Origin of the sequence: Pseudomonas cedrina subsp. cedrina, assembly GCF_001983175.1 — a bacterium.
Classification (GTDB): Bacteria; Pseudomonadota; Gammaproteobacteria; order Pseudomonadales; family Pseudomonadaceae; genus Aquipseudomonas; species Aquipseudomonas cedrina.
Window position 1 is genome coordinate 227166 of record NZ_MNPW01000003.1, and the last position, 228281, is coordinate 455446.

210 protein-coding genes, 5 tRNA genes and 4 pseudogenes (2 of these 219 cut by a window edge) are annotated in these 228281 nt (G+C 60.7%); 100 read left to right on the forward strand and 119 right to left on the reverse strand.

Annotated elements, in window-relative coordinates; all coding sequences use genetic code 11:
• Positions 1–732, reverse strand: partial view of a sugar transporter gene (locus BLL36_RS06855; protein WP_076950717.1) — the 5' portion only. The gene continues 450 nt to the left of window position 1, outside the view; 732 of the gene's 1182 nt are visible here — the first part of the coding sequence; the start codon lies at positions 730–732; its stop codon lies beyond the left edge, outside the window.
• A gap of 86 nt (positions 733–818) precedes the next feature.
• Positions 819–1817 carry a bile acid:sodium symporter family protein gene (locus BLL36_RS06860; RefSeq protein WP_076950718.1) on the reverse strand — a complete coding sequence of 333 codons (999 nt, stop codon included), beginning with the start codon at positions 1815–1817 and terminating at the stop codon, positions 819–821.
• 85 nt (positions 1818–1902) lie between these two features.
• Here BLL36_RS06860 and BLL36_RS06865 point away from each other — a divergent pair, with 85 nt between their 5' ends.
• On the forward strand, positions 1903–2691 hold the full coding sequence (locus BLL36_RS06865; RefSeq protein ID WP_076950719.1) for an AraC family transcriptional regulator: 789 nt from the start codon (positions 1903–1905) through the stop codon (positions 2689–2691).
• A gap of 57 nt (positions 2692–2748) precedes the next feature.
• On the opposite strand, the gene BLL36_RS06870 is transcribed toward BLL36_RS06865, so the two are convergent.
• The gene (locus BLL36_RS06870) at positions 2749–3762 is read right to left on the reverse strand and encodes an ABC transporter substrate-binding protein (protein WP_076950720.1); all 1014 of its coding nucleotides are present in this window, start codon (positions 3760–3762) and stop codon (positions 2749–2751) included.
• 159 nt (positions 3763–3921) lie between these two features.
• On the opposite strand from BLL36_RS06870, the gene BLL36_RS06875 reads away from it, so the two are divergent.
• The gene (locus tag BLL36_RS06875; RefSeq protein ID WP_076950721.1) at positions 3922–4353 is read left to right on the forward strand and encodes a hypothetical protein; all 432 of its coding nucleotides are present in this window, start codon (positions 3922–3924) and stop codon (positions 4351–4353) included.
• A gap of 192 nt (positions 4354–4545) precedes the next feature.
• Here BLL36_RS06875 and BLL36_RS06880 read toward each other — a convergent pair whose 3' ends face one another.
• The 12 genes and pseudogenes from BLL36_RS06880 to BLL36_RS06935 form a co-directional block, all read right to left on the reverse strand.
• Complete coding sequence (locus tag BLL36_RS06880) at positions 4546–5793, reverse strand: zinc-dependent alcohol dehydrogenase (RefSeq protein WP_076950722.1); 1248 nt, start codon at positions 5791–5793, stop codon at positions 4546–4548.
• A gap of 81 nt (positions 5794–5874) precedes the next feature.
• Positions 5875–6993 carry a carboxylate-amine ligase gene (locus BLL36_RS06885; protein ID WP_076950723.1) on the reverse strand — a complete coding sequence of 373 codons (1119 nt, stop codon included), beginning with the start codon at positions 6991–6993 and terminating at the stop codon, positions 5875–5877.
• Between the two features lie 5 nt (positions 6994–6998).
• Positions 6999–7943, reverse strand: coding sequence for a methyltransferase (locus tag BLL36_RS06890; RefSeq protein ID WP_076950724.1), 945 nt, complete (start codon positions 7941–7943; stop codon positions 6999–7001).
• A gap of 12 nt (positions 7944–7955) precedes the next feature.
• On the reverse strand, positions 7956–9335 hold the full coding sequence (locus tag BLL36_RS06895) for an iron-containing redox enzyme family protein (protein WP_076950725.1): 1380 nt from the start codon (positions 9333–9335) through the stop codon (positions 7956–7958).
• A gap of 216 nt (positions 9336–9551) precedes the next feature.
• Positions 9552–9653: pseudogene (locus tag BLL36_RS31255) on the reverse strand (type II toxin-antitoxin system RelE/ParE family toxin); the annotation flags it as partial.
• A 1-nt stretch (position 9654) separates the two neighbouring features.
• Positions 9655–9834, reverse strand: a complete 180-nt coding sequence (gene relB / locus BLL36_RS06905) for a type II toxin-antitoxin system RelB family antitoxin (protein WP_076950726.1) — start codon at positions 9832–9834, stop codon at positions 9655–9657.
• Positions 9835–10098: 264 nt separating this feature from the next.
• Positions 10099–11841, reverse strand: a complete 1743-nt coding sequence (locus tag BLL36_RS06910; RefSeq protein ID WP_076950727.1) for an ABC transporter substrate-binding protein — start codon at positions 11839–11841, stop codon at positions 10099–10101.
• Positions 11842–12002: 161 nt separating this feature from the next.
• Positions 12003–12275, reverse strand: a complete 273-nt coding sequence (locus BLL36_RS06915; RefSeq protein ID WP_003232363.1) for a DUF2160 domain-containing protein — start codon at positions 12273–12275, stop codon at positions 12003–12005.
• Between the two features lie 10 nt (positions 12276–12285).
• Positions 12286–13086, reverse strand: coding sequence for a carbohydrate ABC transporter permease (locus BLL36_RS06920; protein WP_076950728.1), 801 nt, complete (start codon positions 13084–13086; stop codon positions 12286–12288).
• A gap of 10 nt (positions 13087–13096) precedes the next feature.
• Complete coding sequence (locus tag BLL36_RS06925; protein WP_076950729.1) at positions 13097–13963, reverse strand: carbohydrate ABC transporter permease; 867 nt, start codon at positions 13961–13963, stop codon at positions 13097–13099.
• Entirely contained in the window at positions 13960–15057 is a 1098-nt protein-coding gene (locus BLL36_RS06930; RefSeq protein ID WP_076950730.1) for an ABC transporter ATP-binding protein, read from the reverse strand. Before BLL36_RS06930 ends, BLL36_RS06925 begins: the two co-directional genes overlap by 4 nt.
• Positions 15057–16151, reverse strand: a complete 1095-nt coding sequence (locus tag BLL36_RS06935) for an ABC transporter ATP-binding protein (RefSeq protein WP_076950731.1) — start codon at positions 16149–16151, stop codon at positions 15057–15059. The genes BLL36_RS06930 and BLL36_RS06935 overlap by 1 nt, the downstream gene beginning before the upstream one ends.
• Before the next feature lie 366 nt (positions 16152–16517).
• On the opposite strand from BLL36_RS06935, the gene BLL36_RS06940 reads away from it, so the two are divergent.
• Positions 16518–18335 (forward strand): sigma-54-dependent Fis family transcriptional regulator, encoded by a 1818-nt coding sequence (locus BLL36_RS06940; RefSeq protein ID WP_076950732.1) that lies wholly within the window; start codon positions 16518–16520, stop codon positions 18333–18335.
• Between the two features lies 1 nt (position 18336).
• Here the strand turns inward: BLL36_RS06940 and BLL36_RS06945 are convergent, their stop codons facing one another.
• From BLL36_RS06945 to BLL36_RS30980, 7 genes are all read right to left on the reverse strand, one after another.
• Entirely contained in the window at positions 18337–19269 is a 933-nt protein-coding gene (locus BLL36_RS06945; protein ID WP_076950733.1) for a FecR family protein, read from the reverse strand.
• A complete protein-coding gene (locus tag BLL36_RS06950; protein ID WP_076950734.1) occupies positions 19266–19808 on the reverse strand; it encodes a sigma-70 family RNA polymerase sigma factor in 543 nt (180 codons plus the stop codon). The genes BLL36_RS06945 and BLL36_RS06950 overlap by 4 nt, the downstream gene beginning before the upstream one ends.
• 269 nt (positions 19809–20077) lie before the next feature.
• Positions 20078–22189 (reverse strand): TonB-dependent receptor family protein, encoded by a 2112-nt coding sequence (locus BLL36_RS06955; protein WP_076950735.1) that lies wholly within the window; start codon positions 22187–22189, stop codon positions 20078–20080.
• Positions 22190–22303: 114 nt separating this feature from the next.
• Positions 22304–22573 carry a hypothetical protein gene (locus BLL36_RS06960; protein ID WP_076950736.1) on the reverse strand — a complete coding sequence of 90 codons (270 nt, stop codon included), beginning with the start codon at positions 22571–22573 and terminating at the stop codon, positions 22304–22306.
• 117 nt (positions 22574–22690) lie between these two features.
• A complete protein-coding gene (locus BLL36_RS06965; RefSeq protein WP_394329475.1) occupies positions 22691–23404 on the reverse strand; it encodes a hypothetical protein in 714 nt (237 codons plus the stop codon).
• A gap of 479 nt (positions 23405–23883) precedes the next feature.
• Positions 23884–24201, reverse strand: coding sequence for a hypothetical protein (locus tag BLL36_RS06970; protein ID WP_076950738.1), 318 nt, complete (start codon positions 24199–24201; stop codon positions 23884–23886).
• Positions 24202–24206: 5 nt separating this feature from the next.
• Positions 24207–24368, reverse strand: a complete 162-nt coding sequence (locus BLL36_RS30980; protein WP_165448099.1) for a hypothetical protein — start codon at positions 24366–24368, stop codon at positions 24207–24209.
• A 251-nt stretch (positions 24369–24619) separates the two neighbouring features.
• On the opposite strand from BLL36_RS30980, the gene BLL36_RS06975 reads away from it, so the two are divergent.
• The gene (locus BLL36_RS06975; RefSeq protein WP_076950739.1) at positions 24620–25042 is read left to right on the forward strand and encodes a glycine zipper domain-containing protein; all 423 of its coding nucleotides are present in this window, start codon (positions 24620–24622) and stop codon (positions 25040–25042) included.
• A gap of 345 nt (positions 25043–25387) precedes the next feature.
• Positions 25388–25597, forward strand: a complete 210-nt coding sequence (locus BLL36_RS06980) for a hypothetical protein (RefSeq protein ID WP_076950740.1) — start codon at positions 25388–25390, stop codon at positions 25595–25597.
• 230 nt (positions 25598–25827) lie between these two features.
• Here BLL36_RS06980 and BLL36_RS31260 read toward each other — a convergent pair whose 3' ends face one another.
• From BLL36_RS31260 to BLL36_RS30990, 5 genes are all read right to left on the reverse strand, one after another.
• Positions 25828–26328: a superantigen-like protein SSL4 gene (locus tag BLL36_RS31260; RefSeq protein WP_231998985.1), complete on the reverse strand. Its 501-nt coding sequence runs from the start codon at positions 26326–26328 to the stop codon at positions 25828–25830.
• Positions 26329–26639: 311 nt separating this feature from the next.
• Entirely contained in the window at positions 26640–27053 is a 414-nt protein-coding gene (locus BLL36_RS06990) for a hypothetical protein (protein ID WP_076950742.1), read from the reverse strand.
• A 1218-nt stretch (positions 27054–28271) separates the two neighbouring features.
• The gene (locus tag BLL36_RS07005; protein ID WP_076950745.1) at positions 28272–28733 is read right to left on the reverse strand and encodes an anti-virulence regulator CigR family protein; all 462 of its coding nucleotides are present in this window, start codon (positions 28731–28733) and stop codon (positions 28272–28274) included.
• A gap of 267 nt (positions 28734–29000) precedes the next feature.
• The gene (locus tag BLL36_RS31265; protein ID WP_331717150.1) at positions 29001–29258 is read right to left on the reverse strand and encodes an RDD family protein; all 258 of its coding nucleotides are present in this window, start codon (positions 29256–29258) and stop codon (positions 29001–29003) included.
• A gap of 58 nt (positions 29259–29316) precedes the next feature.
• Positions 29317–30120 (reverse strand): hypothetical protein, encoded by an 804-nt coding sequence (locus tag BLL36_RS30990; protein ID WP_076950746.1) that lies wholly within the window; start codon positions 30118–30120, stop codon positions 29317–29319.
• 108 nt (positions 30121–30228) lie between these two features.
• Between BLL36_RS30990 and BLL36_RS07020 the strand changes: the two genes are divergently transcribed.
• The gene (locus BLL36_RS07020) at positions 30229–30861 is read left to right on the forward strand and encodes a hypothetical protein (protein ID WP_076950747.1); all 633 of its coding nucleotides are present in this window, start codon (positions 30229–30231) and stop codon (positions 30859–30861) included.
• Positions 30862–31194: 333 nt separating this feature from the next.
• On the opposite strand, the gene BLL36_RS30365 is transcribed toward BLL36_RS07020, so the two are convergent.
• A complete protein-coding gene (locus BLL36_RS30365; protein ID WP_162279235.1) occupies positions 31195–31623 on the reverse strand; it encodes a hypothetical protein in 429 nt (142 codons plus the stop codon).
• On the opposite strand from BLL36_RS30365, the pseudogene BLL36_RS31530 reads away from it, so the two are divergent.
• Together BLL36_RS31530 and BLL36_RS07025 are read left to right on the forward strand one after the other, a co-directional pair.
• Positions 31622–31747 (forward strand): annotated as a pseudogene (locus tag BLL36_RS31530) (phosphoadenosine phosphosulfate reductase family protein); the annotation flags it as partial. The gene BLL36_RS30365 and the pseudogene BLL36_RS31530 overlap by 2 nt on opposite strands.
• Positions 31748–32043: 296 nt before the next feature.
• Positions 32044–33255 (forward strand): annotated as a pseudogene (locus BLL36_RS07025) (hypothetical protein); the annotation flags it as partial.
• Between the two features lie 111 nt (positions 33256–33366).
• Here BLL36_RS07025 and BLL36_RS07030 read toward each other — a convergent pair.
• Together BLL36_RS07030 and BLL36_RS07035 are read right to left on the reverse strand one after the other, a co-directional pair.
• Entirely contained in the window at positions 33367–33987 is a 621-nt protein-coding gene (locus BLL36_RS07030; protein ID WP_231998987.1) for a hypothetical protein, read from the reverse strand.
• Between the two features lie 1029 nt (positions 33988–35016).
• The gene (locus BLL36_RS07035; protein ID WP_130925937.1) at positions 35017–35958 is read right to left on the reverse strand and encodes a DUF4760 domain-containing protein; all 942 of its coding nucleotides are present in this window, start codon (positions 35956–35958) and stop codon (positions 35017–35019) included.
• 683 nt (positions 35959–36641) lie between these two features.
• On the opposite strand from BLL36_RS07035, the gene BLL36_RS07040 reads away from it, so the two are divergent.
• Both BLL36_RS07040 and BLL36_RS07050 read left to right on the forward strand, forming a co-directional pair.
• Positions 36642–36977 carry a GrlR family regulatory protein gene (locus tag BLL36_RS07040; protein WP_076950750.1) on the forward strand — a complete coding sequence of 112 codons (336 nt, stop codon included), beginning with the start codon at positions 36642–36644 and terminating at the stop codon, positions 36975–36977.
• A 560-nt stretch (positions 36978–37537) separates the two neighbouring features.
• Positions 37538–38700 (forward strand): IS3 family transposase gene (locus BLL36_RS07050; protein ID WP_090220011.1). Its coding sequence is split into 2 segments (ribosomal slippage): positions 37538–37793 and positions 37793–38700, totalling 1164 coding nucleotides; the frame shifts between segments, so codons are not numbered across the junction.
• 63 nt (positions 38701–38763) lie between these two features.
• Here BLL36_RS07050 and BLL36_RS07055 read toward each other — a convergent pair.
• The 10 genes and pseudogenes from BLL36_RS07055 to BLL36_RS07095 all read right to left on the reverse strand — a co-directional run bounded on the left by BLL36_RS07055 (position 38764) and on the right by BLL36_RS07095 (position 45606).
• Complete coding sequence (locus BLL36_RS07055) at positions 38764–39159, reverse strand: hypothetical protein (protein ID WP_076950752.1); 396 nt, start codon at positions 39157–39159, stop codon at positions 38764–38766.
• A gap of 268 nt (positions 39160–39427) precedes the next feature.
• Positions 39428–39805: an Ltp family lipoprotein gene (locus BLL36_RS07060; protein ID WP_076950753.1), complete on the reverse strand. Its 378-nt coding sequence runs from the start codon at positions 39803–39805 to the stop codon at positions 39428–39430.
• A gap of 206 nt (positions 39806–40011) precedes the next feature.
• Positions 40012–40185, reverse strand: coding sequence for a hypothetical protein (locus BLL36_RS30995; protein WP_162844267.1), 174 nt, complete (start codon positions 40183–40185; stop codon positions 40012–40014).
• A gap of 140 nt (positions 40186–40325) precedes the next feature.
• Positions 40326–40586 carry a hypothetical protein gene (locus BLL36_RS07065; protein WP_076950754.1) on the reverse strand — a complete coding sequence of 87 codons (261 nt, stop codon included), beginning with the start codon at positions 40584–40586 and terminating at the stop codon, positions 40326–40328.
• Positions 40587–40688: 102 nt separating this feature from the next.
• On the reverse strand, positions 40689–40958 hold the full coding sequence (locus BLL36_RS07070; protein WP_076950755.1) for a hypothetical protein: 270 nt from the start codon (positions 40956–40958) through the stop codon (positions 40689–40691).
• 176 nt (positions 40959–41134) lie between these two features.
• A complete protein-coding gene (locus BLL36_RS07075; protein WP_047229944.1) occupies positions 41135–41422 on the reverse strand; it encodes a hypothetical protein in 288 nt (95 codons plus the stop codon).
• Positions 41423–41517: 95 nt separating this feature from the next.
• Positions 41518–42672 carry a hypothetical protein gene (locus tag BLL36_RS07080; protein ID WP_076950756.1) on the reverse strand — a complete coding sequence of 385 codons (1155 nt, stop codon included), beginning with the start codon at positions 42670–42672 and terminating at the stop codon, positions 41518–41520.
• 119 nt (positions 42673–42791) lie between these two features.
• Complete coding sequence (locus tag BLL36_RS30375) at positions 42792–43094, reverse strand: hypothetical protein (protein WP_130925935.1); 303 nt, start codon at positions 43092–43094, stop codon at positions 42792–42794.
• A 919-nt stretch (positions 43095–44013) separates the two neighbouring features.
• Positions 44014–44687, reverse strand: a pseudogene (locus BLL36_RS31535) (tyrosine-type recombinase/integrase).
• 124 nt (positions 44688–44811) lie between these two features.
• On the reverse strand, positions 44812–45606 hold the full coding sequence (locus BLL36_RS07095) for a DNA adenine methylase (RefSeq protein ID WP_076950758.1): 795 nt from the start codon (positions 45604–45606) through the stop codon (positions 44812–44814).
• A gap of 112 nt (positions 45607–45718) precedes the next feature.
• On the opposite strand from BLL36_RS07095, the gene BLL36_RS07100 reads away from it, so the two are divergent.
• Positions 45719–46768: a tyrosine-type recombinase/integrase gene (locus BLL36_RS07100; protein WP_076950759.1), complete on the forward strand. Its 1050-nt coding sequence runs from the start codon at positions 45719–45721 to the stop codon at positions 46766–46768.
• Positions 46769–46884: 116 nt separating this feature from the next.
• On the opposite strand, the gene BLL36_RS07105 is transcribed toward BLL36_RS07100, so the two are convergent.
• A tRNA-Ser gene (locus tag BLL36_RS07105) sits at positions 46885–46975 on the reverse strand.
• Positions 46976–47128: 153 nt separating this feature from the next.
• On the opposite strand from BLL36_RS07105, the gene BLL36_RS07110 reads away from it, so the two are divergent.
• Positions 47129–47800 carry a Bax inhibitor-1/YccA family protein gene (locus BLL36_RS07110; protein WP_003174664.1) on the forward strand — a complete coding sequence of 224 codons (672 nt, stop codon included), beginning with the start codon at positions 47129–47131 and terminating at the stop codon, positions 47798–47800.
• A gap of 68 nt (positions 47801–47868) precedes the next feature.
• Here BLL36_RS07110 and murB read toward each other — a convergent pair whose 3' ends face one another.
• From murB to BLL36_RS07150, 8 genes are all read right to left on the reverse strand, one after another.
• Positions 47869–48888 (reverse strand): UDP-N-acetylmuramate dehydrogenase, encoded by a 1020-nt coding sequence (murB, locus tag BLL36_RS07115; protein WP_076950760.1) that lies wholly within the window; start codon positions 48886–48888, stop codon positions 47869–47871.
• Complete coding sequence (locus BLL36_RS07120; RefSeq protein ID WP_076950761.1) at positions 48885–49349, reverse strand: low molecular weight protein-tyrosine-phosphatase; 465 nt, start codon at positions 49347–49349, stop codon at positions 48885–48887. The genes murB and BLL36_RS07120 overlap by 4 nt, the downstream gene beginning before the upstream one ends.
• Positions 49349–50113, reverse strand: coding sequence for a 3-deoxy-manno-octulosonate cytidylyltransferase (gene kdsB, locus BLL36_RS07125; RefSeq protein WP_076950762.1), 765 nt, complete (start codon positions 50111–50113; stop codon positions 49349–49351). The genes BLL36_RS07120 and kdsB overlap by 1 nt, the downstream gene beginning before the upstream one ends.
• Positions 50110–50295: a Trm112 family protein gene (locus BLL36_RS07130; protein ID WP_003381112.1), complete on the reverse strand. Its 186-nt coding sequence runs from the start codon at positions 50293–50295 to the stop codon at positions 50110–50112. The genes kdsB and BLL36_RS07130 overlap by 4 nt, the downstream gene beginning before the upstream one ends.
• 24 nt (positions 50296–50319) lie before the next feature.
• On the reverse strand, positions 50320–51330 hold the full coding sequence (gene lpxK, locus BLL36_RS07135; protein WP_076950763.1) for a tetraacyldisaccharide 4'-kinase: 1011 nt from the start codon (positions 51328–51330) through the stop codon (positions 50320–50322).
• Entirely contained in the window at positions 51330–51758 is a 429-nt protein-coding gene (locus tag BLL36_RS07140) for an ExbD/TolR family protein (protein ID WP_076950764.1), read from the reverse strand. Before BLL36_RS07140 ends, lpxK begins: the two co-directional genes overlap by 1 nt.
• Positions 51755–52390, reverse strand: a complete 636-nt coding sequence (locus tag BLL36_RS07145) for a MotA/TolQ/ExbB proton channel family protein (protein WP_076950765.1) — start codon at positions 52388–52390, stop codon at positions 51755–51757. The genes BLL36_RS07140 and BLL36_RS07145 overlap by 4 nt, the downstream gene beginning before the upstream one ends.
• A gap of 83 nt (positions 52391–52473) precedes the next feature.
• Positions 52474–54699, reverse strand: a complete 2226-nt coding sequence (locus BLL36_RS07150; protein WP_231998988.1) for a DNA internalization-related competence protein ComEC/Rec2 — start codon at positions 54697–54699, stop codon at positions 52474–52476.
• 134 nt (positions 54700–54833) lie between these two features.
• Here BLL36_RS07150 and BLL36_RS07155 point away from each other — a divergent pair, with 134 nt between their 5' ends.
• The 5 genes from BLL36_RS07155 (at position 54834) to BLL36_RS07175 (ending at position 60436) form a co-directional block, all read left to right on the forward strand.
• Positions 54834–55349 (forward strand): DUF2062 domain-containing protein, encoded by a 516-nt coding sequence (locus tag BLL36_RS07155; RefSeq protein ID WP_076950767.1) that lies wholly within the window; start codon positions 54834–54836, stop codon positions 55347–55349.
• Between the two features lie 172 nt (positions 55350–55521).
• A complete protein-coding gene (locus BLL36_RS07160; protein ID WP_076950768.1) occupies positions 55522–58275 on the forward strand; it encodes a response regulator in 2754 nt (917 codons plus the stop codon).
• A 258-nt stretch (positions 58276–58533) separates the two neighbouring features.
• Complete coding sequence (locus BLL36_RS07165) at positions 58534–59523, forward strand: 2-hydroxyacid dehydrogenase (RefSeq protein ID WP_076950769.1); 990 nt, start codon at positions 58534–58536, stop codon at positions 59521–59523.
• 71 nt (positions 59524–59594) lie between these two features.
• Positions 59595–60035: a hypothetical protein gene (locus BLL36_RS07170; protein WP_076950770.1), complete on the forward strand. Its 441-nt coding sequence runs from the start codon at positions 59595–59597 to the stop codon at positions 60033–60035.
• Positions 60032–60436 (forward strand): META domain-containing protein, encoded by a 405-nt coding sequence (locus BLL36_RS07175; protein ID WP_076950771.1) that lies wholly within the window; start codon positions 60032–60034, stop codon positions 60434–60436. The genes BLL36_RS07170 and BLL36_RS07175 overlap by 4 nt, the downstream gene beginning before the upstream one ends.
• A gap of 132 nt (positions 60437–60568) precedes the next feature.
• Here the strand turns inward: BLL36_RS07175 and BLL36_RS07180 are convergent, their stop codons facing one another.
• Positions 60569–61030: a TlpA family protein disulfide reductase gene (locus BLL36_RS07180; protein WP_076950772.1), complete on the reverse strand. Its 462-nt coding sequence runs from the start codon at positions 61028–61030 to the stop codon at positions 60569–60571.
• A 115-nt stretch (positions 61031–61145) separates the two neighbouring features.
• Between BLL36_RS07180 and arsC the strand changes: the two genes are divergently transcribed.
• The 3 genes from arsC to BLL36_RS07195 are packed head-to-tail and all read left to right on the forward strand — an operon-like array spanning position 61146 to position 62510.
• Positions 61146–61499, forward strand: coding sequence for an arsenate reductase (glutaredoxin) (gene arsC / locus BLL36_RS07185; protein WP_076950773.1), 354 nt, complete (start codon positions 61146–61148; stop codon positions 61497–61499).
• Positions 61496–62110 (forward strand): NAD(P)H:quinone oxidoreductase, encoded by a 615-nt coding sequence (gene wrbA / locus BLL36_RS07190; protein WP_076950774.1) that lies wholly within the window; start codon positions 61496–61498, stop codon positions 62108–62110. The genes arsC and wrbA overlap by 4 nt, the downstream gene beginning before the upstream one ends.
• Positions 62094–62510 carry a DUF2069 domain-containing protein gene (locus BLL36_RS07195; RefSeq protein ID WP_076950775.1) on the forward strand — a complete coding sequence of 139 codons (417 nt, stop codon included), beginning with the start codon at positions 62094–62096 and terminating at the stop codon, positions 62508–62510. Before wrbA ends, BLL36_RS07195 begins: the two co-directional genes overlap by 17 nt.
• 121 nt (positions 62511–62631) lie before the next feature.
• Here BLL36_RS07195 and BLL36_RS07200 read toward each other — a convergent pair whose 3' ends face one another.
• Both BLL36_RS07200 and ttcA read right to left on the reverse strand, forming a co-directional pair.
• Positions 62632–63303 (reverse strand): DNA-3-methyladenine glycosylase I, encoded by a 672-nt coding sequence (locus BLL36_RS07200; RefSeq protein ID WP_076950776.1) that lies wholly within the window; start codon positions 63301–63303, stop codon positions 62632–62634.
• A 67-nt stretch (positions 63304–63370) separates the two neighbouring features.
• Positions 63371–64195, reverse strand: coding sequence for a tRNA 2-thiocytidine(32) synthetase TtcA (gene ttcA / locus BLL36_RS07205; RefSeq protein ID WP_076950777.1), 825 nt, complete (start codon positions 64193–64195; stop codon positions 63371–63373).
• Positions 64196–64497: 302 nt separating this feature from the next.
• Between ttcA and BLL36_RS07210 the strand changes: the two genes are divergently transcribed.
• The 8 genes from BLL36_RS07210 (at position 64498) to BLL36_RS07245 (ending at position 69495) form a co-directional block, all read left to right on the forward strand.
• Positions 64498–65100 (forward strand): Yip1 family protein, encoded by a 603-nt coding sequence (locus BLL36_RS07210; RefSeq protein WP_076950778.1) that lies wholly within the window; start codon positions 64498–64500, stop codon positions 65098–65100.
• Between the two features lie 128 nt (positions 65101–65228).
• Positions 65229–65723 carry a SprT family zinc-dependent metalloprotease gene (locus tag BLL36_RS07215; protein WP_076951009.1) on the forward strand — a complete coding sequence of 165 codons (495 nt, stop codon included), beginning with the start codon at positions 65229–65231 and terminating at the stop codon, positions 65721–65723.
• Between the two features lie 323 nt (positions 65724–66046).
• Entirely contained in the window at positions 66047–66439 is a 393-nt protein-coding gene (gene tusD, locus BLL36_RS07220; RefSeq protein WP_076950779.1) for a sulfurtransferase complex subunit TusD, read from the forward strand.
• Position 66440: 1 nt separating this feature from the next.
• Positions 66441–66791 carry a sulfurtransferase complex subunit TusC gene (gene tusC / locus BLL36_RS07225; RefSeq protein WP_076950780.1) on the forward strand — a complete coding sequence of 117 codons (351 nt, stop codon included), beginning with the start codon at positions 66441–66443 and terminating at the stop codon, positions 66789–66791.
• Positions 66791–67069 carry a sulfurtransferase complex subunit TusB gene (gene tusB / locus BLL36_RS07230; protein WP_076950781.1) on the forward strand — a complete coding sequence of 93 codons (279 nt, stop codon included), beginning with the start codon at positions 66791–66793 and terminating at the stop codon, positions 67067–67069. Before tusC ends, tusB begins: the two co-directional genes overlap by 1 nt.
• Positions 67066–67401: a TusE/DsrC/DsvC family sulfur relay protein gene (locus BLL36_RS07235; protein WP_076950782.1), complete on the forward strand. Its 336-nt coding sequence runs from the start codon at positions 67066–67068 to the stop codon at positions 67399–67401. Before tusB ends, BLL36_RS07235 begins: the two co-directional genes overlap by 4 nt.
• Complete coding sequence (locus BLL36_RS07240; protein WP_076950783.1) at positions 67398–68399, forward strand: glycosyl transferase family protein; 1002 nt, start codon at positions 67398–67400, stop codon at positions 68397–68399. Before BLL36_RS07235 ends, BLL36_RS07240 begins: the two co-directional genes overlap by 4 nt.
• Before the next feature lie 88 nt (positions 68400–68487).
• Positions 68488–69495, forward strand: a complete 1008-nt coding sequence (locus BLL36_RS07245) for a glutathione S-transferase family protein (protein WP_076950784.1) — start codon at positions 68488–68490, stop codon at positions 69493–69495.
• Positions 69496–69631: 136 nt separating this feature from the next.
• On the opposite strand, the gene cysG is transcribed toward BLL36_RS07245, so the two are convergent.
• The 6 genes from cysG to BLL36_RS07275 are packed head-to-tail and all read right to left on the reverse strand — an operon-like array spanning position 69632 to position 77134.
• Entirely contained in the window at positions 69632–71026 is a 1395-nt protein-coding gene (gene cysG, locus BLL36_RS07250) for a siroheme synthase CysG (RefSeq protein ID WP_076950785.1), read from the reverse strand.
• Positions 71027–72307, reverse strand: coding sequence for a serine--tRNA ligase (serS, locus tag BLL36_RS07255; RefSeq protein WP_076950786.1), 1281 nt, complete (start codon positions 72305–72307; stop codon positions 71027–71029).
• Between the two features lie 16 nt (positions 72308–72323).
• The gene (gene crcB, locus BLL36_RS07260) at positions 72324–72698 is read right to left on the reverse strand and encodes a fluoride efflux transporter CrcB (RefSeq protein ID WP_003232122.1); all 375 of its coding nucleotides are present in this window, start codon (positions 72696–72698) and stop codon (positions 72324–72326) included.
• Complete coding sequence (locus BLL36_RS07265; RefSeq protein WP_076950787.1) at positions 72698–74020, reverse strand: replication-associated recombination protein A; 1323 nt, start codon at positions 74018–74020, stop codon at positions 72698–72700. Before BLL36_RS07265 ends, crcB begins: the two co-directional genes overlap by 1 nt.
• Positions 74021–74047: 27 nt before the next feature.
• The gene (gene lolA, locus BLL36_RS07270) at positions 74048–74671 is read right to left on the reverse strand and encodes an outer membrane lipoprotein chaperone LolA (protein WP_076950788.1); all 624 of its coding nucleotides are present in this window, start codon (positions 74669–74671) and stop codon (positions 74048–74050) included.
• A gap of 54 nt (positions 74672–74725) precedes the next feature.
• Positions 74726–77134, reverse strand: coding sequence for a DNA translocase FtsK (locus tag BLL36_RS07275; RefSeq protein WP_076950789.1), 2409 nt, complete (start codon positions 77132–77134; stop codon positions 74726–74728).
• A gap of 498 nt (positions 77135–77632) precedes the next feature.
• On the opposite strand from BLL36_RS07275, the gene aat reads away from it, so the two are divergent.
• The 3 genes from aat to infA all read left to right on the forward strand — a co-directional run bounded on the left by aat (position 77633) and on the right by infA (position 79396).
• Positions 77633–78313 carry a leucyl/phenylalanyl-tRNA--protein transferase gene (gene aat, locus BLL36_RS07280; protein WP_076950790.1) on the forward strand — a complete coding sequence of 227 codons (681 nt, stop codon included), beginning with the start codon at positions 77633–77635 and terminating at the stop codon, positions 78311–78313.
• A 56-nt stretch (positions 78314–78369) separates the two neighbouring features.
• Entirely contained in the window at positions 78370–79077 is a 708-nt protein-coding gene (locus tag BLL36_RS07285; RefSeq protein WP_076950791.1) for an arginyltransferase, read from the forward strand.
• Between the two features lie 100 nt (positions 79078–79177).
• The gene (gene infA, locus BLL36_RS07290; protein ID WP_002553999.1) at positions 79178–79396 is read left to right on the forward strand and encodes a translation initiation factor IF-1; all 219 of its coding nucleotides are present in this window, start codon (positions 79178–79180) and stop codon (positions 79394–79396) included.
• Between the two features lie 304 nt (positions 79397–79700).
• Here the strand turns inward: infA and clpA are convergent, their stop codons facing one another.
• Together clpA and clpS are read right to left on the reverse strand one after the other, a co-directional pair.
• A complete protein-coding gene (gene clpA / locus BLL36_RS07295) occupies positions 79701–81971 on the reverse strand; it encodes an ATP-dependent Clp protease ATP-binding subunit ClpA (protein ID WP_076950792.1) in 2271 nt (756 codons plus the stop codon).
• Positions 81972–82000: 29 nt separating this feature from the next.
• Positions 82001–82369 (reverse strand): ATP-dependent Clp protease adapter ClpS, encoded by a 369-nt coding sequence (gene clpS, locus BLL36_RS07300; protein WP_076950793.1) that lies wholly within the window; start codon positions 82367–82369, stop codon positions 82001–82003.
• Positions 82370–82593: 224 nt separating this feature from the next.
• Between clpS and cspD the strand changes: the two genes are divergently transcribed.
• On the forward strand, positions 82594–82881 hold the full coding sequence (gene cspD, locus BLL36_RS07305) for a cold shock domain-containing protein CspD (RefSeq protein ID WP_162279252.1): 288 nt from the start codon (positions 82594–82596) through the stop codon (positions 82879–82881).
• 75 nt (positions 82882–82956) lie between these two features.
• Here cspD and icd read toward each other — a convergent pair whose 3' ends face one another.
• On the reverse strand, positions 82957–84213 hold the full coding sequence (icd, locus tag BLL36_RS07310; RefSeq protein ID WP_076950794.1) for an NADP-dependent isocitrate dehydrogenase: 1257 nt from the start codon (positions 84211–84213) through the stop codon (positions 82957–82959).
• A 495-nt stretch (positions 84214–84708) separates the two neighbouring features.
• Here icd and BLL36_RS07315 point away from each other — a divergent pair, with 495 nt between their 5' ends.
• From BLL36_RS07315 to BLL36_RS07425, 23 genes are all read left to right on the forward strand, one after another.
• Positions 84709–86934, forward strand: a complete 2226-nt coding sequence (locus BLL36_RS07315; protein WP_076950795.1) for an NADP-dependent isocitrate dehydrogenase — start codon at positions 84709–84711, stop codon at positions 86932–86934.
• A 432-nt stretch (positions 86935–87366) separates the two neighbouring features.
• A complete protein-coding gene (locus BLL36_RS07320; protein WP_076950796.1) occupies positions 87367–87813 on the forward strand; it encodes an NUDIX hydrolase in 447 nt (148 codons plus the stop codon).
• 59 nt (positions 87814–87872) lie between these two features.
• Positions 87873–88997 (forward strand): tRNA 2-thiouridine(34) synthase MnmA, encoded by a 1125-nt coding sequence (gene mnmA, locus BLL36_RS07325; protein WP_076950797.1) that lies wholly within the window; start codon positions 87873–87875, stop codon positions 88995–88997.
• Positions 88994–89617, forward strand: a complete 624-nt coding sequence (hflD, locus tag BLL36_RS07330) for a high frequency lysogenization protein HflD (protein WP_016969254.1) — start codon at positions 88994–88996, stop codon at positions 89615–89617. Before mnmA ends, hflD begins: the two co-directional genes overlap by 4 nt.
• A gap of 125 nt (positions 89618–89742) precedes the next feature.
• On the forward strand, positions 89743–91113 hold the full coding sequence (purB, locus tag BLL36_RS07335; protein ID WP_076950798.1) for an adenylosuccinate lyase: 1371 nt from the start codon (positions 89743–89745) through the stop codon (positions 91111–91113).
• Between the two features lie 83 nt (positions 91114–91196).
• Positions 91197–92363 (forward strand): ribosomal protein uL16 3-hydroxylase, encoded by a 1167-nt coding sequence (locus tag BLL36_RS07340; protein ID WP_076950799.1) that lies wholly within the window; start codon positions 91197–91199, stop codon positions 92361–92363.
• A complete protein-coding gene (locus BLL36_RS07345) occupies positions 92356–92778 on the forward strand; it encodes a GNAT family N-acetyltransferase (RefSeq protein WP_076950800.1) in 423 nt (140 codons plus the stop codon). Before BLL36_RS07340 ends, BLL36_RS07345 begins: the two co-directional genes overlap by 8 nt.
• A 229-nt stretch (positions 92779–93007) precedes the next feature.
• Positions 93008–93745, forward strand: coding sequence for a secretin N-terminal domain-containing protein (locus BLL36_RS07350; protein ID WP_076950801.1), 738 nt, complete (start codon positions 93008–93010; stop codon positions 93743–93745).
• Between the two features lie 488 nt (positions 93746–94233).
• On the forward strand, positions 94234–95559 hold the full coding sequence (gene aceA / locus BLL36_RS07355) for an isocitrate lyase (RefSeq protein WP_076950802.1): 1326 nt from the start codon (positions 94234–94236) through the stop codon (positions 95557–95559).
• A 734-nt stretch (positions 95560–96293) separates the two neighbouring features.
• On the forward strand, positions 96294–96707 hold the full coding sequence (locus tag BLL36_RS07360; RefSeq protein ID WP_015372409.1) for an NADH-quinone oxidoreductase subunit A: 414 nt from the start codon (positions 96294–96296) through the stop codon (positions 96705–96707).
• 10 nt (positions 96708–96717) lie between these two features.
• On the forward strand, positions 96718–97392 hold the full coding sequence (locus BLL36_RS07365) for a NuoB/complex I 20 kDa subunit family protein (protein ID WP_076950803.1): 675 nt from the start codon (positions 96718–96720) through the stop codon (positions 97390–97392).
• A 72-nt stretch (positions 97393–97464) separates the two neighbouring features.
• On the forward strand, positions 97465–99249 hold the full coding sequence (gene nuoC / locus BLL36_RS07370) for an NADH-quinone oxidoreductase subunit C/D (protein ID WP_076950804.1): 1785 nt from the start codon (positions 97465–97467) through the stop codon (positions 99247–99249).
• A 2-nt stretch (positions 99250–99251) separates the two neighbouring features.
• Positions 99252–99749 carry an NADH-quinone oxidoreductase subunit NuoE gene (gene nuoE, locus BLL36_RS07375; protein WP_003232080.1) on the forward strand — a complete coding sequence of 166 codons (498 nt, stop codon included), beginning with the start codon at positions 99252–99254 and terminating at the stop codon, positions 99747–99749.
• On the forward strand, positions 99746–101104 hold the full coding sequence (gene nuoF / locus BLL36_RS07380) for an NADH-quinone oxidoreductase subunit NuoF (RefSeq protein WP_076950805.1): 1359 nt from the start codon (positions 99746–99748) through the stop codon (positions 101102–101104). Before nuoE ends, nuoF begins: the two co-directional genes overlap by 4 nt.
• Before the next feature lie 137 nt (positions 101105–101241).
• On the forward strand, positions 101242–103956 hold the full coding sequence (gene nuoG, locus BLL36_RS07385; protein WP_076950806.1) for an NADH-quinone oxidoreductase subunit NuoG: 2715 nt from the start codon (positions 101242–101244) through the stop codon (positions 103954–103956).
• The gene (gene nuoH, locus BLL36_RS07390) at positions 103953–104960 is read left to right on the forward strand and encodes an NADH-quinone oxidoreductase subunit NuoH (RefSeq protein ID WP_057721782.1); all 1008 of its coding nucleotides are present in this window, start codon (positions 103953–103955) and stop codon (positions 104958–104960) included. The genes nuoG and nuoH overlap by 4 nt, the downstream gene beginning before the upstream one ends.
• 11 nt (positions 104961–104971) lie before the next feature.
• Complete coding sequence (gene nuoI, locus BLL36_RS07395; RefSeq protein WP_076950807.1) at positions 104972–105520, forward strand: NADH-quinone oxidoreductase subunit NuoI; 549 nt, start codon at positions 104972–104974, stop codon at positions 105518–105520.
• A 9-nt stretch (positions 105521–105529) separates the two neighbouring features.
• Entirely contained in the window at positions 105530–106033 is a 504-nt protein-coding gene (nuoJ, locus tag BLL36_RS07400; protein ID WP_057721781.1) for an NADH-quinone oxidoreductase subunit J, read from the forward strand.
• A gap of 2 nt (positions 106034–106035) precedes the next feature.
• Positions 106036–106344 carry an NADH-quinone oxidoreductase subunit NuoK gene (gene nuoK / locus BLL36_RS07405; RefSeq protein WP_003174727.1) on the forward strand — a complete coding sequence of 103 codons (309 nt, stop codon included), beginning with the start codon at positions 106036–106038 and terminating at the stop codon, positions 106342–106344.
• Positions 106341–108194 (forward strand): NADH-quinone oxidoreductase subunit L, encoded by a 1854-nt coding sequence (gene nuoL, locus BLL36_RS07410; RefSeq protein WP_076950808.1) that lies wholly within the window; start codon positions 106341–106343, stop codon positions 108192–108194. Before nuoK ends, nuoL begins: the two co-directional genes overlap by 4 nt.
• Before the next feature lie 55 nt (positions 108195–108249).
• Entirely contained in the window at positions 108250–109782 is a 1533-nt protein-coding gene (gene nuoM, locus BLL36_RS07415; protein WP_010209575.1) for an NADH-quinone oxidoreductase subunit M, read from the forward strand.
• Between the two features lie 7 nt (positions 109783–109789).
• The gene (nuoN, locus tag BLL36_RS07420; RefSeq protein WP_076950809.1) at positions 109790–111253 is read left to right on the forward strand and encodes an NADH-quinone oxidoreductase subunit NuoN; all 1464 of its coding nucleotides are present in this window, start codon (positions 109790–109792) and stop codon (positions 111251–111253) included.
• Positions 111254–111832: 579 nt separating this feature from the next.
• The gene (locus BLL36_RS07425; RefSeq protein WP_076950810.1) at positions 111833–112069 is read left to right on the forward strand and encodes a DUF6555 family protein; all 237 of its coding nucleotides are present in this window, start codon (positions 111833–111835) and stop codon (positions 112067–112069) included.
• Positions 112070–112100: 31 nt separating this feature from the next.
• Here the strand turns inward: BLL36_RS07425 and BLL36_RS07430 are convergent, their stop codons facing one another.
• Entirely contained in the window at positions 112101–112301 is a 201-nt protein-coding gene (locus BLL36_RS07430) for a DUF6021 family protein (RefSeq protein WP_076950811.1), read from the reverse strand.
• A gap of 21 nt (positions 112302–112322) precedes the next feature.
• A complete protein-coding gene (locus BLL36_RS31000) occupies positions 112323–112499 on the reverse strand; it encodes a hypothetical protein (protein ID WP_165448098.1) in 177 nt (58 codons plus the stop codon).
• A 113-nt stretch (positions 112500–112612) separates the two neighbouring features.
• On the opposite strand from BLL36_RS31000, the gene BLL36_RS07435 reads away from it, so the two are divergent.
• On the forward strand, positions 112613–113134 hold the full coding sequence (locus BLL36_RS07435) for a DUF3087 family protein (protein ID WP_076950812.1): 522 nt from the start codon (positions 112613–112615) through the stop codon (positions 113132–113134).
• 9 nt (positions 113135–113143) lie between these two features.
• Here BLL36_RS07435 and BLL36_RS07440 read toward each other — a convergent pair whose 3' ends face one another.
• The 4 genes from BLL36_RS07440 to BLL36_RS07455 all read right to left on the reverse strand — a co-directional run bounded on the left by BLL36_RS07440 (position 113144) and on the right by BLL36_RS07455 (position 117184).
• Entirely contained in the window at positions 113144–114274 is a 1131-nt protein-coding gene (locus BLL36_RS07440; RefSeq protein ID WP_076950813.1) for an MFS transporter, read from the reverse strand.
• Positions 114275–114331: 57 nt separating this feature from the next.
• Positions 114332–115699: an MFS transporter gene (locus tag BLL36_RS07445; protein ID WP_076950814.1), complete on the reverse strand. Its 1368-nt coding sequence runs from the start codon at positions 115697–115699 to the stop codon at positions 114332–114334.
• Positions 115700–115811: 112 nt separating this feature from the next.
• A complete protein-coding gene (locus BLL36_RS07450) occupies positions 115812–116144 on the reverse strand; it encodes a hypothetical protein (protein WP_076950815.1) in 333 nt (110 codons plus the stop codon).
• Positions 116145–116314: 170 nt separating this feature from the next.
• Positions 116315–117184 (reverse strand): Dyp-type peroxidase, encoded by an 870-nt coding sequence (locus BLL36_RS07455; protein ID WP_076950816.1) that lies wholly within the window; start codon positions 117182–117184, stop codon positions 116315–116317.
• Between the two features lie 137 nt (positions 117185–117321).
• On the opposite strand from BLL36_RS07455, the gene BLL36_RS07460 reads away from it, so the two are divergent.
• Complete coding sequence (locus tag BLL36_RS07460; protein WP_076950817.1) at positions 117322–118938, forward strand: NADP-dependent glyceraldehyde-3-phosphate dehydrogenase; 1617 nt, start codon at positions 117322–117324, stop codon at positions 118936–118938.
• Positions 118939–119102: 164 nt separating this feature from the next.
• Positions 119103–120164 carry an FUSC family protein gene (locus BLL36_RS07465; protein WP_076950818.1) on the forward strand — a complete coding sequence of 354 codons (1062 nt, stop codon included), beginning with the start codon at positions 119103–119105 and terminating at the stop codon, positions 120162–120164.
• A 179-nt stretch (positions 120165–120343) separates the two neighbouring features.
• On the opposite strand, the gene BLL36_RS07470 is transcribed toward BLL36_RS07465, so the two are convergent.
• The gene (locus tag BLL36_RS07470) at positions 120344–121102 is read right to left on the reverse strand and encodes a TetR/AcrR family transcriptional regulator (protein WP_076950819.1); all 759 of its coding nucleotides are present in this window, start codon (positions 121100–121102) and stop codon (positions 120344–120346) included.
• 357 nt (positions 121103–121459) lie between these two features.
• On the opposite strand from BLL36_RS07470, the gene BLL36_RS07475 reads away from it, so the two are divergent.
• The 4 genes from BLL36_RS07475 to BLL36_RS07490 are packed head-to-tail and all read left to right on the forward strand — an operon-like array spanning position 121460 to position 126068.
• On the forward strand, positions 121460–122164 hold the full coding sequence (locus BLL36_RS07475; RefSeq protein WP_076950820.1) for an ABC transporter ATP-binding protein: 705 nt from the start codon (positions 121460–121462) through the stop codon (positions 122162–122164).
• Positions 122161–123360, forward strand: coding sequence for an ABC transporter permease (locus BLL36_RS07480; RefSeq protein ID WP_076950821.1), 1200 nt, complete (start codon positions 122161–122163; stop codon positions 123358–123360). Before BLL36_RS07475 ends, BLL36_RS07480 begins: the two co-directional genes overlap by 4 nt.
• Complete coding sequence (locus BLL36_RS07485) at positions 123353–124831, forward strand: TolC family protein (RefSeq protein ID WP_076950822.1); 1479 nt, start codon at positions 123353–123355, stop codon at positions 124829–124831. The genes BLL36_RS07480 and BLL36_RS07485 overlap by 8 nt, the downstream gene beginning before the upstream one ends.
• Positions 124821–126068 carry an efflux RND transporter periplasmic adaptor subunit gene (locus tag BLL36_RS07490; RefSeq protein WP_076950823.1) on the forward strand — a complete coding sequence of 416 codons (1248 nt, stop codon included), beginning with the start codon at positions 124821–124823 and terminating at the stop codon, positions 126066–126068. Before BLL36_RS07485 ends, BLL36_RS07490 begins: the two co-directional genes overlap by 11 nt.
• 132 nt (positions 126069–126200) lie before the next feature.
• Here BLL36_RS07490 and BLL36_RS07495 read toward each other — a convergent pair whose 3' ends face one another.
• From BLL36_RS07495 to BLL36_RS07545, 11 genes are all read right to left on the reverse strand, one after another.
• Complete coding sequence (locus BLL36_RS07495; protein WP_076950824.1) at positions 126201–127595, reverse strand: FAD/NAD(P)-binding protein; 1395 nt, start codon at positions 127593–127595, stop codon at positions 126201–126203.
• A gap of 12 nt (positions 127596–127607) precedes the next feature.
• Positions 127608–128375, reverse strand: coding sequence for an ABC transporter ATP-binding protein (locus tag BLL36_RS07500; RefSeq protein WP_076950825.1), 768 nt, complete (start codon positions 128373–128375; stop codon positions 127608–127610).
• Between the two features lie 3 nt (positions 128376–128378).
• On the reverse strand, positions 128379–129719 hold the full coding sequence (locus BLL36_RS07505) for an ABC transporter substrate-binding protein (protein ID WP_076950826.1): 1341 nt from the start codon (positions 129717–129719) through the stop codon (positions 128379–128381).
• 19 nt (positions 129720–129738) lie between these two features.
• Positions 129739–130788 carry a branched-chain amino acid ABC transporter permease gene (locus tag BLL36_RS07510; RefSeq protein WP_076950827.1) on the reverse strand — a complete coding sequence of 350 codons (1050 nt, stop codon included), beginning with the start codon at positions 130786–130788 and terminating at the stop codon, positions 129739–129741.
• A gap of 4 nt (positions 130789–130792) precedes the next feature.
• Positions 130793–131674, reverse strand: coding sequence for a branched-chain amino acid ABC transporter permease (locus BLL36_RS07515; RefSeq protein WP_034106908.1), 882 nt, complete (start codon positions 131672–131674; stop codon positions 130793–130795).
• Positions 131671–132444, reverse strand: coding sequence for an ABC transporter ATP-binding protein (locus tag BLL36_RS07520; protein ID WP_076950828.1), 774 nt, complete (start codon positions 132442–132444; stop codon positions 131671–131673). The genes BLL36_RS07515 and BLL36_RS07520 overlap by 4 nt, the downstream gene beginning before the upstream one ends.
• The gene (locus BLL36_RS07525; protein WP_076950829.1) at positions 132441–133343 is read right to left on the reverse strand and encodes an AMP-binding protein; all 903 of its coding nucleotides are present in this window, start codon (positions 133341–133343) and stop codon (positions 132441–132443) included. Before BLL36_RS07525 ends, BLL36_RS07520 begins: the two co-directional genes overlap by 4 nt.
• Before the next feature lie 587 nt (positions 133344–133930).
• On the reverse strand, positions 133931–135196 hold the full coding sequence (locus BLL36_RS07530) for an ATP-grasp domain-containing protein (protein WP_076950830.1): 1266 nt from the start codon (positions 135194–135196) through the stop codon (positions 133931–133933).
• Positions 135193–136104, reverse strand: coding sequence for an EamA family transporter (locus tag BLL36_RS07535; RefSeq protein WP_076950831.1), 912 nt, complete (start codon positions 136102–136104; stop codon positions 135193–135195). Before BLL36_RS07535 ends, BLL36_RS07530 begins: the two co-directional genes overlap by 4 nt.
• A gap of 33 nt (positions 136105–136137) precedes the next feature.
• Complete coding sequence (locus tag BLL36_RS07540; RefSeq protein WP_076950832.1) at positions 136138–136698, reverse strand: phosphoribosyltransferase family protein; 561 nt, start codon at positions 136696–136698, stop codon at positions 136138–136140.
• Entirely contained in the window at positions 136688–137647 is a 960-nt protein-coding gene (locus BLL36_RS07545) for a cysteine synthase family protein (RefSeq protein WP_076950833.1), read from the reverse strand. Before BLL36_RS07545 ends, BLL36_RS07540 begins: the two co-directional genes overlap by 11 nt.
• Before the next feature lie 449 nt (positions 137648–138096).
• On the opposite strand from BLL36_RS07545, the gene BLL36_RS07550 reads away from it, so the two are divergent.
• Positions 138097–138372 (forward strand): DUF6124 family protein, encoded by a 276-nt coding sequence (locus BLL36_RS07550; protein WP_076950834.1) that lies wholly within the window; start codon positions 138097–138099, stop codon positions 138370–138372.
• Positions 138373–138598: 226 nt separating this feature from the next.
• On the opposite strand, the gene BLL36_RS07555 is transcribed toward BLL36_RS07550, so the two are convergent.
• From BLL36_RS07555 to BLL36_RS07570, 4 genes are all read right to left on the reverse strand, one after another.
• Positions 138599–140014 (reverse strand): LLM class flavin-dependent oxidoreductase, encoded by a 1416-nt coding sequence (locus tag BLL36_RS07555; RefSeq protein ID WP_076950835.1) that lies wholly within the window; start codon positions 140012–140014, stop codon positions 138599–138601.
• Positions 140014–140340 (reverse strand): acyl-CoA dehydrogenase, encoded by a 327-nt coding sequence (locus BLL36_RS07560; protein ID WP_076950836.1) that lies wholly within the window; start codon positions 140338–140340, stop codon positions 140014–140016. The genes BLL36_RS07555 and BLL36_RS07560 overlap by 1 nt, the downstream gene beginning before the upstream one ends.
• A gap of 13 nt (positions 140341–140353) precedes the next feature.
• Positions 140354–141550: an SfnB family sulfur acquisition oxidoreductase gene (locus tag BLL36_RS07565; RefSeq protein WP_076950837.1), complete on the reverse strand. Its 1197-nt coding sequence runs from the start codon at positions 141548–141550 to the stop codon at positions 140354–140356.
• Positions 141551–141705: 155 nt separating this feature from the next.
• Entirely contained in the window at positions 141706–142269 is a 564-nt protein-coding gene (locus BLL36_RS07570) for a helix-turn-helix domain-containing protein (protein WP_076950838.1), read from the reverse strand.
• A 93-nt stretch (positions 142270–142362) separates the two neighbouring features.
• Here BLL36_RS07570 and BLL36_RS07575 point away from each other — a divergent pair, with 93 nt between their 5' ends.
• The 7 genes from BLL36_RS07575 to BLL36_RS07605 all read left to right on the forward strand — a co-directional run bounded on the left by BLL36_RS07575 (position 142363) and on the right by BLL36_RS07605 (position 149587).
• Positions 142363–143292, forward strand: a complete 930-nt coding sequence (locus tag BLL36_RS07575; protein WP_076950839.1) for a DMT family transporter — start codon at positions 142363–142365, stop codon at positions 143290–143292.
• A gap of 255 nt (positions 143293–143547) precedes the next feature.
• Positions 143548–146469: a monovalent cation/H+ antiporter subunit A gene (locus BLL36_RS07580; RefSeq protein ID WP_076950840.1), complete on the forward strand. Its 2922-nt coding sequence runs from the start codon at positions 143548–143550 to the stop codon at positions 146467–146469.
• Complete coding sequence (locus BLL36_RS07585; protein ID WP_003192163.1) at positions 146469–146813, forward strand: Na+/H+ antiporter subunit C; 345 nt, start codon at positions 146469–146471, stop codon at positions 146811–146813. The genes BLL36_RS07580 and BLL36_RS07585 overlap by 1 nt, the downstream gene beginning before the upstream one ends.
• Positions 146810–148492, forward strand: coding sequence for a monovalent cation/H+ antiporter subunit D (locus BLL36_RS07590; protein WP_076950841.1), 1683 nt, complete (start codon positions 146810–146812; stop codon positions 148490–148492). Before BLL36_RS07585 ends, BLL36_RS07590 begins: the two co-directional genes overlap by 4 nt.
• Entirely contained in the window at positions 148489–148977 is a 489-nt protein-coding gene (locus BLL36_RS07595; RefSeq protein WP_076950842.1) for a Na+/H+ antiporter subunit E, read from the forward strand. Before BLL36_RS07590 ends, BLL36_RS07595 begins: the two co-directional genes overlap by 4 nt.
• A complete protein-coding gene (locus BLL36_RS07600; RefSeq protein ID WP_076950843.1) occupies positions 148974–149252 on the forward strand; it encodes a K+/H+ antiporter subunit F in 279 nt (92 codons plus the stop codon). Before BLL36_RS07595 ends, BLL36_RS07600 begins: the two co-directional genes overlap by 4 nt.
• The gene (locus BLL36_RS07605; RefSeq protein ID WP_076950844.1) at positions 149249–149587 is read left to right on the forward strand and encodes a Na+/H+ antiporter subunit G; all 339 of its coding nucleotides are present in this window, start codon (positions 149249–149251) and stop codon (positions 149585–149587) included. Before BLL36_RS07600 ends, BLL36_RS07605 begins: the two co-directional genes overlap by 4 nt.
• A gap of 385 nt (positions 149588–149972) precedes the next feature.
• Here the strand turns inward: BLL36_RS07605 and cysS are convergent, their stop codons facing one another.
• Positions 149973–151355, reverse strand: coding sequence for a cysteine--tRNA ligase (gene cysS / locus BLL36_RS07610; protein WP_076950845.1), 1383 nt, complete (start codon positions 151353–151355; stop codon positions 149973–149975).
• Positions 151356–151373: 18 nt separating this feature from the next.
• Positions 151374–153074 carry a glutamine--tRNA ligase/YqeY domain fusion protein gene (locus BLL36_RS07615; RefSeq protein WP_076950846.1) on the reverse strand — a complete coding sequence of 567 codons (1701 nt, stop codon included), beginning with the start codon at positions 153072–153074 and terminating at the stop codon, positions 151374–151376.
• 248 nt (positions 153075–153322) lie between these two features.
• Between BLL36_RS07615 and BLL36_RS07620 the strand changes: the two genes are divergently transcribed.
• Both BLL36_RS07620 and lpxH read left to right on the forward strand, forming a co-directional pair.
• Positions 153323–153826: a peptidylprolyl isomerase gene (locus BLL36_RS07620; RefSeq protein WP_076950847.1), complete on the forward strand. Its 504-nt coding sequence runs from the start codon at positions 153323–153325 to the stop codon at positions 153824–153826.
• Complete coding sequence (lpxH, locus tag BLL36_RS07625) at positions 153823–154572, forward strand: UDP-2,3-diacylglucosamine diphosphatase (RefSeq protein WP_076950848.1); 750 nt, start codon at positions 153823–153825, stop codon at positions 154570–154572. The genes BLL36_RS07620 and lpxH overlap by 4 nt, the downstream gene beginning before the upstream one ends.
• Before the next feature lie 279 nt (positions 154573–154851).
• Here the strand turns inward: lpxH and BLL36_RS07630 are convergent, their stop codons facing one another.
• The 7 genes from BLL36_RS07630 to BLL36_RS07660 all read right to left on the reverse strand — a co-directional run bounded on the left by BLL36_RS07630 (position 154852) and on the right by BLL36_RS07660 (position 166014).
• Positions 154852–156381: a DHA2 family efflux MFS transporter permease subunit gene (locus BLL36_RS07630; protein WP_076950849.1), complete on the reverse strand. Its 1530-nt coding sequence runs from the start codon at positions 156379–156381 to the stop codon at positions 154852–154854.
• Positions 156381–157583 carry an HlyD family secretion protein gene (locus tag BLL36_RS07635; protein ID WP_076950850.1) on the reverse strand — a complete coding sequence of 401 codons (1203 nt, stop codon included), beginning with the start codon at positions 157581–157583 and terminating at the stop codon, positions 156381–156383. Before BLL36_RS07635 ends, BLL36_RS07630 begins: the two co-directional genes overlap by 1 nt.
• Positions 157584–157598: 15 nt before the next feature.
• Positions 157599–159050 (reverse strand): efflux transporter outer membrane subunit, encoded by a 1452-nt coding sequence (locus tag BLL36_RS07640; protein WP_076950851.1) that lies wholly within the window; start codon positions 159048–159050, stop codon positions 157599–157601.
• Complete coding sequence (locus tag BLL36_RS07645) at positions 159047–159520, reverse strand: MarR family winged helix-turn-helix transcriptional regulator (RefSeq protein ID WP_076950852.1); 474 nt, start codon at positions 159518–159520, stop codon at positions 159047–159049. Before BLL36_RS07645 ends, BLL36_RS07640 begins: the two co-directional genes overlap by 4 nt.
• Positions 159521–159900: 380 nt before the next feature.
• Positions 159901–163572 (reverse strand): translocation/assembly module TamB domain-containing protein, encoded by a 3672-nt coding sequence (locus BLL36_RS07650; protein WP_076950853.1) that lies wholly within the window; start codon positions 163570–163572, stop codon positions 159901–159903.
• Positions 163572–165299, reverse strand: a complete 1728-nt coding sequence (locus tag BLL36_RS07655; protein WP_076950854.1) for an autotransporter assembly complex protein TamA — start codon at positions 165297–165299, stop codon at positions 163572–163574. The genes BLL36_RS07650 and BLL36_RS07655 overlap by 1 nt, the downstream gene beginning before the upstream one ends.
• A 64-nt stretch (positions 165300–165363) precedes the next feature.
• Positions 165364–166014, reverse strand: a complete 651-nt coding sequence (locus BLL36_RS07660) for a GNAT family N-acetyltransferase (RefSeq protein ID WP_076950855.1) — start codon at positions 166012–166014, stop codon at positions 165364–165366.
• A 169-nt stretch (positions 166015–166183) separates the two neighbouring features.
• Here BLL36_RS07660 and xthA point away from each other — a divergent pair, with 169 nt between their 5' ends.
• Entirely contained in the window at positions 166184–166996 is an 813-nt protein-coding gene (xthA, locus tag BLL36_RS07665; RefSeq protein WP_076950856.1) for an exodeoxyribonuclease III, read from the forward strand.
• Positions 166997–167300: 304 nt separating this feature from the next.
• Entirely contained in the window at positions 167301–168632 is a 1332-nt protein-coding gene (locus BLL36_RS07670) for a substrate-binding domain-containing protein (RefSeq protein WP_076950857.1), read from the forward strand.
• A 113-nt stretch (positions 168633–168745) separates the two neighbouring features.
• Here the strand turns inward: BLL36_RS07670 and BLL36_RS07675 are convergent, their stop codons facing one another.
• Positions 168746–169975, reverse strand: coding sequence for an acyl-CoA dehydrogenase (locus BLL36_RS07675; protein ID WP_076950858.1), 1230 nt, complete (start codon positions 169973–169975; stop codon positions 168746–168748).
• A 150-nt stretch (positions 169976–170125) separates the two neighbouring features.
• Between BLL36_RS07675 and BLL36_RS07680 the strand changes: the two genes are divergently transcribed.
• From BLL36_RS07680 to BLL36_RS07690, 3 genes are all read left to right on the forward strand, one after another.
• Positions 170126–171061: a LysR family transcriptional regulator gene (locus BLL36_RS07680; RefSeq protein WP_076950859.1), complete on the forward strand. Its 936-nt coding sequence runs from the start codon at positions 170126–170128 to the stop codon at positions 171059–171061.
• A 223-nt stretch (positions 171062–171284) separates the two neighbouring features.
• Positions 171285–171677: a MerR family transcriptional regulator gene (locus BLL36_RS07685; RefSeq protein ID WP_076950860.1), complete on the forward strand. Its 393-nt coding sequence runs from the start codon at positions 171285–171287 to the stop codon at positions 171675–171677.
• 16 nt (positions 171678–171693) lie between these two features.
• On the forward strand, positions 171694–172593 hold the full coding sequence (locus tag BLL36_RS07690) for a hydroxymethylglutaryl-CoA lyase (protein WP_076950861.1): 900 nt from the start codon (positions 171694–171696) through the stop codon (positions 172591–172593).
• 687 nt (positions 172594–173280) lie between these two features.
• Here the strand turns inward: BLL36_RS07690 and BLL36_RS07695 are convergent.
• Positions 173281–174918, reverse strand: coding sequence for an AMP-binding protein (locus BLL36_RS07695; RefSeq protein WP_076950862.1), 1638 nt, complete (start codon positions 174916–174918; stop codon positions 173281–173283).
• 150 nt (positions 174919–175068) lie between these two features.
• On the opposite strand from BLL36_RS07695, the gene BLL36_RS07700 reads away from it, so the two are divergent.
• The 4 genes from BLL36_RS07700 to BLL36_RS07715 are packed head-to-tail and all read left to right on the forward strand — an operon-like array spanning position 175069 to position 180594.
• Positions 175069–176232, forward strand: a complete 1164-nt coding sequence (locus BLL36_RS07700) for an isovaleryl-CoA dehydrogenase (protein WP_076950863.1) — start codon at positions 175069–175071, stop codon at positions 176230–176232.
• A gap of 11 nt (positions 176233–176243) precedes the next feature.
• On the forward strand, positions 176244–177851 hold the full coding sequence (locus BLL36_RS07705; protein ID WP_076950864.1) for a carboxyl transferase domain-containing protein: 1608 nt from the start codon (positions 176244–176246) through the stop codon (positions 177849–177851).
• Between the two features lie 14 nt (positions 177852–177865).
• Positions 177866–178672 (forward strand): gamma-carboxygeranoyl-CoA hydratase, encoded by an 807-nt coding sequence (locus tag BLL36_RS07710; RefSeq protein WP_076950865.1) that lies wholly within the window; start codon positions 177866–177868, stop codon positions 178670–178672.
• Positions 178669–180594: an acetyl/propionyl/methylcrotonyl-CoA carboxylase subunit alpha gene (locus tag BLL36_RS07715; RefSeq protein ID WP_076950866.1), complete on the forward strand. Its 1926-nt coding sequence runs from the start codon at positions 178669–178671 to the stop codon at positions 180592–180594. The genes BLL36_RS07710 and BLL36_RS07715 overlap by 4 nt, the downstream gene beginning before the upstream one ends.
• On the opposite strand, the gene BLL36_RS07720 is transcribed toward BLL36_RS07715, so the two are convergent.
• A complete protein-coding gene (locus BLL36_RS07720) occupies positions 180591–181223 on the reverse strand; it encodes a LexA family protein (RefSeq protein ID WP_076950867.1) in 633 nt (210 codons plus the stop codon). The genes BLL36_RS07715 and BLL36_RS07720 overlap by 4 nt on opposite strands.
• A 130-nt stretch (positions 181224–181353) precedes the next feature.
• On the opposite strand from BLL36_RS07720, the gene BLL36_RS07725 reads away from it, so the two are divergent.
• Together BLL36_RS07725 and BLL36_RS07730 are read left to right on the forward strand one after the other, a co-directional pair.
• Positions 181354–181704, forward strand: a complete 351-nt coding sequence (locus BLL36_RS07725; RefSeq protein WP_076950868.1) for a DUF6124 family protein — start codon at positions 181354–181356, stop codon at positions 181702–181704.
• Between the two features lie 465 nt (positions 181705–182169).
• Positions 182170–183321: a M14 family metallopeptidase gene (locus BLL36_RS07730; protein ID WP_076950869.1), complete on the forward strand. Its 1152-nt coding sequence runs from the start codon at positions 182170–182172 to the stop codon at positions 183319–183321.
• 44 nt (positions 183322–183365) lie between these two features.
• Here BLL36_RS07730 and BLL36_RS07735 read toward each other — a convergent pair whose 3' ends face one another.
• Positions 183366–183824: a winged helix-turn-helix transcriptional regulator gene (locus tag BLL36_RS07735; protein WP_076950870.1), complete on the reverse strand. Its 459-nt coding sequence runs from the start codon at positions 183822–183824 to the stop codon at positions 183366–183368.
• A gap of 101 nt (positions 183825–183925) precedes the next feature.
• Here BLL36_RS07735 and BLL36_RS07740 point away from each other — a divergent pair, with 101 nt between their 5' ends.
• Positions 183926–185161 carry an MFS transporter gene (locus BLL36_RS07740; protein ID WP_076950871.1) on the forward strand — a complete coding sequence of 412 codons (1236 nt, stop codon included), beginning with the start codon at positions 183926–183928 and terminating at the stop codon, positions 185159–185161.
• On the opposite strand, the gene BLL36_RS07745 is transcribed toward BLL36_RS07740, so the two are convergent.
• The gene (locus BLL36_RS07745) at positions 185099–185638 is read right to left on the reverse strand and encodes a cytochrome b (RefSeq protein WP_076950872.1); all 540 of its coding nucleotides are present in this window, start codon (positions 185636–185638) and stop codon (positions 185099–185101) included. The genes BLL36_RS07740 and BLL36_RS07745 overlap by 63 nt on opposite strands.
• Complete coding sequence (locus BLL36_RS07750) at positions 185635–186717, reverse strand: catalase family peroxidase (protein WP_076950873.1); 1083 nt, start codon at positions 186715–186717, stop codon at positions 185635–185637. Before BLL36_RS07750 ends, BLL36_RS07745 begins: the two co-directional genes overlap by 4 nt.
• 166 nt (positions 186718–186883) lie before the next feature.
• On the opposite strand from BLL36_RS07750, the gene BLL36_RS07755 reads away from it, so the two are divergent.
• The 4 genes from BLL36_RS07755 (at position 186884) to BLL36_RS07770 (ending at position 190689) form a co-directional block, all read left to right on the forward strand.
• Complete coding sequence (locus tag BLL36_RS07755) at positions 186884–187390, forward strand: sigma-70 family RNA polymerase sigma factor (RefSeq protein ID WP_076950874.1); 507 nt, start codon at positions 186884–186886, stop codon at positions 187388–187390.
• Positions 187387–188124 (forward strand): anti-sigma factor family protein, encoded by a 738-nt coding sequence (locus tag BLL36_RS07760; protein ID WP_076950875.1) that lies wholly within the window; start codon positions 187387–187389, stop codon positions 188122–188124. Before BLL36_RS07755 ends, BLL36_RS07760 begins: the two co-directional genes overlap by 4 nt.
• Before the next feature lie 113 nt (positions 188125–188237).
• On the forward strand, positions 188238–189347 hold the full coding sequence (gene zapE / locus BLL36_RS07765; protein ID WP_076950876.1) for a cell division protein ZapE: 1110 nt from the start codon (positions 188238–188240) through the stop codon (positions 189345–189347).
• Positions 189348–189387: 40 nt separating this feature from the next.
• Positions 189388–190689 (forward strand): protein kinase, encoded by a 1302-nt coding sequence (locus BLL36_RS07770; RefSeq protein WP_076951011.1) that lies wholly within the window; start codon positions 189388–189390, stop codon positions 190687–190689.
• 189 nt (positions 190690–190878) lie between these two features.
• On the opposite strand, the gene BLL36_RS07775 is transcribed toward BLL36_RS07770, so the two are convergent.
• Together BLL36_RS07775 and BLL36_RS07780 are read right to left on the reverse strand one after the other, a co-directional pair.
• Entirely contained in the window at positions 190879–191586 is a 708-nt protein-coding gene (locus BLL36_RS07775; protein WP_058423896.1) for a YebC/PmpR family DNA-binding transcriptional regulator, read from the reverse strand.
• Between the two features lie 100 nt (positions 191587–191686).
• On the reverse strand, positions 191687–192544 hold the full coding sequence (locus BLL36_RS07780) for a LysR substrate-binding domain-containing protein (RefSeq protein WP_076950877.1): 858 nt from the start codon (positions 192542–192544) through the stop codon (positions 191687–191689).
• Between the two features lie 108 nt (positions 192545–192652).
• On the opposite strand from BLL36_RS07780, the gene BLL36_RS07785 reads away from it, so the two are divergent.
• The 3 genes from BLL36_RS07785 to BLL36_RS07795 all read left to right on the forward strand — a co-directional run bounded on the left by BLL36_RS07785 (position 192653) and on the right by BLL36_RS07795 (position 195268).
• Entirely contained in the window at positions 192653–193774 is a 1122-nt protein-coding gene (locus BLL36_RS07785; RefSeq protein ID WP_076950878.1) for a 2-aminoethylphosphonate--pyruvate transaminase, read from the forward strand.
• The gene (gene phnX, locus BLL36_RS07790) at positions 193771–194598 is read left to right on the forward strand and encodes a phosphonoacetaldehyde hydrolase (protein WP_076950879.1); all 828 of its coding nucleotides are present in this window, start codon (positions 193771–193773) and stop codon (positions 194596–194598) included. The genes BLL36_RS07785 and phnX overlap by 4 nt, the downstream gene beginning before the upstream one ends.
• A 112-nt stretch (positions 194599–194710) precedes the next feature.
• Positions 194711–195268, forward strand: a complete 558-nt coding sequence (locus tag BLL36_RS07795; RefSeq protein WP_076950880.1) for a cytochrome b — start codon at positions 194711–194713, stop codon at positions 195266–195268.
• On the opposite strand, the gene BLL36_RS07800 is transcribed toward BLL36_RS07795, so the two are convergent.
• Positions 195258–196142 carry a 1-aminocyclopropane-1-carboxylate deaminase/D-cysteine desulfhydrase gene (locus BLL36_RS07800; RefSeq protein WP_076950881.1) on the reverse strand — a complete coding sequence of 295 codons (885 nt, stop codon included), beginning with the start codon at positions 196140–196142 and terminating at the stop codon, positions 195258–195260. The two genes, BLL36_RS07795 and BLL36_RS07800, sit on opposite strands and share 11 nt — an antisense overlap.
• A gap of 1014 nt (positions 196143–197156) precedes the next feature.
• Positions 197157–199196, reverse strand: a complete 2040-nt coding sequence (locus tag BLL36_RS07805) for an NADPH-dependent 2,4-dienoyl-CoA reductase (protein WP_076950882.1) — start codon at positions 199194–199196, stop codon at positions 197157–197159.
• A 211-nt stretch (positions 199197–199407) separates the two neighbouring features.
• On the opposite strand from BLL36_RS07805, the gene BLL36_RS07810 reads away from it, so the two are divergent.
• The 3 genes from BLL36_RS07810 to BLL36_RS07820 all read left to right on the forward strand — a co-directional run bounded on the left by BLL36_RS07810 (position 199408) and on the right by BLL36_RS07820 (position 202884).
• Positions 199408–200538 carry a carbon-nitrogen hydrolase family protein gene (locus BLL36_RS07810; RefSeq protein ID WP_076950883.1) on the forward strand — a complete coding sequence of 377 codons (1131 nt, stop codon included), beginning with the start codon at positions 199408–199410 and terminating at the stop codon, positions 200536–200538.
• Positions 200535–201569 carry an AraC family transcriptional regulator gene (locus BLL36_RS07815; protein ID WP_076950884.1) on the forward strand — a complete coding sequence of 345 codons (1035 nt, stop codon included), beginning with the start codon at positions 200535–200537 and terminating at the stop codon, positions 201567–201569. The genes BLL36_RS07810 and BLL36_RS07815 overlap by 4 nt, the downstream gene beginning before the upstream one ends.
• A gap of 331 nt (positions 201570–201900) precedes the next feature.
• Positions 201901–202884, forward strand: a complete 984-nt coding sequence (locus BLL36_RS07820; protein WP_076950885.1) for a transketolase-like TK C-terminal-containing protein — start codon at positions 201901–201903, stop codon at positions 202882–202884.
• Positions 202885–203125: 241 nt separating this feature from the next.
• Here BLL36_RS07820 and BLL36_RS07825 read toward each other — a convergent pair whose 3' ends face one another.
• The gene (locus tag BLL36_RS07825; RefSeq protein WP_076950886.1) at positions 203126–203596 is read right to left on the reverse strand and encodes a MarR family winged helix-turn-helix transcriptional regulator; all 471 of its coding nucleotides are present in this window, start codon (positions 203594–203596) and stop codon (positions 203126–203128) included.
• Between the two features lie 143 nt (positions 203597–203739).
• Between BLL36_RS07825 and aceE the strand changes: the two genes are divergently transcribed.
• Complete coding sequence (aceE, locus tag BLL36_RS07830) at positions 203740–206400, forward strand: pyruvate dehydrogenase (acetyl-transferring), homodimeric type (RefSeq protein ID WP_076950887.1); 2661 nt, start codon at positions 203740–203742, stop codon at positions 206398–206400.
• 1 nt (position 206401) lies between these two features.
• On the opposite strand, the gene BLL36_RS07835 is transcribed toward aceE, so the two are convergent.
• Together BLL36_RS07835 and BLL36_RS07840 are read right to left on the reverse strand one after the other, a co-directional pair.
• Entirely contained in the window at positions 206402–207184 is a 783-nt protein-coding gene (locus tag BLL36_RS07835) for a DUF2242 domain-containing protein (RefSeq protein ID WP_076950888.1), read from the reverse strand.
• A gap of 89 nt (positions 207185–207273) precedes the next feature.
• Positions 207274–208173 (reverse strand): LysR family transcriptional regulator, encoded by a 900-nt coding sequence (locus tag BLL36_RS07840; protein WP_076950889.1) that lies wholly within the window; start codon positions 208171–208173, stop codon positions 207274–207276.
• A 116-nt stretch (positions 208174–208289) separates the two neighbouring features.
• Between BLL36_RS07840 and BLL36_RS07845 the strand changes: the two genes are divergently transcribed.
• Positions 208290–209495, forward strand: a complete 1206-nt coding sequence (locus tag BLL36_RS07845) for an MFS transporter (protein ID WP_076950890.1) — start codon at positions 208290–208292, stop codon at positions 209493–209495.
• Here BLL36_RS07845 and BLL36_RS07850 read toward each other — a convergent pair.
• The 12 genes from BLL36_RS07850 to BLL36_RS07905 all read right to left on the reverse strand — a co-directional run bounded on the left by BLL36_RS07850 (position 209442) and on the right by BLL36_RS07905 (position 222328).
• Entirely contained in the window at positions 209442–209966 is a 525-nt protein-coding gene (locus tag BLL36_RS07850) for a GNAT family N-acetyltransferase (protein WP_083735266.1), read from the reverse strand. The genes BLL36_RS07845 and BLL36_RS07850 overlap by 54 nt on opposite strands.
• A gap of 99 nt (positions 209967–210065) precedes the next feature.
• Positions 210066–211940, reverse strand: coding sequence for a SurA N-terminal domain-containing protein (locus tag BLL36_RS07855; protein ID WP_076950891.1), 1875 nt, complete (start codon positions 211938–211940; stop codon positions 210066–210068).
• Positions 211941–212171: 231 nt separating this feature from the next.
• Positions 212172–212444 (reverse strand): HU family DNA-binding protein, encoded by a 273-nt coding sequence (locus BLL36_RS07860; protein WP_003174819.1) that lies wholly within the window; start codon positions 212442–212444, stop codon positions 212172–212174.
• A 148-nt stretch (positions 212445–212592) separates the two neighbouring features.
• Entirely contained in the window at positions 212593–214989 is a 2397-nt protein-coding gene (gene lon, locus BLL36_RS07865; protein ID WP_076950892.1) for an endopeptidase La, read from the reverse strand.
• 173 nt (positions 214990–215162) lie between these two features.
• On the reverse strand, positions 215163–216446 hold the full coding sequence (gene clpX / locus BLL36_RS07870) for an ATP-dependent Clp protease ATP-binding subunit ClpX (RefSeq protein WP_010209414.1): 1284 nt from the start codon (positions 216444–216446) through the stop codon (positions 215163–215165).
• Positions 216447–216558: 112 nt separating this feature from the next.
• On the reverse strand, positions 216559–217194 hold the full coding sequence (gene clpP / locus BLL36_RS07875) for an ATP-dependent Clp endopeptidase proteolytic subunit ClpP (protein ID WP_076950893.1): 636 nt from the start codon (positions 217192–217194) through the stop codon (positions 216559–216561).
• A gap of 91 nt (positions 217195–217285) precedes the next feature.
• On the reverse strand, positions 217286–218596 hold the full coding sequence (gene tig, locus BLL36_RS07880) for a trigger factor (RefSeq protein ID WP_076950894.1): 1311 nt from the start codon (positions 218594–218596) through the stop codon (positions 217286–217288).
• Positions 218597–218723: 127 nt separating this feature from the next.
• Positions 218724–220427 carry a group II intron reverse transcriptase/maturase gene (gene ltrA / locus BLL36_RS07885; RefSeq protein WP_076950895.1) on the reverse strand — a complete coding sequence of 568 codons (1704 nt, stop codon included), beginning with the start codon at positions 220425–220427 and terminating at the stop codon, positions 218724–218726.
• A 1423-nt stretch (positions 220428–221850) separates the two neighbouring features.
• Positions 221851–221926 (reverse strand) — tRNA-His (locus tag BLL36_RS07890).
• A 77-nt stretch (positions 221927–222003) separates the two neighbouring features.
• Positions 222004–222088: transfer RNA gene (locus tag BLL36_RS07895), tRNA-Leu, on the reverse strand.
• Positions 222089–222143: 55 nt separating this feature from the next.
• Positions 222144–222219, reverse strand: a tRNA-His gene (locus BLL36_RS07900).
• A gap of 32 nt (positions 222220–222251) precedes the next feature.
• Positions 222252–222328, reverse strand: a tRNA-Arg gene (locus BLL36_RS07905).
• 279 nt (positions 222329–222607) lie between these two features.
• Here BLL36_RS07905 and folD point away from each other — a divergent pair.
• A complete protein-coding gene (gene folD / locus BLL36_RS07910; protein ID WP_076950896.1) occupies positions 222608–223462 on the forward strand; it encodes a bifunctional methylenetetrahydrofolate dehydrogenase/methenyltetrahydrofolate cyclohydrolase FolD in 855 nt (284 codons plus the stop codon).
• A gap of 204 nt (positions 223463–223666) precedes the next feature.
• Entirely contained in the window at positions 223667–224590 is a 924-nt protein-coding gene (pbpG, locus tag BLL36_RS07915) for a D-alanyl-D-alanine endopeptidase (protein WP_076950897.1), read from the forward strand.
• A gap of 140 nt (positions 224591–224730) precedes the next feature.
• On the opposite strand, the gene BLL36_RS07920 is transcribed toward pbpG, so the two are convergent.
• Positions 224731–225393 (reverse strand): hypothetical protein, encoded by a 663-nt coding sequence (locus tag BLL36_RS07920; RefSeq protein ID WP_076950898.1) that lies wholly within the window; start codon positions 225391–225393, stop codon positions 224731–224733.
• Between the two features lie 210 nt (positions 225394–225603).
• On the opposite strand from BLL36_RS07920, the gene BLL36_RS31010 reads away from it, so the two are divergent.
• Complete coding sequence (locus BLL36_RS31010; protein WP_165448097.1) at positions 225604–225765, forward strand: hypothetical protein; 162 nt, start codon at positions 225604–225606, stop codon at positions 225763–225765.
• On the opposite strand, the gene BLL36_RS07925 is transcribed toward BLL36_RS31010, so the two are convergent.
• On the reverse strand, positions 225762–226172 hold the full coding sequence (locus BLL36_RS07925) for a PA0061/PA0062 family lipoprotein (protein WP_076950899.1): 411 nt from the start codon (positions 226170–226172) through the stop codon (positions 225762–225764). The genes BLL36_RS31010 and BLL36_RS07925 overlap by 4 nt on opposite strands.
• Before the next feature lie 195 nt (positions 226173–226367).
• Between BLL36_RS07925 and BLL36_RS07930 the strand changes: the two genes are divergently transcribed.
• Positions 226368–228281: the 5' portion of an efflux RND transporter permease subunit gene (locus tag BLL36_RS07930; RefSeq protein WP_076950900.1), read on the forward strand. 1308 nt of this gene lie beyond the right edge of the window; the window shows 1914 of its 3222 coding nt (coding positions 1–1914); its start codon is at positions 226368–226370; its stop codon lies beyond the right edge, outside the window.

The following is a 228281-nucleotide window of genomic DNA, read 5'->3' on the forward strand; positions in this document are numbered from 1 at the left end:
GCCGCTCATGCCGGCCACGCCTTCGACAAAGGGTTCGATGTAGCTGTAAGCGGTGAATTGCGCGGTCACGGTCAGGGCGGTCAGCACGTAGAGCGCCACCAGCGCCGGGCGCTTGAACAGCAGCGGCAGGCTGCGCAGGGAGCCGGAGTTCTGGCTCGGCAGCAGCGGCAAGGTGCGCGCCAGCCAGAACACCAGTGCGGCGGCGAACGCGCCGATCACCAGGAAGGTGGTGCGCCAACCCATGGCTTCGCCCAGCAGGCGGCCCAGCGGGATGCCCAGGACCATCGCCAGGGAGGTGCCGGTGGCCAGCAGGCCGAGGGCTTGCACCTGCTTGCCCTCAGGCGCCAGGCGTACCGCCAGCGAGGCGGTGATCGACCAGAACAGGGCGTGGGACAAGGCAATGCCGATGCGGCTGAGCATCAGCAGGCCGAAACTGGTGGCGACGCTGGAGAGGATGTGGCTGACGATAAACAGGCAGAACAGCACGATCAGCAGCTTGCGCCGTTCGATGTTGCGGGTCAGCAGCATCACCGGCAACGAGGTCAGGGACACGATCCAGGCGTAGATGGTGAGCATCAGCCCGACGCTTGAAACCGGCATGTCAAAGCTGGCGCCGATGGCGCTGAGCAGCCCGACGGGCACGAATTCGGTGGTATTGAATACAAAGGCGGCCAACGCGAGGGCGATGACCGGTTGCCAATTGGCTTGGGGAGTTGCGGCTGAAATGCTCATTGACGGGTCGGTCTACTCAGTTTCCGCGTTGATCAAGCCGGCCCAGTGCCGGCCCGAGCAGCGCGGAAAAATAGTAACACGACGCCTCAAGGATCGACTTGCGCCATCAGCTCCGGGATCGATTCCGGTCGCTTGGCGTAACGCTGGGCCAGCGCCGCGCACACCATCAACTGGATCTGGTGAAACAACATCAACGGCAGGATCAAGACGCCCATGGTCGAGGCGGCAAACAGCACCTGAGCCATCGGCACACCGGTCGCCAGGCTTTTCTTCGAACCACAGAACAGGATGGTGATGCGGTCTTCCTGATTGAAGCCAAAAGCCTTGCCCAGCAAGGTCGCAGCCACCAGCACCAAGGCCAGCAACACGCAGCAGGCCACCACCAGGCCGCCCAGTTCCCAGAGTGGAATCTGCTGCCAGATACCTTCGTTCACCGCTTGGCTGAACGCACCGTAGACCACCAGCAGTATCGAACCCTGGTCGACGAATTTCAGCCAGGATTTATTGCGCCCCACCCATGCGCCGATCCAGCGCCGGGCAATTTGCCCTGCGACAAATGGAAGCAGCAGCTGCACGCTGATTTTGAGGATGGCGTCGACGGTTGAACCGCCTTCACCGTGAACATTCATCAGCAAGGTCACCAACAACGGGGTCAGAAAAATCCCGAACAGGCTCGACGCCGCCGCGCTGCAAATCGCCGCCGGGATGTTGCCGCGCGCCAGCGAGGTGAAGGCAATCGCCGATTGCACCGTGGCCGGCAACGCGCAGAGGTAGAGCATGCCCATGTACAGGTCTTTGCCGATCAGCGGCGAGAGCACCGGCTTGAGCGCCAGGCCCAGCAGCGGAAACAAGACGAAGGTCAGGCTGAACACCAGCAGGTGCAGACGCCAATGGCCGGCGCCGGCGACGATGGCCTGGCGCGACAGCTTGGCGCCGTGCAGGAAAAACAGCAGCGCGATCGCCAGGTTGGTGACCCAACCGAACGCCACGGCGGTCTGGCCGCTGGCGGGCAGCAGGGAGGCGAGGATCACCGTGGCGATCAGCGTCAGGGTGAAGTTGTCGGGCAGGAAACGGGGGCGAGTCATAAGCAGCATCTTCCGGGGTTGCCAAGAGCGTCACGGCGACTCTAACGTAATGGCTTGTTACCGACTAACGCCAAAGAGCCAGTAAATGCCGCCTAAAGGACATGAAAAAACCGTCCGCCGCAGTGTGCCCGGGCTTTCCAGCCTGCCGCGACCGGTGTATGGGCGCACCGAGTCCTTGCCGAACCGTGCGCTGACCCGCCGGCACAGCCACCCGTGGGTGCAATTGTCATACGCCATTTCCGGGGTGCTGGAGATCCAGACCAGTGTCGGCCGCTTCGTGGCACCGCCGCAGCGGGCCGTCTGGATTCCGGCAGGCATGCCGCACCGCGTCTTCAGCTCGCCCCACACGGAAATGCGCAGTCTGTACCTCGACTGCAGCGTCACGGCCTGGGCGGTGGAACGCTGTCATGTGTTGGAGGTGAGCAGCTTGCTGCGCGAGTTGATCCGCAGTTTCAGCGAGTTGCCGGTGGAGTATGCCGAGGACGGGCCGGATGGGCGCCTGGCCCAGGTAGTCCTGGATCAGTTGGCGGCGGCGCCACAGGTCGACCTGATGCTGCCGCTGCCGTTGGACCCGCGTTTGCGGCAGATCTATCGAAGCCTGAACCAGCGCCCGGAGCAGCAGACGACCTTGGGCCAATGGAGCCACAAACTGGGGGTAAGCGAGAAGACACTCAGCCGGTTGTTTTTCAGTGATACCGGGCTGACGTTCCGGGCGTGGCGCCAGCGCCTGCGACTGCTGAGCGCCCTGCCCGCTTTGGAGCAAGGCGAGCGGGTAACCGATGTGGCGTTGGGGTGTGGGTATGAGTCGACGTCGGCGTTTATCAATGCGTTTCGCCAGCAGTTCGATGCGACGCCGGGGGAGTTTTTTCGCTGATATCACTGATACGCAGCTCCCACAGGGTTTACCGTATTTCAACCAGTCGAGATGGGCTCAGCTCCCCTCTGCACCATGGGCTTCTTCAAAGAAGTAATCCTTCCAACTGCCGGCCTTGTTCTTCAGAACGCCCAGTTCCTGCAATTTCTCGGCATAGATATAGGTGCGCTGCGGCACGATGGTGAAGTCGATCTCAGGGTCCTGGACGATCTTCTCCACCAGGTCCAGCGGCAACTTCGACTGCTCGACGCGAATATACGCCTTGGCGGCTGCCGGTTTGTCCGCCTTGATGATCTTCTCGGCCTCGGCCAGCGCGTCATAGAACGCTTTGTAGGTCCTGGGGTTCTCGTCGTGAAATTTCTGCGTGGTGTAGAGCACGTTGAACGTCGCCTGCCCGCCCAGGATGTCGTAGGAACTCAGCACTTTGTGCACGTAGGGGTTGAGCAATTCCTGATACTGGAACGGCGGGCTGGAAAAGTGCGCGTTTATTTCCGAGCCACCGGCAATCAGCGCCGCCGTGGCGTCGGGGTGGGCCAGGCTGATGGAGATGTCGTCGAACTTCTTGTAGTTGGCATCGCCGAACTGCTTGGCGGTCTCGATCTGCAAGGTGCGCGATTGGAAGCCCACGCCGGCGGCGGGCACGGCGATGCGGTCCTTTTCGCTGAAGTCCGCGAGGGTCTTGACGTTGGGGTTGTTGGTCAGCAGGTAGTTGGGCATCGAGCCGAGGGAGGCGATGGCCTTGACGTTCTGCTTGCCTTTGGTACGGTCCCACAGGGTGAGCATAGGTGGTACGCCGGCTGAGACCACGTCGAGGGCGCCGGCCAGCAGCGATTCGTTCATCGCGGTGGCGCCGGAAATGCTGTTCCATTCCACCTGGATATCCAGGCCCTGGGCCTTGCCGTGTTTTTCGATCAGATGCTGGTCGCGCACCACGTCGAGGATCAGGTAGCCGATACCGAATTGCTGGGCGATGCTGATCTTGCCCTCGGCCTGGGCACCGCTACTGAGCAAGGCGCCTGCGGCAGCCAGCGAGGCGGTGATAAGGGTCAGGGAGAAGCGCTTGAGGGTCATGGGAGTCCGCCGCACGGTTGAGAGGTGAGCGAGGGTAGCCACGATTTTTAAGACGGGAAAAGAATATCTGGGTCTATTGTTATGCTAATAGCCCACAAACGGGCGGCTGGCTGTTAAGGTGCCGCCCTTTGACTGACCGTACACTGCGAGGAATGGACGTTGGACACTGACGAAAAAATGACCGGGGACCTGTTCGAGGTCGATAAGCGCCTGTCACTCAAGCCCGTGGTGGACTTCAACGCCTACCTGCGCAGTGCTTTCGGTGACGGCCTGTGTACCTGCATCCGCTGCATCGCCAGCAAGGGCGATGAAAGCGGCTACGCCTACCAGCACAACTTCACCTTTGATGGCAAACCCGCCCACCGTCGTTTCGCCTCTACGGCAGGAAGCGATGTGTTGGCGATGCTGAAGAAGGCGTGGTTGTCGTACGCCAAGGCCGAGTTGCCGCTCAGCGGCGTGTTGGTGCTGGATACCGTGAAGGCGTTTGTCGAGCCGCAACTGCATAACCGCATTGCGCCGCTGTTCCTGGCCAGTGGGTTGGTCAAGGACCTGGAAGGCCAGTTGCACATGCAGCCGCAAGCCGCAGCCTGATTCCCTGCCCTGATTGTAGTGAGCGGGCTTGCCCCGCGCTGGGTGGCGAAGCCGCCCCAAACCAAGCGACTCGGTTTCGTCTGTAAATCGACGGCGACTGCATTAGGGCGGCTTCGCCACCCAGCGCGGGGCAAGCCCGCTCACTACAATTTGAATCGGGCGAGCAGACCGATAGTAGGCGTTGCGTTCGGTTTATAAGCCGGGCACACCCTGCATGCGCAACTCAGGCGTAAGCTCCTCTTCCAGCGGCTCGGTCAACGGCCGGTCGCTCATCCCCGGCAGCAGGATCACCTTGCGGCAGTCCTCTTCGGCCTTGTCGAACAGCTCATAGCCGCGTGCCGCCTGCTCCAGAGACAGGCGATGGGTGATGATCGCCTCGGGGTTCAGGTGCCCCAGTTCGATATGCTCCAGCAGTTCCGGCAGAAAGCGATGCACATGGGTCTGGCCCATCTTGAAGGTCAGGCCCTTGTCAAAGGCGTCGCCGAACATAAAGCCGTGGATAAACCCGGCATACACCCCGGCCACGCTCACCACCCCGCCGCGGCGCACGGCGGCGATGCATTGGCGCAAGGCCTTGCCGCTGCTGCCTTCGATCTTGAGGGTGGTGAGGATGGTTTCAGTGGTGCTGCCCTTGGCCTCGAAACCAACGGCATCCACCACCCCGTCGACACCCCGCATACCGCGTGTCTGGCGGATAATGGTGTCGGCCGGGTCATCGTCTTCCTCGAAATTGATCGGGATCACGCCATACATTTTTTGCGCATAGGCCAGCCGATAGGGATGGTCGTCGACCATGAAGATCTGTTCGGCGCCCAACATCTGCGCACAGGCGGCACTCAACAGGCCGACCGGGCCGGCGCCGTAGATCGCGACGCTGGAGCCTTTTTCGATGCCCGCGTTGATGACCGCCTGCCAGGCGGTGGGCAGGATGTCGGTGAGAAACAATACCTTGTCGTCCGCCAGCGTGCCGGGCACCTTGAACGGCCCGGCGTTGGCCTTCGGCACGCGCACCAGTTCGGCCTGGCCACCGGGAATGCCGCCATACAGGCGGCTGTAGCCGAACAGCGCCGCACCCGGTGGAATTGCCTTTTTGTTGAGGATCGCACCGCGCCCATCGTTGGTGGTTTCGCAGGCGGCAAACAGCTGCATCTGACAGAAAAAGCAGTCGCCACAGGCAATCACGAAAGGGATCACCACGCGGTCGCCGCGCTGCACCGCCGTGACCGCCGGGCCGGTTTCTTCGACGATGCCCATGAACTCGTGGCCGAAAATATCACCGTGCTCAACCGTCGGAATCTTGCCCCGATACAGGTGCAAATCCGAGCCGCAGATGGCGGTGGCGGTCACGCGCAGGATGATGTCGTCGGGTTGCTCGATGATGGGATCAGGTACCGTATCGACCTGCACTTTGTGCGCGCCTTGGAAGGTCATCGCTCGCATGCTCTGCACTCCAGATTGAAGGGATCAATTATTAAGGGGCCCTGTATTCGCCAGCGTTCCGTTGGTGTGGCGGGCAACCGATCAATGGTCACTGCGACTCTGGGCCAGCAACCTGTCGACAACGCTCTGCACACTGCACAGTTCATCCGCGCCGGCGGCGCGGGCGCAGGCGTAGCCACGCAGTTGATCGACCGCGCTGTTGCCGGACAGCAGCATCCCGTGCAGGTCGTCGAACAGCTGCGATTCGCCCATGGCGTCGGCCGTTCCTGCGAATTCCAGCCGGGCGCCTTGCAACCACTGTTCGGCGCTGCCGAGGGTACCCAGGTCGTCCAGGGCGAAGGTGCCGGCCGCGCCGTAGCGCTTGGCTTGCCAGCGGTTTTCATGGAGCAGCCAGCGGCGCTCGGCGCTGAACAGTGCACCGGGATGATCCATTGCGCAGGCATGCGTAACCATCACCCGAAACAAGCTCGCCAGCGCCAACGCATGCGCAAGCCTGGGGCATGCATCGGTGATGCGAAGCTCCAGGGTTGGATAGCGCGCCGACGGACGCACGCCCCACCACCCGTTGCCATCGGCCTTGATCGCGCCAATGCGCTGGAGCAACGCCAGGTAGCGCTGGTAGTCGGCCCAATCGGCAAAATGCTCCGGCACGCCCATGCGCGGCCATTCATCGCAGGCGGTCTGGCGATAGCTCATGAAGCCCGTGGGCGAACCCTCCCAGAACGGCGAAGAGCAACTGAGCAGCAGCAATAACGGCAACCAGGGCGAAACCTGATTCATCACCGCGATACGGTCGACCGTGGCGGGCACCTCGACATGCACGTGCAATCCGCAGAGCACGCTGCGTCGTGCTACGCGCTGGGTGTCCTCGAACAACCGCTGGAAATGAACGCGGTCCGTCGGCACTTGCTCACGCCACGCCGCCAGCGGATGGCTGCCGGCGCACACGATGCCCAGTCCAAACTCGCCCAGGGACTGCGCCAGGTTATGGCGCACGGTGCCCAGGTAATCCGCGGCCTCGCAGCGGGTGTGGAACACCGGCGAGGCCGCCTCGATCTGGCCCTGGAACATCTCGTAGGCAAAGCCTGCTCCAATGGCACTGCGACAGGCCGCCACCACCTCCCTTGCCGGTTGGCTGAGCATCCTGCGTGTGCCCAGGTCGGTAATGAAGTACTCCTCTTCAATGCCGAACGTGAGCATGACCGTCAGCGCAGGCGCGTGACGGTGAGCGCGACCACGGCAATCCTTTCCACGCGTTCGTAGCCGGGTTTTGCCAGCTCTTCACCAAACACGTCGGGGTCAAGCTCACGGTAGGTCCAGCCGAAGGCATCGCTGCCGACCAGTGGCTTGACCGCCGCCAGGAAGGGGTCTTCCCCCGCGACAATCGCCACGCCGGTGTACAGCACCAGGCTGCCCCCCAAGGCCAAGCGGCCCAGGGCTTCGCTGACGATACGCACGGACAACTGTTCACCCAGGGCCCCGCCGCCATGGCGATAGGCGCGTTGGCGGTCGTCATTCATGTACGGCGGATTCGCCACGATCAGGTCGAACTCGCCTTCCACGCTGGCCAGCACGTCGCTGTGATAGGCCGTAACGTTGCTCAGCCCGGCCAGCTCGGCGTTGACTGCGGTCATGCGCAGGGCGCGGGGGTTTATATCCACTCCTAGCACCTGCGCGTCGTGTCGCGCACGGGCGATGACCAGCGCACCGACACCGGCGCCACAACCGATATCCACCGCGCGGCGCACGGGCTCGAAGCGTTGCTGCAGATGCGCTTCGATCACCTGGGCGAACCGATAGCTGTCCGGGCCGAAAAACACCGCATCCGATTGCGTGGTCGGGTAGGCCGAATGCGCGAACAACAGCTCATCCAGGCTCGACCAGCGCACCGCGCTGCGCCACAGCGAATCGTGTTTTTCAACGACCTCGGCCTGCAGCAGTTCCTCACGAAACGCCGCCGGCAGCAGGTCGGCGTCAAACGACATCGACCAGCCAAACACGTCGCGCAGGTCCTTCGCCAACGGCGAAGCCTGGCGCCCGAAGACGCGCTCATGGGTCAAGGGCGTGGGCGTGATGAACCGGTAGCCGTTCTCCTTGAGGCCCCGACCCAGGTTGATCAAGGCGCGATCGGCCAGTTGTTGTGCAGACATGAACGACATTCCTTAGCGCAGGCGCGCGCGCAATTGGATAAAGCGGCGCGTGGCGTACAGCCCGGCCGGGGTGCAGTGACGACGGGCGGACATCCACGCAATCAGCGTTTGGAGCTGCTGTTCATCCGGCAAGCCGCGCAACGAGTCCACCAGCGCCTGGGTGTCCGGATCGGCCGGTGGGTGCGGGTCTTGAGGTAAGCTTTTGCCACGGCCCGGACGAGCGGGCGGCACGCGTCGGTCGCTGATCCAGTCGCCCGCGATCCAGTCATGCAGCACCTGTTTCTCATAGCCGCTGAACACCCCGAACATGGCGGCGCCCGCGCCCTCGATCAATTGCCAGAAGCGACTCTCGGCCGGGTCCTGGTTGCGCCTGATCCAGCCTTTGTCTTCGAGGGCCTGGAGAAAGGCGCCGATCTGGCCCGGCAGGGCCAGCCATTGGTTGACCGTCTTGCCTTCGAAGCGGCAGTAATCAGAATGCATGTGCTGGCCGTAGGAGCGCTTGCGCTCCAGCAGGGCGACCAGTTCATCGTGCAAATTGAAATCCTTGATGATGGCGGTGGTACCCGGCCCCAGATCATTGAGGCGATAGCCTTGGGCCACCCGGCGATAGAAATCCGCCCTGCCCTCGCCCAGCGGCAGCAGGTTGAGCACCGACTGCGCGGCCTTGCACGCATGGCCGCTGCTGGCGTTGTCGATGGTCACATGCAGCGTGAAGTAATACGGGTCGATGCCCAGCTCGCTCAGCTCGTATGAGGTGATCAACAGGTGCAGCGGCAATTGCTCGTAGCCCAGGTTGTAGCCGATGACCTCCGGCAGGAACTCTTCACCGCACAGGCCCAAGGCCATTTGCAACGCGCCTTGCAGGTAATGCGGGTCTTCCAGGCCGGCGTCGCTGTCGGCATCGTGCTGGTTGAGCAACTTGCGGTAGATCACCACATGATTCTGCGCGGCTTCGCCGTCGCCCAGCTCTTCGAGGTAGGTGGTGAGCAAGCCGTCGAAACGCGGGTCTTGCCAATAGCGCAACAGGCCGTAGAGCCAGGCGCCATCGACTTGCTTGGTCGGCGCCACACGTTGCAATACGTACAACGCGTGAGCTTTGTTATGGAAGTAACGGCGTGGCCGGCCCTGCTGGCGTTGCTCCAGGTACTCGGCATACGCCTGGGCCACCTCGGCACACCGCTGCTCAACCCAGGCGTGCAGTTGCTCGGGCTCGTCCGGCAGCTCGTTGGGCGCATCCTCGACCTGGGCCAACTGCGCCTGCAAAAAATCCCGCGCAGCGTCTTGCGCACCTTGGGCCTCGCCATAAAGCTGCTGGTACAGCCGTTGATAATGGCCGGGCCCCGCGTGGGAGATGGAGGCCGGTTGGCCTGACAGCGCTGTGAAAAGAGTCATGATGGCAGTTTCCGCAAAGTCCGATACACCAGGCCCCACCACAAGGAGGCCACGCAAGAGCGCTCAACCACACGCTTCTAGAGTGAAGAGCCTTGAAGTGGGCAAAAAATTCAATCGGGGTTGTGAAGCTGTAGATCAGCGGCAATGGGTAAGGGTTGCCGCAGGCGAGGGATACGGGGCGGTTTTTTGCGGGGGCCAGGCGGCGCCAAGGGTAAATCAGGGATATTCCTGGCGGGCATGCAGGACGTTGACTATTTCTATCCGCTCTGCGGTCACTCGATACACGAACACATAAATCAGGATGCACACAACTTCGCGCTTACTTGCGTTCTGCCTCCAGAATGATCGCCTCAACGCGCGCCATTACCTCATCATGAGGTACGCCTGGACCAGGGTTGGCCAAGCTCTTTTCGACTTTTGCCCGAAACCAGAGATCATGGCTGCGCGCCTGCTCTTCTGTCTCAAACTCGGAAACAATAGGGGAAAGTTGGACACCCATCAGACGACCTCCTGTATGAATACGCAGCAGTTTAGTCGCAACCTGCTGCACTGTCTGTGACCTTCAGATGAAATGCAGTTGGGGAGCGGCGGTGCGACTTGCTCGTGAAAGCGGAGTGTCAGGGAAAGCAGTGCTGGCCGATACTGCGCATTCGCAGGCAAGCCAGCTCCCACATTTGATTTGTGTTCACAATTGATCTGCGTTTCAGTATTTCAAGCGAAAAAAACGGCACCTGAGTGCCGTTTTGTCCTTCCCTCAATGCAATTACTTGCGCGCCGCCTCCCACGATTTGAGCAGGTCGTTGTAGTTCACGGTCTCGCCCTTGGGCTTCTCGTTCGCCAGTTTCGGTTTTGGCGCGCCCGGCTGATCGAACCAGTATTGCGCGTCACGCTCGGGGTTCATTTTCGGGCCGCACACCGGTTGCACCTTGGAGCGTTCCAGGCGCGTCATGATCGCGTCCTGTTCCTTGGCCAGGTTGTCCAGAGCCTGCTGCGGGGTTTTCTCGCCGCTGGCGGCGGCGGCGATGTTGCTCCACCACAGTTGCGCCAGGCGTGGGTAGTCCGGCACGTTGGTGCCGGTCGGCGACCATTCGGTCCGGGCCGGGCTGCGGTAGAACTCCACCAGGCCACCGAGTTTGGGCGCCATGTCGGTCATGGCCTGGGAATTGATGTCGGACTCACGAATCGGCGTCAGGCCGACGATGGTTTTCTTCAGCGAGACGGTTTTGGAGGTCACAAACTGCGCGTACAGCCAGGCCGCGAGTTTCTGTTTCTCGGGGGTCGACTTGAGGAAGGTCCAGGAGCCTACGTCCTGGTAACCCTTCTTCATGCCCTTTTCCCAGTAAGGTCCGACGGGCGACGGCGCCATGCGCCATTTCGGCGTACCGTCGGCGTTCACCACCGGCAAGCCCGGCTTGACCATGTCGGCGGTAAACGCGGTGTACCAGAAGATCTGCTGGGCGATATTGCCCTGGGACGGCACCGGGCCGGATTCGGAGAAGGTCATGCCCGCTGCTTCCGGTGGCGCATAGGCTTTCATCCAGTCCACGTATTTCTGCGTGGCAAATACCGCCGCCGGGCCATTGGTATCGCCGCCACGGGTCACGCTGGAGCCGACCGGGTGGCAGTTCTCCACGCGAATGCCCCACTCGTCCACCGGCAAACCGTTGGGCAGCCCTTTGTCGCCGCCACCGGCCATGGAGAACCACGCATCGGTGAAGCGCCAGCCCAGGGACGGGTCTTTCTTGCCGTAGTCCATGTGCCCGTAGATGCGTTTGCCGTCGATTTCCTTGACGTCTTCGCTGAAGAACTTGGCGATGTCTTCATAGGCCGACCAGTTCACCGGCACGCCGAGGTCGTAGCCGTATTTTTCCTTGAACTTGGCTTTCAGCTCCGGGCGTTCGAACCAGTCGGCGCGGAACCAGTAGAGGTTGGCGAACTGCTGGTCGGGCAATTGGTAGATCTTGCCGTCCGGCGCGGTGGTGAAGGACAGGCCGATAAAGTCCTTGAGGTCCAGGGTCGGCGAGGTGAAGTCCTTGCCTTCGTTGGCCATCAGGTCGGTGATGGATTCGGTCTTGCCGTAGCGAAAGTGCGTACCGATCAGGTCCGAGTCGTTGACCCAGCCGTCATAGATGTTCTTGTCGGACTGCATCTGGGTTTGCAGCTTTTCCACCACGTCGCCTTCCTGCAGCAGGTCGTGGGTCAGCTTGATCCCGGTGATTTCGCTGAAGGCCTTGGCCAGCACCTTGGATTCGTACTCATGGGTGGTGAGGGTTTCCGACACCACGTTGATCTTCATCCCACGGAAGGGTTCGGCGGCCTTGATAAACCACTTCAACTCCTCCAACTGCTGTTCGGCCGTCAGGGTCGACGGTTTGAACTCGCTGCCGATCCATTTTTTCGCGGCATCTTCATACGCATCGGCCCACGCCGTGGCGCTCAAACCGCTGAGGGCCAGTACGGCGGCCAATGAAATGCTATGTCGCAGCTTATTGTTCTTATTCAACATAGAGACCTCCTGGTTATTTTCATACGGGACTATCGGCGGTCACCTCCCTTGTAGGAGCGAGCTTGCTCGCGAAGAACTCAAAGACACCGCGGGCTACCAGGAACACTGCGTTATCGTTGACGATTTTCGCGAGCAAGCTCGCTCCTACAGGGTGTGCACACCTAGCCCCAACGCATCACACTCAACAGCCATACCAGGGAGAGCGCGGACGCCACCCAGATGCTCCAGTCGGTAACGCCGATGACCAGCAAATGCAGGTAGGCGCTGCCGAGAAGACCGATAAACAGGCGATCACCACGGGTGGTGCTGATCGGTAAAAAACCGCGCCGAGGGATGCTCGGCGAGCGCAGTTCCCAGGTGGTCATGCCCGCCAGAATCAGGGCGATGCCGCCAAAGAACAGCGCAGTGGGGGTGGTCCAGGCCATCCATTCCATCATCGACTCCTCAGACCCGGCCCAGGGCAAAGCCCTTGGCCACGTGGTTGCGAACAAACCAGATCACCAGCATGCCGGGAAGGATAGTCAACACCCCCGCCGCCGCCAGCACGCCCCAATCAATACCCGACGCCGAGACCGTGCGCGTCATCACCGCTGCGATAGGCTTGGCGTTGACCGAAGTCAGGGTGCGCGCCAGCAGCAGTTCGACCCAGGAAAACATGAAGCAGAAAAACGCGGTCACACCGATGCCGGAGCCGATCAACGGGATAAATATCTTCACGAAGAACTTGGGAAACGAGTAGCCGTCAATGTAGGCGGTTTCGTCGATTTCCTTGGGCACCCCGGACATGAAGCCTTCCAGGATCCACACCGCCAACGGCACGTTGAACAGGCAGTGCGCCAGGGCCACGGCGATGTGCGTGTCGAACAGGCCGATGGACGAATACAGCTGGAAGAATGGCAGCAGAAACACGGCCGGAGGTGCCATGCGGTTGGTCAGCAGCCAGAAGAACAGGTGCTTGTCGCCAAGGAAGCGGTAGCGCGAAAACGCATAGGCCGCCGGCAGCGCCACGCTCAGGGAGATCACCGTGTTCAGGCTGACGTAGTACAGCGAGTTGAGGTAGCCGGTGTACCAGCTCGGGTCTGTGAAGATCACCTTGTAGTTGGCCAGCGTGAAGTGCTGCGGAAACAGCGTCAGCCCGCCAAGGATTTCGGTGTTGCTCTTGAAGGACATGTTCAGCAGCCAGTAGATCGGCACCAGCAGGAACAGGATGTAGATCAGCAGCGGAATAAGCTTGCGTTTGCTCATGTTGGCGGCCTCAGCGGTTGGCGTCGGAGTGGGTCATGGCGGTGTAGAACAGCCAGGACACCAACAGAATGATCAGGAAGTACACCAGGGAAAACGCCGCAGCCGGGCCCAGGTCGAATTGGCCTACCGCCATCTGGGTCAACGTCTGACTGAGGAACGTGGTGGCATTACCCGGCCCGCCGCCCGTGAGGACGAAGGGCTCGGTGTAGATCATGAAGCTGTCCATGAACCGCAGCATCACCGCGATCAGCAGCACGCTCTTCATCTTTGGCAGTTGGATATGTCGGAACACCGCCCAGGCGGATGCACGATCAATGCGCGCCGCCTGGTAGTACACATCCGGAATCGCGCGCAGCCCCGAGTAGCAGAGCAGCGCCACCAGGGAGGTCCAGTGCCACACGTCCATCACCAGCACGGTGACCCAGGCGTCCGCGGTATTGGCCGCATAGTTGTAGCTGATGCCCAGGGCGTTGAGGCTGTAACCGAGCAAGCCGATATCGGCGCGGCCGAAAATCTGCCAGATCGTACCCACCACGTTCCATGGGATCAGCAGCGGAATGGCGAGGATGATCAACACCAGCGACGACCAGCGGACTTTGGTCGGCATGGTCAGGGCGATGGCGATGCCCAGCGGGATTTCGATCAGCAGCACGCAGGCCGAGTAGATGAACTGGCGCAGCAGCGAGTCGTGCAGGCGCGGGTCGAGCAGCACCTGCTTGTACCAGTCGGCGCCGACGAAGTAGCGGCTGGACTGGTCGAAGATGTCCTGCACCGAGTAGTTGACCACAGTCATCATCGGGATCACCGCACTGAACGCCACCAGCAGGAACACCGGCAGTACCAGCCACCAGGCTTTGTTGTTCTGCACCTTGTTCATGGCAGCACCTCCAGCAGGTAATCGTCGGCATACACCATCAGCCATTGCGCGGGAAAGCTGATGGAAGCCGTGCCTTCGGGCACCGGCTTGTCTTCGGCCAGGCGCACTTTCAACGGCGTGCCGTCGAGGTTGAGGGTGATGATCTTGTAGGTGCCGAGGTCTTCCAGGTGCGTGACTTCGGCCTGCATGGCGTCAGGATTGGGCTCGTCCCACACATGGATAAATTCCGGGCGGATGCCGACCTGCAGTTTTTTGTAACCGCTGCTGGCAATGCGTTGCTGCAAGGCTTCGGACAAGGGCAGGTGGGTGCCGGCAAAACGCACCCCGCCCGCCTCGGCCTGCACTTCAATCAGGTTCATCCCAGGGCTGCCGATGAAATAGCCGACAAAGGTGTGGCTCGGCCGCTCGAACAACTCACGCGGCGTGCCGAACTGTACGATCTGGCCGCCGTACATCACCGCGATCTTGTCGGCGAAAGTCGAGGCTTCCAGCTGATCGTGGGTCACATAGACCATAGTGATGTTGAACTGCTCGTGGATCTGCTTGAGCTTGCGCCGCAGTTTCCACTTGAGGTGCGGGTCGATGACCGTCAGCGGCTCGTCGAACAGAATCGCCGAGACGTCGTCGCGCACCAGGCCGCGGCCCATGGAGACTTTCTGTTTTTCATCGGCGGTGAGGTTGCGCGCCTTTTTGCTCAGCAGGCTTTGCAGGTCGAGGACTTCGGCGATTTCCTGCACCTTGCTGTGAATTTTCGCCTCGGCCATGCCCTGGTTGTGCAGCGGGAACGCCAGGTTGTCGAACACCGTCATGGTGTCGTACACCACCGGGAACTGGAACACCTGGGCAATGTTGCGTTTTTCCGGGGTGAGGTCGTTGACCACCTTGGTGTCGAATAGCACCTGGCCTTCGGACGGGCTGAGCAGGCCGGAGATGATATTGAGCAAGGTCGACTTGCCGCAGCCCGACGGCCCGAGCAAGGCGTAGGCCCCGCCCTGCTCCCATACGTGGTTCATTTCCCGAATGGCGTAGTCCTCAGGACCACTTGGCGCAGGGCTGTAGCTATGCGCCAGGTTCTGCAAATGGATCTCGGCCATCAGGCAACCCTCGCAACACGGCGCCCGGGGGCCTGGACCAAACGGCCCTGGCCATCGAACACAAACAGTTTATGGGTGGGGATATACACACGGATCGGCGCGTCGACGTCGTATTCGTGCACCCCCGACAGGTGCAGCACCAACAGGAAGTGCTCGCTGCGCACATGCAGGAAGGTTTCCGAGCCGCTGATCTCGGCGACTTCCACGGTCACCGCCAGCTCCAGGTCGTCGTCGTTGCTCGGCACCAGGCTGATATGGCTGGGGCGTACGCCGAAACGGAACTCGCCTTCGCCGATGGGGCGCAGGTCGACGTTCAGCGGGAAGTGCACGAAATTGGCGAAACTCACTTCGTTACCGCTGATGCGCCCCGGCATCAGGTTGATCGGCGGCTCGGAAAACAGCTCGGCGGCCAGCACGGTCTGCGGCTGGTGATAGACCTCGGCGGCCTTGCCGCTCTGGATCACCCGGCCTTCGTGCAGGATGGTGGTGGTGCCGCCGAGGGCCAGGGCCTCGTTGGGTTCGGTGGTGGCGTAGATGGCGATGGTGTGGCGCGCAGCAAAGAGCTCGCGCATTTCCTGACGCAGCTCTTCGCGCAGTTTGTAGTCCAGGTTCACCAGCGGCTCATCGAACAGGATCAGCTCGGCGTCCTTGACCAACGCGCGGGCCATGGCCGTGCGTTGCTGCTGACCGCCGGAGAGTTCCAGCGGATGGCGCTGCAGGAATTTCTCGATGCGCAGCATCCTGGCGGTTTCCAGCACCTTGCTCTGGATCAGTTCGTTGGACACGCCGGCCTGGCGCAGCGGCGAGGCGATGTTCTCGAACACGGTCATGGTGGGGTAGTTGATGAACTGCTGATACACCATCGACACGTTGCGCAGGCGCACCGGTTTTTGCGTGACATCCACGCCGTTCATCAGGATGCGGCCGCTGTCGGGCTTGTCCAGCCCGGCCATCAGGCGCATCAGGCTGGTCTTGCCGGACAGGGTGCGGCCGAGCAGGACGTTGAACGAACCGGCTTCGAAACGCAGGTTGGCGTCGTCGATCCAGGTTTGGCCTTCGACAACGCGGGAGACATGTTCCAGGGTCAATGACATGACACGACCTTTTTTATTATTTGGAATGAATCTGGCCAGATGTCAGAGCGAGTTTCGTGCCAAAACCGGCAAAGCCTTGATGTGCAAGGAAATGGAGCAAAAGTGATGTTCAAGAGTGAACAGAAATGAACAAGCCTGGCTGAACAACTGAACAATCTCGGGCTTGACAATGAACAGTACTGAACAACACTCTCATGACCAACACAGGGCGAATGTGGGAGCGGGCTTGCTCGCGAATGCGGTGTGTCAGTCACTGAATTATTAACTGACCCACCGCTATCGCGGGCAAGCCCGCTCCCACAGTTTTAAGCGGTTGCTTCAGGTAGATTGTGCACACCCCATAACAATAAAAATGCAGGTCACCCCATGGCCGAACCACTGGCTCACGACACCCTTATCCAGGAATCCTGGCGCCGTTGCCGCGCCTTCGGCCTGGACCACCAGAGCACACCCAGCTTCGACCAGCTCCCCGCCGAGGGCATCAGCCAACTGCTGGAAAGCCAGCATTCTCTGGTGCAGACCACTCATCAGGAAGTGCTGCCCTACTACGAAAACATCCTGAGCAACTCCAATTGCCTGATCATGCTGGCCGACAACCAGGGCCAGGTATTGACCAGTTGGGGCACCCAGCGCTTCATCGAGCCCAAGCTGGCCCGTGGTTTCAACCCCGGTGCCAGTTGGATGGAGCGTTCCAGCGGCACCAACGCCATCGGCACCGCACTGGCCTGTGCCCAGGCGGTGCATATCGAACACGATGAACATTTCCTCAAGGCCAACCGTTTCATGACCGGCTCGGCGGCGCCGATCTTCGATGCCCAGCGCGAGATCATTGCGGTGCTGGATGTGTCCAGCGACAGCTATTTGCCGCCCTCCCACACCCTGGGCATGGTCAAGATGATGAGCCAGACCGTGGAAAACCGGCTGATCCTCAACCTGTTTCGCGGCGAACACTTCCAACTGACCTTCAACACCGGCCTGAGCAACCTGGATAGCCAGTGGGCCGGCCTGCTGATCTTCGATGAAAGCGGCCAGGTGCTGTCAGCCAACCGCCGCGCCGATAACCTGCTGGGCATCAGCCTGTCACGGGTCATGATCGACAGCTTGTTCAAGGTGTCGTTGCTCGAATTGCTGAACCAGCCGGAGGGGCTGCCCTTTTCCCTGCAGGCCGCGGGACGCAACCGCTTCCAGTGCTTGTTGAGGCGGCCCAGGCAAACGCCGGTGCAGGCGCGCGTGTTTACCGAACCTGCGCCCGCCAAGCCCACCTCGATTGGCCTCAAGACCTTGCATTTTGGCGACGTGCGCGTGGAAAAAGCCGTGCGCCAGGCCGAGCGCTTGCTGGAGAAGGACATTCCGCTGCTGATCCACGGCGAAACGGGGGTGGGCAAAGAGGTGTTCGTCAAGGCCCTGCACCAGGCCAGTTCGCGCAGCCAGAAGGCGTTTATCGCGGTGAACTGCGCGGCGATCCCGGCTGAGCTGGTGGAGTCGGAGCTGTTCGGCTACGAAAAAGGTGCGTTCACCGGCGCCAATCAAAAAGGCAGCATCGGCCTGATCCGCAAGGCGGACAAGGGCACGCTGTTTCTCGATGAGATCGGTGATATGCCGCTGCCCACCCAGGCGCGCCTGCTGCGCGTGCTGCAGGAACGTTGCGTGCAGCCGGTGGGCAGCAGCGAGTTGTTCGCGGTAGATTTGCGCATCATCTCGGCCACCAACCGCGCGTTGCGCGAGTTGGTACAGGCCGGGCGTTTTCGTGAGGATTTGTACTACCGCATCGGCGGCCTGACCCTGGAACTGCCGCCCTTGCGCGAGCGCACCGACAAGCGGGCGTTGTTCCAGCAGTTATGGCAGCAACACCGTGAGCCGACCCAATGGGCAGGTCTGAGCAGCGAGGTGCTGGCGCTGTTCGAGCAGCACCCGTGGCCGGGCAATCTGCGCCAGGTCAGCAGCGTGTTGCAGGTGGCGCTGGCGATGGCCGAAGAACAGCCGATCCGCCCGGAGCATCTGCCGGATGACTTTTTTGTCGACTTGAACCTGGCGCCGCCGCTGCCCGCCAGTGAGTACCTGGATGACAGCATCGACCTGAACCAGCGCTTGAAGGCCGCCGGCGGGAATATTTCCCATCTGGCGCGCGAACTGGGGGTAAGCCGCAATACCTTGTACAAGCGCCTGCGCCAGAACGACGGCTGATCTAGCGCGGCTTGACCACCACCAGCAGGTCAGTGAAGTACTCCACCTGGATCGGCAGGTTATCCGCCAGGGACGACAGCGCCGCCGCCGTGTCGTCCAGCTTGAACACACCCGATACCCGTAGGTTCTGCAGGGCCTCGGGGTCGAAGCGCAGCATGCCGTGGCGGTAGCCGGCGAGGGTTTGCAGCACGTCGCTCAAGGGCTGGTCGTTGACCTTGAGCAGGCCGCGGGTCCAGGCGTCGGGGTCGGTATCGGCAAGGGCTTGCGCTGGCTGGGCGCGGCCGTGGTTGAGGACCGCACGCTGGCCGGCCGAGACCTTGACCCCATCGCTGGCATCGCCTTTGACCGCTACGCTGGACTCGATCACTGTCACCACCGTGGTGCCGTCCGCCGCGCGCTTGACCAGGTAGCGCGTGCCCAATGCAGTGGCGGTGCCCTGGTCGGTGCGGACCACGAAGGGCCGTTGCGCATCCTTGGCCACGTCGACCCAGAGTTCGCCTTGCAGCAGTTCGATGACCCGTTGATGGCCGTCGAATTTGACGTCCACCGCCGAGTTGCTGTTGAGCTGCAACTGACTGCCGTCCGCGAGGGCGATCTGCCGGCGCTCGCCGACGCCGGTGCGCTGGTCGGCCATCCACACCGGCAGGTGCTGCAGGCCCAGCCAGCCACACAGGACCACGCCGAGCAAGCCCCCTACCTGCGCGCCGCGCGGGCGTCGCGGGGCGAATGCGCAGTTCAGGGCAACGCGGGCAGGTTTGGCGGGCAAGGTATCGAGGCTGCCCCACAACGCTCCCATGCGCTCGATGGCCACGGCGTGACGCGGGTCGGCCTGGCACCAGACGTGGAAGGCCTGGCGGTCGGCGTCGGTGACGTCTTCGTCGTGCAGGCGCGTCAGCCACTGTGCCGCTTGCTGAATGATCTGCTCGGAACTCATACCAGCGGGTCTGCCGGGTGCAGGCTGTGGTAACAGTGCACCAGGGCGCTGGAGATGTAGTTTTTGACGGTACTGGAGGAGACGCCCAGCTGCGTGGCAATTTCGCTGTAGGTCAGCCCATCGAGGCGGCTCAACAGGAAGGCTTCACGGGCTTTGGCCGGCAGGCCGGCGAGCATTTCGGCGATGCGTTCGAGCGCTTGCAGCGCCACGTGAATCGCGGCCGGGTCGGGCATGCCGGCGTCTTCGCACTGGTTCACCAGGGCTTCCATGTAGGCTTTTTCGATGCGGCGACGCCGGGCACCGTCGATCATCAGCCGCCCTGCCGTGGTGGCCAGGAAGGCGCGGGGTTCCTTGATAGCCTGCGGCTCGGCCAGCATCAGCACGCGAATGAAAGCGTCGTGCGCCAGGTCGGCGGCATGCTGGGAACAGCCCAGTTTTTTGCGCAGCCAGCCGTGCAGCCAGCCGTGGTGCTCGCTGTACATCGCCGTAAGGGTCTGCTGCCGGACGGAATCGCCCCGCGCGGCCGGAATGTCGTGCATGCGCAAAAGTATCTCAAATGGGAAAGGTTACCAATTGCGCAAACAATGCCAGTAAAACGGTGTAGGAGCAAGGGGCTCCCGTTGTCAGTGATTGCAGGTACATGACTGTAGTGAGCGGGCTTGTCCCGCGCTGGGTGGCGAAGCCGCCCCAAAACCAGGCGCCTTAGTTATATCTGGAAGAATGCGTTGGCCCAGATTGGGGCGGCTTCGCCACCCAGCGCGGGACAAGCCCGCTCACTACAAATATCGCAGGTAAGCCAGCGCCTACGTTAACGCCAGCTCCACGACACCCCGGTGTAGATGCCACGGCCATCGGCCGGTGTCGAACGCGCGACATCCAGGCCCTTGTCGTCATAGCCCGGTGTGACGGTGTTGGCGTAACGCCGGTTGGCGAGGTTGCGCAGGTCGACCCAGGCCTGCCAGTCCTGCCCTGGCGCGTCGTAGCCAAGCGTGGCGCCGAAGATGCTGTAGGACGCGGCGTAGTAGGAGTTGGCGTAATCCACCGCCACCTTTGATGAATACTCCGTGTTGAAACTGGTGTAGAAACCCGTCGGATGGCTGTAGCGCAGTTGTGCCTGATAGTAATGCTTGGGGATGCCGGGCAAGGTGTTGTCGCCGAAGCGGTCATCGTCGCGGTAATGGAAGTCGCTGAAGGTGTAGGCCTGGCGCAGGGCGAGCTGGCCGTTGCCGCCGCCATCCCACAAGGGGCTGAGCAGGCTCAGCTCCACGCCTTGGTGCACGGTGGGGCTGGCGTTGGCTTCGGCGACGATGGCATTGCTGGTGGCGGTTTGCGCCTGGGTTTCCACGCTGAGCAATTCGTGGCGCACTTCGGAACGGTACAGCGCCAGGTCCCACTGGCCGAACCACTGTTCGCCACGGCCGCCGATTTCGAGGGTGGTGGCGGTCTGGTTTTTCAGGCTCACGCCTTCGCGCGCCAGGCCCCGGGCCGGGCCGCTGGTAAAGTATTTGTTGGAACCCCAGATCATCGACCAGGCATGCGGCGGCTCCACCGAGCGGCTCAGGTTGCCGTACACCTGCAATTGCGGGGTGACGTCATAACGCAGGCCGACGCGCGGCGCGTAGTCCCAGTCGTGCTGGCTGAGGGGCGCCTGGCCGTCGGGATAGCTGACCTCGGTTTCGCGACGGGTGTAGATCGCCGCGAGGCCGGTGGTGAGCCACAGGTCGGGGACCAGCTCCAGGTCGTTGCCAATGTGCAACACGGTGTCGGAACCCAGGTAGCTGTAGTCGCGGGTCTTGGTGCCGGGTGCGTAGGAAACGGTGTTCCCCGCAGGCGTGCGCACGTACTCCGAGGCGCCATTGTTGGGCATCGCCTGGGTGGTGCGCAGGCCAATCGTGGTCTGGCTGTCGTGGCCGAACAGCGTGTCCTGGCGAATGTACTTGAGGGTGCTGCTGATGTCGGTGTAGGCGACTTTCAGCCGGTTGGTGCCTTCGCGCAGGTCCATCGGGTAGTCGTGGTAGGCCAGCCCGACTTCAAGCCGCGAACTGTCGTCCAGTCGCAGGGTGGTCTTGTTGGCGATCCAGGTGGAGCCCGGTTGCAGGCGCTGGGAGTCGCGCGCGGCATTGAGGCTGTTGGCCGCGCGCGGGTCATGGCTGATCTGCGCGCGCGTGAGTTTGCCGGGGGTGTCGTTGGTGGTTTCGCGGTAGCGCAAGTAGAAGCGCGTTTCCAGGTCCGGGTTGAAACGGTAGCCAAAGTTGGCCGCCACCCCCTTGCCGGTGGCCGCGCTTTGGCGCTGGTAGCCGTCGGACTCGGAGTCAGTGAGGCTGATGTAGTAGTCGGCATCTCCCAGCACCTGGCCCGAGCTGATCTCGCGTTGGGCATAGCCTTTGCTGCCCGCTTCGTAGCGCACCTGCAACGTGGGCGCGTCGTAGCCCGTGTGGGTCACGTAGTTGACCGCGCCGCCCAGGGCCAAGGCACCCTGGTCAAACCCGTTGGCGCCGCGCAGCACTTCGACGCGGCTTTGCCACAGCGGGTCTTTTAATTCGTAGGGGGTGCCGCCAGGCCCGGTCAACGGCAGGCCATCGAACATTTCATACAAGCCGGAGGCATGGGAACCGGGGCTACGGTTCAGGCCCGAACCGCGAATCGAGAGTTTCACCCCTTCGTTGTTTGCCGCCTTGGCGTACACGCCGGCCTGGTACTTGAACACATCCTCATTGGTGCTCACCCGCCCCTGCTGCACGCTGCCCATGTCGATGTAATTGGTGCCGCCGGGCACGCTCTTGAGCTGCGCCTGGGCCACCTCACCGGCGCTGGCTTCGCTGCTGGTGACTTCGACCGGGGCCAATTGCAGGTCTTCGGCATGCGCCAGCGAGCTGAACGTCAGGGCGGCAAAAAGGAGCGGTGGTGGGCGCAGCAGCATCGGGGGCAGGTCCTTGGAATTCGGGAGGCACGTGGTGGGAAGTCGTGGACGCCCGCCAGGTCACGCCTTATCAACGGACGGACCTCTGCAATTCTGCTCGCTGCAAGATCGCGCCTAGCTTTCCGGCTGCTTCAGCGTTTGCATCAGCTCCTCCGCTTCCGACCCTGGCGGCAGCCGAAAGCCGTACATTTCATCGGTGTCCAGAATCTCGCCCAGCGCATCAAGCAACTGCGCCTCGGTCGGCGATTCGCGCAGCAACTTGTGGGCGGGCAGCAACAGTTCGGCGGAAACACCCTGGACACTCGCCGCATCGATCACGGCGAAGAGGATAAAGCGCAAACGTATTTCGCGATCAGTAGGCCAAACCGTTTTTCGCTTACCCATGGTGGAGGCCTCAACTTTCGGAAAAATCCGAGGCTATTGATGACCGAGGTGCGTTTCAAGCAGCGGGGAACGAGATAGGCCACTTCCTACAAAGGAAAGAGAAACACCGTACCCGGCTCACTGCACCGGCAGAAAATTCATCAGCAACAGGCTCTGCGCGTAATTGAGACCGATGCGCCGGTAGCGCTCATCGAGCATCTGCGTCAGCAAGTCGAGGCGCGCGACGATCTTGCCGAACTCCACCGCAAAACTGAGGTTACTGCCCTCCTCCGAAATCTCATTGGAAAACAGCAACAGCACGCCATTGGCGTCCTGGCGCTTGCTCAGCAGCCAGGTGGCCTTTTCGATATTGCGCGCGGCATTGCTGACGAACTGCGGGTTGATCGAATCGGTGATGTAGAACTCGGTGCGCCCGCCGTGAGCGGTCACTATCATGCTGCCGATGGCATAGATGAAGGCGCCGACCCGATCGCCCTTGAATTCCGGGCTCAGGGAATAGCTCAGCGCCGCCAGATCGCGGCGCTCACCCAGGGCAGGCAGCCCTCGACGTTGCTCGATAGCCTGGCGAATCTCCCGCGCAGCAGTCACGGCATCCGGATAGCCCGACTGGCGCCACTGGCTGGGATTACGCAGATAGAGCTTGTTCATGAGCAAATACAAGCTTTGCAGGTTGTCGCGCATGCCCAGCGTTGCCATGCGATCGACACTGGTCTGAAAGAACTCGTCAGGTTTGCCATTGCTGAACTGCTTGGCGATATCCTGGCTTTGTTGCTGGGTGCAACCGCCGGCACAAAGCATCAGCACGGCTGCCAGCAGCAAAGGCTGGCGCATCCGTGGAAGGGTCAAGCAAGCAAACGTGCGATCCATCAGCACCCGATCTGAGTCATCTGCCCACGCGCGGGATCGGCGGGGCTGGGACAAGGATAGAGCGGAGAAATCCAAAAAAGTGCAGTGGTCGCAGACAGATAGTTGTAACCAGAGACCGTCTGGCCGGTAAATGGGCTCGACCGTGAAGAATTCGTTTAACGCTCTATACTGCTAGCGACTGCTGCGTGCGTTGGTTTGGCGCGTTTGTCTACATCGCTCGCAGCCTACTCACCAGCAGCTTCATATGAGGGTGACGGCAATGAACCATCCAATTCGAGCGCAAATGGTTGTGCAGATTATTTGCCTGCTGTCGGTGGCCCAGCTTTTCTGCTGAGCTGCGCGCCACTGCTGTCACCTTCGGCCGCCGTTGCGGCGGTGCGGGCTATTGCCAGCCAAAAGCCATAAACTGGCCCGACATACGATTGCCGGGCCAGCAGGTGTCGCTACAGCAAGACCGTGGACAGCATGCCCAGCGCGCCCAGGCAAAACCCGATCAAGGCGCCTCGCCCGGGAAACTCATGGAACAGCGCCCAGATCACGACCGGTTCCAGCAGCAGCAACGAGGTGACGGACACCACTGTGACCACCCAGATGTCACCCACTGCCAGGTACCCCAGCCAATAAGCCCCCAACAGGCAGAGCCCGGCAAAGCACATCAACACCACCGGCATGATGAACGCCTGCCATGAGCCGTCGCCTGCCTGGGCCAGCCTGGCGGTGACTACCTCACTGTAAATCGCACAAAACTCACCGATCACCATCAACCCTAGAGCAGAAACTCCGAGTAGTTCTTTGGACATATCAAAAACTCCTTCGCATTCAGCGCACTGTTTTTCAGCTCCCAGCTGGCAAGGCCGTTGCCGAGCGTGTCGTTGCAGTGATACGAAGCAGCCTTGAACAGGCCTGAATTACCGAAGTGCTTTTGCATGCTCATGTCCTTTATGGCGGGTGAGACTCAGCGACCCGATGAGGCGCTGGTTTCGATCATACGGTTTGGTGGCCTATAGAACACGTCAAAAAATCAAGACGCATCACGGCCGAAAGATATTACGGCACACCTTGTTACAACCAACCGGGCCAGAATACCGCCGCCCAAGAACTTAGCGCTTTTGTTTCAATCCTAATACCAGGCGTACTTCAACCATGAGCGCCTGCTGACAACCCATAGAGGTTCACAAGATGAATAAGACACTACCCGCCCTGGTCCTGGGTGTTCTGATCTCGCAAGGAGCGATGGCGGCCGGAGATGGTACAGCGGCGCTCGGCGGCGGAGTCGGTGGTGCACTCGGCAACATCGTCGGCCAACAGCTTGGCGGTTCCACTGGCGCAGCCGTAGGCGCCGGCCTGGGTGGAGCCGCCGGCGGAGCAGTCGGTGCCCAGAAGGGCAATCGAGCGGAAGCCGCCATAGGCGGTGGGGTCGGCTCGGCGGGCGGCTCGCTGATCGGCAATCGCCTGGGCGGCACGACGGGATCGACGATCGGTGCGGGCTTGGGCGGTGCCGCCGGTGGCGCGCTGGGCAATAACCTGGCGGATGACGAGCACCGTTCCGACGGCAAGAAACACAGGGGCAATAAGCACAAACACAAGAACAAGCGCCATTAATACAAGAAGCCCCGCATTCGCGGGGCTTTTGTTTGGAGCCGGCGAAAACCACCTCACGTCGGTCCATGCGGGTCCACTGGCAGTGGATCAGCAAGCGCCAGGCGGAATTCCGTCTTTGTTGAAGTCCTTCAGGCGTTCCCGTTCCTCCTCAGTGGCATGCGCCGGAGTTTCTTGCTCGGGTTCCTTTTTCTCTTCTTCAGTCATCGCTGTGTCCTCTGGGTGGGTAGCAGTTTCGGCAGCGGGTGGGATCAGCAGTTCATTTATTCCTCTCCAGCCTCCTGTCGACCTGAATCAAATCTGCGGTTACGCTCGCTGCTAAGCTGTGCTCTTAACAGAGAACCAACCATGCCGAACTCAGACTTGCTTCCTTCCCTGCTATCAAAACTCTACGAAAACCAGCTTGCCCTCGAAGGCTCGATCATGGAGCTATCGAACTGGGTAGAGCAGCGCGGCTCCGCCGAGGTCGCCGAGAACATCCGAGGCGCACTGAACACGATTGACGAGAACGAAGCGTTTATAAAACTGACGCTGGCCGTCTTGATGTCCCCGCAGTAGTGCATCTGTGCAATGCGTCGGCTCAAAACAGTGTTTGATAAGCAGCAAAACACAGCACCCACTCTTGGCGGTGGTCAAGGCGGCGAACGCAATGGCGCGACGCCTACCCGCAGCGCAAGTGATGTGCTGGAAAGCGGGTCGCTCGATTCGCGTGGGGCGCGTACTTCACCACACAGAAGTCGTTTTCAGAGCTTCCTTAACTGGCAAGACGCCACCCTAACGTGACAGCATTATTTGGCTTGGCGAAGCACAAGCTCCGACAGACGGGTCTTGACCCGGAAGCAGAACTCACGAATTTGAAATTGATAGGCGGGCATAACCATATAGTTTAAATCGGGACCCAGCGAGTCCTTGATTTCCATGTATTTAGCGGTCTTGCTGGCAATGACTTGGTATTCAGCCTCGTACTTATCGTAAGACGCTTTGTTGTAAACCTTTAGAACATCCAGCTCTTTGCGGCATTGCTCGGCGCGGTTCTGGTTTAAATCTGTCTCTGACTGAGCCGTTTCTGGCGAAACGGGAGTTGAGCTCTCAGCACGAGCGTTCGGCTGTGTGGCCTCATACCGCACAGGCGGTTTTGCTGGCGTCGCAGGCGCGACTTCAGGTGGTGCTTGCTGAACGACGGCTTCCGGTGGAGCCACTTCAGGTTTTTCCGGCGTTTTCGTAGCGCATCCCGAGAGGGCAATTCCTAGTACTGCAACGACGCCACACATTTTATTCATAGGTTTCACCAAACAAGTCCTTATGGGTGGCTGAGTCGTTAGATTCTGGGTAAAGGTCATAACTCGTTCAATGATCGAGCATGAATTTCTACCAGCCTCAAGGCGCTCAGCCTCTCTTCCTTGAGTGCGCAGACGAGTGATCATAGTAAAAAAATAACGAGGTGACGAGAAAAAGCTCGGCAGAAAAGCCACCGCGTTAAGCCGGTAGATAGACTTAATCGAATGCTCCGTTGAGCACCTCGTAAATGAGGCCGGAGGCGATGGCTACCAATATCACCGAAGCCCGTTCGAAGAGCGGGCTTCGGGATGCTGAACAGGCGCTACCGATTTTGCCGAGAGCTGATCATCTGCTGGCATTTATCAGCCATGTGCGGGTGGGATATAGCCACATCAGACAGCACACGGTACATCTCATGCTCGTCCGGAAACGGGTACACATCGAGGTTGAGAGCGATCTGAATCTTGCGCAGATTTGTGCCCTCGATAAGCCAACGCTCAACGGTTCGAGTCGTCGCTGATCCGTTGTCATCCGTCTGCCAGGCAAGAAAATCGAAGAGCCGGGCTACCTGCATAAACGAGATCAAGTCGGGAATATCGGCAAAAAGCCGGTCAGCCAGGTTTTGCTCACCCAACTCAAGTACGACCGCCCGGGCAGCGCTGAACGCTTCAGCGTATTGGGGCAAGGCGCTTTCTGCTGCGATCACGCTTAACGCCCTTTCAACAACCTGATGCATAGCAACTCCTTGCTCCGAGAAAGGTTGTAGATGCTACCAGCCCTCAGTGCGACCCGCTAAACGGCGAGAACCACGGCAGCCGAAAAAATCCGGCACCTACCCTGCCCACCTCTATTACATCAGCATTCCTCCGCGCCCATCGGCAACCAGCGGGCGGCATGAGTGTTGGCCAATACAGGTGGGCAACCCGCCACTGTGGAGGCGAAGATGAGCGCAGTCCACCGCACCAAGCGCGGCGGTGATGGCGCGCGCCATCCTGGAAGGCCGGAAGACTGTCACGCGGCGAGCGGTAAAAGGGGGGGCAGATCCCTACTGGACGAGCATCTTCTAGCGAAGCTGCCACTAGGCGGAGGCGATTACTCCCGTGATCAGCAAGCCAATACCTGCATACCAAGCCCAAAGAAAAGGCTTCGCTTGTGGATCTTTCTTAGCGTAGACGTATACATAAAACGGGATGAATAAACAGAGAACAGCACTGCCAAGCGAGTTTTTTAAAGCGACACAAAATATGGCGAACTGCATCCCAACCATTAGTGCCATCCCTGACAAGAGCAGATACATGACCATTGGACCACCGAACAGATTTAATAATTAACAACCCAACTCTACGGCTAGGCTGGTGCCACACATTGCCCGGTCTCCAACTGAGAGGGAGCAATACAGGGCAAGAAGTTGAGGCAATTCAACTTGGCGTGATGATCTTATTTTGGAGCGTAAGCGCCGCACAGCTGCTTCTGAAGTGACTGAAAGGGTGGAGCGCTTAGGGTGTTTACCATCGCTGCCACTTCGGCTTTGTGAGTAGGATCTGATTGCACTTTTCTGACCTCGGGCTTTATTTTTTCCATGGATAGGTCGTTCGCGAAAGCGTTTTCGATGCTTGCGTTCATACCAGGGTTTGCTTTGGTGCAAACTTGTTCCATCGCAATCGCAGTAAGAGCGGTTTGATGCAGCTCTTCAGTCTCGTTTGCAATAGAGCTCCCAGCGAAGCAAAGGCATGCCAAACATAGCGACATCCTGCAAATCCTTACTACCGACATTCAAAACTCCGTATTTATAGACGCTGAAGTTAGCAAGCTCCTGATCAAAGCTCTGTCAGCTTAACACTCAAGGCGCTTAGCCTCGCTTCCTTGAGTGCGCAGACGAGATAATAGTAAAAAACAACGAGGTGACGAGAAAAAGCTCGCCAGAAAAGCCACAGCGTCAAGCCGGTAAATAGACTTAATCGAATGCTCCGTTGAGCACCTCGTAAATGATGCCGGAGGCAATGGCTACCAGTATCAGATCAGCGCCCGCTTGCTGCCATTCGTAGCCATCGTATTGGGGCAGTCTGCCAAGCAAGCGGCCATCCAGCTTTTTGGCGATGCCAGGAGGGAGAGGTTTTCCTCTCGCCAGGTTCTTCTGGATTCCGGGTGGCAATGAAGGACCTGAGCGCCAAAAGTCACGGTGACCGCCGATCACGCCTAATACGCCACCACGGTCGATGCTGGGCCCACGGCTCCAGTCATCCGCGCCAGCACCTTTCCCCTTGTTGCCCTGGTTGCTATGGCCTTGGCCGCCTTGGGCGTTGCCTTTTCCATTTCCTTGGCCTTTTCCGTTGCTGGGATCGGCCAGGGCCGTCACCGAGCCTATGGACAAGGCAAGGCAGGTAACAGCGGTTATAAGCGAGCGGGATTTGAACATGAGCGTTTTCTCCGAAAGAAATACGTCCTTGAAATGTAGCTGGTATTGCCGATTTCAGGGACGCGTAAACCAAGCTACTCGCTGCATCGCTACTGAGGGCCTCGACCGTATTTTGCTACACCCCGTTCGGCATTGAGATTGGTACATGCTCAACTGAACCCGATACCGAATGCCAGAAACGCAAAAGCCCCAAATTTGCGGGGCGTTCGTTTGAATCTGACTTCGCTGAGGTCGGGCAACTCGAGCGCTGCCCCCGTACAGTCATAGCTACTTTAATCGAACCACTATCGTGGACGCGAGCATGTCTCCCAAGCGCTTCCGTGAGCCGAAGAAAATAAAAATCCAGTCAAAAATGCTCAGAATAGGCGTAGTGATGTTGCGCATGAACGACTGATATAGATTGCAGTTAAGGTGGCTGCGCTCGTCAATTACTGACATCCCCAGCAGTTTTTTACCTACGCTTTGACCGTTGGGCATTGCGTCTGAAAATAGGTAGTACGCCGCGGCGGACCCAAAAGCCAGGATCCCGACCGCGTCTGGGAATGACCGGTCAAAATCTACGCTTTCCTTTAGTCATCATGCTCTAGGTAGATTGAGCAGTAGACTTATCCTTACTTAATACCAGAGCACGCAACAACCCCCTACCACGAGGAGCTGTATTTTCTGAAATCTCACTACCCCAGTATCCAAACCCCTCCAAAAACCGGTAAAGCGTGATATTTCCAGACAATAGGAGCGTATAAAATAAAATCACCCTAGTATCTTGCGATAGCTGAGAACGCAAGGCACGAGCAGCAAAAACCCGTCTCTCCCCGCTGGAATTATTCCTTATGTAGAGCACAACAAACAGCAAAGTGTCAAAATATGACAACAAGGCATCTCCACACTCAGTCGACCACCGGCCAAAGGCATCTACGGCCAAGCCGTAGGTCTCTTCATCTGAAAGATCTGGACCAACACTCTCAATAACCGACACTAGTTCACGACGACCGACTGCGAAAGCTTTCGGCCCAGTATATGTTTCTTCGACAATGTTCTTAACAATACTAAGATGAACCGTGCTTAATGCCGTAGACAAGAGGCCAAACATTTGAAAAAGCCTCGAATCAAACTGCTGACCAACTTGTCTTTCTTCGGTTTTTTTCGACTCTGAGTACTGGAACTTTAAGGTAAGCATCAACCCCACAAAAGCACAAAACGAAAGCGTCGGGTTAAGTACCCCTCCCATATAATCTCCGAACTGCCCCCAAGCTGCTTGGTCGTAAGATCTTTTTACGCCAAATGTATCGACATAAAATAAAACCACGCATATGACGAAAATCAAAAGAAGCACCACAGATACTTCCCACTTATTTTTAGTCAAAAAAGTTACCAACCTGTTTCTCATATAGCTTCCTTTAGGATTTATCACTCACCGCACCCCGCCACTTTAAACACCTCAGCCACCATTGCGCCACCATCAATGTAGTGAGGGCGGCGCCTGACTGGATAATCCATGGACGATGAGTTCTACATGCAAGACAGCCGAAGTCACGCCTATGTCGGCGACGGGTTGTCGTTCTGGGGCTTTGGGAGTTCCGGATATGTCACCGACCTGGCCAAGGCCCAAGTGTTCACCCGTGAAGGCGCTTGCGGTTACCGCGACACCGATATTCCATGGCCCAGGGCCTACGTCGATGCCCAGGCGCGCGTCGGTGTTGATTGCCAGAATATCACCTTAAGTGAGGCGCTCGACCAGCACCCTGCCGCAGCCGAGTTTTACATCCAGAAGCTGCAGTGCTGGAACGGCAACAACTTGATTTGGCTTTGTGAGGACGGAATACTCACAAGCGATCTGTCGAAGGCAGTCGTAGTATCAAGGGCTCATACCATCACCTGGACAGGCAAGCTTGGCTCAACAGGCGCCACAGTGTGGCCCAAGCCATACATCGACAAGTTCGCCCGAAGGCTGGTTGAGCGAGACGACGTGAACATCAAGGAGGCCTTTCGCGGCACCGGCATAAAACTAGCCAAGCCGCAAAAGCCGCGAATGATGATGTTCAACTGCGATAGTTGCGGTCGGTTCATAAGCGACGCGCAGCGCTACCGGGAAGACTGCCGGAACTGCGGAACAAGCAACACGCCTTGAGGAGCGTTACCGTGAGCGCTTAATGCTGCCTTGCTGAGCGAATTGTTCAAACTCGGCAAGCATGATAACAGCCGTGAACTGAAGCTCCCCGTACTGGACGGCTATATCGTCAGTCTGGAACGGTCAGTTTTTCTCGTAGAAGTCTTCCGCCGCTACCGCCGCTTCATCCTTTGCGATTTGAAGCTCGCGAAGGCCTGCTTCGTAGTTGTCATCACTCACCAATACCTCCTTGATCCGGCTCCATGCCGGTCACCTGTAATACCCCACCACAAACCAAATTGCGACCATCGATGATTGAGGGCGGTGCCCGACAAAGCGTTATCCATTAAAAGGCTAACTGACGAGAAATCTCGCCAATGAAGCTCCTGAGAAAGCGGCGAGAGCTATTGGGAATGCAATTTCAATCAAAATAACCCTTAGATTTTGCGACTTGAGCAGAAGTCCGAATCGACGATCGAATCTAGCTAGCGAAACAGGTATACGAACCTGCGTTATAACCGCATCGGTAGATGATATGGATGAATTGATCTGCTCCATTGTGCTTTTCAAAAGCACAATAGCTTGATGCGCCATCGCACCATTGGCGCTAGGATTTTCATTATTAACGATGTCATCAATTCTCAGATTTATTTCAGCCACCTGCACATCGACTTTTGATGCAATCTCTCTGCAATCAACCAATGTTCGTGACTGTCCAAGCCACCAATTGTAAAGCGTCGATTGTTTTGGGGAAAGCTCGGTTGTGTCCGGAGGCAAGTTCACCGGGAACGGTGCCAGGTTCCGCAGCGACCGTCCCAGCTACCAGCAGATGCTCGACTATTCCGACACCCAATTCGATATGTTCGCCGACCACGACGAGGCTATTGCCTGCTTCTGCGGAGACTGAATGCTGGTTCATGGCCAGCCTGCCCAACGCTTTAAGACCTCAACAACCAGTGCTCCAACGATGGTAACTAGCAATTGTCCGATTAACTTCATTTACAACCTCTTTCATTCAATGGGTATGAGCGAAATTGTGAATGAGGTATTTCCACGCAAATTCCAGAACTTTCCGATTCAAAACTTTACTTTGATCAGGCCGCTATAAAGCTGCCATTTGAAACGATTACGTCGTCAAGAGAACGCAATACTTCGGAAACCCTTTCATTTTATTGACTTTCGCCAGCTTTCGAGGGTCCCCTATGTCCGCACAATAGAAGAAACACCCCTTTCGATTTAAAAACCCAATACGGACTCGGCTTCAACCCTCAGGACGATGAGATCGTTGTCGACTTCTTCTGTGGCGGTGCCGGCTTGGAGATGGGCCTGGGCCGCGCGGTGAACGTGGCGAAAAACCACAGCCCGCAGGCGATCAGCATGCACACCGTCAATCACCCAGGCGCCCAGCACTTCACCACGGAAGTGTTTGATGGCGACCCGGACACCGAGTGCGGCGGCAAGGCCGTGGGCTGGTTCCACATGTCACCGGACTGCACACACCACTCTCAGGCTGTCGGCGGTCAGCCGCGCAAGCGCGAGATCCGCAACCTTTCGTGGATCGGCCTCAAGCGGGCAGCATGAAGCGGGCCCGGTTGATTAGCCTCGATAATGTGAAACATATGCTGCAGTGGGGCCGGCTCATCACCAAGCGCGACAAGGCAACCGGCCGCGTAGTGAAACTCAGAGGTGAAGTCGCTGCACCTGGTGAGGTCGGCGAGGGGTCCGGTGCAAACAAGCGCCGCTCCCACGGTGTAAACGACATCTGCGGCCCGGTGGGCACCGTCATCGCAAGCGGCGACGGCCAGTCCGTCAGCGCCGCGGTTATGATCCAGGCCAAACGGTGGATTCAACGCCACGCACGCCAAGGGCATGCACGACCCCATGACGACGGTCACCAACGCCGGCAGTCAGCAGTTGGCCGTGGCGAACCTGGTGCATCTGCGTGGCAACTGCGATGCGCGGGATCTCAACGACCCGCTGCACACCGTCAGCGCCGACGGCCAACACCACGGCTTGGTCAGCGCATTCATGGAGCGGGCATTCGGTGGCAGCGTTGGCCAGGGCCTGGATGACCCGGCACCGACGATCACGGCCGGCGGCGGCTTCAGCGCTTGCGACTCACCTGCACCGACGATCACCACCAAGGACCGCCTAGCCGTGGTCACCGTAATGGTCCAGGGCACGCCCTACGTGATCGTCGATATCTGCCTGTGCATACTGAAACCCACGGAGCTGTACAAAGCCCAGGGCTTCCCGGCCGACTACATCATCGGCCACGGCGCCGACGGCAAGCCGTTCACCAAGACCCAACAGGTGCACATGTGCGGCAACAGCGTCAGCCCGCCGCCGATGGCAGCGCTTGCCAGGGCCAACGACCCGTGGCGCGCCGAGCAACGCCAAGCATACGCCGCATAACTCCCCCACTCCACCGCCCGGGCATGGCCCGGCAAGGAACGCCGTATGACTGATGAATACCTGGCGGGGCCGACCAATAGTGCGGTAGCTCAGACTGGCTTTAGGCTGCTTTCAGTCGTCGAGATCTAGCAGCTCGCCCATCCGCTCTCCTAACATCCCACGCAACCACGCACCATGAAACTCAATATTTTCGAGAGAAGTACCGTCCCCTAGAAGATGCTCAAAAACCTTGCCCTTCGCTCCGCGATACACGACGCGAAAATGTCCATCATGAGCAGACCAATTCATCACATAAGGACGGATGGAGATGATTTCGCTAAACGGTACGCGTACTTCAATGGGGCTTCGACAACGACGGGTTATGGTGAGGGTCAGCAGCTGCTGATTTTCGTCGAACGTGAAGGCCTGCACTTGAGGCTCAGAGGCAACCCACGCAAAGAACGCACCAATGAGCACTGCACTGGCCAGCATGAACAGAATGAAGAATGACGCTGTGAGGCTTTCACTATGGTCAGGCTTCACACCATGAATGACGTCCGGCCCTATGAAAAGGAGCGTCCCAAGCCCATAGCCCGGTAAAAGCAGAAGCAGCGCAAGAGAGAAGCCAAAAACACCCATACCATTGCTTCCGATAATCGGTATTTCGGGGCCGTAATACCAAATAGGCGGGTGCGCAGTACTTACCTCGCCAGCATTTGTTGCTGTGGCGTTAGCTGGTCTTTGATGATTCATTTGGCCGTCTCGAGGAATTACATCGCAGACGTTACCACTACTGCTGGACAGTCTGGAAACGGATCACCGGGCTTTCTCATCGCGCTCTGCACTCCGATTACTCACGTCACCCCGCAATACATCCATCGCCAAGCAGCCATCATTTTCTTGTAAACAGCGATCTTAGAGCGACCGAGAGAGCCGCTGCTATGAAGGAAACGGCAATTTTCGAAGATGAATGAATCACATTGAGAAAATCACCGAAGGTCGCCGTCTCCGGATCAGCTTTCAAGAGAAACAATACAGAGTTAACAAAGCACCACTGTGGGCGGCGCTTCTTAGCGACTCGTTGAAATTCATAGGCCGGTTCCTTCCGTTGATTGCTGGCTGACCAATAGTAAATCAACACAAAACAAACCCCAATCCCCCTACATGCCTGTCGGTGAGCGGCGGGCGAAGTATTCGTGCATGACTGAAAACCAATTCCCCTATGAGGTTCGTGAAGCCCGCTCGCTGACCGCAATTTGCAAAAAGTTTCGGAAACCGCCTGAAATGATGCGGAGACGATCCGCCTTTATGCTACCAACCTTGCCAAACCCCAGAAACACAAAAGCCCCGCATTCGCGAGGCTTTCGTGTGAATCTTGGCGGGAAACCAGGGATTCGAACCCTGGGAACGCTATTAACGTTCGCCGGTTTTCAAGACCGATAGGCAAATTCAAGCGGACCGATGTGTTGAGGGTGAACAGCGTTCCTTAACTCCCTGTTAGCCGCCGGGCTACAAGCCTTATTCTACAAGGGGCACGATTTCAGTTTGGGAACTGATTCTGTCCCACCCGGCGTTCGCCGCTTGACCAGAAACTGCGGAGGCTCTGACGAAGAAATCGTCGAGCCAAGCTTATGATTGGCCTACGCAGCAAGCGTCGAATATCGCCCTAACTTGGGAAACAGTAAGCAATAACCTCACATCAGAAGCGAGGCTGCCGAACAAGCTTTCGTATCTCCAGCGGTGTATTTTTAATAATCCGAGTCAAATCTGTTGATCTAAGAACTATACTGTTTCTACAAGCTGGAGATCCACAATTCCGGGAGGTGCCCCTGGCGCCCCACCCGCACACATCATCTTGTCAATTTCCTCTTGTGCCGGATATGCTTCGAAAGCATCAAAATTCTGGCCTTTCTTGCTGCTAGTAGTTAAAGATTTCCCTTCGGTCCATCGATCAACCAGCGCAACCAAGCTCTCAAAAGTTTTTTCATTTTGCTTTTGAGCACTTTGAATGACCAAATAGGCTCTTTTCTCCACAGCTATAACTATACCAACAAAACACTCTTTCATGAGTCTCTCATCAAAGTCTCCGCCCAAAACCCCGACAGCAATAAACTCATAATAGTTTAATACATACGACAAATCCCTTGCCCCTTGAAGAAACTCCTCAGGAAATTTAGCATCTTTAAATTTCTTATTGTTAATATCTTGAAGATACTCAGTAAACACTGGAGGAATAGTCCTCTTGCGCGGAAACACCAGAGTCAGACGATCATTTGTCTGAATGAAAAGCTCACTGTTCCTCTGATTCATAATGGTATTGATAGTGTGCGCTTTCCTTGCAGCAGCTGAACTTATCGTAGCTTGAACCCACCACCCGGCCCCTAGCAAGCAAGACGAAACAAATAGCGCAAGTGATGTCTGATAGTCAGTCTGACCTTGAAAACGAAAAACTAAATAAGTCGCCACCATCACGACAAAAAACGAAATCGCGATATACTTAAGACCTGTTCGCGTCTCTTGATATTTTTCATATATCTTCGCATACAGCTGATTTATCAAAAGGGCAGACAAAGAAGAAAATACCCCAAAAGCAATCCATTCGTTCAAGTTTTGCATCATTAATAGACGGCTAAGACTATCATAATTCCGAACGCCTGCGACTACGCATAAGATCAATGCGGTAGCAAGCAAGAGCCCTTGATGAAATCCATGTTTTTCTGACAATTTTTATATCCTTAAATTACTTAGGCCACAAAAAAGGCCCCTATAAGATAGAGGCCTTTTCAACGCTATGAAATCTTACTCTTCGCAACCAATTAATACGTTCATTGCGCTACTCCTTCAGTGTTCCTTTAGAGCCAGAGGCTACTCGCGCCTATGGTGATACACAATCTAGCGGAACGCAGACGCTATGCCAAGGCAAATTCATGATAAAAATCTATCAGCTAAATAATATTGATTATATTTTACTATCTTTAGTGTCATGTTCTTTTGAAATTTTCGCGCCGCTATTTGCATTAACTCAATATCACTAGCATACAAATAAACAACCAGTCAAGCCACCAGCTAAAATCTTTGACGCAGCATAAGCGCATTTTAAGAGCATTTGACGGATTCTGGCGGGGAATACCGTGGTTGCTGGCTTCGACGCCCATTTCAGCAAGTTGCACAGATGCATACTGGCATTGAATGGCATAGATTGCTGTACCGTTTGGCTTGGCACGGGGATTCGGATTCCCCAAGGTGTCGGAGTGGACTCCCCCCACACAGCCTAAATCATCCGCCATCCTATGCTGCCCTATCAAAACTGCTCACGACCTCCAAGTGCAATTTGTTACAACCCGAAGCTTGCGAGATGGTGATTGGATCCTATCCTCATTTGCTCAACCCCAAGCTGGAGCATCGCGATGTCTCAAGGCATTTTTTACGTAAAGTTCAAGGCCAACACAGGCGACTACGGTGATGGAATCGTGGTTGTGAAGGATGGCTCAGCGAATGGTGGCGATGCTCACTATCTGTACCGGGGCAAAGTACCTACACATTCAGGCGAATTTCAATCGCAATTCACGATCTCGAAATGGAAGTCAGGCAACACCAATGTCGTTGGCATTGATAACTACACTCTGGAGGCCAAAGGCTCGGTGGACTACGAAGGGGGAAAGCTCCATTTGGATGGCGTGGTGGTCGGGCAACCTCAATTAAAAATGACCATCGATGGCGAAAAGATTGCCGACACTGAATAACACGTCGACTATGTTGGAATGCTAACGAAAAAAAGCCCTACAGCCCCAACAACATCAGCTGTAGGTTTTTTTTGACAAATCACGGAGCTCTCGAGTTGCACAGAGTTTCATATGGCTTGCCCCATTTTTGCCCCAACATCTTTTTAGAAATGGCAGCGGGTAAAGTAGCCGCTCCCTCACGAATGATGGCTAGGGATTCGAACCCCTTCGCGTGTTCATAAGGACCGCTCAGGGCCATTGAATCCGGCACTATTGTTGATGCGCCGCAGCTTACAGCGAGCTACAGCGGACTCGAATTTGCCCTAATTTTTCCGTAACTCGCGTTCGTTTCATTGCGGTTTCTCAAACGCATCCAAGATCCGGCCTGCCCTTATCTCTTCGTGCTATTGTTCAAAGAAACGCGAATGACTATTCGAGAAAAGCCATGGACAACGCAAGCTACTGTGCCCTCTGCGAAAAGCAAATTTACAGTTCCAACAATTCTCGTGAGCACATCTGTAGTGGTCTAATGAAACCGGACACCCATTTAGGCGAGAATGCTCGCCAGATCGAGGTGTCAGATGACCAAACAACGCCGCTCCTTTACTCCTGAATTCAAGCGCGAGGCCGCAGACCTCGTTCTCAAACAAAACTACAGCTACATCGAAGCCAGCCGTTCACTCGGCATTGGTGAGTCGGCATTGCGCCGCTGGGTTGACCAGATTCAGAAAGAACAGAAAGGCATCACCCCGCAGAGCAAGGCGCTGACGCCGGAACAGCAAAAAATTCAGGAGCTGGAGGCCCGGATCGCTCGGCTTGAGCGAGAGAAATCAATACTAAAAAAGGCTACCGCGCTCTTGATGTCGGAAGATCACGAGCGTTCGCGCTGATTGACCAGTTGAGCGCCCATGAGCCGGTTGATTGGCTGTGCAAGGTGTTTGACGTCACTCGCTCGTGTTACTACGCCCAGCGCCTGCGGCGCCGCACGCCCGATGTTGAACGGCTTCGATTGCGTAGTCGCGTCAGTGAGCTGTTCTCGCAAAGTCGCAGCTCTGCGGGCAGTCGCAGCATCCTGTCGCTGATGCGTGAAGACGGTGAGCAACTCGGTCGATTCAAAGTGCGTAGCTTGATGCGCGAGCTTGATTTAGTCAGCAAACAACCCGGCTCCCATGCCTACAAACGAGCAACAGTAGAAAGGCTGGATATCCCGAACACATTGAACCGCGAGTTCGACGTGCCAGCGCCCAATCAAGTCTGGTGCGGCGATATCACCTACATTTGGGCGCAAGGCAAGTGGCATTACCTGGCTGTCGTCCTGGATCTTTGTACGCGTCGGATCGTGGGCTGGGCGCTGTCGGAAAAGCCAGACGCTGAGCTGGTGATCAAAGCGCTGGATATGGCTTACGAGCAGCGTGGAAGGCCTTCGGACCTGCTATTCCACTCGGACCAGGGATCGCAATATGCAAGCCGGCTCTTTCGCCAGCGGTTGTGGCGATACCGCATGCGCCAGAGCATGAGTCGACGAGGAAACTGCTGGGATAACGCACCGATGGAGCGCGTATTCCGCAGCTTGAAGACAGAGTGGATACCGACCTTGGGCTATCGAACTGCGCAGGAAGCACAGCGTGATATCAGCCATTTTTTGATGCATCGCTACAACTGGATTCGGCCTCACCAATTCAACGGTGGGCTGGCGTCGGCTCGGGCCGAGGAAAAACTTAACGTCGTGTCCGGGATTAGTTGACCACTACAGTCCGGACGATAGAAGGCGCAGGCTTCACTGCAAGCCGCACCTCAGCTAGTCTGCTTATGACTTAGAAAACGACACTGTATACAGCGAGCTTTCGGCTTCAACAGATCGGCCCGCAGTGCCCACCGAGAAGGCCTCTCCCTTTTCGAATCTGGCATCGCCGTTCTTTGCAGCTTCCTGAGGATCAGTAATCAGCCAACCATAAAGGGTATGCGGCGCGGGCGTGTTACCCATGCAGACCTTCAGCGCGGCCTTGGTCCCGCTCGCATCTTTAACATCGGCGCTGACGCAATCACCGTCTGGAACGGTCAACACAAACTCGTGAGGACCAGCAGGGGTTTTAGCCGTTACCTGCACTTTCCACAGGGTCGGGGTTTGGTCTGCCTGGGCAGCCAGTGAGACGCTGGCGAGGAGAGTGGCCGCCAAAAAGCTGCTGATGCAAGGGACTTTCATTCTTTCATTTCCTTCTTGGCTTACCGGCCTTCCCGGTGCCTTTACGTCCTCGGCCCCGGCTTTTGAGGACCGAGGCTTGGGGTGTAGCGGGCGACTTTTCCTACTGGTTCACGTTGTCCGCAGCGGTACGCCCCAAATCCGCGCGGGCAAACCATGCTTGGTGCATGGTATTGGTCAACTTCTTGCTATTTCGTCCCAACGGCCTAGAACGATGGTTGTAGGCAAATTCGATAATTCCAATGTAACTAGTGTTTGAACCACGCCGTTTTTAGCAACCATCTGCATGTTTTGCCCCATAGGTTGCTTGTTCCACCGTGTATTTTTCTCCAGCACTTGAGGAAAGTTGCTTAATGAGGCCTTTGCACGAGAAGCCCATCATATTGAGATACTGCTTCGCAGACGTAACCGCCTGCTGGTTCCAATCAATGTTCATGCTGTCCACTGCTTTCGTAGCGTCAGAAACGTCGAAACCCTCTCCAGCATCAGATGAAAGCTGATGAATAAGCCCATTCCGTGAGAAGCCCGTCATGCTGAGATACTGCTTCGCTGATCTGACCGCATTATTTTGAGGCCCAGTCAAATCTCCAGCCCATGAGGGCCCAGCAGCAAAAAAAGTGACAGCCAATATTACTTTTAAAAAATTCATCGAAAATTCTCCAGAACCTACGCAGCGCCTCTAACGGCCTTAAATTTTTGTCTTACGGTTCAACGTTTCCGTGACTACTGCGTGTCTTTGAGGAAGATGAGAGAGGAGGCCTGGCCGACGATGCCGACAGCGCGAATTCGCGCAAAGGCATCATTCCCGACGTGCAAAAGGCTCGTTCGCGAGCCACCCGCTCAAATTAAACTCTGTCACTCTCCATGTTCAAAACAATCACCTTGATCCAGCTCGTCATCATCATTGTTTCTTTGATAAGCGTCGTTGTTTGGATTGAGTTGGTTGGAGTGATTATCCATGCTTGAGTCATAAGCATCGTTGTTCGGGTTCATGCTGTCACTACGGTCATCATTAGGTGTTCTGCTCATTTTGTTGCTCCATTCGTAATGGCGTTTGCTGAAAGTAAGTCGATTTTCCCTGCTCGATCCTGGGGAGCGAAAAGCTTCGCTCTTCTACGGCCTCGGTCCAGAGCAGGGGCTGGGCTTGCGCATTACCTAGAGATTTCCCATCACTCAGCCGGATCAACCGGGATGCCCACCCGCTCGCACTCACCTTTGTCAGGCAAAAAATCAAACCCTATTTCGGAGCCGTACAGCTCGTCGCATTCAGTGGAGGATGAAGACTTAAGGCGGCGTGCTCGAAGTTGCTTACCATCCTCGGTGCAGATTCCCTTGCCAGAAAGGTCGATGAATACCAACGAGCCCTGGGTAAGCGAACCATCGTTATCGCGATAGTGGCCTCTGATACGACGAACACGGATGTTGGTCATGAGCTTTCCTGTCCAATTCTGGGATGCGAAAAGCGTCCCTCTTTATGAGCTTAGCCCACACCTGCGGGCTTGTGGATGCAACGGACTTTCCGTTACTGGCTTTCAAATATGAGGGGATGTTGATCTGGCGCCCAGGGTCTCGGCGCGCACGACAGCCATGGAGCCAATCAGCAGATTGAACGCACCGCGCTCCTCGACGCTGATCAGCGTCGGGTGCAGCGCCTCTAAGCGGGCATACAAGGCCGCCTGCTGCGCCTGCCCGGCCGCCAGGTCGGTGACCTGGCCCAGCGCTGCAATGGCCTGATGCATGGCGATCAGGTCGGCCAGGCGGGAATGCTCGAAGCTGTTTGGCGAAGTCGGGGCGTTGCTCATCGACGGGGTTCCTTTGCAGATACGGAGGGGGTTGGTTCTACTGCCACTGCCACTGCCACTGCCACTGCCAAGCCGATGCTGGGCTTGAGCGGGGTTTTCCATTGTGACTGTGACTGTCGGTAGCCGACTCGCTGAATCGGCTCTCGTCAGGCCCCGCCTAAGCAAGGCGTGCCGAATCACTCCTTGATCAGAACACCCCAGTTTATGTCGTCACGTTCTTCAACAACGATATTGATGCCGCAGAAAAGTTGTTCTCCAACGCGGGTGTAGCTGAAGAGACGCGTCTTAACGACACCTTTCACGCTGACATGCCCCTCCATGGCAGGGACATGCACGAAATCCCCAACGTTGGGTATGAGAGCGAAACCCGATTCACTTTCAAACTCTACGCCGACGACATCTCCGTCATCCGAAGGGCGCTGATGGCCTGCGTGCAGTTGCTGATAGTCGATGCTGTACTTCACATTTCTCTCCTTGAATTGGGGTACACAACGTGCGTCCCCCTTTACGGCCCCAGCCCAGCATGGGCTGGGCTTGGGCGGTACCGCGTTTTCCGAGGTTAATTTGAGCCTTCCCTATTGGCATTTTGGGAATGAATATTCCGCTGCCGCTCGATCATCTGTCCGGCCTTGAACTTGACCGATGAATGATCACCCTTGGTCAGGTACTCATTGAGCTGCTGCACATGCTGCTCACGGTCACAGTAGCCAATCTCCTCGGCGTTCACCTGGTCAATCATGGCCTGCAGGTCCAGGGGTAGACCATGCTGCATTTGAAAGCGGTATTGCTGCTGCCGCTCGATCATCTGTCCGGCCTTGAACTTGACCGATGAATGATCACCCTTGGTCAGGTACTCATTGAGCTGCTGCACATGCTGCTCACGGTCACCGTAGCCAATCTCCTCGGCGTTCACCTGGTCAATCATGGCCTGCAGGTCCAGGGGTAGACCATGCTGCATTTGAAAGCGGTATTGCTGCTGCCGCTCGATCATCTGTCCGGCCTTGAACTTGACCGATGAATGATCACCCTTGGTCAGGTACTCATTGAGCTGCTGCACATGCTGCTCACGGTCACCGTAGCCAATCTCCTCGGCGTTCACCTGGTCAATCATGGCCTGCAGGTCCAGGGGTAGACCGTGCTGCATTTGAGAGCGGGCTTGCTGCTGCCGCTCGATCATCTGTCCGGCCTTGAACTTGACCGATGAATGATCACCCTTGGTCAGGTACTCATTGAGCTGTTGCACATGCTGCTCACGGTCACCGTAGCCAATCTCCTCGGCGTTCACTTGGTCAATCATGGCCTGCAGGTGCAGGGGTAGACCGTGCTGCATTTGAGAGCGGGCTTGCTGCTGCCGCTCGATCATCTGTCCGGCCTTGAACTTGACCGATGAATGATCACCCTTGGTCAGGTACTCATTGAGCTGTTGCACATGCTGCTCACGGTCACCGTAGCCAATCTCCTCGGCGTTCACTTGGTCAATCATGGCCTGCAGGTGCAGGGGTAGACCGTGCTGCATTTGAGAGCGGGCTTGCTGCTGCCGCTCGATCATCTGTCCGGCCTTGAACTTGACCGATGAATGATCACCCTTGGTCAGGTACTCATTGAGCTGTTGCACATGCTGCTCACGGTCACCGTAGCCAATCTCCTCGGCGTTCACCTGTTCAATCATGGCCTGCAGGTACAGGGGTAACCCAGGAATCACGTTTATGGCCATAATAACTTGTCCCGTCCTAACTGCGTCGCGAGCACCATATTGATGCCTCTCCTACGACCTCGGCCCAGCGCGAGGGCTGGGCTTGTGGTGTACCTGGGCGGCAGATCCGCCGCGTTTTCCTACTTACTTTTACGATCTGATCGTGCAGCACTCCATAACTCGATTTGTTCCCTGCACGCTTCAAAATCACCCACCAGGTACGTCTTATCCTCTGGCAGTACGGCGACATGGCCTTGCTTGAACTGCTGCATCTGATGGGAAATGCTGATTTGTTGAGCGTGAGCCTGACTGATTTTTGCTTTGCTGATAACGTCGAGCAGTTCAGCAGGAACAGATGCCGGAGTTGGATAAAGCTCATCTCGGTAGGGAGTGCCCGTGAGGGTTTCAAACTCCTCAAGTGCTTCAAGATATGTACTATTCATAGAGCCTGCTTCGTTCTTGAGAACGCGAAAACCGCATCCTGACACTGCCAAAGCCCGCAACTCAGCGGGCTTGTGAATGTAGCGAGTTTTTCCTACTCAACTAAGCCGTTCTCATGAACATGGCAGTAACCACCTAGCAGAGCTACCCATCTGCTGGGTGAGTCGATAGCATTCCCCCCTGTAATAATATTTCGGCAGGGATTTCCTTCTACTGTGGCATCTGCACAGTAGACGCAATAAGAAGACCGATGCCAACTGAGGTACTGACTTTTTGTCACACCGTAATATTTAGCGGTGTACTCAACCGGGTCACGGGAGTAAGCAACAACGTCTTCGGCGGGCAGCGGGATAGATTTACTTCCATATGGACCTGCATGAGTCGCCTGAAAAGTCACTCCTTTCTCAGCCAGGTCCCCAATAAATAACTCGTTACTCAAAGTAATTTCCTCGTCAATTAACTACTTCAAGAAGGAACGCGTATGAGACTCCCGGCCAGTACGACGCTCAAAATCCTTCCGTTTGGCCACGGCCAACAGGTAGCACTGCGTGCATGCAGCATCAGGCGCTGCAGCCTTGATCGCAGCAGTGGAGCGCAGTACGTAGCATCCACATACGCATTTACAAACCCATCGAGCTTTTCTGTCGGCAGAAATCCCGATTACAACCAGCCGTCCCAGCCGAATGGATGTGAAGTCTTTGAACGAGGGATTCAATAACTGAGCCTTAGTCGGCGCCGTTATCGGTAACGGTAGCTCGGAGTCCTGGTCAGTCTCATTCGCCCTGAACTCAAACGACTCACCGCCTGAAATCACCCGAGCGGCAGTAGCATCAACTGGTATTTCGTTTCCTAATTTCAACTCTGATTCCTCGCGTTTTGCTATCCATGGCATTCAAACGTACAAAAGAGTCGTCGATATCACTATGCCAGCGCAAGTTCAAATGCACGCCGAACTGCCTGCATATCCACCGTTAGGTAAGGCTTGCTGTGATCCAAGCATGCATGCCCTAGCATGGTCTGCACTATCTCGACATCGCCGGTGGCGGCCAAGACTTTTGCAGCAAGCGAGCTCCTGCCACTATGCGAGGAGCCCTGTTTGATACCCGCTTGTCGGTATAACCTGCTGATAGTTTGCTGCAGTGAATCACAGGCTCGGTACACGTCCGGCCCGCTGTCCAGTTGGCGATGTTTGAATGCCAGTTCAAAGGCTTGCCCTTTGTGTGTCATGACCAGCTTTGAGCCTAGCCGAAATCCTCGATACTCATCTATGCCTGAAAGCCCCCAGCGGCGCCGAGCGCGCACGTCAAACCACGCATCAAGAGCGGCAAGGCATCGAGCATGAGTCAGATACACGTTTCGCGGCCGACAGCCTTGGTGATGTCTGCGCGCAAGTCGACCTCGGGCTTGATAGCACCGCTGGCATACAGCACGTCGCCAATCTCCAGCAAGGCCAACTCGGTGACACGAATGCCGGTGGTGTGCGTGAGCCACAACAACATCACATCACGCTCCGGCATGCGGCCAGTGACAGAGGCTACGCGGATCAGGTGTTTGAATTGTCCAGGACGAAGGGATGCAGCACGGCGAGGATTCATAGGGGTGGGCTCTCTGTCAGGATTAGACGGGAATCAGGATCAATCCAAAGAGAGTTGGCAGCAGGCCTCCAGCAAAGCCTACCACCAGTGATTTCGCAATGTTCACGGAAAATGCCAGGGCCCCTCAGAACAACCCGCCCAACGCAGCGGGCTCCCAATTCATAATCACCAGCTCACCGCTGACATCCGCTTTAACCTGCCGTTGATTGGCGGAGCTGTACCGGATGTCTACGGTTTCGAAGTTAAATCCCTCGAACACCCTGCGAATATCCGGGTGATCGTTGATGCTCACCATCACCTTCCCTTTGCAGCGCCGCATGAAGTCAGCCATGCGCTCGTAATTCTCAAACGGGAAGTCGACGCCATAGCCGGCGGTCTGCCAGTAAGGCGGGTCCATGTAGTGAAAGGTGTGTGCACGGTCGTAGCGCTCAGCGCAGTCCAACCAAGGAAGGTTCTCAACGTAGGTGCCTGACAACCGCTGCCACGCTGCCGAGAGATTCTCCTCGATCCGCAGCAGGTTGATGGCCGGACCCGTGGTCGCAGTACCGAACGTTTGTCCGGTCACCTTACCGGCAAAGGCATGATGCTGCAGGTAGAAGAATCGCGCGGCGCGTTGGATGTCGGTGAGGGTTTCGGGGCGGGTCATTTTCTGCCACTCGAACACCTGGCGGGAGCTGAGCGCCCATTTGAACTGGCGCACGAATTCTTCCAAGTGGTTCTGCACGACGCGGTACAGCGTCACCAGGTCGCCGTTGATGTCGTTGAGGACCTCAACGGGCGCAGCCTGGGGGCGCATGAAATAAAGTGCGGCGCCGCCGGCAAAGACTTCGACGTAGCATTCGTGGGGTGGGAAGAGAGGCATAAGACGGTCGGCTAGGCGGCGTTTGCCGCCCATCCAGGGAATGATGGGGGTAGACATATGAAAGCAAAGCTGCGCGGGGCAGCGCTCGCTGATGCAACGCTTAACGCTGAGCAAAGCCCCCCACCTACGCGGCCAGTTTGGACGCCTGACTTTTCCAGGGTGAACTGAGATGCGGCCTCGAAACACAGAAAATAGGGACTTGCCTCCGGGAATGGTTCGCCGTAAACGCCCTCGTAAGAACGGTAAAGTGTGGGTTGGTTACTACTACAAAGACTCGACGGGAAAAGAAATCCCGCTCGGTGGCGACCTGAGTAAAGCCCGATTGAAGTGGGCAGAGCTTGAGGCCAAGGAAAAGCCAGCAGATCTGACCATGATGCAGGGGATATTTGATCGTTACGTCCGCGAAGTCATTCCGAAAAAGGGCAAGCGTACCCAGAAAGACAACCTGGCCGAACTAAAACAGCTACGTCCCACATTCGATGGGGCTCCCATAGACTCCATCACGCCAGCAAATATCGCCGGATATCGCGACGCACGCACCGCCAAGGTTAGAGCCAACCGAGAAATTGCCCTTCTGTCTCACGTGTTCAATATGGCCCGCGAGTGGGGCCTCACTGAGCGGGAGAATCCTTGTCAAGGCGTCAGGAAGAACAAGGAGGTTCCACGCGACTACTACGCCAACGCGGTGGTTTGGGACGCGGTCTACGGTATGGCGGGCCCAGAACTCAAGGAAGCCATGGACCTGGCCTACCTGACCGGCCAGCGACCTGCCGATGTGATCATCATGCGTAGCGACGATACCGAGGGCGATTATTTCCTGGTCACCCAGGGTAAAACCGGGCAGAAACTCAGAATTCTCATGCGGACAGAATCCGGAGAAAACAGTCTCGGGAAATTGGTTAGAGAGATAATCGAAAGAAATGCGCACCACCCCTCCAAGTACCTACTAATCAACCAGTACGGAAAAAGGATGACAAAAGGCATGTTGCGCCTGCGCTGGGACAAGGCAAGAGAGAAGGCGCAGCAGAAAGCGCTGGATCAGGGCGACCCTATGCTCGCAGCAAAGATTGGAGGGTTTCAGTTTCGTGACATCCGACCCAAGGCGGCATCGGAAATCATCGATATTGGCGACGCAAGCCTACTGCTGGGACATAGCAAACAGGAGATCACCAAAAGGGTTTACAGGAGGATTGGCGCCACTGCTAAACCATCTAAATAGGCGAAGTTTCGGAACTCCTACCCGAAAGTTTCGGAACGCCTATCAAAAACCGGCGTTATCTACTCAAGCCCCAGAAACACAAAAGCCCCGCATTTGCGAGGCTTTCGTGTGAATCTTGGCGGGAAACCAGGGATTCGAACCCTGGGAACGCTATTAACGTTCGCCGGTTTTCAAGACCGGTGCATTCAACCACTCTGCCAATTTCCCTTGTGCATCCACAGGATTATCATAGCCCATCCCGTCTCAGCGGGCGCCATAATACCCGAATGAAACACACTGTCAAACTCTCGCCATAGCTTGTTACAGAGCGTCTGTTATGATCTTTGCGACTGAACGTTTCAAAATCGGAGGAGTGTCGCCATGCGCGAACAGAATTACGCAGTGAATGGCAACGCGCAGGCTGAGCAGCTTGAAGTCAGCCGCGTGTTGCGCAACACCTATGGCTTGCTCGCCCTTACCCTCGCATTCAGCGGTGTGATGGCGTTCGTGGCGCAGCAGATGCGCGTCGGCTACCCGAATATCTTTGTCGTGTTGATCGGCTTCTATGGTCTGTTCTTCCTGACCAACAAGCTGCGCGACTCGGCCTGGGGCCTGGTGTCGGCGTTTGCTTTGACGGGTTTCATGGGCTTCATCCTCGGCCCGATCCTCAACCGTTACCTCGGCATGGCCGGCGGTGCGGAAGTGGTCAGCTCGGCGTTTGCCATGACCGCCCTGGTGTTCGGTGGTCTGTCGGCCTATGTGCTGATCACCCGTAAGGACATGAGCTTCCTGGGCGGCTTCATCACCGCGGGCTTCTTCGTGTTGTTGGCGGCTGTCGTTGCAGGCATGTTCTTCCAGATCAGCGGCCTGCAACTGGCGATCAGCGCGGGTTTTGTGCTGTTCTCCTCGGTGTGCATCCTGTTCCAGACCAGCGCGATCATCCACGGTGGTGAGCGTAACTACATCATGGCGACCGTCAGCCTGTATGTATCGATCTACAACCTGTTTATCAGCCTGTTGCAGATCTTCGGCATCATGAGCCGCGATGACTGATTGCTAACGCAATAAAAAATGCCCCGTATCGATAGATGCGGGGCATTTTTTTGTGCCGAGAACAGGGATCAATACTGATTGGGCTCCATTTCCAGCTCGACCTTGAAGCGCTCGGCGATATCGCGCTGGATACGCTGGGCCAGGTTGGCGATATCGTGCCCCGTGGCACCGCCATAGTTGACCAGCACCAGTGCCTGCAGCTTGTGTACGCCGGCATCGCCCTCACGGAAACCCTTCCAGCCCGCCTTGTCGATCAGCCAGCCGGCGGCGAGCTTCATTTGCCCGTCGGCCTGGGGGTAAGCCACCAGGTCCGGGTATTGCGTTTGCAGCTCTGCCGCCAGGGCCTGGGACACCAATGGGTTCTTGAAGAAGCTTCCGGCATTGCCAAGCTCTGCCGGGTCCGGCAGTTTTTCGCGGCGGATGCTGCAAATCGCACGGCTGACATCGCTCGGCGTCGCCTCGGTGATCCCCTGCCCCGCCAGGCGCTGCTGCACCGGGCCGTAGTCGAGTTTCAGGTGGCTGGCGCGGCTGAGGGCAAAGCGCACCCGCAGGATCAGCCAGCGTCCGGTTTCGTGCTTGAACAGGCTGTCACGGTAGGCAAAGTTGCATTGTTCCAGGCTGAAATCCCGTAGTTCACCGGTGTGGCGATCCAGGGCGGTCAGGCCGGCGAATACATCCTTGATCTCCACCCCGTAGGCGCCGATGTTCTGCATGGGCGCGGCGCCAACGGTGCCGGGGATCAGGCTGAGGTTTTCCAGGCCGCAGAAACCGTGCGCCAGGGTCCACAGCACAAACGGGTGCCAGGCCTCGCCCGCTTCGGCCTCGACCACCACGTGCGTGCCGTCGTCATGCAGCACGCGGATACCTTGGGTTGCCATGCGCAGCACCAGCGCCGGGATGTCCTGGGTCAACAGCAAGTTGCTGCCCCCACCGATCACCAGCAACGGCAGTGCTTGCGCGGCCGAATAGGCCAGGGCCTCACGGACGTCGTCGTCGCTGTGGGCCTCGGCGAATAATTGGGCACGAACATCAATGCCAAAGCTGTTGAATGGCTTGAGCGATACCTGCGACTGCACGTGCAAGGTCATAGGCGCCCCTTCAATTCGATCACCAACAGATCACAGGCGCGCTCGATCAGGTCCAGGACCCGTTCGAAGCCTTGTTCACCTTCGTAATACGGGTCGGGCACTTCGTCCACTTCGGATGCGTAACGGCGCAGGAACAGGTCCAGCTGCGCCTTGCCCTGGCCCGGTTGCAGGGCCTTGAGGTTGCGCAGGTTGCTGTGGTCCATCGCCAGGATAAGGTCGTAGCGCGCAAAGTCGGCGCGGCTGACCTGTTGGGCCCGCTGGGCGGACAAATCGTAGCCGCGCGCCAACGCTGCCCGTTGGCTGCGTTGATCCGGCGGATTGCCGATGTGCCATTCGCCGGTACCGGCGGACGCTACATCGACCTGGCCCGCCAACCCTGCCTCGCGCAACTTGTGGCGCAGTACGCCTTCTGCGGTGGGCGAGCGGCAAATATTGCCCAGGCAGACAAACAGAACCTCCATCAGGCCCCCAGCAGGCGACGGACGCGCTCGAGGTCTTCCGGGGTGTCGACACCCGCCGGCGGCGCTTCCAGCGCATCGCCCACATGGATGCGCACGCCATGCCACAAGGCACGCAATTGCTCCAGGGATTCGGTGTTTTCCAGCCAGCACGGGCCCCAGCTGACGAAGTCATGCAGGAAACCAGCGCGGTAGGCGTAAATGCCGATATGCCGGCGATAGGGCACACCTTCCGGCAGTACGTCAGGGTGGCTGGCGAAGGCATCGCGCGCCCAGGGCAGGGTCGAGCGGCTGAACGTCAGCGCCAGGCCGTTGAGGTCGCTGACCACTTTGACCACGTTCGGGTTGAACAGGGTGGCGATGTCTTCGATCGGTTCGGCCAGGGTCGCCATGCGGGCTTCGCCATGGGCGGCCAGGTTGGCGGCGACCTGGTCGATCACGCTCGGCGGGATCAACGGCTCGTCACCTTGCACGTTGACCACGATGGCATCCGGCGCCAGGCCGAGTTGGGTGGCCACTTCGGCCAGGCGGTCGGTGCCGGAGTTGTGGTCTTCGCGCGTCAGCACGGCCTCGGCGCCGAAACCCTTGCAGGCTTCGATGATGCGCGGATCGTCGGTGGCCACCACCACACGCTCGGCGCTGCTTTTGCAGGCCTGTTCCCACACCAGCTGGATCATCGGCTTGTTGCCGATCAGCTGCAGCGGCTTGCCCGGCAGGCGGGTCGACGCGTAGCGCGAGGGAATGACGACGGTAAAGGCTGTGGTCATTTATCCAGGCGCTCATCGGTGGTCAGGGTGCGGGCTTCGCTCTCCAGCATCACCGGGATGCCATCACGGACCGGGTAAGCCAGGCCGGCGCCTTTGCTGATCAGCTCGGTCTTGTCGGCGCTGAGCTTGAGCGGGCCTTTGCAGATCGGGCAAGCGAGGATGTCGAGCAGTTTGGTGTCCATGAGTGTTTCCTGGAAAGAAGCGGTTTAAGGCAATAGACGTGCAGGCAACAGGCGCATCAGCTGCGTGTCGAACCAGGCGACGAACGCTGGCGACGGCAGCGCATCCACCGCAAGGTACCACCAGTCGGGCTGGGCAAAGGCGCGGCACTTGACCGCGTCCTTCTCGGTCATGACCAGCGGCAATGACGGTGTAAAATTCAGCACCTGGGCGCTATACGGCGCATGGTCGGCGAACGCATGGGGTATCGGCTGCCAGTGTAGCGTTTCAAGGGTCTTGAAGAAACGCTGCGGGTTACCGATGCCGGCGACAGCATGCACTGGCTGGCCCGCGGCAAAGTAGTCGACCGCCCGGCGCTCGCCGGTCTGCAGATTGACCAGGGCGGTGGGCTGCAAGTGAAAGGCAAAACCATCGTCTCGATCGCTGGCGGCGCCGTTATACAACAGCGCATCGACGCTTTGCAGCCGCTCCACAGGCTCGCGCAGCGGTCCCGCCGGCAGGCAACGTCGGTTGCCCAGGCCACGGGCGGCGTCGATCAGTACCAGTTCAAGGTCACGGGCCAGGCGGTAATGCTGCAGGCCATCGTCGGAGAGGATCAGGTCGAGGGTTTCGCTGACCAGCAGCGCCTTGACCGCCCGGCTGCGATCCGGGTCGATCATCAAGGGCACACCGCAACGCTGCACAATCAGCAAAGGCTCGTCACCGGCCACTTCAGCGCTGTGGCTGGCGTCGACCCGCCAAGGCAGCTGGGGTGGCTTGGCGCCATAACCGCGGCTGACGACGCCCACGCGCAAGCCGCTGCGCCGGCAGTGGTCGATTAGCCATAGGATCAGCGGCGTCTTGCCGGTGCCGCCCACGGTGATATTACCCACCACCACCACCGGCACCGGCGATCGGTAGATATCGCCCTCGCCCGCCAGGAAGCGCGCGCGCTTGCGCTGTACCACCCGGCGGTACAGGGTTTCCAGCGGACGCAACAGCGCAAGCGCCGGGTGGCCCTCGTACCAGGCCTTGAGCAAACGATCGGACATGGCCATCAGGGCGCGCTCGCCGCCTCGATGGTGGTCATGCGCAGGTGGCTGAAACCGAGCTTGCCGGCGGCATCCATCGCAGTGATCACGGACTGGTGCGGGGTTTTGCCGTCGGCACTGATCGACAGCGGCATTTTAGTATCGCCGCCGGACTCTTTCTGCAAGGCGTCCATCAGGCTATTAAGGTCGTTTTTCTCGAGCAACTGGTTATTCACCGAGAACACCCCTTCGGCGCTGATGGCGATGTCCAGTTGCTTGACTTCCTGGTCTTCGGCCGGCGAACCGCTCACGGCTTCCGGCAGGTCGACGCGCAGCTCGGTCTGCCGATTAAAGGTGGTGGTGACGACAAAAAACAGCAGCAGGATAAACACCACGTCGATCAGCGACGCGAGGTTGATGTCAACGTTTTCCCGGCGCTTACGGCGAAATTTCACGCGTTGCCCCCAACCAGGTCCACGTCACGGTCGCCCTGCACCACTTCCACCAGCTTGATGGCTTCCTGTTCCATGCCGACCACCAGTTCATCGATGCGCCGTTGCAGGAAACGATGGAAGAACACCGAAGGAATCCCGACCATCAGGCCCGCCGCCGTGGTGATCAGTGCCTTGGAGATGCCCCCCGCCAGCACGGCGGCGTTGGAGGTCATGCCGGAGCCCATGAACGAGCTGAAAATATCGATCATGCCCAGCACCGTGCCGAGCAGGCCGAGCAACGGCGCCATGGCGGCAATGGTGCCCAGGGCGTTGATGTAGCGCTCCAGCTCATGGATGACGCGGGCGGCGGCTTCTTCGATGCACTCTTTCATGATCTCGCGACCATGCTTGGAGTTGGCCAGGCCCGCGGCGAGGATTTCACCCAGCGGGGAGTTGGCGCGCAGCTCCTTGAGTTTTTCCTTGTCGAGCTGCTTGTTCTTGATCCAGGCCCAGACCTGACCCAGCAGATGCTCGGGAGTGACACGACTGGCGCGCAGGGTCCACAGGCGCTCGGCGACGATGCCGAGTGCGGCGATAGAACTCATGATGATCGGCAACATCATCCAGCCGCCGGATTTGACCAATTCCCACACAGTGAATGTCCCCTCGAAAAAGTGCGCCACTTTACCATATAGGTTCACCGGCCACAGACCCCATCGGCTGCGGCGACGAGCGCCTAGGGTAACCGCTCGCGCCAGAACCTTCGTTGACTGCGCGCAACAATCGGTGGCGCGAAGGCCCCCAATTGCAGGCGCACGGCCCCTTGCTCGGCGCTGTCATACACCTGGCTGCCCAAGCGCTGGTAACGTGCCATGACCTGCGGATGGGGATGGCCGAACGCATTGCCGCGCCCCCGTGAAATGAGCACGGAGCGCGGCTGGAGGCGTTCCAGGAACGCCCAGGACGACGATGTGCGACTGCCGTGGTGCGGCGCTTGCAACCAATCGGTGGGCACCGCCAGGGCTGAGGCAAGCATGGCCCGTTCGGCCGCGCGATCAATATCGCCGGTGAGCAACAGGCGCTCGCCGTTGGCCTGCACCTGCAATACACAGGACTTCGGGTTGCCGTTGATAGCGTCAGGCCACTGCCACAGTTCGAACGTCACACCGTCCCAGCTCCACCGTTCGCCACTGACGCACGGCTGGGTAGCGAGAAACGCCGGCAGCCCCTCGGTCTCCCCGCCGACCACGCGCTTGATCGGCATTCCCCTGGCAACCGCCGCCGCGCCACCGGCGTGATCCGCGTCGGCGTGGCTGAGCAACATCATGTCCAGTTCGCGCACCCCGAGCTTGCGCAACGACGGCAACACCACGCGGGCGCCCAGGTCAAAGCTACCGGTACGCGGGCCGGCGTCATACAGCAAGGTGTGGTGACGGGTGCGCAAAATCAGCGACTGGCCCTGGCCGACGTCCAGTTGCAGCACCTCCACTTGCCCGTGAGGTACCTCCTCGCGCGGGGGAAACGCCGCCAGCAACAGCATCGGCCAGCCCAGCACCCGAAACGGCAGGCCTTTTGGCAGCAATAGCAGCACGGCGCCAAGCAGGCTCACCAGCCAATACCCCAACGCAACCTCGGCCGGAATCCACGCGGGCATCTGCCCTGCGAGCCAGGCCAGGGCGTTGAACAACCCACCCAGCGCGCCGCCCGCCAGCCACAGCAACCCTTCACCTACAAAGGGTAAAGGCAGCAATGCCGTGCCGAGCAACGCCAACGGCAAGACCACCAGGCTGATCCAGGGCACCGCCACCAGATTGGCCAGCGGCGCACTCAGGCTGATGGGCAGCCCCAACACCAGCAAGGCGGGAAACAATCCAATTGCAATCAGCCACTGCGGGCGGGTCCAGGCTTGCCACAGGCTCCAGGGGCCCAACCGCCCACCGAACGCCAGGATCAGCACTGCCACCGCGGCAAACGACAACCAGAAACCCGGCTGCAGACTGGCCAGCGGCTCCAGCATAAGTACCCCATCGAGTGCCAGCAGCAACGGCCACCACAGCCCCAAATGCCGAAAGCGCAGCCGCCACAACAACACCAGCCCGACCATCACGCAGGCGCGCTGCACCGGCACGCCAGACCCGGCAAGCAAGCCATAACCCAGCGCGGCGCCGAACGCCAGGCCACACGCGCACGGCAGCCAAGGCCAGGCGCGGGGCCAGCATCCATAGCGCGCCAACCCAGCGATCAACCCGTAGATCAAGCCCGCCAGCAAACCGATGTGCTGGCCGGAAATAACCAGCAGATGCACGGTGCCGGTGTCCTGCAATACCTGCCAATCGGTGGTCGCCAGCCCAGAGCCGTCTCCCAGCACCAGCGCAATCAGCCCGGCTTCACGACCTTGGGCATCCACCGCCACCAGGCGCTGGCGCACGCTGTCGCGCCAGGCGTTTCGGGCCGGTGCCAGGCGCTCGCCGTCCTTCACCGTGCCCGTGGCGCCGATGCGCTGGGCCAGCAGCCAGGCTTCCTGGTCGAAGCCATGGAAGTTCAGCAACCCGGCCGGCCGCTTGAGGGTGATTGCCAGGCGCCAGCGTTCACCGCTGTGCACCGGCGGCCCACCGCGCCAGGACACCCGGATACGTTTGGGCAGCCGGGCGTTTCGCGACCGACTGTCGGCCAACTCGAAACGCACCGCCTCGCCCGTGCGTTGCGGCAGCCCGATGACGCGCCCTTCTATCCAGCGTGTCTGGCCGTCCAGCGCCGGCTTCAGGCGGTCATCCAGCGCCGACTGCGCGCTGATGCACGCCCAGCTCAGCCCCAGCAGGAAAAACGCCAGCGGGTAGGTGCGAAACGGCAACAGCATCAACGCCAGCGCCAACACGGCAATCAGCCATCCGGTGGACGGCAACGCCGTTAGCAAGCGCAAGGCCAGCAGCCCCAGCGCCAGCGCGAACATCCCAGCCCTCATGAATCATCCTTTTCAAGTGATCCACTAGTCTTGACCGGGAACCCGACACTGCCTCTGATGTTTTGTCACAAAGTCTGAATTTTCTGTTTATAGAATGCGCGCATACTTGCCCCTCGAACTGACCTGGACCCCTTATGCCCCGGCGCTTATTCAAACGGTACATGCCCGACCCCAGCAGTATCCGGGAACACAAGTCATTACAGTTTCTCGGCACGTTGCTGCATGACCCGAACCTGTGGCACCTGAACCGGCACTCGGTTGCGCGCGCGATGGCCGTGGGTTTGTTCGCGGCTTTTATCCCGATCCCCCTGCAAATGCTGCTCGCTGCGCTCCTGGCGATTGCGGTGCGCGGCAATATGCCCATCGCAGTCAGCCTGGTGTGGCTGACCAACCCGATCACCATGCCGGTGGTATTCGTGTGCACCTACATGACCGGCGCCTGGCTGATGAATGTGCCACCGCGCAGCCTTCCGGACGACCTGACCTGGGAGTGGATCAGCGGGCAATTGAGCACACTGTGGCAGCCGTTCCTGCTGGGTTCGGTGGTGTTGGGGCTGGTGCTGGGCGCACTCGCCTATTGCCTGACCATGGGGTATTGGCGCTGGTGGGTTGCCCACCAGTGGAAAAAACGCAAACAGCGCCGCGCCTGACCGCCGACATCGGTACACCATCGCCGTCAAACGCCACCCAATCCCCTGAAGATTGCCATCCGTCATTAATTTACGAGATTCCACACCGTGCAAATGGCTACACTGCGCAGTGTGACGCGGGCTGGACGCCTGCGTGAAACCGTAGATATCAATGTGGTAGCAGGAGAGTGGCGTGCTGACAAGAATGGGGATAAAAGGCCGCGTACTGTTGCTGACCTTATTACCGACCAGCCTGATGGCCTCGTTGCTGGGCGGCTACTTCACCTGGATGCAGCTCTCGGAGTTGCAGGCCGAATTGCTGCAGCGCGGCGAAATGATCGCCGAACAGTTGGCGCCGTTGGTGGCGCCTGCCCTGAGCGCGCGCAACACCGACCTGCTGGAGCGCATCGCCACCCAGTCCCTGGAACAACCGGACGTACGCACCGTGGCCTTCCTCAGCCCAGACCGTGCGCCCCTTGCCCATGCGGGCCCGACCATGCTGAACCAGGCGCCCGTCGGCAACAGCTCGCACCTGTTGCAGCGCACCGGCAACGACGCCACCCGCTACCTGCTGCCAGTGTTCGGCCGTCATCGCAACCTCGCCGGCGACCTGATCCCGGATGAAGCCGACCGCCTGCTCGGCTGGGTCGAAGTGGAACTGTCCCACACCGGCATGTTGCTGCGCGGTTACCGCAGCCTGTTCGCCAGCCTGCTACTGATCGCCATCGGCCTGATCTGCACCGCGGCTCTGGCCCTGCGCATCAGCCGTACGATCAATTCGCCGATCGGCCAGATCAAGCAAGCCGTGGCGCAACTCAAGGACGGCAACCTGGAGACCCGCCTGCCGCCGCTGGGCAGCCAGGAACTGGACCAGCTCGCCCTGGGCATCAACCGCATGGCCGAGACGCTGCAGAATGCGCAGGAAGAACTGCAACACAGCATCGACCAGGCCACCGAAGACGTGCGCCAGAACCTGGAGACCATCGAGATCCAGAACATCGAGCTGGACCTGGCCCGCAAGGAAGCCCTGGAGGCCAGCCGTATCAAGTCGGAATTCCTGGCCAACATGAGCCATGAAATCCGCACGCCGCTCAACGGCATCCTCGGCTTTACCCATTTGCTGCAAAAAAGCGAACTGACGCCGCGCCAGCTCGACTACCTGGGCACCATCGAAAAGTCCGCCGACAACCTGCTGGGCATCATCAACGAGATCCTCGACTTCTCGAAAATCGAAGCCGGCAAGCTGGTGCTCGACAGCATTCCGTTCAACCTGCGCGACTTGCTGCAAGACACCCTGACCATCCTCGCCCCGGCCGCCCATGCCAAGCAGCTGGAGCTGGTGAGCCTGGTCTATCGCGACACGCCGCTGGCGTTGGTCGGCGACCCGCTGCGTCTCAAACAGATCCTCACCAACCTGATCAGCAACGCGATCAAGTTCACCCGCGAAGGCACTATCGTGGCCCGGGCGATGATCGAGGACGAACAGGAAGACAGCGTGCAACTGCGCATCAGCGTGCAGGACACCGGCATCGGCCTGTCCAGCCAGGACGTGCGCGCGCTGTTCCAGGCCTTCAGCCAGGCCGATAACTCATTGTCGCGCCAACCGGGCGGTACGGGGTTGGGCCTGGTGATTTCCAAGCGCCTGATCGAACAGATGGGCGGTGAGATCGGCGTCGACAGCACGCCGGGCGAAGGCTCGGAGTTCTGGATCAGCTTGAACCTGCCCAAGACCCGTGACGACGTCGAGGACTTGCCTTGCGCGCCGCTGCTGGGCCATCGCGTGGCCGTGCTGGAAAACCACGAGCTGGCGCGCCAGGCATTGCAGCACCAACTGGAAGACTGCGGCCTGGAAGTCACGCCGTTCAACACCCTGGAAAGCCTGACCAACGGCATCACCAGCGCGCATCAGACCGACCAGGCCATCGACCTTGCGGTACTCGGCGTCACCGCCAATGATATCCCGCCCGAGCGCCTCAACCAGCATCTGTGGGATTTGGAACACCTGGGCTGCAAGGTGCTGGTGCTCTGCCCGACCACCGAACAGATGCTGTTCAACCAGTCCGTGCCCAACCCCAACAGCCAATTGCAGGCGAAGCCTGCGTGTACGCGCAAACTGCGCCGCGCGTTGTCCGACCTGATCAGCCCGCGCCCGTCGCGCAGCGAACCGGGCGAGCCGCTGTCCAGCCGGGCACCGCGGGTGCTGTGCGTGGATGACAACCCGGCGAACCTGCTGTTGGTGCAGACGCTGCTCGAAGACATGGGCGCTCGGGTAAGCGCAGTGGAAAGCGGGTACGCAGCTGTCGACGCGGTGAAACAGGACACCTTCGACCTGGTGCTGATGGACGTGCAGATGCCCGGCATGGACGGTCGCCAGAGCACCGAGGCGATCCGCCAGTGGGAAAGCGAACGCAGCGGCACGCCACTGCCGGTGGTGGCCCTCACCGCCCACGCCATGGCCAACGAAAAACGTGCCCTGCTGCAAAGCGGCATGGACGATTACCTGACCAAACCCATCAGCGAGCGGCAATTGGCCCAGGTGGTGTTGAAATGGACCGGCCTGGCCCTGCGCAACCAGGCGCCGGAACGCGCAACCGAAGGCCTTGGCCCTGGCGTGCAACTGCCGGTGCTCGACCACGAGGAAGGCTTGCGCCTGGCCGCCGGCAAAGCGGACCTGGCGGCCGATATGCTGGCGATGTTGCTGGCCTCCCTGGAAGCCGATCGCCTGGCCATCACCCTCGCGCGTGACGCCAGCGACCACAACGCCTTGATCGAACGTGTGCACCGCCTGCATGGCGCGACCCGTTACTGCGGCGTCCCGCAACTGCGTGCCGCCTGCCACCGCGCCGAAACCCTGCTCAAGCAGAACGACGCCAAGGCCCTGCACGCGCTGGACGAACTGGACATGTCGATTGCGCGCCTGGCCAGTGAAGCGCGGGTCAAGGCCTGAAGCCTATTCATCAGGTGTGGGAGCCGGGCTTGCCCGCGATGCGCATAGCTATCTACACATTTTTGTAGTGAGCGGGCTTGGCGAATCGTCGCACCGCCCGCGCTGGGTGGCGAAGCCGCCCCAATAAAGACACCGCGCAGTGTCAGACAAACCCAATTCGCCTGGTTTGGGGCCGCTTCGCAGCCCAGCGCGGGACAAGCCCGCTCACTACGAAGAGGTGTAGATACTTACAGACTTACGATTGCAGGGAGCTTTTCAATGCGCGTCATTCTTTTCAGCAGCCAGGCGTACGATCGCGACAGTTTTCTCGGCGAGCCGCTGCCAGCGGGCCTGGCGCTGCAGTTCCAGCCCGCCCGGCTCAACCTCGACACCGTGGCCCTGGCCGAACATCACGAAGTGGTATGCGCCTTTATCAACGACGACCTCAGTGCCGCGGTGCTGGAACAGCTGGCCAAGGGCGGCACGCGGCTGATCGCCCTGCGCTCGGCGGGTTACAACCATGTGGACCTGGCCGCCGCCAAGCGCCTGGGCCTGGCCATCGTGCGCGTGCCAGCCTATTCGCCCCATGCGGTGGCCGAGCATGCGGTCGCGCTGATCCTGGCCCTCAACCGCTGCCTGCATCGCGCCTATAACCGCACCCGCGATGGCGATTTCAGCCTGCATGGCCTCACCGGTTTTGACTTAGTGGGCAAGACCGTCGGGGTGGTGGGCACCGGGCAGATCGGCGCGACCTTCGCCAGGATCATGGCCGGCTTCGGGTGCCGACTGCTCGCCTGCGACCCCTTTCCCAACCCCGAGGTCCTGGCGCTCGGCGCAGGCTACGTGAGCTTGCCCGAATTGCTCGCCCAGGCGCAGATCATCAGCCTGCACTGCCCGCTGACCGCCGACAGTCAACACCTGATCAACGCCCGCTCCCTGGCGCAGATGCAGCGCGGCGCGATGCTGATCAACACCGGTCGCGGTGGCCTGGTCGACACTCCGGCACTCATCGAAGCGCTCAAGGACGGCCAGTTGGGCTACCTCGGGCTGGATGTGTACGAGGAAGAAGCCCAACTGTTTTTCGAAGACCGCTCCGACCTGCCCTTGCAGGACGATATCCTCGCGCGCCTGCTGACCTTCCCGAATGTGATCATTACCGCCCACCAGGCATTCCTCACCCGCGAAGCCCTCGCGGCCATCGCCGGCACCACCCTGGCCAATATTGCCGCCTGGGCCGATGGCCGGGCGCAGAACCTTGTCGAAGGTTGATCAGCGGTCACATACCAGGCTCATGATGAGCAAGCACCCGTGATAGGATGCCGCGCCTATTTGGAGGATCCATGGCCGAACACGATTTCCGCTTCAGTTTGCTGAGCCCGCAACACACCCTGATCGAATGCCGTGCCCTGGTGCCGGGCCGTTACCAGGTCACTGGCAACGGCGGTTCGATCAAGCATGGCGACGTGTTGATCGTCACCCTGCGTGGCAGTAAAACCCTGTCGATGCGCCTCACCGTCGAAGGCGACGCGCGCTACTCCATCCGCCCGGCGGGCCAGTGGGTCGCCATGGCCCAGGGGCCGAAATTCGGCGAGCTGGAGATTCACACCTGGAAGGTCAACTGCGACAGCTGCGATGCAGTGTTGGAGTTCGAATTCGCGGTGGAAACCAAGCTGACCAAGGAGCCATTGCAACCGGCGGCCAACGCGCGCATCGCCGAGTTGGGCTGGGCCAGCGAGGGCGACACGCACCGCTGCCCGAAATGCCAGAAGGCCGCGCAATGAAAGGCCTGCTTCTGCTCGCCGCCCTCGGAGCGGCCCTCACCGGCTGCGCCGGGGACGCGGTCAAGCTCAAGCGCGATCACAGCTACGTGGTGGAATGGATCGGTGAACGGCCGCTGATGGACTACGCGCACCTGACCGTCACCCTCGGCGCCGATGGCCGCGCCTACGGCAATGGCGGTTGCAATCATTGGTTTGCGCCGTACACCGTCGAAGGCAACACGCTCAGCTTCGGCAAGATCGGCAGCACCCGCAAGCTCTGCGCCGAGGCGTTGATGGAGCAGGAACACCGCTTCTTCCAGGCCCTGCAAAACGTGCAACGCTGGGACATTTCGCCGATCGAGCAGACGCGTTTCTGGCCGGCCGAGGGCAAGCCGATTCGCCTGTGGCTGGAAGAAGGCTGAAACCCGCTCTGGATTGGCTTTCCTGTGGGAGCTGGCTTGCCTGCGATGCAGACACCTCGGTCTATCCGTAAGACCCCGGTGATGCTATCGCAGGCAAGCCAGCTCCCACACAAGCCAGCTCCCATCACAGGTTTAGCCGCGCAGGGCCTTGAGTTTGGCCAACACCCCTTCGGCCGTCTGCTCGCCCATCAACTGCTCACGCACCTTGCCCTTGTCGTCAATGATGTAGGTCACCGGCAACGCTTCGCTGCGTGGAATATCGAAAATACCTTCCGGGTTCTGCGCCAGCACCGTGAACTTGATACCCAGCTTGTCGCTGGCGGCTTTGAGTTCCTCACCCTGCACATTGTCGAAATTGACCCCGAACACGCCCACGTTCTGAGCCTTCAGCTTTTCGGCCAAGGCATTGAGCTCAGGGATTTCCGTGCGGCACGGCCCACACCATTCGGCCCAGTAATTGACCACCAGCCACTGTTTGTCCAAGCGTTCGGCCGCCACCTTCTGACCATTCTGGTCAACGCCGTAATCGTTACCGCAGCCGCTGAGCAGCAGGGTCGTGATGATCGCCAGTGCACCGATCAGTCGCTTAGTCATGGGGTAATCCTTCGCAAAAATGAACGTTGGCTGCGACCTATCGCCTCTTACGGTTTAAGGACGGGCCGCAGCGCAGGTAGAATACCCGCCACCTTACGCAAGATGCGACCCGCACATGACCGATCTGACGCTTTATCACAACCCGCGCTGCTCGAAATCACGCGGTGCGCTGGAACTGCTGCAAGCCCGCGGGCTCACCCCCACCGTGGTGCGCTACCTGGAAACCCCGCTGGACGCCGCGCAATTGAAGGCCCTGCTCGGCAAGCTGGGCATCAGCGCGCGCCAACTGCTGCGCAGCGGTGAAGACGAGTACAAGGCCCTCAACCTGGCCGACGCCAGCCTCAGCGAAGCGCAGTTGATTGCCGCCATCGCCGCCCACCCGAAGCTGATGGAACGCCCGATCCTGGAAACCGCTGATAAAGCCATCATTGGCCGCCCGCCGGAAAACGTAGTGGAGATCCTGCCGTGACGTCGCCGTATGTGTTGGTGCTCTATTACAGCCGCCATGGCTCGGTGAGCGAAATGGCTCGGCAGATCGCCCGAGGCATCGAGCAAGGCGGGATGGAAGCGCGTTTGCGCACCGTGCCGGCGATCTCCACCGAATGCGAAGCCGTGGCGCCGAGCATTCCGGACGAAGGCGCGCTGTATGCCAGCCTGGATGACCTGAAAAACTGCTCAGGCCTGGCCTTGGGCAGCCCGACCCGCTTCGGCAACATGGCCGCTCCGCTCAAGTACTTTCTCGACGGCACCAGCAACCTGTGGCTGACCGGTGCGCTCGTCGGCAAGCCGGCCGGTGTGTTCACCTCCACCGCCAGCCTGCACGGCGGTCAGGAAACCACCCTGATGTCGATGCTGCTGCCGCTGTTGCACCACGGCATGTTGATCACCGGCCTGCCCTACAGCGAACAGGCCTTGCTCGACACCCAGGGCGGCGGCACGCCTTATGGGCCCACCCACCATGCCGGGCCTGACGGCAAGCGCCTGCTCGATCAACATGAAATCACCTTGTGCCGGGCCCTGGGCCTGCGCCTGGCCACCACCGCCACGCTGCTGGAGAACGGCCGTGGCCACGAAGCCTAAGGTCCTGCCGCCCCAGGCGTGGCTGGAGCCGCGCGTAAAGCTTGCACGCGCACTGAGCCTGCTGGCGTTTTTCGCGTTGGTGGCGTTGCTCTGCGTGTACTACCTGTTCATCGCCGACCTGCACGGTGCACGGCCTTGGGTGATCCTGCTGATCGAACTGGTGCCGCTGCTGGTACTGGCGCCGGGGATGCTGATCGGCAGCGCAAGGGGGCATTCGTGGATGTGCTTTGTGGTGAACCTGTATTTCATCAAGGGCGCGCTGGCGGCGTATGACCCCAACCGCCAAGGGTTCGGGGTGCTGGAGATGCTGGCAAGCCTGGCGGTGTTTTGTACGGCGCTGCTGTATGTGCGCTGGCGGCATCAGTTGAATCGGCGGTTGGCGGCAGATCAGGGTGCCTGATAGCCAGTCTTCGCGAGCAAGCCCGCTCCCACATTCGACCGCATTTCAAAGGATGTATGCGGACAAATGTGGGAGCGGCGGTGCGACGGTTCGACTTGCTCGCGAAGGCATCGCCTCGGTCTCAATGATTCACCGTATACGCCAGCATCATCGACAACTGGCACATCGGCCGCCCACTCTCGGCGTGCCACTGGTTGAAGGCGCCCTGCACCGCCGCCAGGTCGCGCAGGCTGGTCGGCGCCTTGTCGACGATCTTCTGCGCGTTCAACGCCGCGACCACGTCATAACTCGGCACAAACGTGTCCTTGCCGACCATGCGCAGGAAACGCGGCGCCGACAGCCCGCCGAGCTGATGGCCGTGCTTGCTCAGGTACTTCCACAGCCCGACGATGTCGGTCACCGGCCAGTCGGCGACAAACGCACCAAAGCTGCCCTTCTCCTGCTCGATATCCAGAATCATCTGCGCATTGCGCGGCACGCTCTTGAGCTTGCCCAGGTGACGAATGATGCGCGTGTCCTGCATCAGCCGTTCCAGGTGCTCGGCGCCCATCAACACGACTTTTTCCGGGTCAAAGCCGAAGAACACCTGCTCGAACGCCGGCCACTTGGCGTCCACTACGCTGTGCTTCAAGCCCGCACGGAACACGCGCAGGGCCAATGTCGACAAATAGCGATCCTCACTGATCTTGCGCAACTGCGCCGGGGTCTTGGGTACAGGCAGATGGGCTTCCAGCTCGGCCGCCGAACCGAAGCGGTTCAGACAATATTCGTGCAGCCACTTGTAATCGCGCATGCCCTCTCCTGGCAATAGAATTGAAAACGGCGCCCGCGAGCGCCGTGTGTCAGAGCCTTGCAGCGGCTCAGAGGTTCACAACATTGACGAAGCGCGACGCGGCGCTCTCATCGATTTTGAGGCTGGCGAAGTCGAACAGGTTGCGGTCGGCCAGCTGCGACGGCTGCACGTTTTGCAGGCTGCGGAAGATACTCTCGGTGCGGCCGGGGGCCTTGCGCTCCCAGTCCAGGAGCATTTCCTTGACCACCTGGCGCTGCAGGTTCTCCTGGGAGCCGCAAAGGTTGCACGGGATGATCGGGAATTGCTTGAAGTCGGAGTAGGCCTGGATGTCCTTCTCGTTGCAATACGCCAGCGGACGGATCACCACGTTGCGCCCGTCATCGGCACGCAGCTTGGGCGGCATGGCCTTGAGCGAGCCGTTGAAGAACATATTGAGGAAGAAGGTTTCGACGATATCGTCGCGGTGGTGACCCAAGGCCATCTTGGTTGCGCCGATCTCGTCGGCGAAGGTGTACAGCGTGCCACGGCGCAGGCGCGAGCACAGCGAGCAGGTAGTCTTGCCTTCCGGGATCAACTCCTTGACCACCGAATAGGTGTCTTTCTCGACGATGTGATACTCGACGCCCAACGTCTCGAGGTAGGCCGGCAGCACCTGCTCAGGAAAGCCCGGCTGCTTCTGGTCCATGTTGACGGCGACGATCTCGAACTGGATCGGCGCGACCTTCTGCAGGTGCAGCAGCACGTCGAGCAGGGTATAGCTGTCCTTGCCGCCGGAGAGGCAGACCATGACCTTGTCGCCGTCCTCGATCATGTTGAAATCGGCGACCGCTTCACCGGCCAGGCGACGCAGGCGTTTTTGCAGTTTGTTCTGGTTGACCGTAAGAGTGCCCATGGCGCTTGGATCCGCTGGAGGTGTGTGACGAAAAGCGCGGTATTTTACCTTCATGGACGACCGAGTTCCAATGTGGGAGCTGGCTTGCCTGCTGCCACATTGGACCGTACCGAATCTGACAGACCCCTCAGCGATTAGGAACGCCGTTTACAGCGCAATTTGCTCTAAAGGCCCTACAGTCATTCCGGTCATCCCTTCCTATACTGCGACTTGAGGTCGCACAGCTATCCAGGACCTTGAGGCCACCTGGCCCGTGGGCGCTCCGATCGGGGGCGATCGCAATAACGACAGGAGTGACTGGCATGATCCATCACGTCGTGGGGCTTTTTACCCACCCCGACCAGGAATGGCGGGAAATTCGTGGCGATAAAGAAGAAAGCATCAGCCACATGTACCTCACCCATACCCTGATTCTCGCGGCGATCCCCGCCGTATCCGCCTTTATCGGCACCACCCAGGTCGGCTGGGTCATCGGCAACCGCGCGCCGGTGATGCTGACCCAGGAAAGCGCACTGTGGATGACCCTGATGTCGTACGCGGCCATGCTCGGCGGCGTGGCGGTGATGGGTGCGTTCATTCACTGGATGGCGCGCACTTATGACGCCAACCCAAGCATGGCGCGCTGCGTCGCGTTTGCCACCTACACGGCGACGCCGCTGTTCATCGGCGGGCTGGCGGCGCTCTATCCGCATATGTGGTTGGGCATGGTCGTGGGCACGGCGGCGATCTGCTACACGGTTTACCTGCTGTACGTAGGCGTGCCGACCTTCATGAGCATCGATCCGGACGAAGGCTTCCTGTTTTCCAGCTCGATACTCGCCGTAGGGCTGGTGGTGCTGGTGGCGATCATGGCGTTTACCGTCATTGTCTGGGGCCTGGGCGTTGGCCCGATCTATACCAGCTGATTCGAGCAGACCGCAGGCAAGGCCACCGCAAGGTGGCTTTGTGCGTTATGGATGACCATTCGGCGCCTGACAGATTCGGAAACACCCAGCTTTGCGGCATACTGGGCGTCTCTGGAGAGATGTACAGCATGCCCGAGCAACTCAATACCCGCGTCGAAGAGTGTTACCTGCAAGCCGAATCCTTTTTCAAACGAAGCTTCAAACGCCCCCAGGTCAGCCTCAAGCTGCGGGGCCAAAAGGCCGGTGTCGCGCATTTGCACGAGAACCTGCTGCGTTTCAACCCGCAGTTGTACCGTGAAAACAGTCAGCATTTCCTGAAACAGACCGTGGCCCATGAAGTGGCGCACCTGATTGCCCACCAATTATTTGGCGAGCGCATCCAGCCCCATGGCGAGGAATGGCAACTGATCATGCGCGGCGTCTACGAACTGCCGCCGGACCGCTGCCATACCTATGCGGTGAAGCGCCGCCAGGTGATGCGCTATATCTACCGATGCCCGTGTGCGGACAGTGATTTTCCATTTTCGTCGCAGCGCCATGGCATGGTGGCCAGGGGGCGGCGGTATTTGTGTCGGCGGTGTCGGCAGACACTGGTGTTTACCGGGGAAACTCGGGTGGAATGACGGCCCTATCGCAGCATAGGTATCTAGAGGCTGACAACTCCCTGTAGTGAGCGGGCTTGTCCCGCGCTGGGTGGCGAAGCCGCCCCAATAAAGACACCGCGCCGTTTCAGACAAACCCAATTCGCCTGGTTTGGGGCCGCTTCGCAGCCCAGCGCGGGACAAGCCCGCTCACTACAAAAATGTGTATGCCTATCGCAGGCAAGCCAGTCACCACCCAACCACCCCGGCCCGGAACGGTCAACCACAGTGACCATTTTGATCACGGCGGGCTTTTTCTTGGCGACGGCTTTATCATTGGCCCAGGTTTGCTTGCAGAGTCTTTCATGAAGTTTGCGATCGCAGTATTCAGCGCAGCCCATGCGCCCTCCTCGCGCCGCGCCCTGCTGTTCGCCCAGGCGGCGCTGGCCGGCGGGCATGAGATTGTGCGGCTGTTTTTTTATCAGGACGGGGTGCACAGCGCCTCCAACAACATTGTTGCTCCCCAAGACGAGCAAGACATCGCCCGCCAATGGCGCGAGTTTGTCAGCCAGCACCAGCTCGACGGCGTGGTGTGCATCGCCGCGGCGTTGCGCCGTGGCATGCTTGACCAGGGGGAAGCCACGCGCTATCAACGCAGCGCGGTCAACCTGGAGGCGCCGTGGGCATTGTCGGGCCTGGGCCAGTTGCACGACGCGGCGCAGAACGCCGACCGCCTGATTTGTTTTGGAGGCACGTGACATGGCCAAATCCCTGTTGGTGATCAGCCGCCAGGCACCGTGGTCGGGCCCGAGTGCGCGGGAAGCCTTGGACATTGTCTTGGCCGGCGGCGCCTTCGATCTGCCGATTGGCCTGCTGTTCATGGACGACGGCGTGTTCCAGTTGACGCCGCACCAGGACGCAAAGGCCGTGCAGCAAAAAGACCTGAGCGCCAACCTGCAAGCGCTGGGGCTGTTCGGCATCGATGAGGTGTTTGCCTGCGCGCACAGCCAGGCCGTGCGTGGCCTCACGTCGCCCGCCAGCGCCGCGCCTCTGGACAACCCCGGCATCACCCGGTTGATTGACCGCTATGACCAGGTGATTACCCTCTGATGTCGACTCTACACGTGGTATCTCATTCCCCGTTTACCGATAGCCGCCTCGACAGCTGCCTGCGCATCTGCGGCAGCCAGGACGCGATCCTGCTTTGCGGCGACGGCGCCTACGGCCTGCAACAATCGGCCCTGCACACCCAGGGCGTGAAGGTCTTTGTATTGGCCGAAGACCTGCAGGCGCGCAACCTGTCGCTGCCGGACTGGGCCGAGCGCGTCGATTACCCAGGTTTCGTGCAGCTGTCGATCACCTACGACAAGGTCAACGCCTGGCTATGAACACCCTGACCGTCGGCGCACGCGCGCTGGAACTGGACAAGGACGGCTACCTGGTCAACCTGGACGAATGGTCGGCTGAGGTGGCCAACGCCCTGGCCGCCGCCGAAGCCCTTGAGCTGACCCCCGACCACTGGGAGGTTCTCGAGCTGCTTCGCCAGTTCTACGCCGAATTCCAGCTGTCCCCGGCCACGCGCCCGCTGATCAAGTACACCGCGCTCAAACTGGGCCCGGAAAAGGGCAACAGCCTGCGCCTCAACAAACTATTCAACGGCACTCCCGCCAAACTCGCCGCCAAGCTGGCGGGCCTGCCCAGGCCGACGAATTGCTTATGACCGACTTTGCCCCGCTGACCCTGCAAACCCCCGACGAGCACCCGTTCGCGCCGTTCGTGCGCATACTGGGCAAAGGCAAGCGCGGCGCGCGCAACCTCACCCGCGAGGAAGCCTGCGAAGCCATGGGCATGCTGCTCGACGAAAAAGTCGAAGACACCCAGCTGGGCGCCTTCCTGATGCTGCTGCGCCACAAGGAAGAAAGCCCGGAAGAACTCGCCGGTTTCACCGAAGCCGTACGCCAGCGCCTCAACCCTCCGACGCTGAAGGTGGATGTCGACTGGCCAACCTACGCCGGCAAGAAACGCCACCTGCCGTGGTATCTGCTGGCGGCCAAGTGCCTGGCGCAACATGGCGTACGCATTCTGATGCATGGCGGCGGCGCGCATACGGCGGGGCGGCTGTATACCGAGCAATTGCTGCAAGGTTTGCAGATACCGCTGTGCCGCAACTGGCAACAGGTCGAGGCGGCCTACGGGCACGGCAACCTGGCGTTCATCCCGCTGGGCGAGTGGGCGCCGCAGTTGCAGCGCATGATCGACCTGCGCAACACCCTGGGCCTGCGCTCGCCGATCCACTCCCTGGCGCGGCTGCTCAACCCGCTGAATGCGCGCCTTGGCCTGCAGAGTATTTTCCATCCCGGTTACCAGGGCGTGCACCGCGATGCCAGCGGCCTGCTTGGCGACAACGTGATCGTGGTGAAGGGCGATGGCGGTGAGATCGAGATCAACCCCGATTCAGCCAGCCATCTGTACGGCACCACCGGCGGCGTAAGCTGGGACGAAGAATGGCCCGCCCTCTCCGCCCAGCGCCACGTCAAGCCCGCCACGCTGGAACCCGAGCATCTGAAAGCCGTGTGGCGCGGCGACATCGTCGACAGCTACCCGCAACTGGCGCTGATTGCCACCATGGCGTTGGCGTTGCGCGGGCTCGGCCACCCACGTGAGCAAGCCTTCGAATTGGCCCAGCAGTACTGGGATGCGCGGGATAAATCGATTTAATCGATCATTCACCTCCGGTCTTTGCGCTTTTAGTTCGAACTCATCCCTTTAGACTGGGCTCCAACGCTTATTAGCCAAGGAGCCAGTCATGGGTTTGCTGATTGAAGGACACTGGAAAGACCAGTGGTATGAAAGTAGCGCAGACGGCGCCTTCCAGCGGGAACAGGCACAACGCCGCCACTGGGTGACCGCCGACGGCCACCCTGGCCCGAGCGGTGAAGGCGGCTTCAAGGCCGAAGCCGGCCGTTACCATCTCTACGTGTCCCTCGCCTGCCCCTGGGCCCACCGTACCCTGATCCTGCGCAAGCTCAAGGGCCTCGAAAGCCTGATCGATGTGTCCGTGGTCAGCTGGTTGATGCTCGAAAACGGTTGGACCTTCGACAAGGACCACGGCTCCACCGGCGACAGGCTCGACGACTTTACTTTCATGCACCAGCGCTACACCGCCGATACCGCCGACTACACCGGGCGCGTGACCGTGCCGGTGCTATGGGACAAACAACTCAAGCGCATCGTGAGCAATGAATCGGCGGAGATCATCCGCATGTTCAACAGCGCGTTCAACGGGCTGACCGGCAACACCCTGGATCTCTACCCTGAGCCACTGCGGGCGACCATCGACACACTGAACGAGCGCATCTACCCCGCCGTGAACAACGGCGTGTACCGCGCAGGCTTCGCCACGTCGCAGCAAGCCTACGACAGTGCGTTTGATGACGTGTTTGCCGAACTCGATCATCTGGAACAGCATTTGGGCACGCACCGTTACTTGGCCGGTGAATACCTGACCGAAGCTGACGTGCGGCTGTTTACCACGCTGATTCGCTTTGATGCGGTGTATTACAGCCACTTCAAATGCAATCTGCGGCGGATTGCGGATTATCCGAACCTGTCGAATTGGCTAAGGGAGATGTACCAGTGGCCGGGCGTGGCCGAGACGGTGGATTTCGAGCATATCAAGGGGCATTACTACGCCAGCCACCGGACGATCAACCCGACGGGGATTGTGCCGAAGGGGCCATTGCAGGGGTTTGATGTTGAGCATGATCGGGAGCGGTTGACGGGCAAAGGTGTCTACGACGCCGGAGCATTGTAGTGAGCGGGCTCGCCCCGCGCTGGGCTGCGAAGCAGCCCCAAACCAGGCGGCTCGGTTTATCTGGAACTCGGCGGTGTCTTGATTGGGGGGCTGCTTCGCAGCCCAGCGCGGGGCAAGCCCGCTCACTACAGGATTGTTAAACCTGAGCCTGGGCGCCTTCAAACCACTTCAGTTTCTCACGCAACACCACCACCTCGCCCACGATCACCAGTGTCGGCGCATGCACTTCATGCTCCGCCACCATGCGTGGCAAGTCGGCCAGCGTGCCCGTGAACACACGCTGGTTCGACGTGGTGCCCTGCTGGATCAACGCCGCCGGGGTATCCGCCGCGCGCCCATGCTTGATCAACTGTTCGCAGATGATCGGCAAGCCAATCAAGCCCATGTAGAACACCAGGGTCTGCGATGGCCCCACCAGGTCAGTCCAGGGCAGGTCCGACGTCCCGTTCTTCAAATGCCCGGTGATAAAGCGCACCGACTGGGCATAGTCGCGGTGAGTCAGCGGAATCCCGGCGTACGCCGCGCAACCGCTGGCGGCGGTGATGCCCGGTACTACCTGGAACGGGATGCCATGGGCCGCCAGCTCTTCGATTTCCTCACCACCGCGCCCAAAGATGAACGGGTCGCCGCCCTTGAGGCGCAGCACCCGTTTGCCTTGCTTGGCCAGGTCCACCAATTGCTGGTTGATCTGGTCCTGTGGCACGGCATGTTCGGCGCGACGCTTGCCGACATACACCCGCTCGGCGTCGCGACGGCACAACTCAAGAATCGCAGGCGCCACCAGACGGTCATACAACACCACATCGGCTTGCTGCATCAGGCGCAGGGCGCGGAAGGTCAGCAGGTCGGGGTCACCGGGGCCGGCGCCCACCAGGTAGACTTCACCCGGCGCGTGGGGCGGCGCGCCGTTGACCTTTTCGATCAACAGACGCTCGGCTTCATCGCCTTGCCCGGCCAACTGGCGGTCGGCAATCGGGCCTTGGAACACCTCTTCCCAAAAGGCGCGACGCTGCTGCACATCCGGGTACAAACCTTTGACCTGGGCACGAAAACGCGCCGCCAACCCGGCCAGTTGGCCATAAGTGGACGGAATCCAGGTTTCCAGCTTGGCGCGGATCAAGCGCGCCAGCACCGGCGCATCACCGCCGCTGGACACCGCGATGACCAAGGGCGAGCGGTCGACAATTGCTGGGAAAATCACGCTGCACAGGGCCGGCGCATCCACCACATTGACCGGCACGCAACGGCGCTTGGCATCGCTGGAGACTTGCGCGTTCAGCGGCTCGTCATCGGTTGCGGCGATGATCAGGGTGCAACCGTCAAGGTCGGCCTCCTGATAACCGCGCAGAATCAGTTCCCCGCCACTGCCCCGCACCAATTCACGCAGTTGGTCTTCGATCTGGGGGGCAACCACCCGCAGCACGGCGCCGGCATCGGCCAGCAGCCGGGATTTGCGCAAGGCAATCTCCCCGCCACCAACGACCAGCACGCGACTGCCGCGCAGGTTATGAAACAGCGGCAGAAATTCCATTTAGCGGATGACCTCAACGCCCGCCATGTACGGCTTGAGCACTTCAGGGACGCGGATCGAACCGTCGGCCTGCTGGTAGTTTTCCAGCACTGCTACCAGGGTACGGCCGACGGCCAGGCCGGAACCGTTGAGGGTATGGACCAGCTCCGGCTTGCCGGTTTCCGGGTTACGGAAACGCGCCTGCATGCGCCGGGCCTGGAAATCACCGCAGTTGGAGCACGACGAAATCTCGCGGTATTTGTCCTGGCTTGGCACCCACACTTCCAGGTCGTAGGTCTTCACGGCGCTGAACCCCATGTCGCCGGTGCACAGCGCCAGCACGCGGTACGGCAGCTCCAGCAGTTGCAGGACGCGCTCGGCGTTGGCGGTCATGCCTTCGAGGGCTTCCATCGACGTGGAAGGCTCGACCACCTGGACCATTTCGACCTTGTCGAACTGGTGCTGGCGGATCATGCCGCGGGTGTCACGTCCGGATGCGCCCGCTTCGCTGCGAAAGCACGGGCTGTGGGCCACGAACTTCAGCGGCAGTTGCTTGGCGTCGAGGATTTCGCCGGCCACGATGTTGGTCAGCGACACTTCAGCGGTCGGAATCAGGTAGAAATCGGCCTCGCCCTCACGGGTGATCTTGAACAGCTCTTCCTCGAACTTCGGCAACTGGCCGGTGCCCTGCAGGGCCGGCGCCTGTACCAGGTAAGGCGTGTAGGCTTCTTCGTAACCGTGTTCGCCGGTGTGCAGGTTGATCATGAACTGCGCCAGTGCGCGGTGCATCCGCGCGATCGGACCGCGCAGCAAGGCAAAGCGCGCACCGGACATTTTGGCGGCGGTTTCAAAATCCAGGCCGCCGCTCAGTTCGCCCAGGGCGACGTGGTCCTTGACTTCGAAATCGAAGGCTTTGGGGGTGCCCCAGCGGCGCACTTCGACGTTGCCGTCTTCGTCTGCGCCAATCGGCACGGATTCGTGGGGCAGGTTGGGAATGCCCAGCAGGATCGAATCCAGTTCGGTTTGAATGCCTTCCAGCTCGATTTTGCCCGCAGACAGCTCGGTGCCCATGCGCTCGACATCCGCCATCAACGGCGCGATGTCTTCGCCGCGCTGCTTGGCCTGACCGATGGATTTGGAACGCGCATTACGCTCAGCCTGCAGTGCTTCGGTGCGGGTCTGGACGGTCTTGCGCTGTTCTTCCAGCGCTTCGATGCGCGCGACATCCAAGGCGAAGCCACGGGATGCCAGGCGGTCCGCTACGTCCTGAAGGTTGCTACGTAACAGTTTGGAATCGAGCATGTCGGTCTCTCGTTTATCAAAGTTTGGTCAAGGACAGGCCGGCCCAGGTGGCGAGCAGCCCCCCGAACACGCTGATGCCCAGGTACCCGAAGGCGACCAGGGCCTGCCCGCTTTCCAGCAGGCGCAGCGTATCCAGTGAAAAGGATGAAAAGGTCGTCAGACCGCCTACAAAGCCGACAATCAAGCCGGCGCGAATTTCAATCGGCACTTCCGGGCGCAACAGGAACCAGCCGTACAACAGCCCGATGATCAGGCAACCCACCAGGTTGACCGCCAGGGTCGCCGCATAAAAATGCTTCGGCCAGTTGGCGCTGACCCAGGTGCCGGTGGCGAAACGCAATAATGTACCAGCGATGCCGGCTGCGGACACGGCAAGAATCGTCTTGAGCACTACTTTCTCCGCTGTTTGGGGCTGAGGCGGTCGAGTTGGGCGAGGTGATTGAGCTTTTCGCCGATCTTCAGCTCCAGGCCACGGGGCACCGGCTGATAAAGCGCCAGCGGCTCGAGCTCATCGGGGAAGTAATCTTCGCCGGCGGCATAGGCGTCCGGTTCGTCATGGGCATAACGGTATTCATCGCCATAGCCCAGTTGCTTCATCAGCTTGGTCGGGGCGTTGCGCAAGTGCAGCGGCACTTCGAGGGAGCCGTATTCGGCGGCGGCGCGCAGTGCGGACTTGAAGCCCATGTACACCGCGTTGCTCTTGGGCGCGCAGGCCAGGTACGTGATGGCCTGGGCCACCGCCAACTCACCTTCCGGGCTGCCCAGGCGCTCCTGCACGTCCCAGGCCGCCAGGCACAGGCTCAGCGCGCGAGGGTCGGCGTTGCCGATGTCTTCGCTGGCCATGCGCACCACGCGGCGCGCCAGGTACAGCGGGTCGCAGCCACCGTCGATCATCCGCGCGAACCAGTAGAGCGCACCGTCCGGGTTGGAGCCGCGCACGGATTTGTGCAGCGCCGAAATCTGGTCGTAGAACGCTTCGCCGCCCTTGTCGAAGCGCCGACGCGTGTCGCCGAGCAGGCTTTGCAACAGGTCGACACCGATCTCGCTGTTGTCTTCAGCCAGGTCGGAGGCGTTTTCCAACAGGTTGAGAAAGCGCCGGCCATCGCCATCGGCGGCAGTGAGCAGGATCTTGAAGCCTTCTTCGCTCACGCTCAGTTGGCGCTTGCCCAGGCCTTTGTCTTCACTCAACGCGCGCTGCAGGAGTTTCTGCATCGCCGCTTCGTCCAGGCTCTTGAGCACATAGACCCGCGCTCGCGAGAGCAAGGCATTGTTCAGCTCAAACGAGGGGTTCTCGGTGGTGGCCCCAATAAAAATCAGCGTGCCGTCTTCCACATAGGGCAGGAATGCATCCTGCTGCGACTTGTTGAAGCGGTGCACTTCATCGACAAACAGGATGGTGCGCTTGCCGTATTGGCCGGCCTGCTGCTTGGCCACTTCCACCGCCTGGCGGATCTCCTTGACCCCGGCCAGTACCGCCGAGACCGTTTCGAAGTGTGCGTCCGAGACCTTCGCCAGCAGGCGTGCCAGGGTGGTTTTACCCACGCCCGGTGGCCCCCAGAAAATCATCGAATGCAACGCGCCCTGCTCCAGCGCTTCGCGCAAGGGTTTGCCGCGAGCGAGCAGGTGTTCCTGACCGACATACTCATCCAGGTTGGTCGAGCGCAAGCGCGCGGCCAGGGGCTGGGCAATCGGATCACTTCGAAACAGGTCCATGGGCAGCGTTTGAAACCTCTGGCGGATTTATTCCTGGATCACGTCGGCACCCTTGGGGATGTCGAACTTGAACTTGGACGCGGGCACCGGCTGGTTGGCCTTGACCCCGGAAAACAGGATATCGGTGCGTTGGCCGACGCTGTCGACCAGGCGCATGTTATTGATCACGCCATTGCCGAACGACAGCGACAGCGTGTCGAACAGCGTGTCCTTGGATTTGGGCTTGAGCGTGAACTCGATCACGTTGCTGGTTTGCTTTGAGGTGATGTCGAAGCTGTCATTGATCTTCGACACATCCCCCGAAAGCAGCAGCGCCGGCGTCTGGTTCAGGCGCGGGTCGAGTTTCTTGATGGTCGCCTGCTCCAGGTCCGGGTCCCACAGGGTGACTTTCTGGCCATCGGAAACGATAGTCTGCTCAGCCTTGCCTTCGGTATGCCAGTAGAACAGGCCAGGACGCTGCACGGCCATTTCGCCTGCGGTTTCCTGCAACTGGGTGCCGCCGGCATCCAGGGTCAACTGGGAAAAGCGCGCGGTCAGGGTCTGGGATTTGTCCAGCAGGTTTTTCAGGCTGGCCACGGAAGCCGGGTCAGCGTGAGCCGAAACCGCGCTCAGGGCCAGTGCCGGCAACAACAGCATGCGGATAAGACGCATGGGAGTCCTCATTGAGTTGTCAGGACGCGCCGCGTGGTGCCACGCGGCGCGGGATCAGTCGCGCATCTGCCCGGGGGCGATGACTTCACGCGAGCCGTTGGTGTTCATGGCAGTCACGACGCCGGCGTTTTCCATGGATTCGATCATGCGGGCGGCGCGGTTGTAGCCGATCTTAAGCTTGCGTTGCACCGCGGAAATCGACGCGCGGCGGCTTTCGAGTACAAAGGCCACGGCTTCGTCGTACAGCGCGTCGGTTTCGGCATCATCGTCGCCACCGCCGCTGCCGCCGTCGAAGCCGCTGCCGGCCTCTTCAACACCGGCGAGGATGTCGTCGTTGTATTCCGGAGCGCCGCGCAGCTTCCAGGCTTCCACGACGCGGTGTACTTCATCGTCGGAAACAAACGCGCCGTGGACACGAATTGGCAGGCTGGTGCCCGGCGGCATGTAGAGCATGTCACCGTGGCCGAGCAGTTGTTCGGCGCCGCCCTGGTCGATGATGGTCCGCGAGTCGATCTTGCTCGACACCTGGAACGCCATGCGCGTCGGGATGTTCGCCTTGATCAGGCCGGTGATCACGTCCACCGACGGACGCTGGGTCGCGAGGATCAGGTGGATACCGGCGGCACGGGCCTTCTGAGCGATCCGCGCGATCAGTTCTTCGACCTTCTTGCCGACGATCATCATCATGTCGGCAAACTCGTCGACCACCACCACGATGGTCGGCAGTTTGGTCAGCAAGGGCGCTTCGTCGTGGATGCTTTCGCGCTTGTACAGCGGGTCGGTCAGCGGCGTACCGGCGTCCTGGGCTTCCTTGACCTTGGCGTTGAAGCCCGACAGGTTACGCACGCCCATCTTGGCCATCAGCTTGTAGCGGCGTTCCATCTCGGCAACGCTCCAGCGCAGGGCGTTGGCGGCGTCCTTCATGTCAGTGACCACCGGGCACAGCAGGTGCGGGATGCCTTCGTAGATCGACAATTCGAGCATCTTCGGGTCGATCATGATCAACTTGGCGTCTTCCGGGCCGGACTTGAACAGGATCGACAGGATCATCGCGTTCACGCCCACCGACTTACCGGAACCGGTGGTACCGGCCACCAGCAAGTGCGGCATTTTCGCCAGGTCGGTGATCACCGGCTTGCCGCCGATGTCGTGGCCCAGGGCCAGGGTGACCGGCGATTTGAAGTTGTCGTATTCCGGCGTGGACAGGACTTCGGAGAAACGCACGATCTGGCGGTCTTCGTTGGGAATCTCGATGCCCACGGTGGTCTTGCCGGGGATCACTTCCACCACGCGCACGCTGGTCACGGCCAGCGAACGGGCCAAGTCCTTGGCCAGGTTGGAAATGCGGCTGACCTTGACGCCCGCGGCCGGCTGGATCTCGTAGCGGGTAATCACCGGGCCGGGGTGGATCGAGTCCACCGACACTTCGACCCCGAATTCCTTGAGCTTGATTTCCAACAGGTGGCCGACGGCCGCCAGGGATTCCGGGGAATAGTTGAGTTGTTTCTTTTCGGCCGGGTCGAGGATCGAGATCGGCGGCAAAGTGCCTTCGACGGCGCTGTCGACGAACAACGGCGCCTGTTTCTCTTTCTGCACGCGATGGCTCGGCTCGGGCGCTTTTGGAGGTGCCGGGGCGATCACCGGTGGTACCTGCTTCTCGCGGTCCGACATGTGCTTGCTCAGCGCCTGCTCGCGCTCGATCAGGCGTTCCTTGACCTTGGCCTGCTCGCGCCGGTCCGGCGTGGTCGGGGCGACCACTTCGTTGACACGGGTGTCCACCTCGCGCAACTGGGCGACCATGCGCTTGCGCTCGACACGAGCGGCCCACCAGCGGTTGGCGGCACCCTGGAACAGCTCCAGCAGGTCGAGGGTGATCTTGCCGGTCACATCCATCACCTTGAACCACGACAGGTCGGTGAACACGGTGAGGCCGAACAGGAACAATGCGATGAACATCAAGGTGCTGCCCTGGATATTCAGGGTCCTGCGCGCCAGGTCGCCAAGGCTTTCACCCAACGCACCGCCCGCGCCCGCCGGCAAGCCGGTGGGTGCATGGAAATGGATATGCGCCAGGGCCGCGCCGGACAATACCAGGAACACCAGGCCGATCAGGCGCCAGGAGAACAGCCAGCCGCTCCACTGCCACGGCTCGTGACGCTGGCGGAAGATTTGCCAGGTCTTGATCGCCAGCAGCAACGGGAAAATGTAGGCGAAATAACCCAGCACCATGAACAGGATATCGGCGCTGTAGGAGCCCACCGGCCCGCCGAAGTTCTGCACATCATCGATCTTGCTGTTGTGGCTCCAGCCAGGATCGTCCTTGCCATAGGTGAGCAAGGCCATCATCAGGAACAGGCACAGAGCGCCAATAGCGATCAGCGCGCCTTCCTTGAGGCGATAATGCAGGTGCTGGCGCCAGGCTGGCACCACGGCTGCTTTAGGTACTGCGGCGGATTTCTTCAAAACGGGTCTTTTCCTGCGCCTTTAGCGCGTCCATCTGTTGAATGACTGTAAATACTGCCCAATCCGAGCAATTGAAAAATGAAGGAGCGTCGTTGCATCTACTTTTTAACATTGGGCGACGGCTGGATGAAATGACGAAAGCGCCACAATGCCCGCATTGTACGGGTTTGTGCCGGCGATGCCACGCCCCTCGCCCTTCACCCGGCAGCCCAGCGAATCTGCTCACACGACAGGTTCAATTTGAGCATGCATTGTCTTTGCTGACAAAGGCTTATGAGCTGTTTTTATCAATCCGCTCCAGCTTGGCAAATGGCCTGCATGGAACAGACCCGATTACGACCACGTCCCCGGCACGGAGTTGCAGACACACCCGCTCACGCTAATACACGCCAATGGCGGATTCGGGCTGGCCCGATGGCGCCATGTCGACAATAATCAGCACTGCGCAGGCAGGTGTCATACCTGCCACTCCCCTCCCCTTCCGTAAGCCTGGATGCCATGCTGACCTGGTTACAACGCGACTCCCTGACGTTTCCTCCGCTGGCCAAGGCTCTGCGCGAACCCAATGGCCTGCTTGCCGCCGGTGGCGACTTGTCGGCCGAGCGGCTGGTGCAAGCCTACCGCCATGGCTGCTTCCCCTGGTTCTCCGAGGGTCAGCCGATCCTCTGGTGGTCGCCCGACCCGCGCACCGTCATATTCCCCGACGAACTGCATGTTTCCCGCAGCCTGGGCAAACTATTGCGCCAGCAGCGCTACCAGGTGACCTTCGACCAGGACTTCGCCGCCGTCATCCAGGCCTGCGCCGCGCCCCGCACCTATGCCGACGGCACCTGGATCACCGAGGGCATCCAGAGCGCCTACCTGGCCCTGCATCAGCGCGGCTACGCCCATTCGGTAGAGGTCTGGGACGACGGCGAGTTGGTGGGCGGCCTGTATGGCCTGGCAATGGGCCAATTGTTTTTCGGCGAATCCATGTTCAGCCGCGCCGACAACGCCTCGAAATTCGGCTTTGCCACGCTGACCCGTCAACTACAGGCCTGGGGCTTTGTACTGATCGACTGCCAGATGCCCAACGACCACCTGCACAGCCTGGGTGCCCGTGCCATCTCCCGCAGCGACTTCGCCGGCTTGCTGCGCGACCACCTGGACCAACCCAACGCCGGACCGTGGGTTTCCTAGGCGACTTTCGCGCTCCTGGCTTACACTTATTTCAAAGCTTATCCCGAGGGTTGATCATGACCGAGTTGGCGCGCTTGAAGTTTTATGCCACTCAACCCCACTCTTGCAGCTATCTGCCCGACGAGCAGGCCACCACGCTGTTCCTCGACCCCAGCCAGCCTATGGACGTGCATGTGTACGCCGATCTGTCGGAAATGGGCTTTCGGCGCAGCGGCGATCATCTGTACCGGCCTCACTGCCAAAACTGTAATGCCTGCGTCCCGGCACGTATTCCCGTGGCGCAGTTTCTGCCGGACCGCAACCAGAAACGCATTCTCAAGCGCAACGCCGACCTGACGGTGACGTCGACCAGGCCGCGCTTCACCGAAGAGTGTTTCGACCTTTATCAGCGCTACATCGAGCAACGCCACGCCGACGGCGATATGTTCCCGCCCAGCCGCGACCAGTTTTCCACGTTCCTGGTGCGCGACCTGCCGTTCTCGCGCTTCTACGAGTTTCGCGCAGCGGGCCGACTGGTGGCCGTCGCCGTGACCGATCTGCTGCCTAACGGGCTGTCGGCGGTCTACACCTTCTATGAGCCCACCGAAGAACGCCGCAGCCTGGGACGCTTCGCCATCCTCTGGCAAATTGGCGAGGCCTTGCGCCTGGAACTGGAGGCGGTGTACCTGGGTTACTGGATCAAAAACTGCAAAAAAATGAATTACAAGACCCAATATCGGCCTATAGAACTGCTGATTAATCAAAGATGGGTCACGCTTAACTAGAACCCCTTGGCTTGAACACCCTTTTTCGGGCACAATGCACGCCGCTTTTGCCTGGCGCAGTTGCACCGGGCCATTCACTGGATACCGAGGGCTTTACTGCATGTCGAAAGAAGACAGCTTCGAAATGGAAGGCACTGTCGTCGACACCCTGCCCAACACCATGTTTCGTGTGGAGTTGGAAAATGGGCACGTCGTAACCGCGCATATCTCCGGCAAGATGCGCAAGAACTACATTCGTATTCTTACCGGTGACAAAGTGCGCGTCGAGCTGACGCCCTATGACTTGAGCAAAGGGCGCATCACTTACCGCGCTCGTTAAGCAAGTCAATACAAGACGCCCGGTTATGCCGGGCGTTTTTGTGTGTGCGCTATTCAAGAATCACCGCTTGACCCTGTGGGAGATGTATCTACACATCTTTTAAGAGCGTAGGAGCATTTGTAGTGAGCGGGCTTGTGTAGATGCTTATGCTGCGATAGCGGTGGATCAGGGAAAAATTCCTTGCTGACACTCCGCTATCGCAGGCAAACCAGCTCCCACATTTGATCTCCATTGTCTTGGCGATCGCATTTTCAAGACAGCAAAAAGGCGCCTTTCGGCGCCTTTTTGTTATTGCAGCAATCGATCAGGCCATTTCAGCCGTGGTTTCGAAATCGAAGGTCAGCTCGCCGTCCTTCAGGTCGATGTGCACCACGCCACCATGGTCGGACAGCTCGCCAAACAGGATCTCTTCGGCCAATGGCCGCTTGATCTTGTCCTGGATCAGACGCGCCATCGGGCGTGCGCCCATTGCCGCGTCGTAGCCGCCCTCGGCAATCCAGCTGCGCGCCGCTTCCGACACTTCCAACTGCACGCGCTTGTCTTCCAATTGCGCCTGAAGCTCGGTGAGGAACTTGTCCACCACGCTTTTGATGACCTCATGGCTGAGGCGACCAAACTGGATAATGGTGTCCAGACGGTTGCGGAACTCCGGCGTGAAGCTCTTCTTGATCACTTCCATCGCATCCGAAGAGTGATCCTGATGGCTGAACCCGATCGAAGCGCGTGCGGCCGTTTCGGCACCGGCGTTGGTGGTCATGATCACGATCACGTTGCGGAAGTCCGCTTTGCGCCCGTTGTTGTCGGTCAGGGTACCGTGGTCCATCACCTGCAGCAGCAGGTTGAAGACTTCGGGGTGAGCCTTCTCGATTTCATCGAGCAGCAACACGCAGTGCGGCTGCTTGGTGATCGCTTCGGTCAACAGGCCGCCCTGGTCGAAACCGACATAGCCCGGAGGCGCACCGATCAGGCGCGACACGGTGTGGCGCTCCATGTATTCGGACATGTCGAAACGGACCAGTTCAATGCCCATGGCCTTGGCCAATTGCCGCGCCGCTTCGGTCTTGCCGACGCCGGTCGGGCCGGCAAACAGGAACGAACCCACCGGCTTGTCCGGCGACTTGAGGCCGGCGCGCGACAGCTTGATCGCAGTGGACAGCGCATCGATGGCCGCATCCTGGCCGAACACGGTCAGCTTGAGGTCGCGTTCCAGGTTACGCAACAACTCCTTATCGGAACTGTTGACGTGTTTAGGCGGAATACGCGCAATTTTCGCCACGATGTCCTCGACCTGTTGCACGTCGATGCGTTTCACACGCTTCTCGACCGGCTGCAGGCGCTGGTAGGCACCCGCCTCGTCGATCACGTCGATCGCCTTGTCCGGCATGTGCCGGTCATTGATATAGCGCGACGCCAGCTCAGCCGCCGCACGCAGGGCTTCATCGGTGTATTCGATGCCATGGTGCGCCTCGAAACGGCCCTTGAGCCCGCGCAGGATGCCGATGGTGTCTTCGACCGAAGGCTCGGACACGTCGACCTTCTGGAAACGACGCGCCAAGGCACGGTCTTTCTCGAAGATGCCGCGGAATTCCTGGAACGTGGTCGAACCAATGCAGCGGATATCACCCGACGACAACAATGGCTTGAGCAGGTTGGACGCGTCCATCACCCCACCGGATGCCGCGCCGGCACCAATGATGGTGTGGATTTCGTCGATGAACAGGATCGCCTGCGGGCGTTTTTTCAGCTCGCCGAGCAGCGCCTTGAAGCGCTTCTCGAAATCGCCACGGTACTTGGTCCCGGCAAGCAAGGCGCCCAGGTCAAGGGAGTAGACGACGCTGTTGGCTAGCAGGTCCGGCACCTGGTTATCCACGATGCGCTTGGCCAGGCCTTCGGCAATCGCGGTTTTACCTACGCCCGCTTCACCGACCAGCAACGGGTTGTTCTTGCGACGACGCGCGAGGATCTGCGCTACGCGCTCAACTTCCAGCTCGCGCCCCACGAGCGGGTCAATCCGCCCCTGGCGCGCCAGTTCATTGAGGTTGCTGGCATAGGCATCCAGTGGGTTGCTTGAAGAAGAAGACTCACCGCCCTCGTCGTCCTGCATTTCCTGTTCACCCTCGGAATGATCGCCGTGCCCGGGCACCTTGGAGATACCGTGGGCGATGTAGTTCACGACATCAATACGGGCAACGCTCTGCTGCTTAAGCAGGAACACTGCCTGGCTTTCCTGCTCGCTGAAGATCGCCACCAGCACATTGGCGCCTGTGACTTCGCGCTTGCCGGAGCTCTGCACGTGGAACACTGCACGCTGAAGCACGCGTTGAAAGCCCAGCGTCGGCTGGGTTTCACGGTCTTCATCGTGAACGGGAATAAGTGGCGTAGTGGAGTCGATAAATTCCTGCAGGTCATGCTTGAGCTTATCGAGATTGGCGCCGCACGCGCGTAGAACGGTGGCGGCAGCTTCGTTATCCAAAAGTGCCAGCAGCAGGTGCTCGACGGTCATGAATTCATGACGCTTCGAACGAGCCTCCTTGAAGGCAAGATTGAGGGTGACTTCGAGCTCGCGGTTTAACATAGCTTCACCTCATACCCAAGTGGTCGGCGTTAACCGTCCTTCTCGATTTCACAGAGTAGCGGATGCTGGCTTTCCCTGGCGTACTGGTTGACCTGCATGGCCTTTGTCTCGGCGATGTCGCGGGTAAACACTCCACATACTGCCCGTCCTTCTGTGTGAACGGCCAGCATTACCTTGGTCGCCAACTCGCGGTTCAGGTTAAAAAACACCTCGAGCACTTCGACCACGAAATCCATCGGTGTGTAGTCATCGTTGAACAAAACCACCTTGTACATCGGCGGCGCCTGTAGAGCAGGCTTGGCCTCCTGAACAGCAATGCCTGCAGAACCGTGGTCATCATGTTCCTGATCCGGTCGATCCTGATTGAATGTTAGTCGAATCTGGCTGTTTGCATGCATGGAAAGAAAGGTTCGTCAGTGGTTCAATTACAGTGGTGGGGGCGACCTGTCAGAATTTCAACTCTGACCGGCCGGTCGCCTTGACTATCGGCGAAACGGTGTTACAACCAATAGAACCCACAGTGGGTAAAAAAGGTCCGCGCAGTCAACCTTATTTATTCGGGTTAGGACGGATAAACTGGATGATACTCCAGTGATGGAGTCTGGTGCAGAGGGATATGGGTATGTTAAGTGGCAAGGTCAAGTGGTTCAACAATGCCAAGGGTTACGGCTTCATTATTGAGGACGGCAAGAGCGAGGACCTTTTTGCGCATTACTCGGCAATCGCAATGGATGGCTACAAAACGCTGAAGGCGGGTCAGCCGGTATCCTTTGAGGTTATCCAGGGCCCCAAGGGTTTGCATGCGACAAATATCATGGCGGCAGCCGAACTCAATACAACACAGGAGCCAAGCGCTAAAAACCGCACTTCGGTCAATGTGAAAAAATCGGCAACGCAAGTGGAGTCGTAGACCGTTGCGCCAGGCCTGAACGGTAAAAAACCGCCCACCCTGAATTATCAGGATGGTCGGTTTTTTCACAACTGCTTACATGTGTTTGATTAGCGCATCACCGAAGCCCGACGACGACACCAGCGTCGCACCGTCCATCAGACGCTCGAAATCATAGGTCACGGTCTTCGCCGAAATGGCGCCATTGGTGCCCTTGATAATCAAATCCGCCGCCTCGACCCAGCCCATGTGACGCAGCATCATCTCGGCTGACAGGATCAACGAACCCGGATTGACCTGATCCTTGCCCGCATATTTAGGCGCAGTGCCATGGGTCGCTTCGAACATCGCCACGGTGTCGGACAGGTTGGCACCCGGCGCGATACCGATGCCGCCCACCTCCGCCGCCAGCGCATCGGACAGGTAGTCGCCGTTCAGGTTGAGGGTCGCGATCACGTCGTATTCGGCCGGACGCAGCAGGATCTGCTGGAGCATCGCGTCGGCAATGGCGTCCTTGACCACCACATTCTTGCCGGTCCTGGGGTTCTTGAACTGCATCCACGGGCCACCGTCGAGCAGCGTGGCACCGAACTCTTCGGCCGCCACTTCGTAGGCCCATTCCTTGAAGGCGCCCTCGGTGAACTTCATGATGTTGCCTTTGTGCACGATGGTGAGCGACTCACGGTCGTTATCCACCACATATTGCAGGGCCTTGCGCGCGAGGCGCTTGGTGCCCTCCTTGGAGACCGGCTTCACGCCTATCCCGCAATCCTGGTCGAAACGGATCTTGGTGACGCCCATTTCTTCCTTCAGGAACTTGATCACCTTGATCGCCTCGGGCGAGCCGGCCTTCCACTCGATCCCGGCGTAGATGTCCTCGGAGTTCTCGCGGAAAATGGTCATGTCCACATCGCCGGGCTTCTTGACCGGGCTGGGCACGCCTTCAAACCAGCGCACCGGGCGCAGGCAGACATAAAGGTCGAGTTGCTGGCGCAGGGCCACGTTCAGCGAGCGGATACCGCCGCCGACGGGCGTGGTCAGCGGGCCCTTGATGGACACCACGTAATCCTTGACCGCATCCAGGGTTTCCTGGGGCAGCCAGGTGTCCTGGTCGTAGACTTGAGTCGCTTTTTCGCCGGCGTAAACCTCCATCCACGAGATTTTTCGCTTGCCGCCGTAGGCCTTTTCAACAGCAGCGTCGACCACCTTGATCATCACCGGGCTGATGTCGACGCCAATACCGTCACCTTCAATGTAGGGGATGATCGGTTGGTCAGGAACATTGAGAGAATGGTCTGCATTGACGGTGATTTTGTCGCCGACTGCCGGAACCTGAATCTTCTTGTATCCCATGCTGAACTCCATCTATGGATTGAACATCTGGCTGCGTCCGAGCCTACTCCAGATAAATGGCGACTGAAACCTCACGCCATGCTCATTTGCCTCGAAAACAGCATAATTTGTCGCCTACAAGCCTGAAAGCAAAGGTAAAAGCGCCAATCTTGAGCACATCGTGCGACTTTAGGCGCAACCCGGTACCTGCGACCTTTAGACCAATGGACGACACACCTTTTGTATGAAGGCTCGGCGTAAGCATAGCGACCTATGTATAATGCCGCCGCTGACCAAAGAGTCACGACCGCCGACCGCTCTGGAACAGACGCCTTCGGCTCGCAAAGCAGGACTATTACAATAGTCCACCCGCTTGACGCTCGACTGATGCAACCCAACATCACCGCGAAGAAACCTCGACATTTCGCTCATGGATGACTTTGAACGAACGCGCTCCACCCGGCGCATCTCGAGTTTCTGCGCACGCTTTCAGCAAAGAAGAGAGTTAATCCGAATATGCCCACCCGCTCGAAGATCATCTATACCTTCACCGACGAAGCCCCGGCCCTCGCCACCTATTCACTGCTGCCTATCGTAGAGGCCTTCACCGCTTCCGCTGATATTGCCGTGGAAACCCGCGACATCTCCCTCGCCGCGCGCATCCTCGCAAGCTTCCCCGAGCAATTGGGCGCCAAGGCCATCCCGGACCACCTCGCCGAACTGGGCGACCTGGCCGTTACGCCTGAAGCCAACATCATCAAGCTGCCTAACATCAGCGCCTCGACCCCGCAGCTGCAAGCCGCGATCAAGGAACTGCAGGCCCAGGGCTACGCCCTGCCGGACTACCCGGAAACCGTAACCACCGACGCGGAAAAAGAAACCCGTGCCCGTTACGACAAGGTCAAGGGCAGCGCCGTGAACCCGGTCCTGCGCGAAGGCAACTCTGACCGTCGCGCACCGCTGTCGGTCAAGAACTACGCGCGCAAGCACCCACACAAGATGGGCGCCTGGGCTGCCGACTCCAAGTCGCACATTGCCCACATGGACAATGGCGATTTCTACGGCAGCGAAAAAGCCGTGCAGATCGAAGCCGCCGATGCTGTCAAAATCGAGCTGATCGCCAAGGACGGCACCGCCACCGTCCTGAAGGAAAAGACCTCGGTACAGGCCGGTGAAATCATCGACACCGCCGTACTGAGCAAGAAAGCCCTGCGCAGCTTTATCGCCGCCGAAATCGAAGACGCCAAGAAGCAAGGCGTGCTGCTGTCGGTCCACCTCAAAGCCACCATGATGAAGGTCTCCGACCCGATCATGTTCGGCCAGATCGTTGCCGAGTTCTATAAAGACGCCCTGACCAAGCACGCCGCCGTGCTCGAGCAGATCGGCTTCAACCTGAACAACGGCATCGGCGACCTGTACGCCCGCATCAAGGCGTTGCCGGCTGACCAGCAAGCGCAGATCGAAGCCGACATCCAGGCCGTCTACGCCGCTCGTCCGTCCCTGGCGATGGTCAACTCCGACAAAGGCATCACCAACCTGCACGTGCCGAGCGACGTCATCGTCGACGCCTCGATGCCGGCGATGATCCGTGACTCCGGCAAGATGTGGGGCACCGACGGCCAGTTGCACGACACCAAGGCCGTGATCCCGGATCGCTGCTACGCCACCATCTACCAGGCGGTCATCGAAGACTGCAAGGCCAATGGCGCGTTCGACCCGACCACCATGGGCAGCGTACCGAACGTCGGCCTGATGGCGAAGAAAGCCGAAGAGTACGGCTCCCACGACAAGACCTTCCAGATCAAGGCTGACGGCGTGGTCCGCGTCACCGACAGCAAGGGCAACCTGCTGATGGAACAGAACGTCGAAGCTGGCGACATCTTCCGCATGTGCCAGACCAAAGACGCGCCGATCCAGGACTGGGTCAAGCTGGCCGTCAACCGCGCCCGCGCCAGCGGCACCCCGGCCATCTTCTGGCTGGACCCCAAGCGTGCGCACGACGGCGTAGTGGTCGAGAAAGTTCAGGCTTACCTGAAAGACCACAACACCGAAGGCCTGGACATCCGCATCATGTCGCCGGTCGAGGCGATGAAGTTCACCCTGGAGCGCACCCGCAAGGGCCTGGACACCATTTCGGTGACCGGCAACGTGCTGCGCGACTACCTGACCGACCTGTTCCCGATCATGGAACTGGGCACCAGCGCCAAGATGCTGTCGATCGTGCCGCTGATGAACGGCGGTGGCCTGTTCGAAACCGGCGCCGGCGGTTCGGCTCCGAAACACGTGCAGCAACTGGTGGAAGAGAACTTCCTGCGCTGGGATTCCCTGGGCGAGTTCCTGGCCCTGGCCGCGTCCCTTGAGCATTTGGGTGTGACCTACAACAACCCGAAAGCCCTGGTACTGTCCAAGACCCTGGACCAGGCCACCGGCCAGTTCCTCGACAACAACAAGTCGCCATCGCGCAAAGTCGGCAACATCGACAACCGCGGCAGCCACTTCTACCTGGCGCTGTACTGGGCACAAGCCCTGGCCGCCCAGACCGAAGACACTGCACTGCAAGCGCAGTTCGGCGAACTGGCCAAGACCCTGGCCGAGAACGAGGCGACCATCGTTGCCGAGCTCAACGCCGTACAGGGCAAGCCAGTGGACATCGGCGGCTACTACGCGCCGAACCCGGAACTGACCAGCCAGGCCATGCGCCCAAGCAACACCTTCAATGCGGCGATTGCCAAGTTGAAGTAAGGGTGTAAGGCTGCAAAGAAGCCCCGGCCCTGTGCCGGGGTTTCTGTTTGTGCCTGCCACCCATGCAATTGAAAAAACCCAATCGAATGTGGGAGTTGGCTTGCCTGCGATAGGCACAGGTATCTACACATCTTTGTAGTGAGCGGGCTTGTCCCGCGCTGGGCGTGAAAGCGACCCCAAACCAGGCGACTTATATTTATCTGGAACTCGGCGGCGTTTTTATTGGGGCGGCTTCGCTACCCAGCGCGGGACAAGCCCGCTCACTACAGATGCCCACATGCCCTCAGAAAAGATGTGTAGATACCTATAGCTGCGATAGCGGTCTACCAGCAATCTATCCAGCAATTGACCCACCGCTATCGCAGGCAAGCCTGCTCCCACATTGAATGCAATTTTGACCAAGATCACGTCGCATCCAGAATCGAGGCCTCCATGACCTGGCAACCCCACATTACCGTCGCCACCCTCGTCGAAGACAACGGCCGCTTCCTGATGGTCGAAGAACTCAAGGGCGGCCGCGCGGTGCTCAACCAGCCGGCCGGCCACCTTGACCCGGACGAAACCCTCACCGAAGCCGCCGTGCGCGAAACGCTTGAGGAAACCGGTTGGGACGTCGAGCCCACCGGCATCGTCGGCATCTACCTGTACACCGCCCCAAGCAATGGCGTGACCTATCAACGCGTCTGCTTTATCGCCAAGGCGCTGCAACACCACCCCGAGTATCAACTCGACGAAGGCATCCTGCGCGCCCGCTGGCTGACCCGCGACGAGCTGATGGCCTTGCGCGACGACTGGCGCAGCGAGCTGATCATCCGCTGTATCGATGATTATCTGGCCGGCCAGTGCCACAGTCTCGAATTGATCCGCCCTTCTCTTTAGCCTTGAAGGCTGGAGCCTGATAGAATCGCGTCCTTTTTCAAGACACCCGTTGAAACCCTATGCGTGATCCAGCCCCTTCTGACACACAAAAGAAGCGCGTCATCGTCGGCATGTCCGGCGGCGTGGATTCTTCCGTTTCCGCCGTTCTGCTCATGGAGCAGGGCTATGAGGTGGAAGGCCTGTTCATGAAGAACTGGGAAGAAGACGATGGAACGGAATATTGCACCGCCATGGACGACCTGGCGGATGCCCAGGCCGTGTGTGACAAGATCGGCATCAAGCTGCACACCGCCAACTTCGCCGCCGAGTACTGGGACAATGTGTTCGAGCACTTCCTCGCCGAGTACAAGGCCGGCCGCACGCCGAACCCGGATATCCTGTGCAACCGCGAGATCAAGTTCAAGGCGTTCCTCGACTACGCCATGATGCTCGGTGCCGACCTGATTGCCACCGGCCACTACGTGCGCCGTCGCGATATCGATGGCCGCACCGAACTGCTCAAGGGGCTGGACCCGAACAAGGACCAAAGCTACTTCCTGCACGCCGTCGGCGCTGAACAGATCGCCAAGACCCTGTTTCCGGTGGGCGAGCTGGAAAAACCCGAAGTGCGCAGGATCGCCGAGCAACACGGCCTGGCCACCGCCAAGAAGAAGGATTCCACTGGCATCTGCTTTATCGGCGAGCGGCGTTTCAGCGACTTCCTCAAGCAGTACCTGCCGGCGCAACCGGGCGAGATCAAGACGACCGAAGGCGATGTCATCGGCCGCCACCACGGCCTGATGTACCACACCATCGGCCAGCGTCAGGGCCTGGGCATTGGCGGCTTGAAAGACGCAGGCGAAGAGCCATGGTACGTGCTGGTCAAGGACCTGGAAAACAACGTGCTGGTCGTCGGCCAGGGTAACGAACACCCGCTGCTGTTCTCCGGCGCCCTGCTCGCTTCCGAGATCTATTGGGTCAACCCGATCGACCTGAGCACGCCGCGCCGCCTGACCGCCAAGGTGCGCTATCGCCAGGGCGACCAGGCCTGCACCCTGGAAAAAACCGCCAGCGGCTACCGCGCCACCTTTGATGAGCCGCAACGCGCGGTCACTCCAGGCCAGTCCGTGGTGTTCTACGACGGTGAAATTTGCCTGGGCGGCGGCGTGATTGAAGTCGCGCAAGCCTGGGGCACCCCGGCATGAGCCCGACCCAGGAGCAGTTGACCGCACTCGGCGGGGTTTTCCTCGCCGCGGTGCTGGTGGACAAAATCGCCAAGACCGGCCAGGTCACCGAGGCCGGCCTGACCTGCATGCTCGGCAGCCTGCTGATCCGCGACCCCAAGGACACCCTGGAGGTCTACGGCGGCGATGACCTGGCGCTACGTGAAGGCTACCGCGCGCTGATCGGCGCCCTGGAGCGCGACCCCAGCACCTTGCAGCGCGAACCGTTGCGCTACGCCCTGTCGATGCTCGGCCTGGAGCGTCAACTGGCCAAGCGCGAAGACATGCTCGAGACCATCGGCAAGCGCCTGCCGCAGATCCAATCCCAAGTGGAGCACTTCGGCCCGGCTCACGAAAACGTGATCGCCGCCTGTGGCGCGCTGTACCAGGACACCTTGAGCACCTTGCGCCAGCGCATCCAGGTACACGGCGACATGCGCAACCTGCAACAACCGAACAACGCCTCGAAAATCCGCGCGCTGCTGCTGGCGGGTATTCGTTCGGCGCGGTTGTGGCGCCAGTTGGGCGGGCATCGTTGGCAGTTGGTGATCAGCCGGCGCAAATTGCTCAAAGAGCTTTACCCGTTGATGCGCAACGAATAAGTCGCACCCGCGGGCTATTTTCAAGCCGTTACGCGTAATACGCCGGTCAGTTGGCAACGGACCGGCGGATTTTTTCATGTATGATACGCGCCCCATTTCGTTGCCCGACTGTCCGAGAACACCCCATGCAGCTCTCTTCGCTCACTGCGGTTTCCCCTGTTGACGGCCGCTACGCCGGCAAAACCCAGGCCCTGCGCCCTATTTTCAGCGAATACGGCCTGATCCGTGCGCGCGTACTGGTTGAAGTGCGCTGGCTCCAGCGCCTGGCCGCTCACCCCGCCATCAGTGAAGTGCCGGCGTTTTCCGCCGAGGCCAACGCTGTCTTGAATACCCTGGCGGAAAACTTCTCCCTGGAGCACGCCGAGCGTGTCAAAGAGATCGAGCGCACCACCAACCACGACGTAAAAGCCATCGAATACCTGCTCAAGGAGCAGGCGGCCAAGCTGCCGGAACTGGCCCAGGTCAGCGAGTTCATCCACTTCGCCTGCACCAGCGAGGACATCAACAACCTGTCCCACGCCCTGATGTTGCGCGAAGGCCGTGATGACGTGATGCTGCCACTGATGCGCCAGACCGCCGACGCGATCCGCGAACTGGCCATCCGCTTCGCCGACGTGCCGATGTTGTCGCGCACCCACGGTCAGCCGGCGTCGCCGACCACTTTGGGCAAGGAACTGGCCAACGTGGTGTACCGCCTCGAGCGCCAGATCGCTCAGGTCGCGGCCGTCCCGCTGCTGGGCAAGATCAACGGCGCCGTCGGCAACTACAACGCGCACCTGTCGGCCTACCCTGAGATCGACTGGGAAGCCAACGCCCGCGCCTTCATCGAAGACGAACTGGGCCTGGGCTTCAACCCGTACACCACGCAGATCGAACCGCACGACTACATTGCCGAGTTGTTCGATGCCGTCGCGCGCTTCAACACCATCCTGATCGATTTTGACCGCGATATCTGGGGCTACATCTCCCTGGGCTATTTCAAGCAGCGCACCATTGCCGGTGAAATCGGTTCGTCGACCATGCCGCACAAGGTCAACCCGATCGACTTCGAAAACTCCGAAGGCAACCTCGGCATCGCCAACGCATTGTTCCAGCACCTGGCCAGCAAGCTGCCGATCTCCCGCTGGCAGCGCGACCTGACCGACTCCACCGTACTGCGCAACCTCGGCGTGGGCTTTGCCCACAGCGTGATCGCGTACGAAGCCAGCCTCAAGGGCATCAGCAAGCTTGAGCTCAACGCGCAGAAGATCGCCGCTGACCTGGACGCCTGCTGGGAAGTCCTGGCCGAGCCGATCCAGACCGTGATGCGTCGCTACAACATCGAAAACCCCTACGAGAAGCTCAAAGAGTTGACGCGCGGCAAGGGCATTACCTCCCAAGCGCTGCAAACTTTCATCGACGGCCTGGACATGCCAGCCGCGGCCAAGGCCGAGCTGAAGCTGCTGACCCCGGCCAACTACATCGGCAACGCTGTCGAGCAAGCCAAGCGCATCTGATCCACGCAAGACCCTTGAGACGCCCGGCCGCGCCGGGCGTTTTTATTCCAGTCTTAAAAGTGCTTTTTTTCAATAGGTTACACATGAATCCTGATATCCCTCTTCAACTTCTGGGCGGCATCACGGCACGGGAATTCCTGCGCGATTACTGGCAGAAGAAACCCTTGCTGATCCGCCAGGCCATCCCTGACTTCGAAAGCCCGATCGACGCCGACGAACTGGCTGGCCTGGCGCTGGAAGAAGAAGTCGAATCGCGCCTGGTGATCGAACACGGCGAACGCCCATGGGAACTGCGTCGCGGCCCGTTCGCCGAAGACACCTTCAGCACCTTGCCCGAGCGCGAGTGGACCCTGCTGGTGCAGGCGGTCGACCAGTTCGTGCCGGAAGTCGCCGAGCTGCTGGAACAGTTCCGCTTCCTGCCGAGCTGGCGCATCGACGATGTGATGATCAGCTTCGCCGCGCCGGGTGGCAGCGTCGGTCCGCACTTCGATAACTACGATGTGTTCCTGCTGCAAGCCCAGGGCAAGCGCAACTGGAAGATCGGCCAGATGTGCAGCTCCGAGAGCCCATTGCTGCAGCACGCCGACCTGCGCATCCTCGCCGACTTCGAAGAAAGCGCCGAATGGGTGCTGGAACCGGGCGACATGCTCTACCTGCCGCCGCGCCTGGCACATTTCGGCATCGCTGAAGATGACTGCATGACCTACTCGGTCGGGTTCCGCGCACCGAGCGCCGCTGAAGTGCTGACTCACTTCACCGACTTCCTCGCCCAGTACCTGACCGACGAAGAACGCTACACCGACGCCGACGCCCAGCCGGTCAGCGACCCGCACCAGATCCAGAGCGACGCCCTCGACCGCCTCAAGAGCCTGCTGGCCGAGCACATGAGCGACGAGCGCATGCTGCTGACCTGGTTCGGCCAATTCATGACCGAGCCGCGCTACCCGGAACTGGTGGCCGGTGAGGAAGTGGTCGAAGAGGATTTCGTCAGCAGCCTGCAAGACGGCGCGATCCTGGTGCGCAACCCGAGCGCACGCATGGCCTGGTCGGAAGTGGACGACGATGTGCTGCTGTTCGCCAGCGGCCAGAGCCGTTACCTGCCGGGCAAGCTGCGCGAGTTGCTCAAACTGATCTGCGCCGCCGACGCCCTGCACGCCGACAACCTCGGCCCATGGCTGGCGGACGAAGACGGCCGCGACCTGCTGTGCGAACTGGTCAAGCAAGGAAGCCTGGGATTTGCCGATGAATAAGATTCACGTGAGTGTCGCGAATTGGCAAAAGGATATCGCCGAGATCAGGCGCATTCGTGAAGCGGTGTTTATCGCCGAACAATCGGTTCCACCCGAGCTGGAATGGGACGCGGACGACGCGGGTGCGATGCACTTTCTGGCGCTCGAAGGTGACTTCCCGATCGGCACCGCTCGGCTGCTGCCCAGCGGCGAGATCGGCCGCGTGTCGGTCCTCAAGGACTGGCGAGGGCTGAAGGTCGGCGACAAGCTGATGGAAACGGTGATCGGCGTCGCCGAGCAGCGTGGCCAGACCCGGCAGTTCCTGAGTGCGCAGGTGTATGCGGCGCCGTTCTATGAGCGGCTGGGTTTCAAGATCGTCAGCGACGAGTTTCTTGAAGTCGGGATTCCGCATGTGGATATGGTGCGCGGGGACTGATCCAGACCCGAGTCGCCTTTATCGCAGGCAAGCCAGCTCCCACATTTGACCGCATTCCAAGGAGTGTACTCGGTTAAGTGTGGGAGCTGGCTTGCCTGCGATGGCGATTTCAGCAACACCCCAAATGCCCTGCCACGCCAGGGCATTTTGCCGTCTACGATTCAATTTGCGACCCCTCAGGCCGACAAACTGGCACTATCCAGCCAAATGACTCGCAGAGATCACGGACATGTCCCTACGCACCCTGCTCACCGCCCTCTTCCTGACCGCCAGCGTCTCAGCCATGGCCGACACCGCAGTCGTCAACCTGAGCAACCGCACCAGCGCCGACCTGCTGCCCGTGGCGCAGAACTTCATCGGCAAGGACGGAACTGTCAGCGCCTATGGCAACCAGCTGATCGTTAACGCTGACCCCGCAAAAATCGAAGGCCTGCGCGCCTTGCTGTCCCAGCTCGACACGCCGGCCAAACGCCTGCTGATCACCGTCGACACCAATGAAACCAACCAGCAGAACCGCGGCGACAGCCAGACCCGCATCATCAGCTACGGCACCACCAACCGCGAAGGCGGCATCCAGCAGATCCAGGCCAGCGAAGGCATCCCCGCACTGATTCAGGTGGGCCAGAGCGTACCGCTGACCACCACCCAGCCAGACAGCTATGGCCGCCCGCAGAACCAGACCCAATACCGTAACGTCACCCAGGGTTTCTACGTGACCGCCAGCGTCACCGGCGAGACCGTTCACCTGGCGATCAGTACCAACCGTGACCGCATGAGCCAGGAACGTCCCGATGTAGTGAATGTGCAAAGCACCGACACAACGGTCAGCGGACGCCTCGGCGAGTGGATCACCCTGGCCGGGATCAATCGCCAAACCCAGGCCGACAAATCCTCTACAACCCGCAGCTACTCTACCCAGGGCCGCGACGACCTGACTGTACGGGTCAAGGTCGACACCTTGAACTGAAGCACCAAAAACTGACTGATGAGTCGTATTAGACTAAAGATGTAGTGCTTGAAAAAAAGCACTACAAAACATTTGACGATCCAAAAAAGCATGGGCATGATGGCCTCGCTCCCGCTAATCAGGGGCCCTGGCAAGGGCCTTCGGATCGTGCTCCAAGCTACCCACCCGAGCCGATTCGTGTCTGTACCGCCCACAAGGCGTGTGTGACTTTGGTTGCGACTGGAACGAAGTTGTCCCGAGGGACGGAAGCTAACCAGGTAACCCGGCTACACGCTGCTGAACACCCAAGGGCCCACGATGCCCGAAGACTGTTCTTGGTCTGCCTTTTATCTGCCCTCCTCGCGCCAATCGTTCGTCCCGTCGCATCCCCGTCAGACCCGACATGATCGCCATTGCTCCTGGTCAGCGAGCAGCCATGCCCACGCATTGAATGCAGGGCTGGCAAATGGATTTTTCCACCACACGATGACGCGACGAGGTTTACTTCCATGGCACTGACACGCGAACAGCAAATTGCAGCCCTCGAGAAAGACTGGGCTGAAAACCCACGCTGGAAAGGCGTGACCCGCGCTTATTCCGCTGCTGACGTCGTCCGCCTGCGCGGCTCGGTTCAACCTGAGCATACCTTTGCAAAACTCGGCGCCGAGAAACTGTGGAACCTGGTGACCCAAGGGGCCAAGCCGTCCTTTCGTCCCGACAAAGATTTCGTCAACTGCATGGGCGCCCTCACTGGCGGCCAGGCAGTGCAGCAGGTGAAAGCCGGTATCCAGGCGATCTACCTGTCCGGCTGGCAAGTGGCGGCGGACAACAACTCCGCCGAATCCATGTACCCCGACCAATCGCTGTACCCGGTGGACTCGGTGCCTACCGTGGTCAAGCGCATCAACAACGCGTTCCGTCGCGCCGACCAGATCCAGTGGAAAGCCGGCAAAGGCCCGGGCGATGAAGGCTACATCGACTACTTCGCGCCCATCGTGGCGGACGCCGAAGCAGGTTTCGGCGGCGTACTCAACGCCTACGAACTGATGAAGAGCATGATCGAGGCAGGCGCTGCCGGCGTGCACTTCGAAGACCAGCTTGCGTCAGTGAAAAAATGCGGCCACATGGGCGGCAAGGTACTGGTGCCTACCCAGGAAGCCGTACAGAAGCTGACCGCCGCGCGCCTGGCCGCTGACGTGGCCGGCACGCCGACCATCATTTTGGCGCGTACCGACGCCAACGCCGCCGACCTGCTGACCTCGGACTGCGACCCGTACGACTTGCCATTCGTGACTGGCGAGCGCACCCAGGAAGGTTTCTACAAGGTGCGTGCCGGTCTCGACCAGGCGATCGCCCGCGGCCTGGCCTACGCGCCGTACGCCGACCTGATCTGGTGCGAAACCGCCAAGCCGGACCTGGACGAAGCGCGTCGTTTCGCCGAAGCGATCAAGAAGGAATACCCGGACCAACTGCTGTCGTACAACTGCTCGCCTTCCTTCAACTGGAAGAAAAACCTGGACGACGCGACCATCGCCAAGTTCCAGCGCGAACTGTCCGCCATGGGCTACAAGCACCAATTCATCACCCTGGCCGGCATTCACAACATGTGGCACAGCATGTTCAACCTGGCGCACGACTACGCCCGCAACGACATGACCGCCTACGTGAAGCTGCAAGAGCAGGAATTTGCTGACGCATCGAAGGGCTACACCTTCGTGGCTCACCAGCAGGAAGTGGGCACCGGCTACTTCGACGACATGACCACCGTGATCCAGGGCGGCACCTCGTCCGTGACCGCGCTGACCGGTTCGACCGAAGAAGAGCAGTTCCACTGATCCACTGAGTACACGGCCACCGCGGCCCCAAGGAAGACCTAACCGCAGTGCCGCACAGCAATCACGCCCCGACTGGTTCGGGGCGTTTTTTTGTTTCGCAGACACAAAAAATCAAATGTGGGAGCTGGCTTGCCTGCGATAGCCATAGGTATCTACACATTTTTGTAGTGAGCGGGCTTGACGAATCGTCGCACCGCCCGCGCTGGGCTGCGAAGCGGCCCCAAACCAGGCGAATTGGGTTTGTCTGACACTGCGCGGTGTCTTTATTGGGGCGGCTTCGCCGCCCAGCGCGGGACAAGCCCGCTCACTACAAGGAGAGTTTTGTGCAAAACATTGATCCAGAGCGGTATTAACGCTCGCAAAAACGGTTAAAAGATCCCCGTCGGCAACTAAGCGACAAACCAGCAAGTAACGGCAACTTCCCTCGCCACACGAGAAACATTCGCTTAAACCCCACGCAAACAATATTCATTATCATTTGGCGCCTGGAAACTTCGTTACCCGTTAAACAAAACACATTTGATTAAATGCCCGCTAATGCCCGCCACACAAGGGCTGCAGCCCCAAGAAGGTGCACTATGTGGTTATTCAACCGAATAATTTCGCCTTGGGAATTTTACTTGCCCGGTGTTTAGCCATAAAATCATCCCGATTGATTGCAGTGCGACATATCGTCACTGCGTCGTTACTTTTTCGAGCTCAGAGACCTTTGCTCTCTGTTAAGGATTTCCAGCATGACCGAAGCGACAGGACTCATCGCCCACAACTGGGGCTTTGCCATTTTCCTCCTCGGTGTCGTGGGCCTCTGCGCCTTCATGCTCGGCGTGTCCAGCCTCCTCGGGTCAAAAGCCTGGGGTCGCAGCAAAAACGAACCGTTCGAATCCGGCATGCTGCCTACAGGTGGCGCCCGCTTGCGGCTCTCAGCCAAATTCTATCTGGTCGCGATGCTGTTCGTGATCTTCGATATCGAAGCCCTTTTTCTCTTTGCCTGGTCTGTGTCCGTCCGCGAAAGCGGCTGGACCGGATTCGTCGAAGCCCTCGTTTTCATAGCAATTCTGTTGGCAGGCCTTGTCTACCTATTCCGAGTGGGCGCCCTTGACTGGGCTCCGGAAGCTCGTCGTAAGCGGCAAGCGAAGCTGAAACAATGAGGCTTTGGCGATGCAATACAATCTCACCAGGATCGACCCGGATGCTCCTAACGAGCAGTACCCCATCGGCAAGCGGGAAACCGTTTCCGACCCGTTAGAAGACCAAGTCCACAAGAACATCTACATGGGCAAGCTCGAAGACGTGCTGAATGGCGCGGTCAACTGGGGGCGTAAAAACTCCCTGTGGCCGTACAACTTCGGTCTTTCGTGCTGCTACGTGGAAATGACCACCGCCTTCACGGCGCCCCACGACATCGCGCGCTTTGGCGCCGAGGTTATCCGGGCATCACCGCGCCAGGCGGATTTCATGGTTATCGCCGGTACGCCGTTCCTGAAAATGGCCCCCATCATCCAGCGCCTGTATGAACAAATGCTGGAACCCAAGTGGGTCATTTCCATGGGCGCCTGTGCCAATTCCGGCGGCATGTACGACATCTATTCCGTGGTTCAGGGGGTCGACAAGTTCCTCCCGGTGGATGTCTACGTGCCCGGCTGCCCGCCCCGCCCCGAAGCGTTCCTGCAAGGCTTGATGCTGCTGCAGGAATCGATCGGACAGGAGCGTCGCCCGTTGTCCTGGGTCGTCGGCGATCAAGGCGTGTACCGCGCCGACATGCCGTCGCAAAAGGAACAGCGCCGCGAACAGCGAATCGCAGTCACCAATCTGCGCAGCCCCGACGAAGTCTGATCCAGCTCAGCTCTGTATAAGAAACGAGACACTGGCTTCATTCTTTACGTTGACCGAAAGCGATAAATAACCATGACTACAGGCAGTGCTCTGTACATCCCGCCTTATAAGGCAAACGACCAGGACGTGGTCGTCGAACTGAACAACCGTTTTGGCGCCGAGGCGTTCACCGCCCAGGAGACCCGCACCGGCATGCCCGTGTTGTGGGTTGCCCGCGCCAGGCTCATCGAAGTCCTGACCTTCCTGCGCAACCTGCCCAAGCCCTACGTCATGCTCTATGACCTGCATGGCGTGGACGAGCGTCTGCGCACCAAGCGCCAGGGCTTGCCGACTGGCGCCGATTTCACCGTGTTCTACCACTTGATGTCGCTGGAACGTAACAGCGACGTGATGCTCAAGGTCGCCCTGTCCGAAAGCGACCTGAGCGTACCGACCGTGACCGGCATCTGGCCGAACGCCAACTGGTACGAGCGTGAAGTCTGGGACATGTTCGGTATCGACTTCCCGGGGCACCCGCACCTGACCCGCATCATGATGCCGCCGACCTGGGAAGGTCACCCGCTGCGCAAGGACTTCCCGGCGCGCGCGACCGAGTTCGACCCCTACAGCCTCACCCTGGCCAAGCAACAGCTCGAGGAAGAAGCGGCGCGGTTCAACCCGGAAGACTGGGGCATGAAGCGCTCGGGCACCAACGAGGACTACATGTTCCTCAACCTGGGCCCCAACCACCCTTCGGCTCACGGTGCCTTCCGGATCATCCTGCAGCTGGACGGTGAAGAAATCGTCGACTGCGTACCGGACATCGGCTACCACCACCGTGGCGCCGAGAAGATGGGCGAGCGCCAGTCGTGGCACAGCTACATCCCCTACACCGACCGCATCGACTACCTCGGCGGTGTGATGAACAACCTGCCGTACGTGCTCTCGGTCGAGAAGCTGGCCGGCATCAAGGTACCGGACCGCGTCGACACCATCCGCATCATGATGGCTGAGTTCTTCCGGATCACCAGCCACCTGCTGTTCCTGGGTACCTACATCCAGGACGTGGGCGCCATGACGCCGGTGTTCTTCACCTTTACCGACCGCCAGAAAGCCTACACCGTGATCGAAGCGATCACGGGCTTTCGCCTGCACCCGGCCTGGTACCGCATCGGCGGCGTGGCCCACGACCTCCCGCGCGGCTGGGAACGCCTGGTCAAGGAATTCATCGACTGGATGCCCAAGCGCCTGGACGAATACCAGAAAGCCGCCCTGGACAACAGCATCCTCAAGGGTCGTACCATCGGCGTCGCCCAGTACAACACCAAGGAAGCGCTGGAATGGGGCGTTACCGGGCCAAGCCTGCGCGCCACCGGCCTGGACTTCGACTTGCGCAAGGCGCGCCCTTACTCGGGCTACGAAAACTTCGAGTTCGAGGTGCCGCTGGCAGCCAAGGGCGATGCCTACGACCGCTGCATCGTGCGCGTCGAAGAAATGCGCCAGAGCCTGAAGATCATCGAGCAGTGCATGCGCAACATGCCGGCAGGCCCGTACAAGGCGGATCACCCGCTGACCACGCCGCCGCCCAAAGAGCGCACGCTGCAGCACATCGAAACCCTGATCACGCACTTCCTGCAGGTTTCGTGGGGCCCGGTGATGCCGGCCAACGAATCCTTCCAGATGATTGAAGCGACCAAGGGTATCAACAGTTATTACCTGACGAGCGATGGCGGCACCATGAGCTACCGCACCCGGATTCGCACCCCAAGCTTCCCGCACTTGCAGCAGATCCCTTCGGTGATCAAAGGCGAGATGGTCGCGGACTTGATTGCGTACCTGGGTAGTATCGATTTCGTTATGGCCGACGTGGACCGCTAAGCATGAACAGCACGCTTATCCAGACAGACCGTTTCACCTTGAGTGAAACCGAGCGCTCGGCCATCGAGCACGAGCTGCATCACTACGAAGACCCGCGCGCGGCGTCGATCGAAGCCTTGAAGATCGTCCAGAAGGAACGTGGCTGGGTGCCGGACGGCGCCCTCTACGCCATCGGCGAGATCCTCGGCATCCCCGCCAGCGACGTTGAAGGCGTGGCGACGTTCTACAGCCAGATCTTCCGCCAGCCGGTGGGCCGCCACATCATTCGCGTGTGCGACAGCATGGTCTGCTACATCGGTGGCCACGAGTCCGTGGTCAGCGAAATCCAGGCCAAGCTCGGCATCGGCCTGGGCCAGACCACCGCAGACGGCCGCTTCACGCTGCTGCCGGTGTGCTGCCTGGGCAACTGCGACAAGGCGCCGGCGTTGATGATCGACGACGACACATTCGGTGACGTGCAGCCTGCTGGCGTGACCCAATTGCTCGAGGGCTACCCATGACCCTGACATCTTTCGGCCCGGCCAACCTGATCAAGCGTTCGGCCGAGACTCACCCGCTGACCTGGCGCCTGCGTGACGACGCCGAGCCCGTATGGCTCGACGAATACCAGGCCAAGAATGGTTACGCGGCCGCGCGCAAAGCCTTCGCCGACATGGCCCAGGATGACATCGTCCAGACGGTCAAGGACGCCGGCCTCAAAGGCCGCGGCGGTGCAGGCTTCCCCACGGGCGTGAAGTGGGGCCTGATGCCCAAGGACGAATCCATCAACATCCGCTACCTTTTGTGCAACGCGGATGAAATGGAGCCCAATACCTGGAAAGACCGCATGCTGATGGAGCAACTGCCCCATCTGTTGATCGAAGGCATGCTGATCAGCGCACGCGCGCTGAAAACCTACCGGGGCTACATCTTCCTGCGCGGCGAATACACCACCGCCGCCAAGCACCTCAACCGCGCCGTGGCCGAAGCCAAGGCCGCGGGCCTGCTGGGCAAGAACATTCTGGGCTCGGGTTTCGACTTCGAACTGTTCGTGCACACCGGCGCCGGGCGTTATATCTGCGGTGAAGAAACCGCACTGATCAACTCCCTCGAAGGCCGTCGCGCCAACCCGCGTTCCAAGCCGCCCTTCCCGGCCGCCGTGGGCGTGTGGGGCAAGCCGACCTGCGTGAACAACGTCGAGACCCTGTGCAACGTGCCGGCGATCATCGCCGACGGCGTCGACTGGTACAAATCGTTGGCCCGCGCCGGCAGTGAAGACATGGGCACCAAGCTCATGGGCTTCTCCGGCAAGGTCAAGAACCCCGGCCTGTGGGAACTGCCCTTCGGCGTGACCGCACGCGAGCTGTTCGAGGACTACGCCGGCGGCATGCGCGACGGCTATACCTTGAAAGCCTGGCAGCCAGGCGGCGCCGGCACCGGTTTCCTGCTGCCCGAGCACCTGGACGCACAAATGTATGCCGGCGGCATCGGCAAGGTGGGCACCCGCATGGGTACCGGCCTGGCGATGGCGGTGGACAACACGGTGAACATGGTCTCGCTGCTGCGCAACATGGAACAGTTCTTTGCCCGTGAATCCTGCGGCTTCTGCACTCCATGCCGCGACGGCCTGCCGTGGAGCGTCAAGCTGCTGATGGCTCTGGAAAACGGCGAAGGCCGCGAGGGTGACATCGAAACCCTGCTGGGCCTGGTCAATTTCCTCGGCCCTGGCAAGACCTTCTGTGCTCACGCACCGGGCGCCGTGGAGCCACTGGGCAGCGCAATCAAGTACTTCCGCCCTGAGTTCGAGGCCGGCATCGCGCCAACCCGCGCGGGCGAGCTCACTCAGGTGGTAACGCCGACCATGGTCGGCGCGTAACGCTTCAAGGAAGCGAAGGGTCCGTGCCCTTCGCCTTTCTCATGTGCTGACGCCTTGATGGCTGTGTAGATGCACATGAATAACAAGATTCCATTAGCCACGCCCGCTGACAACGGGCCAACGAAGAACTTTGAACCATGGCCACTATCCACGTAGACGGCAAAGCGCTCGAAGTCGATGGGGCGGACAACCTGTTACAGGCTTGTCTGTCACTCGGCCTCGACATCCCGTATTTCTGCTGGCACCCCGCGCTTGGTAGCGTCGGTGCCTGTCGCCAGTGTGCGGTCAAGCAGTACACCGACGAGAACGACACCCGTGGTCGTATCGTCATGTCGTGCATGACCCCAGCCACCGACAACACCTGGATCTCCATCGACGATGACGAATCCAAGGCGTTCCGCGCCAGTGTCGTCGAATGGCTGATGACCAACCATCCCCACGACTGCCCGGTCTGTGAGGAAGGCGGTCACTGCCACCTGCAAGACATGACGGTGATGACCGGCCACAACGAGCGCCGTTATCGCTTCACCAAGCGCACCCACCAGAACCAGCAACTGGGCCCGTTCATTTCCCACGAGATGAACCGCTGCATCGCCTGCTACCGCTGCGTGCGCTTCTATAAGGACTACGCCGGCGGCACCGACCTCGGCGTGTTCGGCGCCCATGACAACGTGTACTTCGGTCGCGTTGAAGACGGCGTGCTCGAAAGCGAGTTCTCCGGCAACCTCACCGAGGTCTGCCCGACCGGTGTGTTCACCGACAAGACCCACTCCGAGCGCTACAACCGCAAGTGGGACATGCAATTCGCCCCGAGCATCTGCCATGGCTGCTCCAGCGGTTGCAACATCTCGCCGGGCGAGCGCTACGGTGAACTGCGTCGTATCGAAAACCGCTTCAACGGTTCGGTCAACCAATACTTCCTGTGCGACCGTGGCCGTTTCGGCTACGGCTACGTCAACCGCGAAGACCGCCCGCGCCAACCGCTGCTGGCCGATGGCGCCAAGCTGAGCCTGGATGCCGCGCTGGACAAGGCCGCCGACCTGCTGCGTGGCCGCAACATCGTCGGGATCGGCTCGCCACGCGCCAGCCTCGAAAGCAACTTCGCGTTGCGCGAGCTGGTCGGTGCCGAGCACTTCTACAGCGGCATCGAAGCCGGGGAGCTGGAGCGCATCCGCCTGGTTCTGCAGGTGCTCAATGACAGCCCGCTGCCCGTGCCGAACATGCGCGACATCGAAGACCACGACGCGATCTTCGTGTTGGGTGAAGACCTGACCCAGACCGCGGCCCGTATCGCGCTGTCGCTGCGCCAGTCGGTCAAAGGCAAGGCCGAAGACATGGCCGACGCCATGCGCGTACAGCCTTGGCTCGACGCGGCGGTGAAGAACATTGGCCAGCACGCGCTGAACCCGCTGTTTATCGCAAGCCTGGCTGAAACCAAGCTCGACGATATCGCCGAAGAATGCGTACACGCCGCGCCGGACGACCTGGCCCGCCTCGGTTTCGCCGTGGCTCACGCTCTGGACGCCAGCGCACCGGCAGTCGAAGGCCTGGACACTGAAGCCGTTGAACTGGCCCAGCGTATCGCCGACGCCCTGCTGGCCGCCAAGCGCCCATTGATCATCGCCGGTACCTCGTTGGGTTCCAAGGCGCTGATCGAAGCTGCCGCCAACATCGCCAAGGCCCTGAAGCTGCGCGACAAGAACGGTTCCATCAGCCTGGTCGTGCCGGAAGCCAACAGCCTTGGCCTGGCCATGCTCGGTGGCGAGTCCGTGGACGCAGCCCTGCAAGCGGTGATCGACGGCACTGCCGACGCCATCGTGGTACTGGAAAACGACCTGTACACCCGCCTCGACGCGGCCAAGGTCGACGCTGCGCTCAACGCGGCCAAGGTCCTGATCGTCGCCGACCACCAGAAGACCGCCACCAGCGAGCGTGCCGACCTGGTGCTGCCGGCGGCGACCTTCGCCGAAGGCGACGGCACCCTGGTCAGCCAGGAAGGCCGCGCCCAGCGCTTCTTCCAGGTGTTCGATCCAAAATACATGGACGCCGGCATCCTGGTGCACGAAGGCTGGCGCTGGCTGCATGCCCTGCGCGCCACCCTGCTGAACCAGCCGATCGACTGGACCCAGCTCGACCACGTCACCGCCGCCACCGCCGCCAGCGCGCCGCAGCTGGCGCGTATCGTCGATGCCGCGCCGTCCGCCGCGTTTCGCATCAAGGGCTTGAAACTGGCCCGTGAACCGCTGCGTTACTCCGGTCGTACCGCCATGCGCGCCAACATCAGCGTGCACGAACCGCGTACCCCGCAAGATAACGACACCGCGTTCGCCTTCTCCATGGAAGGTTACTCGGGTTCGGTCGAACCGCGTCAGCAGGTGCCGTTCGCCTGGTCGCCGGGCTGGAACTCGCCGCAGGCCTGGAACAAGTTCCAGGACGAAGTCGGTGGTCACATCCGCGCCGGCGACCCGGGCACCCGCCTGATCGAAAGCAGCGGTGATTCGCTGAACTGGTTCGCCGCCGTACCGCGTCCGTTCAACCCGGCCCAGGGTACCTGGCAGGTCGTGCCGTTCTTCCACCTGTTCGGCAGCGAAGAGACTTCTTCCAAGGCCGCGCCGGTTCAGGAACGCGTTCCCGCGCCTTACGTGTCCCTGGCCAAGTCCGAAGCCGATCGCCTGGGCGTCAACGACGGTGCGCTGCTCAGCCTGAACGTGGCCGGCCAGACCCTGCGCCTGCCGCTGCGCATCAACGAAGCGCTGGGCGCCGGCCTGGTGGCATTGCCAAAAGGCATCGCCGGTATTCCTGCGGCAATCTTTGGCAAAACCGTTGACGGTCTGCAGGAGGCAGCGCAATGACCTGGTTCACCCCTGAAGTGATCGACGTGATCATCTCGGTCGTCAAGGCCATCGTGATCCTGTTGGCCGTGGTCGTTGCGGGCGCCCTGCTCAGCTTCGTCGAACGTCGCCTGCTGGGCTGGTGGCAGGACCGTTACGGTCCGAACCGCGTTGGCCCGTTCGGTATGTTCCAGATCGCCGCCGACATGCTGAAGATGTTCTTCAAGGAAGACTGGACGCCGCCGTTCGCCGACAAGGTGATCTTCACCCTGGCGCCGGTGGTGGCCATGAGCGCCTTGCTGATCGCCTTTGCCGTCATCCCGATCACCCCGACCTGGGGCGTGGCGGACCTGAACATCGGCTTGCTGTTCTTCTTCGCCATGGCCGGTTTGTCGGTGTACGCGGTGCTGTTCGCCGGCTGGTCGAGCAACAACAAGTTCGCCCTGCTGGGCAGCTTGCGTGCCTCGGCGCAAACCGTATCCTATGAAGTGTTCATGGGGTTGGCGCTGATGGGCATCGTGGTGCAGGTCGGCTCGTTCAACATGCGCGATATCGTCGAGTACCAGGCGCAGAACCTGTGGTTCATCATTCCGCAGTTCTTCGGCTTCTGTACCTTCTTCATCGCGGGCGTCGCCGTGACTCACCGTCACCCGTTCGACCAGCCGGAAGCGGAACAGGAACTGGCCGACGGTTACCACATTGAATATGCCGGCATGAAGTGGGGCATGTTCTTCGTCGGTGAGTACATCGGCATCATCTTGATCTCGGCCCTGCTGGTCACGCTGTTCTTCGGCGGCTGGCACGGTCCGTTCGGCATCCTGCCGCAGTTGGCGTTCTTCTGGTTCTTCCTGAAGACCGCGTTCTTCATCATGTTGTTTATCCTGCTGCGCGCTTCCATTCCGCGTCCACGATACGACCAGGTGATGGATTTCAGCTGGCGCTTCTGCCTGCCGCTGACCCTGATCAATTTGCTGGTGACCGCTGCCGTTGTGTTGTTGAACACGCCAGCGGGCGCGGTTCAGTGAGGATTTGACCCATGTTCAAATATATTGGCGACATCGTTAAGGGTACCGGTACCCAGTTGCGAAGCCTGGTGATGGTGTTCGGTCACGGCTTTCGCAAACGCGACACCCTGCAATACCCGGAAGAAGCGGTGTACCTGCCGCCGCGCTATCGCGGCCGTATCGTGCTGACCCGCGACCCCGATGGCGAAGAACGTTGCGTTGCCTGCAACCTGTGCGCCGTGGCGTGCCCGGTGGGTTGCATCTCCCTGCAGAAAGCTGAAACCGAAGACGGTCGCTGGTACCCGGACTTCTTCCGCATCAACTTCTCGCGCTGCATTTTCTGCGGCCTCTGCGAGGAAGCCTGCCCGACCACCGCGATCCAGCTCACGCCGGACTTCGAGATGGCCGAGTTCAAACGTCAGGACCTGGTGTACGAGAAAGAAGATCTGCTGATCTCCGGTACCGGTAAAAACCCTGATTACAACTTCTATCGTGTTGCAGGTATGGCCGTTGCGGGCAAGCCCAAAGGCGCCGCACAAAACGAAGCCGAGCCGATCAACGTGAAGAGCTTGCTGCCTTAAGGAAGAAAGATGGAATTCGCTTTCTATTTCGCATCGGGTATCGCAGTTGTGTCCACGCTTCGCGTGATCACCAACACCAACCCCGTGCACGCCCTGCTCTACCTGATCATTTCGCTGATCGCCGTGGCCATGACCTTTTTCGCACTCGGCGCACCGTTCGCCGGTGTGCTGGAAGTGATCGCCTACGCCGGCGCCATCATGGTGCTGTTCGTGTTTGTGGTGATGATGCTCAACCTGGGGCCGGCTTCGGTCGCTCAGGAGCGCGTCTGGCTCAAGCCCGGCATCTGGCTCGGCCCGGTTGTCCTCGCAGCACTGCTGCTGGGTGAACTGCTGTATGTGCTGTTCGCTCACCAGAGCGGCCAGGCCATCGGCCACACCACCGTAGACGCGAAAGCCGTGGGCATCAGCCTGTTCGGCCCGTACCTGCTGGTGGTCGAACTGGCTTCGATGCTGCTGCTCGCCGCAGCCATCACCGCCTTCCACTTGGGCCGCAACGAAGCCAAGGAGCAATGACGATGCCTGCTATCCCCTTGGAGCATGGTCTGGCGGTCGCCGGCATCCTGTTCTGCCTTGGCCTGGTCGGCCTGATGGTCCGCCGTAACATTCTGTTTGTGTTGATGAGCCTGGAAATCATGATGAACGCCGCGGCACTGGCGTTCATTGTCGCGGGTGCACGTTGGGGCCAGCCGGATGGACAAGTCATGTTCATCCTGGTGATCAGCCTGGCAGCCGCCGAGGCCAGTATCGGCCTGGCGATCCTGCTGCAACTGTATCGTCGCTTCCACACGCTTGATATCGACGCTGCCAGTGAGATGCGCGGATGAACATGATCTTTCTGACTTTCGTATTTCCCCTGATCGGTTTCCTGCTGCTGTCGTTCTCTCGCGGGCGCTGGTCGGAAAACCTCTCGGCCCTGATCGGCGTTGGCTCGATTGGCCTGTCGGCGATCGTTGCCGCCTATGTCATCTGGCAATTCAACGTGGCGCCGCCCGAAGGCGGTCACTACACCCTGGTGCTGTGGCAGTGGATGTCGGTGGAGGGCTTCAAGCCCAACTTCGCCCTCTATGTCGACGGCCTGTCGATCACCATGCTCGGCGTGGTGGTGGGTGTGGGCTTCCTGATCCACCTGTTCGCGTCCTGGTACATGCGCGGTGAAGCGGGCTACTCGCGCTTCTTCGCGTACACCAACCTGTTTATCGCCAGCATGCTGTTCCTGGTGCTGGGCGATAACCTGTTGTTCCTGTACTTCGGCTGGGAAGGCGTGGGCCTGTGCTCGTACCTGTTGATCGGTTTCTACTACAGCAACCGCAACAACGGTAACGCCGCGCTCAAAGCCTTTATCGTCACCCGCATCGGCGACGTGTTCATGGCCATCGGCCTGTTCATCCTGTTCCAACAGGTGGGCACGCTGAACATCCAGGAACTGCTGGTGCTGGCACCGCAGAAATTCCAGGTCGGCGACTTCTGGATCACCCTGGCGACCCTGATGCTGCTGGGCGGCGCCGTCGGTAAATCGGCGCAACTGCCGCTGCAAACCTGGTTGGCGGACGCGATGGCCGGCCCTACGCCGGTTTCCGCACTGATCCACGCGGCAACCATGGTAACCGCCGGTGTCTACCTGATCGCGCGTACCCACGGCCTGTTCACCCTGGCGCCGGACATCCTGCACCTGGTGGGCGTGGTCGGCGGCGTGACCCTGGTGCTGGCCGGTTTTGCTGCGCTGGTGCAGACCGACATCAAGCGGATCCTCGCCTACTCGACCATGAGCCAGATCGGCTACATGTTCCTGGCCCTGGGCGTTGGCGCCTGGGACGCGGCGATCTTCCACCTGATGACCCACGCCTTCTTCAAGGCCCTGCTGTTCCTCGCTTCCGGTGCGGTGATCGTGGCCTGCCACCACGAGCAGAACATCTTCAAGATGGGCGGCCTGTGGAAGAAACTGCCGCTGGCCTACGCCAGCTTCATCGTCGGTGGTGCCGCCCTGGCCGCCCTGCCGTTGGTGACCGCCGGTTTCTACTCCAAGGACGAAATCCTCTGGGAAGCCTTCGCCAGCGGTAACCAGAACCTGCTCTACGCAGGCCTGGTGGGTGCGTTCATGACCTCGCTGTACACCTTCCGCCTGATCTTCATCACCTTCCACGGTGAAGCCAAGACCGAAGCGCACGCAGGCCACGGCATCTCCCACTGGCTGCCGCTGTCGGTGCTGATCGTGCTGTCGACCTTCATCGGCGCCCTGATCACCCCGCCACTGGCCGGTGTGCTGCCGGAAAGCGTCGGCCATGCCGGCGGCGCCGCCAAGCACAGCCTGGAAATCGCCTCGGGCGCCATCGCCATTGCCGGTATCCTGCTGGCGGCCCTGCTGTTCCTCGGCAAGCGTCGCTTCGTCACGGCGGTCGCCAACAGTGGCATCGGGCGCTTCCTGTCGGCCTGGTGGTTCGCCGCCTGGGGCTTCGATTGGCTCTACGACAAACTGTTCGTCAAGCCTTACCTCGCCATCAGCCATGTACTGCGTAAAGATCCGCTCGACCAGACCATCGGTTTGATCCCGCGTGCCGCCAAGGCCGGTCACACCGCCCTGAGCCGCAGCGAGACCGGCCAATTGCGTTGGTATGCAGCGTCCATGGCGGCGGGTGCCGTTCTGGTGATCGGCGCCATCGTCGTGGTAGCGGTCTGACTATGTTTAAGTGCACTGCGTACTTTGCGAACTTGCGAAAGGAAACGAGCCCGTCATGATTCTGCCCTGGCTAATCCTGATCCCCTTTATCGGCGGCCTGCTCTGCTGGATGGGTGAACGCTTCGGCGCCACCCTCCCCCGCTGGATTGCGTTGCTGACCATGTCCCTGGAACTCGCGCTCGGCCTCTGGCTGTGGGCCCATGGTGACTATTCATTCGCTCCGGCACCGGGCGTCGATCCGACCTTCGCGCTTGAATTCAAGCACGTGTGGATCCAGCGCTTCGGCATCAACGTGCACCTGGCCCTCGACGGCCTGTCGCTGTTGATGATCCTGCTGACCGGCCTGCTGGGTATCCTCTCGGTACTCTGCTCCTGGAAAGAGATCCAGCGTCACGTGGGCTTCTTCCACCTGAACCTGATGTGGATTTTGGGCGGCGTTGTCGGCGTGTTCCTGGCGCTGGACCTGTTCATGTTCTTCTTCTTCTGGGAAATGATGCTGGTGCCGATGTATTTCCTCATCGCGCTCTGGGGTCACAGCTCTTCGGACGGCAAGAAAACCCGGATCTACGCGGCGACCAAGTTCTTCATCTTCACCCAGGCTTCCGGCCTGATCATGTTGGTGGCGATCCTGGGCCTGGTACTGGTCAACTTCAACAACACCGGCGTGATTACCTTCAACTACGCCGACCTGTTGAAGACCAAGATGTCCCTGACCACCGAGTACATCCTGATGCTGGGCTTCTTCATCGCGTTCGCGGTGAAGCTGCCGGTGGTGCCGTTCCACTCCTGGCTGCCTGACGCTCACGCCCAGGCGCCGACTGCCGGCTCCGTGGACCTGGCCGGTATCCTGCTGAAAACCGCTGCCTACGGCCTGCTGCGTTTCGCCCTGCCGCTGTTCCCGAATGCCTCGGCCGAATTTGCGCCGATCGCCATGACCCTGGGTCTGATCGGGATCTTCTACGGTGCGTTCCTGGCCTTCGCACAAACCGACATCAAGCGCCTGATCGCCTTCTCGTCCGTTTCCCACATGGGTTTCGTACTGATCGGCATCTACTCCGGCAGCCAACTGGCGCTGCAAGGCGCGGTGATCCAGATGTTGGCCCACGGTGTGTCGGCCGCTGCGCTGTTTATCCTCAGTGGCCAGCTGTATGAGCGCCTGCATACCCGTGACATGCGTGAAATGGGTGGCGTGTGGTCGCGCATCGCGTACCTGCCGGCGATCAGCCTGTTCTTCGCCGCCGCGTCCCTGGGCTTGCCGGGTACCGGTAACTTCATCGGCGAGTTCCTGATCCTGATGGGTGCCTTCGTGCAAACGCCGTGGATCAGCGCCATTGCCACCTCCGGCCTGGTGTTCGGTTCGGTCTACTCGCTGATCATGATCCACCGCGCCTACTTCGGCCCGGCCAAGTCCGACACCGTCCTGCAAGGGATGGATGCTCGCGAACTGATCATGGTGCTCGGCCTTGCGGTATTGCTGATCTACATCGGCGTGTACCCGCAACCGTTCCTGGACACTTCTGCCGCGACGATGCATGGCGTGCAGCAGTGGTTCGGCACCGCCTTCTCTCAACTCGCTTCGGCCCGGTAAGAGCGCTATGGAATTCACGATCCAACACTTTATCGCGCTTGCGCCGCTGCTGATCACCAGCCTCACCATCGTGGTGGTGATGCTGGCGATCGCCTGGCGCCGCAATCATTCGCAAACGTTCCTGCTGTCCTGTGCCGGTCTCAACCTGGCCCTGCTGTCGATTATCCCGGCCCTCAAGGTCGCGCCGCTGGCGGTCACGCCGTTGATGATGATCGATGACTTCGCGTTGCTGTACATCGCGCTGATCCTGGTCGCAACCCTGGCCTGCGTCACCCTCGCCCACGCTTACCTTGGCGAAGGCGGCACCGGTTACCCGGGCAACAAGGAAGAGCTGTACCTGCTGATCCTGCTGGCGGCGGCCGGCGGTATCGTGCTGGTCAGCGCGCAGCATCTGGCCGGCTTGTTCATCGGCCTGGAACTGCTGTCGATCCCGACCTACGGCCTGGTGGCGTACGCCTTCTTCAACAAGCGTTCGTTGGAAGCCGGCATCAAGTACATGGTGCTGTCGGCCGCTGGTTCCGCGTTCCTGTTGTTCGGTATGGCTCTGCTTTACGCAGAAGCCGGCAGCCTGAGCTTCACCGGTATCGGTCACGCCCTGGCCGCCACCAGCATGCCTGCGCCAATCGCCCAGCTGGGCCTGGCGATGATGCTGATCGGCCTGGCGTTCAAGCTGTCGCTGGTGCCGTTCCACCTGTGGACCCCGGACGTGTACGAAGGCGCCCCGGCGCCGGTGGCGGCGTTCCTGGCGACCGCGTCGAAGGTTGCCGTGTTTGCGGTAATGGTGCGCTTGTTCCAGATCTCGCCAGCGGCCAACACCGGCGTGCTGAGCGACGTACTGACCGTGATCGCCATTGCGTCGATCCTGTTCGGTAACCTGCTGGCCCTGACCCAGAACAACCTCAAGCGTCTGCTGGGTTACTCGTCCATCGCTCACTTCGGCTACCTGCTGATCGCCCTGGTGGCGAGCAAAGGCCTGGCCGTGGAAGCCATGGGCGTGTACCTGGTCACCTACGTGATCACCAGCCTCGGCGCGTTCGGCGTGATCACGCTGATGTCGTCGCCGTTCAAAGGCCGTGACGCCGACGCCCTGTACGAATACCGCGGCCTGTTCTGGCGCCGTCCGTACCTGACCGCCGTGCTGACCGTGATGATGCTGTCGCTGGCGGGTATCCCGCTGACGGCCGGCTTTATCGGCAAGTTCTACATCGTGGCAACAGGTGTCGAAGCCCATGAATGGTGGCTGGTTGCCTCGTTGGTACTGGGCAGCGCCATCGGCGTGTTCTACTACCTGCGCGTCATGGTCACCCTCTACCTGATCGAGCCAAACCTGCGCCGTGTGGATGCCGAGCTGCACTGGGAACAGAAGGCAGGCGGCGTGATGCTGCTGGCCATCGCCCTGCTCGCGTTCTTCCTGGGTGTGTACCCACAACCGTTGCTCACCCTGGTGCAGCACGCGGTGTTGGGCGTTTGATCGCTTAGCGGGAGGTTGTAAACAAAACGGCGCCTTCGGGCGCCGTTTTGCGTTCAAGGGGTTTATAGCTAATTTGCGCCCTTTTACGATTTATCCAGCACTCGGTGGCGGGCGCAACCTGGCAACACCCGAGATCACATGTGGGAGCTGTCGAGCCCCGGCGAGGCTGCGAAGGCGGCGGCATGGCTGGCATCTACTTCGCCTGACACACCGCTATCGCTGCCTCGCTAAAGCTCGAGAGCTCCCACAGGGGATCGGCTGTGGCAGGTTGGATTTGCGGTGTTGCGGCTGACGCTATTTCAGCAGCACCGCAGCTCAACTGTGGGAGCTGTCGAGCCCCGGCGAGGCTGCGAAGGCGGCGGAACTGCTGGCATTTACTTCGCCTGACCCACCGCTATCGCTGCCTCGCTAAAGCTCGAGAGCTCCCACAGGGAATGGCTGTGTCAGGGGGAATGAGTTTTCACCCCCTAAAAACCCTTGTAAAAGGCGTCACTATGCCGCGCCAGCAGGCAAACTGTCATTTTGAATGAACCTTTTTCGACGCTCCCGTATCCATCTATAACAACACAGGGAGGCAACATGAGTACCGCAAAAATCTACACCATCCACTATCAGCTTCACGGCGAGCCGAAGTCCTTTGTGGTGCGTGCCGAGGTGATGAACAACGCCGAGGCCTGGCACTGGGCGGCGGTGGATGCCGATGTAGCTCATGTCAGTCGCGTTGGCCGTGTCGGTCATGAGCAAGTCAAGAAAACCACCCGGCCGTGGGCGGAGAAGTACGGGATTACGGACGTCAATTGGACGCCGCCCAGATAAACAAGGCCCCGCTGGATAGCGGGGCCTTTGTTTATTTCTTCAAGTCGCCTAAGGGATCATACGGCGGCTTCTTTTCATCCTTGGCTTTCTTATCCTTATCCAGCGGCGCAATGGCCGGACCGATAGGATCGACCTGGGGATCTGACACATCCGGCGAATCCGGGTCAAACCCCAACTCATCCTTACCGCTGGAATGCTCGTCTGAAGGGGGGCCTTTGGGAGTGTTACTCACGGCGTTCTCCTTGTTTATACGTTAAAGCGGGCGGGCTTTGTCGTGGAGGTTCTCCAGGTTTTCCTCGACGCGTTCCACGTCGTCGTCCTGGCGCTCGGCCGGGTCATTGGGGCGCAACGCATCGTTGTCGCGCTCCTCTTCACCGGGCGTGCGGTCCGGGTCCGGCGTACCGGGCGGTGGCTGCTTGTATTCGGGCATGATGGTTTCCCTCAAAAGGTCTACACAGGTTTAGAGAAACCGTGGTGCGGCATCGTTCAACTTGTTTGCCCAAGCGTGAGATGATGCCCGCCCCTTCTGGAGATACGACCCGGATGTTCGAGCTCAAACCCTGCGATCCCGTGACCTTCCGCCAACAGACCCGGCGCAGCACGCTGATCGTGGCCTTGGTGTTCCTGGCCCTGGCCATGTTGTTGTCGAGCCTGGCGGTGATGCTGTTCGGCGAGCCCGGCGGTGATAATTTGCGTTTCAATGTCGGCGGCGTCTTCGCCGGGGTGCTGATCACCCTGGCCTTGGTGCGCGGGCCGTTCTGGACCCAGGCGTGGCTGGCGCCGGCGGTGTATGGCTGGCAACTCAAGCGCAGCCTGATGAGCGTGACCAATGTGATGCACAAGGTGACCGAGCGAGTGCAAGCCAATGACCCGACGGCCATCAAGGTACTGCGTTTTTACCACCTGGGCCTGACGCAGATGCATGAGCTGGACGCCAACTCCAGCGCTCAGGCGCAATTGGTCGGCGAGGTCGAGGCGCACAAGGCCAGGATGCAGGCGCTGGGGATCGACACCGAGCAAACCCGCTTCTACCCGGCCTGGCTGGCCGCGATCAACACTGCTTGAGCCAGCCGGTCAGTTGGGCACTTTTGCCCGCCAGCAGAACACCGCGCTCAGCGCGATGGCGGCGCCCGCCAGGCCGAACACCCAGGGCGCCGAGGCAATCGGCAGCAGCAGGCCAGCCAGTAATGGCCCGAGGCCGGCGCCGATATCACGCCACACGGCATTCGAGGCCAGGGCCGACACGCGCATCGAACCGGGATTGCGCTCCGCCACCAGGGTGGTCACCAGCGGCAGTTGCAGCGCGCGCAGCACCAGCACCGCCGCCGCGCCGACAATCACCCAGTGGCTGCCAAACGCCGTCAGGGCCAGGGCGCTCAAGAACGAAAACAGCAGCAGCATCGACGTGGCGCCAAAACGCTGCGCGGCGCGGCCGCCCAAAGGGCTCAGGAGCATTTCCGAGATATAGCGCAGCGCCATCAAGCCCCCGGCAATCAGTACCGCATCCCCGCCAAGCAGCTTCTGCGCCTGGATCGACAAACCGAAGATAAACAGGCCGTCGAGCGCCACACCCTCGATAAACGACCACACCGCCACGCTGTCCGGCCATTTGAAGCGGCGCCCCGGCGTGCTCTGCAAATCATGCCCCAGCGCCGGCAAGCCGCGCGCCATCCACACGCCCACCAGGCACGCGCCCGCAAGGATCAGAAAGATCGGACGCGGGCCGGCCCACAGCGTCAACCAGCCACCCAGCGGCAACGCCAGCATCGGCCCGAGGGCGATCAGCGCCCGCGAACGCCCGGCCCGGCGCGCGGCGCCGGCCGGTTCCGAGGTGGCCAACACTTGGGTCGACAGGTTCAACGCCGCAAAACACAGGCCCCACACCAACCGCAGCCCCAACAAGGCGGCAAAACCCGACAACATCGAGTTACCCAAGGCACACAGCGTCGCGGCGCCGGCGGCAATCATGCAGGTCAGGCGGTCGCCGTGGCGCGCGTAGAAATTGAGCACGTGGCGGTAACCGAAGATCCGCACCAGGCGATTGGCCGCCAGCAAAACCCCGGCCTGGGCCAGGGTGATGCCGAAGGCCTGGGATTCCATGGGCAGCAACAGGTAGAGCAACACGTCACTGGGCAAGCAGAGAGCCAGGGTCAGCGCGGCGCGGCGCGAGTGGGTATCAGCAGTTCGGAGGATCAGGCTGGACATAAAGCTGAAACATCCCGAAATATTCACCTCACCACGGTAGCCTTGCGCAACCGTGCTTTACAACGGCTTTTTCCCGTAGGGCATCAAACGCAGCCCACTGGCCACGGCACCCACCAGCGCGAACCCACAACCCAGCCACAGCGCATCGTGCGGGCCGCTGCCCAGGGACAGGTGAAAACACAAGGCCACCAACGATGCGCCGAGCGTCTGCCCCAATAACCGCGAAATCGCCACGATACCGCTGGCTCCGCCACTGCGCGCCAAGGGCGCGCTGGTCATCAGTGCCTTGAGGTTGGGTGACTGGAAAAACCCGAATCCGGCGCCGCACAGCGCCATGCGCCAGCCGATATCCAACGCCGATGCACCGCTGCCCAGTGTTGCCAGGGCGGCCATTCCCACGCTGAGCAGCAACAGGCCGATGCCGCACAGCAGGCCCAGGGAAACGCGGTCCGCCAGGCGCCCCGCTACCAACGCCATCACCGCCACCACAGCCGGCCACGGCGTCATCAGAAACCCGGTTTCCACCTGGCTATGGCCCAGCACGGCCTGCAAGAGAAACGGCAGCGACACAAACGCCAGGCCCTGAGCGCTGAAGGCACAAATAGCCGTCAGGGAAGACAAGGCGAACACCGGGCGCTTGAACAAATCCAGCGCCAGCATCGGTGCCGGGTGGCCTGCCTGGCGACGCAACAGCAATGCACCGCACACCAGCGCCACGGCGATCAGGCCCAGGGTCAGCTCGCCCCGGGCACCGTGCACCGCCGTACCCAGCCCCAATACCAGCAAGGCAAACAGCCCGGCGCACAACACGGCGGCAAGACGATCGAACGCGTGCCCCGTCATCGGCAGGGTCGGTAATGAGCGCACGCCCAACGCTAACGCCAGCAACCCCAGGGGCACATTGATCAGGTACACCCAGTGCCAGGTCGCTACCGACAGAATCGCCGACGCGGCAGTCGGCCCAAGGGTAAACGCCAGGCCCACCACCAACGAGTTGTAGCCCAGGCCCCGGCCGAGCATTCTGGAGGGATAGATATGCCGCAACAACGCTGTATTCACGCTCATGATCGCCGCTGCTCCCAGGCCCTGTATCACGCGCGCGGCGGTCAGGGTGAGCAGCGAACCGGCCAACCCGCAAAACAGGGATGAGACGATAAACAGCAACAACCCGCCAAGGTACACGCGACGATGCCCCAGCACATCACTGAGCGAGGCAAACGGCAGCACCGTGGCAATGATGGCTAACTGGTAGGCATTGACCACCCAGATCACCGAGGCAGAGTCGGTGCCGATCCCCTCGGCCAGGGTGGGCAGCGCCGTGTTGACGATGGCCGTGTCCAGGGTCGCCATACCGATACCCAGGGAGATGGCGATCACGGCAGGCAGGCGTTTATTGAAAGGCAGCCCATCGGCAACAGAAGACATGAATAACCCGCGCAGGTGACAAAGGCCGTAGCTTAAGGGCCGCGCTGATTTTTTTCAGTCAAGGATTGCGTGGCTGTCAGCATTTTCATGTCGCTCACACCGTGACTCGCGGTCAGTAGGAAATCTGCGTGCTGACCTGCACGTTCCCGTAATGGATGCCATTGCACGGCTTACACGCCAGCGCTCCAGCAGCCATCGCTGGGTTCCAGGGCCCTATGATGCCGTCCCTCTTCCCGTTGTCATCCACCGAGTCGAGGGCATTCATCACCCGGTCGCGCTTGAGCACTTCCTGGGCCAGCTGGGTTTCCTTGTCCCGCTGTGGATCGCCGGTCAGTGGGCGTCCGGCCACCTCGCGGATCTTGTCGGCGGTTGCATTGCCGGTCTTCGGGTCTTTGAACGCCTTGAAGTTATCGCCAAATGCCGACGCCAGTTGCGAGTCAGACATGTGCGAAAAGGTATTCTCCCTCGGCGCAGAACATGGGCTGGTTGTTTGCTGCACGGATAGGGTTATGGTCATGATTGAGTGTCCTGGGCTGTCCTGCACACTCTGTGGCGGGCGTATTCCCTCCGGTTCCAACGCCTCATGGGGCTGAATCAACCGCCCCCGTTTTGATTTTATGGCGTGGTGAAGATCGCGCTCAGGTCCAGATGGCCGTCCTTCAACGGCGGGCACCAGTAATAACCGCCGGTCAAGGGTGTGCTGATGCGGTACAAGCCATCGACAATCCCGTCTTCCAGGCCGCTCATGCGGCGCAGCTGTGCTTCGAACGCATCAAAGGAGTGGCCGAACGCGAGAAACATCAAGCCGGCCTGGCCATTCTCGGCCCAGGGCATGGAGCGGCGTATCACAAAGGCTTCAGGGATGAAGCTTTCCTGGGCGGTGCGCTTGGTGTGGGCGGATTCGGGGGCGTCGTCGAGCTCTTCATTGTCGCCATGGCGGCGGCCGATGATGTGGTCGCGCTCTTGCGCAGGCAAGGCGGCGAAGCCATCGAGGTCGTGCTGCCATTGCTGGATCGCGGCAAAGCTGGCGCCGCTGTCGGTCAGAGCGGCTGCAACTGCCGCGTCGTCGTGGGGGTTCTCGGTACCGTCTTCGTAATCGGTGAGGTCGAAGCCGGTCTTGTAGCGGAAGCCCTCGGTCATTTGCACCAGGCGGAACGCCGGGGCCAGGGCCTTTTCGAATGCGCGGCTGCGCAACAGCAGTTCGCCGCGATCCACGCCGTGCAACCAGACCCACAGCGCCTGCTGGGTGGACGGGTTGTGCGCGGCCGGTCCGCTGACGATAGGGAAGCTGCGCAGGCCTTCAATCCGAGCACCCAATGCGTCTACCAGCGGCTCGCCGAAACCGACCACCGCCATCGCATCGGCCAACTGCACCAGCGCGTCCAGCGCCGCGGGCACGGCGGCCAGGGAATCCACGGCAAAAAACAGATGGCGTGCCTGCAACGGCACCGGTGCGGCAAGAATGCCCGGCTGGTACTGACTCATATGAACTCCTTCAAGAAAGCCGCGCAGTTTACCCAAGCCCACCGCGGGGCGTACAAGAAAGCGCGCAAGCCTTGCCATGGAGCCTCGTGTTGGGTGACTCTCTAGTCATGTTTTGCAACTATTCCAGGGGTAGCGACATGACCACCAGCAACCTGCTCGCCCAGCTGTTTCCCGCCTCGGCCGCCGACATTCCCGCGCAATTCCAGCTCGGAGCGCCTATTGAACAGCGCGATTACCTGGTCGACGGTCAACTACGCGTGTGGAACGGGCCACTGGCCAACGTGCAAAGCCCGGTGCAACTGGGCGACGAGCGCGTGCATATCGGCAGCACGCCGCTGCTGGATGCCGAGACGGCCCTCACCGCCCTGGACGCCGCCGTGCGCGCCTATGACCGCGGCCAGGGTGAATGGCCGACGATGCGCGTGGTGGAGCGCATTCAGCACGTCGAGGCTTTTTTAAGACGCATGCGTGAACAGCGTGATGCGGTGGTCAAGCTGCTGATGTGGGAAATCGGCAAGAATTTCAAGGACTCGCAGAAAGAATTCGACCGTACCTGCGACTACATCACCGACACCATCAATGCCCTGAAGGAACTCGACCGCCGCTCCAGCCGTTTCGAGCTGGAACAGGACACCCTTGGCCAGATCCGCCGCGTACCGATGGGCGTGGCCTTGTGCATGGGCCCCTACAACTACCCGCTTAACGAAACCTTCACCACGCTGATCCCGGCATTGATCATGGGCAACACCGTGGTATTCAAGCCGGCCAAACTCGGCGTGCTGCTGATTCGCCCATTGCTGGAAGCGTTCCGCGACAGCTTCCCCGCCGGAGTGATCAACGTGATCTACGGCAGCGGCCGCGAAACCGTCAGTGCGCTGATGGCCAGCGGCAAGATCGACATCTTTGCGTTTATCGGCACCAACAAGGCCGCCAGTGACCTGAAAAAACTGCACCCCAAGCCGCACCGACTGCGCGCGGCGCTGGGCCTGGATGCGAAAAATCCCGGCATCGTGCTGCCTGAGGTGGACCTGGACAATGCCGTCAACGAAGCCGTCACCGGTTCCTTGTCGTTCAACGGCCAGCGCTGCACCGCGTTGAAGATCCTGTTCGTGCACGAAGACGTGGTCGAGGCGTTTATCCAGAAATTCAACAACAAGCTCGCCACGCTCAAACCCGGCATGCCCTGGGACGACGGCGTGGCGCTGACGCCCCTGCCCGAAGTGGGCAAGGTGGATTACCTCAATGCGTTGGTGGCCGATGCGGCGCAGCATGGCGCCAGGGTCGTGAATGACCATGGCGGTGAAAGCCGCGGTTCGTTCTTCTACCCGGCGGTGCTGTACCCAGTGAACCCGCAGATGCGCGTGTACCACGAGGAACAGTTCGGCCCGGTGGTCCCGATCGTGCCCTACCGTGATTTGGACAAGGTGATCGACTACGTGCTGGACTCCGATTTTGGCCAGCAACTGAGCCTCTTCGGCACCAACCCGCAAGTCATCGGGCGCCTGGTGGACACCTTCGCCAACCAGGTCGGCCGGATCAACATCAACGCCCAGTGCCAGCGCGGCCCGGACACCTTCCCGTTCAACGGGCGCAAGAACTCGGCCGAAGGCACGCTGTCGGTACATGACGCGTTGCGCGTGTTCTCGATCCGCACACTGGTGGCGACCAAGTTCCAAGAGAGCAACAAGGCGTTGGTCAGCGATATATTGCGCAACCGCGATTCGAGCTTCCTGACCACCGACTACATTTTTTAAGAGCACCCGACCGCCTATGTGAAAACAGGCTCAATGTGGGAGCTGGCTTGCCTGCGATGCAAGCACCTCGGTGTTTCAGACACACCGAGTGGATGCTATCGCAGGCAAGCCAGCTCCCACATTGGATCGTGCACATTCATACAATCGAGGCCACTTTACTGCCAATGAACCTGCCCTTCTTCGCCCGGCGCCTGTTGCGCCCTCTGCTCGACCCCTACCGCCGCTATCGCCATGCCAGGCTGATCCACGCCGTGCGCGTGTCCATCGGCCTGCTGGCCACGATCATGCTGACCACCGGCCTCAACCTGCCCCACGGCGAATGGGCTTCGGTGACCATGCTGGTGGTGATCGGCGGGCTGCAGCACCACGGCAATATCGGCAAGAAAGCCGTGGAGCGCGCCTATGGCACCCTGATCGGTGCCAGCGTCGGCTTGCTGCTGGTGGTACAGGAGGCGTACGTCGGCCAGCCGTTGTTGACTTACCTGCTGATGTCAGTGGTGTGCGGGTTCTTTTCCTACCATGCCATCGGCAAGGGCGGGTACACCGCGTTGCTGTCGGCGATCACCGTGTTTATCGTTGCCGGCCACGGCGACAATCCCCTGTCGGATGGGTTGTGGCGCACCGTCGATATCCTGATCGGCATCGCCCTGGCCCTGGCATTTTCCTTTGCCCTGCCGCTGTATGCCGTGTACTCCTGGCGCTACAACCTGGCCAGCGCGCTACGCGATTGCGCCGAGATCTATAGCCGGATCATCAATGGCGAGTCGGTTACCGATGATCAACACCTCAAGCTGCTCAACCGGCTGAACGCGGCGATGCTGCAGCTGCGCTCGCTGATGCCGTCGGTGTCCAAGGAAGTGCGCATCTCGATGACTGAGCTGGATACGATCCAGCGGCATCTGCGCCTGTGCATCAGCACCCTGGAGATTCTCGGCAATACCCGGCCCGACCCTCGCGATGAACAGGCGATGGCACGGATGCAGATGATGTTGAAGGCCGAGCACCGGCAGATTCGGGTGCAATTGGTGGGGATGGCGCGCGCGTTGAAGTCCGGCGTCACCGAGCGGCTGGAGCGGCAGAGTCACGCCAGCGGCGTGGAGCCTGTTTTGGACGTGCCGGTGTATAGCGCACTGGACGGCTATCGGCTGCTGACTGTGCAACTGGCGCAGAATGTGGATGCGATGCGCCAGCGCCTGGCCAAGAGTGCCGGACGCTGGAAAATCTGAATTGGCAGGCAAAAACTGAAAAATCTCACGCCTTGAAGGATTCAAGCTTTTCACACTTAACCTTACAAAGTTTTCACGTTTTATTCACATAGCGAAACGTACTGTGAAGCCTCATCCGTTACAAACGTTGCACATCAAGCCCGCCGCCCCAGCGGGCTTTTTTTTGCCTGGCATTCGCGCTACCGCGCCGCCTTTTTCGCAGGCGCCAGCGCCTGCTCGCGAATGGCCCGCTGGGTATCCAGCACCTTGGCCAATGCGTTTTGCGCCTCCGGGCTCTGCTGCGGCACGCGAATCGCCGCCGAGACCAGGGTGATCAACTTGGCCATGACTTCGGCATCCGTTGCCGGCCGCCCCAGGCTCATGGAGTTCATCAGCAGGCGCAGCTCGGTGCCGGCCATTACGCCGGAAATCGCCTTGAGGGCAAATTGCAGGCGCACCCCCAATTCGTTGCGCGGCAGGTCCGGCAAGGCCAGGGCAAACGCTTCGAAGAAACGTTGGAACACCGGCTGGTAATGCACCTTCAGGTATTCCTGGATAAACGGCGAGGTGTCGCTGTAGACCCGTCCCAGGAAGCGGATAAACGAACGCCCTTCGCCGCTGGCACTGGCTGGATCGCTGCGCTCCAAGCCCATGGCCGGGGCAAACAGCACACCGAGCAAGGTGTCGCAATCCAGCGGGCCGTCGGCCTCGGCCTCACAGCGTGCCAGCAGTTCCAGACGCTGCTCGTTGAGCGGCTCCAGACGCTGCATCAGCAGGGTTTTCATCAGGGAATCCTTGTCCCCGAAGTGGTAGTTCACCGCAGCCAGGTTCACCTGGGCGCGCTCGGTAATCTGCCGCAACAAAACCGCGTCGTATCCGTACTTGATGAAGAGAGCTTCTGTCGCATCCAGCAATCGAGTCTTGGTAATGTTCGGAGCGCTGACTTTCTTCGCGACCATAGAGATTCCACGGGAAAAATTGTTTAAAAATATAATTTGATTTTTTATACCGGGGCCTTCGCTCGAAAGCAAGCAATGGCGCGTCGCCCTGTGCTTGAAAGCCTTGGACGACGGGCTCATCGAGGGTAATCGCTGGGCTTTTCGCTGCCCTCTTTGCCCCCTGAAATGCGCCTTTCCCGGCGGTAAAACCGCTCTATGTCGACGGCTGGCGAAGCCGCTGGAACGCGGTTAGTATTCAAACAATGTTTTAAAAACAAGAAACAAAACCGGCCAGTACGTATTCCCAAGCTGCCCCGCTAACTTGTTACAAGGCTTTACCGGGGCGACACAGGCGGCGTCGAGGCTGAAGGCGTATTCATGACAGATACCCGGGCGCACCCAAGCTTGATCTCCCTGCAAGGCATCGGCAAAAGCTATCAGCTGGCCGGGCAACACCTGTCCATACTCAATGACGTCTGCCTGACCATCGCCAGCGGTGACAGTTGCGGCATCCTCGGCGCGTCCGGTTCCGGCAAAAGCACGCTGCTCAATATCCTCGGCCTGCTGGACTTGCCCAACCGTGGTCAGTACCACTTTGCCGGCCACGACATCTTCACCGCCACGCCTGATCAATTGGCGGCCATCCGCAACCAGCAGATCGGCTTCGTGTTCCAGAGTTTCAACCTGCTGCCGCGCCTCAGCGCCCTGGACAACATCGCCCTGCCCTTGAGTTATCGCGGCGTATCGCGCCATGAGTCGGTGGAGCAAGCCTTGCGCATGCTCGAACAAGTCGGCCTGGCCGACCGCGCCCACCACCGCCCCGCCGACCTTTCCGGCGGCCAGCGCCAGCGGGTCGCCATTGCCCGTGCGCTGGTGGGCAAGCCGTCGGTGATACTGGCCGACGAACCCACCGGCAACCTCGACAGCACCACCGCCCAGGACATCATGGAGCTGTTGCTGGGGTTGAACCGCGAGCAACAGGTCACGCTGATCATCGTCACCCACGACCCGCACATTGCCGAGCGCCTGGAGCGCAAGATCCTGGTGCGCAACGGCGTGGTGCAAGAGGCCGGGCGTCCATGACCCGGCAGGTCGAACAGAACCTCAGCCAACTGCTGCATGAAGCCTTCGTCAGCCTGCGCACCCTGGGCAAGCGTTCGATCCTGGCGCTGCTGGGTATCGTGATCGGCAGTTCGTCGGTGGTGGCGTTGATCAACATCGGCCATAACGCGGCGGTGGATGCCGCGATGATTTTCAAGGACATGGGCACCGATACCCTGATCGCCCAGTTCCCGCCCAAGGCCGGCAGCAGCCTGCCGATGCCCGCGCGCCTGGACCTTCAAGCCGTGCGCCGGAGCGTGCCCGGCATCGCCCATATCGGCGCGCTCACCTTGTTCAGCGGGCCGATCGTATTCCACGGCCGTACCGTCAACGCCAACTTCGTCGGCAGCACAGCGGATATCAAGGACGCGATGCGCCTGGCGGTGCAACAGGGGCGTTTCCTGTCGAGCTTCGATAGCCATGAAACCTACGCGGTGATCGGCGACCAGGTGGCCCAAGCCCTGGGTGCGCCGGGCGACCCGCTGCGACTGGGTGACCGTGTGCGCATCAACGACTACCTGTTCCTGATCGTGGGCATCCTGCGCAGCCAGCCGCGCGCGATGCTGATGCCGGTGCAGGCCAACGAATCACTGTTCATCCCCGCCGAAGGCATGCGCCGCATCTATGCCACGCCGCAGATCGGCAACGTGATCATCCGCGCCGCGCCCGGCCAGGACATGGAACGCGTTGCCCGGGACGCCGCCACCGCCCTGCAACCGCAACTTCCCGACCACGATGTGGACATCCAGGTGCCCCAGCAAATGATCGACGGCATGACCCGGCAAAGTCGCACGTTCGCCTACCTGCTGCTGGCCCTGGGGGCGATCTCGCTGGTGGGCGGCGGCGTCGGCGTGATGAACGTGATGCTGATGAACGTCTCGGAGCGCCGTCGCGAAATCGGCATCCGCATGGCCCTCGGCGCGCGCCAGCGGGATATCCGCAACCTGTTCCTGCTCGAAGCCGTGACCCTCACCGCGGTTGGCGCACTCTGTGGTGCGGTGCTGGGCATGACCGCCGCCTGGTTGTACGCCTGGCTATCGGGCTGGGAATTTGCCCTGGCCGCCGCCGCCCTGCCGCTCGGGGTGGGCAGTACGTTGCTGGTGGGGTTGTTTTTTGGCATCTACCCGGCGGTTTCGGCCTCGCGGTTGCAGCCGGTGGAGGCCCTGCGCGATGAGTAGATGGCTGCTGTTGCTGGCGCTGGTCAGCCTGCCGGGCGTGGCCGCCGACGTGGTGATCAAGCCGTCGGCGCCGAGTACCACGCGCAGCGGCTACGACCGGGGCGTATCGTTGAATGCCCAGGCCACCACCATGACCCTGGGCGATGCGGTCTACCTGGGCCTGCGCAACAACCCGGCGATTCGCAGCGCGTACCTGCAACGGGTGGCGCAGAAGTTCGATTTGCGGGTGGCCGAAGATGTGTTCAAACCCAAGCTCACCCTTAACAGTTCCTACCGCGGCACCCGTGGTTCGGCCGACAACGCACGCAATGCCAACGTCGCGCCGGCCACCAGTTTGCTCGGCGAGTACGGTACGCGCCTGAGCATGGCCTGGACCCAGCAACTGAACAATGCCGACCGCGCCGGCCGCTACCGCAGCGACGGCCTGGACCTGGCAATTATCCAGCCGCTGCTGCGCGGCGCCGGCTGGGACGCCACCACCGCGCCGCTGCGCCTGTCGCGCCTGTCGGAGCAGGCCAACCGCTTGAACCTCAAGGCCACGGTCGCGCAGACCATCAGCCAGATCATCGCCACCTACCGCGAGCTGTTGCGCGCCCAGGAGCAACTGAGCATCGTGCAGGACGCGCTCAAGCGCTCCGCGACCTTGCTGGAAGTGAACAAAGCGCTGATCAGCGCCGGGCGCATGGCCGAATTCGAGATCGTACAGACCGAAGCCGATATCGCCACCCAGCAACTGGGCGTGGAAGAAGCGCAGAACCAACTGGACGCCAGTCGCCTCTCGCTGCTGCGCCTGTTGGCCCTGGACCTGTCCACGCCGATTCGCGCCACCGAAGCCCTGGAGGCCAGGCCCATGCAGATCGACAAGCGCCAGGCCTTCAACCTGGCGCAGAACCAGCAGCCGGAATACCTCGCCGCCCTGCTCGGCAGCCAGCAGGCCGACCTCAACCTGGTGATCGCCAAGGACTCCGGGCGCTGGCAGGTGGACCTGGTGGCCGGCGCGAACCAGGTGCGCGACGCCTACAATAACGACACCGGCAGCAGCAACAACCGAACCTGGGACAGCTACGCCGGGGTGCAGGTGCAGATCCCCATCGGCGATATCAGCACACGCCAGGCCGAAGTACGCGCGCGGGTCAACGTGGAGGACCAGGAGATCCGCATCACCGAGGCACGCCAGGAGCTGGAACGCAGCGTCAACGATGTAGTGCGCGACCTCGGCACCCGCTGGCGCCAGTATGAAATCTCCCAGCGCGCCGTGGAATTGTCACGGCGCAAGATCCAGATCGAACGGGAAAAACTCAGCGCCGGACGTTCCACCAACTTCCAGGTGCTGAGCTTCGAGACCGACCTGCGCAACGCCGAAAATGCGCAGCTCAATGCGCTGATCGCTTATTTGAACGCCCAGACCCAGCTCGACCTGACCCTGGGCATGACGCTGGAAAGTTGGGAAATCGCCCTCAATGACTACTAATCACAAACGCCTGCTGGGCGCTGTACTTATCCTGCTGCTGTGCGGCGCGGGCCTGGCCCTGCGCAGCCCGGCATCCGACCCGGCCACGGCCACCGAGCAATGGTTGGCGGTAGAACCCGACGCACTGGTGCACCAGATCGGCCTGGTGGGCAAGATCGAGCCCGACACCACCGTCACCCTTACCGCGCCGTTCGACGGCAATGTGCAAGCCAACCTGGTCGAGCAAGGCCAGCGGGTCGAGGCCGGCCAAGTGCTGTTGCGCATGGACCCGGCCACCCTGGAGGTGCAACTGCGCGACGCCCTCTCCGCCCAGCTCAAGGCGCGGCGCACCGTGCAGGAGATGCAGGACTGGGACAACGGCCCCGCTGTCAGCCGTGCCCGCCGTAGCCTGCGCACCGCCGAAATGACCGCCGGCAACACCCGGCGCAAACTCGCCGAAAGTGAAAACCTGTTTCAGCGCGGCATCATCCCGCGCAATGAGCTGGACGACCTCAGGCAACAGACCCAACAGCAACAACTGGACCTCGCCTCCGCTCGCAGCGAGCTGCAACAGGCGATCGACCAGGGCAAGGGCGAATACCGCCAGATCGCCGATATGGAGCTGACCAACGCCACGGTGAAATATGAAGCTCTGCGCACGTTGCTCGAAGGCCGGGAAGTCAAGGCGCCGTTCTCCGGCATCGTGGTACCGCCGCCCGGCAATCCCTCAGCCCAGGGTGGCGGCGGCAGCAACAACGCCCCGGTGCAGGCCGGCAGCAAGGTCAGCCAGGGCCAGGTGCTGTTTGGGCTGGCGAATATCGAGCGGCTGAAGATAGTCGCCAAGGTGTCGGAGCTGGACATCAACCAGTTGCACCAGGGCCAGGCAGTGGAAGTGTTGGGGGATGGTTTCGAGGGTGAGCGGCTGACCGGCTCCGTCAGCGTCGTGAGCGGCTTGGCGGTCGCCAGCGACAGCCAGGGCAGTGCGCAATTCCCGGTGACCTTATCGATCCCCCGGCTCACGCCGCAACAGCTGCAACGCGTGCGGTTGGGGATGAGCGCGCGCTTGACCATCGTGACCTACAACAACGCACAGGCAATCGTGATTCCAAGCCAGGCCATCGGGCCGGACATGACGGTCCAATACCGCCAGGCGATGGATAAAGCGGTGGAGCGGGTGAAGGTGACAACCGGGCAATCGACGGCGCAGGGGGTCGAGGTGTTTGGGCTAAAGCCAGGTTTTGTAAAAATCGGCGGTTGAAACACCAATCCCCTGTGGGAGCTGGCTTGTCGGATCGCCGCACCGCTGCGATGGCATCTACTCGGTATACCTGATCTACCGAGTCGTCTGCATCGCAGGCAAGCCAGCTCCCACACAAGCCCGCTCCCACATTTAGATGCGTGTCAGCTTGGCGGCCAGCGCCTTGGCTTGAATCGCCACATCGGTCACCGCCGTGCTCTCCCACCACATCCCCCGCAACGGCGGGCCCATCGCAAACAGCCGCCCACTCACCTGGCCCTGGGCATCCAGCACCGCCCCCGAAGCATCCGCCGCAATCCCCAACGCCAATGGCCCAGGCCGGATCAACCCGCGCTTGAGCAACTGCTGCGGCAACGGCCTGGCCACGCGGCGCCAGTCGTATTCAATGCCGCTGGAGTTGATCAACGCCGCACCTGACACCTGCGTGATCGCGTGCTCGCCGCGGTAACGCAAGCGAATGCTCACGCCTTCAACCGAAGGCACCAGGCCTTTGAAGGAAGCCGCCCGAATCCGCAACCGCCCTGCTTCATGCAGCCGCGCCACCAGCTGCGCGCTCAACGGTGGCGAGCGGTGGTGATGGCTTTCCCACCAGGGGCGCACGTGGCGCACGAACTGACGTTTTTCACGCTCGCTGGCCTGGCTCCACAACCGACCGATATGTGCGCGCACCGTGTCCAACGGCGCTTGCCAATCGATGCCCTGCGCTTGCGCGCTGCGGCACTGGCGACGCACTTCGCGCAGCAATTGCAAGGGGCTGCGCAGGCGATGGTCTTCGCCAAGAAAATCCACCCAGCCCGGCGGTTGCCGGCGCACATGGGGGAGCAGGCCGTGGCGTGAAAAAACCTCGATGGGCCCACGGTGCCCGGCCTGTTCCAGGGACACCACCGCGTCGACCATGGTCAGCCCGGAACCGATGATCAGCACCGGCGCGTGCGGGTCGATCCGGGTCATCGCCGCCACGTCCCAGGGATCCACCGCCGCCGCGTTCAAACCGTTGGGTTCGGTCTGCGGCGTACGCGCCGCCGGGAACATGCCGGTGGCCAGTACCGCCAACGCACCACGCAGTTGCTGGCCGTCATCCAGGGTCAGCACGGTTGATGCATCATCCACCTGCAAGTCGACCACTTCGCCGCGCACATGCTCGACGCTGGACGCGGACTGCGCCTTGGCTTCGGCCAAACGTTGCTGGGCGTACAACCCGAATATCCCGCGCGGCGGAAACAGTTCGCTGATCGGCACCGGCTGCTGCGCCGACTCGGGCCAACCGCCGGCGCCGATATAGTCGGTGAGCCATTGGGTCAGGTCGTCGGCATTGTCCGGGTCGACGCTCATGCGCGCCGCATTGCCGTTCAGGGTATGTCCCAGTTCGACGGCGCTGTAGGCCTCGCCCCGGCCGAGTTCGGCGCGCGGCTCGATCACCAGGACCCGGCGCGTGCCCGGCAGGCGCAGCAGTTGCACGGCCAGCATCGTGCCGCTCAGGCCGCCACCGATGATCAGCACATCGGCGTTGCGGGTGGATTCAGTCATGCGCGGTTGCCCTTACTGTTTGCCCAGGTAAATGTCATGCAAATCGCCTCGCGCCAGCAGTTCAGCGGCGCTGCCGCTTAGGGCCACGCGCCCAGTATCCAGCACGTAGCCGTGGGACGCATAGTTGAGCGCGACGTTGATGTTCTGCTCGGCGATCAAAAAGCTCACCTGCTGTTCGCGGTTGAGTTGCGCAACGATCTCGAAGATCTCCTGCACGATCATAGGCGCCAAACCCATGGACGGCTCGTCGAGCAGTACCAAAGTAGGACGCGTCATCAGTGCCCGGCCGATCGCGACCATTTGTTGCTCGCCGCCGGAGGTAAGCCCGGCGCGGGTGTGACGCTTGGTCTTGAGCCGGGGAAACCAGGCATAGATGCGCTCGAGGTCGTGCTCCATGTCCCTGCGGCTCAGGCGCCGAACAAAGCCGCCGCTGCGCAGGTTGTCCTCCACGGTCAGTTGGCCGAACACGTGGCGCCCTTCCAGCACATGCACCATGCCCTGGCGCACGCGCTGGCTGGGGTCGATGCCGGCCAGGTCGGCGCCCGCGTACTCGATCACGCCACGGCTGACCTCGGCCCGCTCGGCACGCACCAATCCGGAGATCGCCTTGAGCGTGGTGCTCTTGCCGGCGCCATTGGCACCGAGCAAAGCCACGATGGCGCCCTTGGGCACGCTCAGCGACACCCCGGCCACGGCGAGGATCGCGCCGTCGTAAATGACTTCGATATCATTGACCGTCAGCAGCGACGGGCTGGCGGAAACGCTGGCGGGCTGGCTCATGGTTTATTCATCCCCGGTGCAGGTACGTGGCGTCAGGCCTTTTTCCTTGGCGAACGCGGCGGATTTTTCATCGATCAACGGGCGCAACAGGGCGCGGTCGGCGGCGATCCAGTCGCTGATCAGCGTCCAGTTGGCGCCGTCCCACTGCTGCACCCGCGCCGAGCCGCCGCCCTCGTGGTCGCGGCACGACAGCTTGAGGTTCTGCATCAGGCCCAGGTAGCCCATGTCTTTCAAGCGTGCATCGTCGATATTCAGGTGCTCCAGGCCCCAACGGCCTTCCTCGCCGTTGAGTGGGCGCTTGCCGAACTTGGCCTGGCCGGTGCGGATCGCTTCCACTGCCACGGCGGCGTTCACCAGGCCGGAGTTGTAGTAGACGCTGCCGAAATTCTTCAGGTCCTTGAGGTCACTGTGGCCCTTGTCGAGTACGAACTGCTTGAGGCGTTTGTGGATCTCGAAATCGGCACCCGCCGGGTACGGCGTGAGCGCCAGGTAACCCTTGGCAGCGGCGCCGGCCGGCAATACGTCCTCGCTGGAACTGGCCCAGATATCGCCGATGATGTGGTCCACCGGAAAACCGAAGCGCGCGGCGGTCTTTACCGCCACCGGCGTGGACACGCCCCAGGTGCGCAGGAACACCCAATCGGGGTTGGCCTGGCGCACCTGGCGCCATTGCGCGGATTGCTCATTGCCGGGGTCGGCGACGGGAATCTGGATATTTTCGAAGCCGTACTTCTCGGCGAGCAACTTCAGCGGGCCGAGGGTTTCGCGACCGTAGGCCGAATCGTGGTAGACCGTGGCGATCTTCTTGCCCTTGAGTTTGTCGAAACCGCCTTCACGCTGGGCGATGTAGTTCACCAACGCCGACGCCTCGCTGTAGAAGGTCAGCATCACCGGGAAGTTATACGGGAACACCGTGCCGTCGGTGGCTTCGGTGCGGCCGTAGCCGAGGGTGATCAGCGGGATCTTGTCCACCTCCGCCCTTTCGCTGAGCGCATAGGCCGCCGGCGCGCCGTTGGGCTGGTACACCGCGACCGGTGCGCCATCCAGGCCATTCTTGAAGCGCTCGTAGCACTCGATGCCCTTCTCGGCCGTCCATTCGGTCTCGCATTCCTGCCACACCAGCTTGACACCGTTGATGCCACCTTCGACCTCGTTGATATAACGCAGGTAATCGATCATCCCTGCCCACACTTGCACGCCGCTGGAGGCATAGGCGCCCACACGGTAGGTGGCCAGGGGAATGAATTGCCGGTCCGGCGAAGCCACTGCCTGGGGTACGGCGCCGGCCACTGCGGCCAGCGCAAACGCGGCGCCGACCAGGGAACGTTTCAAGGATGCACGCATGGAGATTCTCTTTTATGGATTAGAAACGCAGCGGCCACTGCCGCAGCCGATCGCGAAGGTTGTGCAGCAGGCGAATCAACCCTTCGGGTTCCTTGATCAGGAACACGATGATCAACACGCCAAAGATGATTTTCTGCAGGTTCTGCAACTGCCCCGCATCAACCGAACCCCCGAACAGCGCCTGCCCGGCATGGCTGAGGAAGATCGGCAGCAAACTGATGAAGGCCGCGCCGACGAAGTTGCCGGCGATGCTGCCCATGCCGCCGATAATGATGATGAACAGGATCTGGAACGAGCGGTTGATATCGAAACTGCTGGCGCTGGCCGTGCCCAGGTAGGCAAAGGCCCACAGCGCGCCGGCTAGCCCTAAGTAAAACGAGCTGACCGCAAACGCCAAGCGCTTGTAGCGCACCACCGGGATACCGACCACGGCGGCGGCGGTGTCCATGTCGCGGATCGCCATCCAGTTGCGCCCGACCTGGCTGCGCACCAGGTTGATGGCCGTCCAGGTCAGCAACAGCACCGTGACCAGGGTCAGCAGGTAACGGCCCAGAGGCGTATTGAGGTCATGACCGAACAGCGCCAGCTTCGGCGCGGAGATGGTGCCGGACGAGCCATAGTTGTAGAACCAGGGGAATTTGACGAACAGCCACTCCAGGAAGAACTGCGCGGCCAGCGTGGTGACCATCAGGTAGAAACCCTTGATCCGCGAGCTGGGCAGGCCGAACAGCAACCCCACCAACGCGCTGATAACGCCCCCGCCCAACAGCGCCACCGGCAAGCCCAGCTCCGGCAGGCGCAGCAAAAATCCATAGGTGGCAAACGCCCCGACGGCCATGAAGCCGGCGGCGCCCACCGACGTTTGCCCGGTGTAGCCGGTGAGCAGGTTCAAGCCCAACCCGGCCAGTGACAGCACCAGGAAGGGAATCAGGATCGCGTTGAGCCAATAGTCATTGCCCCACAGCGGCACCCCGATAAACGCCAGCGCCAACAGGCCGACCAGGCCCCAGGGGATGCGCCGCTGGATCAGCAGCAACGGCGCGGTGTCTTGTGCAACGGGAATCGACATGGTTTCAGACTCGCTCGATGGCGCGCTCGCCGAACAGGCCGGCGGGACGGATATACAAGAAGGCCAAGGCCAGTACATAGGCGAACCACGGCGTGATGCCGCCGCCGATCAGCGGGCCGATATACACCTCGGCGAGGTTCTCCGCCGCGCCGACAATCAGCCCGCCGACAATCGCCCCGCCTATCGAGGTAAAGCCACCGATGATCAACACCGGCAGGGCCTTGAGCACCACCAGCGACAAGGAGAACTGCACGCCCTGACGCGCGCCCCACAGCAGCCCCGCCACCAGCCCGACAATCCCGGCCACTGCCCAGACGATCTGCCAGATGCGGTTGAGGTTGATACCGATGGACAGCGCCGCCGTGGTGTCATCCGCCACCGCGCGCAGCGAGACGCCGATGCGGGTCTTGTTGAACAGCAGCGCCAGTACCGTCACCAGCACCACCGCGGCAGCGGCGGCGATCAGGTCGAATTGGCTGAGCATCAGTGGGCCAACGAACAGCGGCACGTCGTCGATGCCCAGATCCAGCGCGCGCACTTGCGAGCCCATCAAGCCCTGGGCCAGGCCTTCGATAATGAACGAGAGGCCGAGGGTGGCCATGAACAAGGTGATTTGCGAACGGTTCACCAGCGGTCTCAAGACCAGACGCTCGATCAGCAGCGCGCCGATGATCATCACGATCACGGTCAGCAGCAGCGCCAGGGCAAACGGCACGCCCTGGTCGTGCAGGCTGACGAAGGTCAGCGCGGCGAACAGCAGCATAGAACCCTGGGCGAAATTGAACACGCCGCTGGCCTTGTAGATCAGCACGAAACCGATGGCGACCAGCGAATACATGGTGCCGGCGAGCAGGCCGCCGAGCAGGGTTTCGAAGAAGAACGTCATGCGTGTGGGGCTCCCAGGTACGCCGCGATCACCCCGGGATTGGCTTGCACCTCGCTCGGTGTGCCATCGCCGACCTTGCGCCCGTAGTCGAGCACCACCACGTGGTCGGACAGGCCCATGACCACGCCCATGTCGTGTTCGATCAACACCACGGTAGTGCCAAGGTCGCGGTTCACGTCGGCGACGAAGCGGGCCATCTCCTGTTTTTCCTCGGCGTTCATGCCCGCCATGGGTTCGTCGAGCAGCAGCAAGCTCGGTCCTGCGATCAGTGCGCGGCCCAGTTCCACGCGTTTTTGCAGGCCGTACGACAGGTTACCGACCAGCACATCCCGGTGCGCTTGCAGGTCAAGCAACTCGAGAATGCCCTGGCCACGCCGGCGGAACGCCAAGGCTTCGCGCCGCGCGCGGGGCAAGCCGAGGGCTTGTTCGATGAAGCTGCTGCGCATATGCCGCGACAGGCCGGTGAGGATGTTGTCGAGCACGCTCATTTTCTTGAACAGCGCGTTGTTCTGGAACGTGCGGCCAATGCCTCGACGCGCTGCGCCCAACGGATCGATGCGGTGCAAGTGCTGGTCTTCGAACACAATCTCACCGGCATCAAAGCGGTACACGCCATTGAGCACATTGAGCAGCGAGCTTTTGCCCGCGCCGTTGGGCCCGATCAGCGCGCAGATCTCACCGCGCGCCACGTCGAAAGACAAGGCATTGATCGCCTTGACGCCCTTGAACGACAGCGAGATATCGCGCACCTGGAGAATGGCTTGGCTCATGCGATGTCCCGTTTGAATTCGGCCAGCCACGTTGGCTGCGCAGGGGCTTTAAGCGGTTGCCAGATGTAGACCAGGCGCTGGAAACCCAGCAGCATGCGCACGCGATTTTTCAGCAGGCGACGCAGGCCGCTCTGCGGATGGGCGATGGCCCACTCGCACAGGCGCCGGCGCCAGGTACCGTGGGGCGCCAGGCGGCTCTCGATCTCATCGGCCAGGTGCTGCAAGCGTGCGGGCGACAACAGCAGGCCGGTGGGCGCCACCTCGCTGCGATCACGCCGTGCCGAGGCCGGGCTTTCCGGGAAGGCCAGGCCATGGCCGGTGTTTAGCCATTGCTCCAGCAGCACCGCAAGGCCGCCCTGCCAACCGGTGCCCTCTTCGCTCCACAGTGCGGTCTCGTCGCTGATTTTTCTCCAGCGTACAAGACGTTGCGCGGGAGCGACCGGGCCGAGTAACTGGGCAAAATCCAGCAGATTGGCCGACTGCCAATGCGCTATTTGCCGGCGGCCTTGCACATAAGAATGGGTGGGGCGAATGCGCCACAGGTGTTGCTGCAGCGCCTCGAGCTCCAGGTCATCGGCCAGGGTCAACACCTGCCCGCCGATGGAGTGGGCAGCCAGGGCCAGCAGCAACACGTTCGGCTCGAACGAACCGCTGAGGGCCAGTCGCGAATGCTCGCTGAAGCCCTGCTGGCGCAAGCCGTCGGCCAGGCGTTCCACGTCACGTAATGCGTCGATCCAGCGCCACGCATACCACTGGCCCTGGCGCTTGTGGCGCAGGGCGGTGTGCAGCGGCGTAATTTGCGCCCAGTGCCGCAGATGGTCCAAGGCCTTGGGCAAGTCGCCGAGCAGCTCGGCGGGCCATTCCAGGGCAGGCGGGCGTTTGAGTTCGTGCACGCTCATAGGGGGCTTCCTATTGGTGTTCAAGCGTGCGGTGGTCCGCTGGCTATAGAGGGAATGACTGTGTGTTGCATGAGTCATGCCTAGGCGCGAAGTCAGCTATTCATGGGGGGTGCACCGTAGTGCGACGCGCGCAGAGAGTGGCAAAGGAACAGATTGTTTATTCGCTGTTGCGGGATAAACACTTTGGAATGATGAACGAAGCGCGCGGAGGTGCGCTGGGCGGGGATCGATCAAACAATGACGATTGAATGTGGGAGCTGGCTTGCCTGCGATGGCGGTGGGTCAGGCGGATATGTATCAACTGACAGTCCGCCATCGCAGCATAGGTATCTACACATTGTTGTAGTGAGCGGGCTTGTCCCGCGCTGGGTGGCGAAGCCGCCCCAATAAAGACGCCGCGCAGTTTCAGGCAAACCCAATTCGTCTGGTTTGGGGCCGCTTCGCAGCCCAGCGCGGGACAAGCCCGCTCACTACAGGAGATTTGTCAGCCTTTGAAAGATGTGTAGATACCTATGACCATCGCAGGCAAGCCAGCTCCCACCTTAACCGAGGTGTATCGGTTAGAGCGTGATGGCTTTGAGTTCGCGCTAGCCGGCGCCGGGATGGTTCACCACGAGATAAATACCCTGCGCCTCAAGCGTTCGAATCCTGCGGTAATCCGCTGCGATCACGGCAGGATCGGCATGTACCAGATAGACCGTCCCCGGCTGACTGAACACATCCTCAGTTGCGCCGATGCTTTGCCCTTCCTCTGCATAGAACACAGCCTCAAAAAAAGACGCCAACTTAAGCAGCTCAAGCTGAAACAGCTCCTTATGGAAGTAACCCGCCGAGCGATTGATCAGGCAAACGTTGTAGGTGTGTTGCAAGCATCGATAGTCGAGCTCCCTCTGCAGCAACTGAGCGAACGTTTCAGGCTCGGTGATGGATAACACCATCGCATCAATTTGCCCAAGCCCGGTGGTTTGACTGGAGACTTCCGGCCGGAGAATGCCATCGGTTCGCGCCGCAATTTCCACCAGTTTCGGCCCGTCTTCAGTGAACATAACCTCCGCATGGCTAGGGCCGTTACGGATGCCCAGGCATCGGACCACGGCTCGGGTGTATTCCACCAGTACCGAGTAGGCCGCCGAGTCGGGCCCGATCAATTCGTCGATGTCATAGAGAATGCCGCCACTCGGCGTACGCTGCTTCTGATAGCGCACCACTTCGGTCACCAACTGCTGGCCGTTCAGGGAAACCATATTCACTACATACTCCACGCCGGCCAGGTACTCCTGAATCAGCACCTGCGTATTCGGAAGGCTCAACCGATTCATTGTTCCCAACAGTTTCTGCACAGCCGTCTCACAGGCCTGCATGTCCTCACAAATAAACACGCCATCGGCCCCGGCGCTTTCGAGAGGCTTGATCACCACCGGGAAACGGCCGTGGGATTTGATCCAACCGTATGCAGTCTCCCAACTACAGGCAATAAACTGTCGAGCAGCTGGCAGTCGGGCCTGGGCAATGCAATGAATCATGTCGTATTTGTTTCGCCGGGCATGGGTCTTGTCGAAATCATTGCGATACGACAGCTCGAATCGCTCATTCAACTGATCGGCGAGCAGCACACCGGTTTCGGCACCGGCGATGATGTAATGGGGCTTGAAACGCGCAACACTCGCCGCCGTTGTCGCGAAATCGGTGTTGACGATCATCTGGTCATACAGCGACCTGTCGAAGCCTTTGTAGTAGTAACTGTCCAAGTTGGCCGACGAGGCCACATGCATCAGGACACAACCCTCCTCGCTCAGCCGCTTCGCTACAAATTTGCCGGATGAAAACCCGTCGACCACGACCACTTTAGTCATGCTGTCACCCTCTTGATTGCGTACAACACCCGCCCCGAGAGCAAAAGCACAATGATGCTGACGGCCGAGACGCTGGCCATGGAAAATTCCACTCGATCATCCAGGTACTGAAGCAGCAACACAAAAATCGGAAGGGTCAGCAACACCAGCGATACGTGGATAGGCGACAGGTGATAGATAGTTTTCTGGATAAGGTAAATCGGCAGCAAGTGCCCGAGCACAACAAGAACGACCATGGGAAGAATCAAATCGCGATCCAGCGAAAACCCCACACCGGTTATAGAAATTCCAATTACGCAAACGCCGATCATTGCAAGGTTTCGGACGGCCAGGATTTCATAAATGGACCATTGCCTGGCGAACAGCTCTTTCGAAAAAACCGTATACATGACCGTGCCCAGCGCGCACACCACTACGCTAACAATCCCCAGCAACCGTTGCGCAACGGTAGTGGTGGCGATCCCGCTGTCGCCCGCGAAGGAATTGAACAGCATGATCGCAACCGAAATAAGCACCAGACAAGATACAAGCGCATCAGCGAAAGCAGCTTTGACGCTGCGTTTATTAAAAAAAGAAATAACTAACGTGAGTGCTGGGCCACAGGCTACTGAAGCGACGCCTACTACAGCGGGTTCGAGATAACGGAGAGCATAAAAAAGGCCGCCCCAGTTGAGCAGTACCGATAAGTTAATAACAACCACCTTACGCCAATCAACTTTAGCTTTTGAATATAAAGACCCCCAATCCCGGCAGATTGCACAGATCACGAATAAGAGGGCGGAAGATATAAAGCAGTAAAGGATAACGAGCATTGTGTTAAGTGTTTGCGTGACAAACGCCACGTACACATCGAACGCCGCGCTTATCAAGCAAAACATTAAACCAACTACCATTCCTTTCTGCAGCATAGACCTCAACCACCTCCGAAAAAAATTTAATATTCAAATCACATACACACCTTTTTCGTTAACAACTATTTTCATTAACGTCTTTACCGCGATCCCGGTTTTTGCTAGTACATTATCAAACCCGTTATTTCCAACCTTTTCAACAGCACATACAATATCAACCAACTGAGCCCCTCCGCCTTGAACAGCTTCGACCATTGCAATCACAGCACCGCCAGTGCTTAAGGTATCATCAATAATTGTTACCTTATCACCCACATCAATTCCGTTAAGATACATTTTTCCTTGAAAATATTCTGAGTCAATATTGACAACCTGTTCGTTAATATCTCCCAAGCTGTACGGATACCATCTCGCCATAGCCATGGGGATGCCAGTCAACAAGGACACGGTCGTGGCAAGCGCAGCACCTTTATCCTCTTCAGTCACAATTTTGGAAACATTCAGGTCCATCAGCCTGATTATATTTTGAGCAACTTCCATTAGCACGGCCGGTCGTAAGGCAGGAATCTGATCGGTAAATTCATTTACCGTAGTCAGTGACTTACCGGAATTGACAACTCTCGCTTTTTTATAGATTTCTTCAAGTAACATTAACCACCTCATTGTACTCAGGGTAGATACCATCCCTGCGACTTGCGTATTTCCAGGAACTATCGAAAAACAAAGTAATTATGTTTTTGTTGTAAACCTCTTTAGCAAGCGCCTCACAAATTAGTATATTTGCGCCACAGGTCGGACCTATTGGTATATTTTCCTCATTGATGAATTTTTTCATCCGCGCCCAAGCATCAGCACCATTGATTATTCTCACTTCATCAACCAGTTCACACACCGTATTAGCTGATAATATTCCAGCGCCCAACCCCATTAAATTATGGTGGCAGTGCTCAAAATTCAGATTATTTCTGGCTGAGTACAATGGTGCAGAACTGCTGACCTCTATCCCCACGGTCTTTATATTTCTGTATTCTCGCTTCAACACCTCAGCAATACCTGAGAACGTGCCCCCAGTTCCTATTGAGCACACAAAAAAATCAGGGACCACCTTCATCGCTTTCAGCGCCGTAGCGATTTCATTGCCACAGCTACCCCAAGCTTCTTTATTCAAGAGACTGCTGGATTGATCCAGGAAATAATGTGTTTTCGAAGAACATCCAGTCAGATATCGTTTCGCCTCAAGGACTGCACCTGATAGAAAACCGTCTTTAGGCGTTTCGACTATTTCTGCGCCAAAGTCGAGTATTTGGGCCTTTCGCTCGTCAGTCATTCCTTCGGGCATAAATATCTTAACCTTGTACCCTTTAACATTACCTATCCATGCGAGGGCGGCTCCACCATTTCCGGTAGAGCAATCTATCAACGTAATACCAGGTTTAATGACACCAGCGCTCTCCAACCGACTGACAATATTCAAATACGTTCTATCCTTGTGGCTTCCCGACGGGTTCAGAAACTCACATTTAGAAAAACACCTATTTCCGTTCGACGAAAGAGTCGTCAACTCTAAGAATGGTGTATTGCCGATATCTGCCAGTTTCATCCTGAACCCCCACAGACCAAGAGAGCTTTACGCTAACGGATTAATTCCAAGAAGAATAGCTAGCCAAATGGATAGGTAATAATTACCGAACGCTCCCACTTTGCACCAACCCATAGATGTAGGAAAAACCCTACAAAGCAAAAGCACAACTATCACATCAAAACTAAACTCGGATTTTTCCTACGATTTCTGTGGCTTGCAGTTGCTATAACGCACCGTTAGCCTCTCGAAGTCGCTGATCATCAGCGATCAGGCTTGGTCGCCTGGATTAGAATGGCGCACAGTGCCGCGCAAGCGGCATTATTGTGTTCGCGTTATGGCGAGCTGTGCGTGGGAGGGCTTAGGCCCTGCCGGGTTTCCATTCCCTGGTCGACCAACCTGCGTACAGCTCGCCCCCCTTCTGCTTGGTCGCAGACGTGGTGAGCTCCTACTGAATGGAGATTTACCGCATGAAAAAAGTTACTCCGAATCCCCCGTCATCCTCTTCGAATGACATTCCGCAAACCCCACCCAACTTAATCTTCACCATCCGTCCCGGCCTCAGCACCGAAGCTGCCTTATGCAATGCCAGCGAGATGCTGGAATCGGCGGCTGTTTGTGGGTACGACTGTGCCGAGCATCTGGAAGGTTCGGGGCGCAAGCAGGTTCTTGCGGTGGTGCAGATGGTTGAGATTGCGCGATTGTTAGTGGATGAGGCGCTGAATCGGGAATGTCCGGTGGCGTAGATCATGATTGTTCCCACGCTCTGCGTGGGAATGCCGCCTGGGATGCTCTGCGTCCCGACGTTGGCGCAGGGTGACGCAGAGCGTCACGGGATGCATTACCACGCGGAGCGTGGGAACGATCGGCGTACGGTGGTCCACTGGCTGGGGTTGATCAAACAATGGAGATCAAATGTGGGAGCGGGCTTGCTCGCGAAAGCGGTGGTTCAGTCGATATCAATGTTGACTGTCAGTCTGCATTCGCGAGCAAGCCCGCTCCCACATTGGTTATGTGTGAACTCGACAGGTCACGGTAGACGGCGCCCGGGTGGTTCGGTGCCAAACGCGCGCCGTCGCCGAACAATTTCTCGCGCAACGTGCCCTGGGCATATTCCTTCTTATACACACCACGCTTCTGCAACTCCGGCACCAGCAGGTCGACGGCGTCGATGAAGGTCTCGTGGGTCAGAGCATAGGCCAGGTTGAAGCCGTCCACATCGGTCTCTTCGACCCATTCCTGCAACAGGTCCGCCACGGTTTGCGGGCCGCCGACAAACAGGGGGCCGAAGCCGCCGATGCCAACCCAGTCGGCCAGTTCGTTCGGCGTCCAGACCTTGTTCGGGTCCGCCGTGGAGAACGCTTCGACGGCGGATTGAATGGCGTTGGTGTGCACATGCTTGAGCGGCTCATCCGGCTTGAACCGGCTGAAGTCGATGCCGGTCCAGCCGGAGATCAGCGCCATGGCGCCTTCATAGCTGACGTAGGATTTGTAGTCGTCGAACTTGGCCTTGGCCTTGGCGTCGGTCTCGCCGACGATGACGGTCTGCAAGTTGAAGATCAGGATTTTCTTCGGGTCGCGTCCCGCCTCGGCGGCACGCCGGCGGATATCGGCGACGGTCTTTTTCAACAACACCTTAGACGGTGCGGCAACAAATACGCACTCGGCCTGTTCGGCCGCAAACTGCTTGCCGCGGCTGGACGCACCGGCCTGGTAGAGCACCGGCGTGCGCTGCGGCGACGGCTCGCACAGGTGAATGCCGGGCACTTGGAAGTGTTTGCCGACATGCCGAATCTCGTGGATTTTGCTCGGGTCGCTGAAAATCCGGCGCTCGCGGTCGCGCAATACGGCGCCCTCTTCCCAACTGCCCTCCCAGAGCTTGTAGCAAACCTGCAGGTATTCCTCGGCATAGTCGTAGCGTGCATCGTGTTCGGTCTGGGCTGTCTGGCCGAGGTTCTTGGCGCCGCTTTCCAGGTAAGACGTGACGATGTTCCAGCCAATGCGGCCCTTGGTCAGGTGATCGAGAGTGGAGAGGCGGCGCGCGAACGGGTACGGATGTTCGAACGATAACGAAGCCGTCAGGCCGAAACCCAGGTGTTCGGTGACCAATGCCATCGGCGCGATCAGCGACAACGGGTCGTTGACCGGCACCTGGGTCGCCTGGCGAATCGCTGCGTCGCCGTTGCCGTTGTACACGTCATAGATGCCCAGTACGTCGGCGATGAACAGGCCATCGAACTTGCCGCGCTCGAGGATTTTGGCGAGGTCGGTCCAGTATTCCAGGTCCTTGTACTGCCACGAACGGTCGCGCGGGTGTGCCCACAAGCCGGGGGATTGGTGGCCGACGCAGTTCATGTCGAAGGCATTCAAGCGGATTTCACGGGACATCAAAGCACTCCGTTGAGGTGGTAGTTGCCGACGATCTGGTATTTCCAGCGCAACGGATCATCCAGGGTCGGCGGCAACGCGGTGCGTTGGCCGGTCAGTTCGAACTCGGCGTTACTCGCGGCAATCAAGGCTTCGGCCGCGGCGATCTGCGCTTCGGTGACGGCGACCGGGCTGGGGTGGGTTTCGGCGCGTTCGAACAACGCCGCGGCCACCTCGACGCGGATCTGCAAGTCGCCGAAGCGGCTGATCACGTAGGGGTCGTCGCTCTTCTTGACGTGGCGTCGGGTGCTGTCCAGCAGTTGGCGCGCAAGCTTGAGTGCGGTCATGGGCTAAGCCTCCTCAGTTCCAGGCGTGGCGCGCGGGTTTCACGCCGTTGAGCACGAAATTGCCGATCAGGTGGTACTTCCAGCGGGCCGGGTCATGCAGGGTGTGGGTGCGCGCGTTGCGCCAGAAGCGGTCGAGGTTGTGCTTGCCGGTGACCGAGCGAGTGCCGGCCAGTTCGAACAGTTTGCTGCTGGCCAGCAACGCGGTTTCGGCCGACAGCACCTTGGCCTGGGCGACCACCAGCGAGGCGTGGGCCACGCTGTCTTCACTGGGTTCGGCGAGGGCACGGTCCACGGCCAGGCCTGCCTTGGCGAGGATGGCTTCGGTGCCGTGTACGCGCCACTCCAGGTCGCCGATGGCGGCAATGGTGAACGGGTCCTGCCAGCCATGGTCCTGCTGGCTGTCGATCCACGGCCGCGCCTGGCGTGCATGGAGCTTGGCCTGCTCCAGGGCGCCGAGGGCGATGCCGGTGTCGACGGCAGCCTGGATGATCTGCGAGATCGGGCCATTGGCGGTGGGTTGGTCGAACGCCAGGTGCGCAGGAATCACGGCACTTAATGGCACCGTCACACCGTCAAGGGTCACGCCGCCGCTGGCGGTGGTGCGCTGGCCGAAGCCGTCCCAACTGTCGACTACCGTCAAGCCCTGGGCATCGCGTTCGACCAAGGCGATAAACGCCTGGCCGTGTTCGTTGTTGCCCACCGTAGGCACGAGGTGGGCGAACAGCGCACCGGTGCAGTAGAACTTCTCACCATTGATCTGCGCGGTATCGCCGTGGAAGCGAATCTGGGTGTCGAAGGTGCCGGCGTTCTTGCTCTTGGCCTCGGAGAAGGCATTGCCGAAACGGTAGCCGGCCAGCACTTTGGCGAAGTAATGGCGCTTTTGTTCCTCGGTCGCGGTTTGCAGCAGGATGTCCACCACGCCCAGATGGTTCTGTGGAATCTGCCCCAATGAAGGGTCGGCGGCGGAGATCAGTTTGATCACCTCGGCCACGGTCACATAGGACACTTCGGCGCCGCCGTAGGCCTTGGGCACAGTGATGCCCCACAGGCCACTGGCGGAGAATTCGTCGAGCTCGGCCACCGGCAGGCGCCGGTCACGGTCGCGCTCGCTGGCGCCGACGGCAAAGCGCGTGGCCAGGCGCGTGGCGACTTCGATGGCCTCCGCGTCCGAGCGGATGATATGGGCAGGGTGTTGAGGGTGGGCTGACATGGGCCGACTCCAGGCTCCGATGGGATGACCTGGATGATTGCAGGAGTCGTGCCTGAATTTAATCGCCAGTAGAATCAGCAGGTTGCTGGTAATTCAGCGCAGTAGAAAGCGCTTCAAACCAGCAAAGTGTCCGTTCACTGTTGCCTGGCGAACAGTCAGATCACCACCGTACGCACGAAGCACACCGCCACTTCACCGGCGTTGCGATAGCCGTGGGACTGACGACTGGCGAACATGTAGAACTCACCGGCAGCTACGTGTTTTTCTTCGTCGTCGAGTACCAAGGTCAATACACCCTCATACACGAACAGTTGCACGCTCCAGCCTTCGGGGTCGGGTTCAGGGCTGTAGCGATCACCGGGTTCCAGGCGCATCTCCCACAATTCGACTTCGCGCCGGGCGTTGGCCTTGGCCAGCAACACCGCTTTGCTGCCGGGGATGTCACCGGCCCAGGCCAGCTCGTTGATGCGGCTGTGGTCGGGAGCATCCGGCGCCTGGATCAGGTCACTGAACGCCACGTCCAGGGCTTCGGCCACGCGGTCGAGGGTGGACAGGCTGACATTCTTCTCCCCCGCCTCGATCGCCACCAGCATGCGCCGGCTGACCCCGGACTTTTCCGAGAGCGCGGTCTGGCTCAAGTCGGCGGCGTGGCGCAGGCGACGAACGTTCTGGCTGACGTGCTGCAGGACCGAGGCCCGGTGTGGATTTTCTTTGTGCACTATATTGCTCAATGGGTGGGTGTGCGCAGTATACTGCCCAGCGTGCGGCGCATTGTGCGGTCCGTGCCTTTGCCATGCAAGACCAGAGCCGCCATGACCACCCCAACTTCCCCTTCGCGTTTCAACCGTTTGAGCAAAGCCGAATGCATCCTGGTGTTCATCACGATGATCTGGGGCGGTACGTTTTTGCTGGTGCAGCACGCCTTGACCGTCAGCGGGCCGATGTTTTTCGTCGGCCTGCGCTTTGCGGCCGCGGCTATTGTGGTCGGTTTTTTCACCTTGCACACCTTGCGTGAATTGACCCTGCTGGAGCTGAAGGCCGGGGTCTTTATCGGTGCAGCGATCATGTTTGGCTACGGCTTGCAGACTATCGGCCTGCAGAGCATTCCCAGCAGCCAGTCGGCATTTATCACGGCGTTATATGTGCCGTTCGTGCCGTTATTGCAGTGGCTGGTTTTGGGAAGGCGCCCGGCGCTGATGCCGAGCATCGGTATCATGCTGGCGTTTACCGGTTTGATGCTGCTGACCGGGCCGGCTGGCGCTTCCTTTAATTTCAGCCCCGGCGAAATCGCCACGCTGATCTGCGCAATGGCAGTCGCGGCCGAGATCATCCTGATCAGCGCCTATGCCGGCCAAGTCGACGTGCGCCGCGTCACCGTGGTGCAGCTGGCCACGGCGTCGCTGCTGTCATTCCTGATGGTGGTGCCGATGGGCGAGGCGCTGCCGGGGTTCTCCTGGTTGCTGCTGTTCAGCGCGGTAGGTTTGGGCTTGACCAGCGCAGTGATCCAGGTGGCGATGAACTGGGCGCAGCGCAGTGTTTCACCCACCCGAGCCACCTTGATCTACGCGGGCGAGCCGGTATGGGCGGGCGTGATCGGACGCATTGCCGGTGAGCGCTTTGCCCCCATTGCCATGGTGGGCGCGGCGTTGATTGTGGTGGCCGTGATTGTGAGCGAACTGAAGACGAAGGGGCAAAAAGCCATCGAGCTGCAGGATCAGATGGAACAGGAGCAGCAGGGCTAGGGTCGGATGGACATGATCGTTCCCACGCTCTGCGTGGGAATGCCGCCCCGGACGCTCCGCGTCCAAGCGCGTGACTTGAGCCCTGCGCCATGGTGACGCAGAGCGTCACAGGAGGCATTCCCACGCAGAGCGGGGGAACGATCAGCCAAACGGAGGTTTTCGGCCTACCTTGTAGGATCCTGCCACATGTTGCCGTTTGGTGATCAAGAAAGCGGCACGTATGATGCATCCCAAACTCCTGCAGACTAGAAGCCTATGTCCCTGATAGTTCTACTGCTTCTGCCCTTCGTTGGCAGCTGTCTCGCGGCCTTGCTGCCGCACAATGCACGTAATACCGAATCCCTGCTGGCCGGCCTCGTGGCCCTGGTCGGTACCCTTCAAGTCGCCCTGCTGTACCCGCAGATCATCCACGGTGGGGTGATCCGTGAAGAATACATGTGGTTGCCCAGCCTCGGGCTGAACTTCGTGTTGCGCATGGACGGGTTTGCCTGGCTGTTCTCGTTGCTGGTGCTGGGCATCGGCACGCTGGTGTCGCTGTATGCGCGTTACTACATGTCACCGGAAGACCCGGTGCCGCGCTTCTTTGCGTTTTTCCTGGCGTTCATGGGCGCCATGCTCGGGCTGGTGATCTCCGGCAACCTGATCCAGATCGTGTTCTTCTGGGAGCTGACCAGCCTGTTCTCGTTCCTGCTGATCGGCTATTGGCACCACCGCGCCGATGCCAGGCGCGGCGCGTACATGGCGTTGATGGTCACTGGCGCCGGCGGCTTGTGCCTGTTGGCGGGCATGATGTTGCTGGGGCATATCGTCGGCAGCTATGACCTGGACCTGGTGCTGGCGGCGGGCGATCAGATTCGCGCGCATTCGCTGTACCCGGTCATGTTGGCCCTGGTGCTGATCGGCGCACTGAGCAAAAGCGCGCAGTTCCCGTTTCACTTCTGGCTACCCCACGCGATGGCGGCGCCCACGCCGGTGTCGGCGTACCTGCATTCGGCAACGATGGTGAAGGCCGGCGTGTTCCTGCTGGCCCGCCTGTGGCCGTCGCTGTCCGGCAGCGAAGAATGGTTCTGGATCGTCGGCGGCGCCGGCGCCCTCACCCTCCTCCTCGGCGCTTACTGCGCCATGTTCCAGAATGACCTCAAGGGCCTGCTGGCCTACTCCACCATCAGCCATCTCGGGCTGATCACCTTGTTGCTGGGCCTCAACAGCCCGCTGGCCGCCGTCGCGGCCGTGTTCCATATCCTCAACCACGCGACGTTCAAGGCTTCGCTGTTCATGGCGGCGGGCATCATCGACCACGAAAGCGGCACCCGTGATATCCGCAAGCTCAGCGGCCTGGTGCGGTTGATCCCGTTCACCGCGACCCTGGCGATGGTGGCCAGTGCGTCCATGGCCGGCGTGCCGTTGCTCAACGGTTTCCTGTCCAAAGAGATGTTCTTTGCCGAGACCGTGTTTATCTCCGCGACCGCCTGGGTGGAATTCGCCCTGCCGCTGATCGCCACGGTGGCCGGCACCTTCAGCGTGGCCTACGCCCTGCGCTTCACCGTCGACGTGTTCTTCGGCCCGCCTGCGACCGACCTGCCCCACACCCCACACGAACCGCCACGCTGGATGCGCGCCCCGGTCGAGCTGCTGGTGTTCACTTGCCTGCTGGTGGGGATCTTCCCGGCGCAGGTGGTCGGTTCCATCCTCGCCGCCGCCGCGCTGCCGGTGGTGGGCGGTGTGTTGCCGGAGTACAGCCTGGCGATCTGGCACGGCTGGAATGCACCCATGATCATGAGCCTGGTGGCCATGTCCGGCGGCGTGGTGCTGTACCTGCTGTTGCGCAAGCAACTCAAGCGCGGCCGCTTCAAGTACCCGCCGGTCATCAGCTATTTCAACGGCAAGCGCGGCTTCGAACGCAGCCTGGTGGTGATGATGCGCGGCGTGCGCAGGATCGAGAAACGCATCAGCACCAAGCGCCTGCAGACCCAGCTGTTCCTGCTGGTACTGGTGGCGGTCATTGGCGGCCTGATCCCGATGCTCGACAGCGGCCTCACGTGGGGTGACCGACCGAAGATCCCCGGCTCCGTGGTGTTCGTCACCCTGTGGGTGTTGGCGATCGCCTGTGCCCTGGGTGCCGCCTGGCAGGCCAAGTATCACCGGCTCGCGGCCCTGACCATGGTCAGTGTGTGCGGGCTGATGACCTGCGTCACTTTCGTGTGGTTCTCGGCGCCGGACCTGGCGCTGACGCAACTGGTGGTCGAGGTGGTCACCACGGTGCTGATCCTGCTGGGCCTGCGCTGGCTGCCACGGCGGATCGAGGAGGTGTCGCCACTGCCGAACACCTTGCGCAAGGCGCGGGTTCGCCGGGTGCGCGACTTTCTGCTGTCTACCGTGGTGGGCGGCGGCATGGCGTTGCTGTCCTACGCGATGCTGACGCGCCAGACGCCCAACGATATTTCCTCGTTCTACCTCAGCCGCGCCTTGCCCGAAGGCGGCGGCAGCAATGTGGTGAACGTGATGCTGGTGGACTTTCGTGGCTTCGATACCTTGGGCGAGATCACCGTGCTCGGTGCCGTGGCGCTGACGGTGTACGCGCTGCTGCGTCGCTTTCGCCCTTCCAGGGAAAGCATGCAGCTGCCCGCGCAACAGCGGCAGTTGGCGCCGGACGTGGCCACCGACCTGGTCAACCCGCGCCAGGCCAGCGACACCGCCCTGGGTTACATGATGGTGCCGGCGGTGCTGGTGCGCCTGCTGCTGCCGATTGCGCTGGTGGTGTCGTTCTACCTGTTCATGCGCGGTCACAACCAACCGGGCGGCGGGTTTGTCGCGGGGCTGGTGATGTCGGTGGCGTTCATCCTGCAATACATGGTGGCCGGTACGCAGTGGGTCGAGGCGCAAATGAGCCTGCGGCCGATGCGCTGGATGGGCTTCGGCTTATTCTCCGCGACGCTCACCGGTATCGGCGCATTGTTTGCCGGGTATCCATTCCTGACCACCCATACCTGGCATTTGAGCCTGCCGCTGCTGGGCAATATTCACGTCGCCAGTGCGCTGTTCTTCGACGTCGGCGTTTACGCAATGGTCGTCGGCTCGACGCTGCTGATGCTCACCGCCCTCGGTCACCAGTCCGTGCGGGCGCACAAACCGAGCAACCAGGCCAAAGTGGTCGCCGCAACCGAAGGAGCCGCCTGATGGAAGAAGTCATCGCAATTGCCATTGGGGTCCTGGCGGCCTCCGGCGTCTGGTTGATCCTGCGGCCGCGAACGTTCCAGGTGGTGATGGGCCTGTGCCTGTTGTCGTATGGGGTCAACCTGTTCATTTTCAGCATGGGCAGCCTGTTTATCGGCAAGGAGCCGATCATCAAGGACGGCGTGCCGCAAGACCTGCTCAACTACACCGACCCCCTGCCCCAGGCGCTGGTGCTCACGGCCATCGTGATCAGCTTCGCCATGACCGCCCTGTTTCTGGTGGTACTGCTGGCTTCCCGTGGCCTGACCGGCACGGACCATGTCGACGGCCGGGAGCCCAAGGAATGAATTGGGTCAATCAACTGATCGTCGCGCCTATCCTGTTGCCGTTGCTGACCGCTGCATTGATGCTGATGCTGGGCGAAAAACGCCGCCCACTGAAGGCACAGATCAATCTGGTGTCGAGCATCCTCGGTTTGGGCGTGGCGATCCTGCTGCTGTACTGGACGCAAAAAGGCGGCCCCGGCTCGATCGGCGTGTACCTGCCGGGCAACTGGCAAGTGCCGTTCGGCATTGTGCTGGTGGTAGACCAGCTGTCGGCATTGATGCTGGTGCTCACCGGCATTATCGGCGTCAGCGCGTTGCTGTTCGCCATGGCCCGCTGGGACCGTGCCGGCACCAGTTTCCATGCGCTGTTCCAGATCCAGATGATGGGCCTGTACGGCGCGTTCCTCACGGCCGACCTGTTCAATCTGTTCGTGTTCTTCGAGGTGCTGCTGGCGGCGTCCTATGGCTTGATGCTGCACGGTTCCGGCCGCGCGCGGGTGTCGTCGGGGCTGCATTACATCGCGATCAACCTGCTGGCGTCGTCGCTGTTCCTGATTGGCGCGGCGATGATCTACGGCGTGACCGGTACGCTGAACTTCGCCGACCTGGCGCTGAAGATCCCGCTGGTGCCGGAGGCTGATCGCGGCCTGCTGCACGCAGGTGCGGCGATCCTGGCAACAGCATTCCTGGCCAAGGCCGGCATGTGGCCGCTGAACTTCTGGCTGGCGCCCGCCTACTCTTCGGCCAGCGCGCCGGTGGCGGCGATGTTTGCGATCATGACCAAGGTCGGCGTGTACACCGTGCTGCGCCTGTGGACCCTGCTGTTCTCCGGCCAGGCCGGTGCATCGGCGCTGTTTGGCGGTGACTGGCTGGTGTATGGCGGTATGGCGACCATCATCTGCGCTGCGCTGGCGATGCTGGCGGCGCAGCGGCTGGAGCGCATGGCGAGCCTGAGCATCCTGGTATCGGCCGGGATCCTGTTGTCGTCGGTGGGTTTTGCCCAGCCCAGCCTGATCGCGGGTGCGTTGTTTTATCTGGTCAGTTCGACCCTGGCGTTGAGCGCCCTGTTCTTGCTGGCCGAACTGATCGAGCGTTCGCGCTCGGCCAACGACCTGCCACTGGACGAGGAAATCGATGCGCTGCCCAAGGCCATGGAGTCCCTGCATCCGCGCCCTGGGGTCAACCTGGATGACGAACAGAAAGCCGTGATCGGTCAGGTTATCCCGTGGACCATGGCGTTCCTCGGCTTGAGCTTTGTTGCCTGCGCGCTGCTGATTATCGGGATGCCGCCGTTGTCCGGGTTTATCGGCAAGCTCAGCCTGCTGAGTGCGCTGCTCAATCCGCTGGGCCTGGGCAATGCGGTGGATGAGCCGATTCGCCCGGCCGCCTGGGGCCTGGTGGCGCTGTTGATCCTGTCTGGCCTGGCCTCGCTGATCGCCTTCGCGCGCTTGGGCATCCAGCGCTTCTGGACCCCGGAGGAGCGCCCATCGCCACTGTTGCGGCGCTATGAGTGCGTGCCGATCTTCTTCCTGGTCGGCCTGAGCATCCTGCTCACCTTCAAGGCCGAAGCGCTGATGCATTACACCCTGGCGACCGCGAAAAACCTGAACAACCCGGAGCAATACGTGATGGCGGTGATGGCCACGCGCCCGGTGCCAAGCCCCGAAGCCAAGGCCGCCGCGCTGGAGGTGCAACCATGAAGCGTCTGTTCCCTGCGCCTTGGTTGTCGCTGGCCCTGTGGGGGTTATGGCTGGTGCTGAACCTGTCCGTCAGCCCCGGCAACTTGCTGCTGGGGGCGCTGCTGGGCCTTGTTGCGCCGCTGATGATGGCGCCGCTGCGCCCGCAACCGATCAGCCTGCGCCGCCCCGGCGTGATCCTGCGCCTGTTGCTGCGGGTGGGCCGCGACGTGATTGTCTCCAACCTGCAAGTAGCCTGGGGCGTGCTGACGTGCGGCTCGCGCCCGCCGCGCGCGCGCTTCATCAAGATCCCCATCGACCTGCACAGCCCCAACGGCCTCGCGGCGCTGGCGATGATCACCACGGTGATCCCCGGCACCATCTGGTCGGAACTGGCGCTGGACCGCAGCGTCCTGCTGCTGCATGTGTTCGACCTGGACGATGAGGCGCAGTTTATCGAGCACTTCAAATCCGCCTACGAACGGCCCCTGATGGAGATCTTCGAATGAGCGCCCTGCTCGCCAATGCGATCCTGTTCAGCCTGTTCCTGTTCTCGCTGGCCATGGTGCTGACCCTGATTCGCCTGTTCAAAGGCCCCTCGGCGCAAGACCGGGTGCTGGCGCTGGACTACCTGTACATCCTCGCGATGCTGATGATGCTGGTATTGGGCATTCGCTATGCCAGTGACACCTACTTCGAAGCGGCACTGCTGATCGCACTGTTCGGCTTTGTCGGCTCGTTTGCCTTGGCCAAATTCCTGCTGCGTGGGGAGGTGATTGAATGATGCCGTTATGGATGGAAATCGTCGTCGGGCTGCTGCTGGTCTTGAGCAGCGTGTTTGCGCTGATCGGTGCGCTTGGGTTGTTGCGCATGAAAGATTTCTTCCAACGCATGCACCCACCAGCGCTGGCCTCGACGCTTGGCGCGTGGTGCGTGGCGTTGGCGTCGATTATCTACTTTTCGGTGCTCAAGTCCGGGCCGGTGTTGCACGGGTGGTTGATCCCAATTCTGCTGTCGATCACGGTGCCGGTGACCACGCTGTTACTGGCGCGAACGGCCCTGTTCCGCAAGCGTATGGCCGGTGATGACGTACCCGCCGAAGTCAGCAGCCGCCGCTGACTCATCAAGCGGACACCGGACAACCTGTGGGAGCTGGCTTGCCTGCGATGAGCATAGGTATCTACACAACTCTCAAAGACTGAAAAGTATTTGATCGTTGATCGTTCCCACGCTCTGCGTGGGAACGCCGCCTGGGACGCTCTGCGTCCCGCCAAACAGGCCGATGCGCACAGGTGACGCAGAGCGTCACGGGATGCATTACCACGCGGAGCGTGGGAACGATCATATGCAGTCGATCAGTCAGCACATCGGTGACTGACCCACCGCAATCGGGGGCAAGCCCCACTCCCACACTTGATCAGCGTGAGCGCTGACTAAAACGGTGTGCAAAAAAACGCCCCGAACCAGTCGGGGCGTTTTTCATTCTGCGTGCAGCAACCAAGCGTCAGTCAGCCAACCGCCACGTCGTCCCACCCTTCCCATCTTCCAACACCACACCCATCGCGGTCAGTTGGTCACGGATACGGTCGGATTCCGCCCAGTCCTTACCAGCACGCGCAGCCAGACGCGCCTGGATCAAGGCATCCACTTGTGCCGCATCCACACGCCCTTCGGCGCCGGCTTGCAGGAAGTCATCGGCCTCCATTTGCAACACGCCCAGCACACTGGCCAACTCTTTCAAGCGTGCCGCCAGACCCGCCGCCGCGTCGATATCCGTCTCACGCAGGCGGTTGATTTCGCGCACCATCTCGAACAGTACGGCGCAGGCTTCCGGGGTGCCGAAGTCGTCGTTCATGACTTCGGTGAAGCGTGCCACGAACGTTTCACCGCCGGCCGGGGCGACCGAGGGCAAACCTTTCAACGCGTGGTAGAACCGTTCCAGGGCACCCTTGGCGTCCTTGAGGTTGTCTTCCGAGTAGTTGATGGCGCTGCGGTAGTGGCTCGACACCAACAAATACCGCACCACTTCCGGGTGGTACTTTTCCAGCACGTCGCGAATGGTGAAGAAGTTGTTCAAGGACTTGGACATCTTCTCGCCATTGATGCGGATCATGCCGCAGTGCATCCAGGCGTTGGCATAGGTCTTGCCGGTGGCGGCTTCGCTCTGGGCGATTTCGTTTTCGTGGTGCGGAAACTCCAGGTCGCTGCCGCCGCCATGAATGTCGAAGGTCTCGCCCAGGCAGCAGGTGGACATTACCGAGCATTCGATGTGCCAGCCCGGACGCCCGGCGCCCCACGGCGACTCCCAGCTCGGCTCGCCCGGTTTGGTGGCTTTCCACAGCACGAAGTCGAGCGGGTCTTGCTTGGCTTCGTCGACTTCGATACGCGCGCCGATGCGCAAGTCTTCGATCTTCTTGCGCGACAGCTTGCCGTAGCCCATGAACTTGGCGACGCGGTAGTACACGTCGCCATTGCCCGGGGCGTAGGCGTAGCCCTTGTCGATCAGGGTCTGGATCATCGCGTGCATGCCGGGGATGTGGTCCGTGGCACGCGGTTCCATGTCCGGCTTGAGGATGTTGAGGCGGGCCTCGTCCTCGTGCATCGCGGCGATCATGCGCTCGGTCAGCGCGTCGAACGCCTCGCCGTTTTCGTTGGCGCGGTTGATGATCTTATCGTCGATGTCGGTGATGTTGCGCACATAGGTCAAATCATAGCCGCTGAAACGCAACCAGCGGGTCACCAGGTCGAAGGCAACCATGCTGCGGCCGTGGCCGATGTGGCAGTAGTCGTACACGGTCATGCCGCACACGTACATGCGCACCTTGTTGCCATCGAGCGGCTTGAAGACTTCTTTGGTCTTGCTGAGTGTGTTGTAGATCGTTAGCACAACGGCTTCCTTAGAGAATCACTGGCCCCACGAATCACGCAAGGTCACGGTACGGTTGAATACCGGAGCACCAGGTTTCGAGTCCTTGATATCCGCGCAGAAGTAGCCTTCGCGCTCGAACTGGAAACGGTCTTCCGGCTGTGCGTCGCCAAGCGATGGCTCGGCACGACAACCAGTGAGTACTTGCAGGGAGTCAGGGTTGATGTTGTCCAGGAAGCTGGCGCTGTCTTCGGCCTTTTCAGGGTTCGGCGAGCGGAACAGACGATCGTACAAGCGCACTTCGCATTCGATGCTGGCCGCGGCCGGCACCCAGTGGACCACGCCCTTGACCTTGCGGCCCTCGGGGTTCTTGCCCAGGGTGTCAGGGTCGTAGGAGCAACGCAGTTCGACGATGTTGCCGTCGGCGTCCTTGATCGCTTCATCGGCACGGATCACGTAGCTGCCGCGCAGGCGCACTTCGCCGTTCGGTTCCAGGCGCTTGTAGCCTTTTGGCGGCTCTTCCATGAAGTCATCGCGGTCGATGTAGATTTCACGGGCGAACGGCAGCTTGCGCACGCCAAGTGCTTCGTTTTGCGGATGACGCGGCAACTCGAGGTTGTCGACTTTGTCTTGCGGGTAGTTGGTGATCACGACTTTCAACGGACGCAGCACGCACATGGCGCGCGGGGCGTTCGCGTCGAGGTCCTGGCGGATGCTGAACTCGAGCATGCCGAAGTCGACCACGCCGTCGGAACGGTTGGTGCCGACCATGTCGCAGAAGTTGCGGATCGACGCCGGGGTGTAGCCGCGACGACGGAAGCCCGACAGGGTCGACATGCGCGGGTCATCCCAGCCATGCACGTGCTTCTCATCCACCAATTGCTTGAGCTTGCGCTTGCTGGTGATCGTGTAGTTGAGGTTCAGGCGGCTGAATTCGTACTGGCGCGGCTGCGCCGGCACCGGCAGGTTGCTCAGGAACCACTCGTACAGCGGACGATGGCTTTCGAACTCCAGGGTGCAGATGGAGTGGGTGATGCCTTCGATGGCGTCCGACTGGCCGTGGGTGAAGTCGTAGTTGGGGTAGATGCACCACTTGTCGCCGGTCTGGTGGTGATGGGCATGGCGGATGCGGTACATGATCGGGTCGCGCAGGTTCATGTTCGGCGAGGCCATGTCGATCTTGGCGCGCAGGACGCGGGCGCCGTCAGGGAACTCGCCGGCGCGCATGCGGTTGAACCAGTCGAGGTTCTCTTCCACCGAACGCTCGCGGAACGGGCTGTTCTTGCCCGGCTCGGTCAGGGTGCCACGGTATTCCTTGGCCTGCTCAGGGGACAGGTCGTCGACGTAGGCCTTGCCGGCCTTGATCAGCTCGACCGCCCAGTCGAACAACTGGTCGAAGTATTGGGAGGCGTAGCGCACTTCGCCGGACCATTGGAAGCCCAGCCACTTGATGTCGCTTTCGATGGCGTCGATGTATTCCTGGTCTTCCTTGGCCGGGTTGGTGTCGTCGAAACGCAGGTGCGTGACGCCCCCGAACTCCTGGGCCAGGCCGAAGTTCACACAGATCGACTTGGCGTGACCGATGTGCAGGTAGCCGTTGGGCTCCGGGGGGAAGCGGGTGACGATCTGCGTGTGCTTGCCCGAATCCAGGTCCGCCTGGATGATCGGGCGCAGGAAATTGACCGGGACGGCAGGTCCGGCCTTGGCATTCGAGGTAGGGTCGACAGTGGGCTTGCTCATAGGATCCTTGAACAGACAAGTACATGGCCGGGCTAGGCCGACAAAACAAAGGCGATATCATAGCCGATGCTGTCAAGCACCTGACAGGGCAGCACCGAAAACTGCTGCTTTTATTGCACCGGCGGTAAAAAACCACCTCGAAATTCCTGGCAGGCACGCTAAACTGCGCGCCTTGGCCGCCGTTTCGCCAAACCGGTCGTGGTGCCAAGGCACCCAAACCCACGAATTCCCTGAAAAGAGTAGTGAACATGACTCAAGTCAAACTGACCACCAACCACGGTGACATCGTCATCGAGCTGAACGCCGAGAAAGCGCCGATCACCGTCACCAACTTCATCGAATACGTTAAGGCCGGCCACTACGAAAACACCGTTTTCCACCGTGTCATCGGCAACTTCATGGTCCAGGGCGGCGGTTTCGAGCCTGGCATGAAAGAAAAGAAAGACAAGCGTCCAAGCATCCAGAACGAAGCGGACAACGGCCTTTCCAACGACAAGTACACCGTCGCCATGGCCCGTACCATGGAGCCGCATTCGGCCTCCGCGCAGTTCTTCATCAACGTCGCCGACAACGCCTTCCTCAACCACACCGGCAAGAACGTGCAGGGTTGGGGCTACGCCGTGTTCGGTAAAGTCACCGAAGGCCAGGACGTGGTCGACAAGATCAAAGGCGTGCAGACCACCGGCAAGGCCGGCCACCAGGACGTTCCGGTAGAAGACGTTATAGTCGAGAAAGCCGAGATCGTTGGGTGATATTGCTGATTTCAGATTTGCATCTGGAAGAGGGACGCCCGGACATTACCCGGGCGTTTCTGGATCTGCTCCACGGCCGCGCCCGTGGCGCCCAGGCGTTGTACATTCTGGGGGACTTCTTCGAGGTCTGGATTGGCGACGATGGGATGACAGCGTTCCAACGCTCGATTTGCGCAGCCCTGCGCGAACTCAGCGACAGCGGCACCCCGATTTTCATCATGCACGGCAACCGCGACTTCCTGATCGGCAAGGCGTTCTGCAAAGCGGCGGGCGCCACCTTGCTCAAGGACCCGAGTGTCGTGCAGCTGCATGGCGAACCCGTGCTGTTGATGCACGGCGACAGCCTCTGCACCCGCGACGTCGGCTACATGAAGCTGCGACGCATCCTACGCAACCCGGTTGTGCTGTTTATCCTGCGCCATTTGCCGTTGGGCACACGGCACAGACTGGCGCGCAAACTGCGCAGCGAAAGCCGTGCGCAGACACGCATGAAAGCCAACGACATCGTCGATGTGACCGCCGAGGAAGTGCCGCGGGTGATGCAGCACTTTGGCGTGCGCACCCTGGTCCACGGCCACACCCACCGCCCTGCCATCCATAAGTTGCAGATTGGCGACCAGGCGGCCAAGCGCATTGTGCTGGGGGACTGGGACAAGCAAGGCTGGGCGTTGCAGGTGGATGAGCAAGGGTTTCAACTGGCGGCGTTTGACTTCGTCAATCCGCAGTTGGCATTGCCTGGCGCCTGATGAGCAGGCAACACAAATCACCTGTGGGAGCTGGCTTGCCTGCGATAGCCATATCGTTCAGAAGCTGACGAATCTCTCTGTAGTGAGCGGGCTTGCCCCGCGCTGGGTGGCGAAGCCGCCCCAATAAAGGCACCGCCGAGTTCCAGATAGAACCAGGTCGTCTGGATTGGGGCCGCTTCGCAGCCCAGCGCGGGGCAAGCCCGCTCACTACAGGGTAGCTTCTGCGGCCTCAATGCGATGCAGGCAAGCCAGCTCCCACAGTGGATTGCATTTCAACGCTCAATGGCCCGAAGCTTCCGGCCCGGCCTTGGCGCCAAACGGCGGCTTGGCCAGCCACACCAGCAACATCAAGCCCGCGAAGATCCATCCCATCAACGTGAAGTAGTCCACGGTGGACATCATATACGCCTGGCTGGTGAGGATCTGGTCCAACTGCGAGTAGGCCTTCTGCCCCGCCCCTCCGAGCGCTTGCAACGCATCGCGCGTGGTCGAGTCATAGGTGGTCATGTTTTCGCTCATGTACGCATGGTGCTGGTCCGCCCGGCGAATCCAGATCCAGGTGGTGAGCGAGGCCGCGAAGCTGCCGCCCAATGTGCGCAGGAAGGTCGCCAGGCCCGCGCCGTCGGCGATCTGCTGCGGCGGCAGGTCGGACATCAGGATGCTCAAGGTCGGCATGAAAAACAGCGCCACACCGATCCCCATGAACAACTGCACCAGGGCAATGTGGGTGAAATCCACCTCATTGGTGAATCCGGCGCGCATGAAGCAGCTCAAACCCATCGCCAGGAACGACAACCCCGCCAGCAGGCGCAGGTCGAACTTGTGCGCATATTTGCCCACGAACGGTGACATCAACACCGGCAGAATGCCGATCGGCGCCACCGCCAGGCCGGCCCAGGTGGCGGTGTAGCCCATCTGGGTTTGCAGCCACTGCGGCAGGATCAGGTTGATACCGAAGAAGCCCGCATACCCGCCGATCAGCACAATGGTGCCGATGCGGAAGTTGCGGTACGCAAACAATCGCAGGTTGACCACCGGGTGTTTGTCGGTCATTTCCCAGATGACGAACACCGCCAGGGCAATCACCGAAATCGCCGCGCCAATGATGATGAAGTTGGATTCGAACCAATCCAGGTCATTGCCCTTGTCGAGGATGATCTGCAAGGCGCCGACCCCGACGATCAGGCTCAACAGCCCCACATAGTCCATCGGCTGGTAACTGGTGACCACCGGCCGTTTCTTCAGCTGTGCACGCACCACCATCGCCGCGAAGATGCCGATGGGCACGTTGATGAAGAAGATCCACGGCCAACTGTAGCTGTCGGTGATCCAGCCACCGAGAATCGGGCCTGCAATCGGTGCCACCACTGTGACCATCGCCAGCAACGCCAGGGCCATGCCGCGCCTGGCCGGCGGGTAGACCGCGATCAGCAGCGTCTGGGTCATCGGGTACAGCGGCCCGGCCACCAGGCCTTGCAGCACGCGAAAGCCGATCAGTTCGGGCATCGAGGTGGAAATACCGCAAAGGAACGAGGCCAGTACGAACAGGATGGTCGCCCACAGAAACAGCTTCACCTCGCCAAAGCGGCGGCTCAGCCAACCGGTAAGCGGCAAGGCAATGGCGTTGCTCACCGCAAACGAGGTGATCACCCAGGTGCCCTGCTCCGAACTCACGCCGAGGTTGCCGGAAATGGTCGGCAACGCCACGTTGGCGATGGTGGTGTCGAGCACCTGCATAAAGGTCGCCAGCGACAGGCCGATAGTGGCCATCAACAGGCTGGGTGGCGTGAAGGAGGCGTTATTGCTCATCAGCGTTGCGCAGCCTTGGGCGCGGCGCTGCTGTTGTCATGGATCAACTGGGTGATCATCGCGTCAGCCTCGGCCAATTGGCGGTCGTACACGTTGGTGGTGAACGAGGCCTTTTGCGGCGGTTGTTGTGCCAGCACCGGGCCGCTCTGGTCGTGCAGGTCCACATTGACCACGGTGGAGAGGCCCACGCGCAACGGGTGTTTGGCCAGTTCGTCGGCGTTGATATGGATGCGCACCGGCACCCGTTGCACGATCTTGATCCAGTTACCGGTGGCGTTCTGCGCAGGCAGCAGGGCGAATGCGCTGCCGGTGCCGGCGCCCAGGCTGTCCACGGTGCCGCTGTACTTTACGTCACTGCCGTAGATGTCCGACTCGATGTCCACCGGCTGGCCAATGCGCATGTCGCGCAGTTGGGTCTCCTTGAAGTTGGCGTCGATCCACAGCTGGTTCAGCGGGATCACGGCCATCAACGCCGTGCCGGGCTGCACGCGCTGGCCCAGTTGCACGGTGCGCTTGGCCACGTAGCCGGTGACCGGCGCAATCAAGGTGCTACGCGCATTAGTCAGATAGGCCTGGCGCAATTGCGCGGCGGCGGCCTGCACATCCGGGTGGGACGAGATCACCGTGTCATCCACCAGGGCATTGGTGGATTTGAGTTGCTGCTCAAGGTTGGTCAGCGCGTTCTTCGCCGCGGTCAGGCTGTCACGGGCGTGGGACAGCTCTTCCTGGGAGATCGCGCCACCCTGGGCCAAGGTCTTGCGTCGGTTGTAATTGTCCTGGGCGGTTTGCACGTCGGCTTTCTGTGCGTTGACCTGGGCCTTCATGCCATCGACGTTGCTGTACAAGCCCCGCACCTGACGCACGGTGCGGGCCAGGTTGGCCTGGGCACTTTGCAGGCCGACGGCGGCGTCGTTGGGGTCGAAATTGATCAGCACCTGGCCTTCATGGACCAGGTCGCCATCGTCGGCGCCGATGCTGACCACAGTGCCGGTGACCAGCGGGGTGATTTCCACCACGTTGCCGTTCACATAGGCGTCATCGGTACTTTCGTTGAAGCGCCCGTAAAGTTCATACCAGCCCCACACGCCAACAATGGCAAGGATGACGATCAGCGCCAGGCCGATCAGCATCACTTTGCGTTTGCGCGGATTGTTGTCTTGCTTGGGTTGTTCAGTTGCGTTGTTGCTGTCGGCAATGGCCATGACAAATACCTCAAATTATTCCGAGCGTGTGGCGGGGGTGGTTGCGGCCACGTTGTTGGCGCCGTAGCCGCCACCCAGGGCCTGCATCAATTGAATCGACAGATCGATCTGCGCGGCATTCAGGCTCGCCAGCTGGCGCTGGGCCTGCAGCAATTGCTGCTCGATGCTGAGCACATCCAGGTAATTACCGATCCCGGAGCTGTAGCGCTGCACGCCGGTGTCGTAGGACTGCTGGGCAATGTCCGCTGCGTGTTGCTGGGCCTGGATCTGCCGGCCGGTGTCGCGCAGTTGCGACAGGGTGGTGCCGATATCGCCCAGGGCTTGCACCAGAGTCTTGTTGTACTGGGCCACGGCCAGGTCGTAGTCGGCGTCGCGGGCATCAAGGTCGGCACGCAGGCGGCCGCCGTCGAAGATCGGTAGCGAGATCGTCGGCGCAATATTGAAGAAGCGGCTGGCCGGACCGAACATCGCATCGCCCAGCAACGACTCGGCCCCGGCACTCGCGCTCAGGTTGAGGTTGGGGTAGAAGCGGGTCTTGCTCGCATCGATGTTGCGGGCCGCCGCTTCGACGCGCCAGCGCGCGGCGATCAGGTCCGGGCGCCGGCCCAGCAGCTCGGCGGGCAGCACCGAAGGCACAGCGACCGCGCCGGGTTTGAGCACCGTAGGCCGAGCCAGCTCGTTGCCGCGGTCCGGGCCTTTGCCGAGTAGCACGGCCAGGGCGATTTTCGCGCTTTGCAGCTGCTTTTCCGCATCGATCAGTTGCGACTGTGAGCTGGCTTCCAGGCTCTCGGTCTGCTGGTACTGGTACTGGCTGTCGATGCCCGAATCCAGGCGACGCTTGCTCAGGTCGAGCATCTGCCGAGTGCGTTTGAGGTCATCATTGGCCAGGTCGCGCACGATATGCGCCTGGCCCAGGTCGCTGTAGGCCTTGGCGACGTTGGCGGCCAGGGTCAGGCGCGCAGCCTGCTGATCAACCTGGGCGGCACGGGCCTCGCCCAGCGCGGCCTCCCAGGCGGCGCGCTGGCCGCCCCAGAGGTCGAAGTTGTAATTGAAGCTGGCGCCGATGTTGCGCACGGTCGAATAGGCGTCGCCTTCGCCGCGCGGGTCCTGGTCTCTGGCCAGGCGTGAACGGCTGACACCGGCGCTGGCATCCAGGGTCGGCATGCGCTCGGCGTTGGCGGCGTAAGCGGCGGCTTCGGCCTGGTGAGCCCGGGCGCTGGCCACTTGCATGTCGGGGCTGTTGTGTAGGGCTTCCTGGATCAGGCCGTCGAGCTGCGGGTCGCCGAGGCTTTTCCACCAATCGGCGCTGGGCCAGGCGGCGCTCGACAGGGTCACGCCGTTCAGGGACTGCCCGGTGTGCAGGGTATTGGCGTCCAGGCGCTTGCCTTGGGTATCAAGGCCGCTGTAGTTGGCGCAACCGGCCATGCTCATGGCCGCGAGCACCAGGCAAAGGGCACGTATGTTCATGTGTTACCTACCCGCTGCAGAGTGATGGGATCACCGGCAGCTACCAGAATTTTCTTGAGGATGCGTTCCAGGGTTTCCAGCTCGCCAGGCTCCAGTGCGCCGGCCAGCTGGTTCAACGCCTGGGCGCCGATCTGCGGCAGCATGTCCGCCAGGCGCTGGCCGCCGACGGTCAGCACCAACTGCACCTGGCGGCGATCCAGCTCGGAGCGTTTGCGGCTGAGCAAGTCTTTTTGCTCCAGGCGGTCGAGCATGCGAGTCATCGAACCGCTGTCCAGGGACAGGTGGCGGCACAGCTCCGCCGGGGTGTCGACGCCGAACTGGGCCATGATGATCAACACCTTGAACTGCGCGGCGGTGATGCCGTGGGGTTCCATGTGGGTGTCGATGATGCGGTCCTTGAGAATCGCGGCACGCCCCAGCAACAGGCCGAGGTGGCAGTTGTGGAAGTTTTCAGGGGTGAAGTGCGGCATCGAGAGTCACCTTATTACTGCCTAGGCAGTGAATGTGTGACGAGATATTACTGCTTAGGCAGCGAATGTCAAATGGAATTATTAGCTTGCTTGGTACTTGCATGGCTAGCAGGCTGAAATGCAGATAATTGTGGGAGCTGGCTTGCCTGCGATGGTCATAGCTAGCTACGCATTTTCTGCGGCCGCATGGCCAATTTGTAGTGAGCGGGCTTGTCCCGCGCTGGGTGGCGAAGCCGCCCCAAACCAGGCGACTCGGTTTTGTCTCTAAATCGGCGGCGACTGTATTAGGGCGGCTTCGCCACCCAGCGCGGGGCAAGCCCGCTCACTACAGAGCAGTTTTGAGGGTCATGTGGAACCCACATTTTTTGACCGAGTAAAATTTAGAAATCGCGCTTGTAGAAGATATCCAGGGAGCTGGCCACGCCGCTCGCCACTTCAAGATACACCCGCTTGCTCAACAGATAACGCAGGGCAATGGTGCTGGCCGGCTCGAACACGCCCATGCCGTAACGCAGGCTGAGTTTCTCCGTGATCTTGCCGCTGGCCACCACGGCGGTCTTATTGCCACTGCCCTCGGTATCGAGGTCGAAATCCTGGATGCCCAGTTTGTTGGCCAGGTCCGACGTGACCCCGGCGCTGCCCATCAACCCCAGGCCCAGCGCGGCCTGGGCCAGCATGTTGTTGTCTTCACCGGTGGTGCTCAGCGGACGCCCCAGCACCAGGTAGGACAGCGCCTGTTCCTGGCTCATGGCCGGTTCAGAGAAGATTTGTGTGGCGGGGTGTTCGGCGCTGCCGCTCAGGCGGATGCCGGCGACCACCTCGTCGGTCTTGCGGATCGCTTCGATGTCCAGGTACGGCTGGTCCAACGGCCCCGCGAACAACAGCCGTGCCCGTCGCACATCGAGTTTCTGGCCGTAGGCGCGGTAGCGGCCGTCGTTCAGCCATAGCTCGCCACGGGTGTCGAGGTTGTCGCCGATATGCACGTGGCCCTGCACCTTGGCGGTAAGGCCGAAGCCCGAGAAGTTGAGCCGGTCTTCGCCCACCACCACGTCGATATCCATGGCCATGGCCATCGCGGGCTTGCCCTCTTCGGTCTGGCTGCCGACGATCACGGTGTCGTCCGAGACCTTGACGGTAGACGGTGGCAGTTCGCGCACCGTGATATCCCCACGCGGGATGTGCACCTTGCCGGCGACGGCCAGCTTGTCGTCCTTCAGGCTGATCGTCAGGTCGGGTGCCACTTCCAGCACCGCGTAAGGCTCGACCGTCACCGGCAGTTGCGCGCCTTGCAACTTGAGGTCTATCGCCAGGGCCTGGCCCCAGTCGATCCGGCCCTTGAGGCTGCCCTGCCCGGCCTTGCCACTGCGCCAGCCGCCGTTGAGCTGCACGCTGTCGCCGGCGATCAGCGCCTGCACGTTCAGGTCTTCCAGGCTGAGGGGCAGTTCCGGGCCGGACACCTCACCGCCCACCAGGGTGACGCTGCCGTTGACCTGAGGCGCGAGCAAGCCACCGGAGAGACGACCGCTGCCATTGAGCTTGCCGCTGAGGGTTTCCACCATCGGCACGAATGGTCGTGCCAACGCGAGGTCAAGGCCAACCAGGCTGAAGTTGCCCGTGATCGGCTTGTCTTTCGGCAAGGGGTTGATCTGCGCCTGCAACAGCAGCTCGCCGAGCTTGCCGCCATGGAAGTTCAACTGCGTGTCGATGCGCTTGGGGTTGAAGGTGGTTTCCAGCTTCAGGGTGTCGTAGGGGAAATCCAGCCACTGGTGCTTGTCCTTGACGCGCAAGGTGCCGCCGCTGGCATCCAACGAGACCAGGCCTTTGGGGCCGCTGTCGGGCAGGTCCAGTTGCAGGTCGGCGTTGAGCTTGCCCTGCCAGGCAAAATCCTTGGGCATGAACGCCGCCAGGCTGTCGATGGGAAACTGCTTGAGGTGGTAGCGCAGCTTCGGCTCGGGCATCAGGCGCTGGTCTTCGCCGCACAGGCTGGCGGGGCCGGACACCCAGCAGTGCGCGGCAAACGTCAGCTTGCCATCGGCCAGGCGTTCGATCTTCGCCGGCGCCTGCAGCTTCCAATCCTGGCCGCCGGCTTGCACGGCGCCACTGGCCAGGCGCCCGCGCCAATTGCCGTGGTCGAGGTTGCCATCCAACGCCAGCGCCAGCTTGACCAAGGGCCCAGCCAAATCCAGCTGGACCTTTTGCTGCTTGATATCGCCCTGGGCGCTGGCCGTCAGGGTGCCGACCTGAGTGTCGCCGGATTGGATACCGCTGCCCTTGAGATCGAGCCTGGCGCGCTGGGCATTATCGAGGCTGGCGTCGAGGGTAAGGTTCTGCAGGCGATTGTCGGCAAACGCCAGTTGCTGGCCCTTGAGCACGAGTTTGCCTTGCGGCGCCTTGAGGCTGCCGGCCACGTCGAGGCGGCCGTTGACTTGCCCGCGCAACTGCGGCCACAGCTGGGCCAGGCGCGCCAATTTGATATCGATCTGCCCGGCCAGGCGTTGCTGCAGGCTGCCGCTGCCATTGATGCGGTTATCGCCGAGGCGAACATCGAGGTTGGCGAGCGTCCACTGCTCGCCCGCGCCTTCCGCCTTGGCCGCCAGCACCGCGGTTTGCCCACGCAGGCGGCCCTTGAGGTCGAGGTCGGCATTGAGCTTGAGTTGCTCATTCTTGAACTCGCCCTTGCTGCGCAACGGTCCGGCCAGGGTGCCGGGCAACTCAGCCACCCAGTACGCCGGGTTCAGTGCCGACAGGTCCAGGGCCGTGTCCCAGGCAATGCCATCGGCGAATTGCAGGTTCAGGTGGCCTTCGGCCTTGCCCTGGCCGGCGCTGAGTTTCAGTTCGGGCAGGAAGAGTTGCTTGAGGTCGCCACTGAACGGTGTGACCACATTGAATTTGCCGGCGGGGCCATCGAGATCGGCCTTGAGATTGCCCAGATAGTTGCCGTCTTTATAGGAAATCTCACCGTTGAACGTACGGAGCGCGACGTGTGGCTCATCGATCAGCGGATAGAGGCGATGCCAGGGGAAGTCTTGCCAATCAACTTTGGCGTCGGCGCTGAAGCCTTGCTGCCAGTCCAACTGCGCCGTGAGTTTCAGGCTTTGCTTGTCACCGGCGTTCAAGTCCAGCCCGGCGATCTGCGCGCCCTTGGCGTCAACCTTGCCCTGTAGCAGCATCTGCACCGGGCCTTTTTCCGCGGGGAGCACGGCGCGCCCGAGCAGTTGGTAACCGCTTGCCAAATCCCCCTTGGCGCTAAGGTCGAGTTGGTTGAGTTGCAGGGTGTCCGGCAAATCGGCGCTGGGCTTGAAGCCGTCCGCGGTGATGTGCAGTTGAGCCGGAAGGTTCTCCGCCAGGGGTTGCAATTCGCCCGTGAGCTTGGCCGGCAAATAGCCCGTACTGTCGGCGTCGAGCTTGAGGGTCTTGAGCAGGTCGCCATCGATCTTGAGCGCGACGTTCCACGCAGCGCCGCCCGGCGCGTAGGGCAGGCTCAGGTGACCGCTGGCGGCCAACGGCCAGTCGCCAGCGGGTTGCAGCAGGCCGGCCAAGTCCAGCACCAGATCCTCGCGTTGCAGGTGCACCGAATCGATGCGCATGCCGGCAGCGGTCCAATGCGCGGCCAATTGCAGGCCCTTGAGTTCTTCAGTGCCGTTGAACAGCAGGCTACCGACGCGGACCTCGCCCAATTGGATGGCCAGCGGCAGGTCCAGGTCGGGTAGCTGGATCGGTCCGCTGCTGTCCTCGGTACCCGGCGGGAATTGCAGGCTGACCTGTTCCACATCCAAGCGGTCGATACACAAGGTCATGCGCAACAGGCACGCCGGCGACCAATCAAACACGGGCGCCGTGAGTTCGACGCGGCTGCCGCCCTGTTGCCACAACAGATGGTCGGCGCTCCACTGGCCGCCCAAATGCCCCTGGAAGTTCTCCACGCTCAAACCCGGTACGCGGCCCAACGCCCAGCGGCTGCCCGCCTGGGTGCCCAGTATCGTCCACAGCGCCAGTAGCAGCACGGCAAGGATGGCCAACACCGTCAGCCCGGCTATTTTCACACCACGCATCACAGCTCAGGCCCCATGGAAAAGTGCAAGCGAATGCCGCCCGGATCTTCGAGGGCATGGGCCAGGTCAAGGCGGATCGGACCGACCGGTGACACCCAGCGAATGCCAACGCCGACGCCGGTCTTGAGGCTGGGCATCTCCAGGGTATTGAACGAGTTGCCCTGGTCGATAAAGGTCGCGATCCGCCATTTTTCGGCAATGGAATATTGATACTCGGCGCTCAGGGCCACCATGTAGCGCCCGCCGATGCGTTCGCCCCGGTTGTTCTTGGGCGACAGCGTCTGGTACTCGTAGCCGCGCACGCTCTGGTCGCCACCGGCAAAGAAACGCAGCGACGGCGGCACCGACTGGTAGCCGTTGGTGGCGCTGCCGCCCACCTGCGCGCGCGCCAGGAAGCGGTGGTTGTCCCACAGGGTGGTCAGGCCTTTGACCATGGCGGTGCCGTAAAGCAGGTTGGTGTCGGAGCCCAGTCCTTCCTTGGCGACCTTGGCATCGAACGCCAGGCGATAGCCATTGTGCGGATCGATGCGGTTGTCGCTGCGCAAATACGAATAGTTGATACCCGGCATCACCAGGTTGCTCAGGCCCGAGTCGTCGCCCAGGCGATATTCTTCGCGCTGGTACTTGAGCGAGATCACCCGGGTCCAGCCGCTGGGCAACTTGCTGTGCCATTCGGGGCCGAGGGTGAGCAATTTACTCAGGGTATCGGTGTCGGCGATTTCTTCATTCTGATAGCCCCCGGCAAAACGCAGTTTGTCGGTCAGCGGCGGGTCCAGCGGAATGTCGTACCACAGGCCGACGTTCTGGCGCGGCGCCGACAGCTCGGCCTCCCAACCGTAACTATGCCCTTGGGGGTTGACCCAATGGCGGGTCCAGTTGGCCCGGCCGCGTGGGCCGACGTCGGTGGAGAACCCAAGACCCAGGCCCATGGTGCGCGGCTTGCGGGTCTCCAGGCGCACGGCCACCGGGATGATGTCGTCGGTCGAAGCCGCGGGCGCGGCGTCCACGCGCACGCCTTCGAAAAAGCCGCTGGCCTGCAGGTTCTGGTTAAGCTCGGCGATCAATTCGGAATCGTAAGGCGTGCCGCTTTTGAACGGCACCATGCGTTGCAGCAGGTCGTCGTCGAACGGCGTATCGCCGGCAAAGCTGACTTTACCCAGCGTGTAGCGCGGGCCACTGTCGTAGATGAGTTCGATATCGGCGACACCGGCCTGCGGGTCTACCGAGAGTGTCTGCCGGGTAAAGCGCCCGCTGAAAAAGCCGTAGCGCGAGGCCTGGTTCTGGATCAGGCGCTTGGCGTCTTCGTAGTGGCCGTGGTTGAGCACCGCGCCGGACTTTAAGTCGTCGCTGACGGGCACGCGAAAGGCCTTGAGGTCGGCGGCCTGGCCATCGACCCGGATGGTCACGTTGCGCAAATGCACCGGTTCGCCGGGGTCGATGGTGAGGACAAGGCGCGGAGTCTTGCCGCCCTTCACCTCACTGTCGATACGGGTTTGATAGAAGCCCAAGGCCTGGGCGGCCTTGCGCGCCTGCTCTTCGGCACCACGGCTGAAGCGCAGCAAGGCCTCTTCATCACGATCGCCGACCCCGCCGATGTAGCCTTCGATGTTGGCTTTCAACGCGTCGTTCGAAGGCTTGATCCGCACGTCCAATTCGCTTTGCGCCAAGGCACCGCAGCTTGTGAACAGCAGAATCAAGCCGCTGGTAAATCTTCCTGGAAACTTCATAGGCGCGGATGCTACACGAGCTGGGGAGAATTTTAGAACTCAGACATTTCTGAAAAATTCTGAGTTAAACCGTAGCCGCCTGTACCGCCTGGGGGTTGGGATGGAAAAACACGTGTTCCAGGATAGGACCTACGGCGACCTCACCAATTTCCTCGTAGCCCTGGCGCTTATAGAAATCCAGGTAGCGTGAATTGCCCGTATCCAGCACCACGCCGGATGAATGCGGGTCTTCGGCGCACCAATTGTGTACCGCCTCCAGTAACTGCTCGCCGTAGTGTTTGCCCTGGAACTGCGGGTGGATGCCCAACAAGGGCAGCACATGCACCGACTCGCTGGGCAGGCAGGCCAGTACCGCGTGATGGTAGTCGAGGTAACGCCGCGTGCCGCGCACGCCGGTGCTCAGCCACATGCGAATTTGCCAGGCCCAGCTCTCGGTGATCCCCAGGCGTCGCTGCGGTGGTGCGATCAGGGCGATGCCGATCAGTCGGTCGTTGACGAACAGGCCAATTGCGGGAAGTTTCTGAAAGAAATGCTGCTTGACCAACTCGCGCACGGTGGCGCGTACCCGTTGCTCGTAGCCCGCACGCTCGGCTTCGAAGATGTAGGCAAAGGTCGGTTCGTGACGATAGGCTTGATACAGCAGGGAGCGGGCCTCGCGGGAATAGCCGCTGTTGAGCAGGCGAATTTCGGCAGTGGCGGTCAGCGTGTCAGACATACAATGAATCTCCCTGGGCACCGCGCGAAAGGCGGCGTGCTCATGGGTACGAACCCAAGCGGCACGAGTCGTTCCCAGACATTAGCAGCGCAACGGCCATACCGCCACGCTGGCCCCCGTCCGACTTGTCCGCTAGCATCGCCCTTTTGCCAGGACGTCACCTGCGACCATGAAAATCGTCTCCTTCAACATTAACGGGCTGCGCGCCCGCCCTCATCAACTGGCGGCGCTGATCGAGAAGCACCAACCGGATGTGATCGGCCTGCAGGAAACCAAGGTGCATGACGACCAGTTCCCGTTGGCCGAAGTACAAGCCCTGGGCTATCACGTGTACTACCACGGCCAGAAAGGTCACTACGGCGTGGCCCTGCTTTCGCGCCTGCCGGCGCTGAGCCTGCACAAAGGCTTTGCCAGCGACGAAGAAGACGCCCAGCGCCGGTTTATCTGGGGCACGTTCGCCGATGAAAACGGCCACCCGGTGACCATCATGAACGGCTATTTCCCCCAGGGGGAAAGCCGCGACCACCCGACCAAGTTCCCGGCCAAGCAGCGCTTCTATGAAGACCTGCAGCAGTTGCTCGAAAGCCAGTTCAGCAATGACCAGGCGCTGGTGGTCATGGGCGACGTGAATATTTCCCCGGAAGATTGCGACATCGGCATCGGTGCCGACAACGCCAAGCGCTGGCTCAAGACCGGCAAGTGCAGCTTCCTGCCGGAAGAACGCGAGTGGATGGCCCGCCTGAAGAACTGGGGCCTGGTGGACAGCTTCCGCCACCTGAACCCGGACGTGGTCGACCGATTCAGTTGGTTCGACTACCGCAGCCGCGGCTTTGAAGATGAGCCCAAGCGCGGACTGCGGATTGACGTGATCCTGGCGTCCAATGGTTTGCTGGGGCGGGTCAAGGATGCAGGGGTGGATTACGAACTGCGCGGCCTGGAGAAGCCGTCGGATCATGCGCCGATCTGGCTTGAACTGAGCTGAACTAAAGGCTGATGAATATCTAATTCCTCAAAGGCTGACAAATCTCTCTGTAGTGAGCGGGCTTTTCCCGCGCTGGGTGGCGAAGCCGCCCCAATAAAGGCATCGCCGAGCTTCAGGTAGAATCCGGTCGCCTGGTTTGGGGCTACTTCGCAGCCCAGCGCGGGACAAGCCCGCTCACTACAAAGATGTGTAGATACCTGTGGCTATCGCAGGCAAGCCACAGTTTGATCCCTGGCGTGCCAGTCATATTTATGCAACCTGCCTGACTTATTCTCGCAGCACTCCCTTTGGCGTGAGGTGCGGCATGAGGCTGCGCGTTCTGTTCCTGCTGTGCCTTTTTCCACTCCTGGCCGTTTCCGCCCCCCTGCCCGTTCCCGACCAAGGCCCTGCATTACGCATCCAGGGCTCCAACACCATTGGCGCGACGCTGGGGCCGGCGTTGGTCAAGGGGATGATGGAGCAGCAAGGCTTGCAGACCGTGCATAGCGAGCCTGGCGACGGTGCCAATGAACAACGCGTGGTCGGCAAGACCCGCCAGGGCAAGACAGTCACCGTCGAAATCGCGGCCCACGGTTCGAGCACCGGGTTCAGCGCACTGAAAAAATCCACTGCCGACCTCGCCGCCTCGTCGCGCCCGATCAAGGACAGCGAACTGGTCGACCTCGAACCGCTGGGCGACCTGAAAAGCCCCGACGCCGAACAGGTAATTGCCATCGACGGCCTGGCCATCATCCTCAACCCGCAAAACCCGCTGAATACGCTGAACACCGAGCAACTGGCGCAGATCTTCAATGGCGATATCAGCACTTGGGAGGCGTTGGGCGGTATCGGGGGGGCCATTCATTTATATGCGCGCGATGACCAGTCCGGCACCTATGACACGTTCAAGGAACTGGTGCTGCGCCCGCGCGGCAAGCCCCTCGACCCTTCGGCCAAACGTTTCGAGTCCAGCGAGCAATTATCGGATGCGGTGAGCCAGGATCCCCAGGGCATTGGTTTTATCGGGCTGCCCTATGTGCGCCAAGCCAAAGCCGTGGCGATCGTGGATGGCGACTCGCAGGCGATGTTGCCGCTGAACAGTCTGATTGCCACCGAAGACTATCCGCTGTCGCGCCGCCTGTTCTTTTACCGGCCGCCGTCGGGGCACAACCCGTGGGCCAAGGCACTGGTGGACTTTGCCCAGAGCAGCAAGGGCCAGGCGATCGTGGCGGCCAACGGGTTTATCGCACAGCAGGTGCAGGCGATGAACGTGGAGCCGCGCCCGTCGATGCCCGAGGACTATCAAGCCATCGCGCGTGAGGCTCAGCGTTTGACGGTGAATTTCCGGTTCGAGGAAGGTAGCGCCAGCCTGGACAACAAAGCGCGCCAGGACCTGCAACGGGTGGTGGCTTATATAAAGCGCCACGGCAAGCTCCAGAAGCAAGTCACGCTGGTGGGGTTTGGTGATATGAAGAACGACCCGCAGCGCGCGGCGTTACTGTCGAAATTGCGCGCAATGGCGGTGCGCCGGGAGCTGGTCAAAAGTGGCGTGGTGCTCAGGGACATTCGCGGTTTTGGCGCGCAGATGCCGGTGGCGGCGAATACGGCGGATGAAGGCAGGATCAAGAATCGGCGGGTGGAGGTTTGGGTGTATTGAGCCTTGGAATTTGTGCTGTGAATGCTGGCCTCATCGCGGGCAAGCCCGGCTCCCACAGTTGACCGAGTTCTCCTGTGGGAGCGGGCTTGCTCGCGAATGCAGGCAACTCGGCATTACCGCCCGCCGCGCATCAGCTCTTTAGGCACATACTTGCCGATCTCGAATTTGCCAATCGCCGCGCGGTGCACTTCGTCCGGCCCATCAGCCAGGCGCAGGGTACGTTGCATGGCGTACATGTAGGCCAGCGGGAAATCATTGGAAACACCGGCGCCGCCGTGGATCTGGATCGCGCGGTCGATCACCTTCAAGGCCACATTCGGTGCGACCACCTTGATCTGGGCAATTTCGCTTTTCGCCACCTTGTTGCCCACGGTGTCCATCATGTACGCCGCCTTCAGGGTCAGCAGGCGTGCCATGTCGATCTCCATGCGTGAGTCGGCGATCTTGTCGATATTGCCGCCCAACCGCGCCAGCGGCTGGCCGAAGGCGCTACGGCTGACCGAGCGTTTGCACATCAATTCCAGGGCGCGTTCGGCCATGCCGACGGAGCGCATGCAGTGGTGGATGCGCCCTGGGCCAAGACGACCCTGGGCGATCTCAAAACCGCGGCCTTCGCCGAGCAATACGTTCTCATAGGGCACGCGCACGTTATCGAACAGCACTTCGGCATGACCGTGGGGCGCATCGTCATAGCCGAACACCGGCAACGGGCGCAGGATTTTTACACCAGGCGTATCCACCGGGACCAGGATCATCGAGTGCTGCTGATGGCGCGGCGCATCCGGGTTGCTCAGGCCCATGAAGATCAGGATCTTGCAGCGCGGGTCGCAGGCGCCGGAGGTCCACCACTTCTTGCCATTGATCACCCATTCGTCACCCTGGCGCTCGGCACGGGCGGCCATGTTGGTGGCGTCGGACGAGGCTACGTCGGGTTCGGTCATGGCGAAGGCCGAGCGGATTTCGCCGCGCAGCAAGGGCTCGAGCCAGCGCTGTTTCTGCTCTTCATTGGCGTAGCGCACCAGCACTTCCATGTTGCCGGTGTCGGGGGCGGAACAGTTGAAGGGCTCCGGGCCGAGCAAGGAGCGGCCCATGATTTCAGCCAATGGCGCGTATTCGAGGTTGGTCAGGCCGGCGCCCAGTTCGGACTCCGGCAGGAACAGGTTCCACAGGCCTTCGGCTTTGGCCTTGGCCTTGAGTTCTTCCATGATCGCGGTGTGCTGCCAGCGATCACCTTCGCTGACTTGGCGTTCGAACACCGGCTCGGCCGGGTAAACGTAAGCGTCCATGAACGCGGTGACGCGTTCACGCAGTTCCTGAACCTTGGGCGAATAGGCGAAATCCATGAGCAGCTCCCTTCTCTGAGAGGTTGTTTAGGTCATGCAATCGATGCTAGAACAGCGTTGATAATTTACCTAGCCTATTCTCGGCGTGTATTAACATTCATCACCGATATATGATCGACGTATGGCCACCTAACAATAAAGAGCGCAACCATGAATCTGAGCAAGGTCGACCTCAACCTGTTTATCGTCTTCGACGCGATCTACACCGAAGCCAACCTGACCCGCGCCGGGCAGATTGTCGGTATCACCCAGCCGGCGGTGTCCAACGCTCTGGCGCGGCTGCGGGAAACCTTCAACGACCCGCTGTTCGTGCGTACCGCCCAAGGCATGGTGCCCACGCCGATGGCCCAGAACATCATCGGCCCGGTGCGCAATGCGTTGTCGTTGCTGCGCGTTTCGGTGCAGGAAAGTCGCATCTTCAACCCGCAGCAGGCCGCCAAGACCTACCGCATCAGCATGACCGACCTCACCGAGGCGGTGATCCTGCCGCCGCTGTTCCAGCGCCTGCGCCGCCTGGCACCCACCGTGGTCATCGAAAGTTTCCTGTCCAAACGCCGCGAGACCACCAAGGAACTGGCCGCCGGGCGCCTGGACTTTGCCGTGGACGCGCCGCTCAACACCGACCCGCAGGTGCGCCACGTCAAGCTGATGGAAGACCGCTACGTGTGCGCGATGCGCAAGGGCCACCCGATGGCGGGCAAAGACAAACTGACGCTGGATGATTACTTGTCGCTGACCCATATCCATATCTCCAGCCGGCGCAACGGCTTGGGCCACGTCGACCTGGCGCTGGGCAAGATGGGCATCCAGCGCAAGATCGCCCTGCGTTCCCAGCATTACTTGATGGCCTCCCAGGTGTTGCAGCAGACCGACATGGTCATGACCGTGCCCGAGCGCTTCGCCCGCCGTCATGAATTGCACTGGTTCAACTTGCCGGTCAACGATGTGCCCGCAGTGGAAACCCACCTGTACTGGCACGAAAGCACCGACCAGGACCCGGCGAACCGCTGGATGCGCGAGCAGATGATCGAGTTGTGCCAGCAGGTGACGGCCCACGAGAAAAAGCTGGATGGCAAACAAACCTGACCTGCCCCTGCGCAAAAGGCTGTCTGTAGTGAGCGGGCTTGCCCCGCGCCGGGTGGCGAAGCCGCCCCAATAAGGACAACGCCGAATTGCAGATAAAACTCGGTCGCCTGGTTTGGGGCGGCTTCGCCACCCGGCGCGGGGCAAGCCCGCTCACTACTGTGGCTCTTGACGTTAACGTAAAGCAGCCACTAGCCTAGCGCCAAGCCATCCCTAGAGCGCCCCCATGAGCACGACCTACAGCATCTCCGACCTCGCCCGCGAGCTCGACATCACCACCCGCGCCATTCGTTTCTACGAAGAACAGGGCCTGCTGGCGCCGGAGCGCCGGGGCCAGGAGCGCATCTACTCGGCGCGCGACAAGGTCAGCCTCAAGCTGATCCTGCGCGGCAAGCGCATCGGTTTTTCGCTGGCCGAGTGCCGCGAGTTGATCGAGCTCTACGACCCCAGCAGCGGCAACCATGTCCAACTCAACAGCATGCTGGCCAAGATCGCCGAGCGCCGCGAGCAGTTGGAACAGCAACTGTTGGACATCGAACAAATGAAGCTGGAACTGGATACCGCCGAAGAGCGCTGCACCCAGGCCCTGGCCACTACCATGAGCCAGGCCGGCCATTGATCAGAAGGTAACTGCCATGTCCCTCCCCTCACACGTACGCCTGGTGGAAGTCGGCCCGCGCGACGGCCTGCAGAACGAAGCCCAACCCATCAGCGTGGCGGACAAGGTCCGACTGGTGGACGCTCTCAGCGCGGCGGGCCTGGGCTATATCGAAGTCGGCAGTTTCGTATCGCCCAAATGGGTGCCGCAGATGGCCGGTTCCGCCGAAGTCTTTGCGCAGATCCAGCGCAAGCCTGGCGTGACTTACGGCGCGCTGGCGCCGAACCTGCGCGGTTTTGAAGACGCGCTGGCGGCCGGGGTGAAGGAAGTGGCGGTGTTCGCGGCAGCGTCCGAGGCGTTTTCCCAGCGCAATATCAATTGCTCGATCAGCGAAAGCCTGGCGCGTTTCGCGCCGATCATGGCCGCGGCCAGGCAGCACGGGGTCAGCGTGCGGGGCTATGTGTCGTGCGTGCTGGGTTGCCCGTATGAGGGCGAGATCGCACCGGAGCAAGTGGCGGCGGTCGCACGGGAGCTGTATGCCATGGGCTGCTATGAGGTGTCCCTTGGCGACACGATTGGCACCGGCACGGCGGGGGCCACGCGGCGGCTGTTCGAGGTGGTCGGCGCGCAAGTGCCACGGGACAAGCTGGCCGGGCACTTTCATGACACCTATGGCCAGGCCATCGCGAATATCTACGCCAGCCTGCTGGAAGGCATCAGCGTGTTCGACAGCTCTATCGCGGGCCTCGGCGGTTGCCCCTACGCCAAGGGCGCCAGCGGTAACGTCGCCACCGAAGACGTGGTGTACCTGCTCGAGGGCCTGGGCATCGAGACCGGTATCGACCTGCAAGCATTGATCGGTGCGGGCCAGCAGATCAGCAAAGTGCTGGATCGACCGACCGGGTCGCGTGTGGCCAAGGCACGTAACGCCAGTTGAGTAGCCTAGCCGTGACAAAGTGTTACCGCCCGCCTACACATCGAGTAACACGGGAACAGGTTTTGGGTTATTGGATTGGGGTCAATCTTCGGTAAAAATTTAACTTATTGATTTTAAAGACATTTTAAAAGTTGGCACGGCTCCTGCTATCTCTATGGCATAACAAGAATAAAAAGCACCAAGCCTAATAAAAATAAGACGAAACGACTCTGACATAACAAAAACAACACGGCAGAGACGCAGCTAACAGATTTTTTTGGAGAAGATGTGCTTCGCAGGGTACGGCATGCCGAAACCCGCAACCGGATAGAGAAAAATAAAACTACCTCAGGTAGCTACCCACTGGTTGGATCGTTAACGAAGAAGCAAGTCAGCGCTCAAAAAAATACGTTTGCTCTTGACCCCGGATGGGGGTCGCCAAAACAGCGGTAAAGGGTAACGGTTGCCAAAAACAACAATAGACCGCCCCTCAATAATAAAAAAAGAGCACGCAACGACAAATTAAAGGGGACCCTCGGGTCCCCTTTGTGCTTTCCGGGTTTGCACCCATGCTGAAATCACCGCTGATCAAAAATGTGGGAGCGGCGGTTCGACGCTTCGACTTGCTCGCGGTGGTTCAGTTAATACATTTGGCGACTGATACACCGCATTCGCGAGCAAGCCCGCTCCCACAGTGGTTTTGTGCCGTTAGTTGGATCGGCTCCGCAGCTCTTCAATCGAAATCTCGCGCATGCGGAACTTCTGGATCTTGCCCGTTACCGTCATCGGAAATTCCTCCACGAACTTGAAGTGCTTGGGCGTCTTGAAGTGCGCAATGCGGCCCTTGCACCAGGTTTGCAGCTCAAGCTCATTGGCCACATGGCCTGGATGGAACTTGACCCAGGCGACGATGGCTTCACCGTAGCGCTCATCCGGAATGCCGATCACCTGCACATCCGCCACTGCCGGGTGGGTGAAGAAAAATTCTTCCACTTCACGCGGATACACGTTCTCACCGCCACGAATGATCATGTCCTTGTTGCGCCCCGCGATGCACACGTAACCATGGGCGTCCATGCTCGCCAGGTCGCCGGTGTGCATCCAGCCTGCGTCGTCGATGGCCTCGCGGGTGCCCTCCGGGTTGTTCCAATAGCCGAGCATCACGCTGTAGCCACGCGTGCACAACTCGCCGATCTCGCCGCGCGCGACGGTGTTGCCGTCGGCGTCGATGATCTTGCTTTCCAGTTGCGGCTGGGTGCGACCGACGGTGGTCACGCGGCGCTCCAGGTCGTCATCGGCGCCGGTCTGCAACGACACCGGGCTGGTTTCGGTCATGCCATAGGCAATCTGCACCTCACGCATGTGCATCTCGCTGATCACCCGGCGCATCACTTCGATGGGGCACGTGGCCCCGGCCATGATGCCGGTGCGCAGGCTCGACAGGTCGAATTCGCCGAGGCGTGGGTGATCAAGCATGGCGATGAACATGGTGGGCACGCCGTAAAGGCCGGTGGCTTTTTCTTCGGCGACGGCGGTCAGCGTCAGCAACGGGTCGAAGCCGTCATTGGGGTAGATCATGGTGGTGCCGTGGGTAATGCAGCCCAGGTTGCCCATCACCATGCCAAAGCAGTGATACAGCGGCACCGGAATCACCAGGCGATCCTGCGCGGTCAGGCCGAGGCTTTCGCCGACCATGTAGCCATTATTGAGGATGTTGTGGTGGCTGAGGGTGGCGCCTTTGGGGAAGCCGGTGGTGCCGGAGGTGTATTGGATATTCACCGGCTGGTCGACATGCAGGCTGGCTTGGCGGCGGTGCAGTTGTTCCGGCGGGACGCTTGCGCCCAGGGCCGATAGCTGCAACCAGGGCATGAAGCCTTCGGGCGGGTTGGAGTCGAGGCTGATGATGCCGCGCAGATCGGGTTGCAGTTCCTGCAACATCGCGTGGTAATCGGAGGACTTGAACGACCCGGCGCACACCAGCCACTGGCAACCGGACTGCTTGAGCACGTAGTCCAATTCACTGCTGCGATACGCCGGGTTGATATTCACCAGGATCACCCCGAGCTTGGCGCTGGCGATCTGGCTGATGCACCACTCGGCGCAATTGGGCGCCCAGACACCCAGGCGGTCGCCGGTCTGCATGCCCAGCGCCAGGAACGCGCGCGCGTGCACGTCCACGGTCTCGGCCAATTGCCGCCAGGTGTAGCGCCGCTGTTGATGGCGCACTACCAGGGCTTCGCCATCGGGATAGCGGGCAACGGTCTGATCGAACGCCTGGCCGATGGTCTGCGTCAGCAAGGCCTTGTCCTGGGCGCCACGGCTGTAGCTCTGATTCGGTTGATCCATAACGACCCCTGTTGTCTTTTTTGTAGGTTGACGTAAACGTAAACTACGATTGACAGCGCCGTAACGCAAGCTTACGTTAACGTAAAGGTGAGCACCCTCCTCCGGCGTGCCATCCACACAAAAACAAAGCTCACATTAAGGTGCCTGTCCATGAGTTACCCGTCCCTGAACTTCGCCCTCGGTGAAACCATCGACATGCTGCGCGACCAGGTGCAGTCCTTCGTGGGCAAGGAAATCGCGCCTCGCGCGGCCCAGATCGACATCGACAACCTGTTCCCCGCCGACCTGTGGCGCAAGTTCGGCGACATGGGCCTGCTCGGCATCACCGTACCGGAAGAATACGGCGGCGCCGGCCTGGGTTACCTGGCCCACGTGGTGGCGATGGAAGAGATCAGCCGGGGTTCGGCGTCGGTGGCGCTGTCCTACGGCGCGCATTCCAACCTGTGCGTGAACCAGATCAACCGCAACGGCAACCACGCACAGAAGCTCAAGTACCTGCCCAAGCTCATCAGCGGCGAGCACGTCGGCGCCCTGGCCATGAGCGAGCCGAACGCCGGTTCCGATGTGGTCTCGATGAAACTGCGCGCCGACAAACGCGGCGATCATTACGTGCTCAACGGCAGCAAGACCTGGATCACCAATGGCCCCGATGCCAGCACCTACGTGATTTACGCCAAGACCGACCTGGAGAAAGGCGCCCACGGCATCACCGCTTTTATCGTCGAGCGCGACTGGAAAGGCTTCAGCCGCAGCAACAAGTTCGACAAGCTGGGCATGCGCGGCTCCAACACCTGCGAATTGTTTTTCGATGACGTGCAGGTGCCCGAGGAAAACATCCTCGGCGTGCTCAATGGCGGTGTGAAAGTGCTGATGAGCGGCCTGGACTACGAACGCGTGGTGCTCTCCGGCGGCCCGACCGGGATCATGCAGGCCTGCATGGACCTGATCGTGCCCTACATCCACGACCGCAAGCAGTTCGGCCAGAGCATCGGCGAATTCCAGTTGATCCAGGGCAAGGTGGCCGACATGTACACCCAGCTCAACGCCAGCCGCGCCTACCTCTACGCGGTGGCCCAGGCCTGCGAGCGTGGCGAAACCACGCGCAAGGACGCCGCCGGGGTGATCCTCTACAGCGCCGAGCGCGCCACACAGATGGCCCTCGACGCGATCCAGATCCTGGGCGGCAATGGCTATATCAACGAATTTCCCGCCGGTCGCCTGCTGCGCGACGCCAAGCTGTACGAAATCGGCGCGGGCACCAGTGAGATCCGGCGGATGCTGATCGGTCGCGAACTCTTCAACGAAACCCGCTGAAGGAGCGCGCCATGGCCACCTTGCACACCCAACTCAACCCCCGCTCGGCAGAGTTTGCCGCCAACAGCGCGGCGATGCGCCAACAGGTCGACGCCCTGCACAGCCTGCTTGCGCAGGTGCAGCAAGGCGGCGGCGCCAAGGCCCAGGAGCGCCACACCTCGCGCGGTAAGCTGCTGCCCCGCGAGCGCATCAACCGCCTGCTCGACCCCGGCTCGCCGTTTCTTGAGCTCAGCCAACTCGCCGCCCATCAGGTGTACGGCGAAGACGTGCCCGCCGCCGGCTTGATTGCCGGCATCGGCCGGGTGGAAGGTGTCGAATGCATGATCGTCGCCAACGATGCCACCGTCAAAGGCGGTTCCTACTACCCGCTCACCGTGAAAAAGCACCTGCGCGCGCAGACCATCGCCGCGCAGAACCGCCTGCCGTGCATTTATCTGGTGGATTCCGGCGGCGCCAACCTGCCGCGTCAGGACGAGGTCTTCCCCGACCGCGAGCACTTCGGACGGATCTTTTTCAACCAGGCCAACATGAGCGCCCAGGGCATCCCACAGATCGCCGTGGTGATGGGTTCATGCACCGCTGGCGGCGCCTATGTACCGGCCATGGCGGATGAAGCGATCATGGTGCGCAACCAGGCAACGATCTTCCTCGCCGGCCCGCCGCTGGTGAAGGCGGCGACCGGTGAAGTGGTCAGCGCCGAAGACCTCGGCGGCGCCGATGTGCACTGCAAAGTCTCCGGCGTGGCCGACCACTATGCCGAGAGCGATGAACACGCGCTGGCGCTGGCTCGACGCAGCGTGGCCAACCTCAATTGGCGCAAGCAGGGTGAGGTGCTGCAACGCGCGCCCGTGGCACCGCTGTACAGCAGCGAAGAGCTGTACGGCGTGATCCCGGCCGATGCCAAACAGCCTTTCGATGTGCGTGAAGTGATCGCACGGCTGGTGGACGGTTCGGTGTTCGATGAGTTCAAGGCGTTGTTCGGCACCACCCTGGTCTGTGGCTTTGCGCACCTGCACGGCTACCCGATTGCGATCCTGGCCAACAACGGGATTCTGTTTGCTGAAGCGGCGCAGAAAGGCGCGCACTTTATCGAACTGGCCTGCCAGCGTGGAATCCCGCTGCTATTCCTGCAGAACATCACCGGGTTCATGGTCGGCCAGAAATACGAGGCCGGCGGCATAGCCAAGCACGGCGCCAAGCTGGTCACCGCCGTAGCCTGCGCCAAGGTGCCGAAGTTCACGGTGATCATCGGCGGCAGTTTTGGTGCCGGTAACTACGGCATGTGCGGCCGCGCCTATGATCCGCGGTTCCTGTGGATGTGGCCCAATGCCCGCATTGGCGTGATGGGTGCCGAACAGGCGGCCGGCGTGCTGGTGCAGGTCAAGCGCGAGCAGGCTGAACGCGCGGGCACAGGTTTCAGCGCCGAGGAAGAGTCGGCGATCAAGCAACCGATCCTCGACCAGTACGAAACCCAGGGCCACCCCTACTACTCCAGCGCGCGCCTGTGGGACGACGGTGTCATCGACCCGATGCAGACCCGTGATGTGCTGGCCCTGGCTTTATCCGCTGCGCTGAACGCCCCCATCGAGCCGAGCCGCTTCGGCGTGTTCCGCATGTAAATGGAGCTGTACCCATGAGCGATTTCAACACCCTCGAACTGATCACCGACAGCCGTGGCTTTGCCACACTGTGGCTCAGTCGTGAAGCCAAGAACAATGCGTTCAACGCCGAGATGATCCGCGAGCTGATCATTGCCCTCGACCATGTACAGGGCGATCCGTCGCTGCGTTTCCTGGTACTGCGCGGGCGCGGCAAACATTTCAGCGCCGGCGCGGACCTGGCGTGGATGCAGCAATCGGCCGAGCTGGACTACCACACCAACCTGGACGACGCACGCGAACTGGCGGAACTGATGTACAACCTGGCCAAGTTGAAAATCCCGAGCCTGGCGGTGGTGCAAGGCGCTGCCTACGGCGGCGCGCTGGGCTTGATCAGTTGCTGCGACATGGCGATTGGCGCGGATGACGCGCAGTTCTGCCTGTCGGAAGTGCGCATTGGCCTGGCACCGGCGGTGATCAGTCCGTTCGTGGTGCAGGCCATCGGTGAACGCGCGGCGCGGCGCTATGCGCTGACCGCCGAGCGCTTTGGCGGGCAGCGTGCCCGCGATATCGGTTTATTGGCAGAAAGCTATCCCACCGACGAGCTGGATCAGCACGTGGAACACTGGATCGCCAACCTGCTGCAAAACAGCCCGGCGGCGATGCGCGCCAGCAAGGACTTGCTGCGCGAAGTGGGCAACGGGGCGCTCACGCCGGCCCTGCGCCGCTACTGCGAAAATGCCATTGCGCGTATTCGCGTCAGCGCCGAGGGCCAGGAAGGCCTGCGCGCCTTCCTGCAAAAACGTCCACCCCACTGGCAGCCTCAGGAGCCGCGCTCATGAGCACATTGACGACGCTGCTGGTGGCCAACCGTGGCGAGATCGCTTGCCGGGTGATGCGCACCGCCAAGGCGATGGGCCTGACCACCGTGGCCGTGCACAGCGCCATCGACCGCGATGCCCGCCACAGCCGCGAGGCCGATATTCGTGTTGACTTGGGCGGTAGCAAGGCCACTGACAGTTACCTGCAGATCGACAAGCTGATCGCCGCCGCCCAGGCCAGTGGCGCCCAGGCGATCCATCCGGGTTATGGTTTTTTGTCGGAGAACGCCGGGTTTGCCCGCGCGATCGAAGCGGCAGGCTTGATCTTCCTCGGCCCGCCCGCCTCGGCCATCGATGCCATGGGCAGCAAATCGGCCGCCAAGGCGTTGATGGAAACCGCCGGCGTGCCCCTGGTGCCGGGTTATCACGGCCAAGCCCAGGACCTGGAAACCTTCCGCGCGGCCTGCGAGCGCATCGGCTATCCGGTGCTGCTCAAGGCCACGGCCGGTGGCGGTGGCAAGGGCATGAAGGTGGTCGAGGACGTCAGCCAGTTGGCCGAGGCTCTGGCCTCTGCCCAGCGTGAGGCGCTGTCGTCCTTCGGCAATGGGCAGATGCTGGTGGAAAAATACCTGCTCAAGCCGCGTCACGTGGAGATTCAGGTGTTCGCCGACAAGCATGGGCATTGCCTGTACCTCAATGAACGCGATTGTTCGATCCAGCGTCGCCACCAAAAAGTCGTCGAGGAAGCGCCGGCGCCAGGCCTGAGCGCTGGACAACGCAAGGCCATGGGCGAAGCCGCCGTGCGTGCGGCCCAGGCCATTGGTTATGTCGGCGCGGGCACTGTGGAATTTTTGCTGGACGCGCGCGGCGAGTTCTTCTTCATGGAAATGAACACGCGGCTGCAGGTGGAACACCCGGTGACCGAGGCGATTACCGGTCTCGACCTGGTTGCCTGGCAGATCCGTGTCGCCCAGGGCGAGGCGCTGCCGATCACCCAGGAACAGGTGCCGCTGACCGGCCATGCCATCGAAGTGCGGCTGTATGCCGAGGACCCGGCCACTGATTTTCTGCCTGCCACCGGCCAGCTCACGCTGTACCGCGAGTGCGCGCCGGGCCTGGGCCGTCGGGTGGACAGCGGCGTCGAACAAGGCGACAGCGTGTCGCCCTTCTACGACCCCATGCTCGGCAAGCTGATTGCCTGGGGCGAAGACCGTGAACAGGCGCGACTGCGGTTGCTGGGCATGCTTGATGAGTTCGCCGTTGGCGGCCTGAAGACCAACCTGGGCTTTTTGCGGCGCATTATCGGGCACCCGGCGTTCGCCGCAGCGGAGCTGGATACCGGGTTCATTCCGCGTTATCAGGATGAGTTGCTGCCGGCCCCAGGGGAACTGAGCGATGCATTCTGGCAGGCGGCGGGCGCGGCCTTCATGCAGAGCTTGCCGGCCGGGGACGGTCCTTGGGCCGACAAACGAGGGTTTCGCGCCGGATTGCCTGCCGAGGTGTCCCTGCACCTGAGCTGCAACGGCCAGGATTGTCTGGTGACACTGGCCGCGGACGCACCGCAGTTGAAGGGCGAACATCTGCTGATCGAGCAACAAGGCGTGCGTCGCCGTCATCTGGCGGTACGTGATGACCGTACGCTGTATCTGCGCTGGGACGGCGAAATGCATGGCGTAACGCTGTTCGACCCGATTGCGGCGGTCGAGGCTAATCAGTCCCAACAGGGCGGCCTGACGGCGCCGATGAACGGCAGCATCGTTCGGGTGTTGGTTGAGGCGGGCCAACACGTCGAGGCCGGGGCGCAGTTGGTGGTGCTGGAAGCCATGAAGATGGAACACAGCATCCGCGCGCCCCAGGCCGGGGTGATCAAGGCGCTGTTCTGCCACGAAGGCGAAATGGTTGCAGAAGGTTGCGCGCTGGTGGAGCTGGAAGCGGCTAGCTAGAACTTTGCCGTGGCTTGGACGACAACGCCCAAAATGCGGCAATCGTCGGTCAACAGCTGTTTGGGGTACGTGGGGTTGAGCGGTATCAGGTAGCGCTGGCCGCTCTCTTCCAGCAACTGGCGAAAGGTCGCCTGGGGGCTCTCGGCCCATTGGGCGACTACCAGTTTGCCGGGCTCGGCGGCAATGGCCGGATCGACCAGGATCATCATGCCCGCACTGATGCTCAGGCCGCTGGGGGCGGTCATGGCGTCGCCCGTGACCGGCAGCCAGAACGCGTCGCCCTGGGCGTGGTAGTCCGTCAGCTCGAAACGGGCCGGGCCATAAGAGGCGCGTTCTTCGCGGATTTCGCACAGCCCTTTCCAATCGCTGACCGGGTAGCGGAAATACGGGTTGTAGCTTTTCTCCTGGGTCTCTTCATCGGCCCGCTCGCGAATATCCAGCGCGACCTCCAGGTACCCCAGGCCCAGCGCCACCAGCACCCGGTTCATGTCCGCCAGGCTTGGCGCACGGCGCTTGTTGAGCCAATGGCCCACGCCGCCCTGGGACATGCCCAAGCGTTCAGCCAGCTCACCCTGCGTGACCTTGCGGTCTTCCATGTTGGTCCTGACCAACGCGATCCATTTATCCATGGCGCCGACAATACGTCACAGGGTTTTCAGGGCAATAAACAGTTTGTAGTAATCCATAAAACGACATAAATACGATACGTACTATCATCGGACATAAGGTTTTCGACACCCCTCCAAGAGTAGCCCCCTTATGACGACAAGCCCGTACCTCCTGCCCGAAATCCCTGAAGACACTGAGCTGCACGACCTGCGCAGCAGCGGTGCCGCCAAGCGCGCGCTCGACTTTTACTTGAAAGAAGATATGTCTGCCTCATCTGCGGACGGAGCCCTGTTTGCCATCAAGCCAGGCATCAGTCACGAGGAAGCCCTGGTGCATGCCTCGGACCTGCTGCGCAGCGCCGCGGCCACCGCCTATGAATCAGCGAGCAGCCATCAGGGCAGCCATCGCGACCTGGCGTTTTCAGTGGTGTATTTGATCGATATGGCGAAGGCAATGGTGGAGCGGTCGCTGCAGGAACCGCAGGCGCAAGCGAACGCATGAGCCGACGCGGAGAAAAATATTTCTATCCCATGGATAAAAACATTTGACTTGCAAATGATAATGATTATTATTGGACCCAGCTGATCGCGAGATCAGTCGATAGACCAAGGGACCTTAGGTCGGACTCTTGGAATATCTCCTCATCAGGCTAATCACGGTTTTTGACCCGGCTCTTTGGCCGGGTCTTTTTTTTGCCAGTTTCCCTGGCATGGCTTCAGGCTAATGAAGACTGTGTGTTGCTCAATGGCGCGCATGGTAGCAAAAGACTATCTGCGAATGAAAGCCAGCCGAACGCTGCGGCCCGGATCATTGCGAAACAGCGCTTGAGAATCAATCTCATGGCTCCTGAGCGGCGGCGGCGTCAAAGATGGTGCCCCCTTCCCCCCGCAACAATTTTGCATCCAGTCTTTACCACACTCCTGTGTAATATATCCGCCACAACACTCATATCCAGGCAACCCGACTATGACCGTGGCCTTGACCTCCATCAGAATCAGCACCGACTTCGACAGTGGCAATATCCAGGTCCTGGATGCCCACGATGCCTACCAGTTATTGCTGGCAATCAAACCCGACACCCGTAGCCAACATTTCCAGTGGTTTCACTTCAAGGCCGAAGGCATGCACGTGGGCCACACCCACACCTTTCGCCTGAGCAACGCAGGCAAATCGTCCTACCGCCATGCGTGGAGCGGCTACAACGCCGTGGCGTCCTACGACCACATCAATTGGTTTCGCGTACCGACGCGGTTTGACGGCGAGATCCTGCACATCAGCCTCGAAACCCGTGAAAGGCACGCCTGGTTCGCCTATTTCGAACCCTACAGCCGCGAGCGCCACGACTGGCTGATCGACCAGGCCCTGAACCGCGCCGGCACGCAGTTGCTGGCCACCGGTAAAAGTGTTGAAGGCCGGGACATCCAACTGCTGCGCCGTGGCAAAGGCGGCGAGGGCCGCCGCAAGATCTGGATCATCGCCCAGCAGCACCCCGGCGAACACATGGCCGAGTGGTTTATGGAAGGCATCATCGAACGCCTGCAGCAGGACGGCGACGCCGAGCTGAAAAAACTGCTGAAAGTGGCCGACCTGTACCTGGTGCCCAACATGAACCCGGACGGCGCCTTCCACGGTCATCTGCGCACCAACGCCATGGGCCAGGACCTCAACCGCGCCTGGCAGAGCGCCAATCAGCAAACGAGTCCCGAAGTGCTGTTTGTGCAACAGCAGATGGAAAAATACGGCGTTGACCTGTTCCTCGATATCCACGGTGACGAGGAAATCCCCTACGTCTTCACCGCTGGCTGCGAAGGCAACCCCGGCTACACCCCGCGCATCGAGGCCCTGGAAAAACACTTTCGCAGCCACTTGAGCGGCCTGACCCGCGACTTCCAGACCACCCACGGCTACACCCGCGACTTGCCGGGCGAAGCCAACATGACCCTGGCTTGCAACGCCGTAGGCGAAAAATACGACTGCCTGTCGCTGACCCTGGAAATGCCTTTCAAGGACAACGACGACGCCCCCAACCCGCACACCGGTTGGTCAGGTAAACGCTCGATGCAGTTGGCCAAGGACGTATTGAGCAGCGTGGCCGATATCGTCGACGTCTTGCGCTGATTATTCTGTGGCGAGCGGGCTCGCCACAGAAAAGCAGTAAACCCTCAAGCTTCATGTAGCTCAACGGGCACCCGCCGGCAATCCTCGGGCCCCAGCAACCGCCCATCCGCCGAGCGCAGCTCCAACGCTCGCAGAGGCTCGCCGTTGTCGCGGTCCACCATCACCGAATGCGCCTCGCCTGCGCCGTAGAAAAACCCCTCGCCCCACTGACGCAGCCCGATGATCACGTTGAACAGGCCGCGGCCCTTTTCGGTCAGCACATACTCCTGATACGCACTGCCATCCGACGCTGGCACGACCTCCAGCACCCCATGGGCCACCAGGCTGCGCAAACGCGTGGACAGAATATTCTTGGCCATGCCCAAACTGCGCTGGAATTCACCAAAGCGACGCATGCCATCAAATGCATCGCGGATGATCAGCAGCGACCAGCCATCGCCAATCGCATCCAGCGAGCGCGCCACCGGGCATTCGGCGTTTTCAAAGCGGGTGAGCTTGACCATCGGAGCTGCCTGTCGTCGACCAATAATGTGGTTGCAATATAAAACTGGAATCCTTACCGTACAAGTGGTTTCATTTTAAAACCACAAAAAGGATTGTCCGCATGTCGTCATCCCCCTTAAGCGGCGCGGTGGTAGTGCTGTTCGCCATCGCCTGCGGCCTGTCGGTGGCCAACGTCTACTACGCCCAGCCGCTGCTCGACGCCATGGCCGAGACCTTCGCCATGGACCACGCCACCGTGGGTATCATCATCGCCCTCACCCAAGTCGGTTATGGCGTGGGGCTGTTGTTGCTGGTGCCCCTGGGGGATCTGCTCAACCGGCGCGGGCTGATCGTCACCCAACTGCTGCTCTCCACCCTGACCGTGCTGGTGGTGGCCTTGTCGTCCAACAGCGTCTGGCTGCTCGCCGGCGTGGCGCTCACCGGCCTGCTGGCGGTAGTCGCCCAGGTGATGGTGGCATTGGCCGCTCACTTGGCGTCGCCCGAACAACGTGGCCACGTGGTCGGAATGGTCACCAGCGGGATTGTGGTGGGTTTGTTGCTGGCGCGCTCCGTTTCAGGTGCCATGGCAGACTTGGCGGGTTGGCGCTCGGTGTACCTGCTCTCCGCCGGCCTGACGCTGTTGATGGCCCTGCTGCTGTGGCGGGTGCTGCCGGACACTGAGCAACCCCGCGCCACAGGCACCTATGGCGCGCTGATCCGCTCGGTGTTCAGCTTGTTCAAGGAAGAAAAGGTCTTGCGAGACCGTGCCGTGCTGGCGATGTTGATTTTCGCCGCTGGCACCGTCCTGTGGACGCCGCTGGTGTTGCCCTTGAGCGCCCCGCCGCTGTCGCTGTCGCACACGCAGATCGGCCTGTTCGGGCTTGCCGGTGCCGCCGGCGCCTTGGGTGCCGCCCGCGCCGGACGCCTGGCCGACAGGGGCTTGGCCCAATGGACCAGCGGCACGGCACTGTTGCTGATGCTGCTGTCCTGGGTGGCCATCGGCTTTACCCAGTCGTCGCTGTGGGCATTGTTGCTGGGTGTGATCGTGTTCGATCTCGGCCTGCAAGCCGTGCATGTCACCAGCCAGAGCCTGATCTACGCCGTGCGCCCCGACGCCCAGAGTCGCCTGGTGGCGGGTTACATGCTGTTTTACTCGGTAGGAAGCGCGCTCGGGTCGGTCAGTGCAACGGCGATGTATGCCTGGGGCGGCTGGCTCGGCGTGTGTGGCCTCGGCGCAGCGATCAACCTGCTCGCGTTGATCTACTGGCTGGCCACACTGCCCCCCAAGGCTGTGTCAGTCCTTGCTGCCGGTCATGCTTTGCAGCACGCCGTCGCGGCGGATCAACCCATGGAATAGCGCAGCCGCCAGGTGCAGCAACACGGTCAGGAACAGCAGATAAGCCAGGTACCCGTGCGCCTTGCGCAGCAGCGCAAACAACGGCGCATTCGCCGCCACCAGCGCCGGCAACTGCACCGAGCTGCTGAGCATGACCGGGTCGCCCGCCGCCGAGATCATTGCCCACCCCAGCAGCGGCAATACCAGCATCAAGCCGTACAGGACCAGGTGCGACGCTTTGGCCGCCAATACCTGCCACAGCGGCAAGTCGGCGGGCAACGGCGGTTGGCGTGTGGAGAAGCGCACCACCAGCCGCACGATCACCAGCGCCAGGATCGCGATCCCCAGCGGCTTGTGCAGGTGGATCAGCCATTCATGCCGCTCTGAAACAGAAGCCGCCAGGCCCGCGCCGATAAACAGCATGGCCATGACCATCAGCGCCATCAACCAGTGCAGCAGGCGCGCCAGGGGCGCGAAAAACCGTGGTTGGGCATTCATGGCTTCGACTCCTGAGGGGCGCTGTGCAACGGGCTGACTTCACCGGCGCGGCGCAGGTACGAACTGGCATACGCCGCCGAACGTGCTGCCAGCAATGGGTCGTTGGAGGCTTCGATGCCACTGGGCAAGATCAGCGGATCGAAGTTGATATCGCGGCAATCACCGTCCGCTTGCGGTTGGCTGCTTTGCAGCACCAGGGTGCCGGCATTGATGACTGTATGCGCGCCCGTCCAGGCCTTGCTTGCGTCATCCACAGGATCGCCGGGGTTGGCCAGGGTCATGTTCAATTGCCAGCGCAGCGGCCCGGCGGCAAGACGCTGCGCCAGGTCTTTTTCAAGGAAGTCACTCCCCGCCGGGGCGGTATCTCCCGCTGCATCCTGCAGCGTGGGCACCACGCCCCAACGCACGGCCTGGCGCTTGCCATCGGCCCCCACCAGGTAAAAGGCGTTGATGCCGTTGTAGGTTTCGGTCGCATAACTGGCCGAAGGCTTGGCGGTCTTGACCCACGCCAGAAACTGCGCGGTCTCGGGATGGGCGGCGAAGAACGCCGGCATCGCTGCCGGGTTCGGCTTGCCGGTCGATGGGTCCGGTGCGCCCGCCTTGAGCAGTTGGTAGAACGCCTCGGGCGTGCCCACCGGGAATACCGGCATACTGTTCATGCCGGTGCGCCACTGCTGGCCGTTGGCCTGGCTGAACTGCACGGCAAAACTGCGGATCGGCACACTGCTGTCCGGTGCATAAGGGTTGCCACTGGGCAAGGCAAACCGCCCGATCAGCGGGGTCTTGGCCGCACTGAACACCTCGGCGCTGGAGTAGGCACGGGCCTCGGCGCTGCTTTCGAAATAGCCGGCCACGCACACGCCCTTGGCATGGTTACGCCGGAAGCCGGGGTGCACGCCGTTGTTGGTTTCCAGGGCATTGACCAGGGTTTTAGGACGCAAGCGCTGTGGGTCGAGGGTGCCATTGACGTAGGCAAATGCCCCCGCCAAAACCGCAACCACGGCACCGATACCCGCCAGGCGCGCGATCAGGCTCGCAGTGCTCAACGGAGGACGGGGCGGTGATGAGTGATCTACCATGAAGGAGCTCCAGGGCCAGAGGCCTTAGGGGTGAACATAAGGTCGGAGCATTAAGACGAACGCCGATCGGCTCTATTCCCTGGGCCTGGATTTATTTTTCACGGTCGGGAATAACCGTCCCTGCCAGTCGTCTCTCTAGTCCCAGCGTAGTGAACAGCCCGCTCCCATGCATGAACTCGACGAACCGTTACGTGAACTCATCCCCAGGCTGCGGCGCTTTGCCGTGTCCCTGACGCGTAACGCCAGCAGCGCCGACGACCTGGTGCAATCGACCTTGGAACGGGCGGTCACCCATTGGGCAGAGAAACGCGTCGAAGGCGACTTGCGCGCCTGGCTGTTCTCGATCCTCTACCGGCAATTCCTCGACGCCCACCGCCGCACCCGGCGCTACGCACGGATGCTGGAGTTCTTCACCGGGCGTGACGATGCGCAGCCATCGGTCGAGCGCACCGTGATCGCCCAGTCGACCCTGCAAGCCTTCGATCAACTCAACGCCGAGCAACGCGCGCTGCTGCTGTGGGTCTCGGTCGAGGGCATGAGCTACAAGGAGGTCGCCGAGATTCTCGACGTGCCCATCGGCACCGTGATGTCGCGTCTATCGCGGGCGCGCCAAGCCCTGCGTCAACTCAGTGATGGCGAAATCGCCAGCCCTTCCCTGCGGATACTCAAATGATCAGCCTGCCCCCCAGCGAACGCGATTTGCATGCCTACGTCGATCACCAACTGCTGGAGAGTGATCGCCGCGTGCTCGAAACGTATCTGGCCGCCCATCCGGACGTCGCCGCCCAGGTCCATGCCTGGCAGCACGACGCGCAATTGCTGCGCGCCGCATTGGGCGGTGCCCTGCAACAGCCGGCCAACCCGGACCTGGACCCGGCGCTGATCCGCCAGCGCCTCAAGCGCCAGTCGCGCCGCCACTTCGCCACGGCCGCCGTGTTGCTGATCGCAGTGAGCCTCGGCGGTATCGGGGGCTGGCACGCCCGTGAAGCCACCCAGCCAGCAATGTTACCGATGGCCGATGCGATGCAGGCGTTTCGCTTGTTTGCCCAGGACGGCGTGATGCCCGCCGACTACAAGGGCCAGGGCAGCGACACGATGCAAGCCTGGCTGGATCGCTACTTCAGCCAGGCGCACCGCCTGCCCGACCTCAGCGCGGCGGGGTTCACCCCGGTCAGCGGGCGCTTGCTGACCACCGAGCAAGGCGCCGCCGCCATGGTGCTGTACGAAGACGCGCAAGGGCAGCGCATCAGTTTCTACATCCGCCCACCTGGCCCGGAAAACGGCTTCCTGCCCCGTGGCAGCCGCAGTGCCGATGGTTTGCAGGCTCAATACTGGTCCGGCGCGGGCTACAACTATGCGCTGGTCAGCCCGGTGGACCAGCCCGCCCCGCCGCTGTTGACGTTCTAAAAGCCTGGGATTGACCGATCAGCGAGGCAGGCACAGGCGTTTCCTTCGGCCATTGGTCAAAACACAACGGACACCCTAAAGTGAGTGACCACCGGCCTACAGAGTGACCCGCATTGGTAGCGCTTTCCCTGCTCCGCCGCCTGCTCGGTAAAAAGACCGGCAGCGTCGAAGACCCAACCATCCCTGCGTTCTTTGCACAAAAAGCCGCGCAACAGGGCTATACCCTGAGCACCGGTCAAACCCTCGCGATTGCTGCCCTGGACCGCGAAGCCCGGCACCTGCTCGCGGGTCAACCGACGCGCAGCTTGTACCTGCACGGCCCGGCGGGGCGCGGTAAAAGCTGGCTGCTGGATGGCTTTTTCCAAGTGTTGCCGATTGCCGAGAAGCAGCGCGTGCATTTCCATGAGTTTTTTACCCGCCTGCACCAAGGCATGTTCAAGCACCGCGAGCACGACGATGCCCTGGGCGCGACCCTCGATGAACTGCTGACGGACTGCCGGGTGCTGTGTTTCGACGAGTTCCACGTTCACGATATCGGCGATGCGATGCTGATCACGCGGCTGTTCAAGGCCCTGTTCCAGCGCGGCGTGCTGGTGCTGGTGACGTCCAACTACGCGCCGCAGGCATTGCTGCCCAACCCGCTGTACCACGAGCGTTTCAAGCCGGTAATCGACCTGATCGCCGCGCGCATGCAGGTGCTGGAGGTCAGCTCGCCCAAGGATTTCCGTAGCCTGCCCCAGGCCCCCAGCGCGCAACGCTTCACCACCGGTCAGTATGTGTGGCCAGGGACCGCGAGCCAGCGCGCGGCGCTGGGTCTCCCCGCCCCGGACTGCCCGCCCCAGCCCTTGCCCGTCGGCAACCGAACCCTGGCGTGCCGCCACCGGGAAGGCCGCTCCATTGCCTTCACCTTCAATGATCTGTGCGAAGCGTTGACGGCGGTGATGGATTACCTGCTGCTGTGCCAGGATTACGACCACTGGGTCATCGACGGCCTGCCGCAACTGGCGCAGTGCCCGATTGCCGTGCAGCAGCGGTTCATCAACCTGGTGGACGTGCTCTACGACCGCGACAAGCGCCTGGTGCTGATCGGCGAACAACCTTTGGACGTGGCCTTGAGCGGCCAGGCCATCGACCTCGCACGCACCGCCAGCCGCCTGCGCCAATTGCAGACAGCCCAGTTGCACCAGGCCAACCCGCAAAGCCCGCCCGACCCGCTATCATGAGCGCCATCCACGCCCCCTTGCCCGAGTGACCGCGCCGTTCATGAATACCCTCGCCCAACTCAAGGCCGGCCAATTGGCCGGCATCACGCGCCTGGACCTGTCCTGCGGGCTGACCGAATTCCCTCGGGAAATCTTCGAGCTGGCCGACTCCCTGGAAATTCTCAACCTCAGCGGTAACGCCCTGAGCAAACTGCCCGACGACTTGCACCGCTTGCCGCACTTGCGCGTGCTGTTCTGCTCGGACAACCGTTTTACCGAACTGCCCGCCTGTCTCGGCCAGTGCGCCCAACTGAGCATGATCGGCTTCAAGGCCAACCAGATCAGCCACGTGCCCGCCGCCGCGCTGCCACCGCGGTTACGCTGGTTGATCCTGACCGATAACCGCATCCGCGAGCTTCCTTCCCAGTTGGGCGAACGGCCGCTGCTGCAAAAGCTGATGCTGGCCGGTAATCAATTGGCACATCTGCCGCAAAGCCTGGCCAACTGCCACAACCTCGAATTGCTGCGCATTGCCTCCAACCGCTTCACGCGCTTGCCTGACTGGCTGCTGGCGTTGCCGAGCCTGACCTGGCTGGCCTATGCCGGTAATCCGGTGGAAACGGCGGTGCCGATGACGGACGATGAGGCCACCGTGGAGATTCCCTGGGCCGAGCTGGAACTCGCCGAAATATTGGGCGAAGGCGCGTCCGGCGTTATTCGCAAAGCGCTGTGGAAACCGGCAGGCAAACCCGTCGCTGTCAAACTCTATAAAGGCACCATCACCAGCGATGGCTCACCGCTGCACGAAATGCAAGCCTGCATCGCCGCCGGGCTGCACCCCAACCTGATCAGGATCGAAGGCCGTGTGGTCGGCCACCCCGATGGCCAAGCCGCCCTGGTAATGGACCTGATCGACCCGAGCTACCGCAACCTCGCGGCCCTGCCGAGCCTGGCTTCGTGCACCCGCGACATCTACCCGCCGCACGCCCGCTTCAGCCTTGCCGTGGCGTTGCGCATGGCGCGGGGCATCGCATCGGTGGCCGCACATCTACACCGCCACGGCATCACCCATGGCGACCTGTATGGGCACAATATCCTGTGGAATGAAGCGGGCGATTGTCTGCTGGGGGATTTTGGCGCCGCGTCGTTTCATGCCACGGCGGATACTTTGGAAACCAGGGCGTTGCAGCGTATTGAAGTGCGCGCATTCGGGGTGTTGCTGGGGGAGTTGCTGGAGCGGGTGGAGGAGCCGGCGGGTGACGCGCTGGTGGCATTGCAGAAAAGCTGCTGTCAGCCCGATGTGCTGGCGCGGCCGGGGTTTGAGGAAATTGAGGCCATTCTGAGATCTATCCAACACCCTTAGCCCATCTTGGCTTAGGTACCTACACATCTATTGAGAACCCGGCAACTTGTAGTGAGCGGGCTTGCCCCGCGCTGGGCTGCGAAGCAGCCCCAATAAAGACACCGCACAGTTCCAGGTAGAACCAGGTCGCCTGGGTTGGGGCTGCTTCGCAGCCCAGCGCGGGGCAAGCCCGCTCACTACAGGTCGAGTTCAGCCAGCCAGGCCGACAAACATGTCCTGCACGTCATCATGGTTGTCCAGGCCTTCCAGGAAGGCTTCAACTTCCGCCATCTGCTCATCGCTCAGACCGCTCACCGGGTTTTTCGAGAGGTAACCCAGCTTGGCCGACAGCACGGTGAAACCCTGCTCCGGCAGTGCTTTCTGTACGGCATCGAGGTCGGTGGTCTCGGTGATGAACAGCGTGGTGCCCTCTTCCTCGCCCGCTTCGAAATCCTGCGCACCGGCTTCGATCGCGGCCATTTCCGGATCGGCGTCCGGGCTGTCCGGCGAGGCTTCGATCAGCCCGACGTGGTTGAAGTCCCAGGCCACGGAACCGGAAGCGCCCAACTGCCCCTTGCGAAACGCCACGCGGATTTCCGCCACGGTGCGGTTGATGTTGTCGGTCACGCACTCAACGATCAGCGGCACCTGATGCGGGGCGAAGCCTTCGTAGGTCACGCGGTGGTATTGCACGGTTTCACCGAGCAGACCGGCGCCCTTCTTGATCGCGCGGTCCAGGGTTTCCTTGGGCATCGAGGCCTTTTTGGCCTGCTCCACCACCAGACGCAGGTGGGCGTTGGTCGCGGTGTCGGCACCGTTGCGGGCGGCGATGGTGATTTCTTTCACCAGCTTGCCGAAGATCTTGCCCTTGGCGTTGGCCGCCGCTTCTTTATGTTTGACTTTCCACTGTGCGCCCATGACTCACTCTCTTTTCGTCCATCGCGCCCAAACGTCTACTGGCCGGCGCTTTGGGGGCAGAGTTTATAGCGCGGGCACACATCGTTCCACCAAAAAACCGTCAGGGCGCCAACTCGAAAAACGCCTGGATCAGGCGCAACGAGCGACGCCGCTCCATGCAGCCGAGCATGTGCCGGTTGACCAGCCCGTCGCCTTGCAAGGGAATCGCCCGCACTCGAGGGTCGGGGCTGACCTCCATCGACGACACCACGCCCACCCCCAATTCGGCGGCAACGGCCTCGGTCACCGCCTCGCGGCTGTCCAGCTCCAGCAGCACCCTGGGCAGCACGCCGGCGGCCAGGCAAGCGTTATCCAAGGTGCGCCGGGTGATGGAACCGGGTTCACGCAGCACCATGATCACTTCATGCAACTGCTCCAGGCGGATGCCCTCGGATTGCTTCGCCCACGGGTGGCCGGCCGGCACCAGCGCGCAGATCCGCGACTCGCTCAACGGCTCAAGATGCAGGCCGTTGCGCGGTTCCACTTCGGTGAGCACCGCCACATCGGCGTGTTCGGACAGCAGCGCCGCCAAGGTGTCCTGGGCATTGCCCAAGCGCAAGTTGACGGTAATCCCGGGGTAGCGCGCCCGCAGGCTGGCGATCATGGGCATCACCAGGTGCGGGCCATCCGCCGCCACTTCCAGGCGCCCGGTGAGCAACTGCCGGTTCGCCTCCAGCATCGCCTGCGCCTCATCCACCAGGCCGAAAATCGCCCGCGTGATCGCCGCCAGGCGTGCGCCCTCCTCGGTCACCTCCACCCGGCGCGCGGTACGCCGCAGCAGTGGGATCTGGTAGCGCTCCTCCAGGGCCTTGATATGCCCGGTGACCGCCGGCTGGCTGATAAACAGCCGCGCCGCGGCGCGGGTAAAGCTGCCCTCACGGGCGACAGCATCGAATGCACGCAACTGGAACAGGTTCATTGTTATCGGCCTCACTGATAGCTCGCATAACAACAAACAATTTGATTGATAACAAGCCAAACTGCAATTTAGGCGCCGTAGATTCAACCGATGCTTCGAGGATTTGTAATGACGACGCCCATCCTGCTCACGCCCGGTCCCTTGACCACGTCCGCCCGCACCCGCCAGGCGATGCTGCTGGACTGGGGTTCCTGGGACGAGCGCTTCAACCAGCTCACCGCCAGCGTCTGCGAGCAATTGCTGGCGATCATCGACGGCGCGCATAGCCACCACTGCGTGCCGTTGCAAGGCAGCGGCACCTTCGCCGTCGAAGCCGCGATCGGCACTCTGGTGCCGCGCGACGGCAAGGTACTGGTGCTGATCAACGGCGCCTACGGCAAGCGCCTGGCGAAGATCTGCGAAGTGCTCGGCCGCGACTTCAGCACCTTTGAAACCGCCGAAGACGCGCCCACCACCGCCGCCGATGTGGACCGCCTGCTGCACGCCGACCAGGCCATCACCCACGTGGCGTTGATCCACTGCGAAACCAGCACCGGCATTCTCAACCCGCTGGCGCAGATCGCTCGGGTGGTGAAACAGCACGGCAAGCGCCTGATCGTCGACGCCATGAGTTCCTTCGGCGCGCTGCCGATCGATGCGCGTGAAGTGCCGTTCGACGCCCTGATCGCCGCCTCCGGCAAATGCCTGGAAGGCGTGCCGGGCATGGGCTTCGTCTTCGCCGATAAACAAGCGCTGGCCGCTGCCGAAGGCAACTGCCATTCCCTGGCGCTGGACCTGTTCGACCAGCACGCCTATATGGCCAGGACCGGCCAATGGCGTTTCACCCCGCCGACCCACGTGGTCGCGGCCCTGCATGAAGCGCTATTGCAGTACGCCGAGGAAGGCGGCCTGCACGCACGTCATCAACGCTATGCGCGCAACTGCCAGGCGCTGCTGCAGGGCATGGCCGACCTCGGCCTGCGCAGCTTCCTGCCGGCCGCGATCCAGGCACCGATCATTGTCACCTTTCACGCTCCGCAAGATTCGCGCTACCGGTTCAAGGACTTCTACGAGCGGGTCAAGGCTCGGGGTTTCATCTTGTATCCCGGTAAATTGACCCAGGTGGACACCTTCCGCGTGGGCTGCATCGGCGATGTCGATCAAGCGCAGATGCGCGCCGCCGTCACCGCCATCGCCGACGCGCTGCACGCGATGCACATCCCTCTTCCTTCCATCGGAACGCCCGCATGACCTACCACACTCCCAACACCCTCCAGGCCGTTATCCTCGACTGGGCCGGCACCGTGGTCGATTTCGGCTCGTTCGCGCCCACGCAGATTTTTGTCGAAGCCTTCGCCGAGTTCGGCGTGCACGTGTCCATCCAGGAAGCCCGTGGCCCGATGGGCATGGGCAAGTGGGACCATATCCGCACCCTGTGCGATCAACCGCAGGTCGCCGAACGCTACCGCCAGGTCTTCGGCCGCACGCCGACCGATGACGATGTGACCGCCCTCTACCAGCGCTTCATGCCGCTGCAGATCGAAAAGATCGCCGAGCACTCGGCGCTCATCCCCGGTGCCCTCGACACCATCGCGCGGCTGCGCGGGCAAGGCCTCAAGATCGGTTCCTGCTCCGGCTACCCCAAGCAGGTGATGGACAAAGTTGTCGCCCTGGCCGCCACCAACGGCTATGTCGCCGACCACGTGGTCGCCACCGACGAAGTGCCCAACGGCCGCCCGTGGCCGGCGCAGGCCTTGGCGAATGTCATCGCGCTGGGCATTGATGATGTGGCCGCCTGCGTGAAAGTCGACGATACGGTGCCGGGCATCCTCGAAGGCCGCCGCGCCGGAATGTGGACCGTGGCCCTGACCTGTTCCGGCAATGCGCTGGGCCTGACTTACGCGCAGTTCCAAGCCCTGGACAGCGCCACATTGGCCAGCGAGCGCATTCGCATCGAGGCACTGTTCGAAGGCTCCCGCCCGCATTACCTGATCGACACCCTCAGCGACCTGCCTGCGGTCATCGATGACATCAACGCGCGCCTGGCCCGTGGTGAGATGCCGCAAAGCCACTGATCGAGGTCAAGAAAACCGCAGGCACGGCGGGTAAACCGCACAAAACAGGCATACATTAAACGCACTTCGTCACTAAAGAACGGAGGTGACCTGATGAGTGAGGAACCCAGCGATGCCGTGGAAAAATTCCGATACGCGCTACAGCAGCCTGTCGATCGCGTTGCACTGGTTGATGGTGGTGCTGCTGGCGGTGGTCTACGCCTGCATTGAATTGCGCGGCCAGTTTCCAAAAGGCAGCGGCGCGCGAACGTTGATCGTCGAGATGCACTTCATGTTCGGCCTCACCGTGTTTGTACTGGTGTGGCTGCGTTTGTTCGCGCGCAGCCTTGGCATGGCGCCCAGGATCGTGCCGGCGCCGCCGCGATGGCAGAGCCTGTTGGCGACGCTGGTGCATGTCGCGCTGTATGCGTTGATGATCGGCATGCCGATCGCCGGTTGGCTGATCGTCAGTGCCGAAGGGCATTCGGTGATGTTCTATGGGATGGAACTGCCGCCGTTGATCGCGCAAGACAAGGCATTGGCCAAGGCGATTGAAGGCTGGCATGTGCTGTTCGGCCAGATCGGTTACTGGCTGATCGGGCTGCATGCGTTGGCGGGCATTGCCCACCATTACGTCCTGCGGGACAACACCGTGTTGCGCATGATGCCAGGCAAGCGCGTCAGCCCGTGAACCCTCGGCGGCCCTGCAGGCCGCCGGTGTGCACGAATATCAGGCGAGTACCGGGCATGAAGCGCCCGGCCTCGACCTGCGCCTTCAGGGCCAATAACGCCTTGCCGGTGTAGAGCGGCTCCAATGGCAGGCCGCAGGCTTGGTGCGTGGCGTCGATAAAGTCGAGCAACTGCGGATCGACCCTGGCAAAGCCACCTCGGCTCGCGTCCAGCAATTCATAACCGCCTTGCACGATGGCCTCGACGTTGCGCGCCACACCGTGGTCGTCCGGCACCGCCATGGCGCCATATACCCGATGCGCGCCCGCCTCTGCCAGCGCCAGCCCGGCCAGCGTAGTACCGGTGCCCGCGGCCAGCCACCAGGCGTCATAGCCGGCCCAGCCCAGGGCGGGCAACTGCCTGCGCACCTGCTCCACCAGCACTGCGCAACCCAACGCACCCGCCCGGCCACCGCCGCCTTCGGGCACCGGGTGCAACTGGGGATATTGCTCACGCCACGGCAACCAGAAGTCGGGCGCGTGGCGCGCGCGATAGCCGCCATAGCCCAGCCAATGCAGCTGCATGCCAAAGGCTTGCAGGTCGAGGACGGTGGGTGTGTCTTGCGGATGGCCGCGCAGCAGGCCGACGGTAGGGAAGCCAAAGCGTTTTCCCGCCGCCGCCAACGCGTGCAGATGGTTGGAGTAGGCGCCGCCCAGGCTGATGATGCCGCAGGCTTGCTGCGCCTGGGCCAAGTGCCCGGTGAGCTTGAACCACTTGTTGCCGCTGATCAGCGGGTCGATAAGGTCCAGGCGCAGCACGGCCAGCTCGACCCCGTTCAGCCAATCGAGCTGCACAGGTTCAAGGGGCGCGTGGGGCAGCCAGTCGACAGGGCCCATCGGCAATTATCTGAAGGAAAAGGGGGCGGCAGTCTAACACTGCCTCGATTGCCGTCTTACAACTCCATAGGTATCTACACGACTTTCAGAGGCCGACAAATCTCCATGTGAGCTGTCGAGCCCCGGCTAGGCTGCGAAGGCGGCGGCATTGCTGACATTTTCATCGCCTGACACTCCGCCTTCGCAGCCTCGCTAAAGCTCGACAGCTCCCACAGGGGATCGGATTTTGTCGGTTGGATTTACGGTGTGGCGACTGGCGCCCTTTTCAGCAGCACCGCCGCTCAACTGTGGGAGCTGTCGAGCCCCGGCGAGGCTGCGAAGGCGGCGGTATTGCTGGCATTTTCATCGCCTGACACTCCGCTTTCGCAGCCTCGCTAAAGCTCGACAGCTCCCACAGGGGATCGGATTTTGTCGGTTGGATTTACGGTGTGGCGACTGGCGCCCTTTTCAGCAGCACCGCCGCTCAACTGCGGGAGCTGTCGAGCCCCGGCGAGGCTGCGAAGGCGGCGGCATTGCTGGCATCTTCATCGCCTGACCCACCGCTTTCGCAGCCTCGCTAAAGCTCGACAGCTCCCACAGGGGATCGGCTTTTGTCGGTTGGATTTGCGGTGTAGCGACTGGCGCCCTTTTCAGCAGCACCGCAGCTCAACTGTGGGAGCTGTCGAGCCCCGGCGAGGCTGCGAAGGCGGCGGCATTGCTGGCATCTTCATCGCCTGACCCACCGCTTTCGCAGCCTCGCTAAAGCTCGACAGCTCCCACAGAGGATCGGCTTTTATCGGTTGGATCTGCGGTATAGCGACTGGCGCCTTTTTCAGCAGCACCGCAGCTCAATTGTGGGAGCTGTCGAGCCCCGGCGAGGCTGCGAAGGCGGCGGCATTGCTGGCATCTTCATTGCCTGACCCACCGCTTTCGCAGCCTCGCTAAAGCTCGACAGCTCCCACATTTGATCGATTTACAGCTGAGGACTCAAGCAGCTATGAGGCCGCCACCCGATCAAGCTTCCTCGCCCCATGCCTACAACTCGGCAGCCAGGCGCGAGCCCTGGTTGATGGCGCGCTTGGCGTCCAGTTCGGCCGCCACATCGGCGCCGCCGATCAGGTGCACGTTCTGGCCGGCCGCAACCAGGCCGTCCTGCAATTCGCGCAGCGGGTCCTGGCCGGCGCAGATGACGATGTTGTCCACCGCCAGCACCTGGGGCTCACCCTCGGCACCGATGCGGATGTGCAGGCCTTCATCGTCGATCTTCAGGTATTCGACGCTATTGAGCATCTGTACCTGCTTGTTCTTCAAGCCGGTACGGTGGATCCAGCCGGTGGTCTTGCCCAGGCCGTCGCCGACCTTGGAGGTTTTGCGTTGCAGCAGGAACACTTCACGCGCCGGCGCATGACGCTCGGGCTTGATCCCGGCCACACCGCCACGGGCTTCAAGCTGGGTGTCGATGCCCCATTCTTTCCAGAACGCTTCGCGATCCAGGCTGGTGGACACGCCTTGGTGCACAAGGAATTCCGACACGTCGAACCCGATGCCGCCGGCACCGATCACCGCCACGCGCTTGCCGACCGACTTACGCTCCAGGATCACGTCCAGGTAGCTCAGCACCTTGGCATTATCGACGCCTGGAATAGCCGGAGTACGCGGGGCGATGCCGGTGGCCAGGATGATCTCGTCATAACCGCCTGCGGCTAACTGCGCGACGTCCACCCGGGTGTTGAGGCACACCTCCACATGGGTGGTCTGCAATTTGCGCTTGAAGTAGCGCAGGGTTTCAAAAAACTCCTCTTTGCCCGGCACGCGCTTGGCGATATTGAATTGGCCGCCGATCTCGCTGGCCGAATCGAACAAGGTCACCTGATGGCCGCGTTCGGCTGCAACCGTGGCCGCCGCCAGACCGGCAGGGCCGGCGCCGACCACCGCGATCTTCTTGACCTGCTTGACCGGCAAGTAGTTGAGCTCGGTTTCGTAACAGGCGCGCGGGTTGACCAGGCAGGTGGTCAGCTTGCCGCCAAAGGTGTGGTCCAGGCAGGCCTGGTTGCAGCCGATGCAGGTGTTGATTTCATCGGCGCGGCCAGCGGCAGCCTTGTTGACGAACTCCGGATCGGCGAGGAACGGACGCGCCATGGACACCATGTCGGCGTCGCCTTCGGCGAGGATCTGCTCGGCGATTTCCGGGGTATTGATGCGGTTGGTGGTAATCAGCGGAATCGTGACTGAACCGCGCAGCTTGGCGGTGACTTTGCTGAACGCGCCACGGGGCACCTTGGTGGCGATGGTCGGGATACGCGCCTCGTGCCAGCCAATCCCGGTGTTGATGATCGTCGCACCCGCCTGCTCGATGGCCTTGGCCAACTGCACAATCTCTTCCCAGGTGCTGCCGCCTTCCACCAGGTCGAGCATCGACAGGCGGAAGATAATAATGAAGTTCGGGCCCACGGCTTCCCGCACGCGGCGCACGATGTCCACCGCCAGGCGCATGCGGTTATCAAAGCTGCCACCCCAACGGTCGGTACGGTGGTTGGTGTGGGCGGCCAGGAACTGGTTAATGAAATAGCCCTCAGAGCCCATGATCTCCACACCGTCGTACTCGGCGACCTGAGCCAGCAACGAACAGGTGACAAAGTCCTGGATCTGCTTCTCGATGCCCTCTTCATCCAATTCCTTGGGCTTGAACGGGTTGATCGGCGCCTGGATCGCGCTCGGAGCAACCTGCCTGGGGCTATAGGCATAACGGCCGGCGTGGAGGATCTGCATGCAGATCTTGCCGCCCGCCGCGTGCACGGCCGTTGTCACGATCCTGTGCTTTTGCGCTTCTTCCTCGGTGGTCAGCTTGGCCGCGCCGGCATACACCGCGCCCTCGTCATTCGGGCCAATGCCGCCGGTGACCATCAGGCCCACGCCACCCTGGGCGCGTTCGGCAAAGTAGGCCGCCATACGCTCGAAACCGCCGGGTTTTTCTTCCAGGCCGGTGTGCATCGAGCCCATCAGGGTGCGGTTGCGCAAGGTGGTAAAACCCAGGTCCAACGGGGCCAGCAGGTGCGGATAGGCAACAGCGGTCATGGTCAAGCTCCACAACGGATCATCACGGGCGTGACGGGCTCATGCGGCCCGCCATCGGTTTATGTCCCACAGACTAAGAGTCGGCGGACTACCGCTCAATCACCGAAACTGACAAGTTATTGATCCAAATGCACAGCGCCCCTTGGCAAGCCGTACCCTGGGCCCTACCCTAGTCGGCGAACCCTGCACACGGTCTGTTGTCAGTTGCCCCATGCGTAAACTTCTAGCATTCACCGTCACCATGGCCCTGGTTGCCGCCGTCGCCGCGTATCTGGCTTGGACCCAGGAGCGCCCCGTGGCGCACTACTTGTCCGACCTGCGTATTACCCTCGCCGTCAATGAAGGCCTGCCGGCCGACCGTGGCAACCTGGTGGGCATCCAGCCGGAGCTGTTCCCGGCGGACTACCAGAGCCTGGAGCGCCTGCACCTGAAGCTCTCGGCCTACCTGCAAAAAGCCCGGGACCTGGGGCTGATCAACCACAAGACAGTCGTGGTATTGCCCGAACATATCGGCACCTGGCTGATGCTCACGGGTGAAAAGAACGAGGTGTACCAGGCGCTTCACGTCAAAGACGCGATGAATTGGCTGTCGGTGAGCAACCCGTTGCCGTTCGCCCGAGCCTGGATCAGCGCCACCGGCGACAGCCGTACCGACGACGCCTACCTGCGCATGAAAGCCGCTGGCATGGCGCGCGACTACCAAGTGTTGTTTGGCGGCCTGGCCAAGGAATTCGGGGTCACGCTGGTGGCCGGCTCCATCGCCCTGCCCAACCCAAGCGTCAGCCAGGGGCAACTGCAGGTCGGCCATGGCGCGTTGTACAACGCCAGCGTTGTGTTCAACGCGGACGGTTTGCCCGTGGGCCAGCCGCAGCGCCAGTTGTACCCGATCTACGATGAACGGGGGTTTATCGAACCGGGTGATGAAAACGTCGTCAGCGTGGTCGATACCCCGGCCGGCCGATTGGGCGTACTGGTTGGCAGCGACAGTTGGTACCCGGACAACTACCGCAAGCTCAACGAACAAGGCGCGCAACTGATCGCGGTGCCGGCGTTTGTACTGGGCCGTGATACCTGGGACCGCCCTTGGCGCGGGTTCAAAAGTGTTTCCACCCCGACCGAAATCAGTCTCAAGCCCGAAGAACTCAGTGAAGGTGAAGCCTGGCGTCGCCTCACGCTGATCAGCCAGCCACCGGTCAGCCAGGCAAGCGCCGGCATGAGTGTGTTCCTGCGTGGGCAGTTCTGGGACCTGGGCACTGCAGGCCATAGCTTCGTCAGCAGCCAAGGACAAGTCAGCGCCGATGGCGAGGCCCGTGGCGCGCGCTTGTTGAATCTCTGGCTGTGAAGCCCGTCCGGCTGGGGGATCTGTCGGTGGGCTTCGTGCACACCCTGGCCGATGCCATCTACAGCCACGGCCTGGACCCGCAGCCGCTGCTGCTGCAATACGGCCTGGACCCGGCCCGCCTGGCCGAGGCCGGTGCACGCTTGTCGATCCCGCGTTACATGCGTCTGGGCCATGCGGCTATCCAACTCACCGGCGACCCGGGCCTGGGCCTGCGCATGGGCCGGCTCGGCCGCTTGAGCCAGGCGGGGCTGGCGGGCGTCACCGCCGCCCAGGCGCCCAACGTGCGCGAGGCGGCGCGGGCCCTGACCCGCTTCGAAGCGCTGTACGGTTCCAATTATCGCGGGCAGTCGAGCTTTGTCGAAGATGCCGACGGCGCCTGGCTGCGCTTCTATTCCATCAGCCCCTACAACGCCTATAACCGTTTTGTGGTGGACTCGATCATCGCCGGCTGGCTGCATCAATTGTCCAGCCTGGCCCAGCAACCGGTACTGGCGCAGCGGGTCGACATCGAGTTCGAGGCGCCGCCTTACAGTGAGCAGTACAACGTGCTCGCTGACGGCCCGATCCACTTCGGTGCCGAGGCCAACCAACTGCGTCTCGACCAGCCGACCCTGGCGTTGCGCAACCCCGCGCACTGCCCCAGCACCTGGAACCTGTTGTTACAACTTTGCGAGAGAGAGTTGGAGCAATTGACCCGCACCCGCAGCCTGCGCGAGCGCATTACCCGTTTGCTCGGGCCGATGCTCAATGGCGGCCGGGAACCCGACCTGGAAGAAGTAGCGGCACGCTTGAAGCTGCCAACCTGGACGCTACGCCGCAAACTGGCCGAAGAAGGCACTCAGTTCCGCGCGATTCTCAACGATACCCGCCGCGACCTGGCCATGACCTACATTCGCGATACGGAACTGGCGTTCGGCGAGATCGCCTACTTGCTCGGTTTTGCCTCGGCCCAAGCGTTTCAACGGGCATTCAGGCGGTGGAACAACCAGACCCCAGGGGAATTTCGCCGCAGTCAGCGGCATTCCGCCTGAGGTCGGTCTTACAGCTCGGTTGCATCATCTGCGGGTTCCAGCGGGTCCCACTCAATCGCGCGGTACTCGAGCAGTTCTTCCTGGTAGTCGTCCATCGTCAAACTCCTTATTGAATTAAAAGCGGCTGCAGATAAATGACCTGCATGGCTAGCCTAAAGTGCCGTTGTGACGAAAAAATGTAGGCGTCATGACGTTCCTGCACCCAATAATTGAACGTAGCAGCGAAGTGACAATTTAGCATTTCGGCCGTGAAGCACTATTGCAACAATTGCAATTGCAACTATATGGCGATTTACATTAAGGTACAGACACCCTTTGCCAGGTGCCTGCCATGACCGCGCAATCCGCACAACACTGCATCAATGCACTGACCGGTGCCGCCCCTGATACTCGCTCGCCACTGGACACCGTGATCAGTATGGCCGACACGCTCGAATCCAGCCGTAACGCCTGGGTTATCCGTGGCCAGTCAAGCTCGCGGCGCGTAGGCGGTTGGCCAACCTGGTTCGCGCGCAACACCGCCGAAAAACCGCTGCTGTACCTGCACCGCGCGGCGTCGTCGGCACAGTTGTGTGCGCTGGCCCAGGAGACGGCGCAGCGCGGCATCCTGTGCAACGACATCCAGAACAATCCTTCGCAACCTTCCCTGCCGCTGTGGCTGACGAGCAACCCGCGCTGCACGCCGTACGACCCGGCCTCCGGCGAGGAGGCCCGTGCCATTGTGCTGGCGGGACTGCGTGCGCTGTATGTCGACGGCAAGCCGGGTTTCTATTACCTGGCCCTGCATGATCAGCACAGCGTGGTGCCCTTGGCTGGACAGGACCGTGAGGCCGCGCTCAAGGGCATGTATCCGATACGGCGCGACACTGCCGGGGATGTGCGGCTGCTCGGCGCAGGCCGGGCGCTTGCAGAAACGGTACACGCCGCGCACCTGCTGGAGCAGGACTGGCACGTTACGGCGCACGTGTGGAGTTGCCCCAGCTATACGCGGCTGGCCCGAGAGGCGGCAATGGCGCAACGCTGGAATCGCCTGCATCCCTTGGCGCCCAAACGCAGCTGCCATTTGCGTGATTGCCTGGCGGATAGCGCAGCACCCGTCATTGCTGTCACGGGTTACCCCCAGGCGATCGTGGATCAGTTGTCGGCCTATGTAGACGCGCCGTTTGTGGCGTTGGGCGCGGGGTCGGTACAGGCGACGGCGCCGAGTCGGTATTGGGTTGTGGTAGCGGCGCTCAAGGCGTTGGCGGATGAGGGGCGGGTTGATGCGCGGCAAGTGGAGGTGGCGATGGATCGCTACGCATTGAAATGCAATTAAGGGTGGGAGCTTGCTACCGAGGCGGCCTTACAGCCGACAGATATAGAGCTGGTGAAACGCAGGGCAAATGTGGGAGCGGGCTTGCTCGCGAATGCGGTGTGTCAGTGAATACATCTTTGACTGAACCACTGCATTCGCGAGCAAGCCCGCTCCCACAATTAAATCGCAATAAGCCAGTTAAATACTTTTCGCCTGGCAGACCGCCACGGGAGCCAGCTCCCACAGGAGTATTTCGTTGCTGTCAGGACTTGCGTCGCCCGCGCGTCTGGACGCCCGCCTCCATCGCCAACCCGGCGGTGCGCTCCAGGGCATCGGCAAACCCCTGGCGTTGCTCCGGCTCGATCTGCGACAGGAACAACTCATCCACGGTGCTTTCGTAGATCGTCCACATTTTTTTACGCAGCAATCGCCCGGCATCGGTGATTGAGGCAAACGCCGCGCGGCCGTCGCCATCAGAGCGGGAACGCAGCACAAGGCCGTCCTTTTCGAGGCGGTCGACCAGGCGGGTGAGGTTGTAGCGCTCGATGGCCAGCACATCCGCCAGCTCATGCATGCGACGGGTGCCGTCGGGGCCGCTTTCCAGGCCCCAGAGCGCGTCGTACCAGGCATACGGCGGCAAGCCCGCCTCGGCCAGGCGGCGTTCGATTTCACGGATGACCGTCCTGTGGGCCCTGACAAACCGGAACCATACATCAGGCTCTTTCGACGACATGCAACACCATCCGGGCGATTTCAAGAAGGTTGCAATAGTAGCTCATCCCGCGCTAGATTTAGTTATGTAGTTGCAATTGCAATTAGTTTGACGGCGTTTCCACAAAGCGCCGTCGCTTGAATCCGCCTACCCAGGAGCCCCACATGACCCCGAACAACGCAGTCGGACGCGACGACGACCCGCAGGAAACCCGCGAGTGGCTGGAGTCCATCGAATCGGTGCTATCCACCGAAGGCCGCCCGCGCGCCCACTACCTGATCGATCAACTGCTGGATTTCGACGTGGCGCGCCATGGCGACTTCTACGGGCGCGTCACCACGCCCTACGTCAACAGCATCCCGGTGGACCGTCAATTGCCCTACCCCGGCGACCTGGCGATCGAACGCCGAACCAACGCGTACATCCGCTGGAACGCCATGGCGATGGTGTTGCGTGCAGGCAAGCACTCCGGGGTGGGTGGCCACATCGCCACTTATGCGTCAGCCGCGGTGCTGTATGACGTAGGCTTCGACCATTTTTTCCGTGGCCGTACCGAGGCCTTTGACGGCGACCTGGTGTACATACAAGGCCACTCATCCCCCGGCATCTACGGCCGCGCCTACCTGGAAGGCCGCATCAGCGAAGCACAACTCGACAACTTCCGCCGCGAGGCCGGCGGTGAAGGCATCTCGTCCTACCCGCACCCACGCCTGATGCCGGACTTCTGGCAATTCCCTACCGTGTCCATGGGGCTCGGGCCGATCACCGCTGCTTACCAGGCCCGCTTCATGCGCTACTTGGAACTGCGCGCGCTCAAGCCGCATCAGGGCCGCAAGGTCTGGGCCTTCCTGGGTGATGGCGAAATGGACCAACCGGAATCCCTGGCTGCCATCTCACTGGCCGGGCGCGAGAAACTCGACAACCTGATCTTCGTGGTCAACTGCAACCTGCAACGCCTGGACGGTCCCGTGCGTGGCAACGCCAAGGTGATCCAGGAGTTTGAAAGCCTGTACCGTGCCGCCGGCTGGAACGTGATCAAGGTGATCTGGGGCGGCGGCTGGGACGCACTGCTGGAAAAGGACTCAACCGGCCTGCTGCGCCAACGCATGATGGAATGCGTGGACGGCGATTATCAAAACTACAAATCACAGAATGGCGCCTATGTGCGCGAGCATTTCTTCGGCAAATACCCGGAGCTCCTGGCGTTGGTTGCAGACATGTCCGACGACGATATCTGGAAACTCTCACGAGGCGGGCATGACCCCGACAAGGTCTACAACGCCTACGCCGCTGCCGTGCGCCACCGTGGCCAACCCACGGTGATCCTGGCGAAAACCGTGAAGGGTTTTGGCATGGGTGAAGCCGGCGAAGGCCAGAACATCAATCACCAGTTGAAGAAGATGGGCGCCGATGCGGTGAGAGCGTTCCGCGACCGCTTCGGCCTGGAAGTGGCCGACGACCAGCTCGCCGACATTCCCTACCTCAAGCCTGCCGCCGATAGCGCAGAAGCGCGCTACTTCGCCGCCCGCCGCCAGGCCCTCGGCGGCTACGTACCGGCGCGCCACAGTGCGGTGCAACCGCTGCAAATCCCGGAACTCTCGGCGTTCGCGACTCAGCTCAAAGACACCGGCGAGCGCGCAATCTCGACCACCATGGCATTCGTGCGCATCCTCGGCACCCTGCTCAAGGACCCACACCTGGGCAAGCTGATCGTGCCCATCGTGCCGGACGAATCGCGCACCTTCGGCATGGAAAGCCTGTTCCGCCAGATTGGTATCCATTCTGCCGTCGGCCAGCTCTATACCCCACAGGACGCAGGGCAACTGAGCTACTACAAGGAAAGCAAGGACGGACAAATTATGCAGGAAGGCCTGAATGAATCCGGCGCCATTTCCTCATGGATCGCGGCAAGCACGTCCTACAGCAACCACGGCCTGATGACCGTGCCGTTCTATATCTTTTATTCGATGTTCGGCTTCCAGCGGGTCGGCGACCTCGCCTGGGCGGCGGGTGACGCGCGAGCGCGCGGATTCCTGCTGGGCGCCACGGCCGGTCGCACCACATTGATGGGCGAAGGCTTGCAGCATGACGACGGCCACAGCCATATCCTGTCGTCGGTGATTCCGTGCTGCGTGTCCTACGACCCGACGTTTGCCTACGAACTGGCGGTAATCATTCGTGAGGGCATGCGGCGCATGTATGTCGAACAAGAGGACATTTACTACTACATCACCCTGCTCAACGAAAACTACCCGCACCCGGCGATGCCCGAAGGCGCGGACGAGGGGATTCTCAAGGGCATGTATCGATTGAGCACGAGCAAACACGCGCAAGTCCAACTGATGGGCAGTGGCTCGATCCTGCGGGAAGTGATGGCAGCCGCTGAACTGCTGCAGAAGGATTTCGGCCTGCACAGCGACATATGGAGCGCCACCAGCCTCACTGAGCTGCGCCGTGACGGTCATGAGGTGGAGCGATGGAACCTGCTGCACCCGCAGGACGAGCCACGGACCAGCTATGTGGAGCAACGCCTGGCGGGCCAACCGGGGCCGCTGGTGGTGGCGACGGACTACATGAAGCTCTTCGCCGACCAGATCCGCCCATTCGTGACAGGCCGTCGCTTCGTGGCGCTGGGCACCGACGGCTTCGGGCAATCGGATACCCGGGAAACCCTACGCGCGTTCTTTGAAGTGGACCGGCACTTCATCGCACTGGCGGCCTTGAAGGCACTGGCCGATGACGGTGTGATCGGACGCGACAAGGTCAGCGAGGCGATCAGCCGCTACGGGATCAACGTCGACAAGGCGAACCCCGTAGCGGTCTGAGTTACTGCGCAGGCGTCGGCAGGGGCGGAATCGCTTCTGTCGGCGGCGCCAGTTCCGGATTTGTGGCTGGCGGAGCGGGCTCTGCTTGCGGAGCAATCGGCGCGGCCTCGGCAGGTGGCGTGACCGGTTGTGAAGCGTTGGGTACCGCAGGCTCTTCCTTCGGCGGCTCGACCTTCTCGGCAGCCGGGGCAGCCTTGGGTTCCGGAACGCCCAGGTCAGCCTTGGGCTTCTCAGGGATATTTTCGGCCTTCTTCACTTCCTGAGGCAGGAACACATCCACCAACGCGAAGTAACGATCGTAGAATTTCGGCGCCGAAACGGTCTCGCTGGCCACCTTCACCATCGAGTCGTCGGTGGATCCGATCGGCATCGATACCGAACCCAGTACCCCGACACCCAGGCTCGCGGAGTTGTTGACCTTCTTCAGCGCATAACGGTCCTGCAAGGCATTGGCAAACATCGTCGAATGGTTGGTGCCTTTGCCATCATCGGCACACACGACGTTGAAGCTGATTTGCAGGTGGGACTCGCCGGTCTGCTGGAAGCTCTTGTTACCCACGACCAGCTTTGGATCGCTGCTGGTGATGATGTAGCCCTGGCTCAGCAAGGCACGCCGCGCAGCCTCACACGCCGCGACATCAGTCACCGGGTAATCGCGCGAGAACGTGCCGGAGTCGTCGAAATTCTCGTGTTCATAAATAGCGGTCTTGGGTGACGAGCAGCCCGCGGCGCCCGCCAACACCAGCGCCAGCCCGAGGCTACGCAAGTGAAATGATGTCGACATTGAAAATCCTGAGGAAAACGGTCCGGGCGGTATTGTGCAACAGAACGAGGCCTTGGCGCGCGCATTCCTGTCGGTAAAACGTCACAGCCTCAGGCGACAGGGCCTGCAGGAAAAAGCCCTGCGCACATGTGATCAATAAACACGCGCAGTTTGGCCGAGGCATGGCGACTTGACGGCCACAACATCCAGAAACTGCCCCGGTGTTCCATGTAGTCATCCAGCACCCTCTGCAGGCGCCCTTCGTGCACGGCCTGGTTGACCATATAGTCCGGCAGGCAGGCGATGCCCAGCCCTTCGTGCACCACATGATTGAGGGACTCGATAGTGGTGCTGACCAGCGAGGTACGCAACGTAGGCTCCGCCGCGCCGGGTACCCGCCGTAGCGGCCACGGCTCCAGTTTGCCGGTGGCGCAGAACTTGTGGCGCAGGCAAGCGTGATCGCTCAACTGCTGAGGTTGCTGCGGGGTACCGTACTGCTGGAAGTAGCCGGGTGTTCCCACCAGCACCAATTGGTAGTGCCCCAGATGGCGGGCCATCAAGCGCGAATCCTCCGGCTTGCCCGTGCGAATCACCGCGTCGAAGCCTTCCTCGATGACATCCACCATTCGGTCGGAAAAATCCACGTCCAACTCAACAGCCGGATAGGCGCGCATAAACTCGCTGAGTACCGGCATCAACAAGCCACGCACCTGCGGCACGCTGATACGCAACTTGCCACGGGGCATAGCGCTGGCCTCGGTCAGCTCCAGCTCCGCGGCCTCGACTTCGGCCAGAATCCGGCGGGAGCGCTCAAGCAACAGCGCGCCCTCGCTGGTCAGCGTGATGCTGCGGGTGCTGCGATGAAACAAGCGCACGCCCAGGCGCTGTTCCATTCGGGCGATGCTTTTGCCCACGGCCGACGACGATACGCCCAGCACGCGACCGGCGGCGGTGAAACTGCGGGTGTCCGCCACCTGCACGAACACCGAAAGGCTGCCCAGACTGTCCATGATCACGCCTGTTGATTGCGGACACCTGTGTCCGTTATGTTCGGCACCTTAGCCTGTTTTTCCGCCAGCCACAGCCCCGTACCCTGCCTGCTTGACCTTTTGCATGGAAGAGCGCAATGACCTCCCTGACCGATACTTCACTTAAAGCGCGGCCTGAAACACTGCCACTGGGTGGCTTGCTGGCCCTGGCCAGTGCCGGCTTTATCACTATCCTCACCGAAGCCATGCCCGCCGGGCTCCTGCCGCAGATGAGCGACGGCCTGGGTGTGTCGCCCGCGTTGATCGGCCAGTTGGTCACGCTTTACGCCCTCGGGTCACTGATGGCAGCCATCCCGCTGACGCTGCTCACCCGAAGCTGGCGCCGTCGCCCCCTGTTACTGGTCGCCATCGGCGGCTTTGCGCTGGTCAACAGCGTGACCGCGCTTTCCAACCATTATGGGCTGACCCTGGTGGCACGCTTTTTCGCCGGTGTATTTGCCGGACTGCTCTGGGCACTGCTGGCCGGTTATGCCAGCCGGATGGTTGCGCCACACTTGCAAGGGCGGGCGATTGCGGTGGCCATGCTGGGCGCGCCGTTGGCGCTGTCATTGGGTGTGCCTGCAGGCACCTTCCTGGGTGCCGCGGTTGGCTGGCGCCTGAGTTTCGCGATCATGACCGGGCTGACGCTGGTGCTGCTGATCTGGGCGCGCTGGCAGCTTGCGGACTTCCCGGGTGAACCCGCCGGAAAACGCCTCGGGTTGCGGCAAGTCCTGCGCTTGCCGGGCATTCGTCCGGTGCTGTGGGTGACCTTCACCTACGTGCTGGCCCACAACATTCTCTACACCTATATCGCACCGCTGCTGGTGCCGGCGGGCATTGCTGTCGATGTCGACCAGGTCCTGCTGGTGTTCGGCTTCGCCGCCTTGCTGAGCATCTGGCTGGCCGGCGTGCTGATTGATCGCTGGTTGCGCGCACTGCTGCTGATCAGTTGCGCGCTGTTTGGCCTGGTCGCCTTGGCGCTGGCGTTCTGGATGAGCGTGCCGGTGGTCATCTACCTGGCGGTGGCTGTGTGGGGGCTGGCCTTCGGCGGGCTGCCTGCGCTGCTGCAAACGGCGCTGGCCAAATCGGCGGGCGCGTCGGCGGACGCTGCGCAATCGATGCTGGTGACGGTCTGGAACCTGGGCATAGCAGGCGGCGGTCTGGCGGGTGGTGTGTTGCTCCAGGGTTGGGGCGTCAGCGCGTTTGCCTGCGCGGTCGCGCTGCTGATGCTGCTGGCGCTGGCCGGCGCGTTACAGATTGCGCCCCAGCAACTGGCCCGGCCATCCCTCCAGATCGAAGGTTGAAAGGCGCTCATACCCGCAGGACTCGTAAAAACGCACCAGATCCCCCGTGCCGCCGGCGTAGCAGTCCACGCGCAGGCGCGTCACCCTGGCAGCGCGGGCGCGCTCATCGGCGAAGGCCAACAGCCGCCGACCAAGGCCGCGTGCACGCGCCTCTCGCGCAGCGATCAGCAATCGCACATAGACTTCCGGCCCGGTCGCCGCCGGCACGTAAGGCATAGGCTCGCCCAGCACGAGTGCCGCCAGGATCCGCCCTTCCGGTGCCTCGACTACCCACGCATCCGGCATCGCGCAGGCATCCGTCACCTGCGCTACCCGCCGAGGCAAAGCCGACCAGGGCTGCGTGCCCCATTGAGCGTTATTGCCCATGCCGACGAACCAGGCGATCACCCCGTCAAATACCTGCAACACCGCAGGGGCATCCGCCACGGTGGCGCGACGGATCACCCAACCCTCCATGCCTGGCTCGAACACGCGTGAGACTCCTTCATCGGCGACAGTGAATGCCCAGTCTAGCGCAACAAAAAAGCCCCCGGGCTTTTCAGGCCGGGGGCTTTTTTGTTCAGACCGACATCAGTACTTCTTGATGTCAGCCTTGGTTTCCAACTGCTTGCGGTAGGCCGCGAAATCCTGCTGGCCGATACGGGAAGCGAGGAAGCGGCGGTATTGCGCCTTTTCTTCGTCCGTCGGGGCAGCGGCTTCGTTGACACCGTTCAAGCGCACGATCACCAGGCTGCCGTCAGCCAGGGTCACGGTGGTGAAGGTCGGCTTGTCCTTGGCCGCAGGCTTGGGCATGCGGAACAGGGCTTGCAACACGGCAGGGTCGATCGCTTCCTGGCTACGGGTAGCCGCTTCAGTGACCTTCCACGCCTGACCGTCTACCGGCTGGTTGAGCGGGGTCTTGCCATCACGCAGGCTGGCGATCAACTCGTCGGCGTGGGTCTTGGCAGCTGCGCTGGCGCGTTCCTTGGCCATCTGCGTGCGAATCGCCGCGGACACGCTCTCCAGCGGCAGTTGCGCAGGTTTGCGGTGCTCTTTGGCACGCAGCACGATGATGGTTTCCGGGTCCAGCTCGATGGCGCTGCTATTGGCACCCTCATTGAGCACTTCCGGGCTGAACGCAGCAGTGACCACGGCACGGTTGGCCGCAACACCTTCGCCACCTTCACGGCCAAACGGCGCGGAGGTGTGCACGGTCAGCTTCAGGTCGGAGGCCGGCTGGGCCAGGTCGGACGCTTCGAATGCCGCATCTTCCAATTGCTTGGTCGCTTCGACAAAACGCTGCTCGACCTGCTGGGTCTTGAGCTCCTTGGTCAGCTTGTCCTTCAGGCTGGCGAACGTCGGCACTTGCGGTGCTTCAACGCCCAACAGCTTGATCAGGTGCCAACCGAAGGTGCTGCGCACCGGCGCCGAAACCTGGTCCTTGTTCAACGCGTACAAGGCGGTTTCGAAGTCCGGGTCGTACACGCCAGGGCCGGCAAAGCCCAGATCGCCGCCCGTGTTGGCCGAACCTGGATCCTGGGAGAACTCCTTGGCCAGGGCTTCGAACTTCTCGCCCTTGGCCAGGCGCGCCTGGATTTCTTCGATCTTGGCCTTGGCTTGCGCGTCGCTGACCTTGTCGTTGACTTCGATCAGGATGTGCGCCGCGCGACGCTGTTCAGCGAGGTTGGCGGTTTCTTTCTGATAGGCAGCCTGCAGCTCCTCGTCCTTGACGCTGACCTGGTCGAAGAAGGACGACTTCTTCAGTTCCAGGTAGTCGATGACCACTTGATCAGGGGTCATGAACTCTTTGGCGTGCTGGTCGTAGTAAGCCTTGACCTCGTCGTCGGTGAGTTTCACCGCCGCAGGGTTGGCCTTGATGTTGACCGTGGCGAAATCGCGGGTCTGTTTTTCCAGACGGGCGAATGCCAGTACTTCGGCGTCGGTCACGAAACCGCTGCCGGCGATGCCTGCGCGAACCTGGCCGATCAGCATTTCCTGGGTCAGCATCTGACGGAATTGCAGACGGCTGTAGCCCAGTTGACGAATTACCTGGTCAAAGCGTTCGGCGTTGAATTTGCCTTCCACCTGGAATTCCGGCGTCTGCAGGATCACTTGGTCCAGCGCGGCTTCAGAGAAGCCAAACTTGGAATCGGTGGCACCTTGCAGCAGCAGCTTGCGATCGATCAGGCTTTTTAGGGCCGCCTCGCGCAGCAGTTTTTCGTCCAGCAGGGAAGCATCGAAATCCTTGCCCAGCTGTTGCATCAACTGGCGACGTTGCATGTCGACAGCCTGGCTCAGTTCGGTCTGGGTGATTGCCTCACCATTGACCTTGGCCACGTCCTGCTTACTGTTACCCGAAGCCTGGAAAATGGCTTCGATACCGGTGAACGCCATCAATGCGACGATGATCCCGATGATGGTCTTGGCAATCCAGCCTTGTGAATTGTCCCTGATATTTTGCAGCATGCGTCCCCCAGAAACGGTTGAACTTCAAAAATAGGCAACCGTGGAGCGTGGGTAGAGTCCGGATAGAAGAAAGGCGCATCCGAGGATGCGCCTTCTCGTAACTGGCGGAGCGGACGGGGGTTTGAACCCACACCCCCGGCGTGGCGACCCGATGGATACATGGGTCGGCTGCCGCTCCGCTGCCAAGCCGAACCTGCGTTCGACCCGGGTAGGTAAAGGCTTGATCGGAGCTTAGTTAACAGCTTCTTTCAGGGCTTTGCCGGCTTTGAAACCTGGTTTCTTGGCAGCAGCGATTTGCAGTGCTTTGCCAGTCTGTGGGTTACGGCCAGTGCGAGCTGGGCGATCGGTCACAGAGAACGTACCGAAGCCTACCAGTACCACGGAGTCGCCGGCCTTCAGAGCGCCAGTGACGGATTCGATTACTGCATCCAGCGCACGGCCGGCAGCAGCTTTCGGGATATCAGCGGATGCAGCGATAGCATCAATCAGTTCCGACTTGTTCACTCTAAGTCCCCTTATATATCTATTGAGTATAATTCTAAGTTTTTTGGTAAAAGCAAAAACCAGTGCTGAATGGCCTACAGACACTTAAGAGCCGCTTTATAACAAGGGCTCTAAAAAGCTGTCAAGGAAGCCCCCAGGCTTATTCGCATTAATGCGTGCTAATTCTTTCCTTGGAATCAGACTCGCGTTTTTCATCTTTCGCGACAATCTCCGGAGCCACATCCGGCAAGGGCTCCGGCGCGTATTGCAGCGCAATTTGCAGGACCTCGTCAATCCATTTAACCGGTTTAATCTGAAGATCCTGCTTGATATTGTCAGGAATTTCCTTCAAGTCGCGAACATTCTCTTCCGGAATGATCACCGTCTTGATACCGCCACGGTGTGCGGCGAGCAATTTCTCTTTCAGGCCGCCAATCGCCAATACCTGGCCACGCAGGGTAATTTCCCCGGTCATTGCGACATCGGCGCGCACCGGAATGCCGGTCAATGCCGACACCAGGGCCGTGCACATGCCCACGCCGGCGCTGGGGCCGTCTTTGGGCGTCGCGCCTTCCGGCATATGGATGTGGGTGTCGTGCTTCTCGTGGAAGTCCAGGGGAATCCCCAGGCTCCGGGCGCGGCTGCGCACCACCGTCTGCGCGGCGGTGATGGATTCGACCATCACGTCACCCAACGAACCGGTCTTGATCAGTTGGCCTTTGCCTGGGATGACCGCGGCTTCGATGGTCAGCAATTCGCCGCCCACCTGAGTCCACGCCAGCCCTGTCACCTGCCCGACCTGATCCTGCTGTTCGGCCAGCCCGTAGCGGAATTTCTTCACGCCCAGGAAGTGTTCCAGGGAGTCGGCAACCACCTTCACCGAGAAGCGTTTTTCCAGCGAATGCTCCTTGACCGCTTTGCGGCAGATCTTCGCGATCTGGCGCTCCAGGCCCCGTACACCGGCCTCGCGGGTGTAGTAACGGACGATGTCGCGGATCGCTTCGACGTCAATTTCGATCTCGCCCTTCTTCAGACCGTTGGCCGAAATCTGCTTGGGTGCGAGGTACTTGACGGCGATGTTGATCTTCTCGTCTTCGGTGTAACCCGGCAGACGAATCACTTCCATCCGGTCCAGCAACGCCGGCGGGATGTTCATGGAGTTGGAGGTGCACAGGAACATTACATCGGAGAGGTCGTAATCGACTTCCAGGTAATGGTCGTTGAAATTGTGGTTCTGCTCGGGGTCGAGCACTTCGAGCAAGGCCGATGCCGGATCGCCCCGCATGTCGCTGCCCATCTTGTCGATTTCATCGAGCAGGAACAGCGGGTTGCGCACGCCGACTTTGGTCATCTTTTGAATCAATCTTCCTGGCATCGAACCGATGTACGTCCGGCGGTGACCACGAATTTCCGCCTCGTCACGCACGCCACCCAGCGCCATGCGCACGAACTTGCGGTTGGTTGCACTGGCAATCGACTCGGCCAGGGAGGTTTTACCAACGCCAGGCGGACCGACCAGGCACAACACCGGACCGCGAATCTTCTTCACGCGCTTTTGCACAGCGAGGTATTCGAGGATGCGTTCCTTGACCTCTTCAAGACCATAATGGTCGGCATCGAGGATTTCTTCGGCACGGGCCAGGTCCAGGCGCACTTTGGTCTGGGCCTTCCACGGCACCTGCACCAGCCAGTCGATGTAGGAGCGCACCACGGTGGCTTCGGCCGACATCGGCGACATTTGCTTGAGCTTGTTCAGCTCGGCGGTGGCTTTGGCCAGGGCGTCTTTGGGCAGGCCGGCGGCATCGATGCGCTTTTTCAGCTCTTCGATCTCGTTGTGGCCTTCCTCGCTGTCGCCGAGTTCCTTCTGAATGGCCTTCATCTGCTCGTTCAGGTAGTACTCGCGCTGGCTGCGCTCCATTTGTTTCTTCACTCGGCCGCGGATGCGCTTTTCGACCTGCAACAGGTCAATTTCCGCATCCAGCAGCGCCAGCACGTGTTCAACACGCGCAGGCAGATCGATGATCTCGAGGATGTCTTGCTTCTGCTCGATTTTCAGCGCCATGTGCGCCGCCATGGTATCAACCAGGCGACCGGGCTCATCAATGCTGTTGAGGGAAGACAGGACTTCAGCCGGGACCTTCTTGCCCAACTGCACATACTGCTCGAACTGCGAGAGCAGGCTGCGTACAAAGACTTCGGACTCGCGCTCAGGGGCTTCGACTTCGTCGATCAGCGCCACTTCGGCGCGCAGGTGGCCATCCACCTCCATGAAGCGCTCGACCGCACCGCGTTGCTCGCCTTCCACCAGCACCTTGACGGTGCCATCAGGCAGCTTGAGCAGTTGCAGCACGGTGGCAACGGTACCGACGCGATACAGGGCATCTTCGCCTGGATCATCGTCAGCAGGATTTCTCTGGGCCAACAGCAGGATTTGCTTGTCGCCCGTCATCGCGGCCTCGAGGGCTTCGATAGACTTCTCGCGCCCCACGAACAGCGGGATAACCATGTGCGGATAGACGACGACATCACGCAACGGCAGGAGAGGCAATTCAATGGTTGTCTTCATGATTTCGCCTCTATGACAGTTGAAAAATAAACATGAAACCAAGATGGGGGCTGCTTGCGAAAAAAACAAGCTTATTGCCAGCAGTTAAACGCAGTAAACACTCGGGCGTAAAAAACGCCGAAAAAACAAAGGGGCCCTGAAGGCCCCTTGTTTATACCGAACCTGCGAAACGCTTACGCGTCTGGCGCAGCCTTGGCAGCCGGCTCACTGTTTTCGTAGATATACAGTGGCTTGGACTTACCTTCTATGACGCTTTCGTCGATCACCACTTTACTCACCTCGGACTGCGAGGGGATTTCGTACATGGTGTCGAGCAACACGCCTTCAAGGATCGAACGCAGGCCACGTGCACCGGTCTTGCGCTCCAGTGCCCGCTTGGCCACTGACTTGAGTGCATCGGTACGGAACTCGAGGTCCACGCCTTCCATCTCGAACAACTTGGCGTATTGCTTGGTCAGGGCGTTTTTCGGCTCGGTGAGGATCTGGATCAAAGCCGCCTCATCCAGCTCGTCCAACGTGGCCAGGACCGGCAGACGACCGACGAATTCCGGGATCAGACCGAACTTGACCAGATCGTCAGGCTCGACTTCACGCAGGGACTCGCCCACCTTCTTGCCTTCTTCCTTGCTGCGCACTTCCGCACTGAAACCAATGCCGCCGCGCGTCGAGCGCTGCTGGATAACTTTCTCCAGACCGGAGAAGGCGCCACCACAGATAAACAGGATGTTGCGCGTATCGACCTGCAGGAATTCCTGTTGCGGGTGCTTGCGGCCGCCTTGTGGCGGTACGGAAGCCACCGTGCCTTCGATCAGCTTCAACAGGGCTTGCTGCACGCCTTCACCGGAAACGTCCCGGGTGATCGACGGGTTGTCCGACTTGCGCGAGATCTTGTCGATTTCGTCGATGTAGACAATACCCATCTGGGCCTTCTCTACGTCGTAGTCGCATTTCTGCAGCAGTTTCTGAATGATGTTCTCGACATCCTCGCCCACGTAGCCAGCCTCGGTGAGGGTGGTGGCGTCGGCGATGGTGAAGGGAACGTTCAGCAGGCGAGCGAGGGTTTCTGCAAGCAGGGTTTTACCCGAGCCTGTAGGACCGATCAGCAAGATGTTGCTCTTGCCGAGTTCGACTTCGTCGCCTTTCTTGTCACGCTGGTTCAAACGCTTGTAGTGGTTGTACACCGCTACGGCCAGAACCTTCTTTGCACGCTCTTGACCAATCACGTACTGGTCAAGGATGCCGCTGATTTCTTTAGGCGAAGGCAATTTATGCGCGCTGCTTTCGGCCTGGGCTTCCTGCACCTCCTCACGGATGATGTCATTGCACAGGTCGACGCACTCGTCGCAGATAAAGACCGAGGGGCCGGCAATCAACTTGCGTACTTCATGCTGGCTTTTGCCACAGAAGGAGCAATAAAGCAGCTTGCCGTTGTCCTCGCCGTTGCGGGTGTCAGTCATTCGTTCGATCCAAATCCGATAGGCTTGCAACACAAGATGAAGGCTTATGCGGGCTTTTTCAAGCCCGCCAGTGGTCGGACATGCCGACCAGCCCTATTTTGAGCAGCTTATATTAAGCGGGGCGCTGGCTGATTACTGCGTCGATCAACCCGTATTCACGTGCGGCTTCGGCGCTCATGAAGTTGTCGCGGTTGGTATCGCGCTCGATTTCTTCCAGGGTGTGCCCGCTGTGCTTGGCCATCAGCGTGTTGAGGCGCTCGCGAATAAACAGGATTTCCTTGGCGTGGATTTCGATATCCGACGCCTGGCCCTGGAAACCGCCCAGTGGCTGGTGAATCATAACGCGCGAATTCGGCAGGCAGTAACGCTTGCCTTCGGCACCCGCGGTCAGCAGGAACGCGCCCATGCTGCACGCCTGGCCAATGCAGGTCGTCGAAACATTGGGCTTGATGAACTGCATGGTGTCGTAGATCGACATGCCCGCCGTTACCGAACCGCCTGGGGAGTTGATGTAGAGATGGATGTCCTTGTCCGGGTTTTCCGCTTCAAGGAACAGCAGCTGCGCACAGATCAGGTTGGCCATGTAGTCCTCTACCGGGCCCACCAGAAAGATCACTCGCTCCTTGAGCAGGCGCGAGTAGATGTCGTAGGCGCGTTCGCCACGAGCGGACTGCTCGACAACCATCGGGACCAGGCCGCCAGCGGCCTGGATATCAGAGTTCTGCTGAATATAGGAATTACGGAACATGCTCTGCAGTTACTCCCAAATAGTCATGTCTTGAAAACGCATAAGCCAGCGCGAGGCTGGCTTATGGTTGAATTTCCAACGAGTTGGACAATCAGTCGGCTTGTGCTGCTTCCGCCGGCTTGACTGCTTCTTCGTAAGAGACCGCTTTATCGGTCACCTTAGCCTTCTGCAGAACAGTATCCACAACTTGTTCTTCCAGCACAACCGAACGTACTTCGTTCAGCTGCTGGTCGTTCTTGTAGTACCAGGACACGACCTGCTCAGGCTCCTGGTAGGCCGAAGCCATTTCCTGGATCATTTCGCGAACGCGGTCTTCGTCAGGCTTGAGGTCGAACTGCTTGACCACTTCAGCCACGATCAGGCCCAGCACGACGCGGCGCTTGGCTTGCTCTTCGAACAGCTCGGCCGGCAGCTGGTCAGGCTTGATATTGCCACCAAACTGCTGGACCGCTTGGACGCGCAGGCGATCCACTTCGTTGGACAGCAGGGCCTTCGGCACTTCGATCGGGTTGGCGGCCAGCAGACCGTCCATGACCTGGTTCTTGACCTTGGACTTGATGGCCTGGCGCAGCTCGCGCTCCATGTTCTTGCGAACTTCGGTGCGGAAGCCTTCGATCCCGGTTTCCTTGATACCGAATTGAGCGAAGAATTCTTCGTTCAGCTCAGGCAGCTTAGGCTCGGAAACGCTGTTGACGGTCACGGTGAACTCGGCGGCCTTGCCGGCCAGGTCCAGGTTCTGGTAGTCAGCCGGGAATTCCAGGTTCAGAACGCGTTCTTCACCGGCCTTGGCGCCAACCAGGCCGTCTTCGAAGCCCGGGATCATGCGGTTGGAACCCAGCACCAGTTGAGTGCCCTTGGCGGAGCCGCCAGCGAATACTTCGCCGTCAACCTTGCCAACGAAATCGATGTTCAGCTGGTCTTCGTTCTGGGCGGCACGCTCGGCCACTTCGAAACGGGTGTTCTGCTTGCGCAGGATTTCCAGCATGTTGTCCAGGTCCGAATCAGCGACTTCGGCGCTCAGGCGCTCGATTTCGATGCCTTCAAAACCGGCCACTTCAAACTCTGGGAACACTTCGAAGGTTGCAACGTATTCCAGATCCTTGCCCGCTTCCAGGGACTTGGGCTCGATCGACGGCGAACCAGCCGGGTTCAGCTTTTGCTCAACCACTGCTTCGTAGAAAGAAGCCTGGATCACGTCGCCGACAGCTTCCTGGCGCGCATCGGCACCAAAACGACGCTTGATTTCGCTCATCGGCACTTTGCCTGGACGGAAACCAGCGATCTTGGCCTTCTGGGCAGTCTGCTGCAGACGCTTGTTGACCGCAGTCTCGATACGCTCAGCCGGCACGGTGATGCTCAGGCGACGCTCGATAGCAGTAGTATTTTCAACAGAAACTTGCATGGATATTCCTCGTTGCACAGACGTTAGCCGGCCATTTCCGACCCCAATGTCGGGTAGAGATGGGCCATTACTGGCCCACCTCCCCCTAAGAACCGTACGTGCGAGTTTCCCCGCATACGGCTCGGGCCTAATCAAAACCCCCGGTAAGGGGAGCCGGTTTGTTCACTGTCAATCCGCGAGCGTGTAGCCGCTGGTGACAAAGGGGGTGCAATAGTACCCGGTTATTTAGGGAGTCTCCACCGCCTTTTGTGCGGTACAGAATGTGGTGATCATGCCACCCCGTCTCCTTCGTAATCGGTAACTTACATATTGGACACAATCCTTTCTGACTCTGGAAAAGGCTCAAGATTTGCTTACGGTACGCCAGCCTTTTGAGCATCTGTTCCATACGCCTTTTCTCACCCATTTCCTCCATAGAAGGATCGAAGGGGTTGTACTCCCCACTCACCTTCTTGTGTCGTTCGATCGGAGTGCTCGCTAGCGAGTACAACTCGATCGTTCGCATCTCTCCCTTGTCATTCATCGTCGCGGTAGCAAACACCCCTTTCCGCCCCTTCATGGGTTTAAAGTATTTCGCTCCGATCCACTGGAGTGTTTTCTTAGGGTGTCGCCGTTTTGCCCAACGCCATAGAGCCAGAAAGATCATGTAATCCATGCGGCTATACGCTTTCTTGGCTACCACAGGCTGGTGATAGAGCGCCCAGCCACGCAGTATCGGATTCAGCTGTCGGATCAGATCCTCCTGCCTTACCGTTTTGCTGGTACTGATGACCTCCCTTACCTTGCTATAGAACGCTTTCACGTTTTTCTTGCTTGGCTTGATCAGAAGCTTCCCATCGTACTTGCGGAAATTCCAACCTAGAAAGTCAAAGCCTTCCTTTATATGGACGACACGCGTCTTCTCAAGTGACAACTGCAGCCCCCGCACTGCTAGGAACTGCTCTACCCAAGGTCTGACTTCAGTTTCCAGCACCTCTCGCGAGGTTCCGGTTATCACAAAGTCATCCGCATAACGCACCACATTGATTTTCAGCTTCTTGGCCTTGGTCACACCCAGATGTTGCTTAAGTTGTGACTCCAGCCCATCCAGCACCAGATTTGCCAAGCTGGGCGAGACAATCCCGCCCTGTGGCGTACCGGCATCCGTTGCCTGTAGCTGGCCTTTATGAATCACGCCAGCTTTCAACCATTTTCGGAGAACCACCTTATCCGTTGGGACGTTGGTGATAAGCCAGTCATGATTGATATGGTCAAAGCAGCCTTTGATGTCCGCCTCCAAAACCCATTGGGCCGAAACCTTCTTGGATAGGCATACGAACAACTGCCCCATTGCATCCGCCGTAGATCGCTCGATCCTAAAGCCGTAGCTGTTTGGATCGCCGGTGGTTTCTGCAATGGGTGCCAGAGCAAGCAAATACAACGCCTGCATTGCCCTGTCCGTCATGGTCGGAATGCCCAGAGGGCGCTCCTTTCCATTTGACTTCGGAATAAACACACGCCGTAAAGGCCGTGGTTTATAACCGTGGCGCTTCAACCCATTTGCCGCCTTCCATTTGGCATCGGGTGTATCCCAGAGCACGCGGTCGACTCCCGCCGTGCGCTTACCCTGGTTTTCAGTGACTCGCCGTACGGCCAAGTATCTGGCCGAGCGTGAGCGGGTCAGCATCCGCTGCAAGGCTTTCACCCTGCGCCAGTTGCCTTCCCGACAAGCCTTCGCAATCCGTATCTGCATCGCCCGGACATTCCGCTGAACACGCCACCAATCGATGTCATGCCATTGTTGCGGAGCGCCGGAAGGCGCAGACACGGCCAATTGGCTATGTTCTAACATGCTGCCTTCCTCTCAAGTTGCCCCAAGCGAAAGACGCACACATCCCCCTGACGGGAATGGACGCTCCCGCCAGGGTTGGATTAATAGAAGATCCGTTACAGCTGGATCTCTAGGTTTATTGAGACAGGCTCACTCAGAGTTCATGCGACGAAAGACCACGCAGAAGTCTGCCCGGTTTCCCGTGGAGCAATGTTCCAGCCCCTATCCGGGCCATTACAGCCCGGCTTTCGCTTTCTCTGCGATCCCATACCCGCACAGCCAACGGATCACCTTGCGGTTCACCTGCCCGAAGGCAGCCATACGGGCTTACCACGTTCCCTGCCTGTCACACGACTGGGTTAGAGTCTGCCTATTCGCCGGCGACCTTATGTGACGACGTGTTCCGACCCTTGACCAGAACAACCGGTCGCATCACCTTTTTGGTTAATGCCTATCAGCAGATTAGGCACCGTAATGCTGACGACGTTTATTAGCAGTTCACTTGTGTTACCCATACCAGCCAGCCTAGCGCCTCAACCCGGTACTGCTCCGAGCATCTGCGCTCCGCCTCACAGCGAAGACGCACCCATACGGGGGCTACATTGTTGGAAGAGCTTCACACCCCACCGTTACCAGTGACGCATGTCTTCCTAGGCTATCGTTGGTCGCACAACGAGTCCGCTGCCACTCCAAACAGGCAATGGTTGGACAATGACAGACAGAGCTTTCGCTCATGTCTCCGGTTTGATGTGAACAGGAACTGCCGAGGCAGCATGCTCAAAGAATTGTTACCTCCTGTTTCAAAAGCAGGAGGGAACCCCAGCGGGGATTCTCTCCCGCATGGGTTTAGCCCTGAATAGGGCTGATGTGTAGTAGGCACTCCAATACCGGAAATCCAGTACTGCGGTCGAGCCACCGAGCGCTAATCGACCTTGAGTTTGCCACCGCCGCTGCGGCAAGTCCTTGAAGGCATTGGACTTCTGGGAGGGTTTTGTTTCTTGGGATTGGGCACCCAAGCTCTCGGCTCTCTTTCGAAAACCCTTCAAGATGACTCTACACCTCGAAGTTTAGGAGACACGCCACGCGTGTCGCACCAAGGGCATGCATTCTAGTGGGTCAAACTCAAGAAGTCACCCTACTGAAAATACGCCCGAAAACCGCCGGCAATTTATCGGTACGAAGGCACGGATGCACCTCGCCCCGGTGACAAATACTGCCAAGTACGCCAGGGCTCTGCGCCGCCCTTCCCTAATATGAAAGAAGTCGTCATCCAGCACCCTGGCGGCCAACCCCGAACAGGGCCGGCAGGCAACGCGGCATCATCGAGACACATAAATACGACGAAGCGCCCTGCCGTTGCGGCCCAATCACTGCAGCCGCTGGATATTCGAACCGCTGAAACCAAAAAAGGCGCCAGACTGTTAAATCTGGCGCCTTTCGAATATGGGGTGGACGAAGGGGATCGAACCCTCGACAACGGGAGTCACAATCCCGTGCTCTACCAACTGAGCTACGCCCACCATATTGCGTTAACAAAGAAACCAAACCACTTCTTTGTCGAGCCCTGCCCTGCCTTTCGACGGGGCCAAGCTTTATTTGGTGCGGATGAAGAGACTCGAACTCTTACGCCTCGCGGCGCTGGAACCTAAATCCAGTGTGTCTACCAATTCCACCACATCCGCGCTTGAAGCTCTTAAAGCAAAGGCGCCAGACGGTTAATCTGGCGCCTTTCAAATATGGGGTGGACGAAGGGGATCGAACCCTCGACAACGGGAGTCACAATCCCGTGCTCTACCAACTGAGCTACGCCCACCATCTAACGCTACTTGTGCCAAAGCTGCCTAATGGCGCACCCGGCAGGACTCGAACCTGCGACCATCCGCTTAGAAGGCGGATGCTCTATCCAGCTGAGCTACGGGCGCCTTATTAATCTGTACTCTTGGAGGATTACAAACTAAGTGCTTCCAGCCTTGCAGAACAACACTCTATTCTGCTTGACCTTCTCAACCAGTGCTAGGCTGTGCCCGACAAGTGCGACGAATAGTATAGACGCCCTCGAAACCCGTCAAATCTTTTTTAAAAAAAACTGATTTTATTTAAGGGCTTAGGGCAATTTGCGGACCAAGCGCCTTTGCCCTCACGTCCTGGCATGCGAGAATGCGCGCACTTTTCTTCCCCCTCTCGATGGTTAATCACGCGTAATGACTGCACAACTTATCGACGGCAAATCAATCGCCGCCAGCCTGCGCCAGCAGATCGCCAAACGAGTCACCGAGCGCAGCCGGCAAGGCCTGCGCACGCCTGGCCTCGCGGTGATCCTGGTCGGCAGCGATCCTGCCTCTCAGGTTTATGTCTCGCACAAGCGTAAAGACTGTGAAGAGGTCGGCTTTATTTCCAAGGCCTACGACTTGCCTGCCGAGACTACCCAGCAGGCGCTTACCGACCTGATCGACGGCCTCAACGACGACCCGAAGATCGATGGCATCCTGCTGCAACTGCCACTGCCCGAGCACCTGGACGCCTCCAAACTGCTGGAGCGCATCCGCCCCGACAAGGATGTCGACGGCTTCCACCCTTATAACGTCGGCCGCCTGGCCCAGCGTATCCCGCTGCTGCGCCCGTGCACCCCGAAAGGCATCATGACCCTGCTGGAAAGCACCGGCGTCGATTTGTATGGCCTCGATGCGGTGGTGGTCGGCGCCTCCAATATCGTCGGCCGCCCGATGGCGATGGAACTGCTGCTGGCCGGCTGCACCGTGACCGTCACCCACCGCTTCACCAAGGACCTTGCCGGGCACGTTGGCCGCGCCGACCTGGTGGTGGTCGCCGCCGGCAAGCCGGGGCTGGTCAAGGGTGAGTGGATCAAGGAAGGCGCCATCGTCATCGACGTTGGGATCAACCGCCAGGACGACGGCAAACTGGTGGGCGACGTGGTGTACGACACCGCCTTGCCCCGCGCCGGTTGGATCACCCCCGTGCCAGGCGGCGTCGGCCCGATGACCCGCGCCTGCCTGTTGGAAAACACCTTGTACGCCGCAGAGACCCTGCACGGGTAATAACCAGGCGTACTGAAAAAGCCCTGCCTTATCGCAGGGCTTTTTATTGTCGACAATAAAACCTTTTTTCTTAGTTTTTAGTCACTTTCATCGGGTTCCAGAAGAACATTCGACAGTTTCTGATCCATACTCCTAAAATGTAACGGCATTTATCAAAAAACCGTTTCCAAACGGCATTCATTACTTTTTAGCGAGTTCATCCGCGTGAAAATTCGTCTTTCTATTGTCAGCCTGTTTTTTGCTCTCACAGGCACCTTCGCGCACGCCGCCGAAACCACCCAGGCCCCGCGTGACACCTCCAAACTGCAGATCGCTTCCGGCAGTGCCATGCTGGTGGACCTGCAAACCAACAAGGTCATCTATGCCAGCAATCCTGACGTGGTGGTGCCCATCGCCTCGGTGAGCAAATTGATGACCGGCCTCATCGTGCTCGAGGCCAAGCAGAATATGGACGAATACATCGACATCAACATCAGCGACACGCCGGAGATGAAGGGTGTGTTCTCGCGCGTGAAAATCGGCAGCCAGATGCCGCGCAAGGAAATGCTGCTGATCGCCCTGATGTCCTCGGAGAACCGCGCCGCCGCAAGCCTGGCGCATCATTATCCGGGTGGCTACGCGGCCTTTATCGCGGCGATGAACGCCAAGGCCAAGGCGCTGGGCATGACCAGCACCCACTATGTCGAGCCCACCGGCCTGTCGATCCACAACGTGTCCACCGCCCGCGACCTGAGCAAACTGCTGGCCGCCGCGCGCCACTATCCGCTGCTCAGCCAACTGAGCACCACCAAGGAAAAGACTGTGTCGTTCCGCAAGCCCAACTACACCCTGGGCTTCTCCAACACCGATCACCTGATCAACCGCGCCAACTGGGACATCAAACTGACCAAGACCGGTTTCACCAACCAGGCCGGCCACTGCCTGGTGCTGGTGACCAGCATGGGTAACCGCCCGGTGTCGTTGGTGATCCTGGATGCCTTCGGCAAATTCACCCACTTTGCCGATGCCAGCCGTATCCGCAATTGGGTCGAAACCGGCAAGAGCGGCTCGGTGCCGGATGTGGCGTTGCGCTACAAGGCCGACAAAAACCTGAAGAACCGCGCGAACGCTGCAGAAGTTCGTCGCTAAACACGCAACATTATGTGGGAGCGAGCTTGTGTGGGAGCTGGCTTGCCTGCGATAGCATCACCGCGATATCACTGAAACACCTCGGTGCCTGCATCGCGGGCATGCCCGGCTCCCACATTGGATCAGTGTTGTTTCAGCATTTACTTGCGCTCTTCCAACACCTTCAGTGCCTGCGCCGCCGCGCGCTCCTGCCCCGCCTGGGCAGTGGCATTGGCCGAATCGCGCCAGCGTTGCGCATCCACATTGGCCGGTAACTGGCTTGGGCGCTGGGTGAGGATCCCCCAACTCCCGGCGCTTTTCCATTTCGACTCAAAGTCGCTGAAGCTCATCTGCAGGCGGCGGTCCATGCCCGAGCGCAGCAACACGGTGCTTTTCTGCTGATTGAACCCCAGCACGACCACGTAGCGCGCGTCAGACCACATCCCGCCGCCGATCCGCGCCATCACCGGGTAACCCGCCGCCACTTGCCCCAGCACCGCAGTCAGCTTGGCATCCAGCGGATACACCATCAGCCCGTACTCGCGCGCCAGCACTTGCATGTTGCGCTCAAGGTCAGCCTCGGCGCCCGGCAAATGCAGCGGTTTATCCAGCAGCCCCGGTGTCATGACAATGCCTTGTTGCGACAGCATGCTGGCTAAAGACGCGGGACCGCCCTGGTAAGCCTCGCCGCGAAAGGTCGGCACGCCATTGAGTTCGACACGCTCGGGCAAGCCCGCCAGCCTCGATGGGGTGGCGGAACAGGCTGCGAGCCCCAAGGCACAGGCCAGCAATACGGATGTTTTAAGGTTCGACCGTAACCGCAATTTTCTACTCTCTTGATCAACTGCCGGTAAAGGCCTTGATCATAGGGCGCCCCGACATGCGGGTATAGCCTGCAGGCTTACTAAAGGGCGCGGATAGAGCAAAGAAGTTGGACCGACACGACCATTGGTCAATAGCAGGCAACCGCCAGCTGGCTAGACTGTCCATTGAGAAGACTGTGTGTGCCCCCTGCGGGGCGAAAGGAGGCCCGAATGAGCCTTGCAACAACGATTTTCCTGTTGATCTGCGGTTGGTTGTCGGTCGCCGGCGCCATGTTGTGGGGGGTGCTGCGTATTACCCGCCGGCACCACCACCCCCACGTCAAACCCGCTTCGCCCGCCAAGCCCCACAAGGCGGCGGTGCACCACGCCTAGCCAGGCATGCAATTGAAGTCCTGGGTGGCCGCGACTTCCTTGCCGTGGCCATCCTCCAGGGACGCGCGCACGGTGGTACCCAGGCTGGACTCCACCAGGGTGTAATGTTCGCCCGCCTTGAAATGCTTGTACTCGACCCGGCCCTGGCAGTCCTGCTGGTTGTCGTCACCGGGTTCCTCCTCGAATAACGTCACATCCAGGCGATGGTCCCCCGGCGTCACTTCAAAAAAACGTCCGTCATCGACGCGTTTTCCGTCCACCCGCTCAGCCATCAGATCGTTCGGGGCTTCTTCCTTCAAGCCAATCCACGCTTCGCTCGGGTCCGCCTTGGGGATGGGGCCGGCGCACGCCGATAACAGCAGCGCAGCACCGAGGGCGGGAATCAACAACAAGGGTTTGAGTGACATGGCAGGACTCCAAAAAAAGACGATGTGTGCGATGGGCTGCAAGCTTGGTGAGCGAACCGGCGCAGGACAAATGAATCCTTGTGAAACGATCTTCAGGCCCTGCCTAAATGTTCCTTCACCTGGCTGAAAGGTGCGTGTTAGGTGGGTCGCGCAAGACTGCCGGGGTTTGCAACCCTGCACCAAGGAGGTTCACGCATGCTCGGGCTGGTAAAGACCGCACTGCACAAGCCATACACGTTTATCGTGTTGGCCATCTTCATCTGCATCATCGGGCCGATGGCGGCCCTGCGTACCCCTACTGACGTGTTCCCGGATATCGGCATCCCCGTGGTCGCCGTGGTGTGGCAATACAACGGCCTGTCGCCGGACGCCATGGCCGGTCGAGTGATCTACACCTACGAACGCTCCTTGAGCACCACCGTCAACGACATCGAGCACATCGAGTCGCAATCGCTGCCCGGCATGGGCATCGTCAAGATCTTCTTCCAGCCCGGCGTGGATATCCGCACCGCCAACGCCCAAGTCACGGCCGTGTCACAAACCGTGCTCAAGCAGATGCCGCCGGGCATCACGCCGCCGCTGATCCTTAACTACAGCGCTTCCACCGTGCCGATCCTGCAGATGGCGTTTTCCAGCCCGAGCCTGTCGGAAGCCAGGATTCGCGACCTGGTGCAGAACAACATCCGCCTGCCGTTGAGCGCCCTGCCCGGCCTGGCCATGCCGACGCCCATGGGCGGCAAGCAACGCCAGATCACCCTCGACCTCGACCCGCAGGCACTGGCTGCCAAAGGCCTGTCGGCGCAGGATGTGGGCAACGCCCTGGCTCTGCAGAACCAGATCATCCCGGTGGGCACCGCCAAACTGGGTCGCAACGAATACACGATACTGCTCAATAACAGCCCCAAGGCGATCGATGAGCTCAACGACCTGCCGATCAAGACCGTCGATGGTGCGCTGATTACCATCGGCCAAGTCGCCCACGTGCGCGACGGCTCGCCGCCGCAGACCAACATCGTGCGCGTCGACGGCCACCGCGCGGTGCTGATGCCGGCATTGAAAAACGGCAGCATCAGCACCCTGTCGATTATCGACGGCATCCGCGGGATGTTGCCGCGCATCAACGAAACCCTGCCGCCCTCGCTGAAGACCTCGCTGCTGGGCGATGCCTCGGTGTTCGTCAAGCAATCGGTGGGCAGCGTGGCCCAGGAAGGCATCATTGCCGCGCTGCTGACCAGTGCGATGATCCTGCTGTTCCTTGGCAGTTGGCGTTCGACGCTGATCATCGCCGCGTCGATCCCCCTGGCCGTACTCGCGGCCATCGCGCTGCTCGCAGTGTCCGGGCAAACCCTCAACGTGATGACCCTCGGCGGGCTGGCCTTGGCCGTGGGGATCCTGGTGGACGATGCCACGGTGACCATCGAGAACATTAACTGGCATCTTGAACAAGGCAAGGCGGTGAAGACCGCGATCCTCGACGGCGCCGCGCAAATTGTCGGCCCGGCGTTCGTCTCGCTGCTGTGCATCTGCATCGTGTTCGTGCCGATGTTCTTGCTGCAAGGCATCGCCGGCTACCTGTTCCGGCCAATGGCCCTGGCGGTGATCTTTGCCATGGCCAGTTCGTTTGTCCTGTCGCGCACGCTGGTGCCGACCCTGGCGATGTTCCTGCTCAAGCCGCATACGCCGGAGCAAGGCGCCGGGCATCACCCGGAAGATCAATTCATCAATCACCACGAAGGTGAACAGCACCGGAAACCGCGCAACGCCGCACTGCAATCATTGTTGAATTTCCAGCAGGGTTTCGAACGCCGTTTCTCGGCTATCCGCGATACCTATTACGGTCTGCTGACCTTGGCGCTGGGTAATCGCAAGCGCTTTATCCTGGGATTTCTTGCCTGCGTACTCGCCTCCTTCCTGCTGCTGCCGAGCCTGGGGCAGGATTTTTTCCCGCCCACCGACGCCGGCGCCCTGGCCCTGCATGTGCGCTTGCCGCTGGGTACGCGCATCGAGGAAAGCGCCGCCGCCTTCGACCGCATCGAAGCGCGCATTCGTGAAGTGATTCCCGCCGAAGAGCTCGACACCATCGTCGACAATATCGGCATCCCGCTGAGC

Excerpts from the sequence above, each read along its gene's own strand:
- BLL36_RS06860 (WP_076950718.1), bottom strand. The coding sequence starts at position 1,817 with ATGACTCGCCCCCGTTTCCTGCCCGACAACTTCACCCTGACGCTGATC.
- BLL36_RS06865 (WP_076950719.1), top strand. The coding sequence starts at position 1,903 with ATGCCGCCTAAAGGACATGAAAAAACCGTCCGCCGCAGTGTGCCCGGG.
- BLL36_RS06870 (WP_076950720.1), bottom strand. The coding sequence starts at position 3,762 with ATGACCCTCAAGCGCTTCTCCCTGACCCTTATCACCGCCTCGCTGGCT.
- BLL36_RS06880 (WP_076950722.1), bottom strand. The coding sequence starts at position 5,793 with ATGCGAGCGATGACCTTCCAAGGCGCGCACAAAGTGCAGGTCGATACG.
- BLL36_RS06885 (WP_076950723.1), bottom strand. The coding sequence starts at position 6,993 with ATGCTCACGTTCGGCATTGAAGAGGAGTACTTCATTACCGACCTGGGC.
- BLL36_RS06890 (WP_076950724.1), bottom strand. The coding sequence starts at position 7,943 with ATGTCTGCACAACAACTGGCCGATCGCGCCTTGATCAACCTGGGTCGG.
- BLL36_RS06895 (WP_076950725.1), bottom strand. The coding sequence starts at position 9,335 with ATGACTCTTTTCACAGCGCTGTCAGGCCAACCGGCCTCCATCTCCCAC.
- relB (WP_076950726.1), bottom strand. The coding sequence starts at position 9,834 with ATGGGTGTCCAACTTTCCCCTATTGTTTCCGAGTTTGAGACAGAAGAG.
- BLL36_RS06910 (WP_076950727.1), bottom strand. The coding sequence starts at position 11,841 with ATGTTGAATAAGAACAATAAGCTGCGACATAGCATTTCATTGGCCGCC.
- BLL36_RS06915 (WP_003232363.1), bottom strand. The coding sequence starts at position 12,275 with ATGGAATGGATGGCCTGGACCACCCCCACTGCGCTGTTCTTTGGCGGC.
- BLL36_RS06920 (WP_076950728.1), bottom strand. The coding sequence starts at position 13,086 with ATGAGCAAACGCAAGCTTATTCCGCTGCTGATCTACATCCTGTTCCTG.
- BLL36_RS06925 (WP_076950729.1), bottom strand. The coding sequence starts at position 13,963 with ATGAACAAGGTGCAGAACAACAAAGCCTGGTGGCTGGTACTGCCGGTG.
- BLL36_RS06930 (WP_076950730.1), bottom strand. The coding sequence starts at position 15,057 with ATGGCCGAGATCCATTTGCAGAACCTGGCGCATAGCTACAGCCCTGCG.
- BLL36_RS06935 (WP_076950731.1), bottom strand. The coding sequence starts at position 16,151 with ATGTCATTGACCCTGGAACATGTCTCCCGCGTTGTCGAAGGCCAAACC.
- BLL36_RS06940 (WP_076950732.1), top strand. The coding sequence starts at position 16,518 with ATGGCCGAACCACTGGCTCACGACACCCTTATCCAGGAATCCTGGCGC.
- BLL36_RS06945 (WP_076950733.1), bottom strand. The coding sequence starts at position 19,269 with ATGAGTTCCGAGCAGATCATTCAGCAAGCGGCACAGTGGCTGACGCGC.
- BLL36_RS06950 (WP_076950734.1), bottom strand. The coding sequence starts at position 19,808 with ATGCACGACATTCCGGCCGCGCGGGGCGATTCCGTCCGGCAGCAGACC.
- BLL36_RS06955 (WP_076950735.1), bottom strand. The coding sequence starts at position 22,189 with ATGCTGCTGCGCCCACCACCGCTCCTTTTTGCCGCCCTGACGTTCAGC.
- BLL36_RS06960 (WP_076950736.1), bottom strand. The coding sequence starts at position 22,573 with ATGGGTAAGCGAAAAACGGTTTGGCCTACTGATCGCGAAATACGTTTG.
- BLL36_RS06965 (WP_394329475.1), bottom strand. The coding sequence starts at position 23,404 with ATGCGCCAGCCTTTGCTGCTGGCAGCCGTGCTGATGCTTTGTGCCGGC.
- BLL36_RS06970 (WP_076950738.1), bottom strand. The coding sequence starts at position 24,201 with ATGGTGATCGGTGAGTTTTGTGCGATTTACAGTGAGGTAGTCACCGCC.
- BLL36_RS30980 (WP_165448099.1), bottom strand. The coding sequence starts at position 24,368 with ATGCAAAAGCACTTCGGTAATTCAGGCCTGTTCAAGGCTGCTTCGTAT.
- BLL36_RS06975 (WP_076950739.1), top strand. The coding sequence starts at position 24,620 with ATGAATAAGACACTACCCGCCCTGGTCCTGGGTGTTCTGATCTCGCAA.
- BLL36_RS06980 (WP_076950740.1), top strand. The coding sequence starts at position 25,388 with ATGCCGAACTCAGACTTGCTTCCTTCCCTGCTATCAAAACTCTACGAA.
- BLL36_RS06990 (WP_076950742.1), bottom strand. The coding sequence starts at position 27,053 with ATGCATCAGGTTGTTGAAAGGGCGTTAAGCGTGATCGCAGCAGAAAGC.
- BLL36_RS07005 (WP_076950745.1), bottom strand. The coding sequence starts at position 28,733 with ATGTTCAAATCCCGCTCGCTTATAACCGCTGTTACCTGCCTTGCCTTG.
- BLL36_RS30990 (WP_076950746.1), bottom strand. The coding sequence starts at position 30,120 with ATGAGAAACAGGTTGGTAACTTTTTTGACTAAAAATAAGTGGGAAGTA.
- BLL36_RS07020 (WP_076950747.1), top strand. The coding sequence starts at position 30,229 with ATGGACGATGAGTTCTACATGCAAGACAGCCGAAGTCACGCCTATGTC.
- BLL36_RS07030 (WP_231998987.1), bottom strand. The coding sequence starts at position 33,987 with ATGAATCATCAAAGACCAGCTAACGCCACAGCAACAAATGCTGGCGAG.
- BLL36_RS07040 (WP_076950750.1), top strand. The coding sequence starts at position 36,642 with ATGTCTCAAGGCATTTTTTACGTAAAGTTCAAGGCCAACACAGGCGAC.
- BLL36_RS07055 (WP_076950752.1), bottom strand. The coding sequence starts at position 39,159 with ATGAAAGTCCCTTGCATCAGCAGCTTTTTGGCGGCCACTCTCCTCGCC.
- BLL36_RS07060 (WP_076950753.1), bottom strand. The coding sequence starts at position 39,805 with ATGAATTTTTTAAAAGTAATATTGGCTGTCACTTTTTTTGCTGCTGGG.
- BLL36_RS30995 (WP_162844267.1), bottom strand. The coding sequence starts at position 40,185 with ATGAGCAGAACACCTAATGATGACCGTAGTGACAGCATGAACCCGAAC.
- BLL36_RS07065 (WP_076950754.1), bottom strand. The coding sequence starts at position 40,586 with ATGACCAACATCCGTGTTCGTCGTATCAGAGGCCACTATCGCGATAAC.
- BLL36_RS07070 (WP_076950755.1), bottom strand. The coding sequence starts at position 40,958 with ATGAGCAACGCCCCGACTTCGCCAAACAGCTTCGAGCATTCCCGCCTG.
- BLL36_RS07080 (WP_076950756.1), bottom strand. The coding sequence starts at position 42,672 with ATGGCCATAAACGTGATTCCTGGGTTACCCCTGTACCTGCAGGCCATG.
- BLL36_RS30375 (WP_130925935.1), bottom strand. The coding sequence starts at position 43,094 with ATGAATAGTACATATCTTGAAGCACTTGAGGAGTTTGAAACCCTCACG.
- BLL36_RS07095 (WP_076950758.1), bottom strand. The coding sequence starts at position 45,606 with ATGTCTACCCCCATCATTCCCTGGATGGGCGGCAAACGCCGCCTAGCC.
- BLL36_RS07100 (WP_076950759.1), top strand. The coding sequence starts at position 45,719 with ATGCGGCCTCGAAACACAGAAAATAGGGACTTGCCTCCGGGAATGGTT.
- BLL36_RS07110 (WP_003174664.1), top strand. The coding sequence starts at position 47,129 with ATGCGCGAACAGAATTACGCAGTGAATGGCAACGCGCAGGCTGAGCAG.
- murB (WP_076950760.1), bottom strand. The coding sequence starts at position 48,888 with ATGACCTTGCACGTGCAGTCGCAGGTATCGCTCAAGCCATTCAACAGC.
- BLL36_RS07120 (WP_076950761.1), bottom strand. The coding sequence starts at position 49,349 with ATGGAGGTTCTGTTTGTCTGCCTGGGCAATATTTGCCGCTCGCCCACC.
- kdsB (WP_076950762.1), bottom strand. The coding sequence starts at position 50,113 with ATGACCACAGCCTTTACCGTCGTCATTCCCTCGCGCTACGCGTCGACC.
- BLL36_RS07130 (WP_003381112.1), bottom strand. The coding sequence starts at position 50,295 with ATGGACACCAAACTGCTCGACATCCTCGCTTGCCCGATCTGCAAAGGC.
- lpxK (WP_076950763.1), bottom strand. The coding sequence starts at position 51,330 with ATGGCCATGTCCGATCGTTTGCTCAAGGCCTGGTACGAGGGCCACCCG.
- BLL36_RS07150 (WP_231998988.1), bottom strand. The coding sequence starts at position 54,699 with ATGAGGGCTGGGATGTTCGCGCTGGCGCTGGGGCTGCTGGCCTTGCGC.
- BLL36_RS07155 (WP_076950767.1), top strand. The coding sequence starts at position 54,834 with ATGCCCCGGCGCTTATTCAAACGGTACATGCCCGACCCCAGCAGTATC.
- BLL36_RS07165 (WP_076950769.1), top strand. The coding sequence starts at position 58,534 with ATGCGCGTCATTCTTTTCAGCAGCCAGGCGTACGATCGCGACAGTTTT.
- BLL36_RS07170 (WP_076950770.1), top strand. The coding sequence starts at position 59,595 with ATGGCCGAACACGATTTCCGCTTCAGTTTGCTGAGCCCGCAACACACC.
- BLL36_RS07175 (WP_076950771.1), top strand. The coding sequence starts at position 60,032 with ATGAAAGGCCTGCTTCTGCTCGCCGCCCTCGGAGCGGCCCTCACCGGC.
- BLL36_RS07180 (WP_076950772.1), bottom strand. The coding sequence starts at position 61,030 with ATGACTAAGCGACTGATCGGTGCACTGGCGATCATCACGACCCTGCTG.
- arsC (WP_076950773.1), top strand. The coding sequence starts at position 61,146 with ATGACCGATCTGACGCTTTATCACAACCCGCGCTGCTCGAAATCACGC.
- BLL36_RS07200 (WP_076950776.1), bottom strand. The coding sequence starts at position 63,303 with ATGCGCGATTACAAGTGGCTGCACGAATATTGTCTGAACCGCTTCGGT.
- ttcA (WP_076950777.1), bottom strand. The coding sequence starts at position 64,195 with ATGGGCACTCTTACGGTCAACCAGAACAAACTGCAAAAACGCCTGCGT.
- BLL36_RS07210 (WP_076950778.1), top strand. The coding sequence starts at position 64,498 with ATGATCCATCACGTCGTGGGGCTTTTTACCCACCCCGACCAGGAATGG.
- BLL36_RS07215 (WP_076951009.1), top strand. The coding sequence starts at position 65,229 with ATGCCCGAGCAACTCAATACCCGCGTCGAAGAGTGTTACCTGCAAGCC.
- tusD (WP_076950779.1), top strand. The coding sequence starts at position 66,047 with ATGAAGTTTGCGATCGCAGTATTCAGCGCAGCCCATGCGCCCTCCTCG.
- tusC (WP_076950780.1), top strand. The coding sequence starts at position 66,441 with ATGGCCAAATCCCTGTTGGTGATCAGCCGCCAGGCACCGTGGTCGGGC.
- tusB (WP_076950781.1), top strand. The coding sequence starts at position 66,791 with ATGTCGACTCTACACGTGGTATCTCATTCCCCGTTTACCGATAGCCGC.
- BLL36_RS07235 (WP_076950782.1), top strand. The coding sequence starts at position 67,066 with ATGAACACCCTGACCGTCGGCGCACGCGCGCTGGAACTGGACAAGGAC.
- BLL36_RS07240 (WP_076950783.1), top strand. The coding sequence starts at position 67,398 with ATGACCGACTTTGCCCCGCTGACCCTGCAAACCCCCGACGAGCACCCG.
- BLL36_RS07245 (WP_076950784.1), top strand. The coding sequence starts at position 68,488 with ATGGGTTTGCTGATTGAAGGACACTGGAAAGACCAGTGGTATGAAAGT.
- cysG (WP_076950785.1), bottom strand. The coding sequence starts at position 71,026 with ATGGAATTTCTGCCGCTGTTTCATAACCTGCGCGGCAGTCGCGTGCTG.
- serS (WP_076950786.1), bottom strand. The coding sequence starts at position 72,307 with ATGCTCGATTCCAAACTGTTACGTAGCAACCTTCAGGACGTAGCGGAC.
- BLL36_RS07265 (WP_076950787.1), bottom strand. The coding sequence starts at position 74,020 with ATGGACCTGTTTCGAAGTGATCCGATTGCCCAGCCCCTGGCCGCGCGC.
- lolA (WP_076950788.1), bottom strand. The coding sequence starts at position 74,671 with ATGCGTCTTATCCGCATGCTGTTGTTGCCGGCACTGGCCCTGAGCGCG.
- aat (WP_076950790.1), top strand. The coding sequence starts at position 77,633 with ATGCTGACCTGGTTACAACGCGACTCCCTGACGTTTCCTCCGCTGGCC.
- BLL36_RS07285 (WP_076950791.1), top strand. The coding sequence starts at position 78,370 with ATGACCGAGTTGGCGCGCTTGAAGTTTTATGCCACTCAACCCCACTCT.
- infA (WP_002553999.1), top strand. The coding sequence starts at position 79,178 with ATGTCGAAAGAAGACAGCTTCGAAATGGAAGGCACTGTCGTCGACACC.
- clpA (WP_076950792.1), bottom strand. The coding sequence starts at position 81,971 with ATGTTAAACCGCGAGCTCGAAGTCACCCTCAATCTTGCCTTCAAGGAG.
- clpS (WP_076950793.1), bottom strand. The coding sequence starts at position 82,369 with ATGCATGCAAACAGCCAGATTCGACTAACATTCAATCAGGATCGACCG.
- cspD (WP_162279252.1), top strand. The coding sequence starts at position 82,594 with ATGTTAAGTGGCAAGGTCAAGTGGTTCAACAATGCCAAGGGTTACGGC.
- icd (WP_076950794.1), bottom strand. The coding sequence starts at position 84,213 with ATGGGATACAAGAAGATTCAGGTTCCGGCAGTCGGCGACAAAATCACC.
- BLL36_RS07315 (WP_076950795.1), top strand. The coding sequence starts at position 84,709 with ATGCCCACCCGCTCGAAGATCATCTATACCTTCACCGACGAAGCCCCG.
- BLL36_RS07320 (WP_076950796.1), top strand. The coding sequence starts at position 87,367 with ATGACCTGGCAACCCCACATTACCGTCGCCACCCTCGTCGAAGACAAC.
- mnmA (WP_076950797.1), top strand. The coding sequence starts at position 87,873 with ATGCGTGATCCAGCCCCTTCTGACACACAAAAGAAGCGCGTCATCGTC.
- hflD (WP_016969254.1), top strand. The coding sequence starts at position 88,994 with ATGAGCCCGACCCAGGAGCAGTTGACCGCACTCGGCGGGGTTTTCCTC.
- purB (WP_076950798.1), top strand. The coding sequence starts at position 89,743 with ATGCAGCTCTCTTCGCTCACTGCGGTTTCCCCTGTTGACGGCCGCTAC.
- BLL36_RS07340 (WP_076950799.1), top strand. The coding sequence starts at position 91,197 with ATGAATCCTGATATCCCTCTTCAACTTCTGGGCGGCATCACGGCACGG.
- BLL36_RS07345 (WP_076950800.1), top strand. The coding sequence starts at position 92,356 with ATGAATAAGATTCACGTGAGTGTCGCGAATTGGCAAAAGGATATCGCC.
- BLL36_RS07350 (WP_076950801.1), top strand. The coding sequence starts at position 93,008 with ATGTCCCTACGCACCCTGCTCACCGCCCTCTTCCTGACCGCCAGCGTC.
- aceA (WP_076950802.1), top strand. The coding sequence starts at position 94,234 with ATGGCACTGACACGCGAACAGCAAATTGCAGCCCTCGAGAAAGACTGG.
- BLL36_RS07360 (WP_015372409.1), top strand. The coding sequence starts at position 96,294 with ATGACCGAAGCGACAGGACTCATCGCCCACAACTGGGGCTTTGCCATT.
- BLL36_RS07365 (WP_076950803.1), top strand. The coding sequence starts at position 96,718 with ATGCAATACAATCTCACCAGGATCGACCCGGATGCTCCTAACGAGCAG.
- nuoC (WP_076950804.1), top strand. The coding sequence starts at position 97,465 with ATGACTACAGGCAGTGCTCTGTACATCCCGCCTTATAAGGCAAACGAC.
- nuoE (WP_003232080.1), top strand. The coding sequence starts at position 99,252 with ATGAACAGCACGCTTATCCAGACAGACCGTTTCACCTTGAGTGAAACC.
- nuoF (WP_076950805.1), top strand. The coding sequence starts at position 99,746 with ATGACCCTGACATCTTTCGGCCCGGCCAACCTGATCAAGCGTTCGGCC.
- nuoG (WP_076950806.1), top strand. The coding sequence starts at position 101,242 with ATGGCCACTATCCACGTAGACGGCAAAGCGCTCGAAGTCGATGGGGCG.
- nuoH (WP_057721782.1), top strand. The coding sequence starts at position 103,953 with ATGACCTGGTTCACCCCTGAAGTGATCGACGTGATCATCTCGGTCGTC.
- nuoI (WP_076950807.1), top strand. The coding sequence starts at position 104,972 with ATGTTCAAATATATTGGCGACATCGTTAAGGGTACCGGTACCCAGTTG.
- nuoJ (WP_057721781.1), top strand. The coding sequence starts at position 105,530 with ATGGAATTCGCTTTCTATTTCGCATCGGGTATCGCAGTTGTGTCCACG.
- nuoK (WP_003174727.1), top strand. The coding sequence starts at position 106,036 with ATGCCTGCTATCCCCTTGGAGCATGGTCTGGCGGTCGCCGGCATCCTG.
- nuoL (WP_076950808.1), top strand. The coding sequence starts at position 106,341 with ATGAACATGATCTTTCTGACTTTCGTATTTCCCCTGATCGGTTTCCTG.
- nuoM (WP_010209575.1), top strand. The coding sequence starts at position 108,250 with ATGATTCTGCCCTGGCTAATCCTGATCCCCTTTATCGGCGGCCTGCTC.
- nuoN (WP_076950809.1), top strand. The coding sequence starts at position 109,790 with ATGGAATTCACGATCCAACACTTTATCGCGCTTGCGCCGCTGCTGATC.
- BLL36_RS07425 (WP_076950810.1), top strand. The coding sequence starts at position 111,833 with ATGAGTACCGCAAAAATCTACACCATCCACTATCAGCTTCACGGCGAG.
- BLL36_RS31000 (WP_165448098.1), bottom strand. The coding sequence starts at position 112,499 with ATGCCCGAATACAAGCAGCCACCGCCCGGTACGCCGGACCCGGACCGC.
- BLL36_RS07435 (WP_076950812.1), top strand. The coding sequence starts at position 112,613 with ATGTTCGAGCTCAAACCCTGCGATCCCGTGACCTTCCGCCAACAGACC.
- BLL36_RS07440 (WP_076950813.1), bottom strand. The coding sequence starts at position 114,274 with ATGTCCAGCCTGATCCTCCGAACTGCTGATACCCACTCGCGCCGCGCC.
- BLL36_RS07445 (WP_076950814.1), bottom strand. The coding sequence starts at position 115,699 with ATGTCTTCTGTTGCCGATGGGCTGCCTTTCAATAAACGCCTGCCTGCC.
- BLL36_RS07450 (WP_076950815.1), bottom strand. The coding sequence starts at position 116,144 with ATGTCTGACTCGCAACTGGCGTCGGCATTTGGCGATAACTTCAAGGCG.
- BLL36_RS07455 (WP_076950816.1), bottom strand. The coding sequence starts at position 117,184 with ATGAGTCAGTACCAGCCGGGCATTCTTGCCGCACCGGTGCCGTTGCAG.
- BLL36_RS07460 (WP_076950817.1), top strand. The coding sequence starts at position 117,322 with ATGACCACCAGCAACCTGCTCGCCCAGCTGTTTCCCGCCTCGGCCGCC.
- BLL36_RS07465 (WP_076950818.1), top strand. The coding sequence starts at position 119,103 with ATGAACCTGCCCTTCTTCGCCCGGCGCCTGTTGCGCCCTCTGCTCGAC.
- BLL36_RS07470 (WP_076950819.1), bottom strand. The coding sequence starts at position 121,102 with ATGGTCGCGAAGAAAGTCAGCGCTCCGAACATTACCAAGACTCGATTG.
- BLL36_RS07475 (WP_076950820.1), top strand. The coding sequence starts at position 121,460 with ATGACAGATACCCGGGCGCACCCAAGCTTGATCTCCCTGCAAGGCATC.
- BLL36_RS07480 (WP_076950821.1), top strand. The coding sequence starts at position 122,161 with ATGACCCGGCAGGTCGAACAGAACCTCAGCCAACTGCTGCATGAAGCC.
- BLL36_RS07485 (WP_076950822.1), top strand. The coding sequence starts at position 123,353 with ATGAGTAGATGGCTGCTGTTGCTGGCGCTGGTCAGCCTGCCGGGCGTG.
- BLL36_RS07490 (WP_076950823.1), top strand. The coding sequence starts at position 124,821 with ATGACTACTAATCACAAACGCCTGCTGGGCGCTGTACTTATCCTGCTG.
- BLL36_RS07495 (WP_076950824.1), bottom strand. The coding sequence starts at position 127,595 with ATGACTGAATCCACCCGCAACGCCGATGTGCTGATCATCGGTGGCGGC.
- BLL36_RS07500 (WP_076950825.1), bottom strand. The coding sequence starts at position 128,375 with ATGAGCCAGCCCGCCAGCGTTTCCGCCAGCCCGTCGCTGCTGACGGTC.
- BLL36_RS07505 (WP_076950826.1), bottom strand. The coding sequence starts at position 129,719 with ATGCGTGCATCCTTGAAACGTTCCCTGGTCGGCGCCGCGTTTGCGCTG.
- BLL36_RS07510 (WP_076950827.1), bottom strand. The coding sequence starts at position 130,788 with ATGTCGATTCCCGTTGCACAAGACACCGCGCCGTTGCTGCTGATCCAG.
- BLL36_RS07515 (WP_034106908.1), bottom strand. The coding sequence starts at position 131,674 with ATGACGTTCTTCTTCGAAACCCTGCTCGGCGGCCTGCTCGCCGGCACC.
- BLL36_RS07520 (WP_076950828.1), bottom strand. The coding sequence starts at position 132,444 with ATGAGCCAAGCCATTCTCCAGGTGCGCGATATCTCGCTGTCGTTCAAG.
- BLL36_RS07525 (WP_076950829.1), bottom strand. The coding sequence starts at position 133,343 with ATGAGCGTGCACGAACTCAAACGCCCGCCTGCCCTGGAATGGCCCGCC.
- BLL36_RS07530 (WP_076950830.1), bottom strand. The coding sequence starts at position 135,196 with ATGACTAAAGTGGTCGTGGTCGACGGGTTTTCATCCGGCAAATTTGTA.
- BLL36_RS07535 (WP_076950831.1), bottom strand. The coding sequence starts at position 136,104 with ATGCTGCAGAAAGGAATGGTAGTTGGTTTAATGTTTTGCTTGATAAGC.
- BLL36_RS07540 (WP_076950832.1), bottom strand. The coding sequence starts at position 136,698 with ATGTTACTTGAAGAAATCTATAAAAAAGCGAGAGTTGTCAATTCCGGT.
- BLL36_RS07545 (WP_076950833.1), bottom strand. The coding sequence starts at position 137,647 with ATGAAACTGGCAGATATCGGCAATACACCATTCTTAGAGTTGACGACT.
- BLL36_RS07550 (WP_076950834.1), top strand. The coding sequence starts at position 138,097 with ATGAAAAAAGTTACTCCGAATCCCCCGTCATCCTCTTCGAATGACATT.
- BLL36_RS07555 (WP_076950835.1), bottom strand. The coding sequence starts at position 140,014 with ATGTCCCGTGAAATCCGCTTGAATGCCTTCGACATGAACTGCGTCGGC.
- BLL36_RS07560 (WP_076950836.1), bottom strand. The coding sequence starts at position 140,340 with ATGACCGCACTCAAGCTTGCGCGCCAACTGCTGGACAGCACCCGACGC.
- BLL36_RS07565 (WP_076950837.1), bottom strand. The coding sequence starts at position 141,550 with ATGTCAGCCCACCCTCAACACCCTGCCCATATCATCCGCTCGGACGCG.
- BLL36_RS07575 (WP_076950839.1), top strand. The coding sequence starts at position 142,363 with ATGACCACCCCAACTTCCCCTTCGCGTTTCAACCGTTTGAGCAAAGCC.
- BLL36_RS07580 (WP_076950840.1), top strand. The coding sequence starts at position 143,548 with ATGTCCCTGATAGTTCTACTGCTTCTGCCCTTCGTTGGCAGCTGTCTC.
- BLL36_RS07585 (WP_003192163.1), top strand. The coding sequence starts at position 146,469 with ATGGAAGAAGTCATCGCAATTGCCATTGGGGTCCTGGCGGCCTCCGGC.
- BLL36_RS07590 (WP_076950841.1), top strand. The coding sequence starts at position 146,810 with ATGAATTGGGTCAATCAACTGATCGTCGCGCCTATCCTGTTGCCGTTG.
- BLL36_RS07595 (WP_076950842.1), top strand. The coding sequence starts at position 148,489 with ATGAAGCGTCTGTTCCCTGCGCCTTGGTTGTCGCTGGCCCTGTGGGGG.
- BLL36_RS07600 (WP_076950843.1), top strand. The coding sequence starts at position 148,974 with ATGAGCGCCCTGCTCGCCAATGCGATCCTGTTCAGCCTGTTCCTGTTC.
- BLL36_RS07605 (WP_076950844.1), top strand. The coding sequence starts at position 149,249 with ATGATGCCGTTATGGATGGAAATCGTCGTCGGGCTGCTGCTGGTCTTG.
- BLL36_RS07615 (WP_076950846.1), bottom strand. The coding sequence starts at position 153,074 with ATGAGCAAGCCCACTGTCGACCCTACCTCGAATGCCAAGGCCGGACCT.
- BLL36_RS07620 (WP_076950847.1), top strand. The coding sequence starts at position 153,323 with ATGACTCAAGTCAAACTGACCACCAACCACGGTGACATCGTCATCGAG.
- BLL36_RS07630 (WP_076950849.1), bottom strand. The coding sequence starts at position 156,381 with ATGAGCAATAACGCCTCCTTCACGCCACCCAGCCTGTTGATGGCCACT.
- BLL36_RS07635 (WP_076950850.1), bottom strand. The coding sequence starts at position 157,583 with ATGGCCATTGCCGACAGCAACAACGCAACTGAACAACCCAAGCAAGAC.
- BLL36_RS07640 (WP_076950851.1), bottom strand. The coding sequence starts at position 159,050 with ATGAACATACGTGCCCTTTGCCTGGTGCTCGCGGCCATGAGCATGGCC.
- BLL36_RS07645 (WP_076950852.1), bottom strand. The coding sequence starts at position 159,520 with ATGCCGCACTTCACCCCTGAAAACTTCCACAACTGCCACCTCGGCCTG.
- BLL36_RS07650 (WP_076950853.1), bottom strand. The coding sequence starts at position 163,572 with ATGCGTGGTGTGAAAATAGCCGGGCTGACGGTGTTGGCCATCCTTGCC.
- BLL36_RS07655 (WP_076950854.1), bottom strand. The coding sequence starts at position 165,299 with ATGAAGTTTCCAGGAAGATTTACCAGCGGCTTGATTCTGCTGTTCACA.
- BLL36_RS07660 (WP_076950855.1), bottom strand. The coding sequence starts at position 166,014 with ATGTCTGACACGCTGACCGCCACTGCCGAAATTCGCCTGCTCAACAGC.
- xthA (WP_076950856.1), top strand. The coding sequence starts at position 166,184 with ATGAAAATCGTCTCCTTCAACATTAACGGGCTGCGCGCCCGCCCTCAT.
- BLL36_RS07670 (WP_076950857.1), top strand. The coding sequence starts at position 167,301 with ATGAGGCTGCGCGTTCTGTTCCTGCTGTGCCTTTTTCCACTCCTGGCC.
- BLL36_RS07675 (WP_076950858.1), bottom strand. The coding sequence starts at position 169,975 with ATGGATTTCGCCTATTCGCCCAAGGTTCAGGAACTGCGTGAACGCGTC.
- BLL36_RS07680 (WP_076950859.1), top strand. The coding sequence starts at position 170,126 with ATGAATCTGAGCAAGGTCGACCTCAACCTGTTTATCGTCTTCGACGCG.
- BLL36_RS07685 (WP_076950860.1), top strand. The coding sequence starts at position 171,285 with ATGAGCACGACCTACAGCATCTCCGACCTCGCCCGCGAGCTCGACATC.
- BLL36_RS07690 (WP_076950861.1), top strand. The coding sequence starts at position 171,694 with ATGTCCCTCCCCTCACACGTACGCCTGGTGGAAGTCGGCCCGCGCGAC.
- BLL36_RS07695 (WP_076950862.1), bottom strand. The coding sequence starts at position 174,918 with ATGGATCAACCGAATCAGAGCTACAGCCGTGGCGCCCAGGACAAGGCC.
- BLL36_RS07700 (WP_076950863.1), top strand. The coding sequence starts at position 175,069 with ATGAGTTACCCGTCCCTGAACTTCGCCCTCGGTGAAACCATCGACATG.
- BLL36_RS07705 (WP_076950864.1), top strand. The coding sequence starts at position 176,244 with ATGGCCACCTTGCACACCCAACTCAACCCCCGCTCGGCAGAGTTTGCC.
- BLL36_RS07710 (WP_076950865.1), top strand. The coding sequence starts at position 177,866 with ATGAGCGATTTCAACACCCTCGAACTGATCACCGACAGCCGTGGCTTT.
- BLL36_RS07715 (WP_076950866.1), top strand. The coding sequence starts at position 178,669 with ATGAGCACATTGACGACGCTGCTGGTGGCCAACCGTGGCGAGATCGCT.
- BLL36_RS07720 (WP_076950867.1), bottom strand. The coding sequence starts at position 181,223 with ATGGATAAATGGATCGCGTTGGTCAGGACCAACATGGAAGACCGCAAG.
- BLL36_RS07725 (WP_076950868.1), top strand. The coding sequence starts at position 181,354 with ATGACGACAAGCCCGTACCTCCTGCCCGAAATCCCTGAAGACACTGAG.
- BLL36_RS07730 (WP_076950869.1), top strand. The coding sequence starts at position 182,170 with ATGACCGTGGCCTTGACCTCCATCAGAATCAGCACCGACTTCGACAGT.
- BLL36_RS07735 (WP_076950870.1), bottom strand. The coding sequence starts at position 183,824 with ATGGTCAAGCTCACCCGCTTTGAAAACGCCGAATGCCCGGTGGCGCGC.
- BLL36_RS07740 (WP_076950871.1), top strand. The coding sequence starts at position 183,926 with ATGTCGTCATCCCCCTTAAGCGGCGCGGTGGTAGTGCTGTTCGCCATC.
- BLL36_RS07745 (WP_076950872.1), bottom strand. The coding sequence starts at position 185,638 with ATGAATGCCCAACCACGGTTTTTCGCGCCCCTGGCGCGCCTGCTGCAC.
- BLL36_RS07750 (WP_076950873.1), bottom strand. The coding sequence starts at position 186,717 with ATGGTAGATCACTCATCACCGCCCCGTCCTCCGTTGAGCACTGCGAGC.
- BLL36_RS07755 (WP_076950874.1), top strand. The coding sequence starts at position 186,884 with ATGCATGAACTCGACGAACCGTTACGTGAACTCATCCCCAGGCTGCGG.
- BLL36_RS07760 (WP_076950875.1), top strand. The coding sequence starts at position 187,387 with ATGATCAGCCTGCCCCCCAGCGAACGCGATTTGCATGCCTACGTCGAT.
- BLL36_RS07770 (WP_076951011.1), top strand. The coding sequence starts at position 189,388 with ATGAATACCCTCGCCCAACTCAAGGCCGGCCAATTGGCCGGCATCACG.
- BLL36_RS07775 (WP_058423896.1), bottom strand. The coding sequence starts at position 191,586 with ATGGGCGCACAGTGGAAAGTCAAACATAAAGAAGCGGCGGCCAACGCC.
- BLL36_RS07780 (WP_076950877.1), bottom strand. The coding sequence starts at position 192,544 with ATGAACCTGTTCCAGTTGCGTGCATTCGATGCTGTCGCCCGTGAGGGC.
- BLL36_RS07785 (WP_076950878.1), top strand. The coding sequence starts at position 192,653 with ATGACGACGCCCATCCTGCTCACGCCCGGTCCCTTGACCACGTCCGCC.
- phnX (WP_076950879.1), top strand. The coding sequence starts at position 193,771 with ATGACCTACCACACTCCCAACACCCTCCAGGCCGTTATCCTCGACTGG.
- BLL36_RS07795 (WP_076950880.1), top strand. The coding sequence starts at position 194,711 with ATGCCGTGGAAAAATTCCGATACGCGCTACAGCAGCCTGTCGATCGCG.
- BLL36_RS07800 (WP_076950881.1), bottom strand. The coding sequence starts at position 196,142 with ATGGGCCCTGTCGACTGGCTGCCCCACGCGCCCCTTGAACCTGTGCAG.
- BLL36_RS07805 (WP_076950882.1), bottom strand. The coding sequence starts at position 199,196 with ATGACCGCTGTTGCCTATCCGCACCTGCTGGCCCCGTTGGACCTGGGT.
- BLL36_RS07810 (WP_076950883.1), top strand. The coding sequence starts at position 199,408 with ATGCGTAAACTTCTAGCATTCACCGTCACCATGGCCCTGGTTGCCGCC.
- BLL36_RS07820 (WP_076950885.1), top strand. The coding sequence starts at position 201,901 with ATGACCGCGCAATCCGCACAACACTGCATCAATGCACTGACCGGTGCC.
- BLL36_RS07825 (WP_076950886.1), bottom strand. The coding sequence starts at position 203,596 with ATGTCGTCGAAAGAGCCTGATGTATGGTTCCGGTTTGTCAGGGCCCAC.
- aceE (WP_076950887.1), top strand. The coding sequence starts at position 203,740 with ATGACCCCGAACAACGCAGTCGGACGCGACGACGACCCGCAGGAAACC.
- BLL36_RS07835 (WP_076950888.1), bottom strand. The coding sequence starts at position 207,184 with ATGTCGACATCATTTCACTTGCGTAGCCTCGGGCTGGCGCTGGTGTTG.
- BLL36_RS07840 (WP_076950889.1), bottom strand. The coding sequence starts at position 208,173 with ATGGACAGTCTGGGCAGCCTTTCGGTGTTCGTGCAGGTGGCGGACACC.
- BLL36_RS07845 (WP_076950890.1), top strand. The coding sequence starts at position 208,290 with ATGACCTCCCTGACCGATACTTCACTTAAAGCGCGGCCTGAAACACTG.
- BLL36_RS07855 (WP_076950891.1), bottom strand. The coding sequence starts at position 211,940 with ATGCTGCAAAATATCAGGGACAATTCACAAGGCTGGATTGCCAAGACC.
- lon (WP_076950892.1), bottom strand. The coding sequence starts at position 214,989 with ATGAAGACAACCATTGAATTGCCTCTCCTGCCGTTGCGTGATGTCGTC.
- clpX (WP_010209414.1), bottom strand. The coding sequence starts at position 216,446 with ATGACTGACACCCGCAACGGCGAGGACAACGGCAAGCTGCTTTATTGC.
- clpP (WP_076950893.1), bottom strand. The coding sequence starts at position 217,194 with ATGTTCCGTAATTCCTATATTCAGCAGAACTCTGATATCCAGGCCGCT.
- tig (WP_076950894.1), bottom strand. The coding sequence starts at position 218,596 with ATGCAAGTTTCTGTTGAAAATACTACTGCTATCGAGCGTCGCCTGAGC.
- ltrA (WP_076950895.1), bottom strand. The coding sequence starts at position 220,427 with ATGTTAGAACATAGCCAATTGGCCGTGTCTGCGCCTTCCGGCGCTCCG.
- folD (WP_076950896.1), top strand. The coding sequence starts at position 222,608 with ATGACTGCACAACTTATCGACGGCAAATCAATCGCCGCCAGCCTGCGC.
- BLL36_RS31010 (WP_165448097.1), top strand. The coding sequence starts at position 225,604 with ATGAGCCTTGCAACAACGATTTTCCTGTTGATCTGCGGTTGGTTGTCG.
- BLL36_RS07925 (WP_076950899.1), bottom strand. The coding sequence starts at position 226,172 with ATGTCACTCAAACCCTTGTTGTTGATTCCCGCCCTCGGTGCTGCGCTG.